Origin of the sequence: Chryseobacterium sp. GP-SGM7, from assembly GCF_049166575.1 — a bacterium.
Lineage (GTDB): Bacteria > Bacteroidota > Bacteroidia > Flavobacteriales > Weeksellaceae > Chryseobacterium.
In genome coordinates this window covers 1,211,100-1,441,785 of the sequence record NZ_JBMHFF010000001.1, presented here as the reverse complement: position 1 = coordinate 1,441,785, position 230,686 = coordinate 1,211,100, and the positions used below count along the sequence as shown (strand labels likewise).

The 230,686-nt window shown below is 34.7% G+C and carries 202 protein-coding genes and 1 tRNA gene (2 of these 203 only partly in view); 77 read left to right on the top strand and 126 right to left on the bottom strand.

Features of this window, described 5'->3' with window-relative positions; translation table 11 throughout:
- The 5 genes from ACOOWA_RS06345 to ACOOWA_RS06325 form a co-directional block, all read left to right on the top strand.
- A protein-coding gene (locus ACOOWA_RS06345) for a DNA translocase FtsK (protein ID WP_421373989.1) crosses the window boundary here: on the top strand, window positions 1–1,316 show its 3' portion. 1,219 nt of this gene lie to the left of the window's left edge; 1,316 of the gene's 2,535 nt are visible here — the last part of the coding sequence; its start codon lies off the left edge, out of view; its stop codon occupies window positions 1,314–1,316.
- Between the two features lie 251 nt (window positions 1,317–1,567).
- Window positions 1,568–2,215 carry a LolA family protein gene (locus ACOOWA_RS06340; RefSeq protein ID WP_421373987.1) on the top strand — a complete coding sequence of 216 codons (648 nt, stop codon included), beginning with the start codon at window positions 1,568–1,570 and terminating at the stop codon, window positions 2,213–2,215.
- Between the two features lie 67 nt (window positions 2,216–2,282).
- Window positions 2,283–3,737: an LptF/LptG family permease gene (locus ACOOWA_RS06335; protein WP_421373985.1), complete on the top strand. Its 1,455-nt coding sequence runs from the start codon at window positions 2,283–2,285 to the stop codon at window positions 3,735–3,737.
- Between the two features lie 180 nt (window positions 3,738–3,917).
- The gene (locus ACOOWA_RS06330; protein ID WP_421373984.1) at window positions 3,918–4,775 is read left to right on the top strand and encodes a hypothetical protein; all 858 of its coding nucleotides are present in this window, start codon (window positions 3,918–3,920) and stop codon (window positions 4,773–4,775) included.
- A gap of 104 nt (window positions 4,776–4,879) precedes the next feature.
- Window positions 4,880–5,524, top strand: coding sequence for a hypothetical protein (locus tag ACOOWA_RS06325; RefSeq protein WP_421373983.1), 645 nt, complete (start codon window positions 4,880–4,882; stop codon window positions 5,522–5,524).
- 54 nt (window positions 5,525–5,578) lie between these two features.
- On the opposite strand, the gene frr is transcribed toward ACOOWA_RS06325, so the two are convergent.
- Together frr and pyrH are read right to left on the bottom strand one after the other, a co-directional pair.
- Window positions 5,579–6,133 carry a ribosome recycling factor gene (gene frr / locus ACOOWA_RS06320; RefSeq protein WP_421373982.1) on the bottom strand — a complete coding sequence of 185 codons (555 nt, stop codon included), beginning with the start codon at window positions 6,131–6,133 and terminating at the stop codon, window positions 5,579–5,581.
- Window positions 6,134–6,248: 115 nt separating this feature from the next.
- The gene (pyrH, locus tag ACOOWA_RS06315) at window positions 6,249–6,956 is read right to left on the bottom strand and encodes a UMP kinase (RefSeq protein ID WP_421373981.1); all 708 of its coding nucleotides are present in this window, start codon (window positions 6,954–6,956) and stop codon (window positions 6,249–6,251) included.
- A gap of 165 nt (window positions 6,957–7,121) precedes the next feature.
- On the opposite strand from pyrH, the gene porQ reads away from it, so the two are divergent.
- The 5 genes from porQ (at window position 7,122) to ACOOWA_RS06290 (ending at window position 10,198) form a co-directional block, all read left to right on the top strand.
- On the top strand, window positions 7,122–8,114 hold the full coding sequence (gene porQ, locus ACOOWA_RS06310) for a type IX secretion system protein PorQ (protein WP_421373980.1): 993 nt from the start codon (window positions 7,122–7,124) through the stop codon (window positions 8,112–8,114).
- A gap of 81 nt (window positions 8,115–8,195) precedes the next feature.
- The gene (gene cmk / locus ACOOWA_RS06305) at window positions 8,196–8,882 is read left to right on the top strand and encodes a (d)CMP kinase (RefSeq protein ID WP_421373978.1); all 687 of its coding nucleotides are present in this window, start codon (window positions 8,196–8,198) and stop codon (window positions 8,880–8,882) included.
- Between the two features lie 78 nt (window positions 8,883–8,960).
- Window positions 8,961–9,308 carry a YtxH domain-containing protein gene (locus tag ACOOWA_RS06300; RefSeq protein ID WP_421373977.1) on the top strand — a complete coding sequence of 116 codons (348 nt, stop codon included), beginning with the start codon at window positions 8,961–8,963 and terminating at the stop codon, window positions 9,306–9,308.
- Window positions 9,309–9,388: 80 nt separating this feature from the next.
- The gene (locus ACOOWA_RS06295; RefSeq protein WP_421373976.1) at window positions 9,389–9,697 is read left to right on the top strand and encodes a phage holin family protein; all 309 of its coding nucleotides are present in this window, start codon (window positions 9,389–9,391) and stop codon (window positions 9,695–9,697) included.
- 3 nt (window positions 9,698–9,700) lie between these two features.
- On the top strand, window positions 9,701–10,198 hold the full coding sequence (locus ACOOWA_RS06290; protein WP_421373974.1) for a phosphoribosyl-ATP pyrophosphatase: 498 nt from the start codon (window positions 9,701–9,703) through the stop codon (window positions 10,196–10,198).
- A 75-nt stretch (window positions 10,199–10,273) separates the two neighbouring features.
- Here ACOOWA_RS06290 and ACOOWA_RS06285 read toward each other — a convergent pair whose 3' ends face one another.
- On the bottom strand, window positions 10,274–10,999 hold the full coding sequence (locus ACOOWA_RS06285) for a TrmH family RNA methyltransferase (RefSeq protein ID WP_421373973.1): 726 nt from the start codon (window positions 10,997–10,999) through the stop codon (window positions 10,274–10,276).
- On the opposite strand from ACOOWA_RS06285, the gene ACOOWA_RS06280 reads away from it, so the two are divergent.
- A complete protein-coding gene (locus tag ACOOWA_RS06280; protein WP_421373972.1) occupies window positions 10,985–13,582 on the top strand; it encodes a BamA/TamA family outer membrane protein in 2,598 nt (865 codons plus the stop codon). The genes ACOOWA_RS06285 and ACOOWA_RS06280 overlap by 15 nt on opposite strands.
- On the opposite strand, the gene ACOOWA_RS06275 is transcribed toward ACOOWA_RS06280, so the two are convergent.
- Complete coding sequence (locus ACOOWA_RS06275) at window positions 13,579–14,196, bottom strand: SanA/YdcF family protein (RefSeq protein ID WP_421373971.1); 618 nt, start codon at window positions 14,194–14,196, stop codon at window positions 13,579–13,581. The two genes, ACOOWA_RS06280 and ACOOWA_RS06275, sit on opposite strands and share 4 nt — an antisense overlap.
- Window positions 14,193–15,317, bottom strand: a complete 1,125-nt coding sequence (locus ACOOWA_RS06270) for a 2Fe-2S iron-sulfur cluster-binding protein (protein WP_421373970.1) — start codon at window positions 15,315–15,317, stop codon at window positions 14,193–14,195. The genes ACOOWA_RS06275 and ACOOWA_RS06270 overlap by 4 nt, the downstream gene beginning before the upstream one ends.
- Before the next feature lie 119 nt (window positions 15,318–15,436).
- On the opposite strand from ACOOWA_RS06270, the gene ACOOWA_RS06265 reads away from it, so the two are divergent.
- The 11 genes from ACOOWA_RS06265 to ACOOWA_RS06215 all read left to right on the top strand — a co-directional run bounded on the left by ACOOWA_RS06265 (window position 15,437) and on the right by ACOOWA_RS06215 (window position 25,879).
- Window positions 15,437–15,994, top strand: coding sequence for a TlpA family protein disulfide reductase (locus ACOOWA_RS06265; RefSeq protein WP_421373969.1), 558 nt, complete (start codon window positions 15,437–15,439; stop codon window positions 15,992–15,994).
- Between the two features lie 24 nt (window positions 15,995–16,018).
- Window positions 16,019–16,990, top strand: coding sequence for an iron chelate uptake ABC transporter family permease subunit (locus ACOOWA_RS06260; protein ID WP_421373968.1), 972 nt, complete (start codon window positions 16,019–16,021; stop codon window positions 16,988–16,990).
- Window positions 16,991–17,172: 182 nt separating this feature from the next.
- Window positions 17,173–17,460 carry a hypothetical protein gene (locus tag ACOOWA_RS06255; RefSeq protein WP_421373967.1) on the top strand — a complete coding sequence of 96 codons (288 nt, stop codon included), beginning with the start codon at window positions 17,173–17,175 and terminating at the stop codon, window positions 17,458–17,460.
- A 4-nt stretch (window positions 17,461–17,464) separates the two neighbouring features.
- Window positions 17,465–18,388 carry an ABC transporter ATP-binding protein gene (locus ACOOWA_RS06250; RefSeq protein WP_421373966.1) on the top strand — a complete coding sequence of 308 codons (924 nt, stop codon included), beginning with the start codon at window positions 17,465–17,467 and terminating at the stop codon, window positions 18,386–18,388.
- A gap of 166 nt (window positions 18,389–18,554) precedes the next feature.
- Window positions 18,555–19,004, top strand: a complete 450-nt coding sequence (locus ACOOWA_RS06245; RefSeq protein WP_421374658.1) for a MarR family winged helix-turn-helix transcriptional regulator — start codon at window positions 18,555–18,557, stop codon at window positions 19,002–19,004.
- A 20-nt stretch (window positions 19,005–19,024) separates the two neighbouring features.
- Window positions 19,025–21,418, top strand: coding sequence for a 3-hydroxyacyl-CoA dehydrogenase/enoyl-CoA hydratase family protein (locus ACOOWA_RS06240; RefSeq protein ID WP_421373965.1), 2,394 nt, complete (start codon window positions 19,025–19,027; stop codon window positions 21,416–21,418).
- Between the two features lie 103 nt (window positions 21,419–21,521).
- A complete protein-coding gene (locus ACOOWA_RS06235; RefSeq protein ID WP_421373964.1) occupies window positions 21,522–22,703 on the top strand; it encodes an acetyl-CoA C-acyltransferase in 1,182 nt (393 codons plus the stop codon).
- A gap of 5 nt (window positions 22,704–22,708) precedes the next feature.
- Entirely contained in the window at window positions 22,709–23,083 is a 375-nt protein-coding gene (locus tag ACOOWA_RS06230; protein ID WP_421373962.1) for a hypothetical protein, read from the top strand.
- Between the two features lie 35 nt (window positions 23,084–23,118).
- Entirely contained in the window at window positions 23,119–24,894 is a 1,776-nt protein-coding gene (locus tag ACOOWA_RS06225) for an acyl-CoA dehydrogenase family protein (RefSeq protein ID WP_421373961.1), read from the top strand.
- 194 nt (window positions 24,895–25,088) lie between these two features.
- Window positions 25,089–25,337: a hypothetical protein gene (locus ACOOWA_RS06220; RefSeq protein ID WP_421373959.1), complete on the top strand. Its 249-nt coding sequence runs from the start codon at window positions 25,089–25,091 to the stop codon at window positions 25,335–25,337.
- Window positions 25,338–25,432: 95 nt separating this feature from the next.
- Window positions 25,433–25,879 (top strand): phosphohydrolase, encoded by a 447-nt coding sequence (locus ACOOWA_RS06215; RefSeq protein ID WP_421373958.1) that lies wholly within the window; start codon window positions 25,433–25,435, stop codon window positions 25,877–25,879.
- A 1-nt stretch (window position 25,880) separates the two neighbouring features.
- Here the strand turns inward: ACOOWA_RS06215 and ACOOWA_RS06210 are convergent, their stop codons facing one another.
- Both ACOOWA_RS06210 and ACOOWA_RS06205 read right to left on the bottom strand, forming a co-directional pair.
- Entirely contained in the window at window positions 25,881–26,603 is a 723-nt protein-coding gene (locus ACOOWA_RS06210) for a DUF2490 domain-containing protein (protein ID WP_421373957.1), read from the bottom strand.
- 53 nt (window positions 26,604–26,656) lie between these two features.
- Window positions 26,657–28,468 (bottom strand): TonB-dependent receptor plug domain-containing protein, encoded by a 1,812-nt coding sequence (locus ACOOWA_RS06205; RefSeq protein ID WP_421373956.1) that lies wholly within the window; start codon window positions 28,466–28,468, stop codon window positions 26,657–26,659.
- A gap of 408 nt (window positions 28,469–28,876) precedes the next feature.
- Here ACOOWA_RS06205 and uvrA point away from each other — a divergent pair, with 408 nt between their 5' ends.
- Both uvrA and ACOOWA_RS06195 read left to right on the top strand, forming a co-directional pair.
- Complete coding sequence (gene uvrA, locus ACOOWA_RS06200) at window positions 28,877–31,663, top strand: excinuclease ABC subunit UvrA (protein ID WP_421373955.1); 2,787 nt, start codon at window positions 28,877–28,879, stop codon at window positions 31,661–31,663.
- A 6-nt stretch (window positions 31,664–31,669) separates the two neighbouring features.
- Window positions 31,670–32,266 carry a hypothetical protein gene (locus ACOOWA_RS06195; protein ID WP_421373954.1) on the top strand — a complete coding sequence of 199 codons (597 nt, stop codon included), beginning with the start codon at window positions 31,670–31,672 and terminating at the stop codon, window positions 32,264–32,266.
- A gap of 237 nt (window positions 32,267–32,503) precedes the next feature.
- Here the strand turns inward: ACOOWA_RS06195 and ACOOWA_RS06190 are convergent, their stop codons facing one another.
- The 5 genes from ACOOWA_RS06190 to ACOOWA_RS06170 form a co-directional block, all read right to left on the bottom strand.
- On the bottom strand, window positions 32,504–32,947 hold the full coding sequence (locus ACOOWA_RS06190; protein WP_421373953.1) for a hypothetical protein: 444 nt from the start codon (window positions 32,945–32,947) through the stop codon (window positions 32,504–32,506).
- A 212-nt stretch (window positions 32,948–33,159) separates the two neighbouring features.
- Entirely contained in the window at window positions 33,160–33,684 is a 525-nt protein-coding gene (locus tag ACOOWA_RS06185) for an endonuclease V (protein ID WP_421373952.1), read from the bottom strand.
- 3 nt (window positions 33,685–33,687) lie between these two features.
- On the bottom strand, window positions 33,688–34,056 hold the full coding sequence (locus tag ACOOWA_RS06180) for a VOC family protein (protein ID WP_421373950.1): 369 nt from the start codon (window positions 34,054–34,056) through the stop codon (window positions 33,688–33,690).
- 46 nt (window positions 34,057–34,102) lie between these two features.
- A complete protein-coding gene (locus tag ACOOWA_RS06175; protein ID WP_421373948.1) occupies window positions 34,103–34,498 on the bottom strand; it encodes a GNAT family N-acetyltransferase in 396 nt (131 codons plus the stop codon).
- 10 nt (window positions 34,499–34,508) lie between these two features.
- Window positions 34,509–35,552 (bottom strand): M28 family metallopeptidase, encoded by a 1,044-nt coding sequence (locus ACOOWA_RS06170; RefSeq protein ID WP_421373947.1) that lies wholly within the window; start codon window positions 35,550–35,552, stop codon window positions 34,509–34,511.
- Window positions 35,553–35,635: 83 nt separating this feature from the next.
- On the opposite strand from ACOOWA_RS06170, the gene ACOOWA_RS06165 reads away from it, so the two are divergent.
- The gene (locus ACOOWA_RS06165; protein WP_421373946.1) at window positions 35,636–36,775 is read left to right on the top strand and encodes an aminotransferase class I/II-fold pyridoxal phosphate-dependent enzyme; all 1,140 of its coding nucleotides are present in this window, start codon (window positions 35,636–35,638) and stop codon (window positions 36,773–36,775) included.
- 118 nt (window positions 36,776–36,893) lie between these two features.
- Here ACOOWA_RS06165 and ACOOWA_RS06160 read toward each other — a convergent pair whose 3' ends face one another.
- The 11 genes from ACOOWA_RS06160 to pepE all read right to left on the bottom strand — a co-directional run bounded on the left by ACOOWA_RS06160 (window position 36,894) and on the right by pepE (window position 48,296).
- A complete protein-coding gene (locus ACOOWA_RS06160) occupies window positions 36,894–39,629 on the bottom strand; it encodes a sodium-translocating pyrophosphatase (protein ID WP_421373945.1) in 2,736 nt (911 codons plus the stop codon).
- 169 nt (window positions 39,630–39,798) lie between these two features.
- Window positions 39,799–40,410 carry an inorganic pyrophosphatase gene (locus tag ACOOWA_RS06155; protein ID WP_421373944.1) on the bottom strand — a complete coding sequence of 204 codons (612 nt, stop codon included), beginning with the start codon at window positions 40,408–40,410 and terminating at the stop codon, window positions 39,799–39,801.
- Between the two features lie 20 nt (window positions 40,411–40,430).
- Window positions 40,431–40,943 carry a hypothetical protein gene (locus tag ACOOWA_RS06150; protein ID WP_421373943.1) on the bottom strand — a complete coding sequence of 171 codons (513 nt, stop codon included), beginning with the start codon at window positions 40,941–40,943 and terminating at the stop codon, window positions 40,431–40,433.
- A 35-nt stretch (window positions 40,944–40,978) separates the two neighbouring features.
- Window positions 40,979–41,875 carry a phytanoyl-CoA dioxygenase family protein gene (locus ACOOWA_RS06145; protein ID WP_421373942.1) on the bottom strand — a complete coding sequence of 299 codons (897 nt, stop codon included), beginning with the start codon at window positions 41,873–41,875 and terminating at the stop codon, window positions 40,979–40,981.
- 108 nt (window positions 41,876–41,983) lie between these two features.
- The gene (locus ACOOWA_RS06140; protein WP_421373941.1) at window positions 41,984–42,892 is read right to left on the bottom strand and encodes a hypothetical protein; all 909 of its coding nucleotides are present in this window, start codon (window positions 42,890–42,892) and stop codon (window positions 41,984–41,986) included.
- The gene (gene radC / locus ACOOWA_RS06135; RefSeq protein WP_421373940.1) at window positions 42,889–43,566 is read right to left on the bottom strand and encodes a RadC family protein; all 678 of its coding nucleotides are present in this window, start codon (window positions 43,564–43,566) and stop codon (window positions 42,889–42,891) included. The genes ACOOWA_RS06140 and radC overlap by 4 nt, the downstream gene beginning before the upstream one ends.
- A 25-nt stretch (window positions 43,567–43,591) precedes the next feature.
- Window positions 43,592–44,164, bottom strand: coding sequence for a murein L,D-transpeptidase catalytic domain-containing protein (locus tag ACOOWA_RS06130; RefSeq protein ID WP_421373939.1), 573 nt, complete (start codon window positions 44,162–44,164; stop codon window positions 43,592–43,594).
- 9 nt (window positions 44,165–44,173) lie between these two features.
- Window positions 44,174–44,842 (bottom strand): ABC transporter ATP-binding protein, encoded by a 669-nt coding sequence (locus tag ACOOWA_RS06125; protein ID WP_421373938.1) that lies wholly within the window; start codon window positions 44,840–44,842, stop codon window positions 44,174–44,176.
- 100 nt (window positions 44,843–44,942) lie between these two features.
- Entirely contained in the window at window positions 44,943–46,097 is a 1,155-nt protein-coding gene (locus ACOOWA_RS06120; protein WP_421373936.1) for a sensor histidine kinase, read from the bottom strand.
- Window positions 46,098–46,103: 6 nt separating this feature from the next.
- A complete protein-coding gene (gene dacB, locus ACOOWA_RS06115) occupies window positions 46,104–47,474 on the bottom strand; it encodes a D-alanyl-D-alanine carboxypeptidase/D-alanyl-D-alanine endopeptidase (protein ID WP_421373934.1) in 1,371 nt (456 codons plus the stop codon).
- 129 nt (window positions 47,475–47,603) lie between these two features.
- Window positions 47,604–48,296, bottom strand: a complete 693-nt coding sequence (gene pepE / locus ACOOWA_RS06110) for a dipeptidase PepE (protein ID WP_421373933.1) — start codon at window positions 48,294–48,296, stop codon at window positions 47,604–47,606.
- A gap of 183 nt (window positions 48,297–48,479) precedes the next feature.
- Between pepE and ACOOWA_RS06105 the strand changes: the two genes are divergently transcribed.
- The gene (locus tag ACOOWA_RS06105; protein WP_421373932.1) at window positions 48,480–49,016 is read left to right on the top strand and encodes a tetratricopeptide repeat protein; all 537 of its coding nucleotides are present in this window, start codon (window positions 48,480–48,482) and stop codon (window positions 49,014–49,016) included.
- A gap of 37 nt (window positions 49,017–49,053) precedes the next feature.
- Here the strand turns inward: ACOOWA_RS06105 and ACOOWA_RS06100 are convergent, their stop codons facing one another.
- Window positions 49,054–49,539, bottom strand: coding sequence for a YdeI/OmpD-associated family protein (locus ACOOWA_RS06100; protein WP_421373931.1), 486 nt, complete (start codon window positions 49,537–49,539; stop codon window positions 49,054–49,056).
- A gap of 147 nt (window positions 49,540–49,686) precedes the next feature.
- Between ACOOWA_RS06100 and fsa (ACOOWA_RS06095) the strand changes: the two genes are divergently transcribed.
- On the top strand, window positions 49,687–50,340 hold the full coding sequence (fsa, locus tag ACOOWA_RS06095) for a fructose-6-phosphate aldolase (RefSeq protein ID WP_421373930.1): 654 nt from the start codon (window positions 49,687–49,689) through the stop codon (window positions 50,338–50,340).
- Between the two features lie 125 nt (window positions 50,341–50,465).
- Here fsa (ACOOWA_RS06095) and ACOOWA_RS06090 read toward each other — a convergent pair whose 3' ends face one another.
- Both ACOOWA_RS06090 and era read right to left on the bottom strand, forming a co-directional pair.
- A complete protein-coding gene (locus tag ACOOWA_RS06090) occupies window positions 50,466–50,894 on the bottom strand; it encodes a DoxX family protein (protein WP_421373929.1) in 429 nt (142 codons plus the stop codon).
- 67 nt (window positions 50,895–50,961) lie between these two features.
- On the bottom strand, window positions 50,962–51,837 hold the full coding sequence (gene era, locus ACOOWA_RS06085) for a GTPase Era (RefSeq protein ID WP_267266059.1): 876 nt from the start codon (window positions 51,835–51,837) through the stop codon (window positions 50,962–50,964).
- Window positions 51,838–51,965: 128 nt separating this feature from the next.
- On the opposite strand from era, the gene ACOOWA_RS06080 reads away from it, so the two are divergent.
- From ACOOWA_RS06080 to ACOOWA_RS06070, 3 genes are all read left to right on the top strand, one after another.
- Entirely contained in the window at window positions 51,966–52,529 is a 564-nt protein-coding gene (locus ACOOWA_RS06080) for a Crp/Fnr family transcriptional regulator (protein WP_421373928.1), read from the top strand.
- A gap of 166 nt (window positions 52,530–52,695) precedes the next feature.
- On the top strand, window positions 52,696–53,022 hold the full coding sequence (locus tag ACOOWA_RS06075; protein ID WP_421373927.1) for a DMT family transporter: 327 nt from the start codon (window positions 52,696–52,698) through the stop codon (window positions 53,020–53,022).
- An 86-nt stretch (window positions 53,023–53,108) separates the two neighbouring features.
- Window positions 53,109–53,834 carry a T9SS type A sorting domain-containing protein gene (locus ACOOWA_RS06070; RefSeq protein WP_421373925.1) on the top strand — a complete coding sequence of 242 codons (726 nt, stop codon included), beginning with the start codon at window positions 53,109–53,111 and terminating at the stop codon, window positions 53,832–53,834.
- A gap of 49 nt (window positions 53,835–53,883) precedes the next feature.
- Here the strand turns inward: ACOOWA_RS06070 and ACOOWA_RS06065 are convergent, their stop codons facing one another.
- From ACOOWA_RS06065 to gpmI, 5 genes are all read right to left on the bottom strand, one after another.
- Window positions 53,884–54,651, bottom strand: coding sequence for a class I SAM-dependent methyltransferase (locus tag ACOOWA_RS06065; protein WP_421373924.1), 768 nt, complete (start codon window positions 54,649–54,651; stop codon window positions 53,884–53,886).
- A complete protein-coding gene (map, locus tag ACOOWA_RS06060) occupies window positions 54,651–55,460 on the bottom strand; it encodes a type I methionyl aminopeptidase (RefSeq protein WP_421373922.1) in 810 nt (269 codons plus the stop codon). The genes ACOOWA_RS06065 and map overlap by 1 nt, the downstream gene beginning before the upstream one ends.
- A gap of 93 nt (window positions 55,461–55,553) precedes the next feature.
- Window positions 55,554–55,985 (bottom strand): BT0820 family HAD-type phosphatase, encoded by a 432-nt coding sequence (locus tag ACOOWA_RS06055; RefSeq protein ID WP_421373921.1) that lies wholly within the window; start codon window positions 55,983–55,985, stop codon window positions 55,554–55,556.
- 96 nt (window positions 55,986–56,081) lie between these two features.
- On the bottom strand, window positions 56,082–57,062 hold the full coding sequence (locus ACOOWA_RS06050) for an acyl-ACP desaturase (RefSeq protein ID WP_421373920.1): 981 nt from the start codon (window positions 57,060–57,062) through the stop codon (window positions 56,082–56,084).
- Window positions 57,063–57,211: 149 nt separating this feature from the next.
- Complete coding sequence (gpmI, locus tag ACOOWA_RS06045) at window positions 57,212–58,753, bottom strand: 2,3-bisphosphoglycerate-independent phosphoglycerate mutase (protein WP_421373919.1); 1,542 nt, start codon at window positions 58,751–58,753, stop codon at window positions 57,212–57,214.
- 317 nt (window positions 58,754–59,070) lie between these two features.
- Between gpmI and ACOOWA_RS06040 the strand changes: the two genes are divergently transcribed.
- Window positions 59,071–59,394 (top strand): translation initiation factor, encoded by a 324-nt coding sequence (locus ACOOWA_RS06040; protein ID WP_421373918.1) that lies wholly within the window; start codon window positions 59,071–59,073, stop codon window positions 59,392–59,394.
- A 111-nt stretch (window positions 59,395–59,505) separates the two neighbouring features.
- Here ACOOWA_RS06040 and ACOOWA_RS06035 read toward each other — a convergent pair whose 3' ends face one another.
- From ACOOWA_RS06035 to ACOOWA_RS06025, 3 genes are all read right to left on the bottom strand, one after another.
- Window positions 59,506–60,405, bottom strand: a complete 900-nt coding sequence (locus ACOOWA_RS06035) for a leucine-rich repeat domain-containing protein (protein ID WP_421373917.1) — start codon at window positions 60,403–60,405, stop codon at window positions 59,506–59,508.
- A 56-nt stretch (window positions 60,406–60,461) separates the two neighbouring features.
- Entirely contained in the window at window positions 60,462–62,612 is a 2,151-nt protein-coding gene (locus ACOOWA_RS06030) for an alkaline phosphatase PhoX (RefSeq protein WP_421373916.1), read from the bottom strand.
- 167 nt (window positions 62,613–62,779) lie between these two features.
- Window positions 62,780–64,615, bottom strand: coding sequence for a cytochrome-c peroxidase (locus tag ACOOWA_RS06025; protein WP_421373915.1), 1,836 nt, complete (start codon window positions 64,613–64,615; stop codon window positions 62,780–62,782).
- Between the two features lie 155 nt (window positions 64,616–64,770).
- On the opposite strand from ACOOWA_RS06025, the gene ACOOWA_RS06020 reads away from it, so the two are divergent.
- Entirely contained in the window at window positions 64,771–65,622 is an 852-nt protein-coding gene (locus ACOOWA_RS06020; protein WP_421373914.1) for a nucleoside phosphorylase, read from the top strand.
- A 41-nt stretch (window positions 65,623–65,663) separates the two neighbouring features.
- Here ACOOWA_RS06020 and ACOOWA_RS06015 read toward each other — a convergent pair whose 3' ends face one another.
- Complete coding sequence (locus ACOOWA_RS06015) at window positions 65,664–66,485, bottom strand: hypothetical protein (RefSeq protein WP_421373913.1); 822 nt, start codon at window positions 66,483–66,485, stop codon at window positions 65,664–65,666.
- Window positions 66,486–66,662: 177 nt separating this feature from the next.
- Here ACOOWA_RS06015 and ACOOWA_RS06010 point away from each other — a divergent pair, with 177 nt between their 5' ends.
- Both ACOOWA_RS06010 and ACOOWA_RS06005 read left to right on the top strand, forming a co-directional pair.
- Window positions 66,663–66,962: a hypothetical protein gene (locus ACOOWA_RS06010; RefSeq protein WP_421373912.1), complete on the top strand. Its 300-nt coding sequence runs from the start codon at window positions 66,663–66,665 to the stop codon at window positions 66,960–66,962.
- A gap of 123 nt (window positions 66,963–67,085) precedes the next feature.
- The gene (locus ACOOWA_RS06005; RefSeq protein ID WP_421373911.1) at window positions 67,086–67,895 is read left to right on the top strand and encodes an enoyl-ACP reductase FabI; all 810 of its coding nucleotides are present in this window, start codon (window positions 67,086–67,088) and stop codon (window positions 67,893–67,895) included.
- Window positions 67,896–68,112: 217 nt separating this feature from the next.
- On the opposite strand, the gene ACOOWA_RS06000 is transcribed toward ACOOWA_RS06005, so the two are convergent.
- The 6 genes from ACOOWA_RS06000 to ACOOWA_RS05975 form a co-directional block, all read right to left on the bottom strand.
- Window positions 68,113–69,555 carry a glycoside hydrolase family 30 protein gene (locus tag ACOOWA_RS06000; protein ID WP_421373910.1) on the bottom strand — a complete coding sequence of 481 codons (1,443 nt, stop codon included), beginning with the start codon at window positions 69,553–69,555 and terminating at the stop codon, window positions 68,113–68,115.
- 97 nt (window positions 69,556–69,652) lie between these two features.
- Window positions 69,653–70,462, bottom strand: a complete 810-nt coding sequence (locus tag ACOOWA_RS05995; protein WP_421373909.1) for a glycoside hydrolase family 16 protein — start codon at window positions 70,460–70,462, stop codon at window positions 69,653–69,655.
- Between the two features lie 205 nt (window positions 70,463–70,667).
- Window positions 70,668–72,890, bottom strand: a complete 2,223-nt coding sequence (gene bglX, locus ACOOWA_RS05990) for a beta-glucosidase BglX (protein WP_421373908.1) — start codon at window positions 72,888–72,890, stop codon at window positions 70,668–70,670.
- Between the two features lie 142 nt (window positions 72,891–73,032).
- Complete coding sequence (locus ACOOWA_RS05985) at window positions 73,033–74,463, bottom strand: glycoside hydrolase family 30 protein (RefSeq protein WP_421373907.1); 1,431 nt, start codon at window positions 74,461–74,463, stop codon at window positions 73,033–73,035.
- Between the two features lie 2 nt (window positions 74,464–74,465).
- The gene (locus ACOOWA_RS05980; protein WP_421373906.1) at window positions 74,466–75,929 is read right to left on the bottom strand and encodes a RagB/SusD family nutrient uptake outer membrane protein; all 1,464 of its coding nucleotides are present in this window, start codon (window positions 75,927–75,929) and stop codon (window positions 74,466–74,468) included.
- A 9-nt stretch (window positions 75,930–75,938) separates the two neighbouring features.
- Entirely contained in the window at window positions 75,939–78,716 is a 2,778-nt protein-coding gene (locus tag ACOOWA_RS05975; protein ID WP_421373905.1) for a SusC/RagA family TonB-linked outer membrane protein, read from the bottom strand.
- A 176-nt stretch (window positions 78,717–78,892) separates the two neighbouring features.
- Between ACOOWA_RS05975 and ACOOWA_RS05970 the strand changes: the two genes are divergently transcribed.
- From ACOOWA_RS05970 to ACOOWA_RS05960, 3 genes are all read left to right on the top strand, one after another.
- Window positions 78,893–80,077, top strand: a complete 1,185-nt coding sequence (locus tag ACOOWA_RS05970; RefSeq protein ID WP_421373904.1) for an MFS transporter — start codon at window positions 78,893–78,895, stop codon at window positions 80,075–80,077.
- Window positions 80,078–80,099: 22 nt separating this feature from the next.
- Entirely contained in the window at window positions 80,100–80,840 is a 741-nt protein-coding gene (locus ACOOWA_RS05965) for an NUDIX hydrolase (protein WP_421373903.1), read from the top strand.
- A 72-nt stretch (window positions 80,841–80,912) separates the two neighbouring features.
- Window positions 80,913–82,091, top strand: a complete 1,179-nt coding sequence (locus ACOOWA_RS05960; protein ID WP_421373902.1) for an acyl-CoA dehydrogenase family protein — start codon at window positions 80,913–80,915, stop codon at window positions 82,089–82,091.
- Window positions 82,092–82,136: 45 nt separating this feature from the next.
- On the opposite strand, the gene ACOOWA_RS05955 is transcribed toward ACOOWA_RS05960, so the two are convergent.
- From ACOOWA_RS05955 to rsmG, 4 genes are read right to left on the bottom strand one after another with little or no spacing between them, the layout of a single operon-like run.
- Window positions 82,137–84,836, bottom strand: coding sequence for a PD-(D/E)XK nuclease family protein (locus ACOOWA_RS05955; RefSeq protein WP_421373901.1), 2,700 nt, complete (start codon window positions 84,834–84,836; stop codon window positions 82,137–82,139).
- Entirely contained in the window at window positions 84,833–85,369 is a 537-nt protein-coding gene (locus tag ACOOWA_RS05950; RefSeq protein WP_421373900.1) for a DUF922 domain-containing protein, read from the bottom strand. Before ACOOWA_RS05950 ends, ACOOWA_RS05955 begins: the two co-directional genes overlap by 4 nt.
- The gene (locus ACOOWA_RS05945) at window positions 85,370–85,777 is read right to left on the bottom strand and encodes a hypothetical protein (RefSeq protein WP_421373899.1); all 408 of its coding nucleotides are present in this window, start codon (window positions 85,775–85,777) and stop codon (window positions 85,370–85,372) included. It lies immediately after the preceding gene.
- A gap of 55 nt (window positions 85,778–85,832) precedes the next feature.
- On the bottom strand, window positions 85,833–86,468 hold the full coding sequence (rsmG, locus tag ACOOWA_RS05940) for a 16S rRNA (guanine(527)-N(7))-methyltransferase RsmG (protein WP_421373898.1): 636 nt from the start codon (window positions 86,466–86,468) through the stop codon (window positions 85,833–85,835).
- 92 nt (window positions 86,469–86,560) lie between these two features.
- Between rsmG and ACOOWA_RS05935 the strand changes: the two genes are divergently transcribed.
- Window positions 86,561–87,754, top strand: coding sequence for a pyridoxal phosphate-dependent aminotransferase (locus ACOOWA_RS05935; RefSeq protein ID WP_421373897.1), 1,194 nt, complete (start codon window positions 86,561–86,563; stop codon window positions 87,752–87,754).
- A gap of 40 nt (window positions 87,755–87,794) precedes the next feature.
- On the opposite strand, the gene ACOOWA_RS05930 is transcribed toward ACOOWA_RS05935, so the two are convergent.
- Window positions 87,795–88,616, bottom strand: coding sequence for a GLPGLI family protein (locus tag ACOOWA_RS05930; RefSeq protein ID WP_421373896.1), 822 nt, complete (start codon window positions 88,614–88,616; stop codon window positions 87,795–87,797).
- A 62-nt stretch (window positions 88,617–88,678) separates the two neighbouring features.
- Window positions 88,679–88,915 (bottom strand): bacteriocin-like protein, encoded by a 237-nt coding sequence (locus tag ACOOWA_RS05925; RefSeq protein WP_421373895.1) that lies wholly within the window; start codon window positions 88,913–88,915, stop codon window positions 88,679–88,681.
- A gap of 142 nt (window positions 88,916–89,057) precedes the next feature.
- Between ACOOWA_RS05925 and ACOOWA_RS05920 the strand changes: the two genes are divergently transcribed.
- The 4 genes from ACOOWA_RS05920 (at window position 89,058) to ACOOWA_RS05905 (ending at window position 90,936) form a co-directional block, all read left to right on the top strand.
- On the top strand, window positions 89,058–89,429 hold the full coding sequence (locus ACOOWA_RS05920; protein WP_421373894.1) for a helix-turn-helix domain-containing protein: 372 nt from the start codon (window positions 89,058–89,060) through the stop codon (window positions 89,427–89,429).
- Between the two features lie 164 nt (window positions 89,430–89,593).
- Window positions 89,594–90,226: a peroxiredoxin gene (locus tag ACOOWA_RS05915; RefSeq protein WP_421373893.1), complete on the top strand. Its 633-nt coding sequence runs from the start codon at window positions 89,594–89,596 to the stop codon at window positions 90,224–90,226.
- 153 nt (window positions 90,227–90,379) lie between these two features.
- A complete protein-coding gene (locus ACOOWA_RS05910) occupies window positions 90,380–90,685 on the top strand; it encodes a thioredoxin family protein (protein ID WP_421373892.1) in 306 nt (101 codons plus the stop codon).
- A gap of 2 nt (window positions 90,686–90,687) precedes the next feature.
- Entirely contained in the window at window positions 90,688–90,936 is a 249-nt protein-coding gene (locus tag ACOOWA_RS05905; protein ID WP_421373891.1) for a DUF6952 family protein, read from the top strand.
- 208 nt (window positions 90,937–91,144) lie between these two features.
- Here the strand turns inward: ACOOWA_RS05905 and ACOOWA_RS05900 are convergent, their stop codons facing one another.
- Genes ACOOWA_RS05900 through ACOOWA_RS05890 form a run of 3 tightly spaced genes read right to left on the bottom strand, consistent with a single transcriptional unit; the run spans window position 91,145 to window position 93,389 of the window.
- Window positions 91,145–91,831, bottom strand: coding sequence for a Bax inhibitor-1 family protein (locus ACOOWA_RS05900; protein ID WP_421373890.1), 687 nt, complete (start codon window positions 91,829–91,831; stop codon window positions 91,145–91,147).
- A gap of 31 nt (window positions 91,832–91,862) precedes the next feature.
- A complete protein-coding gene (locus tag ACOOWA_RS05895; protein WP_421373889.1) occupies window positions 91,863–92,309 on the bottom strand; it encodes a peptidylprolyl isomerase in 447 nt (148 codons plus the stop codon).
- A 45-nt stretch (window positions 92,310–92,354) separates the two neighbouring features.
- Window positions 92,355–93,389: an acyl-CoA reductase gene (locus tag ACOOWA_RS05890; protein WP_421373888.1), complete on the bottom strand. Its 1,035-nt coding sequence runs from the start codon at window positions 93,387–93,389 to the stop codon at window positions 92,355–92,357.
- Window positions 93,390–93,448: 59 nt separating this feature from the next.
- Here ACOOWA_RS05890 and ACOOWA_RS05885 point away from each other — a divergent pair, with 59 nt between their 5' ends.
- The 8 genes from ACOOWA_RS05885 (at window position 93,449) to ACOOWA_RS05850 (ending at window position 101,090) form a co-directional block, all read left to right on the top strand.
- A complete protein-coding gene (locus tag ACOOWA_RS05885; protein ID WP_047443901.1) occupies window positions 93,449–93,799 on the top strand; it encodes a 4Fe-4S binding protein in 351 nt (116 codons plus the stop codon).
- 130 nt (window positions 93,800–93,929) lie between these two features.
- Window positions 93,930–94,994, top strand: coding sequence for a 3-phosphoserine/phosphohydroxythreonine transaminase (gene serC / locus ACOOWA_RS05880; protein WP_421373887.1), 1,065 nt, complete (start codon window positions 93,930–93,932; stop codon window positions 94,992–94,994).
- A gap of 123 nt (window positions 94,995–95,117) precedes the next feature.
- Complete coding sequence (locus ACOOWA_RS05875; protein WP_421373886.1) at window positions 95,118–96,077, top strand: D-2-hydroxyacid dehydrogenase; 960 nt, start codon at window positions 95,118–95,120, stop codon at window positions 96,075–96,077.
- 7 nt (window positions 96,078–96,084) lie between these two features.
- On the top strand, window positions 96,085–97,329 hold the full coding sequence (locus ACOOWA_RS05870; RefSeq protein WP_421373885.1) for a DUF1015 domain-containing protein: 1,245 nt from the start codon (window positions 96,085–96,087) through the stop codon (window positions 97,327–97,329).
- A gap of 53 nt (window positions 97,330–97,382) precedes the next feature.
- Entirely contained in the window at window positions 97,383–98,783 is a 1,401-nt protein-coding gene (locus ACOOWA_RS05865) for a M28 family peptidase (RefSeq protein ID WP_421373884.1), read from the top strand.
- Window positions 98,784–98,793: 10 nt separating this feature from the next.
- Window positions 98,794–99,210 (top strand): hypothetical protein, encoded by a 417-nt coding sequence (locus ACOOWA_RS05860; protein ID WP_421373883.1) that lies wholly within the window; start codon window positions 98,794–98,796, stop codon window positions 99,208–99,210.
- Between the two features lie 36 nt (window positions 99,211–99,246).
- Window positions 99,247–99,711, top strand: a complete 465-nt coding sequence (locus ACOOWA_RS05855; protein ID WP_421373882.1) for a hypothetical protein — start codon at window positions 99,247–99,249, stop codon at window positions 99,709–99,711.
- A 20-nt stretch (window positions 99,712–99,731) separates the two neighbouring features.
- Window positions 99,732–101,090 (top strand): M28 family peptidase, encoded by a 1,359-nt coding sequence (locus ACOOWA_RS05850; RefSeq protein ID WP_421373881.1) that lies wholly within the window; start codon window positions 99,732–99,734, stop codon window positions 101,088–101,090.
- Window positions 101,091–101,201: 111 nt separating this feature from the next.
- Here ACOOWA_RS05850 and ACOOWA_RS05845 read toward each other — a convergent pair whose 3' ends face one another.
- Complete coding sequence (locus tag ACOOWA_RS05845) at window positions 101,202–102,365, bottom strand: retropepsin-like aspartic protease (RefSeq protein ID WP_421373880.1); 1,164 nt, start codon at window positions 102,363–102,365, stop codon at window positions 101,202–101,204.
- Between the two features lie 160 nt (window positions 102,366–102,525).
- Between ACOOWA_RS05845 and ACOOWA_RS05840 the strand changes: the two genes are divergently transcribed.
- Window positions 102,526–104,229 carry a DUF4041 domain-containing protein gene (locus ACOOWA_RS05840; RefSeq protein ID WP_421373879.1) on the top strand — a complete coding sequence of 568 codons (1,704 nt, stop codon included), beginning with the start codon at window positions 102,526–102,528 and terminating at the stop codon, window positions 104,227–104,229.
- 120 nt (window positions 104,230–104,349) lie between these two features.
- A tRNA-Ser gene (locus tag ACOOWA_RS05835) sits at window positions 104,350–104,434 on the top strand.
- A 128-nt stretch (window positions 104,435–104,562) separates the two neighbouring features.
- On the opposite strand, the gene ACOOWA_RS05830 is transcribed toward ACOOWA_RS05835, so the two are convergent.
- Together ACOOWA_RS05830 and ACOOWA_RS05825 are read right to left on the bottom strand one after the other, a co-directional pair.
- Window positions 104,563–105,507, bottom strand: a complete 945-nt coding sequence (locus ACOOWA_RS05830; RefSeq protein ID WP_421374626.1) for an ISAon1 family transposase — start codon at window positions 105,505–105,507, stop codon at window positions 104,563–104,565.
- A 28-nt stretch (window positions 105,508–105,535) separates the two neighbouring features.
- Window positions 105,536–105,889: an ISAon1 family transposase N-terminal region protein gene (locus tag ACOOWA_RS05825; RefSeq protein ID WP_421372726.1), complete on the bottom strand. Its 354-nt coding sequence runs from the start codon at window positions 105,887–105,889 to the stop codon at window positions 105,536–105,538.
- A 420-nt stretch (window positions 105,890–106,309) separates the two neighbouring features.
- Here ACOOWA_RS05825 and ACOOWA_RS05820 point away from each other — a divergent pair, with 420 nt between their 5' ends.
- From ACOOWA_RS05820 to ACOOWA_RS05810, 3 genes are read left to right on the top strand one after another with little or no spacing between them, the layout of a single operon-like run.
- Window positions 106,310–106,831 (top strand): hypothetical protein, encoded by a 522-nt coding sequence (locus tag ACOOWA_RS05820; RefSeq protein WP_421373877.1) that lies wholly within the window; start codon window positions 106,310–106,312, stop codon window positions 106,829–106,831.
- A 7-nt stretch (window positions 106,832–106,838) separates the two neighbouring features.
- A complete protein-coding gene (locus ACOOWA_RS05815; protein ID WP_421373875.1) occupies window positions 106,839–107,471 on the top strand; it encodes a hypothetical protein in 633 nt (210 codons plus the stop codon).
- A 5-nt stretch (window positions 107,472–107,476) separates the two neighbouring features.
- Window positions 107,477–108,121: a hypothetical protein gene (locus ACOOWA_RS05810; protein WP_421373874.1), complete on the top strand. Its 645-nt coding sequence runs from the start codon at window positions 107,477–107,479 to the stop codon at window positions 108,119–108,121.
- Between the two features lie 241 nt (window positions 108,122–108,362).
- On the opposite strand, the gene ACOOWA_RS05805 is transcribed toward ACOOWA_RS05810, so the two are convergent.
- From ACOOWA_RS05805 to ACOOWA_RS05795, 3 genes are all read right to left on the bottom strand, one after another.
- Window positions 108,363–108,881: a DUF2911 domain-containing protein gene (locus tag ACOOWA_RS05805; protein ID WP_421373872.1), complete on the bottom strand. Its 519-nt coding sequence runs from the start codon at window positions 108,879–108,881 to the stop codon at window positions 108,363–108,365.
- A gap of 33 nt (window positions 108,882–108,914) precedes the next feature.
- Window positions 108,915–110,606, bottom strand: a complete 1,692-nt coding sequence (locus ACOOWA_RS05800; RefSeq protein ID WP_421373871.1) for a sodium:solute symporter — start codon at window positions 110,604–110,606, stop codon at window positions 108,915–108,917.
- 100 nt (window positions 110,607–110,706) lie between these two features.
- The gene (locus ACOOWA_RS05795) at window positions 110,707–113,208 is read right to left on the bottom strand and encodes a PIG-L family deacetylase (protein WP_421373869.1); all 2,502 of its coding nucleotides are present in this window, start codon (window positions 113,206–113,208) and stop codon (window positions 110,707–110,709) included.
- Window positions 113,209–113,655: 447 nt separating this feature from the next.
- Here ACOOWA_RS05795 and ACOOWA_RS05790 point away from each other — a divergent pair, with 447 nt between their 5' ends.
- The 9 genes from ACOOWA_RS05790 (at window position 113,656) to ACOOWA_RS05750 (ending at window position 118,134) form a co-directional block, all read left to right on the top strand.
- On the top strand, window positions 113,656–113,871 hold the full coding sequence (locus tag ACOOWA_RS05790) for a RebB family R body protein (RefSeq protein ID WP_421373867.1): 216 nt from the start codon (window positions 113,656–113,658) through the stop codon (window positions 113,869–113,871).
- Between the two features lie 16 nt (window positions 113,872–113,887).
- Window positions 113,888–114,394 (top strand): hypothetical protein, encoded by a 507-nt coding sequence (locus ACOOWA_RS05785; RefSeq protein WP_421373866.1) that lies wholly within the window; start codon window positions 113,888–113,890, stop codon window positions 114,392–114,394.
- A 220-nt stretch (window positions 114,395–114,614) separates the two neighbouring features.
- Window positions 114,615–115,427 (top strand): hypothetical protein, encoded by an 813-nt coding sequence (locus ACOOWA_RS05780; protein ID WP_421373865.1) that lies wholly within the window; start codon window positions 114,615–114,617, stop codon window positions 115,425–115,427.
- 54 nt (window positions 115,428–115,481) lie between these two features.
- Window positions 115,482–115,892 (top strand): hypothetical protein, encoded by a 411-nt coding sequence (locus ACOOWA_RS05775; RefSeq protein WP_421373864.1) that lies wholly within the window; start codon window positions 115,482–115,484, stop codon window positions 115,890–115,892.
- A 25-nt stretch (window positions 115,893–115,917) separates the two neighbouring features.
- On the top strand, window positions 115,918–116,160 hold the full coding sequence (locus ACOOWA_RS05770; protein ID WP_421373863.1) for a RebB family R body protein: 243 nt from the start codon (window positions 115,918–115,920) through the stop codon (window positions 116,158–116,160).
- A gap of 148 nt (window positions 116,161–116,308) precedes the next feature.
- The gene (locus ACOOWA_RS05765; RefSeq protein WP_421373862.1) at window positions 116,309–116,572 is read left to right on the top strand and encodes a RebB family R body protein; all 264 of its coding nucleotides are present in this window, start codon (window positions 116,309–116,311) and stop codon (window positions 116,570–116,572) included.
- A gap of 125 nt (window positions 116,573–116,697) precedes the next feature.
- A complete protein-coding gene (locus ACOOWA_RS05760) occupies window positions 116,698–116,964 on the top strand; it encodes a RebB family R body protein (protein ID WP_421373861.1) in 267 nt (88 codons plus the stop codon).
- A gap of 120 nt (window positions 116,965–117,084) precedes the next feature.
- Complete coding sequence (locus tag ACOOWA_RS05755; RefSeq protein ID WP_421373859.1) at window positions 117,085–117,348, top strand: RebB family R body protein; 264 nt, start codon at window positions 117,085–117,087, stop codon at window positions 117,346–117,348.
- A gap of 84 nt (window positions 117,349–117,432) precedes the next feature.
- Window positions 117,433–118,134: a hypothetical protein gene (locus tag ACOOWA_RS05750; protein WP_421373857.1), complete on the top strand. Its 702-nt coding sequence runs from the start codon at window positions 117,433–117,435 to the stop codon at window positions 118,132–118,134.
- 1 nt (window position 118,135) lies between these two features.
- Here ACOOWA_RS05750 and ACOOWA_RS05745 read toward each other — a convergent pair whose 3' ends face one another.
- From ACOOWA_RS05745 to ACOOWA_RS05720, 6 genes are all read right to left on the bottom strand, one after another.
- A complete protein-coding gene (locus ACOOWA_RS05745) occupies window positions 118,136–118,816 on the bottom strand; it encodes a response regulator transcription factor (RefSeq protein WP_421373856.1) in 681 nt (226 codons plus the stop codon).
- Between the two features lie 7 nt (window positions 118,817–118,823).
- Entirely contained in the window at window positions 118,824–119,576 is a 753-nt protein-coding gene (locus ACOOWA_RS05740; protein WP_421373855.1) for a sensor histidine kinase, read from the bottom strand.
- A gap of 600 nt (window positions 119,577–120,176) precedes the next feature.
- Window positions 120,177–120,875: a hypothetical protein gene (locus ACOOWA_RS05735; RefSeq protein WP_421373853.1), complete on the bottom strand. Its 699-nt coding sequence runs from the start codon at window positions 120,873–120,875 to the stop codon at window positions 120,177–120,179.
- A 428-nt stretch (window positions 120,876–121,303) separates the two neighbouring features.
- Window positions 121,304–121,792 (bottom strand): hypothetical protein, encoded by a 489-nt coding sequence (locus ACOOWA_RS05730; RefSeq protein ID WP_421373852.1) that lies wholly within the window; start codon window positions 121,790–121,792, stop codon window positions 121,304–121,306.
- Window positions 121,793–121,810: 18 nt separating this feature from the next.
- On the bottom strand, window positions 121,811–122,230 hold the full coding sequence (locus tag ACOOWA_RS05725) for a Dabb family protein (RefSeq protein ID WP_421373850.1): 420 nt from the start codon (window positions 122,228–122,230) through the stop codon (window positions 121,811–121,813).
- 11 nt (window positions 122,231–122,241) lie between these two features.
- A complete protein-coding gene (locus ACOOWA_RS05720; RefSeq protein ID WP_421373849.1) occupies window positions 122,242–123,570 on the bottom strand; it encodes a hypothetical protein in 1,329 nt (442 codons plus the stop codon).
- 222 nt (window positions 123,571–123,792) lie between these two features.
- Between ACOOWA_RS05720 and ACOOWA_RS05715 the strand changes: the two genes are divergently transcribed.
- The gene (locus ACOOWA_RS05715) at window positions 123,793–124,482 is read left to right on the top strand and encodes a response regulator transcription factor (RefSeq protein ID WP_421373848.1); all 690 of its coding nucleotides are present in this window, start codon (window positions 123,793–123,795) and stop codon (window positions 124,480–124,482) included.
- A gap of 7 nt (window positions 124,483–124,489) precedes the next feature.
- A complete protein-coding gene (locus ACOOWA_RS05710) occupies window positions 124,490–125,851 on the top strand; it encodes a HAMP domain-containing sensor histidine kinase (RefSeq protein WP_421373846.1) in 1,362 nt (453 codons plus the stop codon).
- Between the two features lie 82 nt (window positions 125,852–125,933).
- Here the strand turns inward: ACOOWA_RS05710 and ACOOWA_RS05705 are convergent, their stop codons facing one another.
- The 5 genes from ACOOWA_RS05705 to ACOOWA_RS05685 form a co-directional block, all read right to left on the bottom strand.
- Window positions 125,934–126,815 carry a glycerophosphodiester phosphodiesterase family protein gene (locus ACOOWA_RS05705; RefSeq protein ID WP_421373845.1) on the bottom strand — a complete coding sequence of 294 codons (882 nt, stop codon included), beginning with the start codon at window positions 126,813–126,815 and terminating at the stop codon, window positions 125,934–125,936.
- Between the two features lie 107 nt (window positions 126,816–126,922).
- The gene (locus tag ACOOWA_RS05700) at window positions 126,923–128,326 is read right to left on the bottom strand and encodes a RagB/SusD family nutrient uptake outer membrane protein (protein ID WP_421373843.1); all 1,404 of its coding nucleotides are present in this window, start codon (window positions 128,324–128,326) and stop codon (window positions 126,923–126,925) included.
- A gap of 4 nt (window positions 128,327–128,330) precedes the next feature.
- Window positions 128,331–131,552: a SusC/RagA family TonB-linked outer membrane protein gene (locus ACOOWA_RS05695; RefSeq protein WP_421373842.1), complete on the bottom strand. Its 3,222-nt coding sequence runs from the start codon at window positions 131,550–131,552 to the stop codon at window positions 128,331–128,333.
- 72 nt (window positions 131,553–131,624) lie between these two features.
- Window positions 131,625–132,434, bottom strand: coding sequence for a FecR family protein (locus tag ACOOWA_RS05690; RefSeq protein ID WP_421373840.1), 810 nt, complete (start codon window positions 132,432–132,434; stop codon window positions 131,625–131,627).
- Between the two features lie 412 nt (window positions 132,435–132,846).
- The gene (locus tag ACOOWA_RS05685) at window positions 132,847–133,338 is read right to left on the bottom strand and encodes an RNA polymerase sigma factor (RefSeq protein WP_421373839.1); all 492 of its coding nucleotides are present in this window, start codon (window positions 133,336–133,338) and stop codon (window positions 132,847–132,849) included.
- Between the two features lie 474 nt (window positions 133,339–133,812).
- Between ACOOWA_RS05685 and ACOOWA_RS05680 the strand changes: the two genes are divergently transcribed.
- The 4 genes from ACOOWA_RS05680 (at window position 133,813) to ACOOWA_RS05665 (ending at window position 137,197) form a co-directional block, all read left to right on the top strand.
- Window positions 133,813–134,472, top strand: a complete 660-nt coding sequence (locus ACOOWA_RS05680; protein WP_421373837.1) for a hypothetical protein — start codon at window positions 133,813–133,815, stop codon at window positions 134,470–134,472.
- Between the two features lie 69 nt (window positions 134,473–134,541).
- Window positions 134,542–135,204 carry a hypothetical protein gene (locus ACOOWA_RS05675; protein WP_421373836.1) on the top strand — a complete coding sequence of 221 codons (663 nt, stop codon included), beginning with the start codon at window positions 134,542–134,544 and terminating at the stop codon, window positions 135,202–135,204.
- A 2-nt stretch (window positions 135,205–135,206) separates the two neighbouring features.
- Window positions 135,207–135,881 (top strand): response regulator transcription factor, encoded by a 675-nt coding sequence (locus ACOOWA_RS05670; protein WP_421373835.1) that lies wholly within the window; start codon window positions 135,207–135,209, stop codon window positions 135,879–135,881.
- A 5-nt stretch (window positions 135,882–135,886) separates the two neighbouring features.
- A complete protein-coding gene (locus tag ACOOWA_RS05665) occupies window positions 135,887–137,197 on the top strand; it encodes a sensor histidine kinase (RefSeq protein WP_421373834.1) in 1,311 nt (436 codons plus the stop codon).
- A 281-nt stretch (window positions 137,198–137,478) separates the two neighbouring features.
- Here ACOOWA_RS05665 and ACOOWA_RS05660 read toward each other — a convergent pair whose 3' ends face one another.
- Window positions 137,479–138,279: a Cof-type HAD-IIB family hydrolase gene (locus ACOOWA_RS05660; RefSeq protein WP_421373833.1), complete on the bottom strand. Its 801-nt coding sequence runs from the start codon at window positions 138,277–138,279 to the stop codon at window positions 137,479–137,481.
- A gap of 280 nt (window positions 138,280–138,559) precedes the next feature.
- On the opposite strand from ACOOWA_RS05660, the gene ACOOWA_RS05655 reads away from it, so the two are divergent.
- Window positions 138,560–140,554 carry a PAS domain-containing sensor histidine kinase gene (locus ACOOWA_RS05655; RefSeq protein ID WP_421373831.1) on the top strand — a complete coding sequence of 665 codons (1,995 nt, stop codon included), beginning with the start codon at window positions 138,560–138,562 and terminating at the stop codon, window positions 140,552–140,554.
- Between the two features lie 130 nt (window positions 140,555–140,684).
- Here ACOOWA_RS05655 and ACOOWA_RS05650 read toward each other — a convergent pair whose 3' ends face one another.
- The 17 genes from ACOOWA_RS05650 to ACOOWA_RS05570 all read right to left on the bottom strand — a co-directional run bounded on the left by ACOOWA_RS05650 (window position 140,685) and on the right by ACOOWA_RS05570 (window position 163,448).
- Complete coding sequence (locus ACOOWA_RS05650; protein ID WP_421373830.1) at window positions 140,685–141,371, bottom strand: LytR/AlgR family response regulator transcription factor; 687 nt, start codon at window positions 141,369–141,371, stop codon at window positions 140,685–140,687.
- Complete coding sequence (locus tag ACOOWA_RS05645; RefSeq protein WP_421373829.1) at window positions 141,364–142,386, bottom strand: sensor histidine kinase; 1,023 nt, start codon at window positions 142,384–142,386, stop codon at window positions 141,364–141,366. Before ACOOWA_RS05645 ends, ACOOWA_RS05650 begins: the two co-directional genes overlap by 8 nt.
- Entirely contained in the window at window positions 142,383–142,697 is a 315-nt protein-coding gene (locus tag ACOOWA_RS05640; protein ID WP_421373827.1) for a hypothetical protein, read from the bottom strand. Before ACOOWA_RS05640 ends, ACOOWA_RS05645 begins: the two co-directional genes overlap by 4 nt.
- A 424-nt stretch (window positions 142,698–143,121) precedes the next feature.
- On the bottom strand, window positions 143,122–144,861 hold the full coding sequence (locus ACOOWA_RS05635; RefSeq protein WP_421373826.1) for a thiamine pyrophosphate-dependent enzyme: 1,740 nt from the start codon (window positions 144,859–144,861) through the stop codon (window positions 143,122–143,124).
- A gap of 302 nt (window positions 144,862–145,163) precedes the next feature.
- The gene (locus tag ACOOWA_RS05630) at window positions 145,164–145,982 is read right to left on the bottom strand and encodes a Cof-type HAD-IIB family hydrolase (protein ID WP_421373825.1); all 819 of its coding nucleotides are present in this window, start codon (window positions 145,980–145,982) and stop codon (window positions 145,164–145,166) included.
- Between the two features lie 73 nt (window positions 145,983–146,055).
- Entirely contained in the window at window positions 146,056–147,120 is a 1,065-nt protein-coding gene (locus ACOOWA_RS05625) for a UDP-glucose--hexose-1-phosphate uridylyltransferase (protein ID WP_421373823.1), read from the bottom strand.
- Complete coding sequence (galK, locus tag ACOOWA_RS05620; protein WP_421373821.1) at window positions 147,089–148,276, bottom strand: galactokinase; 1,188 nt, start codon at window positions 148,274–148,276, stop codon at window positions 147,089–147,091. Before galK ends, ACOOWA_RS05625 begins: the two co-directional genes overlap by 32 nt.
- Before the next feature lie 43 nt (window positions 148,277–148,319).
- Window positions 148,320–149,330, bottom strand: a complete 1,011-nt coding sequence (locus tag ACOOWA_RS05615) for a Gfo/Idh/MocA family protein (protein WP_421373819.1) — start codon at window positions 149,328–149,330, stop codon at window positions 148,320–148,322.
- A gap of 214 nt (window positions 149,331–149,544) precedes the next feature.
- Window positions 149,545–150,498, bottom strand: coding sequence for a transketolase family protein (locus ACOOWA_RS05610; protein WP_421373817.1), 954 nt, complete (start codon window positions 150,496–150,498; stop codon window positions 149,545–149,547).
- Between the two features lie 349 nt (window positions 150,499–150,847).
- Window positions 150,848–151,693: a transketolase gene (locus ACOOWA_RS05605; protein WP_421374656.1), complete on the bottom strand. Its 846-nt coding sequence runs from the start codon at window positions 151,691–151,693 to the stop codon at window positions 150,848–150,850.
- 2 nt (window positions 151,694–151,695) lie between these two features.
- Window positions 151,696–152,349, bottom strand: coding sequence for a fructose-6-phosphate aldolase (gene fsa / locus ACOOWA_RS05600; protein ID WP_421373815.1), 654 nt, complete (start codon window positions 152,347–152,349; stop codon window positions 151,696–151,698).
- A 299-nt stretch (window positions 152,350–152,648) separates the two neighbouring features.
- Window positions 152,649–154,679, bottom strand: coding sequence for an alpha-glucuronidase (locus ACOOWA_RS05595; RefSeq protein ID WP_421373813.1), 2,031 nt, complete (start codon window positions 154,677–154,679; stop codon window positions 152,649–152,651).
- 79 nt (window positions 154,680–154,758) lie between these two features.
- Entirely contained in the window at window positions 154,759–155,733 is a 975-nt protein-coding gene (locus tag ACOOWA_RS05590) for a glycoside hydrolase family 43 protein (RefSeq protein WP_421373812.1), read from the bottom strand.
- Between the two features lie 87 nt (window positions 155,734–155,820).
- Window positions 155,821–156,942, bottom strand: coding sequence for an endo-1,4-beta-xylanase (locus ACOOWA_RS05585; RefSeq protein WP_421373811.1), 1,122 nt, complete (start codon window positions 156,940–156,942; stop codon window positions 155,821–155,823).
- 465 nt (window positions 156,943–157,407) lie between these two features.
- A complete protein-coding gene (locus ACOOWA_RS05580) occupies window positions 157,408–158,862 on the bottom strand; it encodes an MFS transporter (RefSeq protein ID WP_421373809.1) in 1,455 nt (484 codons plus the stop codon).
- A 66-nt stretch (window positions 158,863–158,928) separates the two neighbouring features.
- Entirely contained in the window at window positions 158,929–160,842 is a 1,914-nt protein-coding gene (locus tag ACOOWA_RS05575) for a sialate O-acetylesterase (RefSeq protein ID WP_421373807.1), read from the bottom strand.
- Between the two features lie 221 nt (window positions 160,843–161,063).
- Complete coding sequence (locus ACOOWA_RS05570; protein WP_421373805.1) at window positions 161,064–163,448, bottom strand: beta-L-arabinofuranosidase domain-containing protein; 2,385 nt, start codon at window positions 163,446–163,448, stop codon at window positions 161,064–161,066.
- A 539-nt stretch (window positions 163,449–163,987) separates the two neighbouring features.
- Between ACOOWA_RS05570 and ACOOWA_RS05565 the strand changes: the two genes are divergently transcribed.
- Window positions 163,988–164,674, top strand: coding sequence for an NrtR DNA-binding winged helix domain-containing protein (locus ACOOWA_RS05565; RefSeq protein ID WP_421373803.1), 687 nt, complete (start codon window positions 163,988–163,990; stop codon window positions 164,672–164,674).
- Between the two features lie 6 nt (window positions 164,675–164,680).
- Here ACOOWA_RS05565 and ACOOWA_RS05560 read toward each other — a convergent pair whose 3' ends face one another.
- Both ACOOWA_RS05560 and ACOOWA_RS05555 read right to left on the bottom strand, forming a co-directional pair.
- The gene (locus ACOOWA_RS05560) at window positions 164,681–165,034 is read right to left on the bottom strand and encodes a DUF4260 domain-containing protein (RefSeq protein ID WP_421373802.1); all 354 of its coding nucleotides are present in this window, start codon (window positions 165,032–165,034) and stop codon (window positions 164,681–164,683) included.
- A 59-nt stretch (window positions 165,035–165,093) separates the two neighbouring features.
- Window positions 165,094–165,675 (bottom strand): Crp/Fnr family transcriptional regulator, encoded by a 582-nt coding sequence (locus ACOOWA_RS05555; protein ID WP_421373801.1) that lies wholly within the window; start codon window positions 165,673–165,675, stop codon window positions 165,094–165,096.
- A 98-nt stretch (window positions 165,676–165,773) separates the two neighbouring features.
- Between ACOOWA_RS05555 and ACOOWA_RS05550 the strand changes: the two genes are divergently transcribed.
- Window positions 165,774–166,718, top strand: a complete 945-nt coding sequence (locus tag ACOOWA_RS05550; RefSeq protein WP_421373799.1) for a DpnII family type II restriction endonuclease — start codon at window positions 165,774–165,776, stop codon at window positions 166,716–166,718.
- Here the strand turns inward: ACOOWA_RS05550 and dcm are convergent.
- The 37 genes from dcm to ACOOWA_RS05365 form a co-directional block, all read right to left on the bottom strand.
- Complete coding sequence (dcm, locus tag ACOOWA_RS05545) at window positions 166,672–168,036, bottom strand: DNA (cytosine-5-)-methyltransferase (protein ID WP_421373797.1); 1,365 nt, start codon at window positions 168,034–168,036, stop codon at window positions 166,672–166,674. The two genes, ACOOWA_RS05550 and dcm, sit on opposite strands and share 47 nt — an antisense overlap.
- The gene (locus ACOOWA_RS05540) at window positions 168,033–168,311 is read right to left on the bottom strand and encodes a DUF6471 domain-containing protein (protein WP_421373795.1); all 279 of its coding nucleotides are present in this window, start codon (window positions 168,309–168,311) and stop codon (window positions 168,033–168,035) included. Before ACOOWA_RS05540 ends, dcm begins: the two co-directional genes overlap by 4 nt.
- 133 nt (window positions 168,312–168,444) lie before the next feature.
- Window positions 168,445–170,172 (bottom strand): sodium:solute symporter family transporter, encoded by a 1,728-nt coding sequence (locus ACOOWA_RS05535; RefSeq protein ID WP_421373793.1) that lies wholly within the window; start codon window positions 170,170–170,172, stop codon window positions 168,445–168,447.
- A gap of 2 nt (window positions 170,173–170,174) precedes the next feature.
- Window positions 170,175–171,332, bottom strand: a complete 1,158-nt coding sequence (locus ACOOWA_RS05530) for an aldose epimerase family protein (RefSeq protein ID WP_421373791.1) — start codon at window positions 171,330–171,332, stop codon at window positions 170,175–170,177.
- 21 nt (window positions 171,333–171,353) lie between these two features.
- A complete protein-coding gene (araA, locus tag ACOOWA_RS05525; protein ID WP_421373789.1) occupies window positions 171,354–172,850 on the bottom strand; it encodes an L-arabinose isomerase in 1,497 nt (498 codons plus the stop codon).
- Between the two features lie 218 nt (window positions 172,851–173,068).
- The gene (locus tag ACOOWA_RS05520; RefSeq protein ID WP_421373787.1) at window positions 173,069–173,767 is read right to left on the bottom strand and encodes an L-ribulose-5-phosphate 4-epimerase; all 699 of its coding nucleotides are present in this window, start codon (window positions 173,765–173,767) and stop codon (window positions 173,069–173,071) included.
- A 165-nt stretch (window positions 173,768–173,932) separates the two neighbouring features.
- Entirely contained in the window at window positions 173,933–174,064 is a 132-nt protein-coding gene (locus ACOOWA_RS05515) for a hypothetical protein (RefSeq protein WP_421373786.1), read from the bottom strand.
- 175 nt (window positions 174,065–174,239) lie between these two features.
- Window positions 174,240–175,937 carry a ribulokinase gene (locus ACOOWA_RS05510; RefSeq protein ID WP_421373785.1) on the bottom strand — a complete coding sequence of 566 codons (1,698 nt, stop codon included), beginning with the start codon at window positions 175,935–175,937 and terminating at the stop codon, window positions 174,240–174,242.
- Window positions 175,938–176,120: 183 nt separating this feature from the next.
- The gene (locus ACOOWA_RS05505) at window positions 176,121–178,103 is read right to left on the bottom strand and encodes an alpha-L-arabinofuranosidase C-terminal domain-containing protein (protein WP_421373784.1); all 1,983 of its coding nucleotides are present in this window, start codon (window positions 178,101–178,103) and stop codon (window positions 176,121–176,123) included.
- A gap of 215 nt (window positions 178,104–178,318) precedes the next feature.
- Window positions 178,319–180,946 carry a beta-glucosidase H gene (locus ACOOWA_RS05500; protein WP_421373783.1) on the bottom strand — a complete coding sequence of 876 codons (2,628 nt, stop codon included), beginning with the start codon at window positions 180,944–180,946 and terminating at the stop codon, window positions 178,319–178,321.
- A gap of 207 nt (window positions 180,947–181,153) precedes the next feature.
- Window positions 181,154–183,904: a T9SS type A sorting domain-containing protein gene (locus ACOOWA_RS05495; protein ID WP_421373782.1), complete on the bottom strand. Its 2,751-nt coding sequence runs from the start codon at window positions 183,902–183,904 to the stop codon at window positions 181,154–181,156.
- 72 nt (window positions 183,905–183,976) lie between these two features.
- On the bottom strand, window positions 183,977–186,502 hold the full coding sequence (locus tag ACOOWA_RS05490) for a glycosyl hydrolase 115 family protein (protein ID WP_421373781.1): 2,526 nt from the start codon (window positions 186,500–186,502) through the stop codon (window positions 183,977–183,979).
- A 64-nt stretch (window positions 186,503–186,566) separates the two neighbouring features.
- The gene (locus tag ACOOWA_RS05485; protein ID WP_421373780.1) at window positions 186,567–188,510 is read right to left on the bottom strand and encodes a glycoside hydrolase family 97 catalytic domain-containing protein; all 1,944 of its coding nucleotides are present in this window, start codon (window positions 188,508–188,510) and stop codon (window positions 186,567–186,569) included.
- Between the two features lie 2 nt (window positions 188,511–188,512).
- Window positions 188,513–189,889: a glycoside hydrolase family 43 protein gene (locus ACOOWA_RS05480; RefSeq protein WP_421373779.1), complete on the bottom strand. Its 1,377-nt coding sequence runs from the start codon at window positions 189,887–189,889 to the stop codon at window positions 188,513–188,515.
- Window positions 189,890–190,110: 221 nt separating this feature from the next.
- Window positions 190,111–190,953 (bottom strand): alpha/beta hydrolase, encoded by an 843-nt coding sequence (locus tag ACOOWA_RS05475; RefSeq protein WP_421373778.1) that lies wholly within the window; start codon window positions 190,951–190,953, stop codon window positions 190,111–190,113.
- A 719-nt stretch (window positions 190,954–191,672) separates the two neighbouring features.
- On the bottom strand, window positions 191,673–193,286 hold the full coding sequence (locus ACOOWA_RS05470) for a glycoside hydrolase 43 family protein (protein WP_421373777.1): 1,614 nt from the start codon (window positions 193,284–193,286) through the stop codon (window positions 191,673–191,675).
- Window positions 193,287–193,348: 62 nt separating this feature from the next.
- Window positions 193,349–195,067 (bottom strand): glycoside hydrolase family 43 protein, encoded by a 1,719-nt coding sequence (locus ACOOWA_RS05465; protein WP_421373776.1) that lies wholly within the window; start codon window positions 195,065–195,067, stop codon window positions 193,349–193,351.
- 400 nt (window positions 195,068–195,467) lie between these two features.
- Window positions 195,468–196,283, bottom strand: coding sequence for an SDR family oxidoreductase (locus ACOOWA_RS05460; RefSeq protein WP_421373775.1), 816 nt, complete (start codon window positions 196,281–196,283; stop codon window positions 195,468–195,470).
- A gap of 84 nt (window positions 196,284–196,367) precedes the next feature.
- On the bottom strand, window positions 196,368–197,537 hold the full coding sequence (gene uxuA, locus ACOOWA_RS05455; RefSeq protein ID WP_421373774.1) for a mannonate dehydratase: 1,170 nt from the start codon (window positions 197,535–197,537) through the stop codon (window positions 196,368–196,370).
- Window positions 197,538–197,625: 88 nt separating this feature from the next.
- Window positions 197,626–199,569 (bottom strand): RagB/SusD family nutrient uptake outer membrane protein, encoded by a 1,944-nt coding sequence (locus ACOOWA_RS05450; protein ID WP_421373773.1) that lies wholly within the window; start codon window positions 199,567–199,569, stop codon window positions 197,626–197,628.
- Window positions 199,570–199,583: 14 nt separating this feature from the next.
- Window positions 199,584–202,460 (bottom strand): SusC/RagA family TonB-linked outer membrane protein, encoded by a 2,877-nt coding sequence (locus ACOOWA_RS05445; protein WP_421373771.1) that lies wholly within the window; start codon window positions 202,458–202,460, stop codon window positions 199,584–199,586.
- A 62-nt stretch (window positions 202,461–202,522) separates the two neighbouring features.
- Window positions 202,523–203,851, bottom strand: coding sequence for a xylose isomerase (xylA, locus tag ACOOWA_RS05440; RefSeq protein WP_421373770.1), 1,329 nt, complete (start codon window positions 203,849–203,851; stop codon window positions 202,523–202,525).
- Window positions 203,852–203,960: 109 nt separating this feature from the next.
- Window positions 203,961–205,445, bottom strand: coding sequence for a xylulokinase (locus ACOOWA_RS05435; protein ID WP_421373769.1), 1,485 nt, complete (start codon window positions 205,443–205,445; stop codon window positions 203,961–203,963).
- Between the two features lie 18 nt (window positions 205,446–205,463).
- Window positions 205,464–206,189 (bottom strand): NUDIX hydrolase, encoded by a 726-nt coding sequence (locus tag ACOOWA_RS05430; RefSeq protein ID WP_421373768.1) that lies wholly within the window; start codon window positions 206,187–206,189, stop codon window positions 205,464–205,466.
- Between the two features lie 524 nt (window positions 206,190–206,713).
- Window positions 206,714–208,435 carry an ATP-binding protein gene (locus tag ACOOWA_RS05425; protein ID WP_421373767.1) on the bottom strand — a complete coding sequence of 574 codons (1,722 nt, stop codon included), beginning with the start codon at window positions 208,433–208,435 and terminating at the stop codon, window positions 206,714–206,716.
- On the bottom strand, window positions 208,435–209,559 hold the full coding sequence (locus tag ACOOWA_RS05420; protein ID WP_421373766.1) for a sensor protein KdpD: 1,125 nt from the start codon (window positions 209,557–209,559) through the stop codon (window positions 208,435–208,437). Before ACOOWA_RS05420 ends, ACOOWA_RS05425 begins: the two co-directional genes overlap by 1 nt.
- A 68-nt stretch (window positions 209,560–209,627) precedes the next feature.
- On the bottom strand, window positions 209,628–210,710 hold the full coding sequence (locus tag ACOOWA_RS05415) for a porin (protein ID WP_421373765.1): 1,083 nt from the start codon (window positions 210,708–210,710) through the stop codon (window positions 209,628–209,630).
- Window positions 210,711–210,782: 72 nt separating this feature from the next.
- On the bottom strand, window positions 210,783–211,349 hold the full coding sequence (locus ACOOWA_RS05410; protein WP_421373763.1) for a K(+)-transporting ATPase subunit C: 567 nt from the start codon (window positions 211,347–211,349) through the stop codon (window positions 210,783–210,785).
- 94 nt (window positions 211,350–211,443) lie between these two features.
- On the bottom strand, window positions 211,444–213,450 hold the full coding sequence (gene kdpB / locus ACOOWA_RS05405) for a potassium-transporting ATPase subunit KdpB (protein ID WP_421373762.1): 2,007 nt from the start codon (window positions 213,448–213,450) through the stop codon (window positions 211,444–211,446).
- 19 nt (window positions 213,451–213,469) lie between these two features.
- On the bottom strand, window positions 213,470–215,158 hold the full coding sequence (gene kdpA, locus ACOOWA_RS05400; RefSeq protein ID WP_421373761.1) for a potassium-transporting ATPase subunit KdpA: 1,689 nt from the start codon (window positions 215,156–215,158) through the stop codon (window positions 213,470–213,472).
- Between the two features lie 138 nt (window positions 215,159–215,296).
- Window positions 215,297–215,374 carry a potassium-transporting ATPase subunit F gene (locus ACOOWA_RS05395; protein WP_421374654.1) on the bottom strand — a complete coding sequence of 26 codons (78 nt, stop codon included), beginning with the start codon at window positions 215,372–215,374 and terminating at the stop codon, window positions 215,297–215,299.
- A gap of 103 nt (window positions 215,375–215,477) precedes the next feature.
- Window positions 215,478–215,612 carry a hypothetical protein gene (locus tag ACOOWA_RS05390; protein ID WP_421373760.1) on the bottom strand — a complete coding sequence of 45 codons (135 nt, stop codon included), beginning with the start codon at window positions 215,610–215,612 and terminating at the stop codon, window positions 215,478–215,480.
- A gap of 11 nt (window positions 215,613–215,623) precedes the next feature.
- Complete coding sequence (locus tag ACOOWA_RS05385) at window positions 215,624–215,983, bottom strand: DUF7674 family protein (RefSeq protein WP_421373759.1); 360 nt, start codon at window positions 215,981–215,983, stop codon at window positions 215,624–215,626.
- A gap of 159 nt (window positions 215,984–216,142) precedes the next feature.
- Window positions 216,143–217,495, bottom strand: coding sequence for a sigma-54-dependent transcriptional regulator (locus ACOOWA_RS05380; RefSeq protein WP_421373758.1), 1,353 nt, complete (start codon window positions 217,493–217,495; stop codon window positions 216,143–216,145).
- A 172-nt stretch (window positions 217,496–217,667) separates the two neighbouring features.
- Window positions 217,668–219,098, bottom strand: a complete 1,431-nt coding sequence (locus ACOOWA_RS05375) for an SDR family oxidoreductase (RefSeq protein WP_421373757.1) — start codon at window positions 219,096–219,098, stop codon at window positions 217,668–217,670.
- Between the two features lie 557 nt (window positions 219,099–219,655).
- The gene (locus tag ACOOWA_RS05370) at window positions 219,656–221,119 is read right to left on the bottom strand and encodes an OmpA family protein (protein ID WP_421373756.1); all 1,464 of its coding nucleotides are present in this window, start codon (window positions 221,117–221,119) and stop codon (window positions 219,656–219,658) included.
- 666 nt (window positions 221,120–221,785) lie between these two features.
- Complete coding sequence (locus ACOOWA_RS05365; RefSeq protein WP_421373755.1) at window positions 221,786–221,971, bottom strand: hypothetical protein; 186 nt, start codon at window positions 221,969–221,971, stop codon at window positions 221,786–221,788.
- 227 nt (window positions 221,972–222,198) lie between these two features.
- Here ACOOWA_RS05365 and ACOOWA_RS05360 point away from each other — a divergent pair, with 227 nt between their 5' ends.
- The 4 genes from ACOOWA_RS05360 to ACOOWA_RS05345 all read left to right on the top strand — a co-directional run bounded on the left by ACOOWA_RS05360 (window position 222,199) and on the right by ACOOWA_RS05345 (window position 229,086).
- Window positions 222,199–224,355 (top strand): ATP-binding protein, encoded by a 2,157-nt coding sequence (locus ACOOWA_RS05360; protein ID WP_421373754.1) that lies wholly within the window; start codon window positions 222,199–222,201, stop codon window positions 224,353–224,355.
- Between the two features lie 210 nt (window positions 224,356–224,565).
- On the top strand, window positions 224,566–226,071 hold the full coding sequence (locus tag ACOOWA_RS05355) for a PAS domain S-box protein (protein WP_421373752.1): 1,506 nt from the start codon (window positions 224,566–224,568) through the stop codon (window positions 226,069–226,071).
- Window positions 226,064–226,429, top strand: a complete 366-nt coding sequence (locus ACOOWA_RS05350; RefSeq protein ID WP_421373751.1) for a response regulator — start codon at window positions 226,064–226,066, stop codon at window positions 226,427–226,429. The genes ACOOWA_RS05355 and ACOOWA_RS05350 overlap by 8 nt, the downstream gene beginning before the upstream one ends.
- Window positions 226,430–226,602: 173 nt before the next feature.
- The gene (locus ACOOWA_RS05345) at window positions 226,603–229,086 is read left to right on the top strand and encodes a hypothetical protein (RefSeq protein WP_421373750.1); all 2,484 of its coding nucleotides are present in this window, start codon (window positions 226,603–226,605) and stop codon (window positions 229,084–229,086) included.
- Window positions 229,087–229,264: 178 nt separating this feature from the next.
- Here the strand turns inward: ACOOWA_RS05345 and ACOOWA_RS05340 are convergent, their stop codons facing one another.
- Both ACOOWA_RS05340 and ACOOWA_RS05335 read right to left on the bottom strand, forming a co-directional pair.
- On the bottom strand, window positions 229,265–230,101 hold the full coding sequence (locus tag ACOOWA_RS05340) for a sugar phosphate isomerase/epimerase family protein (RefSeq protein WP_421373748.1): 837 nt from the start codon (window positions 230,099–230,101) through the stop codon (window positions 229,265–229,267).
- Between the two features lie 37 nt (window positions 230,102–230,138).
- Window positions 230,139–230,686, bottom strand: partial view of a carbohydrate porin gene (locus ACOOWA_RS05335; protein ID WP_421373746.1) — the final stretch only. The gene runs 862 nt beyond the window's last position; only the last 548 of its 1,410 coding nucleotides appear in the window; its start codon lies off the right edge, out of view; its stop codon occupies window positions 230,139–230,141.

Sequence of the window (230,686 nt, the reverse complement as noted above, 5' to 3'; positions counted from 1 at the left end):
TGTACGAAATTGTTCCCGAAGCAGGAATCAGAGTAGCATCTATTAAAAAACTGCAGGATGATATTGCTTTAAATCTTTCCGCTTTAGGAATCAGAATTATTGCACCAATGCCCGGAAAAGGAACAATTGGTATTGAAGTACCCAGAAAAAATCCTACAATGGTTTCTATGAGATCGGTAATTGCTTCTCAGAAATTCCAAAATACAGATATGGATTTGCCTGTGGTTTTTGGAAAAACGATTTCCAACGAAGTTTTCATGGCAGATTTGTCTAAAATGCCTCACCTTTTGATGGCGGGAGCAACCGGACAGGGAAAATCTGTCGGAATTAATGCGATTCTGACCTCTCTACTTTATAAAAAACATCCAAGTGAACTGAAATTTGTAATGGTAGATCCTAAAAAAGTTGAACTTTCATTATATTCAAAAATCGAAAGACATTATTTAGCAAAACTTCCCGATTCTGATGATGCCATTATTACCGACACCAATAAAGTAATCAATACATTAAATTCTCTTTGTGTGGAGATGGATCAGCGTTATGATTTGCTTAAAAATGCTTTCTGTAAAAACCTAAAGGAATACAATAAAAAATTCGCTGAAAGAAAATTAAATCCTGAAAACGGACACCGTTATTTACCATATATCGTTTTGGTTGTCGATGAGTTTGCCGATTTGATTATGACTGCCGGAAAAGAAGTTGAACTTCCGATTGCGAGATTGGCGCAGTTAGCAAGAGCCGTAGGAATTCATTTAATTGTTGCAACTCAACGACCTTCTGTGAATGTAATTACCGGTATGATTAAAGCCAACTTCCCTGCAAGAGCCGCATTTAGAGTAATTTCAAGTGTAGATTCAAGAACGATTTTAGATTCTACAGGTGCAGATCAGCTTATTGGAAAAGGTGATATGCTTTATTTTAACGGAAATGAAATTTTAAGACTTCAATGCGCATTCGTTGATACTCCGGAAGTTGAAAGACTGGCTGAGTTTATTGGTGAACAAAAAGGGTACGCTTCAGCATTCATGCTTCCTGAGTTTGTTTCTGAAGAAGCAACAAGTACAGTCGGTGCATTTGATCCTAACGAAAAAGATGCTTTGTTTGAAGAAGCTGCAAGAATTATTGTTTCGACACAACAGGGTTCTACTTCTATGTTACAAAGACAGTTAAAATTAGGATACAACAGAGCAGGAAGAATTATGGATCAATTGGAAGCAAGCGGTATTGTTGGCGGATTTAATGGGGCGAAAGCGAGAGAAGTTCTCATTAGTGATCTGTATTCTTTGGAACAGTTTTTGGAAGATCTGCGAAATTAAATCAAAAAAGATTTATCAGGGAACACAAAGTGCACTGAGATTTTTTAAATATTGAAAATTGTTTCACAGAGCCGCTTCGCTTATAAGAGCGCAAAGTACTGTGAGAAGAGAAAAGATGATTTAACCTTGTATAAGCGAAGCGTCTTTGTGGAACTTAAAAAAGAAAAACTCTGTGAACTTCGTGTTCAAGACAGTTTTAACTTTCAGCTTCAATGAAAGTCTAAAGGATAGAAAAAATCAGAATAATAAAAATGAAAAAATTAGTTTCAAAAATAGTTTTAGGTACATTTGTCGTGGGAAGTATGAGTTTAATTCAGGCTCAGAAAATTGATGCTAAAGCAAAGAAAATATTAGACGATATTACCGCAAATTACAATTCTAAGAAAAACTCATATTTTAAATTTGCCTTCGGAAGCGGAATGAATGGAGCTGTTTCTAAGACAGAACCTGGAATTTATTATTCGGCAGGTGATAAGTATAAGTTGAAGATCATGGAAACCGAACAGATTTTCGACGGAAATAAAATCTACAATATCAACACCGAAGATATGGAAGTTACGGTGGCAAAACCAAACGGAAGCAGCACCATGTTCTCCCCTATCAATTATTTAACGTCTTACAGAAAAGATTACAACGTTGCTTACAGCGGTAAAAAAACCGTTGATGGAGTAAATGCAGATTTAATTAAACTGACTCCGGTAAAAGCAAACGGTTTAAAATACATTTATTTGTATGTAGACTCAGCTAAAAAACAGATGCTGAAGCTTGAACAACATGGGAATAACAAAGATATTTCTGTAATTTCTATTAAAGAATACAAAGAAAATCAGCAATTAGATCCGAATATGTTTGTTTTTGATAAAGCAAAATTCAAAAATTATCTGGTTACAGAATTATAATTCTAAATAAATATTAAAATTTCAAGTCACAAAGAAAACTTTGTGGCTTTTTCATTAATTTTGGCGAATGTTTAAAATATTAGACCGATATATCATCAAGACCTTTTTTGGTCCGTTTTTATTTATATTCAGTGTTCTGTTTTTTATTTTTATTGTAAACATTATCTGGATTCAGCTTGGTCAGTTTATGGGTAAAGGTTTAACGACTTTACAGATCATGAAACTCCTTTTTTATCTCGGAGTGAGTGTTGTAAGTATGGTTTTGCCTTTAACGGTTCTTTTGGCAAGTATCATGTCTTTCGGTGAATTGGGAGAACGGTACGAACTTGCCGCCATGAAAGCCGCCGGAATTTCTTTAACGCGGGTGATGATGCCGCTTCTGGGTGTAACTGCAGTTTTGGCAGTCATGCTTTTTTTCTTTTCAAATAATATCATTCCCGATTTTCAGAGAAAAGCAAAGAATATGCTTTTTAATATTGCTCAAACCAAGCCAGCCTTAAACTTTACACCGGGACAGTTTATTGATCAGATTCCTGGTTATATGGTGAAGTTTGATAAAATTCAGGGAGAAGAAGGTCGAGATTTAGATGGAATTTTCATTCATAAAAAAGCAAGTAATTTTGAAAATCAACAAACGATTGTTGCAAAAAAAGGAAAATTTGCGAATGCAAAAAACAGAAATTTTATGCAGCTTCAATTATTTGACGGATACATTATTGAAGATTCCCACGCCGGAAAATCTGATAATGTAAGAGCCAAACAGCCCGATCAAGCCATAAAGTTTGATACTCTGGTAACTCACTTCGACATCAGTGAACTGATTAATAAAGCTATCGAAAAAGAACAAATTACAGACGATTATCGTTTTCAGACGTATACAGAACTTTTAGCTACAATAGATAAAACTAAAAAAGAGAATACCAAGATTGCAGATAATATGAGTAATGACATCATCAGTCAGACCAATGCTGTTGTTACTTATATGGACAAAAACAAGACGAAAGCTCCTGTAAAATCTCAGTATAAATTAGACTCGATCAAAGGTGAGAAAAAGCTGCAAATTCTTACCAATGCTTACTCAAGATTAGATAATCTAAAAACCAGTTTAGATACAAAAAGCAAAGAGCTCGATCCGAGCGTAAAATATTTCAGTAAGGTGGTTATTTATCAGCAGAGAATTCTCACCTACTCTTTTACGTGTATTATTTTCTTTATGATTGGTGCGAGTTTAGGATCGATTATCCGAAAAGGAGGAATGGGAGTTCCGGTAATTATCGCCATTGTGATATTCATTATTTTCTACGTCATTAATGTTGGTTTTGAAAATGTTGCCTGGTCAGGAAAGATGAGTCCGTATCTTGCAGCCTGGCTTCCGAATATCATATTATTTCCTTTTGGAATTTTAATGACTTATAAGGCTTTGACAGATTCGCAATTATTCGATTCTGAAAAGTATAAAACTTTCTTTAAACCACTTACGAAAGTCTTCGTAAAACAAAAAGAACATAAACGTTATCAATAGAATTAAATTACAGACACTCAATTTTTTTTGAGTGTTTTTTTATCTGAGTGGAAATTATTTAAGAATGATAATTGTCATTTTTTATAAAGTCATTTTAAGCTCCTTGCATTATTACCTGTTATTAGATATATTTGCAAAGAATTTTTATTCAATAATTAGTGACTTTAATAATAAAATGACATGATAAAAAATATTCTTAAAATATCGTTAATCGGATTTCTAATTGTTTCATGTTCTGATGCGGATGATCAGGTTGTAAATTTAACTTCTACTGAAACACCAATTGTAAATGATCCGGAACTAGTTAAAATGGGGCTGAAAATTACTGCAAACCAGAATGAGGGTAATATTTTTGAAAGTTTTATTTTTAAACTCGAGCAGAAAAACCAGTCTTTCTACTATGGCGAACTTGCAAACCATCTGGATTCTCTGGTCTTTAAAATTTCTGATTATAAAAGAACAAGAAAGCTTTTTATTAACTATGCAAATGGTAACTCCGGAACCACACAATTTAATCATAATTTTTACTATCCTGGTAATTACAATGCAAGTATATTAGGCTATAAAAACGGAAAGATCATTTATAAAGATGCGATCGATTTAAAAGTTACTGATAATAAAGATTTTTTTGTAATTGACTGGAATAATTTTACTGCAAATCTCCCTCAATCATACTTTAATGCTCTTTCAAACAATAGCTTGGTATTTTATAACAGGTATGAAAACAATAATCCCTATGTGTGTGTGATGGGCTCGTGGGATAATTACATTACTTACACTTCTGACCAGATACAGGAGATGGATAAAGAAGTTCTCTATAATTTTATTGTAAAATATTATCAGCAACCGATATATACAGAAAACTCCCCTATTATCAAGGATGTGTATAACCAAAATTTTAAAAAAACCATCCAGAATAATATTCCAGTGTGCATATGGATGACAGCCAAAAATAAGATTGCTTTAATAAAAGAATATTCTTTAACCTATCCAAATCAACCATTTACATATAAAATCATCGCAGAACCGAGGAACTAAATGCCAAAATTAGTCTACTATTGCAGCTTTAAACGAAGCTGCATTTTTTTTCACGATTTTGAAATGTGCATCTTTTTTGCTTTAAAAAAAATAAAATAAGCAACATGAAAAAACTTTTTCTTCTGTCGGCTATTACTCTTTTGTCTTCATGTGAAAACAAAAAGCATAATTCAAATGATACAAAATCATCAGATAGTTTAAAAACAATTGTTAAGAAAGATTTTTTGATCAATACCAGTTCTCCGCAAACAGTTGGTGAAATTAAGGCAGAATATTCATCATTAAATAATCAACTTCTCGCTAAGAAACTAGATTCCACAAGTTTTGATTATGAATGTAATGAAATTTCGGGAAATGTGGTTTATTATAGCTCGAATGGAGAATTAAAAAGCATCAGACATTTTTATGCAGACAGTCATTTTTCTTCTGTTGAAAATTATTATCTGAAAAACGGAAAACCTTATTTCATGTTTACAGATAATACCGTTTGGAATTTTGACGGCGGAACTTCCGAAAAACCAGAAACGAAAGACGAAATTGAGCAACAGCGAATTTACATTGTGAATGATAAACCAATTGAATGTTTAGAAAAAAAATTTACGATTAAATCCAGTTCGAAAAACAATCCGAAGCCTGAAAATGTTCAGAATGTTCAAAGTAAAAACTGTTCGTATTCAGAATTACAGAAAACTTTTGAAATTTTGCTAAACAACATAGGCAAAAAAGGAAAAACAACCTGCATTCAGTAAAACAAAAAGAGGCCTCATCATTGAAACCTCTTTTCTATATTTAAAAACTGAAAGTTATACTTTCATAATTTCAGCTTCCTTAGTCTTTAAATGATCGTCACAAGCTTTCACATATTTATCGGTAAGCTCCTGAATAGTTGCTTCCACATTTTTTACTAAATCTTCAGAAACACCATCCAATTTTTTAAGTTCTTTCAAACCATTTTGTCTTGCATTTCTTACAACAATTTTAGTATCTTCAGTTTCTCCTTTTGCCTGTTTTGCCAGATCTTTTCTTCTTTCCTCTGTTAAAGGTGGTACATTCAGAATGATATTTTCACCATTATTAGAAGGTGCAAATCCTAAATTAGAATTAATGATTGCTTTTTCGATAGGGCCAATTGCTGTTCTGTCCCAAGGTTGAATAGAAATGGTCATCGCATCTGGTACAGAAACGTTTGCAACCTGATTAAGAGGAGTCGGAGCACCATAATATTCTACCATCACATCCTGAACCATGCTCGTAGATGCACGTCCCGCTCTTATTCTTTGAAATGCATGATCTAGGTGCTTTATAGCTCCTTCCATATCATGTTGTACAGATTCTACGATAAGATCTAATTCTTCCATTATATAATAAAAATTTGATAAGTTACACATTGATTAAAGATGAGTAATAAGTAATGGGTAATAAGTAATCATAATGCTAAAAACCTAATCCCAAAATCTATTACCTTCTACCTTACTATAAATTAACTAAAGTTCCTACATTTTCTCCGTCAACAATTTTCAGCAAATTACCACCTTTGTTCATATCAAATACGATGATTGGTAATTTATTTTCGTGGCTTAAAGTAAAGGCTGTCATATCCATCACTTTAAGATCTTTTTCAAAAACTTCTTCGAAAGTTAAAGAATTATATTTTACTGCATTTTCGTTTTTCTCAGGATCGCTGTCATAGATTCCGTCTACTCTTGTTCCTTTCAGAATAACATCAGCTCCGATTTCGATGGCTCGTAATGTTGCTGCAGTATCTGTCGTGAAATATGGGTTTCCTGTTCCTGCTCCGAAGATCACTACTCTGCCTTTTTCAAGATGTCTTACCGCTCTTCTTTTGATGAAAGGTTCTGCAACTTTATCCATTTCGATAGCAGATTGAAGTCTCGTTTTGATTCCTGCATCTTCCAAAGCGCCCTGCAATGCCATTCCGTTGATTACGGTTGCAAGCATTCCCATGTAGTCACCTTGTACTCTGTCCATCCCTTTTGCAGCTCCCGCTACACCACGGAAAATATTTCCTCCTCCGATTACGATTGCTATCTCACAACCTCTGTCAACCACTTTTTTGATTTCCTGAGCATATTCCATCAGTCTGTCGGTATCGATACCGTATTGTCTGTTTCCCATTAATGCCTCACCGCTCAGTTTCAGAAGGATTCTTTTATATTTCATCTTTAATTTTAATAATAGTTTTTGAGAATTAATTTCCTCGAAAATTAACTTTGCAAATATAATCATTATAAATATTGAAAAAAGAAAAATATTATACATAAATAATAGCAGAAATATTTTGATAAGTAGCAAAAAGGATTATTTTTGCATTAATTAAATATCGATTTGAAGAAAGTTCTAATTTTTTCACTATTTCTTTCGGGAATTGTTTCATATGCACAATCTGGAACAAACGTTTACTCTTTCTTGAATATTCCCGTTTCTGCGAGACAGGCTGCTTTAGGTGGCGATGCAATTACCATGAGAGATTACGATGTATCTTTTGCCATTGCCAATCCGGCTTTGCTGAATAAAGATTCAGATAAACAGCTTTCTGTAAATGCTTCGACTTATTTGGCAGATTCTAAATTTGGGACGATTGCTTTTGCTAAAGATCTTGACAACGGTCATATGGTCACTTTAAACGCAAGATATTTAAGTTATGGAAATATCCCAAGAACCGACGAAAGTGGTTTTGAAATGGGAGAATTTTCAGCTTCAGACGTTGCTGTGGGAGCAGGTTACGCTTATCAGTTTGAAGAAGACTGGACGATTGGTGGTGGATTAAATTTTGTCACTTCAAAAATCGATACGTATACTTCTTCTGCCATTGCAGGAACTGCAGGTATTACTTACCATAATAAGCTGAATAAAGAAGTCGCTTCAGTGGTTTTCAGGAATTTCGGTTATCAGTTTAAATCATTTAACGGAGAAAGAGAAAATCTTCCCTTCAGAATAGATTTAGGTTATACAAGAATTTTAAAGGCAATTCCTTTAGCGATTACCATTACAGCGCACGATTTGCAGAAATTTGACATTTCTACTGATTATAATATCAACGGACAGGAAGTTGGTTTCGGAAGAAAATTAGCCGATCACTTTTCTTTAGGTGCCGAACTTTTCCCTGAAAAAGGTTTCAACATCAGATTAGGATATAATGTAAGAAGAGGAAATGAACTGGCTGTAGCAGATCAAAGAAACTTTACAGGGATTTCCGGAGGTTTTGGTTTGAAAATTTCTAAATTCCGTTTAGATTATGCTCATGTAAGGTATCACAATTCTTCCAATGTTAACCAAATTGGTATTTCTGTTGATCTGAGCGGTCATAGAGGACAATAGATTTCAATTAATTTTAAAATTATTCTGGTGCATACTTGAAACCTGCTTGATTTTTTCAGAAAATTTCTTGAAATTTGTCATATGAAAAAACCAGTAATTGCTATTGACGGCTATTCTTCTACAGGAAAAAGCTCAATCTCAAAAATTATTGCCGAAAAATTGGGAATCGTTCACTTAGATACAGGTGCACTTTATCGCGGTATCACTTGGTTTGCCTTACAAAACTGTGCTGATGATGATGGCAGTATCAATTTGCAGGAACTCTTCAAATCATTTCAAATCATCAAGCTTGAATTTAAAAAAGTGGAAGACGAATTGGTTTTATACCTAAATCATAAGAATATTTCCAAAGAAATTCGCAGTGCTGAAGTATCTGAAAATGTAAGCCTGATAGCCAAGCAAAAAGAAGTAAGAGATTTTTTGCTGGAAACCCAAAGATCAATTGCAAGAAACGGAGGAGTTATAATGGATGGAAGAGACATCGGAACAGTGGTTTTACCCGATGCCGATTTTAAATTTTTCTTAACTGCAAGTATCGATGAACGTACAAAACGCAGGTATAATGAGCTTCTTGCTATGGGACTGGAATCTAACGAGGCTCAAGTGAAAGAAAATCTTATTGCACGAGACAAAATTGACAGTGAAAGAGAAATTGCCCCTTTAAAACAAGCTGAAGATGCAATTTTGATCGATAATACAAAGATGACAAAAAGTCAAACAATTGATGCTATTCTGTTGCAGATAACAAAAATTAATACTTTTTACTAGATAAATCTTTTTTGGTATATTAATTGTAACCTTTTAAAACGTAAAACTAGTATTTATTAACTATTAAAAAAACAAAAAATGTCTAGAAAAGAAAACAATACAGCGGGTATTTTGGCAGGTCTTTTAGCAGGTGCTGCAGCAGGTGTAATTTTGGGAATGCTTTACGCTCCGGAAGAAGGTAAAGAAACAAGAAAAAAAATTAAAACTAAAGCAAACGATCTTAAAGATCAGGCAAAAGATAAGTATGGTGAAGTTTCTGAAAGAGTAAAAGACCAATATGGTAATATCTCATCTACTTTCAAAGAAACTGCAAATAATGTTGCTCACACAGTGAAAGACGGATACGACAAGTATAAAGATCAAATTGTTTCAAAAACAACTGATATGGTAAAAGATGTAGAATCTAGCTTAAATGATCTTAAATAATAATATTTAATTTTAATTAAATAAAAAGGAACTTTAGTCTAAAGAGTTCCTTTTTTTGTAACTTTTAAAAAAATAAAAGGATGATAGAAACTATAAAAGAATACGCATCAAAAAGAATAGATTTGCTAAAAATTGAAGCTACAGAAAAATCTTCAATTTCTGCAGGTGTTATCGCTTATCTTGTGATATTACTGGTAGCTTTTGCCTTTTTTATTATACTTTTTAACTTTGGTTTGGCATTTCTTTTAGGCAAAGCTCTTAACAATACTTCTTACGGTTTTTTAATTGTTGCGGCATTTTATTTTGTAATTATGATTTTAGTTGCTACCTTTAAGAAAAGAATTGTTCATATGATTGCAAATAAAGTAATCGAATTTTTAAATCACTAAAATATGGGAAGAAATTACGAAAGTCTGGAAGAATTAAAAAGGAAAAAAAGACTTTTAAAGACTGAAATAAGTGATTTGGAAGCTCTTTTAACTTTTAAAAATACAAAGGAAAGCCTGAGTGCTTTTACAAATGGTCTTACCGATCAATATCTGAAAGAAAAGATTGACGAAGATGGTGAAGAAAAAACCGTTATCAGAAAAGATGTCATTGCAAAACAGATCACATCTGAAGTAAAAGATCTTTTTCTAAGCAGAAATACGGCAATGGGAATTGCTGGCGGAGCTTTTAAAGGTGACGCAATGGATACTGTTATAAAACTTGCTGTAACTGCTTTTGTAGCAAATTATGCAAAGAAAAATATGAAAAGTTCAAACTGGAAAAAGAAAATTTTGGGAGCTGCGCTAATTTATGTTGCGCCAATGGCTTTAAAATTTGTCCGTACCAGGTTGGAAGCTTATCAAAAAACAAAAAGTGTTTCCAGTATGGAGCAACTTATATGATTTTAAAAGTTAGAATCCGGAGGTTAATATTTAGTTTAAAATATATTTACTAACTTCTAGATTCTAATTTCTTTTTTATTTAGAAAACATTTGTCCCAGAATAATTCCTGCAGCCATTGAAACATTAAGGCTTTCTGTAGCCTGCGATTTCCCAAATCTTGGGATGCTTATTTTCTTGTTAAGAAGTTTTTCTGTTTCGTTACGCATCCCGTTTCCTTCGTTTCCTAAAATTAAATTGATTTTTTTTGGCTTCTCAAAATTATAAATATTTTCACCATCCATATCGGTTCCTACGTTGATATTTTCTGTATTTGAAAGATATTCAACTAAATTACAATAAACTATATTTACCCTTGTAAAAGAACCCATAGTCGCCTGAATTACTTTTGGATTGTAAAAATCTACTGTATCTTCACTGCAAATGATCTGCTCTATTCCAAACCAGTCTGCCAAACGAATGATCGTTCCCAAATTTCCGGGATCCTGAATTCCATCTAAAACCAATTGGAAATCTTTATCATCAAAATCAGATTTTTCTAACAACTCACAGACAGCTACAGAATCTTTAGGATTTTGCAGAAAACTGATCTTTTTGAGTTCATTCTCAGAGATGTGTGTAAATTGTACTTTTTTGGACAGAAAATTGTTAGGTTCTGTAGAAAATATTTCTTTAATTTTAAAGTTAGAATTAGGAAGTTCAAGAATAGTTTTATTCCCTTCAACCAAAAACAAATTGTATTTTTGCCTGAACTTCTTTTTATCTAAAGACTGTAAAATTTTAATTGTATGAGCTGTAAGCATTTTAAGAATTCTCCTCAAAAATATTATAAAATAATATCATTTGCAACATTTGTAGGTTTACTTTATGCGTGTAGTACCACAAAAAAAGTTCCGGATGGAGAATATCTGCTTACCCAAAATAATTTTGAGTTTGAAGATAAAAAACAGTTTTTCGATGAAGAGCTGAAAGATTATGTACAACAAAAGCCTAATAAGAAGCAGCTGCTTTTCATGCCTCTGAGCCTTCTTTTATACAACGCTGCAAACCCAAAATACGATACTATTCTTAATGAATACATGACGTATCCGAGTGAAATGAGAAATCAGAAACTTCGAGATTCTCTTTTTATTAAATACAATATGCAAAGCAGTGTCGGAAAAAGTCTTTTTATGGATAGATTATACCATAATTGGGGAACTCCGCCAGTAATTCTAGATCAGACAAGAACTGAAAAAAGCGCTCAGTCTATCGAAAAAAGAATGACTTACAGAGGTTTTTGGGATTCTGAAGTTAAATTTGCTCATAAATTAGATTCAGCCAATAAAAAAGCATCTGTACAATATTCAATTAAACACAACAGTCCTACCAATATTAAAGAATATTATTACAACATTCCGGATCCCGGTATCAGAGGGCTCTTTCAGCAAAGAATCAATGAAAGTTTGGTAAGAAGCGGGCAATTACTCGATCAGACGGTTTTAGAAAAAGAAATTACAAGAATTAATGATTGGATGCGTGAGAACGGATATTACCGTTTTAATGCGGGAAATGATGAAGTAGGTTTTATTGCAGATTCTTTGAGAAGCAGAAAAGAAGTTCCTTTGGTTTTGGAAATTCATAAAGATTCTATAGATCGTCCTTATAAGAGAGCCACTTTCGGAAATATCGACGTTGCCATTGTCGATCGGAACAGAGATTTTCCTAGACGAACAGTTAAAGACAGTTTAAGAAGAGTAAGATTTCATAAAGTAAATGATAACTATAAATCTGCAGCTTTGTGGAGAGCTGTAATTGTTGATAATAAAGCGGTTTATGATCAGAAAAAATTAGATCTCACTAAAAGAAACTTTTTGGCAATGAATAATTTCAGTATTCTGAAAGCCAGAGATTCTTTGAGACAAGGTGGGATGACAGCTCCAAATGACAGCATTGTAGATGTTTTGTATATATTAAAACCACTTGATAAATATGATCTGAAAGTTGGTACAGATTTAAATTATTCTCAGTTTTTAAATTGGGGGATCTCTCCTTCTGTAGATTTAACGACAAGAAATGTTTTCAGAGGAGCAGAAAACTTAACGACAAGTCTTGCGGGAACTTTCGGATCTATCAGAAATCCGAAAAATTTGGATAAAAGAATTTTGGCGTATGAATATTCTGCGCAGGCTTCATTAAGCTTTCCAAGATTGCTATTGCCATTTAATTATTATAAGTTAATCCCTAAAAGATATACTCCTACATCATCCATTGTTTTGGGAGCTTCAGTACAGAATAATATTGGTTTGGGAAGAACCAACTTCAATACAGGGTTAAACTATTTTGCCAACGTTAACGATCAGGTTTCCCATAGATTAACGCTCTTCAATACACTTTTCAGTTTAACTAAAAATAAAGACAGTTATTACGATTTTTTCGTGAGTGATAATGCAATCAGGGAGACGGTTTTTAATGATTACTTTAATTATAATCCGCAGGCTCAACAGCAGCTTCAAGCAGGAATATTAACGAGAGATCAGGTTTCTGAACAGATTATTAGAGATCTTGGTTATGTTGCCACGCTTGATGCTAAAAAAGCCGATGATTTATTATCATTCCTGGGAACTCTTACCAATAAAGACAGACAAACACAGGACGTTTTGATTTCATCAATGGTTTATAATTTTGTTTATAATGAAATTGGTAAAAAAGATTATCCAAATGCGTTTTATTTTAACGGAAAAGTTGAGTTAGCCGGAAATATTCCAAGTCTTTTTAATCAGAAAAGAAATGATGGCGGCGGAATTTTAAGAAGTCCTGAAAGAACAATTTTTGGAATTCCTTATGCTCAGTTTGTAAAATTTGATTTTGATATAAGAAAATATTTTAAGTTTAATGGGGATCAAACTTTGGTTCTTCGTCAGTTTATAGGTTTGGGAATTCCTTACGGAAATTCTTCCACAATGCCTTTTGTAAGATCTTATTTTAATGGTGGAGCCAATGATATTCGAGCTTGGGTGGCATTTGGAGGTTTAGGTCCGGGTGGATCTCAGATTGACGAAAGAGTGCGTACTTATTTGATGGGAAATATAAAATTGACCACAAATATTGAATATAGAATTCCATTTACAAATATGTATCAAGGTGCAATTTTTACCGATATTGGTAATGTCTGGAATACAGAAAATAATGGTTTTGACGACCAGTTTAAATTTAATAAATTTATCAGAGAAATGGGAGTTGGCAGCGGATTCGGACTAAGAGTAAATGTAGCATACATTACGCTAAGAGTTGACTTAGCTTATAAAATCTATGATCCAAACAGACCCGAAGCAGAAAGATGGAGATTCAGCAAAATTCAACCTCTAAAACCTACTTTGAATATTGCCTTCGGCTACCCTTTCTAATCAGGAGAAATACCCAAAATAAAATAAACTACAGCAGCCAATCTTGCGAGAATTTCGCGGGATTGGTTTCTGTAATAACTTTCAGCTTTTGTGACATCTTGAGCATCAAAACCTAAAGCATTCATATTATTATTTCTAGCGAAAAATAATGCCCTTAAATTGTGAAAGCCCTGAGAAACTATTATCACATTTTTTTTCTTGTAAACGTCTTTGCAACGTAATATGCTTTTATACGTGTTAAAGCCTTCAGGATCTTCAATGATAATATCCTCCGGAACACCTTCCTGGTAAATCAGATAATTTTTCATGGCAGCAGGCTCATTGTAACCTTTGCTTTTTTCACCACTTACAATAATTTTTTTTATTTTTCCGTGATGATAGAGCAATGCCGTTGCATCCATTCTTTTTGTAAAATACGGATTGGAGAGTCCGGAACGCATTCTTGGTGATGTTCCCAAAACTAAAGCAATTTCCCGAGGCGGAATTTTTGAAATTTTATTATACGTTCTGCCGTTTGTTAAGCCGATTACCCATGCATTAGAAAGACATACCAGAAGAAAAACAATTTCTACTGAAACAAAAAATAATTTGAATATGTACCGGATGAATCTCAATTAAAATCAAAGTTAAGTTTTATTTTCTTTGTTTTAGCAATCGACATACAAGCTAAAATTTTCCCTTGGCCTTCTTCTTTTTCAGTTAAATATTCATTTTCGAGCAATTCAACTTCACCTTCTTCCAAAGTGCATTCACAACTGCCACAAATTCCTGATTTACAAGAATAGGGTACAGGGAATCCTTGCGTTAATAACTGTTGCAAAATCTTCTCACGATTATCTCGAAAGTGAGCTTGATACATTTTTCCAAGCATCTTAAAATCTACCTGAACATCAGTAATCAAAGGAAACTCTTTTTCTATCGGATAAATATCATCATTAAACTCTTCGAACAATTCAAAATGAATGTTTTTCTTCGGAATCCCGTGATGATAACAAGCATTTGCTAATGTTTTAATCATCTCACCTTTTCCACAAATCAAAACTTCATCTACGGCATCCCAAATCGTAGACTCTTCATCGGTATCATCTAAGTGAAGAATTTGATTGATAATTAAATTTAATTTCTTTGCATCCAATCTTCCATAAAAAAGCTGATCTGCTGTTTTTTCTTGTGAATAAAAATAAAAAATCTGAAGTCTGTCATTATATCTTTTAGCTAAATCATCCAGTAAATCTCTATAAAGTAAATCTTCGGTATTCTTATTTCCATAAAAAAGAAAAAGTCTCGTTCGTGATTCGTTATGAAGAATATTTTTAAAATGACTTAAAATAGGCGTAATTCCTATTCCGGCAGCAAATCCTACAATCGTTCTGAATTCATGAGGTTTTGAGACCAAAGTAAATCTTCCGTTAGGCTCACTTACCAAAATTTCATCACCAGTTTCGTAGTTATAAAACAATTGAGAAGTAGCACTTTCTTCAGAATTTATTTTTATGGCTAAATTTATTTTTTGCTCATAAGGAGCAGATGTCATCGAATAATCATTGATAATACTTTCCCCGTGTGATTGAAATTTCACACTGATGTACTGACCTGCTTCAAATTGAAAATTTTCTTTCAGATTCTCAGGAATTTCGAGCTCCAGAGAAAAAGTATTTTTGGTCAGTTTTTCTTTTTTAGCTATTTTTAACCAATGAAACGGTGTAAGTTTCCCTTTATAGATTTGTTGTTCCATACTGCATTTCAAAAATAAATAAAAAATAATTATGAAATCATCATTATATCAATTTTTCTTAAACAGAATTAATAAGAGTGGTAATAATTCCAACCTGAAAACCAATAAATAATTTCCGTATGAAAAAGATAATTTTATCAACTCTATTGATCACAGCTTTGGTAAGCTGTAAAAAAGAAGCTGAAAAAACGGAAGAAAATACACTTAGTATAGATTCAACACAGATTGAAGCTCCAAAAACTGAAACTTCGAAAATTTCTCTAAAGGAAGTCAGCCAAAAAGAATTGGTAGAAATTTTAGATCAAAAAAACGACACATTATACGTTACCAATTTCTTTGCAACGTGGTGTGGACCATGCATGATGGAAATACCTCATTTCAAGAAAAAAATAGAAGAATTAAAGGGTAAGCCTGTGAAATTTACTTTTGTAGATATTCTGGATAAAATGGCATGGAAAGATAAAGTTCCGGCTTTTGCCCGAGAAAACGGATTGGAAAATCATATTGTCTTGGTAGACGAATCTAAATTTGATAATACATTTTTTTCTAATTTTGAAAGATGGAAAGGTAACGGAATTCCTTTTACTCACTTTAGAAAAGGCAGTAAAACAGATGAAATTGAAGGGTCAATGTCTGAAGAGATGCTGAATGAAAAAATAAACTCCTTTTTAAAATAATATTTACGAATCATTTCCAGAGAAATGTCCAAGAAATTTAAAATCCTTTGTTTATTATTAATATTTGCGATCGTATTAACTGCGATTATTAATCTAAACACAGGATTTTTAAGTTTAAATTTTCAGGATTTTTTTACAGAATCATCCAACAGCCAGATTGCTGAAATTCGTATAAACAGAGTTTTGGTAATGCTTTTGGCAGGAATTTCCATTCCGACTTCCGGTTTTCTGATGCAGGAATATTTTCAGAATCCTTTAGCCGGTCCTGATATTTTAGGGATTACATCAGTATCAAGTTTATCAGTCGCTTTTTTTATATTTTTTTCAAGCAGTATTATTCTTCCGGAATTTCTTCAAAACAGTTTTCTCAGTTTGTCTGCAATTGGAGGAAGTTTTTTATTGATGTTGGTTTTGTTATCTATGTCGAATAAATTTCAGGATAAATCTTACTTAATTATTTTCGGTTTTTTGGTTTCAGCTTTTGCCGGAGCAATTGTTTCTCTGCTTCAGTTTTACGCTGAAAATCAAAGTTTAAAAAACTATATTTTATGGTCTTTCGGAGCAAATAATATGGTTTCCAGAAATCAGATTTATGTATTATCAATTTTAGTTTCAGTTGGATTATTTATTTGTTTTAAAACCATAAAGCCTTTAATTGGAAATTCATTAGGAATATCTTATGCCCAAAGTTTAGGAGTCAATTTAAATCAATTGAAAATCTTGATTATTATTGCATCTTCTCTCCTTTCGGCAGCAGTCACAGCATTTTTAGGTCCTATTTTATTTATCGGAATTATTGTTCCGCATTTTTGCAGACTGATTTATAATCCCGCAAAACTTTGGCAACAATGGATTTTAAATATGTTTTTAGGAATATTGATGATGCTGTTTTTCTCAATTATTGCAGAAAAAACACAGATTCCTCTGAATGTAATCAGTTCAATATTCGGAATTCCTGTAATTTTAATGATGCTTTTGAAACAGAATAAAGTGTAAAATATGAATGATGAATTTGTCAATTATGAATTTAGAAAACTTCTCGCAGATTTGGGAAATAATGCAGATGTTTGAGAATATTTTTTAATTTAATTCTATAATAATACGTCCAATTTGTCATTCCGCAGGAATCTAAACTAATATTGTAAAGATGCTTCCAGCATGACAAATCCATAAAATATATGAATATCAGAATAACACAAGAACAATTAGTTATTGCAAATATTATTTTGTTTGTAATAAGTGTTGCTATTCTAGAATATTCAAAACTTTTTAGAATGAGCCAAGAAAAATATTGGATTTACTCATGGGGACATAATTGGTGGTTTATGGTTGGAATTCCTTTGGCATTTTGGGGATCATTAATCCTAGGAATTTATAGTTTATGGAAAGTCAAACAAAATAAGATTTTATATTTTATTTTTAGTCTTATTCCTCTTATTTTGTTTATTATTTTTATTTCAGTTTAAAACTATGCACCTACAAATCAACCAGACAAATATCGGCTACAACAAAACCTTAATCTCAAATGCAACTGCAAATTTGAATTTAGGTGAAGTTTGCTTGTTGATTGGTAATAATGGTGTCGGAAAAACAACTTTAATCAAATCTATTTTACATCAAATCCCGATTTTGGGTGGAGAAATTTTTATCAATAATAAAAATGTTAAAAACCTTTCCGTTAAAGAAATTGCAGAACATATTGCAGTTGTCTTTTCAAAATCAATTATTCCTCAAAATTACACCGTTGAAGATCTGATTTCGTTGGGAAAATATATCTATTATCCTTTTTATTTTGAGCTTAAAAAAGAAGATCGAGAAGAAGTTTCACATATTATAGAAGAACTGGATTTGGTTCAATATAAAAATACGTTACTTAAAAATCTTTCAGATGGAAATCTTCAAAAAGCCTTTATTGGAAGAGCTTTAACGCAAAACTCTCCTATCATTATTCTTGATGAACCAACAACTCATTTAGATGAAAAAAATAAAATTATCATTCTAAAAACTCTTCGAAAATTAGCTCAGGAACAAAATAAATTAATTCTATTTTCTTCCCACGACTGGCGTTTAGCAAAGGAATTTGCAGACAAGATTTGGTATGTAAAAGACAATCATTTGTATTCCGGAATTGTGGAGGATATTTTGCTTCAACATGATGAGCTGATAAATGCATCTTTATTTCAAATTAATGATCAATTTGTAGCTCCGAAAATTATTGCACCGGATTTTTACAAAGAAATGTTGTATTCTTTACTTCAAAAAAACTTCCAAAAAGACCTTTCTTCTTTGAATTTTGAATTTCAAAACAACTTTTGGTTAATTTCTAATGATTCTTCAAAACAACGATGCGAATCTTTTGAAGAAATCGTTAATTTCGTAAAAATCATTTATTAATACATAGTTTTCTTTATTTAATTCACATACTATGCATGCATAGTATTATGCTAATCATATAATTTAATCCATTAATTATCAGTTTATTAACAAATTTTAACGTTAATAAATGCTATGCATGCATAATATTTACTAAATTTGAATTAAACCTTTAGCAAAATATATGATGGATAACAATAAAGATAAAATAGAAAATGTAGATTTAATTTTGAAGCAGACCTGGCTGGCTGTTTCTAAAATGTACACAGATCTTGCTCAGGAACACGATTCTACGGCTGTTCAGGCTCTTACACTTCTTAAAATCGATCCTAAAGAAGGAACAAGAAGTACAAATCTAGGTCCCAAAATGGCTATCGAGCCAACTTCTCTTACAAGAATCATAAAACTTCTAGAAGACAACGGATATATCTATAAGGAGAAAACAACCACCGATAAACGTGAAGTGATTATTAAGCTTACAGATAAAGGGTTGAATTCCAGAAATATGTCTAAAGAAGTTGTCGTGAATTTCAACAAAAGAGTGATGGAAAAAATCTCTCCAGAAAAATTAGATACCTTCAAGGAAGTGATGTGCGAAATCATGAAAATCGCTACGGATCTGAATAATAAAAAATAATATACAAATCAATAAATCAAATGAAAAGAAGAATCAAACACGTTACAGTTCTTGGTTCAGGAATTATGGGAAGCGGTATTGCAGCGCACTTTGCCAATATTGGCGTAGAAGTTTCGTTGTTGGATATCGTTCCTTTTGAACTCTCTGAAGCAGAACAGAAAAAAGGTTTGACCAAAGATGACAAAGCGGTAAGAAACAGGATCGCTTCTGAAAACTTTGAAAAACTGAAAAAAGCAAGTCCTGCTCTACTTTATTCTCCGAAATTCGCAGATAGAATCAAGGTTGGAAATTTTGATGATGATTTACCAAAAATAAAAAATACAGACTGGATTATTGAAGTTGTAGTTGAAAGACTTGACATTAAGAAATCAGTTTATGAGAAAATCGAACAATTCAGAAAGCCCGGAACTTTGGTTTCTTCAAATACTTCAGGAATTCCGATCAATATGTTGGTGGAAGGAAGAAGCGACGATTTCAAACATTATTTTGCAGGAACTCATTTTTTTAATCCGGTAAGATATCTTCCGCTTTTGGAGATTATTCCTACAAACGATACCAATCCGGAAATCATTGATTTCTATATGAATTATGGTGCAAAATTCTTAGGAAAAACAACTGTTTTAGCGAAAGATACGCCTGCATTTATTGCGAACAGAATCGGAGTTTTCTCAATGATGGATTTGCTTCACAATGTTCAGAAGTTAGGCTTAACTGTTTCTGAAGTTGATAAATTGACAGGTCCGGTTATCGGTCGTCCAAAATCTGCGACGTTCAGAACGGCTGATGTTGTTGGTTTGGATACTTTGGTAATGGTTGCAAATGGTGTTCGTAACAGCGGTGTTGAAGCGAACGATTTCAACAATGTTTTTGCGCTTCCTGATTACATCCAAAAAATGGTTGATAATAAATGGTTAGGTTCAAAAACGGAACAAGGTTTCTACAAAAAAGTGAAAAATGCAGAAGAAAAATCTGAAATTCACGGATTAAATCTTGACACTTTAGAATACGAACTTCAAGGAAAATCTTCTTTCCCAACGTTAGAATTAACTAAAAATATTGATAAGCCGATTGACAGATTTAAAGTTTTAATTGGTGGAAAAGATAAAGCTGGAGAGCTTTACAGAAAATCTTTAGGAGCATTATTCGCTTATGTTTCACACAAAGTTCCTGAAATTTCTGACGAAGTTTACAAAATCGATGATGCCATGAGAGCAGGTTTCGGTTGGGAAAACGGGCCGTTTGAAATCTGGGATGCAGTTGGCGTTCAAAAAGGTATTGAACTGGCTAAAGATGCCGGTTATGAAGTTTCCGACTGGGTGAAAAACATTGAGACTTTTTATAAAGTAAATGATGAAGGTCAAAGCATTTATGTTGACAAAAATTCAGGGGAATACAATAAAATTCCTGGGCAGGAATCATTTATTATTTTAGATAATATCAGAAAAAATAAAACGCTTTGGAGTAATTCGGGAGCTGCAATTGAAGATTTAGGCGACGGAATTATCAACTTCGAGATTCGTTCTAAAATGAATTCTTTGGGAGGCGAAGTTTTAGATGGATTAAACAGAGCGATCGATTTAGCTGAAAAAGAATATGACGGTTTAGTTATTGGAAATCAAGGCACTAATTTCTCCGTTGGAGCGAATTTGGCAATGATTTTAATGATGGCTATCGAACAGGATTGGGATGATTTGAATATGGCGATTGCGTATTTCCAGAAATCAATGATGAGAGTTCGTTATTCTTCTATTCCTGTAGTCGTTGCTCCTCACGGAATGACGCTTGGTGGTGGTTGCGAAATGACCATGCACGCCGATAGAGTTGTTGCAGCAGCAGAAACTTACATTGGATTAGTAGAAACCGGAGTTGGTGTAATTCCCGGCGGTGGCGGAACAAAAGAGTTGACTTTAAGGACGTCAAGAGAATTCCACAGTGATGATGTTAAAAACAACAGACTTCGTGAAGCTTTCATGAATATAGCGATGGGTAAAGTGGCAACTTCCGCTTATGAAGCTTATGATATGGGAATTCTTGAAAAAGGAAAAGATATTATTGCAGTTGATAAAAGAACACAGATTAAAACAGCAAAAATGTTGGCTTTAAGTTTAGCAGAACATGGTTATACTCAACCTATCGAGCAGAAAGTAAAAGTTTTAGGTAAAGATGCTTTGGGAATGTTCTATGTTGGAACCGACCAGATGTTAACTGGAAATTTCATCTCTGCACACGACAAAAAAATTGCCGATAAATTAGCCAACGTCATGGTCGGAGGAAATCTTTCTGAACCAACTGTGGTAACTGAACAATATCTATTGAATCTTGAAAGAGAAACATTCTTACAGCTTTGTGGGGAGAGAAAGACATTGGAGAGAATTCAGTATATGTTACAAAACGGAAAACCGCTTAGAAATTAAGATTAAAAATTTTCACACAATTTGTCATTCCGTAGGAATCCAAACCTAGTAAAGATGCTTCCTGCATGACAAAGTGTATGTTTAAATCAAATAATTAAAACAAATGTCAAAACAAGCATATATAGTAAAAGGGTTCAGAACTGCCGTTGGAAAAGCTCCAAAAGGAAGTTTAAGATTCACAAGACCCGATGTAATGGCGGCAACCGTAATTGAAAAATTAATGGCTGAACTTCCGCAATTAGATAAAAACAGAATCGATGACCTTATCGTAGGAAACGCAATGCCGGAAGCTGAACAAGGCTTGAACGTTGCCCGTTTAATATCTTTAATGGGTTTAAATACCGACAAAGTTCCGGGAGTTACCGTAAACAGATATTGTGCATCCGGAAGTGAGGCGATTGCGATTGCTTCCGCAAAAATTCAGGCTGGAATGGCTGATTGTATTATTGCCGGAGGTACAGAGTCAATGTCTTATATTCCGATGGGTGGTTATAAACCGGTTCCTGAAACAGATATCGCCAAAACAAACCCTGATTATTATTGGGGAATGGGTTACACTGCAGAAGAAGTTGCAAAACAATACAACATCACTAGAGAAGAACAGGATCAGTTTGCTTTTGAATCTCATATGAAAGCTTTAAAAGCAAATTCAGAAGGTAAATTTGCAAACCAGATTGTTCCGATTCCTGTTGAATATAATTTCCTGGATGAAAACCAGAAAATGCAGACTAAAAAGTTTGATTTCTCAGTGGATGAAGGTCCGAGAGCAGATACATCTTTAGCTGGTTTGTCTAAATTAAGACCAGTTTTCGCCAACGGAGGAAGCGTAACTGCCGGAAATTCATCACAAATGAGTGACGGAGCTGCTTTCGTCATGGTAATGAGCGAAGAAATGGTAAAAGAATTAGGATTGGAACCGGAAGCAAGATTGGTAGCCTATGCAGCTGCAGGACTTGAACCAAGAATCATGGGAATGGGACCGATTTATGCCATTCCGAAAGCTTTGAAACAAGCAGGTTTAGAATTAAAAAATATTGAATTAATTGAATTAAACGAAGCCTTCGCCTCTCAATCTGTTGCCATTAAAAAAGAATTAGGTTTAAATCCGGATATTTTAAATGTAAACGGTGGAGCAATCGCTCTGGGCCATCCACTTGGATGTACCGGAACAAAATTAACTGTCCAGCTTCTTGATGAAATGAGAAAGCGTGGAAACAAATATGGAATGGTTTCTATGTGTGTGGGAACAGGGCAAGGTGCTGCAAGTATTTTTGAATTGCTTTAAAAGCAATGAAAACAATAATCCTTATATGCGGTATTTACAGTTTAGCTTTTGCTATTTTTCATATAAGTTTTTGGAAATTATTCAAATGGAACAGTGATTTGACAAAAATCAGTTTTGCTAACAAAGGAATAATGCAGATTCTGAATGTTCAGATTGTTTATTATTTTCTTTTCACGGCTTTCATATGTTTCGTTTTTCCCTATGAACTTATCTCAACAAAATTAGGAAATATGTTTTTGCTCGGTTGTTCTTTATTTTGGTTGATAAGAACGATACAACAATTTATTTTCCTAAGAGCAAATCATTATGCGATTCATATTCTGACCGTTATATTTATTATTGGAGCAATTATTTTCGGTTTAGCTGTTTTCATAAAATAAAAATAATTTGAAAAATTAAAAAAATAAAATAATATATGACTACATTAAAAGGTGGTGAATTCCTAATTAAAGAAATTCCTGCAAACGAAATTTTCAGTTTGGAAGAGCTGAGTGAAGAACAAAAAATGCTTCGTGATTCTGCGAAAGAATTTATCGATAGAGAAGTTGTTCCGCATCACGATCGTTTTGAGAAAAAAGATTATGCTTTGACGGAAGAAACAATGCGTAAACTAGGCGAAATGGGACTTTTAGGAATCACAGTTCCTGAAGAATACGGCGGTCTTGGAATGGGATTCGTGAGTACAATGTTGGCTTGCGATTATGTTTCAGGAGGAAACGGTTCATTAGCAACAGCTTACGGAGCTCATACTGGAATCGGAACGCTTCCTACTCTACTTTATGGAAGCGAAGAATTAAAAAAGAAGTACCTTCCGGATTTAGCGGCAGGAACAAAATTCGGAGCATATTGCTTGACTGAACCGGATGCAGGTTCTGATGCAAATTCAGGAAAGACAAGAGCAAAATTATCTGAAGATGGAAAACATTATATCATCAACGGACAGAAAATGTGGATTTCCAATGCAGGATTCGCAGATACTTTCACTTTGTTTGCCAAAATTGATGACGATAAGAATATCACAGGTTTTGTAATCAACCGTTCTGAATTGGAAGATCCAAACAGCTTGACTTTCGGTGAGGAAGAGCATAAACTGGGTATTCGTTCGTCTTCAACACGTCAGGTTTTCTTTAATGATATGAAAGTTCCTGTAGAGAATATGTTGGGTGAAAGAAACAATGGTTTCAAAATCGCTTTAAATGCATTAAATGTTGGTAGAATTAAATTAGCGGCTGCCAATCTTGACGGACAAAGGAGAATTTTAAACCATTCTATTCAATATTCAAACGAGAGAAAGCAGTTTGGCGTTTCAATTTCAACTTTCGGAGCAATCAGAAAGAAAATTGCTGAAATGTCAACCGGAGTTTTCGTAAGTGAATCCGGTTCTTACCGTTTGGCAAAAAATGTTGAAGATAAAATTTCAGAATTGGTTGCAGGAGGGATGGATCATCAGCAAGCTGAATTAAAAGGTGTTGAAGAATTCGCAGTAGAAGCTTCTATCCTTAAAGTTTTTGTATCAGATCTTACTCAGGTTACTGCCGATGAAGGAATTCAAATTTACGGTGGAATGGGCTTCTCAGAAGATACTCCGATGGAATCTGCATGGAGAGATGCAAGAATCGGAAGAATTTACGAAGGAACCAACGAAATCAACAGGCTTCTTGCAGTCGGAATGTTGATTAAGAGAGCAATGAAAGGAGAATTAGATTTACTTTCTCCGGCAATGGCAATCAGCAAAGAATTGATGGGAATTCCATCATTTGAAGTTCCGGATTATTCTGAATTTATGAGTGAAGAAAAAGCAATCATTGCAAATCTTAAGAAAGTTTTCTTAATGGTTTCCGGAGCTGCCCTTCAAAAATACATGATGGATATTGAGAAACAGCAACATTTATTGTTAAATGCTTCTGAGATTCTTAACCAGATCTACATGGCAGAATCTACAGTTTTACGAGCTGAAAAACACTTCTCTGCTGATTCTGTAGAAGCAGCAATGGCTCAGTTAAACCTTTATAAAGCGATTGACAAAATTATTTCTGCTGCAAAAGAAGGAATTGTTTCTTTCGCGGAAGGCGATGAACAAAGAATGATGCTTTCAGGTTTAAGAAGATTTACAAAATATACCAATAGCCCGAATGTAGTAGCACTGACTGAAAAAGTGGCCGCTCATTACATCGAAAAAGGAGCTTATTAAGCTGTCTTACATAAATTTGATTTTAAAACGTTCCAATTTTTGGGACGTTTTTTTTATAGATTAAAATCAAAATTGATAATCAGGATTAAAAAAAACCTGAAAATGTAATAATAAGAAGTTATCATTTGTCTTATAATAACACTTTGAGTTTAAGCAAATAAAATTTAATATTTAACGTAATAAAATTTAAAACAATGAAACTATTATTAATTACAACATTATCTTCAATAACAATCTCAGCACAAATTTCTGCGATAAAACCGCTTAAAACTGATTCTACAAAATTTGACAATTCTATTACCAAATTATACAGGATGCCCGTAGTTAAGCCGAAAAATCCCGCACTTTATTCCAGCTTAAAAGCTCCGAAAAAAGATTCAGAATTATATAAAATACCCAATCTTATGGATTTGAAAACACCTCCGAAACTTGCCGTAAAATAGCAGTTACTGAAGTAAAATTGTGGATAAATTTTCTTCAAAATCGTTGAGTTTATCTAAGACGTTTTATATTTTTGTATTCTATTTTTCTAATAAGAATGACAAAGGAAGAACTTTTAAATAAGGCAATAAGAATTGCTGATAAAGCACATAAAGGTCAAAAAGATAAATATCATGCTCCATATATTGCTCATGTAATGCGTGTCATGGAGTACGGCAAAACGATGGACGAGAAAATCGTTGGTGTTTTACATGATGTGGTAGAAGACCACGCCGAAGAATTCAGTTTTGAATTTTTAAGATCTGAAGGTTTTCCTGAATATATTCTTTTTGCGATCAGTTGTCTTACCAAATTTGATCCTGAAGAAGTTTACGACGATTTTGTGAAAAGAACGGAAAGATCTCCTCTTGCTGTTGCCGTAAAGCTCAATGATCTTCGTGACAATATGGATTTGAGAAGAGTTAACCGTGAATTAACTTCAAAAGATATTCATCGTTTTAACAAATATCTGAAAGCGTACCGATATTTAACAGAGAAATATTAAATTAATCGGCTCCCGGAAAATGATAGGTCTTATTTTTCTTATCATTATTGGTATCGTCGATGTTGATATTTAAAGCAAGATATACGAAATGCACATTTTTATTTCCTTTAGCCTCAAATTCTCTTTGCCAAAGATACCCGCCTAAAACTCCAAAGTGTTCATCAATCTGGTAACCGAAACCTCCGTAAACTCTGTTTCTTGCAAAAGCAGGTTTCATAGGTGTTACAACAAAAACTTCGTCATAAACATTGGCGAAAACAGTTCCGGGTGCAATTTTTTTTGCGTTTAAAGGCACTGAAATATTTAATCGGTAACGGTAACGCATTCTTTCTGAGCTTTTATCAGATTGAGGCTCATAAAACCATGATTTTTCAGCTCTGAATCTGTTTTCAAACTTTACACGTCCCTGTTTAAAATCAATAACATCCTGCAACCAAACTCGAAATTCTTCTTTATTAATTGCATGATCTTTATAGGTTGCGTATCGACCTAAACCGACAAATGGTTTATGATTTTTGGTAAGATTATATCCTAATCCACCTTTTATTTCGTAGTAATCAGGGTAAGTATACTCCTCAATTCCTCTGGATTGTCCTTCAGCATAAAGGAAAAATTTTGGATGAAACTTATAAGTGATGGTGAGTGCATTAAACGAGGAAATATGTTCCTGCGCTTTGTAAATACTTAAACTTAAAAGTAAACTCAGACTTAAAATAAGTTTCATCCAAAAAAAATTTTTGCAAATGTAATTGATTTAACTTTTCTGTAATATTAAGTTTACTTAATATTAATATTGTATGAAAAACCAATGTGAAACCATCTTTGCGGCATTGGTACTCCGAAAGTTTCTGTATAATCAGAATCTGTCACATTGTTAATTAAAGCATATACTGAAAAGTCTTTTCTGTTGAAACTCAATTTTTCATCAAGCAAATGATAGCTTCCCAAATTCACTCTGTCATTATATCTGTAAACCAATTCGTTGGTAAAATATTTCAGAAACCTTGTCTGAAGTTTTGCTACAAACTGATGCTTCAGATTATCAAGCGCATAACGGGAGTTCAGATCATTTAAGTCTTTCAGTTTATTGTCAATATAGGTATAACCCAAAGTATATTTCATCCAATCGAAAACCTGATGCCCGATTTCAGCTTCCATCCCTTTAATTTCGGTATCTCCAATATTTCTTGAATACCAAACCAGATCTTCCAGAGATTTTTTTGTCCAGTCGATCGAATTATTAGAATTTCTGTAAAAACCGCTCAGTTTTGCTAAAATATTTTTGTTTTGATATTGATATCCAAGTTCTGCATAAACTGCGTTTTCAGGCAAAAGATTGGGATTTCCCTGTTCTGTTTTGCTGGTGTAATACAAATCTGTGAAAGTAGGAACTCTGTGAACTCTTGAGATATTTCCATACACTTTATTATTCTGGTAAAACGTGTAACCAATATCTAAACCAGGATAAAAGAAGTTTCCGTTGGTGGAATAATTTGCCCATGAAGCTCCCGGACTGATGTTTAATTTTTTATCGAAAAATGAAAAGTGATGCTCGAAGAAAACCTGTGTCACAAAACGTTCTCTGTTCCCAAGATTATTACTTGCCAGAAATTCTTTCCTCAATTCAACGCCCAACCCAGTAGTTCCTAAACTTGAAGTATAGCTTGAATTTACTTCTCCGCCAACATTATTCCCGATGTGCATATTTCTGTAGATCTCAGGTTTTTCTCTGTTAAACAGATACATATCCTGCCCTCTTCTCCAGTAAACATTAGAATTAAGCTTTAATTTTCCGAAAATTTGTTGATGCGCGAGACTCACAATAGATGCCTGTAATTCTTCATATTGCTCAGTTGCTTTTGGTGAAGAATAAAATCCGTTGGCTCCGAATTTCTTCTCAGAAAAACCGGCTTGCAATCTGATGTCACCATTTTTTATTTTTAACTGATTCTGATAAAAAACATTTCTGATTTCAAAATCGGTATTATATCGGTAACCTTGCGATGAATTTGAATTGGCCTGTAAAGTATTTGAAAATTTTTCGTTTCCGAGATTGGCATTTAATCCGAAACCGTATGTCTCATAATCTCCTGCATTAGCAGAGACTTTTACATTTTTCCCAATATGAGTTTTAGTAATAATATTAATTGCCCCTGCATAAGCATTCTGTCCAAATCGTCTCGCAGCAGGGCCTTTGATGATTTCAATCCTTTCAACATTATCCAAATCAACAGGAATATTCAGAGAATTGTGACCGGTTTGCGAGTCATTCATTCTGATTCCGTTGATTAAAATTAAAACCTGCTCAAAAGAACTTCCTCTGAAACCGACATCACTCTGGACTCCGTTTGCACCTCTCCTTCTGATGTCCATTCCCGGAATTTGCTGTAGAATTTCATCAATACTTGCAGCCGGAGAATGTATAATATCATCTCTAGTAATCACAGAGATATTCTGATTGGCATTTTTGTAAGGGGTTGCGATAAATTTTCCCTGAATCTCAACAGAATCTATATCCGAAGTTTTTACCTGTGCATTTACCGAGCAAAGCGCAGCAAGAAAAATCACAGTTCCGAGTTTCTTATTCATATTACTTTAGTTTATTTTTGAAGCTTCCAAAATTAGGAGACTTTCTCAAAACCAAAAAATGATACATATCATAAAAAAGATGCATAAAATATGCATCTCCAAAGTGTTTGTAAACTCTTTTTTACCTTTTTCTCATTAAATGTGTAATAAAATGGTAGAAAAATTTTCTCATGTTTATTACTAATTTAGCATTGCAATTTTACAAGAAAAATATTTACAAAGCAAGAGCAGAAGATTCAGGTTCAAATAATTTTTCATGAAGAAGCATTAATATGTTTTTTATAAATTGATTGACAATAATTTATAAGAATTTAAAATTTGTTTAAGCTAAGAATTCAATTTATGGGATTTAATTCTTTTAAATAAAATCCATCAAAAATTCGTATTTTTGCTAGTCTTAATTTTACTATGGCTTCAATTACAGAAATAGATATAAAGAAACAGGTGTTCGTTAAAAATGCACACCTGAACAACCTGAAACACATAGATGTTTTAATTCCGAAAAATAAGTTAATTGTCATTACAGGAGTTTCCGGAAGCGGAAAATCTTCTTTGGCTTTTGATACTATTTATGCGGAAGGACAGAGAAGATATGTGGAAAGTTTAAGTTCTTATGCACGTCAGTTTTTGGGTAAATTAGAAAAACCAAAAGTTGATGATATAAAAGGTTTAGCACCTTCCATTGCAATTCAGCAGAAAGTAATTTCATCCAATCCACGTTCTACAGTCGGAACTTCTACGGAAATCTACGATTATATGAAGCTTTTGTATGCAAGAATCGGGAAAACATTTTCTCCGGTTTCTGGGAATGAAGTAAAAAAAGATTCGGTAACGGATGTCGTAGATTTTATTAGAAATTCTGAAAATAATGTTCCGTTTTTATTAACGGCTCCTTTGAATTTTGATATTGAGAATTTTACAGATACTTTAAATGTTTTAAAACTTGCAGGTTTTACAAGATTAGAAGTCAACGGAAATTTGGCCGGAATCGAAGATTTAGAAAGCTTTGGTTTTACGCCTGAAAAAGGCATGGAAATCAATTTGGTGATCGACCGTTTTTCGTATGAAGAAGATGAAAGTTTCCTTCAGCGTTTGGCAGATTCCATTCAGATGGCTTTTTACGAAGGTCGTGGATATTGCTCACTGAAAAATACTGAAACCGGAAATGTAAAAGAATTTTCAAATAAGTTTGAGCTCGACGGAATAGAATTTCTGGAACCGAATGTTCATTTTTTTAGTTTTAATAATCCTTTTGGTGCTTGTCCGACTTGTGAAGGCTACGGAAAAGTGATCGGAATTGATGAAGATTTGGTTATTCCAAACAAAGCTTTGTCGGTTTTTGAAGATGCAGTCGCTTCCTGGAAAGGTGAAACCATGAGTGAATGGAAAAAAGATTTCATTAAAAAAGCAAAAGACTTCCCTATTCATAAACCTTATCATCAATTGACCAAAGAACAGAAAAATTATCTTTGGAAAGGCGACGGAAAAGCAAGTTTCCCATCTTTGAATAATTTCTTCAAAATGTTGGAAGAAAATTTATATAAAATTCAATATCGTGTGATGCTTTCCCGTTACAGAGGTAAAACGCTTTGTCCGACTTGTGAAGGTTTGCGTTTGCGTGAAGAAACAAGCTGGGTAAAAATCGACGGAAACAATATTCAGTCGATGATTGAGCTTCCTTTGGATGAGCTTTTACCATTAATACAAAACCTACAACTTTCAGAACACGATAAAGAAATTGCGAAAAGATTACTTTACGAAATTACAACGAGAGTTGAATTTTTGCTAAAAGTTGGCTTGGGATATTTAACAATTAATCGAACTTCCAATACACTTTCGGGAGGCGAAAGCCAGAGAATTAATTTGGCAACAAGTTTGGGAAGTTCTTTGGTAGGTTCTATTTATATTTTAGATGAACCTTCGATTGGATTGCACTCAAGAGATACCGAAAATCTAATTGGAGTTTTAAAAAATCTTCGTGATTTAGGAAATACTGTAATCGTTGTAGAACATGATGAAGATGTGATGAAAGCTGCAGATTATATCATTGATATTGGTCCTGAAGCCGGATATTTAGGCGGAGAATTGGTTTTTGCAGGTGATTATAAAGAGTTGAAAGATGCCAATACGCTTACTTCAAAATATCTTACAGGAAGATTAGAAATAAAAGTTCCTGAAAAGCGCAGAAAAGCAAAAGAATTTATTCATATTAAAGGTGCAAGATCAAACAATTTAAAAAATATTGATGTTGACGTTCCGTTAGAAAGTTTAGTTGTCATTTCAGGAGTTTCAGGAAGTGGAAAATCTACTTTGATGAAAGAAATTTTGACGAATGATATTCAGATTCAGCTTGGAATGGGCGGAAAAAAGGGAGATTATGATTCTGTGGAATTCCCGAAAAAATTAATCAAGCATATTGAATTGATTGACCAGAATCCTATCGGAAAATCTTCCCGTTCAAATCCTGTAACGTATTTAAAAGCGTATGATGACATTCGTGATTTGTTTTCTAAGCAGAAAAGTGCAAAAATGATGGGCTACAAACCAAAACATTTCTCTTTCAACGTTGATGGCGGAAGATGTGATGAATGTAAAGGTGAAGGCGTAATCAATGTTTCGATGCAGTTTATGGCAGACATCGAGCTCGAATGTGAAACCTGTAAAGGAACCCGTTTTAAAAATGAAGTTCTTGAGGTAAGATTTGACGAAAAAAACATTTCAGATATTCTTCACATGACGGTTGATGAAGCTTTGGCGTTTTTTAAAGAAAATAAAGAAGACAAAATCGTGACAAAACTGACACCGCTTCAGGATGTTGGTCTGGGATATTTACAGCTTGGACAGAGCTCTTCTACTCTTTCCGGAGGTGAAGCACAACGTGTAAAGCTTGCTTCTTTCTTAGTAAAAGGTGTTACCACAGACAAAACTTTGTTTGTTTTTGATGAACCTTCGACAGGATTGCATTTCCATGATATTCAAAAATTACTAAAATCTTTACAGGCTTTAATTGATCTTGGGCATTCTGTTATTGTTATCGAGCATCAACCGGATATTATGAAATCTGCCGATCATATTATTGACATCGGTCCCGAAGCAGGAAAATATGGGGGAGAAATTGTTTTTGCGGGAACTCCCGAAGATTTAGCAAAGAATAAAAAATCACATACGGCAAAGTATATTGCGGAGAAGTTGTAACATATTATGAGATTTCTCTTTTCAATATTAATAATTTTCGTCGTATTTTCTTGTCAAAAGAAAGAAGGAAAAAGTATTGAAAAGAGAGATTTTATTGTCTCTAAATTTAATGATGACGCTGAAAAACGTTTTCAGGAAGCAAAACTGAAAGACCCGGAATTAGTTCAAATTAAGGATACTAAGTTGTATGACTATCCGAAAGGAGCAGTTAATTTTGTTTTTTTGAAAGATAATTCTATTTATTATTACAATGAAGAACTGACTTGGAATTGGTGCGGAACTGGATTAGAAAATCTGAAACCACAAGAAAGAACTTTATCTTCAAATAGCTTAAATTCAATAAAATACAGCGAAATCTATAATTTACTAAAAACAAAATCTACAAAAGAAGAAATGAGAAATCATCGCAATGAGTTGCAACATTTATCTTTCTCTTTTGAAAATGATACCATCAAAGACTTCAACATTTATAAACTTCTACATGACATTGATAGTTTTGGTTATCATTCATATACAGTAAGAAGAATTGCTCATTTTGAAGCAAATGCTTTAAGCAACAAAAATAACTTTCGAAGTTATCCACAAAAAAATGTGGATAAGTAGTGAATTTTAACATTAAATTTACATTTCGTATTAAAAATATTCCTACATTTACTATGTAATAAAAATGAAATGAATCTTTTTCTTGCCTTTTTCGAGTTCGAAATCGCAATTAAATTTGAAATAAAAATTTAAGCACAGCATCGTCGGCTGTGCTTTTTTGTTGTTGTCTAATTAAAAAAATGAGATGTATTTATCTACTGAATCCGCTTCTAAAGAGCGGGTTCTTTTATTTAGGTTTTAAGGTTTTTCTTTAGAAATCCAAATTCCACTGATGACGCTCTGATCTCTGTAAATCCAGACGCATACAAATTTCATGTCTTTAGACTTTTCAAAATCAGCATCAAAAACAATATATTCTATAGGATCTTGATCTTTTGTGTAATCTTGAAGGTAAGCCGAGTTAAACTTTTTAACCGTTATTTTTCCATTATTCTGTGAGGATTCTTCACAATTTTTTTCATACGTTTCATTCAATTTTCTCTCAAATCTTTTGTCTAAAATGAAATTATTAAATTTTGAAAAGTCTTTATTTTCACATTTATTAAAATATTCTTTAATAAATTGCTCACTAATCTGAACTCTTTCATTATTAATTTTTGAGTTACAGATTTTCGTATAAGATTTTTGTGAAAATAAAATAGTAGAAATGCTTACTGCAAAAAGATAAAAAAAATTTTTCATTGTTTTTGTGTTTACTTATTTTCAAAAGTAAGAATTTATTTGACTGAATTTTCACGTTTCAAAAAATAAAAACCGACAAGCAAAACTTATCGGTTCTTGAAAAATGAAAAATTAATATGGATGAACTATTTGATGTTTTTAGAATCGTTTTAATTCTAAAACAAATTTATATTTATTTAGAATAAATATAAATAATATTTGCCTGACTTTTATCAGTTTCTCACATTTAGTTCATCTTTCTCTCTTGTAAGTTGATCCAGCTTTTTCAATAAGGCTGGAATTCTATAATTTCCGTGCATATTTATGATATTGGAATGAGTTTCATCAACATCAATTCCAATCGCAGTAAGGAATAACGGAGTTTTGCTTTCGCCACGAAAGACAGTTCTTCTTTGACAATCTTCACTGTTAAAACTATTTTTTGCAATACCTATAATTGGATATTTTTTATCTAAAGATTGATAAAGATAACCTCCCAAACCAATTTTTCCGTTATTATCTAAAGTCACATAACCGTCTACAATAATTAAATCTCCGTTTTGTAAATCAATTTTCTTTAACAAACTCAGAATACAAGGCAGTTCTCTCTTATAAAAAGCGCCACTTTCATAATCGGAAGTGACCTTAGTATTCTCAGAATAGATAAAACTTTCAGTTTCAGAATTCCAGTTTTCGAAAGCAATGCAGACTGTTTTGGCGGAGCTTTCGTAATAATACGTGTCGAATGCGTAAATCATATTCTAAGAAGTAAAAAACTCTCCAAAATGCCACAAAACTCCAGCCGGATCAAGCAGGAAACATTCTTTTCCCCAATCCATCGTTTTTATTGGAACCAGTTTTATTGAATTGTATTTTTCTTTTAAATTTAAAGCTGAAAGTTCTTCCCAATAGAGCTCTACATTCTCTATTTCAAGAAAAATCATTGTGTTTTCAATCCATTCTTTAGAATAATAATCCTGAAGATAAAATGCAAATTCACCTTTTTTAAAAACTGAAAATTTAGGATCAATTTCAACCTCTTCAAAACCTAAATCCCGATAAAATGCTCTGCTTTCAGCAAAATCTTTTGATCCGATAAATGGTCTTATTGATTTTATTTTTTGATTCATATTACTTTTTATTTGTCCAGTTATCAAAAGTCATCTCAAACTTAATTTAGTTTTTTCCGTGTATCCCAACTTCAATCCAGCCAGATTTTCTGTAAAACATTTCTGCTCTCGTATTGGGTGAAGTTCCAAGCCACACATTTTCTTTGGTTTGATTAAAATACCAGTCCAACATCATGTCATGTAGCTTTTTGCCAATTCCTTTCTTTTCAAAATCAGGATCTACAAACAACGCCCAAATATTATTTTCTTTTAAATCTACAATAGAAAAACCTGTAATTTTCTTATCAATTTCGCAAACCCAACCCTTTCCTCTTTCGGTCACAAATTCTTCACAATCTCGATCAGTAACAAGATCAGGATTTGATAATGTGTTTTCTTTAACTGAATTTCTCACGACCTGAATTTGCGGAATATCTTCTACTCTCGCTTCACGAATAATCATATTTGAAAATTTATTTCTTGTCAACTACAATCCTTGCTTCTCGATTTGCAAGTTCCCAAGCTGTAGTAAAAACCAATTGCGTTCTTTTTTGCAGTAAATTAAAATCGATTTTCTCAACGTCATCGGTCGGCTGGTGATAATCTTCATGAATACCGTCAAAGAAAAATGCTACGGGAATTCCATGTTTCGCAAAATTATAATGATCGGAACGGTAATATAACCTGTCGGGATCTTTGGGATCGTCGTATCTATAGTTTAATTCAAGATTGTTTGTCTTTTTATTTGCAGCTTCATTGATCGTTTTTAACTCTGAACTCAACATTTCAGAACCAATTACATACACATAATTCTTTCCACGATTGGCAAAATCATCTCTTCCAATCATGTCAATATTCAAGTCAGCAACTGTATTTACCAAAGGAAAAACCGGATTGTCGGAGTAATACTCAGAACCGAAAAGTCCGTGTTCTTCTCCCGTCACATGTAGAAATAGAATCGATCTTTTGGGTCCGTTTCCTTTCTTTTTCGCCTTCTGAAAAGCTTTTGCAATCTGCATTACAGCGACAGTTCCGCTTCCGTCATCATCGGCACCGTTGTAAACTACTCCATTTTTAGTTCCGACATGGTCATAATGTGCAGAAACAACGATAATTTCTTCTGGTTTTTCACTGCCTTCAATAAAAGCTAAAATATTTTCAGAATCTGGTAAATTTCCACCCCCTCTTTTTTTCATGTAAGAAGATGGAACTTTCTGATAATAAGAACCTAATTTTTCAGGAAACGAAATCCCCAAATCTTTATAAAATTTCACAATGTATTCTCCAGCTTTTTTCTGACCTGGACTTCCTGTGTCTCTTCCTTCCATTTCATCAGAAGCAATTATATATAGATTTTTCTTTAAATCATTAAACTTAATTTGCTGATATGCTTTACTAAAGGATTTCTCACTTTTAGAATTGCTTAAACTTGAATTTTGCTCATTATTTGAACGTATAGAATTTCCACAACTCGTAAGAACAATTACTGAAAGAATTGGAATGAGTATTTTTTTCATGTAAAAAATTGTTTGTTTAAAAATAACAAAAAAAATCCAACTGTAAATTGGATGCTATTTTTTTATATATTTGATAAAAGCCTATGGAAAAAAACTACGGATTTAATGATTACAAATTTTTCACAGAAATGTCGGAGCTTGCTTCGAGACATCAGAGTTATGATTTGTCATTAGGTCTCCCCGATTTTGAAATCGATCCGCGTTTAAGATATTATCTGAAAGAATCTGCGGATATGATTAGCCATAGTTATGAATCGCTTTCGGGAAATCCTTTGTTGATTGAAAGTATTATTCGGTTTAATTTAAATCGAAAAAACAGTGTAAAGCTTAAAAAAGAGGAAATTAATATTGTTCCTTGTTCTACTTTTGGTTTGTACACGTCTTTAAAATCTATTTTAAATATTGGTGATGAAGTGATTGTTATTCAGCCTTCTTACTACACTTATGCACCTTCGATTGTTATAAATGGCGGAGTTCCTGTTTATTACGATTTGGAAGTTGATTTTAAAATTGATTGGGAGAAACTTCAAAATTGTATTAGTTCAAAAACTAAAGCAATCATCGTTAATTCACCTCAAAATCCCACTGGAAAAACTTGGACTAAAGAAGATTGGAATCAGCTTTATGAGTTGATAAAACATCAGGAAATTTACCTTATTTCGGAGGAAATTTATGATATTTATTATTACGACAATGCTGAACATTACAGTTCGTTTTTGCATCCTGAATTGAAAAAAAGAACATTTTGCATCTTTTCTTTCGGGAAAATGTTTCATTCTACAGGCTGGAAAGTAAGTTATCTTTTAGCTCCTGAAAATTTATTAAATTATTTCAGGATTCATCAGCAATATATTTCTTACAGCTCAAATTCGCCTTGTCAGTACGCTATTGCAAAGTATCTCGAAGTTTTTGATCCTGCTGAAAATCAAAAAATCATGCAGCAGAAACGTGATATTTTTAATCATTTAATAGAATTTACGCCTCTTAATGTTGAACAAAAATCGCAAGGAGGTTTTTTTCAGATTGTAAATTTCAGAGATGTAAATTCCACGATGACCGATGTGGAATTTTCAAAATGGCTGACTGTTGAGAAAAAAGTTTCCTGTTTGCCGCTTTCGGCTTTTTATCAATCTAAACAAAATTCAGATTATATAAGATTTAGTTTTGCTAAAAAAGATGAAGTCATTATAAACGCGATGGAATATTTGAAAAGAAATTTGTAGCCATATTTTTATTCCCACAGATTTCACGGATTTTCACAGATGTTTTTTTATAGCTTAGCTCTAAATAAAACAAAAAGCACCGCGAAATGCAGTGCTTAAGTTTATTTTTAATTTGAATCTAAAGAGCCAAAACTCTTATATCTAATCTTCGGTTTTTTGCCTGACATTCTTCAGTATTATTTGCCGGGCAAACCGGATGCTGAGAACCGTATCCTTCTGTTTCTATACGATCTCCGGCAATTCCCAGTTCAAGTAATTTCAATTTTGCGGTTTGAGCTCTTAAATTGGAAAGGGAAAGATTACTTTCTTCACCTCCAACATTATCGGTGTAACCTCCTAATTTTATTTTCAAAGTAGGATATGCATTCATAATTTCAGCAAGATTAGAAAGTTCATTTTCCGAACCGGCTTTTAAATCGCTCGATCCGGTTTCGAAGTACAAATTTTCAATGGTATACCATTTATTTGGATCTAAAACAGACTGATTTTTCTTATTAACATCGTCCTGCAAAAAGTACAATTGACTTTGATTTCCCAAAGAAATTGTTTTGCCACTTTTCAGTTTAACTTCCTGAATATTTCCTGTATTGTAAACAAAATCACCATCTTCATTCAGCTGACCATTAATTCCTGATGGTGCAATTGCTACATTATTTCCTGAAATCGCTTGATTTTCTATATGCGTTGCGGATTTACCAAGAAGACTTTCAATTTTTGCTTTTCTGTTGGCATCAATTTTATCTTTATGTAAAACAGCCAAAGTTGGTGCAATTACCAAAGAAACAATCGACATTAATTTAATTAAAATATTCATCGACGGTCCGGAAGTATCTTTAAAAGGATCTCCTACTGTATCTCCTGTGATGGAAGCTTTGTGTGGTTCTGAACCTTTATAATAAGTCTGTCCGTTAATATTTACTCCTTTTTCGAAAGATTTTTTAGCATTATCCCAAGCTCCGCCTGCATTATTCTGGAAAATACCCATTAAAACTCCGCAAACTGTTGCGCCGGCTAAAAATCCACCCAAAACTTCCGGACCAAAAATAAATCCGATTAACAAAGGTGAAACGATTGCAATAGCACCTGGAAGCATCATTTTTCTGATAGATGCATCAGTGGAAATCGCCACACACTTTTGATATTCCGGTTCGGCTTTTCCCTCCAGAATTCCGGGGATTTCTCTGAACTGTCTTCTCACTTCTTCTACCATTGCCATTGCCGCCTGTCCAACTGCCGTAATCGCTAAAGACGAAAATATAAACGGAATCATTCCACCCACAAATAATCCTGCTAAAACATCAGCTCTGTAAATGTCAATTCCGTCAATTCCTGCAATTCCTACAAAAGCAGCAAATAAGGCCAAAGCTGTTAAAGCTGCAGAAGCGATTGCAAAACCCTTTCCTGATGCTGCAGTTGTATTTCCAACCGCATCTAAAATATCTGTATTTTCACGAACTTCTTTTGGCAGTTCACTCATTTCGGCAATTCCTCCTGCATTGTCAGCGATCGGTCCGAAAGCATCAATTGCCAACTGCATTGCGGTTGTAGCCATCATTCCGGCTGCTGCAATGGCGACACCATATAATCCGGCACATAAATATGAGCCATAAATTCCTCCCGCTAAAACCAGAATTGGTAAAAGTGTGGATTCCATTCCAACGGAAAGTCCGCCAATAATATTCGTAGCGTGACCTGTGGAAGACTGTCTTACAATACTAGATACAGGTCTTTTACCCATTGCTGTGTAAAATTCAGTAATGATACTCATTAAAGTTCCTACGACCAACCCTACGATTATCGCTCCGAAAACTCCCATTTTAGTAAATTCAATACCTCTTAAAACCATTTTTTCCGGTAGAAGATAAGTAACCAAAAAGTAAGAAGCAATTGCGGTAATAACGATACTTCCCCAGTTTCCTAAGTTTAATGCATTCTGAACGTTAGAAGTTGATGCACCCTCATTGTCATTAATTTTAACGAATAAAGTTCCGATCATTGAAAAGATGATTCCAGTTCCGGCAATTAACATCGGTAAAAGAATCGGAGCAAATCCTCCAAAAGAATCTATAGAAACTGTTTCCCGGCCTAAAACCATTGTCGCTAAAACGGTCGCCACGTAAGACCCAAATAAATCAGCTCCCATTCCTGCAACGTCTCCTACGTTATCTCCTACATTATCAGCAATTGTGGCTGGATTTCGAGGGTCATCTTCGGGAATTCCTGCTTCTACTTTTCCTACTAAATCAGCTCCAACATCGGCCGCTTTAGTGTAAATTCCACCACCAACTCTTGCAAATAAAGCGATAGATTCTGCGCCTAAAGAAAATCCTGTAAGAATTTCTATTGTTCTTTCCATCTCATGGGAATCTACAGTAGAACCGGGAGCAAAAATCTGTTTAATAATTAAATAAACCGAACCCAATCCTAAAACGGCTAAACCCGCAACTCCCATTCCCATTACCGAACCTCCTGTGAATGATACTTTCAAAGCTTTGGATAAAGATGTTTTTGCAGCTTCAGCAGTTCTAACATTGGCTTTGGTTGCGATTTTCATTCCGATAAAACCCGCCAAAGCAGATAGTATGGCTCCAATCACGAAAGCAATACCGATACTCCAGTGAGAATTGGAGTTGGTCATTCCCATTACACCTAATAAAATTGCTACGATGATGACGAAATACATCAGAATTTTGTACTCGGCCTTGAGAAAAGCCATCGCACCGTCAGCGATATGTCCGCTGATAACTTTCATTTTTTCATTGCCTGCGTTTTGTTTGCTTACCCAATTACTTTGCAGAAAAGTATAGATCAGGGCAATAACGCCAAAAATTGGCACTAATACAAATAAGTCCATAGTTTAATATTTTTTTGGTAATAGATTATTAAATATACTCAATAATTTCTTTTGTTCCATTTAAAATATTATACCAATTTTGTATTTGACAAAGTAAATTGTTGAAAAAAACGAAAAAAGCAGATGAATATTCACCTGCTTTTTATATCAATATCTAATTTTTTAAAAATTATCCTCCGTATTTATCCGAGTAATCTTTTTGAGAAGCCACAATCACCTGTTTTGCATGCTCAGCTCCGTAAACTTCCTGGATTCTGCATTTTGCAGGCTCATCCGGTAAGTTTTTATACGTAAGGAAATAGTGCATTAATCTTTTTACTTCGGCTTCAGGTAATTCTGAAATATCTCTGAAATGTCCGAAAGCATGATCGCTTACCATTACCGCCACAATTTTATCATCTGCTTCACCACCATCAATCATTTTGAAACCTCCGATAGGAATAGCTTCCATTAAAAGTCCTCCTGAGTGAATGTTGTGCGAACTTAAAACACAAATATCCAAAGGATCATGATCTCCCATTGTAACGTCGCTTGCACCACTTTCTATAGCCAATTTCATTACTTCTGCGTCACAGTAAGTTCTTGGAACAAAACCGTATAATGCAGGAATAATATTTGAAAACTTCTGAGGTCTGTCTACTTTAAGGTAACCCGTTTCTTTATCTATTTCATATTTAATGGTGTCTGAAGGAACTATTTCCACGAATACGTTAACAACGTTTGGCGCATCTTCTCCTGCAGAAATCCCATGCCACGGATGTGCTTTAAAATTTGGAATCATTATTTATATTTATTATTTAATTAAGCTATTATTAAAATTTCTCTCCTCAAATCTTCAATGGTTGCACTAATGTAGTCGTTATCATTCATGTAATTCATAATGAAAACGGTTTTATACTCGTTAAGATTAGGGTTGTTATTTAAACTTTCGTAAGTTTTGTGAAGCAAATCTATGATTGCATTTTTAGAATCAAGGATATTCTGCCATGAATTTTTTGTTAAATAAAGCTGTTGAGAAGCATTATATTCAAACTCTTCATTGATGGTTTTTTCTGTAAGAAATAAAAACTCGTGAGCGGCAAGATCTTTATCAAATTTCTGAATAAGGTTTGAAGGCTTTATTCTTTCTAAAAAAAGCGTCATTCTTTCATAGGAATGCGTTTTATTTTCAGAATTAGACTTTACAGAAAGTAACCTGATCTCTTGATTTTTTAAGTTGATGTAAGTATATACAAATTGTCTCAGCAAAACCAAAAACGGAATTGCAATAACTAATGCGACTGCATAAGGTAAATAGTCTAAAAAATCTGTCATAATTTGAGGAAGCAAAATTAATGATATTTTCTGAATTACAGCTCAAATAATGCAGGTCTTTGTGTTACCTCATGATAACACACACTTTTCTCATCAAAATAGTGATACACAAGACTTTTTCGGGTTTTGGTTTTGTCTAAATGTGGTTCACCGCCGTGAAGAATATTAGCATGCCAAATTAAAAGATCACCCTTTTTAGCTTGAAAGACTTCTTTTTTTAAGCCTAATTCTTTCACTTTATTTTCAAGGAATTCTTCGTAAGCCAAATAACTTTTTTTACCGATTTTAAAAGTTGTACCTTCATTATCATAATCAGAATTAAGGAAATATGGAAGTTTGTGACTTCCAGGAATATAATGTAATGCACCATTTGTTTCATCTACGTCTTCCAAAGCAATCCAGACTCCGAGAAGTCCGCCTAAAGGATACGTTGTCATGTGAATACTGTCGGAATGCGTTTTTTGCTGACTACCGTTGATAAAATTGATGCTTTGAAATAATTTAGCATCGCCATCAATTAAAACGGATAAAAATTCAAGTAAATTCTTATCGTTACCAATTTTTTTAATGATTTCTGAATGATGAATAACAAACATTAACTTTCCGCCATAACGGAATTTTATCGTTCCGTCTTTCATTAATTTTTCAATTTCAGCATTGATTTGATCGGCAGTTTCGGACTTTAAATAATTTCTTAAAACTAAAAACCCATTGTCGTCAAACCCTTCTGCACTGATTTTATTTTCTTCTGAAAGATTTTTATAAAATTGGGTGTTAAGAAGTTTCTCTCGATCAAATTTTCTTTCATTTTTTGGCAAATGAGCAAAATCTTTGCTTGAAATAGATGAAAAATAGCTTTTATCGAGTCCGTATTTTTTATAGAGCGGAATGTTATGCTGTAATTTTTTTTTGTTGAAAAAATTATAAATCATGTAAGGCAATTTATAATTTCGAATTTTCTTAAACATTGTTATTAGATTGAAAAATACTTTATAAATTTATGAAATATATTTAGAACTAATCTAAAGAGCGTGATTAAATTATTGATTAAAGATAATTTTCAAACTAAGTAATTTTTTAATTATCTCTTTCTTGGAATAATCGATAATGTGATAAGGCCGAAGTTCTGGTCTGAAACCTCTGAAAAATTCTTCAACGTTGGGCAATTCGCTGCCTTCAAAATCAAAAATTTTGGAGTGAATATTTTCTTTTATACAATTGTTTATCAATACAGAAGCTCCAGAAATCTTAACCGATTCTTTATCATTGAAAGTTCCTAAAAGTGCCACCGTAAAATCATCAAAATACGTCACAATAATGTTGATAATTCTTTTATTGAGATAAAAAGCAGAAAAGCTTAGACAGTCTGCCTCAAACATATTTTTAAAAATTAAAATAAACAGTTCTATGTCTTCTTCTTTATCTGCTCCGAGAAAATTATCTCTGATAAAGCTTTCAGCCTGATCAAAACTGATTTCTTTGATTTCAGAAGTTTTTAAAACATCTTCATCAAGCCTCAATTTTCTTTTTCTTTTCGGGGAATATTTTGAATAAACTGTTTCGTAATTTTCAGGAAGAATCAGAAAATTCTTTTTAGGTTTTAAAGATGTTTTGAACTTGTTAAATTCATTAAAGGCATACACCCTGATAAGATATTTGTTCTGTAAAAAGCTAAGAAAAGCCTCATTAATTTCTATATTGTCTTCCCGGGAAAAAATTCCTAATTGCTGGCAAAGCATAGGATTATGAACAATTTTTATCCCCGATTTAAAAACGTAAGGAACCGGCATTACTGCTTCATAATCTTTATAAACAAGCAATTCCCATTTTTTATCTGAAGTAAGATCTAAAAATTGTTTTGTAGCAGAATATTTTCGTTGTGCTGAATTTTCAAGACAATGAGAATATTTTTCAAAATCAATTTCATGGTATTTTAATCTTCTAATCATAATATTCCTTCGTCTGCAAAACTCAGATATGAATTTTGAGTAATAATTATATGATCCAAAAGCTGAATATTCATGAGGTTTCCCGCTTCTTTCACTTTTTTGGTTATGCTAATATCTTCTGCGCTTGGTTTTGAATTTCCTGACGGATGATTGTGTGAAATGATGATTCCCGTCGAAAAATGGTCTAAAGCCGTTTTAAAAATAACTCTGATGTCTACAATCGACTGATTAATTCCACCCTGAGTAAGCTGGGCAACATGAATCACTTTATTACTCTGATTGAGAAAAAGTGCCCAAAATTCTTCAGTTCTTAGATCTGACAAATGCAGTTTTAAAAGATGATAAGCATCTTTACTGCTCGAAATTTGTGGTTTTTCAGGGATTTCCTGAGCGGCTCTCCTTCTTCCGATTTCTAGAGCTGTTGCTATGGAGATTGCTTTTACTTCACCAACGCCTTTAAATTTAGTTAAATCTTTAATCGTCAATAAACTCAACTGATGCCAATTGTTATCAACGGAAGCTAAAATTTTTCTTGCCAATTCTACAGCTGTTTCATCTCTGCTTCCGCTGCCCATAATGATTGCCAAAAGTTCAGAATCAGAAAGTGAGTTTTTACCTTTCAGTAAAAACTTTTCTCTCGGTCTGTCGTCTTCTGCCAAAAATTTTATAGACATATAGATTAATGATAATAGATTTTAGTTAATAAAAAGCATATAAAATAATGCTCTTTTTTGATGGGTCTAAAAACTTTGCCGTTTCATTAAATGCTTTTGTGGAAAGCATAGGACAACCCAGACTTAAACACGTTAAATTTTGAGATTCCTGATCAGAAATACAGCCAAATGAGTGTAAAACAATTGCTCGCTCCATTGCATTACTGTTTGTTGAGTCTAAACCTTTTAAACGATAAGCTTTTCCAAACTTTCCGTTGTAGCTTTCTCTAATCTCGTATTTTCCTAAAGAAGATTGATAAGAACCTTCAACATTGGAAAACTTAAGCTGATTTGATTTTGGTATTACAGATCCTGAACCATGAGAAACAATTGCTTTTTGAACGATTTTGTTATTTTTTAAATCATAAACAAAATAACGGTATTTCCCTGAATGAACTTTAAAATTGATGAAGACTGCAAAATCCTGATTGTAGTCTTTGTTTCTAATATAATCTTTTAATTCTGAAATTTTCTCTTTTGGCAAAACATCAATATTTTCCTGAGCTTTTGACTGACTGCAGGAAATTAATAATAAAATTGTAAAGAGTAAAGATTTCATTTAAAATAATTATTCGATGATTAACCCGTCTTTCATCACCAATTTACGATCGGTAATTTCTGCCAATTGCGGATTATGCGTTACAATCACAAAAGTCTGATTGTATTTATCTCTCAGATCAAAAAATAAGCGGTGAAGATCATCTGCGTTTTTTGAATCTAAATTCCCGGTCGGTTCATCAGCGTAAATAATCTTGGGAGAATTGATAAGAGCTCTTGCAACCGCAACTCTTTGCGCTTCACCGCCCGATAATTGATTCGGTTTGTGATGAATTCTTTCTGCAATCTTTAAATCTTCAAATAACTGATACGCTTTTTCTATTGCTTCTTTTTCATTGGCTTCTGCAATTTTTGTAGGCAATAAAACATTTTCTAAAGCAGTAAATTCCGGTAACAACTGATGAAACTGAAATACAAAACCTATGTTCTGATTTCTGAATTTCGAAATCTGCTTATCGGTCATGTAAATAAATGGCTTATCGTTCAGATAAATTTCAGTATCATATTTTTGAGGATTTGAAGGCGTATCAAGAGTTCCCAAAATCTGTAGCAAAGTAGATTTTCCGGCTCCGGATTCTCCGACAATAGAAACTACTTCACCCGTTTTGATGTGAATATCAACTCCTTTCAATACTTCCAGATCTCCATAAGATTTACGGATATTACTTGCTCTAATCATGTTTCAAAAATAGTGATTTTTTCTTTTGTTTTTAGGTTTAAAAAGAGGTTTTAGAATGATTAATTTTAGCTTCAATTATTAATTTTACAATGATAAATACTTATGCTTTTCTAATCAGAATTCTGAAAGTTGTGCCTTTTCCAACTTCGGTTTGAGAAATTTTAATATCTCCGTTATGATATTCCTGTACAACTCTTTTCGCAAGACTTAAACCCAGTCCCCATCCTCTTTTTTTCGTTGAATATCCTGGTTTAAAAGCATTTTGAGCCTGATATTTTGTCATTCCGGTTCCGTTGTCTTTTACTTCAACTAAAATATTTTTATTCCGTTCAAAAACAGACATTTTTAAGGTTCCTTCGCCTTTCATGGCATCAACTGCATTTTTTACAAGATTTTCAATCACCCAACTCATCAGAATTTTATTGTGTGGAACTAAAATATTGTATGTTGGTAATAAAAGTGTAAAATCTATTTTTCTGGAAATTCTTGTTTTCAGATAATCATAATTTTCTTTAATGGTTTCATTAAAATTCGTATCGTTTAATTCAGGAACTGAACCAATTTTTGAGAATCTTTCTGAGATTGTTCTGAGTCTTTCAATATCTTTTTCGATTTCAATTACACCATCAGAATCAGGGTTTTCCAGCTTCATAATTTCCATCCATCCCATCATAGATGATAATGGAGTTCCGATTTGATGCGCCGTTTCTTTTGCCAAACCGGCCCAAAGATAACCTTCATCTGTTTTTTTAACAGTTCTTAAAAACCAAAAGGAAAATAAAAAATAACACAACACAAAAAAGCCGAGAAGAAAAGGAAAATACTGGAGATTATTCAGCATTTCTGAGTTGTCATAATACACAAACTGGTCATTTCCGCCCTGAACTTTTATTTCAATTGCCGGGTATTTTTTCTCCATTCTTTTTGCTTCGGCAATTATATTTTGAGAGTCATCTCCAACTTCTTTTGACAGATGTTTATACTCTATAATCTGATCATTTTTATCTAAAATAATCATCGGAATTGTTGTATTTGAGCTGTAAATGGCGAGAAGCAATTCCTGTACTTCCAAACTTGGTGTAACATCCTGCTGAAACTTTAAAGCTTTAACCAAAATATCAACACGTTTTACTTCATCTTTCTTTAAATAATTGACAACCAAAGTAGAGGTAATAACGATGGATACAACAACCAGTGTCATCAAAGAAAAAATAAACCAGTTATTGAATCTGGCAAAAATGGATCTTTTTTTCAATATAAATTATTTTAAAACATTTAAAATTTTCTGTAGTTCTGCACTTTCGCTTCCCTGATAATTGTTAATGATAATGGCATAAATATATTTCTTTCCGTCTTTAGAAGTATGATAACCTGCATAAGATTTTGTATCGCGCATTGTTCCGCTTTTCATCTTCATACCGTTATCCTGAGTTGGAAAACCATCGTAATAAGAATCAAACCAAGGTTGTTTTTTAGCATAAATTAAAGCCTGGACTTCAGCTTTTGCCGAGACATAATTTTGCGGTGAAAGTCCGCTTCCGTCAGCAAAATTAATCATATTAGGATTGATTCCTTTTGATTTCCAAAATTCAGCTAAATATGCAACTCCACTTTTAAAACTGGGATTTCCTTTCTTTTCTTTACCGAGAGTCTTGATTAAATTTTCTCCGTACAAATTCACTGATTTTCTTAAGAACCAGTAAACAATTTTATCTAAAGTTGGCGATTCATACGTTAGAATAATATTATTTTTAGGAGTTTCCAAAGCTTTTTTGCCATCGATTTCTAATTGAGAATTCGTCAAAACTTTCCCGGAAATCTCAATTCCTGATTCTTTCAGCCATTTTTGAACTTCAACGCCCAATTGCAAAGGTGGATTTGGTACAGAACCGGAAACCGTAACTGCTTTCGAAGGTAAACTTCCGTTAATTAAAGCAACATCAGAATGTGGTGCCGTAAAAATCAAACTCTGGTCTGAACTTCCTGCAATTTTTACATCATTTAACCATTTTACGCCTTCTAAAGGATATGAAAAACTTTTGATGTCATTTCCGCTCATGTTCATATCGAACTGATTTTCTCTCCAGTTGACTCCCCAAACTCCGGCTCCGTAATAATTTCCTAAATCATCCCATGGCCAACCTCCGGGAATGGTCTGATGGTCGAAATAAGAATCATCAATAATCAAATCTCCTAAAATTTTTGTGATTCCTGATTTTTTCACAGCTTCGATTAGTTTTTGTTTAAAATTTTCAGGTTTGTAACCTTCATAACGCCAACTTCCCAAAGTCGGGTCGCCATTTGAAGTGATGAATAGATTTCCATTTAAATTTCCTCCAGAAATAGTTCCTGAATAGGATGAAGTTGTTTTGTAAGTATAACTTTTGCCTAAAGTTTCCAAAGCAGCCGCCGCAGTGAAAATCTTTTGTGTTGAAGCTGTTGAAAGTCCTTTATTCCCTTGAAATTCATAAATCAGATTTCCGCTTTCGTCTGAAACATAGAAAGATAAATTTGAAGAAACTGCCAATGAAGAATTTATCAGATTTTTTGTAGCATCATCTAATTTTTGAGTGACGTTTTGTGCAAAAATCAGATGTGTAGACAGAACATAAAGTACAATATATTTTTTCATAAATAAATTTCAGGAAATAAAAATTTAAAAATTAATGAGATTATTCTTTGTTACATTAATGCAAAATCTAATGTCAAATAAACTGTAAAAATTAAGTTATCATAAATTGCAGACATCCATAAAAATTAATTACAAATCTGTTCCTGATTCTATTTCATAAGGCTCTTTTCCTTTTTCGAAAATTCTTGTCAGTTCGTTTCCTTCAACGGTAATTTTATCACCAATTCTTCGAATCCAGTTTCCTTCACGAAGTCCGACAACTTTAATATCGTTCTGCGTTAAAAACTCTTTAATTCTGGTTTCTCTGGTTTCTCCGTTATGTTTTAAATCCGGATTTGGATCTAAATAATGCGGATTAATATTAAACGGAACCAATCCCATACAATCGAAACTTGGTGGATACACAATCGGCATATCATTCGTTGTTTTCATATTTTGTCCGCCGATGTTACTTCCTGCACTGCAACCTAAATAGGCTTTCCCGTTTTCTACGTTTTGTTTTAAAACAGACATCAGATTTTCTTCATGCAACGTTTTAACCAATAAAAAAGTGTTTCCACCACCAGTAAAGTATCCTTTAGCTGAATTAAGAGCTTCTGTTTTGTTATTAAATTCATGCAAACCTTTTACTTTTATATTGATGGTTTCAAAAAATAATTTTGCTTTTGCCGTATAATCATCATGTGAAATTCCACCCGGTCTTGCAAAAGGAATGAATATAATTTCATCGATTCCTTTATATAATTCAATTAATTCGTCTTTTAAATATTCAAGATATTTTCCGCCAAAAAGTGTGGAAGTTGATGCTAATATAATGTTCATAAAATGAAAGTCTGTAATTATTAAAACAAAGATAAACTCAAAGCCTGTATAAATCAAAAAATACGCTAAAAATCACATTAAAACCGTTAAAAAACTCCAAAAAAGCTTAAAGGCTCTAAAAGAATCACAGAAAAATAAATTTGTAACTCCTACATTAGCAATAGTAATTTTAAAATAAAGAATATGAAAACGGTTAAAATTAATATCAAACAACTATTTGTAGGTTTAATAATGTTAGGAAGTACGAGCGCTGTTTTTGCACAAACTGCAGAAACTACTCCGACGATTCAAGCACAAACAAATCCTACGATTGAAGGACTTAAAAAACAAGTTGAAACCAATCCTAAAGATGTAGAATCGCTTGCTAAATTGGCAACAGCTTATCAAGATGCTGCAGATTGGCAAAACGCAATTGCTACCTGGAAAAAATTATCTGTGCAGTTGCCAGATTGGGCTCCTTCCTATTACAGTCAGGCTTACTCTTATCAATCTGCGAAAGATGATGTAAATGCAAAATTGTCTTATGAAAAATATATTTCAACAGTAAAACCTGAAGAAATTGAAGCAAGTAAAAAGAATTTAGCATATGCTTATTTCTTTATTGCTTTTAACGAACAAAAAGAAAGTCCGGATAAAGCAAAAGAGCATATCGCAAAATCTTTACAGTACGATCCAACTAATCAGGATGCAGTAAAGCTGAGCCAGGCTCTGAATTCTTAAACATAAATAAAACCGAAGAAATAATCTCTTCGGTTTTTTATTTAATTACTTTTCCGAAAAAATCTGTTTCTCCATTCAGATGTCGGATAATCTTTTTGATATTTCTTTCAATGCCTGTTTCAGTTTTCAAATTGTTGATGTAGCGAATTAACTCTAACTTTCTTGATGGAATTAAATTTTCAAAATTTTTAAATGCTACAGGGTTTTCTCTAATTGCCTTATCTAAATCCGGGTGAATTATAATTGTTCGGTCTGAATCATCAAACTCAATAGAAATTTCCAAGAGCTCGCCAATTCTTTTTGGAGAGTCTTTCAGCATTGTTAAATTAATATACAGCCGCCATTCTCCAAGATATTTCATTAAGTTTTGCTTAAATTCTTCTCCGTTTACAGTTCCTTTCACAGAAATCGGACTTTTATTCTTTCCTGAAGCTTCAAATATTTCTTCTAAAATTTCTTGAGGAATAAAAACATAAGGATTAATTCCTACGATGTTGAGTTTTGCCTTGAATTGGTTTTTCATACTTTCAAAGTTAAAAATTTGATTTGAAAAGTGATGTTAATATGAATAATACAAATACTTTGAAATTCAAATCTTGTAAGTCAACAAATTAATTTCGCACTCAAAATGGAATGTTTATCTTTGTTAAAATAAATCAATTTAAACAAAATGAAATTTTTTATTGACACTGCTAATTTAGAGCAAATTAAAGAAGCTAAAGACCTTGGAATTTTGGATGGTGTAACAACCAATCCATCATTAATGGCAAAAGAAGGAATTCAGGGTTCTGAGGCGATTAAAAACCACTACAAAGCAATCTGTGAAATCGTTGACGGAGATATTTCTGCGGAAGTACTTTCTACAACGTACGAAGAAATGATCAAAGAAGGTGATGAACTGGCTGCAATTCATCCGAACATTGTGGTAAAAATCCCAATGATTAAAGACGGTATTAAAGCGTTGAAATATTTTTCGGATAAAGGAATTAAAACAAACTGTACGTTGATTTTCTCTCCCGGACAAGCGCTTTTAGCTGCAAAAGCGGGTGCAACTTATGTTTCTCCGTTCTTGGGAAGATTGGATGATATTACAACAGATGGTTTAAACTTAATTCAGGAAATCAGATTGATTTTTGATAATTATATGTATGATACTGAAATCTTAGCGGCATCGATCCGTCATTCAATGCATATCATCGATTGTGCTAAAATTGGTGCAGATGTAATTACTTCACCACTTCCTCCGATCTTGAGTTTGTTGAAACACCCTTTAACAGATAGCGGATTAGCGCAGTTTGTAGCGGATTCTCAGAAATTAGCGTAAGAATTTGAAATTTGATGTTTGAGATTTGAAATTCTCCAAAAAAAATATTCAAAAATTTCAACACATTTAAACATAAAAAATCCCGAAACGAATTTGTTTCGGGATTTTATTTATACCAAGGTGTTTTACCAATCTGAAGCTCTTCTTCTTTTTTCGATCATGTGATCCACAGAAATTTTTCCTGCACCAACGGAAATAATTATTAAATAAATTGAGAGATATAATAAACTCAGTTCTCTTTTTTCAAACGCATCTGCTCCGTGAACTACAAATCCGGCAATTGCCATTGTGAAGAGCAAAAATCCTGCTGCAACTCTTGTAAATAATCCTAAAATAATAAAAATAGAACATACAAATTCAGCGAAAACCGTTAATACCAGCGAAACTGTAGCACCAAGTCCAAGAAAATCATAAAACTGTATTTCACCACCATTGATCAAAGTCTGAAGCTTTGGAAACCCGTGAGAAATCATCGCAAATCCTACAAACAATCTTACAAGAAATATAACGACATCTAAAATGATGGGATTGGTTTTTGTGTTTAAGTAACTCATTGTATGAAAATTTAAACTAAAGATAATAAAAATCTTTTATTACAACGATGGATATTGACTTTTTAGTCTATCTGTACCCAAAATTCTTCAAATCTCTGTCGTTTTTTCTCCAGTCTTTTTTCACCTTTACAAAAAGATTCAAATGGATTTTTTTTGCAAAAAATTTCTCTAAATCAATTCTTGCTTCAGTTCCTACTTTCTTAATGGCTTCACCTTTATGACCGATGATAATCCCTTTTTGAGTATCTCTCTCTACATAAATAATAGAATCAATAAAGATAATTCCTTCTTTTTCTTTGAACATTTCTGTTACAACTTCTACAGAATAAGGAATCTCTTTTTCATAATTTAAAAGAATTTTCTCTCTGATTGCCTCGTTCACAAAGAAACGTTCCGGCTTATCGGTATACATATCTTTATCATAATACGCCGGACTTTCAGGAAGCATTGATTTTAATTTCGGTAAAATAATATCAAGATTGAAAGCATTTAACGCAGAAATAGGAAGAATTTCAGCTTTAGGAATTCTTTCGTGCCATTCTGTTGCAATTTTCTCAAGACCTTCCTGATTGGTTTGGTCAATTTTATTTAATAATAATAAAACCGGAACCGGAATTTTGTTCAATTTATCGATTAAAAATTCTGAAGGTTCAGCTTTATCGGTGACATCTACAATGAAAAGAAATACGTCTGCATCCTGTAAAGAATCTTTTACAAAATCCATCATTTTTTCCTGTAAACCGTATTTTGGATCTAAAACTCCGGGAGTGTCAGAAAATACGATCTGTAAATCTTCTTCATTATAAATTCCAAAAATTCTATGTCTGGTTGTCTGAGCTTTCTGCGTTACGATAGCCAACTTCTCTCCCATCAATTGATTTAAGAGTGTTGATTTTCCGGCATTAGGCTTTCCAACGATATTTACAAATCCTGCTTTATGCATATAAAAAAATTAAATCGTTTTTATTACGATTTGCAAAGTTAGTAAAACAAAATTTGGATTTTGGACTATATCTGAAATAGATGCTCAAAAAAGTATACTTTTGAAAAATAATTAATCCTGACCTTCTTATGGAAATCGATCAGATCATCAATACCATCTTCCCACTTCCGGAATTATCAAAATTAAATTTAATTCAACATATTTCTGAAATCAGTCATCCAAAAGGGTTTTGTCTGATGGAAGCCAATAAGGTGGTTTCCTATATTTATTTTCTGAAAAAAGGAATTGTTCGTGCATATGCGTCAACCGAAAACAATGATATTACGTTTTGGTTCGGAACTGAAGGCGAACCGGTAGTTTCGATGAAAAGTTATGTGGATGACAAACCGGGTTATGAAAGTATCGAACTTCTGGAAGATTGTGATTTCTATGTTCTCGAAACTTCAAAGCTGAAAAAATTATTTAATGAAGATATTTATATTGCCAATTGGGGACGAAAATTTGCAGAGCGTGAATTGGTAAAAACGGAAGAATTAATTATTTCAAGACAATACAAAACAGCTTTGGAGCGGTATAAAGATTTGCTCAGAGAAAAACCGTATCTTTTGCAAAGAGTTCAGCTTGGTCATATTGCTTCTTATTTGGGAATTACTCAGGTGAGTTTGAGTAGAATTCGGGCAGAAATTAAATAATTGGCATAAAAATATTTCCTCGCAGATTTAGAGGATGGCGCTGATTTAAAATCTGCTTATCAGCTATATTTCTTTAAAATATAAAAGAATTGAATCTTGTTTTTTAACATTTGTAAAATTTTAATTCAGTTCAAAGCCTCAATTTTGCAGTATAAATTTATTTAAAATGAACTGGATTATTTTAATCATCGCAGGATTATTTGAGGTTGCCTTCGCATCATGCCTCGGAAAAGTAAAAGAAACAACTGGAAACGAAATGTATTGGTGGTTTGGCGGATTTTTAACTTGTCTCACAATTTCTATGCTTTTACTCATCAAAGCCACAGAAACTTTACCTATCGGAACAGCTTACGCAGTCTGGACGGGAATTGGAGCTGTAGGAACCGCTTTGGTAGGAATTTTTATCTTTAAAGATCCGGCAAGTTTCTGGAGAATATTTTTCATCTGTACTTTAATTGGTTCTGTGATTGGGTTAAAAGCAGTTTCGCATTAATTCTTTTATTTGATTTTTATTTTTAAACAAATATTAAATTTTATCACCGTTAGTGGAATAGTTTTTTGTATCTTTAACAAAAAATCATGAAAAAAACTCTATTCTTTTTAACATTTGTAAATAATTTCATTTTTGCACAGAATGCAGATCTTTTCAACAACAACTGGTATATTTCGCAAATCATCTTAAATGGACAGACAACAGCTTCTCCTGTAATGTCTCAAGGTTTACCCAACTCTACATTTATTCAGAGTACTTCAGGATATGTTTTTAATTCTCAGTATTTTAATATTGCAGGAGTAAATATTAATTTTTCACAAGCTCAAAATTCTTTTACAAAAACCGGTGGCGGATGTACTTTTGCTGATTATAATGGACCCAATATGCAGGCAGCACAGGAATATGACCAAAAAAACTGCGATTTCTATGTAGGAAGCATACCGCCTTCAGGAACTGTTCCAAACGGGACTGTTTTTAATTATCAAATTATTAATAACGGAACTTCCAAGACATTGATTATTACAAATGTCACGACAGGCAATAAAGTATACTACAACAATTCATTTCTTGGTACAAAAGAAAATGCACTGAAGAAGACATTTAAAGTTTACCCAAATCCTTCAATTGACTTTTTGATTGTTGAAGATTTGGAGAAAAATTTAAAAGTAAAAATTTACGATTTGTCTGGAAAATTATTATTTGAAACATTATCTTCCGGTAAAATAGTAAAAATTGATGTAAGCGTTTTTCAAAAAGGTCAATATCTTTTAAGTATTGAAAATTTCAGATCTGAATTTTTTATGAAGAATTAAAATAACACTTAAAGAAATAGAAAACGGCTTCAAATTTCGAAGCCGTTTTCTATTTCTTTAAAACGATTGGTAAAATTTCGTTTTGTCTTAATCCATATTTTCTTATTTCTTCATCAGAAAATTCCTGGGAATAAAAGTTGGCTTCAACCTCAAAACCAGCGGTTTTTAAACGGTCAAAATAATCCATTCCGTACCAACGAACGTGATCGTACTGTCCGAAATGTTTTTGTCTTTCTTTTGGATCTGTTATGGTGAAATCTTCATAGGTTTTCTCCATAGAGTTTTTCATCGGAACCTGCAAAATTCCCCAACCTCCCGGTTTCATCACCCGATAGAGTTCACTCATCGCTTTTGCATCATCCTGAATATGCTCTAAAACATGATTACAGAAAATGATATCAAAACTTTCATTTTCAAAAGGCAGATCTAAGATATCAGCTTTTACATCTACAATCGGTGAATATAAATCTGCCGAAATATAGTTGAGATTGCTCATTCTTTTAAATTTTCTCAAAAATTCCTGTTCGGGAGCAATATGCAGAACTTTATAATTTTTAATGAAAAAATCGGTTTCATTCTGAAGATAAAGATACATTTGACGGTGTCTCTCAAGACTTAAAGTTCCGGGTGACAAAGCATTTTCTCTTTGTTTTCCATATCCGTATGGAAGAAATTTGCGGTAAGATCTGCCATCGATGGGATCGAAAAACTGATCGCCTTTGAAAAATTGGTAAATCAACGGTCGCGCCCAAATGCTCATTTTAATAAGCATCGGACGTGGAATTTTATTTAATAAAAACTTAGTCAGCTTTTTCATTAAAAATCCAGTTGAAATGGCTTTTCTTCATCACTTACAATTCCTAAAGCCTCGTAGATATAATCAAAAGTAGAAAGTAAAACCGGCTTACCGTTAATCACACAAACATCATGCTCGAAATGTGCAGAAGGTTGATTGTCAAGTGTTGTCACTGTCCAACCGTCGTTATGGAATTTCACTTTTTCAGTTCCTAAATTAATCATCGGTTCGATAGCGATTGCCAAACCGTCTTTGATTACTTTTCCGCTTCCCTGTTTTCCGTAATTCGGAACTTGAGGATCTTCGTGCATTTTCTTTCCTAAACCGTGACCAACAAGTTCTTTCACAACTCCGTAACCTTCTTTTTCACAATGTTTTTGAATGGCATGAGAAATATCTCCGATTCTTTTTCCTCTAATACATTGCTCAATCCCTTTGTAAAGAGATTCTTTGGCAACTTTTAGTAATTTTTTGGTTTCATGTTTCACCTCACCAATTTCGAAAGTATACGCATGATCTCCTACGTAACCATTCAGAATCGCACCACAATCTACAGAAAGTATATCCCCTTCTTTAATATCTTCTTTATTTGGAAAACCATGAACAACCTGCTCGTTCGGTGAGATACAAAGAGAATTCGGGAAACCTCCGTATCCTAAAAATGCCGGTTCAGCACCGTGATCTTTAATAAAGTCATGTGCTAATTTATCTAAATATAAAGTAGTAATTCCCGGTTTGATTTCTTTTGCCAACATTCCTAATGTTCTGGAAACCAATCGGGCACTTTCTTTCATCAGACGAAGCTCGTCTATTGTTTTTAATTGAATCATTTATCAAATTTGAGATTTGAGATTTGAGGTTCAAAATTTTGTATTAAAGACATAAAATGTCAAATTTCAAACATTAAATTTCAAATTATATTATTACCAAAACAAACCTTTTTTCTTTTCTTTTTTCAGTTTTGAATAAGCTAAAACTTCTTTACCTTCTACCCGGAATTCTATTCTTTCGTTGATGATATTAAAGATCTCCCCCCATCCCGGAAAGCCACCTAAATTTCTGTCATCAATAAACCAATCTGCATCTAATTTTCTTGACTGTGTTTCAGAATCAAAAACTTCCCCTTCAAAGCTCGAGTTAATTGCGTAAAACTCAATACCATTCTGTCTGCAGAATTCTACAGCTTCATCTAAAGTTTTCCCGTGTCTGTACGTCCAAAGTATAAGTCTAAAACCTTGAGACTGAAGTTTTTTAAGAGTTTCGAAAGCGAAAATTTTTGCTTTTCCAATCGACGGATATGCATCATCTACGATAGTTCCGTCAAAATCAACAGCAATTTTCTTATTATTTAACATTTTGTTGCGTTTTTAGCTGGGCAAAGATACTAAATAAATAAAAGAGTGCCGAAAAACATTCGACACTCTAATTTATAATTTATTGTTAAAGTCTTATTATTTTTTTACCCAGGAAAATTCAAACTGTAAATCCGGGGTAGCAATTCTGTCTGTAATTTTCTGTAATCTTGAAGGAAGTTTCATTAAATATTCCTGAGCTTTTTCCGCTTTTTCGGTAAGACCTGTGATATGCTCAATCTTCCATTCGTCTAAAAGATCTTTCATAATATTGATATAATCCTGACCTGTGTAAACCAGACATCTTTGTGCAGCATCTGAGAAATGTCCCCAAAGCTCACCAGCTTTTTGACCAGACTGTCTCATCATATGAGCCGGCATAACGATTTTTTTACGCATCATATCTTCAAATGCCAAAATCATTTCTGAAGGATCCAATTCTAATATTTTTGCTACGAAATGTTTGTAAGCTTTTGCGTGTCTTGCTTCATCTGCGGCAATTACACCACACATTTTTGCTAGTTTTCCGTTTCCTGTTTGTTTGGCTAAAGTACCAACTCGTCTGTGAGAAACATTGGTTGCAGTTTCCTGAAAACTGGTGTAAACAAAATTTCTGTAAGGATCCATACTTGTTCCAATATCAAAACCATCACTGATTAGATATTGAGTTGTAATTTCCATCTGTCTCATGTTTACTCTCCCGCATAAATACAGATATTTCCCCAGTAAATCACCGTGTCTGTTTTCTTCTGCCGTCCAAGATCTTATCCAGCTTGCCCAGCTTGGCCCGCTTTTTTCCTGATCAATTCCGTCAACGCTCATCAGCCAGGATTCGTAAGAAGGTAATGCTTCCTCAGTAATACAGTCGCCAATTAATGTTACAAAAAGATCATAAGGCATTTCCTGAGCGAAAGTTTGAATTTCTTCTAAGTCATATTTAAAATCAGAACTAGAAGGATCTGGTAAATAATCTGAAGGTTGCCAAATTTTCTCAATTGGAGTTAAAAACTTATCGAGAAAAGAACCGACTTCCTTTTCCAAAATACCCATTACTTCTTTTCTTACGAGAGCATTATACATCAAAAAATAAATTTATAATTTACAAAGATAAGATTTATTTGTTATTTGTGACATAAGATAATATGTAAGTCATACTATTTCTGACATAAATCATAAAAAATACCGCTATCTCTTTGATAACGGCATTTTCACAATATTATTACTCAATTTTAGCTTACTAAAATATCTCCTGTCATAATTGCCGGAATTTCAATTCCCATTACTGATAAAATTGTAGGTGCCATATCTCCTAGTTTCCCAGGTTTTAAATCCCAGTTTTTATCTTTATCCATCACAATTAACGGAACAAGATTCGTTGAATGCTGCGTGTTTGGTGATCCATCTGCATTAATCATTACATCCGAATTTCCATGATCTGCCAAAATGAAAACAGCGTAACCGTGTTCATAAGCCATTGTTGCCACTCTTTCTATGCATTTATCTACGGTTTCAGCAGCTTTTACGGCAGCTTCAAAAACTCCGGTGTGACCAACCATATCAGTATTTGCGAAATTTAAACAGATAAAATCTGCAGTTTTGTTTTCCAGTTCTGGTAAAATTGAATTTGTGATTTCGTAAGCTGACATTTCAGGCTTCAAATCATAAGTCGGAACATCTTTCGGACTCGGACAAAGCAATCTTTTTTCGCCGTGAAACTCCTCTTCACGACCTCCGGAAAAGAAAAATGTAACGTGTGGATATTTCTCCGTTTCAGCAATTCGGATCTGTGTTTTACCGTTTCTTTCTAAAACTTCACCCATTGTATCTTTCAAAACCTCTTCATCAAAAACTACATTTACATTCTGATAGGTTTTATCATAATTCGTCAACGTTACATAATGAAGGTTCAGCTTTCGCATAAAATATTCAGGCATATCGTGCTGACAAAGAACTTCTGTAATCTCACGACCTCTGTCTGTACGGAAATTGAAACAAATCACAACATCATTATCAACGATCTTTGCAACCGGAACTACATTTCCAATCTGACTTTCTTTTACTAAAACAATAGGTTTGATAAATTCATCAGTTACATTTTCATCATAAGAAGCTTTAATTGCAGCTAATGCATTTGTCGTCTGCAAACCAACTCCTTCTACCATGGCATCGTAAGCTAATTTTACACGCTCCCATCTTCTGTCACGATCCATTGCGTAATATCTTCCAATGACAGAAGCTAATTTTCCGGTTGTTGCGCTCATGTGATTCTGAAGTTCTTCAATAAATCCTAAACCAGAATGCGGATCGCAATCTCTACCGTCTGTAAAAGCATGAACATAAACGTTTTCGTTTAAACCAAAATCTTTTGCAGCAGACAATAATCCTTTCAAATGATTGATATGTGAGTGTACTCCGCCGTTGGAAACCAAACCGATAAAGTGAACATTTTTATTTTCGAGTTTCGCATAAGCAAAAGCTTCCTGAATTACTTTTTCCTGTCCTAAAGTTCCGTTTTCGACAGCCATATTAAGCTTTACCAGATTTTGATACACTACTCTACCTGCTCCCAGATTCATGTGCCCAACCTCAGAGTTTCCCATTTGTCCTGCAGGAAGACCAACAGCCAAACCGCTTGCTTCTAAAGTCGTATGAGGAAATTTCTGATAACAGCTATCTATAAATGGTGTATTTGCCTGGTCGAGTGCAGAAACGTTAGGATTTGTTCCCAAACCCCATCCGTCAAGTATTGCCAATATTGCTTTTTTAGACATTTTATTTTGATTTTTTAAACAAACAAAGTTACCTATTTTTGAATGATATAAAGAATTTTCAATGTTTAAATTTTACTTAAAGGTTGACATGAAACTGAAATAGAAAGTATGAATTTTTAGAAATGTATTTTTATTAAATGTTAAATTAATTAACGCAGAGGAAAACAAAGTTTCTGCTGTAAATTCCTTTTTAATTAGTAAAACGAGGGCATTTCATTTAAGAAAGTAAAGCAATGTATTTTTATAATTTTTCTACTTTTTAGCACGTTAACTCATTAATCCTCTTGAATTATAAATATTATTTTTAATTTTGTTTTATGGATTTACGAGATCAACTAAAAAACCTTTTTCCTACCCACGAAGAGCAGGATTTTCAGATGCCTGAAGAAGAATTTAAACAGAAAGAGCCTTTGATCTGCAAGTTTGAAAAAAAAGGCCGAAACGGAAAACCTGTAACGATTGTTGAAGGTTGGGAAGGCAGTGAGGAAGATTTAAAAAAGATTTCAAAAAAGATAAAAACCACTTTGGGAATCGGTGGCTCTGAAAAAGATAATACCATTATCATTCAGGGAGATAACCGTGATAAAATTATGGCGATTCTGAAAGATATGGGTTACAAAACGAAAAGAGTTGGCGGATAATTTTTAACCGCAAAAGTAACAAAAGATATATGCTTCAAGATAAGTTTAAATAAAGCTGTTGAAAGAACATATAAGTTTTTTAAATCTTCGACTTTTTAATTTTTTTTACGCTTAAAAATAAATCTGTGTTTGTGGCATTAAAGCTTTAAGCTTTTCTATTGTTGATTTATCCATCGGATTTCCTGCTAAAATAAGCGTTTTAAGATTTTTTAACTGAGCAAATTCTTTAGGAAGATCTTTCAGTTGGTTATGTGCAAGATTGATACTTACTGTATTTTTTAAGCCTTTTACTTTTGGTGAAATTTCCTTCAAACTGTTTTGACTTATATTTAAAAACTCCAGATTTTTAGATTTAAACATTGTTTCAGGCAGTTTTATGATTGAATTTTGCTGTAACTCAAGATATTTTAGATTTTCCGGGAATTTTACATCGGTTAAATCATTAATTTGGTTGGCTGCGAGATTGAGATATTTTAAATTTTTAATCTTATCTAAATCTTTTGCGACAAAACTAATCTGGTTACTGGAAAGATTGATTTCTTCTAAAGTTCCAATTTTAATTAAAGCTTCGGGAAAAACATTCAGATTATTGGCATCAAAATGAGCAACCTTAAGGTTTTGAAGTTTTGAGAAATTCTGATTTACTTTCGTTAAACTGTTCAGATTCATAGAGAAACTGGTCAAATTGATTAATTCTCCAATTTCATCAGGAATAAATTTTATGCTGTTTGCGTTTAAATTTAATATTTCCAATTTTTTAAGCTTGAAAATTTCATCATCTATCTTCTCTAATTTATTTTCCATTAAATTCAGAAAAAAAAGAGAATCCATTTTCGAAAGTTCAGGAGAAACATTGAATATTCCTTTATTTCTAAAACTCATGCTGTAAATGGTTTTTCCGCTTTTTAAAGCATCATCTACATCTGTATATGTAGGATATTTTAAAGGATCAATCTGTGCATAAACATTCGAAAGAGAAAATATTGTGATGAAATAAAGTAGCTTTTTCATAATAAAAAAAGCCACCGACAAAGAAAATGTCGGCAGCTGAGAAAGAAAATTAGTAATTATTTTTTAAGAATTTTTACAGTTTTCTGGAAACCGTCTGCTTCGATGTTCAACATCAAAACTCTTGAAACCTGAAGCTGAGAAGTAAAATCTAATTCCAAAGAAGAATCTGATCCTGTAAACTTCTTGCTGTAAACTATTTTACCATCCATGCTGTAAGCGGTTACAGAAAGGTTTTTAAGCGCTTTTGGAGAATTTATTTTCACTAAACCTGAAGTAGGGTTCGGAGAAACCGTAACTTCTGTCTGAGAAACAGATTCTGTAGTCCCTAAAGTTCCGTTTGTTCCTAAAAATTGCTGAAGCGCAATAACCATTGTTGCAGATTTACCTTTATAATCGATTGTATTTCCAGTTGCGTCAACATCTGTTGAAATCGTTGAATCAGGATGCTGAACAGAGAAAAACCCGAATTTGTGATCTGGAGTAAACGTCAATCCTGTTGGCTCTGAACCTGCAGGCATCGAAGCGAAAAGTCTTACATTAGGATTTGCCTGAGTGTGAGTCGGCGCAACTACCCAAATATAATTTTTTCCGCCATCCTGAAGAACCCAAAGATTTCCCAGTTCATCAAATGTTAGGTTGTCATTACCGTCACCCCAAGTTTCAGTTTTAACTCCTTGAGCGGTGTTGAATGAATATTGTGTATTTAATCCACCAACGAAAACTTCAACTTGTGAAACAGTAGTTCCGTTGTCCTGCATACGGTAAACTTTATTTAAACCTTTTGCTGTGAAGTAAACTTTTCCGTCAAGCGGGCTTATTTCAACATCTTCAATACCGTTAAATGATGTTCCGCCTAAAGATTGTGCTAAAGCTGTGGTATTGTTTTGGTCTGCCTGCGTCTTATTGGGAATCTGAACCCATGATGCAGTCGTTGAAACCGGATCTCCGTTTGATAATCCCTGATCTAATTTCAGTACATATAAATTTCCTGATGCAAGATTGTTTGGCGTATCCATTACATATTTGTAAACCATATTTGTTCCGCCGTCTTCACCGTAATAAGCAGTTGTTCCTGCATTATTAATCACTACATTTTCGTGATTCATAATTCCCATCTGCCAAAGCTTATCTTTAGTTCCACTGGTATTATGAGACATAACCTGAGCTGTTGCCGGATTAATTTCTACCAACCAGCCGTAATCTTTATATCCGTCTGCGTTGGTATCGTTTCCTGTAACAGATTCTTCAGCGGTAACAATTGTTCCCCACGGTGTAACTCCGCCAGAACAGTTTCTGATAGTTTGTACTAAACTTGTAGCTGAAAAGCTTACTCCTCTCGATTTTGTTAACTGCCAAAGTTTTGTTGTAGCATTATAATTGATTTCTGCCATTGTCACTCCACCAGGATTGGTTTCATGATTTACCGATAAATAACCATTTACACTGCTTGTATTTATGGGAACATACCCTGTGAAATCATTTTGTCCGCCCACTAATCCTCCACCTTCAGTATAAGCATCACCTTCTTTAAGAATCAATTGGAATCTGTGTTCCGCAGGAATAATTAATTTTGAAGTTTGACCTGTCGGAACAATCGATGTGAAACAGCTAATGTGTGTTCCTGTACAAGTATTTGCCGGAGGTGTAGGTGTTGTAACAACCGTTTTAAGATAAGCATCAATCGTTAAATCTGAACTGGATGCACTTCTGTTATGCAGTTCAATTGAAATTCTGTTAATTCCCTGTACAAATTTATTTTTAGCAATAGAAAAAACATTAATTGCTGTTTCTGCTGCTCCATCAATGGTTGTGCTTGAAAAAGTACTGTGAGAAACTGTTCCCGAAGGCATATTGTCTCTGATTACTTCTTCACCATTCAGATAAACAATAATACCGTCATCTCTTCTTACTCCAAATTCCATGGTATTGGTTAAATCTGCCAAATTTACTGTGAAATCTTTTGTGAGATAAGCTGTGTCAACACCCGATACAAAAGCCGTAGTTACAGGATCTCCGTATCCTAAAGGTCCGTTTCCGACAGACCATGTAGAAACATCATAATTGGTATTTTTCCATGTTGCAGGAAGTGCAATATCTGCATCATTAAAACGCCATGAACTTTGCAGTCCAAAAATTGTAGTCTGGGCTTGTAGTGCAGAGCTTGTCATAAAAGCCAGCATTGCAACTGTAAGTAGTTTTTTCTTCATTTTAATACTTTTTATTTCTGTTGCAAAACTATTTTATTATTACGAAGCCTTTATTAATAAGGTTTTAAATAAATAATACTGAAAATTAACAAATCAAAAACCTAATGTTACGTGGATTAATTTTATGTTAAATTGTCTTTACAAATTAGAGATATTCATTCTGCGGTTTATTTGGATTTTGTCTTGCTGATGTCTGTTAAAGAATGTAGAAAAGCGATAATCTGTTTTATCTCTAAAGGAGAAAGGTTCAATTTATCTGCCGGTAAAGTCTGATTTTTTATTTCTAAGCCAAGACCTTCTGCTCCACCTTCATTGTAAAACTCTAAGACTTCTTCCAAACTACTGAAAGCTCCATTATGGAAATAGGGTTTCGTAAGCGCAATATTTCTCACTGTAACTGTTTTAAAAGAATTCTCATAAATCCAGGAATCTTCTTTTTTTACATTACTCTTTATTCTTCCCCTATCTGAATCTATTTCCAAAGGCAGATTTTGAATTGGCTTTTTGGTAATTCCTAAAACTTCAGATTCATTTTCATTAAAAAATGGAGGAACTAGCCCAGAAAACAAAGGCGCAAAATGACAGGTTGCGCAATTGGCTTTCCCCATAAAAAGATTGAAACCTTTTTTAGCATCATCAGAAATTACTTTTTCATTCCGCATAAATCGGTCAAAATCGCTGTCGAAAGAATTTAATGATGCAACATATGAGCTTAAGGCTTTAGAAAATGTCTGATTATCAATATTCCCGTTTTTATAAGCTTTTTTAAATCCTTTTTTGTATTCAGAATTTGCTTTTAATTTCTTAATGATGCTTTCATAGCTTGTATTAAATTCATCAGAATTATAAATAACGTGTTCTGCTTGCTGCTCTAAATAAAAAGCTCGCATATCATAGAAAAATCTTTTGGCAAAAACTGCATTATATAAGGAAGGCGAATTTCTTAAAACCGTTTTTCCTTCCACATTGCTCAACGATTTTGATTTCAAATCGGTAAATGCATTTTCAGGAAGATGGCAGGTTGCACAACTCATTTTTCCGTTGTCGCTTAAAGTTTCATCATAAAATATTTTCTTTCCGAGCCTTCTCAAGTCTTCATTATCTTCAGAATCTTTTAATAAGGTAAAAAAATAAGGGTTTAGAAAATCACTGCTGAAAAAGTTCTTGCTTGAAGGATTCCAACCTGAAAATTCCTGCAAATCATCTTTATTACCGTCCCATTTTCCGAGCTCTTCGTAGATTGGCTGCAAGTGTTTTTTGTAAAATTCTATTCTGTCGAAAGTTTCAAAATCTTTGTTTTTTGAAAGATAAATAATCGCATCAGAAAACATTTTATCGGCATTTCCTGTATTATAATTGTTAAAATAAGGATCGTTTTGGATGTAATTTTTCATTCCCTGAAAAGCATGATTTGCTTCTTCTGAAATATTTAAAGATCCCGGAGTATCAAACCCGGTAAGTCCTAAAGTATAAATTCTGATCAACTCTATTCTTAACGGTAGCGTTTTATTTTTTCCCTGACTTTTTCCGTTTTTAATTGAATTTAGATAAAAGTTGTTATAATTATTATAGAGGAAATTGGTAATGTCAATTATTCTATCTTTTTGCTTATTTGCTTCATCAGAAAAAATGAGCTCATCTAAAACCTGCAAACCTTCCGGAGGCAAAGTATAAGCCGTTGTTCCGGCTGCTTCAATTCTAAATAAAGGAGCAGCATTAAGATGTGTTTTCGAAAATTCCGGATAATGGTAAGCAATGTAAAATTCTATTTCTTTGTAAGAATTTCTCGTCTCACTCAATGATTTTTGAAGTTGTTCCAGATTTATTTTATCTTCTTTAAAAAGATCAGCATCAGATTGTAGGTTTTCGAGTTTTAATTTAAAATCATATAATCCTTCTTTTACAAAATTGTTTTCGTTCGTATAACCTTTGTCGACAGTTTTGAATGACATCACAAAAACTACGATTAACAAAGCTGAAATAAGCGGTAGATAAGATTTCATGAAAAAAATTTAACCGCAAAACTATCATCTTTACATTACCACAATTTTAACAAGGAATTAAATAATGTTTATATTTCAATTCATTTAAAAATCATTACTTTTAAATCCCCAAAAATCAAAATAAACATTCATTCAAAATAATTTAAAAATAATATATGCTTAATAAACTTGCAGCTTCAGAATTGGTTCTGAATGATGACGGAAGTGTTTATCACCTAAATCTTTTACCCGAAGATATTGCTGACAAAATTATCTTGGTTGGTGACCCCGACAGAGTTCCGAAAGTTTCTAAATATTTCGATAAAGTAGAAATTAAAAAGAATAAAAGAGAATTTTATACGCATACCGGGATTTTGCGTGGCGAAAGAATTTCTGTCATGTCAACAGGAATCGGAACTGAAAACATCGATATCGTAATGAACGAACTTGATGCTTTAGTCAACATCGATTTGAAGCAAAAGGAATTTAAAAACGAACACAAATCTCTTGAATTATTCAGAATGGGAACTTGCGGAAGCGTAAATCCCGAGGTTCAGGTAGATAATATGCTGGTTACTCAGAACGTGGTCGGACTCGACGGTTTAATGCATTTTTATCAGGATTATCATTTTGAAAATGAGTTTTCGAAAAATTTCTATGAGAAATTTCCATACGAAAAAATTAAGCCGATGCTTTATTTTTCTGAATGGTCTGCAGAATTGGGTGAATTGTATAAAGATGCAAAATACCACGGAAATACTGCTACTTTCCCAGGATTTTATGCTCCACAGGGAAGACAGCTTCGCTTAAAAGCTTTGGATGAAAAGTTTCTTGAAAATTTAAACGATTTGGGAATTACCAATTTTGAAATGGAAACATCTGCGATTTATGCTTTCTCAAAATTATTGGGCCATAAAGCAATTACCGTAAATAATGTAATTGCCAACAGAAGACGTGGCGAGTTTTCATCAGATCATCATGCTTCTGAAAAGAATTTGATAGAGTGGGTTCTCGAGAGAATCATCTAATAATAAAAAACTGCTGAAAATTTTCAGCAGTTTTTTTGTTTTTAGTGAGAACAGTTTTTTTCGTATTCTTTTACAATACCACCATAAAAATTTAAATAATATCGCAGCATATTTTCACCTAAAATATTCTGAAAATTTCCTTTTTTACCCGTACTTTTAGCTTCTTCAAAAGAATCTGTGCGAACTTTTTTATATTCTTCTTTGAATTTTTTTCTAAATTCTTTGTCTTCTAATTTTTTCTCCAAAAGAGAAAGATATTGATTGAAATTTTCACAATTTTTGCCTACAATCCGAAAAGCTCCTATCATTTTTTCTTCAGCAGAGCCAAAATTGAAAAGATTGATACGATCATAATCAACAGGCATTATTGCAAAATCATCTTTGCTATTTCTTATATAAAACATTGAATAAACATATGTACAAGCTGACTTTAGATTTCCTTGACACATAAACATATTAGAGCCGAAGATCTGTATTTTTCCATCATATAATAAAGGCTGAAAAGAACGTTTTCTTTTATCTACCAATTCTCCCTTGCTATTAATAGCTTTCATATCAAGACGTTCAATACCATTAACGAAATCGCCATTCTCATCATAAATCTTCATGGCTTTAACATCTTTCGCACCTATCTTTTCGGTTTTGGATTCAGGAGAAGTTTTATATTCAAAACTATAAATGTCATCTTTATCAAAAAAACTTGGATAAGAACCATTGGGATAGGTATAAGCCACAAAAAGTGCAGACATTTTGCTTCCATCCTCTAATGTAAATTCAGCTTTGGGATAGCTATTTTCTTTTTTCTGTGAAAAAGTAATGATTGATGCTATTACAGAAATAGCAAGAAGTAATTTTTTGGCCATCTATTTATTCTAGTTTAGTTTAGTTTTCACTCTATTTCTTAATAACAAGAGTGAAAATTTAAAGATAATATCTTTTTTCAGATATCAAATTAAATATTATGAAAATTTTAACAATAGTAAATATTTTTAGGAATAGTTCTTGCCTATTATAAAGTATAACACTTAAATATTAGCATAATGGAAAATCAAGATTACAACAAAGCTGAAAAAGCAGTTGACAACACAGAAAACACACTAAGAAATGCAGCAACTGATGCAAAATGGAAAGTGAGCGACTTGGCGGATAAAGCAAGAGACTATATCAACGAAAAAAGAAATAATGATGAAGAGGCAAGCCAGGAAGGTTGGCTAGACAGGGTAAAAGCTAATGCATCAGAAACCTGGGAAGACATCAAAGAGGGTGCAAACGATGCCTGGGAAAAAACAAAAGATGCAGCAGAAGACGTAAAAGCAGAATGGAATAAAAAAACAAACTAAGTTTATTAGTCTTTTATATATTATCAAAGAAAAACGGAGTCTTTTTAGGAAGGTTCCGTTTTTTTATTATGCTCTAAACACAAATTATTGCTACATTTGTAGCTTAATAAACATTAGAAAATTATGTCATACGGTTTACTTAAAGGCAAGAAGGGAATTATTTTTGGAGCCCTTAATGAGCAATCTATTGCATGGAAAGTTGCAGAAAGATGTCACGAAGAAGGTGCTGAGTTTATCCTTTCAAACGCTCCTATTGCTTTGAGAATGGGAGAACTAAACGGTTTAGCAGAAAAAACAGGTTCTGAAGTTATTGGTGCAGATGCTACTTCTATCGAAGATCTTGAAAAGCTTTTTGATGCCGCTGTTGCAAAATTTGGTAAAATCGATTTCATTCTTCATTCGATCGGTATGTCTATCAACGTAAGAAAAGGAAAACATTATACAGAAATGAATTACGACTGGTTGGAAAAAGGTTGGGATATCTCGGCAGTTTCTTTCCATAAAGTAATGAGAGTGGCTTACGAAAAAAACTGTATGAACGAATGGGGAAGCATTTTAGCACTTACTTACATTGCAGCTCAGAGAACATTCCCGGATTATAATGATATGTCTGATAACAAAGCGTATCTTGAAAGCATTGCAAGAACTTTCGGAAATTATTGGGGTGAAAGAAAAGTACGTGTAAATACTGTTTCTCAGTCTCCTACTCCAACTACTGCAGGAAGCGGTGTGAAAGGTTTTGGAGGTTTCTTAGGCTATGCCGAAGATATGTCTCCACTAGGAAATGCTACAGCTTTGGAATGTGCAGATTACTGTGTAACATTATTCTCAGATCTTACGAAAAAAGTAACGATGCAAAATCTTTTCCATGATGGTGGATTCAGCAGTTCTGGAGTTACTCAGAAAGTGATTAGTAAATATGATGCTGAGTAATCATTAATACTTTATTATACCTAAATCCGAGACGTTTTGTTTCGGATTTTTTTGTTAAAAATTTAAAATATTTTATATCAATAGGAACGGGCTTCAGCCCGTTTACGAAAATAAGATTCAGCTTGGCTTTAGCCAAAACTTATATAAAGTTTGGTTAAAATAAAATCGGCGACACCAAAAGTACCGCCGATTCTTAATAAAAACATTAATATGAAGTCTATAAAATTACAGTCTGTATAGAATGTGCAGGTGCAGATAATTTTGCTGACATGCCTTCAATCCAAAGATTGGTATCCATATCGTTGTCTGTATCATTCATGATTACGGTTACTAATTGCCCGCTTTCATTCATAAAAGTAGTTGAGGTTAAAGCGATTCTGTTAGAAGAACTTCCGATTCTCTGTGCATTTGGCTTAATGAATTTTGAAACGTGACCAACATAATAATATTCATAAGTATAATGAACTTCTCCTGTTTTGGTATCTGCAATAATGGGTGCAAAACAGAAATTTCCAACATGATTTGGTCCACCGGTTTCATCCAAAAGAACGTTCCAATCTGTCCATAAAGCTGTTCCTTTGTTGAAATCATTGATCATATTTTTCCCATACAATTCGCCTAAGCTTACATCATAAATTTTTGACAGATCAAATTGCTCCTTACAACCTTCTGTAAAAGCTAAAAACTTATCAGGAAAAGCCCTTTGAGTTTCAGATAAATTATCGAAAAGCTGGGTTTTATTGTTCCATGTTTCATACCAATGATAGCCAATTCCCGATGCATATTTTGAAGTTTCGGGATCGCTTAAAGTAGTTGTTGCTCTTTGGTAAATCAAATCACGGTTATGATCCCAGATCATTACTTTTTTATCTTTGAATCCATTTTTCCAAAGCGTTGGTCCTAAATTATTTTTCAAAAATTCTCCTTCTTCTTCGGCAGAATAAATACAGGATTCCCAAGTCTGTGTTGCCATCGGTTCGTTCTGAACCGTCAATCCCCAAACATTGATTCCTCTTTTTTCGTACTCTTTAATGAATTTCACATAATAATCTGCCCAGGTCTGATAAAAAGCTTTTTCCAGTCTTCCTCCTTTCAACATACTTTTATTAGATTTCATCCAGGAAGGCGGACTCCAAGGTGAGAAATAAAAGGTGAAATTATTTCCGATTGTCTTCTGAGCCTCTTTGATCATCGGAATTTTATACTTTTCATCATGCGCAACGCTGAATGATTTTAATGATTGATCATTTTCCTGAACATATGTATAAGAATCGCTTGAAAAATCACATGAGTTCATATTGGTACGAACAACAGTGTAACCCAAACCGCTTTTTCCGTAATAAGCCTCAAGAATTTCTTTCTGCTTAGCTTTCGGCATTTTGTAAAAAGTTTCAGCAGAAGCATCTGTAATAGCACCACCGATTCCTATCAGTTTCTGATATTTAAAATCAGGATCTACAAAAATACAGGCATCCGTTTCTTTCGGCTGACCAAATTTTTCGAATTTTACCGTTCCTTTGTCCACCATTTTTTCGTTGGTCTTAGAATTGGTAAGAAAAACTTTTGCTGTTGTTTTCCCTGAATTCTTTTTCCAGTAATTTTGTGCATTTGCATTGAAAACCATTCCAATGACAAAGCAACTTACGACTAATCTCTTCATTATTATCTTTTCTTATTTTTTATATTAAACCACCCCTCCTAAATTTTCTTTGAAAATTATCCATCCCTCCAAAGGAGGGAATTTGGAGTCCTATATTTTATTTATTCTGATAAACTCTTACGTAATCGATCTCATATTTCTGTGGGAAAATCGTGTCATCAATACCTTCTTTTCCACCCCAAAAACCTCCGACAGCTAGATTCAGAATAATGAAATAAGGCTGATCAAAAGGCCATGAATCATACGTTTTTTCTTTATTTTCGTAGCTGAAGAATTTCTGATTATCAATATAAACATCAATTTTCTCTGGCGTCCAGTCCGCTTTATATATATGGAATTTTTCACTTGCATCCTTCACAAAAAGAGTATCCGTTTTTTGAGTATTAATGATGTGATTGTACTTTTTCGTGTGAACCGAAGCATGAACAAACCCATGATTAAAACCAACGTGTTCCATAATATCCAGTTCTCCATCATCGGGCCATTCTTTCATATTTTCACTCATCATCCAGATTGCAGGCCAAGTTCCGCGACCTTTCGGAAGTTTTGCTCTCACTTCAACTGTTCCATATTGAAAAGAAAATTTCCCTTTTGTTAAAAGTCTGGCAGAAGTATATTTATTCTTTTCCCAGTTTTCTTTTCTGGCTTCAATCACAAGATTTCCATTTTCCACTCTTGCGTTTTCCAAACGGTTTTTGGTATAGAACTGAGCTTCATTATTTCCGTAACCGTCACCACCGACATCATAATTCCATTTTGTGGAATCTGGTAATCCTTTGTAATTAAATTCATCACTCCAGATTAATTTTCTGTTTGGATCGGGCTGGTTTGAAGCACAATTTAATGATGAAAAAACCAAAGTTCCTCCAATGATCAAATTAAAAATAGGTTGAAATTGTATTTTCAAAGTTTTTAAAGTTAATAATGATTATTTTCAACGTTTGTCATGCTGGAAGCATCTCTACAAAGATTATTCAGATTCTTTGACTACGTCGAACCTAAAGGTTTCAGTATAACAAACTCAATACTTATAAAGTTTTTACAAAAAAACGTTTAGTCTTTTACCACCAAAAGCGGGTTTTATCCCGCTCTCAGTTTTTGTAAACTAATATTTATTTTGACCAATTAATTCTTTTAGACTGAACATTTTGAGAATCGGTTCCGATCATAATGTCGAATTCTCCTGTTTCCCAGTCGTAATTCAATTCATCATCATAAAATTTTAAATTTTCCGGAGTCAAAGTGAAATTAACGGTCTTACTTTCTCCTTTTTTAATGAAAACTTTTTGAAAGCCCTTCAATTCTTTTACAGGTCTCACCACTTTTCCAACCAAATCTCTAATGTACAGCTGCACCACTTCTTCCCCATCGTAATTTCCGGTATTGACAACATTTACACTGATATTTAACGTCTGATTTCCTTTAAGATTTGTCGAACTTAAATTCATATCAGAATATGTAAACTGAGTATAGCTTAAACCGTAACCAAAAGGAAATTTCGGATCATTATCCAAATCGATATAAGCTGAAACATAATTTCTGTCGGTATTATTTTTTGCGGGTCTTCCTGTATTATAATGATTGTAATAAACCGGGATCTGCCCTTCAGTTCTTGGGAAAGTCATGGGAAGTTTTCCTCCCGGATTTACCGTTCCGAAAAGAACGTCCGCGATCGAATTTCCTGCTTCAGTTCCCAGCCACCAAGTATATAAAATCGTCGGAATATTGTCTGCTGCCCAGTCAAAAACCAGCGGTCTTCCTGCATTGATAATTAAAACGATCGGTTTTCCTGTTTTTGCGATTTCTTTTAATAAATCTTCCTGAACTCCTGTGAAATGTAAATTGCTTCTGCTTTTCGCCTCACCACTCATCGCTGAACCTTCGCCTAAAGTCATGATCACGACATCTGCTTTTTTTGCGGTTTCCACAGCTTCAGCAAACATAGATCTGTCTTGGTCATCAACGTTAGCTCCTTTTGCATACAATAATGTTGAGTTTTTATCTAATTGATTTTTAATTCCGTCAAATTGGGTGACAATTCTTTGATTATCATCTTTAAAAGAAACTGACCAAAATCCATGATTGGCAGAAGTCTCCTTTCCAAAAGGTCCGATTAAAGCAATTGTTTTCGTTGATCTTGAAAGAGGTAAAATATTTTTCTGATTTTTAAGTAAAACAATACTTTTCGAGCCAAATTCTCTTCCGAATTTTCTGTTTTCTATATTGTTTAACTGTTCTTTCTGTCTTTTTTCATTGCTGAATCTGTAAGCATCATCGAATAATCCCATTTCAAATTTCTTAACTAAAATTCTTCTTGCTGCATCGTCAATCAATTTCGGGTCAAGTTTTCCTTCCTGAACCAATTTTGGAAGTTCAGCCATATAAGCACGGCTTTCCATATCCATATCACTTCCTGCATTGATGGCTTTTTCGGCAGCTTCTTTATTATCTTTTACAAAACCGTGAGAAACCATTTCGCCGATACTTCCCCAATCTGAAACCACAAAACCCTGGTAATTCCATTTTCCTTTTAATAAATCTCTCAGGATATATTTGTTTGCTGTTGCAGGAATTCCATTAATATCATTAAAAGAATTCATAAAAGTGGCAACTCCTGCTTCTGCGGCGGCTTTGAAAGGAGGTAAATATGTTTCGTTCAATTGTCTTAGACTCATGTCAACAGAATTATAATCTCTTCCGCCCACTGCCGCTCCGTACGCTGCAAAATGTTTTGCACACGCCATGATTGCATCCAGATTTCCAAGACCTTTTCCCTGAAAACCTTTGATTCTTGCCAAACCAATTTGCGTTCCCAGGTAAGTATCTTCACCAGAACCTTCCATCACTCTTCCCCATCTCGGATCTCTTGCAATATCGACCATCGGCGCAAAAGTCCAGTGAATTCCATAAGCTGAAGCTTCTGTTGCGGCAATTCTTTCAGATTTTTCAATTAATTTTAAATCCCAACTTGCGGCTTGTCCTAAATTTACGGGAAATGTTGTTCTGTAACCATGAATCACATCCTGACCAAACAATAATGGAATTCTCAATCTTGATTTTAATGCTAATTCCTGAAATTTTCTGGTTTCTGCAGCTCCCGAAACATTGAGCATAGAACCAACTTTCCCTTGTTTTATTTCATTTAAAACATTGGCAGAATTAGAATTTTGTGGACCGGTTGCATATTCAAAACCGCTGTATTGAACGAGCTGCCCTACTTTTTCTTCCAAGGTCATTTTAGATAAAAGTTCCGTGACTTTTTGGTCAATCGTTTTTTGCCCGAATCCATTGAATCCGAATGCCGTAAATATTAATATGAAATAAAGTTTTTTCATTTTTGGTCTAATTTTATATTTTGAAAATAATCTTTCACGCAAAGTTCGCAAAGATTATTTAAGCTTGATGTTTATTTTTAAGTTACACAAAGCCGTTTCATTTATAAAAGCTCGCAAATATTTGAAATATTTAAGTTTAAATCTAAAAAATAAAAGTTGCTACAGAACTTGATGGAATGTTTACCGGAGCAGTTTTATTTTTATATTTAATATTAAAATTTTCTGTTTTTTGACTATAATTTTGAACAATCAACACAGTTTTTCCCTCAGGAGTTTTGAAAGCAACTGTAGAAAGTTGTTTGGTTTGTGTAGAAGATATTCTTTGGGAATTGGCAGGAACAAATTTCGATGCATGAGCAATGATGTAATATGCTATATTTCTGGTGAAATTCTCACTGTCTGAAACTGTAATTGCGCCTTTGCATTCGGTACAACCTCCCGGAGTGTGCGGTGCAAATTTTGGATCATTGGCAAGATTCCATTCTAAGGCAATTTTGCTCCAGTTTCTCATAGAACCGATCACAACGTTTTTGGTATGCCAGTTTAGATCTTCATTGAATGTTCCTTTTGCTCCAGTCCATTGCTCTGTAAAATAAAGATTTTTATTTGGATGAGCATCGTGAACAGTAGACAGAGCGGAAATATCTCCCTCGTATAAATGAAAAGCTGAGCCGTCGATGTATTGATTGGCTTCAGGATCATTTAAAATATTGATGGCATATTCAGGTTTGTTGCAATTGTGATCATAAACAACGATTTTAGTTTTAATCTTATTTGATTTAAAAATCGGACCTAAACTTTGTTTGATAAAATCTCGCTGCTGATCTGAAACCATTAATAAGCTTGGGTTATTTCCCGGATGTAAAGGCTCGTTTTGAGGAGTTATCGCATCAATTGTAATTCCTTCTTTCTGCATTCCCTGAATATATTTCACGAAATATTTGGCATATGTGTCGTAAAATTCAGTTTTTAAACTTCCTCCGATTGATTTACCATTATCTTTCATCCAAACCGGAGGCGACCAAGGCGCAGCAATGATTTTGATTTTTGGATTGATGGTTAAAATTTCCTTTAGCATTGCAATCAAATCTTTATCTCCTGCCAAACTGAATTTTGATAAAGTAGGATCGGTCTGTCCTTGAGGTAAATCATCATAAGAGAAAACCTCGCCATCTAAATCTGAGGCTCCGATGCTTAATCTCAGGTAACTTATTGAAATTGAATTTTTGTCTTTCCCGAAAAGTTCCTGCAATAAAGCTTTTCTTTTTGAAAGTGAAAGACGGTTGATTACTTCAACACTCCCACCGGTTAATGTATATCCAAAACCATCAATATATTGAAACTTCTGAGAATCGTCAATTTCAATATTCTGAAAATTATTGGTTGTATTGACAAAAATTAACGGTAATTGCTGCTGTAATTTCACACTTTCATCTCCTTTTGTCAACCAAGATTGTACCTGATTTTGTTCGGTAGTAATTGATCTGCATGAATTTAAAGGCAAAAATACCACACCGCTAAATAGCAGTGCAGTACTTTTTAAAAAGAAACTATATGATTTTTTATTTAACATATTTAATAACTAGCATTTTGGGTTAGATTGGGATTATTATCCATTTGGGTTTGCGGAATTGGCCAGTATAATCTATTTTGATTTAAGTTACCCACATAAGGTAACAAATTACCCGCTGCATTTCTCTGTTGAGAAAGTATTTCAATCGCCTTACCTGTTCTTTTTAAATCAAACCAACGATGACCTTCAAATGCCAATTCTAATTTTCTTTCTTTAAGGATTTTATTAATTCCATCATCAATGCTTGTAATGCTAACTGGCGTTAAACTTGAACTTGCTCTCCCCCTCACTTGATTAACCAAAAGTGCTGCATCTGCAAAATTCCCTTGACGAACCAATGCTTCTGCTCTGATTAATAATAAATCAGCATATCTCATTACATAAAAATTTTGATGTCCTGTTGTAATTCTCATTTTATACATGAAAGGAAAATTATTGCTTGCCCAAAAATTATCAGACCAGCTTACCGTTGTTGGCGAAAACCAAATACTCGAGTTTTTTCTTACATTATCTCCTTCTGTGTTGAAAGTATTTACGATATCATACGAAGGAGTATTAAACTTCTTCCAATCTGTTCCGTAAAACATTGAAGATCCCCATGCCCAAAGATTTCCTGCGTTTCCATTAGACTCGAAAATAGATTCTGCATTGGCTTCGTGGTTTCCATCAAAAAGTTGGTCATAAACAGGAAGTAATGAATATCCCTGTCCCATTAATTGAGTTGTATAATCAATTACTTTTGCATAATCAGGATTTGGCTTGGTCGCATAGACTTTTGCCAATAATGCTAAAGCTAAACCTCTTGTTGCTCTGTATTTATTTGAACTTGCAGGTGCATTTGCTAAAGCTCCTTCCAAATCTGCAATAATTTGAGTATATACTGCATTTACTGGCTTCCTTGTTGGATAAACCTGATCATAAACTTCATCAAAGTTTTCATCATTTACTCCAATCACAGCTTTTGTAACCAAAGGAAAATCTCCCCAAAGTTGTACCCCATGGAAATTATACATTGCTCTCATAATTGCAGCTTCAGCTTTCATTTCAGATTTTCTAGCGCTTGTAAGAGCAGGGTCTGGAATGTTATCTACATAGTTTAAAACTTTGTTACAATTATTAATCAAAGAGAATATGTAGTTCCAATCTCTGTTTACATTTGAATTAGTAGCAATAATTCGATATTCATCCATTTGGAAATTCTGAATATTATCACTTCCAGCGTGAGCAATTTCTGTTTGTGCATCACCATTGAAGAAATAATCAAGTTGCCAATACTCATTACCTAAGTCATTATAAATTGTAGCCATTAATCCTTCTGCTTCTGCTGCAGTAGTGTAAGGAGTATCAGTAAGTGGAACAGCTCTATCTGTAAGAGGTTCTGTATCAAGATAATCACTACATGAAGTTGTTCCAATAGCTAAACTAGTTCCCAACAGAAAATAATATATTGTTTTATTGAATTTCATAATAATTAATTAAAAATTAGCTTTAAGACCGAAAATAAATGTTCTAACCTGAGGATAAGTTCCGTAATCCACACCTGAAACTCCATTTGTATTGCTGAAAGCATTTACCTCTGGGTCAAATCCTGTATAATCAGTCCATGTTAAAAGGTTCTGTCCTGTAACATAAAGATTAATTTTACTAACACCTTTGAAAGGAGTTGTGAAATTATATCCTAAAGTGGCACTCTTTATTCTAATAAAAGATCCATCCTCGACAAATCTGTCTGAAACATATTGTGCGGTTGCGGAGTTTGCTTTCGGAGTGTTGGTAATTTCTCCCGGAGTCGTCCAGCGGTTTAAAACAGCGGTTGACTGGTTTTTGAAATCATTCATCATTTCAAGATCAAATCTTGAAGCATTGTATATCTCTCCACCATATGATCCCGTTACTAAAACATCCAGATACCAGTTTTTGTAAGAAAAGTTATTCGTTAATCCAAAAGTGAAATCAGGATTTGGATTTCCAATAAATGTTCTGTCATTAGGATCAAAAATACCATTTCCATTAAGATCTTTATAAACAAGATCTCCTGTTTGAGAATCAACGTGACTTACCTGATACCCGTAGAAAGAACTGATTGGCTGGCCTGGAGTGAATCTCACTAAGTTTGCTCCTACAGTTTCAATATAAGCCTTGTCTATATTTGGCTGATATTTCAGACTTGTTACTTGATTTTTTGTAAATGAAATATTAAAATTAGTATTCCAGCTAAATTTTTCACCTTTAAAATTCTGAGTATTTAAACCAAGTTCTAGACCTTGATTTTCCATATCTCCTACATTCTTGAGTATATTCCCTAAACTTCCCATTGCGATCGGAACAATAAGATTTTTAGTTTTCCTTTTGTAAGCGTCTGCGGTTAATTTAATTCTATTATTTAGAAAACCAAAATCTATCCCAATATTCGCATCTGAGGTGACTTCCCAACCTAAATCACTGCTGTCCCACTGATTTGTGTACCAAATTCCGTCAGGTCCAACTCTGGTAAGTCTTTCTAAGTTAAAATGTGAATATGGTGGAATTCCTGAAGCATTACCACTCTGTCCCCATCCTCCTCGTATTTTTAATTCTGACAGAATCTTGTTATCAGCTAAGAAATCTTCATTAGAAACTGTCCATGCACCAGAAACACCTGGGAAGAATCCCCATTTATTTCCAGGTGCTAAAGCTGAACTACCATTATATCTGAAAACTCCCATAATAGTATATTTATTATCATAGGTATAAAGAGCTCTTCCGAAAAATGAAAGTTCACGCAAATTCTCTTTTACTAAAGTTTCACGCTTGTTATCAATTACTGTATTATAGTCAAAGAAAGTTGTTTCTTCAGGAAAGTTATTTCCTTCAAAATTATTCCATGAATTTCTTTTTTCATGAATCTGATTTCCTCCTAACAAAGCTAAATCATGAACTCCAGATTTTATTGTATATGTTAAAGTATTTTCAACATTCAAATCCTGATAAGTTGATAAATATTTACCACCAATACCTTTTTGTTGTCTTCCGTAACTTGTCTGATAACCATCTGTAAACTGATCATTTGTAACATCAATTAGATCAAATGAAACGGTTGGCTTCCAAACTAAGTTTTTTAGCAAATTAACTTCCAATCCTAAGTTACTCATAAAACGCTGCGTTTGCGTTTCGTTCTTTCTCGATTGATATGCAACTGGATTTTCCCAAGAAGATTGAAATGGGTTTAAAGCAAACTGACCATCTTTGTATCCGTCTAAGAAATTTCCATCTGCATCCTTATCTCTTACTGCAAGCTGACTGCCGTATACTGGTAAAAATGAAGGTGTATTTAATGCACTCAAGATAACTCCACCTCTGGAAGTTCCTAAATTATCGCTTGTGTTTTTAAGAGTTGTATTTATATAATTAAAATTACCAGTAAGTTTCAGCCAATTGGTAATTTTCGCATCCAAATTCATCTTTGCAGAAACTCTGTCAAATCTTGCAGGATCTATAATACCGTCAATTCCTTGGTAACCTAAAGCAGTATAAGCCCGTACTTTTTCGTTTCCAAAAGAATAATTTACATTATAGTTTTGATCAAAACCTGTCCTGAAAACTTCATCTCTCCAATTCGTGTTAATACCTTCATATCTTGGATTGTTAATCGTAGTTAAGTACGACGGATTAATTTCAGCCATCAAAGTTTTATACTGATCAAGATTTAAAACATCGATATTGTTAACAGTTTTAGACATTCCCCAATATGCATTGAATGCTAATTGTGGTTTGTTAGCTTTCCCTCTTTTTGTGGTTACAATTATAACTCCCGAAGAACCATTTATACCATAAATCGCAGCAGAAGTAGCATCTTTTAGAATTGTCATGTCAGTAATATCATCGGGATTTATTCCACTGATATCAAAAGTTTGAATCCCATCAACAACATATAACGGATTTACGCTTGAAGAAATAGAGTTATTTCCTCTAATCTTTACGTCAATTGCTGCACCTGGTTTTCCTGAAGATTGAATCACATTTACACCTGCTGCATTTCCTTGCAATGCCTGCGCAACATTATAGATTGGACGATCATCGAATGTTTCCGATTTTACGGTAGAAACAGCACTCGTTAAGTTTGACTTTTTCACAGAACCATACCCAATTACCACCACTTCCTCAATTTTCTGTTCCTTCTGAACAGTATCTTTCAGGGTGTTTTGAGCATGGAAGTTTGCCGTGAAATAAAGCACTGCAACCATTCCAAGTCCTTTTGTTATTTTTACATTCATATACAGTTAGTTTTTTAATTCTCAAATTGAGACAATAAAAATATATATTTTTTTCATTAATTAACATTTATTTAATAATTATTTTAATATTTCCAGTATTTTTGGGGGATCAAAGACTTAAATTTTGGACAGAAAGTATTAAAATTTTCTAAAACCATCTTAAAATTATTCCCCAAATGACGCCTAAGCAAACTAATATTACGCTTCCATTGAAACTTACATTCCTAGTTTTTTCAATGGTTTTGAATTGTATGGGTATTGTGATAATACAGCTTTCTGCGCAGAAAATCGGGTATGATAAACTTGGTTTTTTAGAATCTTTTAAAGATTTACCTATCGCAGTATTCTCACTTTTTGCGGTTAATTTTATTAGCCGTTTAGGAACAAAAAAATCACTTATTTTTGCACTTCTTTTGGTTGGAATTTGTTCTTTGTTTTTACCTTTTGTGGAGGTTTTTTGGTTTTTTAAACTTTGGTTTGCAATTATAGGAACTTGTTTTGCCATTGGTAAAATTTGTGTTTACGGAATTATCAGAAACAATATGACCGAAGAACGCTCTCTAGCAAAAACGATGAACAGCGTCGAAGCTTCTTTTATGATTGGGATTTTTGTAGTCAATACAGGTTTTGGATGGCTTATCTCGAGTCAGTTTGGAGAGTATTGGAAATTTGGATTTTTATCTATTTCTCTCATTTCTTTTTTTACGGTTTATTTATTTCTTACATCAAAAATTATAGAACCAGAGGTGAAAAGTAAAAATATAATTCCTGATTTATCCGGATTTGGAAAATTACCGTTCATTTTATTTTTTGCAGTAAGTTTCTTTATTATTTTTATTGAACAAAGCTTTAATTCCTGGCTTCCTGCATTTTACAAAGATCATCTTAAAGTAGATTCTTTTTTTGCACTTCAGGCATCTTCTTTTTTAGCTGTATTTTCTTATTCTGGAAGAGCAATTACTTCACGAATAATTCAGCGATTTGCTTTGTCAAAATATTTTATGTTTTGTCTATTGATGATTATTTTGGTTTTAGTTATTATTTCGGCAATTCAGTTCTTATTTACTGAAAATGCCCGAATATTATTATTCTTATTTCCTATTATCGGATTGTTTTTATCACCGCTCTATCCGGTTATCAACTCAAAAATGATTGCCAAAATTGATAAAAATAAAATCAATACTTTCACATCATTAATCGTTATTGTCTCTTCAGTAAGCAGTTCGCTAAACTCTATTTCAATCTCAGTATTATTTAAAAATCAGGCACTTGATTATTATTCCCTGTATATTTTAGGAGCTGTAATTATGGTTACTGTAATTTCTTACTCATATTTTAAATTAAGCATAAATAAAATTTAAAAAATAATTTTATTTTTACCGCATGAAAACGGATCACAATAAAAACATTGAATCTTTAAAGGAACTCATAGACAGCAAAAACCTTATCCCGAATGTATCGGTTGATTGCACGATTTTTGGCTTTCATGATGACATCTTAAAAGTGCTTCTGTTGAAGTACCACGATCTCGATTTGTATTCACTTCCCGGTGGTTTTGTTTTTATTGATGAAGACTTAAGAGAAGCCGCAGATCGTGTTTTGTATGAAAGAACACACCTGAAAGGTTTATTTCTGGAGCAGTTTCACACTTTTGGACGATTAAACCGAACTGAAAATAACGTTCACAAAACATTGATTAACAATAAGGGGCTTGACGTTCCCAAAGATCACTGGATTTTACAGAGATTTATTACGGTTGGATATTGTAGTTTGATTGATTTTTCGATGGCAAATACTTTTCCTGATGCTTTTAACGAATCTTGTGCATGGTTTGAAGTCAATAAGCTTCCGCAAATGGCGTTTGATCATGACAGAGTAATTGCAGAAGGGTTGGAATATTTACGTAAAAATATTGATACTCAAGTTGCTGCGAGCAATCTTTTACCGGAAAAATTTACCATGAAAGATCTTCAGTCTTTATATGAAACTATTTTGGGCGAGAAATTCAGAAGAAATAATTTTCAACGTAAAATATTGAGTACTAATTCTTTAGAAAGAATGGAAAAACTATATGATGGTTCAGCAAATAAAGCTCCATATCTTTATAAATTTATAAAAAAATGATTTTTTCTTCCTTCTTAAAAGTTTTTTTTTGAGCGTTCATAAAAAATCTTATTTTTAGGAAAATTAATTTAAATGTCATATTATCCTCTTACAAGCATTCCCGATTACTACGGAATTGACGCTTTACTTACCGAAGAACACAAGCTTATCCGCCAATCTGTAAGAGATTGGGTAGAAAGTTTTGTAATGCCGAATATTGATGAGGCAGCACAAAATCATACCGATCTTCCAAATCTGATGAAAGAATTAGGGAAAATCGGTGCTTTGGGACCATACATTCCTGAAGAATACGGTGGTTCCGGGCTTGATCAGATTTCTTACGGTTTGATTATGCAGGAATTGGAAAGAGGAGATTCAGCCGTGCGTTCTGCGGCTTCTGTACAGAGTTCTTTGGTGATGTTCCCGATTAATGAATTCGGTTCTGAAGAGCAAAAAAGAAAATATTTACCAAAGTTAGCTTCAGGTGAAATGATCGGATCTTTCGGTCTTACTGAGCCAAACCATGGTTCTGATCCTGGTTCTATGGAAACTTATTTTAAAGATATGGGAGATCATTATCTTTTAAATGGTGCAAAAATGTGGATTACCAACTCTCCTTTATGCGACATTGCAGTGATTTGGGCTAAAAATGAGGAAGGAAAAGTACAGGGATTAATCGTTGAAAGAGGAATGGAGGGTTTTACAACTCCTGAAACTCATAATAAATGGAGCTTAAGAGCTTCTAAAACCGGTGAATTGGTGTTTAATGATGTGAAAGTTCCTAAAGAAAACTTACTACCCAATGTTACGGGATTAAAAGGACCTCTATCTTGCTTAAATTCTGCACGATACGGAATTTCCTGGGGTGTAATTGGTGCCGCAATCGACTGTTATTGCACTGCTGTTCAATATTCTAAAGAAAGAAAACAGTTCGGAAAACCAATTGGTGGATTTCAATTGCAGCAGAAAAAATTAGCAGAATTCTTAACTGAAATTACTAAAGCTCAGTTGCTTTGCTTACAATTAGGAAACCTGAAAAACGACCACAAAGCAAGTCCGGCTCAGATTTCTATGGCAAAGAGAAATAATGTGAAAATGGCAATTGATATTGCAAGAGAATCACGGCAGATTCTTGGCGGAATGGGGATCATGGGAGAATTTCCCATGATGCGCCACGCTGCAAACTTAGAATCTGTGATTACTTACGAAGGAACACACGATGTTCATTTGCTGATTACAGGTCTTGACATTACAGGTATTAATGCTTTTTAAAAGATAAATTAAACCTTCAGGGTTTTCAAAACCTTGAAGGTTTCTTTAAAAGTTATAGTTCTTTATATTTTCTAAAAAGCTTATTTCAGGATTTAAAATCTCAAGAATTAAATTTTGAATAGAAATCATTGCATCATCAAGATTTCCCTGTGCAAATTCCAGAGAAACCACCCCTTTTTTAGCATCCGCAAAACTCCAGATGCCGGTTTCTACAGGATAACCCCAAAATTCAGGTAAACTTTGAATGACATATTGATACAGACAAAGCTGCATTGCTTGTTTTCTGTCGCTGTTTTGAAAATAATCTGTCCTATTAAGTTCGTCAATCTTGACGGTTAAGTTTTTCGTTTTAGCCGTTTTATAATCAATAATTCTGATAGTTCCGTTTAATTTATCAACTCGGTCGATAAAACCAAAGAAAGAAACTTTATCCGATTTTTCTTCATTCAGATAAAAATCGACACCTTCAAAACGTCTCTCGATATCAATAATTTCTAAAGAATTACCATCTTTTATCAACTGTAAATCATAATTAAGAATATTTTCAATCACTTTTTTGGCAATCGCTTTGTGAATGAAATTCATTCCTTTATTGTAAAATTCAGGCTGATGTTTTAGCTTTTCAATGGCAATTTCAATGAACTGATCTATTTGTTTAATTGAATCCTGTAAATCATTTAATTTTAAAACTTTACCTTTTAATACTTCATAAACTTCTTGAAGGGTATAATGAACTAAATTTCCATAATTTCTGATGGATAATTCTTCTTCAATTTCATCAGCTTCAGAAGTATTCAGAATTTTAGAAAGGTAAAAATCAATTGGATTGTAGAGATAGCTCGTCAAGTGTGAAGCGGAAACTTTTTCTTTCCATTTTAAAAGCTGTTGCTGAACAATTTCAGTCTTAAATATTTCGATGGGCTGACTTACAATCGGTTCGGAAGAATTTTCAACAATAATATGCTCAATTTTGTGAGAACTTTCCATTTCAATCTGAGTAATAAACCTACTCTTTTCTCCCGTATTTACACCCGAACTCAAAGCATTAAAAAGCAAGTGAACATTCTGCGCATCCTGAATTAACCGGTAAAAATGATAGGCATAAATACTGTCATTTTCAAGGAAAGTGTGTAAATCAAAATGTCTTCGGATATCAAAAGGAATATAAGTATTCTGTGAATTTCCGAGAGGCAATTTTCCTTCATTGACTGAAAGAAGAATCACATTTTCAAAATTCAAAAGACGGGTTTCCAAAAGTCCCATCACTTGTAGTCCTTTCAAAGGTTCTCCCTGAAAATCTATACTTTCTGAATTGATGTGCTGATTGATCAGAATTTCAAGTGTTTCCATCTTGATTTCAAAACCGTAAGGTGTGATCTGGTTTTTAATAATTCGGAAAGCATTTTCAAAATGAGAAACGTTTTCATACTGAATATCATCAAGTTTGAGCCATTTTATTTTACGGCAAAACTCAATCAAATCATCTAAAAACCGATATCCAGACTCTGCTTTTTGAAGCAAATTGAAATAAGAAAGATTTTCTAAAAGTTCTTTGATTAGTTTTTGTGAAATGTAAACAATGTTCCTGGCTTCTATCTCAGATTTAAAATTGGTAATGATTTTCTCGTCTTCATCAGATTTTGGCAATTCTTCAAGAATCGGAAAAACATCACGGTAATAATATGAACTTTTGCTCTTTTCAAGCTGTTTCTGAAGATAAAAAAGTTGTTTTACCGCATTCGAAAATGAAAGATTTTTCAGCGGAAAACCCATCGTGATATTGAGATTTTCAACATCATGCATTACATCAAGACTTGCCGGAAGAAGATTTTCATCAAGCAAAACGACGGCAGTGTTTGTAAAGGTTTTATTATCAATATTCTTAAATAACTCGGGAAGAATTTTTGTTTGGGTAACATTTCCAGAAACTTCATAGACTTTAATATTTTTAGGCTGATTAAAATCGTCTTCAATCCAATTAAAAGCTCTGCTATCATTAAATTCTTTCCATGTTTTATGGTTTCTCAGGAATTTTCCGGCTTCCTGTCTTTCATCATCAAAATAATATTGATCTGCCTGAAAAAAGCACTGTGCTTTATCCCATTGCAAAAGATTTCTAACCAGTTTTTCTTCAACCGGGGTAAAGGCATTAAACCCACAAAAAACGAAATTTTCAGTATTGTTTTTGGCAAAATTTTCGATTTTAGCTTTCGCAGATTCATGAATCATTCCCGGAGTTGCCCAGTTTTTTTCTTTCAGCTTCTTTTTTAAAACAGGAAGAAAAATATTCATGTTCCGCCAAAAATTCAAGAATTTTTTTCTTGGAACTTCATCATCATCACCTAAATCCTGTGCCCATTCTTTAATACGTTCTTCATCAAACATATATTGCAGAACAACTTCATCAGAATCTGAAAATTTCAGAATATCATCCCAGTCTTTCTGGAGTGTAGGAAACCATTTTAAAAATTCGGAAAAATCGTCATTTGGAATTAGATTTAAACTTTTATATACATCAAATGCAAAAAGCCACAATGCAATTCCTTGAATTGTCTGTTGATTGACAATACTGACAATCAATTCTTCAATTGTATAAAAATTAGGAAGAAATCCGGAATAATTATTTTCCTCTAAAATCTGACGTATAAAAACGATGGGTCTTTTACCCGGAAGAACAATATTAAATTGTGATAAATCAGAATTTTGAATGAGTAATTCATCGATAATTTTAGTTAAAAATTTCAAAGTTTCTGATAGTTTTTTAGTTTTTCAAGCTCTTCGCTGATCATAATATTGTATTCCGTCTGCTTTTCTTTATTCATTCCGTGTTCCGTCATCCGGTCATATTTCGCCTGAAAGTTTTTATATTCTGAAGAAATTTTAGCGTAAATTGTTTTAAAGAATTTGTTATAATATGAAGTGTTTTTTATTTTTTCTGAAACCTCTTTTCTCAATTTTCTGGCGTGAATTTCAGCAATATCGAAGTGTTTTTGTTCGTGAACAAGTACATAATCATTAATCCTTTTATCGTCTTTCCAGGATTTATCTTCATTAAAAATCGTTTGAATCTCAATTTTAACGGGAACTTTAGGATCAGTTGACGTAATGGCAGAAAATTCCCAACCGCAATGGGTATATGCTACAACCGTAGAACCTCCTAAATTGTTGGTTTTGCTTTTAAAATTATCCCAAACCAATTTCTGATCTTCGCTCCAGTTGATTTTTTGAGCTGATAAAATATTGAAAACCAATAAAAAAACGATTAAAAAAAACTTCATTTATTCTACTACAATTGTTTTTGTGATCCAATCATTATTTCCTTTCCAAAATCTAAAGGTATATTTTCCTTTTTTTTGCGGACTGAAATTGATTTGATTGGCAGATTTATGACTTGCCTGTGAACAAGGTCCATTAGTATTAAATTGATAAGCGGTAATATCTCTTTCTAAATCTGAGAGGTGTACATAATCGTAACCATAAAATCCCTGACAACCTGAAGCGTAATTTGAATATGTTCTGATACTCTGAACCGAAAAAACATCCATAGTATCATTTACGATTTTCACACTGTCAATTTTCACTTTATCTACAGATTCTATTGTCTGATAATCATCATCATCTTTACAGGAAGTAAAAAAAGAACCTAAAACTAAAATTACAAAACTTGTTTTTAAGAAGGATTTCATGATAACTGATTTGATTGAATAAAATTAACAAAAATTATTCCTTATTAACGTTAAATTATGAATTAAAATTGCCTTTTGAAAGATAAACCACTTTTTTGGTGTCAAAAAACTCTTCTTCAAAATATTTTTTAAGGCTAAACAATTCACATCTTAATCCAGCTAATTCTTCAGCGAGATCTCCACCTTTTAAATATAAAACTCCATTATGCTTTGGATTAAATTGTTCTTTTTCAAATTTCCCTTTCAGCCATCTTAAAAATTCCGGCATTTGAGTAACGGCACGACTCACCACAAAATGAAACTTCTCTTTCACTTTTTCTGCTCTCCCGTGAATTGCAGTTACATTCGTTAAACCAACTCCTTCCGCAACTGCATTTACCACGGTAATTTTTTTACCAATAGAATCAATTAAAGTAAAATTTGTTTCAGGGAATAAAATCGCCAAAGGAATTCCCGGGAAACCACCGCCTGTTCCGACGTCTAAAACTTTCGTTCCGGGAGCAAATTCCATAATTTTTGCAATACCCAAAGAATGAAGAATGTGCTTCTCATAAAGAGACTCCATATCTTTTCGGGAAATGACATTTATTTTTTCGTTCCATTCTCCATACAGTTCTTCAAGCTTTGTAAACTGCTCAATTTGTTTTTCTGTAAGATCCGGAAAATATTTTTGGATGGTTGATATCGACATAAAAGTAATTGTAAAAGGCAAAAATAAGTTTTATTCACATTTTATTCAAATTAAGTTTTTATATATATTTGTTAAAAAGACAAAAACAGTATATGGATAAACTTTCAGACAGAGTAAAAAGACTAGGTTACTCGCAAACATTCGTGATGTCTAACAAAGCAAGAGAGATGAAAGCCAGCGGAATAGACGTTATCAGTTTAACACTTGGTGAACCGGATTTTGATGTTCCCGACAATATAAAACAGGCTGCTTTTGATGCAATCAATGAAAATTACAGCCACTACTCTCCTGTTCCGGGGTTTTTAGAGCTTAGACAGGCAATTTCTGAAAAATTAAAAAGAGACAATCAATTAGATTATAAACCGACACAAATTTGTGTTTCAAATGGTGCAAAGCAGGCAATCATCAATGTCTTAGCTGCTATTGTAAATGATGGAGACGAAGTTATCCTCCCTACTCCATACTGGGTAAGCTATGATGAAATGGTAAAAATGATGGGCGGAAATTCTATAATGCTTCCAACATCGTATGTTACCGATTTTAAAATCACTGCAGAACAGCTTGAAGAAGCCATTAATGATAAAACGAAAGCAATTCTTTTCAGCTCACCCTGTAATCCTTCTGGAGGATATTACACCTATGATGAATTGAAATCTTTGGCGAAAGTTATTGCAAAATATCCTCATGTAACGGTAATTTCTGATGAAATCTACGAATACATTAATTATGAAACCAAAACTACATCCATTGCACAGTTTTCCGAAATTTATGAGCAGACTGCCGTAATTAACGGGATGTCTAAAGCTTTCGCAATGACAGGCTGGAGAATCGGTTATTCTGCCTGTCCGGAATGGTTGGCAAAAGCTTGTGAAAAAGTTCAGGGACAAATGACAAGCGGCGCCAATACAGTTGCTCAGAGAGCTTCAATTGTTGCCTTAAAAACTGATCCTTCAGAATATAAATACATGATAGATGCTTTTGAATCCAGAAGAAATCTGGTATTTGATTTAATGAAAGAAATCCCGGGATTTAAAGTGCTTTTACCAAAAGCGGCTTTCTATTTCTTTCCGGATATTTCTTATTACATCGGGAAAACTTTGAATGGAACTGAAATAAAAGATGCCGATGATTTCGCCATGTTTCTTTTAGAAAATGCTCATGTAGGCTGTGTTGGTGGAGTTTCATTCGGCAGTCCGGAATGTATCAGATTTTCTTATGCAGCATCAGAAGAAGATCTGAAGGAAGCTATGAGACGAATAAAGGAAATTTTATTGAAATTTAGTTGAGAAACTGGGATGGAAATTAAGTAAATTGAAAAAAATGAGACTAGGGATAATTTATTACTTCAGACAATTCAATTGGATTATTATAACGTTTTAATTCTAGTCTCTTTTTTTTGGTTATTTCATTGAAATTCGGATCAGAAACTCCACCAAAAGAATTTTCAATTTTCACTTTTGTATCATTAAGTTTCAATTCTTTAAAAGGATCATTATAATAGTCGAGATATAATTTTTTTAATTGTACTCGACTAATTAAAACCGCATTTTCTTCATAGAAGATTAAGGGTGTTTTTTGCTTTTCAATACTATTTAATTCAAATATGAAATTGCTTTTGTTATCAGCAATTAGAATAATTAATCCAGGTAATCCTTCAAAAAGATAAGGCCCTTTGGGAATAGGAATTTCAGAGGTAAACCATGCTTCCCATTTTCTACCTTTATAAACTGTTACAGCTTTTTGACAATTAAAATTTCCAATTTTTTTTGTGATTCCTAAAATTTCCCATTTAAATTCTGGAAGTTCTTCTCTAATTTTAAATATATTTCCAAAGGATAATCTGTAATATTTATATAATTCTTTTTTTTTGATATTTTTTTTCACAGCAAAATCATAATCTAGAAATCTACCAAAGTTTTCTTTTCTATTTTTAATATTTTCCTCATATAAAGAATCACTTTGATACATTTTGTAAGAATAGAAAGTTTCAATATTTTCATCTAAATCCAAGATCATACTTTTTTTATATAATTTATCAGAGATAGAATCAATTTTATATGATACCTCATAAAAAACTCTATAATTCTGAGCATTCATAATACACATAAAAAATAATAGTAAAATAGAATTAAAAAATTTCAACTTCATAATTAAATATTTAAAAAGAAGAAAAGACATTAGCCTTTTCTTCTCATTGATTTTAAAATTCCTTATTCATAACAAGAACCACCCATTGCAACGTATGAATAACATTTTGTTCCTTTAGGTGAATTTGCATGCCCGCAACCTCCAGATCCAAGATGAGTTACTGTTTGTGATCCGTTTGAGCTTTCAGTGTAATGATAATGGCAAGTTACAGGATCTAAATTTGTTTCAGGGTCAAATGGTCCACCACCGCCTCTAAGATTTTTCAATTCATTTCTAGAAAGTTTTTTTAAATTTTTCATAATTTGAAAGTTTTAAAGTTAAAATTATTTTTTCAATGAGCAATTTTTTCGTCTTAATTGCTTTTACGAATATCAAAATTTCTTTATACCTTTACCAACCAGAAAATTAATTATTTCAATCAGAAAACTAATTAAATTGAACATGAATATTGGAACAAAAATTAAAAATCTAAGAGATGATAGAAATTTATCTCAAACCGAATTGGCATTTGAATTAGGCATTTCTCAAGCGACTTTACATAATATAGAAAGTGGAAATTCTAAAAAGGTAGATTTTTTATTAATGGATAAAGTTTGTCAATTTTTTGATAAAGATTTTGATTATTTTTTAGAAGAAAAAATTATTAATAATGTAAAGAAAAATACAGGTTTAGTAGGTTTAAATAATGTTGATACAATAAATAACAATTTGCCTGACAATTTCATATCAGAATTTAAGAAATTAATTGAAGAAAATATAATTAAGGAAAATATAATCACTGAATTAAAACATAAATTTGATTCAGAAGATTAAGAATATCTTAATTCAAAATATATTAAAGTCCTGAATTCAGGGCTTTTTTTTTGCATTTCAAAACAAAAATAATTATAGATTTTATTTATCGATATTAAGTTTTCCAATAGATAGAAATGTTATATATTTGCACCACTAAATTATAAATCAAAAATTAAAAAATTATGTCTTTAGTAGGAAAAAAATTCCCAAATGTAGCAATTGATGCAATGTCGGAAATGGGTGATGATTTAAGAATCAACATCTTTGAAGAAGCTACAAACAACCAACAAAAAGTTATTTTATTCTGGTACCCGAAAGATTTCACTTTCGTTTGTCCAACTGAACTTCACGCTTTTCAGGAAGCTTTGCCTGAATTTGAAAAAAGAAATACTAAAGTAATCGGTGCTTCTTGCGATACTAACGAAGTGCATTTTGCTTGGTTAAACGTTGCAAAAGATAATGGAGGTATTGAAGGGGTAACTTACCCACTTTTAGCTGATACACACAGACAACTGGCAAATGCTTTAGGAATTGTAGATCAGGATTTCGAATACAATGAAGAAGGTGAAGAAGTTTTCACTGGTTCAAATGTAACGTACAGAGCAACTTATTTAATTGACGAAACTGGAAAAATTTTCCACGAGTCTGTAAATGATATGCCTCTTGGAAGAAACGTAAAAGAATATTTAAGATTAATCGATGCTTATACTCACGTTCAAAAGCATGGTGAAGTTTGCCCTGCAAACTGGGAAGAAGGAAAAGATGCAATGAAAGCTGACAGAACTTCTACTGCTGAATATTTAGCGAAAAATTAATCAAATTAATTTAATCTAACAATGTAGCAACATATAATGTAATAATATAACAATGTAGCAGTTTACAAGTATTTTTGAGCTGTTAAATTTAATTGTTACATTGATAAATTATTAGATTGCTACATTGTTAAATTTTAGAATAAAATTTAACTTATGTATACAGAACTAACAGAAGATACGCTTCAAACTATTGTAAATGACAACGAAAAAGTGGTCGTACAATATGGAGCAACATGGTGTGGAAACTGCAGAATTATGAAGCCAAAGTTCAAAAAATTAGCTTCTGACAATGATTCAATTCCTTTTTTTTATGTAGATGCAGAAAAACTCCCTGAAAGCAGAAAATTAGCGAAGGTTGATAATTTACCAACATTTGCGATTTTCAAAAATGGGGAATTGGTGAATCAGGTTCAGTCTAATCAGGCAGAAAGTTTAATTAATTTATTTAACGAATTGTAATTATGAAACTTCCAGTTATCAGACAGTTTTACCAAAACCAGACTCCTGAAAACTTAGAAAAAACTTTAGAAGTTTTAGAAAGTTTCACCGAGTTCAGAGGAACTTCAGAAGAAGATATGAATGTTGCCGGAGAATTAATTACCAACATTTGCGGAGCTTTGGAAGTTCACGCCAACGTACAAAACGGAATGAGTGAAAAAGATGCTTTAAATTCTTTTGCTCAGAAGGTTTTAGGTTCGATTGACAAATAATTTTTTAAACACTAATATCACGAATATTTCACAAATAAAACACAAATTCTTCAATTTTAAATTGTGTCATTAGTGAAAAAGTTAGTGCCATTTGTGTTTAGATCAAAAATAAAATCCCGATGAATTAAACATCAGGATTTTTTTTAGTTTATAAAAGTGAATTATAAAACTTCACTTAATGCCATAATCTATAACTCATCACTAAAAGTTAGCTTCTTCTGCTCATTAAAATTCTTAAAATATACCAGAATAGCAACATTATTGAAGAGAACAACTGTAAAGAAGCTCCAACGTACTGGTTTGTGGCATAAGAATCTTTCAGCTTACTTGTTTGGTATAAAATAGTTGCAGAAGCCAAAATGACCATCCCTACAGAAAACCATAATCCAAGGTTGAACCCGAAAATCATTCCCGCAACGATTAATCCAAGAGCAATGAAACCTCCAATGGTAATAATATTCCGCAAGAATGAAAAATCTCTTTTGGAAGTAAAAGCTACTGCAGAAATCCCTGCAAACATTGCAATGGTAAGTGTTGCTGCCTGAAAAATAACATTATAATCAGAATTGGCTACTGCAATGTATAGTAAAGGAAGAAAAATTACAGCATACAACAACACAGACAATCCCAATCCTACATATTGAGTAGATTTACTTTGAGATAAAGACCATTTTGTCGCCATAAAAGAGCCTAACCAAAACACTCCCAAAACCAAAAGCCAGCTATACTTCTGACCAACCATCATAAAAATTAATTCTGCAGGAACAGTTTTTAATAAAACAGTTTCCACTCCTACAAAAGCTAAAATTGCAAAAGCAACGTGTAAATATGTTTTTTTGTAAAAACCAGCCTTTTCCACATCAGAAGAATGTGCGACTAAAACATCTGTCATCATAAGTTTTTTATTTATTTTAAAATTTAATTTTCTATTTACTGTAATCCGGTTTTACACCAAGAATTTTTCCGTCATTTTCAAAAATAACCGTTATTAAATCTCTTGGCGGATTATTCTTATCATCTGCATATTTGTACTGAATCGCAGGATAAGTCTGATTATCCAAAAGTTTCTGATAGCCCGACTGAAAAACATCAGTCTTTCTGTCAAAACTAATTCCTCCCGAAAGTTTCTGAATCATATTTTCATCAACCATACTCTTTACTTTTTCTGAAATGAGTTGAGAAACAGCAGATTTATCTGAGCTTTTCAAAGCTGAAACAAACTTTGAAAAAGACTTATTGTACAATTCAATTTTATCCTGAGGAATTGAAGCTGAAATATCCATCGCCGGATTTTGAACTTCTACTTTGCTCACATTTTGCGCCGATGCAAATGAAATTGCAAATAGACTAAAAACTGCAATAATTTTTTTCATAATAAGATGATTTTAATTTGGCAGACCTAATTTAAGATAAATAAATTAAATAATCTCCAAAAACTTCATGGTATCAACATTATCCGCATATGTATTTAATCCCGGATTCTGTGCTTCCCCGAAATAAATTGACTCTATTTCTAACTCATCTTTTGCCACAATGCACTGAATGTTTTCTTCATTTTCGGTGATAAATTCTTTCACTTCGTCCAAACCTGAGTATCTGCTGAAATTAATAACAGAAAGCGGACTGAATAATTTCTCATCTTCTTTCAGCATGACGAAGTTATTATCCCAGAATTTATCCTGATTTAAAAGATAAACTGCCCTGTTGTAATCATAATTATTAGCATATTTATTATGATTGATAATTTCTTTAAAATCTAAAAAACTTTCAAACAATCTGTCAATTACAAAATCATGCGGAATAAAAACCCGCGTAACGTTTCTGCATCCCAAACCAAAATACTGGAAAATATCTTTTGCTAATAATTTGAGCTCTTCCTCTGTTTCATCACCTTTCAGAACAGCAATTGAAGTTCTGTTTTTGCGGATAATGCTTAAATGATTTTTGAAATAATACTCTAAATATCTTGCGGTATTATTACTTCCTGTTGCAATCACAGCATCGAAATTTTCTAATCTTTCAACGAATTCAAATTCAATTTCTCCGTCTGCAAATTCCTGCCATTTTTTTAATAGGAAAGGAAGCATTAATCTGTCTTTTGATGATAATTTAATCAAAGGAATATGATTGCTCAAAATCACAGAAATCACATCATGCAATCCTACCAAAGGTATATTTCCGGCAAGAATCAGCCCTACTTTTTTCTGCGTTTTTGATGGCGAATAGTTTCCTATCCATTTTTTTATATTGTTTTCAGTCAATAATTCAGACCATTGTTGTAAAGCATATTTCTGATTATCAAAAGTAAACCAAGGGTTTTCAATTTCTGATTTCTTTATGATTTGTTGAAATTCAACATCATTTTCATTATAATCTTCAATATTTTTTGTTAAAAACTCTTTTATATAAAGACTTAATTTATTTAGTCCTAAAACTCTTTTTTCTGTATTCATAATTACTTTAGAATTGGGGAATATTTCGTAATTTTGTGCAAATTTAAAAAAAATTAGCGATGGCTATTAAAATAACTGATGAATGCATTAATTGCGGGGCTTGCGAACCAGAATGTCCGAACAATGCAATTTATGAAGGAGCAGTAGACTGGAAAGCATCTGAAGGTACTGAACTTTCGGGGACAGTAACTTTACCATCCGGTCTTACGGTTGACGCAGATTCTCCACAAGAGCCGGTGAGTGATGATGTTTATTTTATTGTAACAGACAAATGTACAGAGTGTAAAGGTTTCCATGAAGAACCGCAGTGTGCAGCAGTTTGCCCGGTAGACTGTTGCGTTCCGGATGAAGATCATGTAGAATCTGAAGAAGCTTTACTAAACAAAAAAGCTTTCTTACACGGAGAATGAAAACTACCGTCTCATACATTATGAGACGTTTTTTATTTTATAATTTCAATTAAATCTCTCAGAATAGTAATAATGAAACCGCAGATTTTCTCTATCTTGAGTAAAATTTGCAAAAACAAAAAGTAAAATTATGAGCAAAAAGCACAATTTCAGCGCAGGACCATGTATCTTACCTCAGGAAGTATTTGAAAAATCAGCAGAAGCAATTTTAGATTTCAACGGAATCGGGTTATCACTTCTTGAAATTTCGCACAGAAGTAAAGATTTTGTTGCGGTGATGGATGAAGCTCGTGCCATTGTAAAAAGACTGATGAATCTGGGTGATGAGTATGAAGTTTTATATTTGGGAGGTGGTGCAAGTCTGCAATTTGCGATGGTTCCTTACAATTTGATGAAAGTAGGCGGAAAAGCAGCCTATCTTGATACCGGAACCTGGGCTGCAGGAGCGATTAAAGAAGCTAAAAAAGTAGGAAATGTAGATATTGTAGGTTCTTCAAAAGAAGAAAACTATTCTTTCATTCCTAAAGATTATAAAATTGGTGCAGAATACGATTATTTCCACTGTACATCAAACAATACAATTTACGGAACCCAGATGAAAACTTTCCCTGAAATTGATACTTTAATGGTTTGTGATATGAGTTCTGATATTTTCTCAAGACAACTGGATTTCTCAAAATTTGATTTGATTTATGCCGGAGCTCAGAAAAATATGGGACCTGCAGGAGTAACTTTGGTCGTTGTAAAAAAAGAAATTTTAGGGAAGACAGAAAGAGAAAATATGTTCTCTATTTTAGATTATAATCAGCATATTTCTAAAGAATCGATGTACAATACTCCGCCAGTTTTTCCGGTTTACGCATCTCTTTTAACATTACAGCATTTAGAAAATAATGGCGGAATTGCAGCAGCAGAAACAAGAAATGAAGCGAAAGCTAAATTATTATATAACGAGATTGATTCAAATCCATTATTTGAAACGTTTTGCGTGGAAGAAGACCGTTCATTGATGAATGTTTCTTTCAAATTGATTGATGAAACTAAAAAAGAAGAATTCGATGCTGCATGGAAAGCTGCAGGAATCAGCGGATTAAACGGGCACAGAAGTTTAGGCGGTTACAGAGCAAGTATGTACAATGCTTTGCCGATTGAAAGCGTACAGGTTTTGGTAGATGTAATGAAATCACTAAAATAGCGTAAACGTCTATAATCAAAATAGTTGAATATTATTTTCCATTATCTTAAATTTTCTTAATTTGCGCAACTATTTATTATTTTAAAAAATTTAACCTTTAAAATCTTAAATTAAATAAAAACAATGAGAGTTTTAGCTAACGACGGAATCTCCAAAGCTGGAGAAATCGCTTTAAAAGAAGCCGGAATTGAGTTACTCGATAACAGAGTCGCTCAGGATCACGTTATTAATTTTATCAATGAAAACAACGTGGATGTTCTTTTGGTGCGAAGTGCAACCAAAGTTAGACAAGATTTGATTGACGCTTGTCCGAATCTTAAAATTATCGGAAGAGGTGGAATCGGTATGGATAATATCGATGTAGAATATGCAATCGATAAAGGAATTTATGTAATCAACACTCCAAATGCGTCATCAAAATCGGTGGCTGAATTGGTTTTTGCCCATTTCTTTTCTTTAGCAAGATTTTTGCATGAATCCAACAGATTAATGCCATTGGAAGGAGATACTCATTTCAATGCAATGAAAAAATCGTTCAGCAAAGCTTATGAACTTTCAGGAAAAACTTTGGGAGTAATTGGTTTTGGAAGCATCGGTCAGGAAGTCGTAAAAATGGGCATATCTTTAGGAATGAAAGTAAAAGTTCTTACAAGAAAACCAAGAACAGAAGTTTTAACCTTAGATTTTTTCGACGGACAGTCTTTAAATTTTGAAATCACCTCTACTAACAATACCGGAGAGTTTTTAAAAGACACAGAATTCATCAGTATTAATACCCCGCAAACAGAAGAATATATTATTGATACTCCGCAGTTTGAAAAAATGAAAGATGGTGTTTTCATTGTTAATACAGCAAGAGGAGGCGTTATCAATGAAGTAACTTTGCTTGATTTTATAGAATCCGGAAAAGTAGCGGGAGCCGCCCTTGATGTTTTTGAAAAAGAGCCGTCTCCGGAATTGATTTTACTCATGAATCCTAACCTGTCTCTTTCACCGCATTTAGGGGGAAATACCGTTGATGCACAGGAAAAAATTGGTGTAGAGCTTGCCAAACAGATTATTGAAATTAAAAAGAAATTGTAAACTATATATGCCAGTTTTTAAACCTTTCCGCGGAATTAGACCTCATAAAGATCATGAGGCGACATTTCCCACTCATCCTTTAGATAATTTTACGCAGGCTGAAATTGCTGAAAAAGCGCAAAAAGAGAAAACTTACATCAATATGATTAAACCTTATGTTGTAAGCAAATCTAAAGATGTTGACCGGAACTTAAGGAAAATCCGTACTACTTTTGAAGAATTACTTGAAGATAAAATTTTGGTTCAGGACAGCTCTGCTTACTATCTTTATGAGCAGATTTATCCTAACAAACAAGTTTTCCGTGGACTTTTGGGGCTTACATCTATTGAAGATTTCTGGGCGGGAAAAATCAAAAGACATGAAAGTACCATTCCTCAGAGAAAAGAAAAACTGGCGCATTATCTTGACAAAGTAAATCTTCAGGCAGAACCTGTTTTGCTGACCTATCAATCAAATTCTAAGATTGAATTATTAATGAATCATGAAGAGAAAAATGTGCCTATTTTCAATCACGTTGATACGATTGGAATAAGACATAAAATCTGGAGAATTGATAATCGTCTGAAATTACAGCAGTTTAAAGAAGTAATCGATCAGATAGACTCTTTTTATATCGCAGATGGCCATCACAGAATTGGCTCTACAGCACTTCATGCAAAACGTTTAAAAGATAAAAACAAACGTCACAACGGAACTGAGGCATACAATTTTGTGTATAGTTTCATCGTTTCCAACCAATCAATAAAAATTCATGATTACAACAGAATTTTAAAGAATATTGGAGATTTATCCAGCGAAGAATTTCTTAAAAAATTAGAGACCTACTTCCTTATTCATGAGAAAGATGAAACACCGTACTACCCTTCCCAAAAATTCCATATCTCAATGTATCTGGATGGGAAATTTTATTCTCTACATGTAAGACACGATCTCCGTTCTCAGGAAATGTCTCTTGATAATCTGGATCATCATCTTTTAGATAAGTATATTATTAAAGATATTCTTAATATCGAAGATTCAGACAGTTCCGATCAGATCACCTATGTAAAAGGAAGCTCAAATATTGAAGGAATTAAAATTTTAAAGGAAAAAATAGACAGAGGTGAAGGAAAAGTAGGCTTTGGAATTTATCCTGTAAGCTTCAATGATATGATTAAAATATCAGATTTAAAGCTGAGTATGCCCCCAAAATGTACATTTATTGAGCCTAAATTGGTTACAGCATTATTAATGTATGATATGAAGCCTTAAAATATCTATTTTTTCTTTATTTTTATGCTCCGAAAAGAAAACGGTCAGTAAAAATGAAAAAAATCTTACTTATCATATTTCCACTCTTTTTGAGTGGATTTTTATTTTCTCAGAAAAAAACTCCGGTAAAAAAACCGAGAGTGATCCCTAAGTTTAATTATCACGAAGAATTTAAGAAAATATCTGACGAAATTTTTCTTCACGGAACTGCCTATGATAATTTAGGCGAATTAACAAAAGGAATAGGATCAAGATTTAGTGCAACAGCAGGTTACACGAAAGCAACGGAATGGGCAGAGAAAGAGTTGAAACAAGCCGGTGCAGAAAATATCTGGAAACAGGAAGTGAAAGTTCCGATCTGGATCAGAGGGAAAGAATCTTTGCAGATTAAAACATCAAGCGGCGATTGGAAATCCATCAAAATGTTGTCTTTCGGAAATTCTGAAGGTACAAAAGGTAAAGATTTAGTTGGAGATATTCTTTTAATAAAAGACGTTCAGGAACTGGTAAATCTGAGACTCTCAGATGCAAAAGACAAAATAATTTTCGTTAATTACCCGATAGATCCTACTGTAATCAGCACGGTAGATTCTTATATGATTGCTGCAAAATCAAAACTTATTTCAGCATCTGTAATCGGACAAAAAGGTGCAAAAGCTTTAATTATAAGATCTTTAACAACCGCTACAGACGATATTCCGCATGCAAAACAGGTATATTATGAGCCGGAAGACAAAGCAAGAATTCCTGCAATGACAATCGGTGTTCGTTCTGCGGATGAACTGGAAAGTTTGCTTAAAAAAACATCGGTTAAAGCTAAAATAAATATGTCTGCCGAATCAAAAGGCGAAACAGTTAATCACAATATTATCGGAGAAATTCCGGGTAAAAAAGATTCAAAAATTATCGTTCTCGGTGCACAGTTAGATTCATGGGATTTTGCTGAAGGAGCGCATGACGACGGAACGGGCGTTGTACAATGTCTTGAAGTTTTGAGAACATTTAAAGCTTTAGGTTACGATAATAATCACACGATAAGAGTTGTTCTCTACGCCAACAGTGAAAATGGAGGAATGGGACGGGAAACTTATGCAATGAGCGTAAAAAAGAAAGAAGAAAAACATATTTTGGCTTTGGGAACAGATTCCGGAGGATATTCTCCACGCGGATTTTCACTAGATATGTCTCCACAGAGAAGAAAACAGATTTTTGAATGGAAAAATTATTTCTTACCATACGGAATTTATGATTTCGACCAGACTTATGCGATTCAGGATATTGCACCTTTGAAAAAACTGGATATTCCTTTGGCGGAAATGGTTGTCGATACGCAAAGATATTTCGATTATCATCATTCTGAAAAAGATACTTTCGATAAAGTAAACAAAAGAGAATTGTTGCTTGGTGCGGTTGCAATGACACAGTTTGTTTTTATGATTGATAAAAATTGGTAGGAAATAAAATATGGCTGTAAACAAGAAACTTTTAGCAGAAAAGTCTAATGAAGAATTAGAAGATAAAAAAAATACCGAATCAGCAAACACTCATCCCAATTATAAAAAAGCAGCCGAACTTATCTACATTTCAGCATTTTTAGGGATCGGTAATCTGATCTGGAAATATGATACCTTAGATAGCGGATTGAAGATTTTCATTGCAATTATTGTAGTAGCTTTTAGTTTTGCAATAGCATACATTACAAGCAAAGGTTTAGATTGGTTTAAATATATATTGCTTGTTCTTTTCGGAATTGGTCTTATTGGTATTCCATTTATAATCGGTGACATCGTAAATAATCCTGTTATAGGAATAATCAATATTGTACAAACAATACTACAAGTTTGGGTTCTCGTTTTATTGTTTAAAATTTCAAAACCGTAAACTCAAATAATCGTAGTTTACAAAATAAAAAAACAGATGGAAATCAATCAGTTAAATTTAAAATTTGATCAGGTTAACAATCCGAAATTGAGTGATCTTTATTTTCAATTGCAGGATATTCTGAAAAAATTAAATCAAAAAAAATTACCTTCTGAAACGGTAGATTACATTAATATACAGGTTGAAAAAATTAATTCATCAAATTTAAATGATAAGCCTTTGCTTAATTTACTGAAAGAAAGACAACATTACATCGTAAAATATGTAGAAAATAATCATAAGATTTTCCCGAAAAACTATCACCGTAATATGTGGGTTGGTCTTGGAGCATTAGTTTTTGGTTTGCCTATTGGCCTTTTATTAGCTTATATATTTAATAATGCCAGATTTTTCGCATTGGGACTCATCACAGGAGCAGGAATAGGTACTTTGGCTGGTATTTCGATGGACAAAAAAGTTTTGAGAGAAGGAAGACAGCTTACTATAGAACTGAAATTTTAGTTAAAAAAAGAATATTGAACATGAAATATATTTTATCAGCTGCTATTTTATTTTTGAGTTTAAATGCTTTCGGACAAACCAAAGAAGATTCTATTCAATTCAGCAGAATTTCAACAGAAATTTTAAATAAAGGAAAATCATACAACGAATTAAGAGATTTAACGAAAAATATCGGTCATCGATTAAGCGGTTCAGCAGCTTACGAAAAATCTGTAAAATGGGCAGAGCAAAAACTGAAAGAAGCCGGAGCCGATAAGGTGTGGCTTCAGGAAGTGATGATTCCTGTTTGGGAAAGAGGAAAAGAATCTCTAAAAATAAAATCTCAAAACGGAAATTGGAAATCTTTGAAAATGCTTTCTTTAGGCAATTCTGAAGGAACAAAGGGAAAAGATATTTCAGGAGAAATCATCATGGTAAAATCTTTGGGCGAATACGAAAAACTTAATCCGGAAGAGGTAAAAGATAAAATCGTTTTCTTTAATTATCCGTTAAGTCAGTCTTACGTTCAGACTTTCAAAGCGTACAGTGATGCGGCAGTTTACCGTTCCACTGCAGCTTCATTAACAGCAAAAAAAGGAGGAAAGTTTGCCATTGTGAGGTCACTTTCTTCGGCTTTTGATGATGTTCCTCACACCGGAGCGATGCGTTATAAAGAAAATTCAGAGAAAATTCCTGCCGTTGCGATTGGAAATACAACTGCGGATGAACTTGAAGCTCTTTTAAAATCACAAAAAATTACTGCAAAACTCAATTCAAACTGCGGGATGAGAGGTGAGAAACTCTCCCACTCTGTTATCGGAGAAATTACAGGTCATAAAGATAAAAGTGTTATCATTGTTGGCGGACATTTAGATTCCTGGGATGTTGGCGAAGGTGCGCATGATGATGGTAGCGGAATTGTACAAAGTATCGAAGTTTTAAGAACGTTTAAAAATTTAGCTATAAAAAATAATCACACCATCAGAGTTGTTTGTTTTGCAAATGAAGAAAATGGTGTAAAAGGTGGTCAGCAATACGGGAAAATGGTAAAAGAAACCGGCGAAAAGCATCTTTTTGCCTTAGAATCTGATGCAGGCGGATTTACTCCGAGAGGAATTGCTCTGGAAATGGATGAAGCTAAAATCAATCAGATTAAAAGTTGGTCACCATTATTTTTACCTTACGGAGCTTATGATTTTGAAGGAAGATATTCCGGAACAGACATTTACCCGTTGAAAGAGATGGGAATTCCAACAGCAGAATTGGCACCCGATTCTCAAAGATATTTTGATATTCATCATACCGAAGAAGATACTTTTGAGAAAGTTAACCGCAGAGAATTGCTTTTGGGAGCAACGATTATGACGCAGATGATTTATATGATTGATAAGAATTGGTAAAAGATAAAGTCCTCGATTTTAATACTTATTTATTGAAAATTAACAAAATTATTTTTAATATTTTTTTCTAAAACTTCGCAATCCAATTTAAGAATAATGCATAAATAATTATTACAGATACTCTTTTTTCTCAATCGTAAAATTTAAAATCTGATTACCTCTTTTCACCTTAATTTTTATTGATTTTAAACCTTTTTCTACTCTGTTTAATAAATACTCACAAGAAGAAACATCGTTTAAGTTTTCAAAGCTTGTATCGTTGATGCCTAAAATTTCATCATCGATTTGAATAGGAAAATCTTTTTGCCGAAAAACTAAAACCACCTTTGCTTTAAGATTAATAAAACGATATGCAAAACCAAAAGACTGCATTTTTGAGGAAGTATCTATAATGCGGTGCAGATAAATTTTATTATTTTCCCAATCAATAATAAATCTAAATTTCTTTAAAAATTCATTTCCCAGAAGGCTGGAATTTCCTGTCATTACTATTTCGTTTTCAAATTTATTTTGAGCTATTTCTATTTGTTTTGGCCTGAAATGATACGAAGAAACCGCTTTTCCGGCACCAAAAGCTCCTACAGAATTTACTCCAAAAGTTTCTACAGACTTTACAGTTGTATTTTTAGGATTATACTCTCCATCCGAAATTTTTATACTGCCTGTAAATCCCGTATCAAAAGTAAGATTGATTTTTTTGTCTAAGATTCTGGATTCTATAATAGGTGTTTTCTGAGACAGGGAGAAAAATTTAAAAACCGTTTCATAATTTTCTAACTGAAAATTTTTCAAATCTGCCGTTGCTTCCAGGGTATTTTCAGAATAATTAATTTTCCAAAACAATTTTGCCATTTGATTGGCACCAATAATACCATCAATTTTAAGACATCCAAATTCATGGCCCTGCAAATCCATCACCATCACTCCGATATTTTTGAAAATTATTTGATCAATTTTCATTTCGGGCAGTTCAGTAAAAATCTGTTCCTGTTTGTTTTTCTGCGAATCCTTTACTTTACTTTTACGTTTTTCTTCAAGATTCATTTCATTATATACAGAATGAGAAATCACCGTTGGAGCACCTGTATCAAACAAAAATTGATAGGATTTTCCATTGATGACAACCTTTACCAGTGGAATTTCATTTTCAAAAGTAAGATTAATTTTCTCTACCGGATTTTTCAATACAGCTTCTCCCTTTTCAAAAAATTTTCTTCCCTGAGCAGAAACAGTAATTGTGAGAAATATGAGAACAAATAATAGAACTTTCTTCATCGATTATTTTTGTTAAAAATAGTGTTTTTTAATTAAATTTTTAAAATTATAAGATGCAAAATAGCCATTTATGAAAGAAATTTAAACATGAAATACGGTTTCCCGTAAAAAGGTAAAAAGCTATTTTCATATCATTGCACATCCAACAAAACGAATAACCATGGAAATTATTTTAATTGTGATTCTTGGTATTTTAGCGGTTTATTTTTATACCAAGCTAATAAAACTCCGGAATGAAATCAAAACCAAAAATCTGAAAATCAACGAACTATTGAAAGATATTACTCAGTTGAAGTCTTTAATTTCAAAGTATCAATTTGAAAACAATTCACTCAAAAATAAATTCCAATCGGCGCGAACTGAGTTTTCAAATCTTCAAATCAACAATCGTGAGCTGAAAGATAAAATTGAGGAACTAAGCAAATATCAAAATATTATCGATGTGAAAATTGAATGTGAATATTTACTAAAAAAGGCTCAAAAAGATTATCAGAGATTACGAGAAAAAGGAAATCTAGAATTATCTGAAGCACAGGAGAGTGCGAAAGAGTCACGTAAAAATAGCAAAGAATTTACCGAAAAGAAACAGCGTGAAATTGAACTTTTGTATGAAAATGCAGTAAGAGAATCAAAAAGAATCATCGAAAATGCTGAAAACAGAGCTGAAACAATTGGTGGCGATGCTTATCGAAGCCTGAGAGAAGCCAGCGAAATTGCAGACAGAATTCAGGCAATGAAAAATGTAATCAAAGGGTACGGAAATGAATATTTAGTCCCAAATTATACACTTTTAGATCAACTTGCTGAAGATTTCAGTCATAAAGAAGCTGGAGAAAATCTGAAAAAACTTCGCCAGAACAATAAGATGATGATTGTCAACAGACAAGCCGGAATCTGTGAATATATGGATGAAGAACGACAAAAAACTGCTGTAGATTTTGTAATTGATGCATATAACGGGAAAGTCGATTCGATTTTGGCGACTGTAAAAAAAGATAACTACGGAATTTTAAAACAAAAAGTTGAAGATGCTTTCCAGTTGGTAAATTTTAATGGAAAAGCTTTCAGAAATGCAAGAATCTCTGAAATTTATCATCACGCAAGATTAGAAGAGCTAAAATGGGCAGTTGTAGCGCAGGAATTAAGGGCAATGGAACTTGAAGAGCAAAGAGAAATCCGTGAACAGATTCGTGAAGAAGAAAAAGCCCGCAAGGAATTTGAAAAAGCAATAAATGATGCTGAAAAAGAAGAACAGACTTTAAAAAGGCTGATTGAAAAAGCTGAAGCACAGGTTTCGAGAGCGAATGAAGAGCAGAAAGTACTTTTCCAGCAAAAACTGGAAGAGCTTCAGGAAAAACTTGAGGCAGCAGAAGAGAAAAACCAAAGAGCAATTTCGATGGCACAACAAACTAAAACAGGAAATGTTTACATCATTTCAAATATTGGCTCATTTGGTGAAGATGTTTATAAAATCGGGATGACGAGGCGTTTAGAACCTTTAGACCGGGTTCGTGAACTGGGCGATGCAAGTGTCCCGTTTGAATTTGATGTTCATGCCATGATCTATTCGGAAGATGCACCCGCCTTGGAACGACAGCTTCATAAGAAATTTCTTAAAAATCAGCTTAATAAAATCAATCCCAGAAAAGAATTTTTCAGAGTTGAATTGAGTGATTTGAAAAATCATATTGAGAGAATCGGTATCAATTGCAAATGGACACTCCTTGCCGAAGCAAAACAATATCGTGAGACATTGAAACTGGAAGAAGAAATGAAAACCAATACATCCGCTGAAGCTGAGTGGAAACGTTTTCAGGAGGTTACAGATCCTGTAAGCTATGAGGAAGTTATTGAAGAAATTTAATAATATTTTCTTTACTTTAATCGGGATATTTTTTTAATATTTTTCGGAGAAATTATTTGTCAGAATTAAAAAACATTATATATTTGCACCACTGAAAACAACGATACAATCGAAGTTTTTGGAGAGATGGCAGAGTGGTCGATTGCGATAGTCTTGAAAACTATTGACTGTAACAGGTCCGGGGGTTCGAATCCCTCTCTCTCCGCTGGTTGAGAAACTAAAATAAGCTAAAACGCTGTAAACATCAATGTTTACAGCGTTTTTTGTTTTACGCTAGAGTCAAAAAAACAAAATAGTTCAGGCTCAATCTGGATCAGTAACAAAATCTGGGGACTAAGCAAAAAGTTTTGACAATCTGAATAAGAAAAATGATTTGTCCCTTACTCCTCGAAGTTGCATTCTGAAGTTTTTGATTTTAGCGTTAAAGCTTTCTGCAGAGGCATTGGTACTTCTTTGTTCAAAATAGTTAAGGATATCATTATAATGATTCATAATAGTATTTTTGAGTATAGAAAATGATTTAAAACCGGATTCTTCTACGTCTTTAAACCAACGAGCCAATTTGAGCATGGCTACAGACTTTGTCATGTTTTGGTTGTAAATTTTCCTGAGATTATCCGATAAGTTGTAAGCTTTTTCCAAGTCCGGATATTGAGAAAATAAAATTTTGGCTCTGGCAGATTGGTTTTCAGTCCATTTTTCTCTGCTTTTGTAGAGCAAATATCGGCTTCTGGCTAAAAGTTGTTTTTGGGTATCGCCATTTTCAAAGATTTCGATTTTCGCTCTTGCTTTGGTTTCTTTTGCGGTTTTTAATGCTTCATTTTCCTTGTCTATGGCTGCCCAACGATGTTTGATTCTTAATTCCTGAACAGCTTCGATGGCTAGTTTTTGTACATGGAAACGGTCGACAACCTGCACGGCATTGGGAAAACACCGCTTGGCAATAAGCTTCATAGAGCCCGCCATATCCAAGGTAACCTCCTTTACCTTTTGCCTTAATTTTCTGCTTATTTTTAAGAGTTTATCAATAACATCTTCGCTTCTTGTTCCTTTAATGACGGCAACAATACTGCCTTTCCTGCCCTTGGCATGCTTGGATGTAAGCACGGTGTAAAGTTCGCCCTGAGACAAGGCTACTTCGTCTAAAGAGAGTTGTGAGAGGCAGTTTGCGGGGTATAAAATGTAATCTTCGGCATGGGATTTCTGGTTCCAGTCTTTAAATTCACTGAGGGATTTTTTGTACTGTCTGCGAAATTTCTTTCCGTTGACACCATACATCTCGCCAATGATTTCCAAAGGAAGCGCTTTAGTATCGGCTGATTTTTTTTAAGAACTCTGCAAAATCCTGTGTCATGCGAGTGCCTTTAGCGATGAGATTCCAATCTCGTTGAACAATATTTCCAGACTTCATATCCGTCCATCTTCTACGCTTAATGTTGAGTTTTACGGCTTTGCCACGAAGCGGAAAATCATCAACGGCAATTTCTTCGTGAAATCCTTTCGATTGAAGATTTAATGAGGAAAACTCTTTAGGAACACTGTTTTTTTCTTCAAAGTAAAGATGAAGAAGTCCTTCTTTTTCTTCAGATTTTACGAAATCGAAATACGCCACTAAATATTCGGGAAGTAACAGTTTTAATAATTCTTGATCTTGAGACATGAAGCAAAGTTAAAAACTTTCAACAATTCTCCCCAGGTTTTGTGATTGATCCATAGTTCACGATTTATATGACCTATTTTGTTGAGATTCAAAAATGGGGTCACGGAAAATTCAAAATAAACCAACAGGGATTCTAACAATTGTACATTTTCAGGGAATATTAACAAAAAGTAAATAATTAACGTTAAAATTTACCACACTGTAAACGAAATATTAAATTTTTTAGTCAATCATGATATTAATCATTAAAGCAATATTTTTATTAAAACTAGAAATTATATTTGTTTAATTTTACAAACCCTAGAGCCATTATAAATATGGCAAAAACTGAAAAGAATGAAAAAGTTAATTATAACTGTCCTCGGCATTTTGACCGGGAGTTCCTGCTTTGCGCAACAGGGCAACGTCGGGATAAATACTGTGAACCCCCGTGTCAAACTCGATGTAAATGGTTCTTATAAATCTTCACAGCTCATAACAGGAACCATACCCCAAATATCAGCAACAGAAAAAGATCGTTATCAGATGCTTAACCAAAGTACTGTTGACAACGCTGTAAGAAAAATTGATCCTACACAAGCCAACTCTCCAGGTCTTGCGAGTATTATCACTTATAAACTCACCAATGCCAATTTGGACTGGGTTGAAAGTTTTAATACTAAAATAAATTCTGATGACTATTCTGTAATGGTACTATCGGCATTTTTTGATAGAGATGTTAAAGGAACTACGACCGCAATACCATCATATGGAGTTAAGAGTGTAAACAGCGAGTGGATCTTATACGCTGATTATTCTGAAGTTGCAGCAGACACAAATGGCACATGGACATTAGTTTGCGCAATTTATCCAAAAACTTATGTGAAGATTTTTCCAGAGAGAGGTCCTTTCAATATCAACGGTACTTCATCAGGAAGTGAAAACAATCTTATTCTACAGTAGATTATCCATGAAAAAATTATTATTAATCAGTGTTTTATCTTTGTTTTTAAAGATGAATGCGCAAATCGGGATTGGTACTACCAATCCAACAGAGAAATTAGAAATTGTAGGATCTGCAGCAATAGGAACTACCATCACATTAGATCCAACGGATTATGTGAATAATTCATCAGGGTTTACCATTGTAGGTATAGATCCCCAATCCACAATTGTAAACGGTAAGATTATAGCACTCGAAACGCTTTATACACCTATTACTGTACAACCCTATACTATTTCAAATATTTACAGGGATGACCTCAATGATCTTAATCTCAATATCCCTACAGACAAATATTTTATAACAATAGCTAACTTTGAAGCGATACCTAATGCAGGCAACAATGGGATATTTACGGATATTTCTGCATCTACTATCAATAAAGGGCACTTCGTCCTTAGAGTTTTTGAATCAGGAACTTCATGGCATGTTAATATTGGATATCCAACCTTAAATACAGAAAATACAACAGATCGTTATACATACAGGTTTGATATCATTTTGTATTCTAAGAGATTTTTTAAGAGTTTAGGAGAAGTGTCTTATGATTTAAACGGTAGTAATTCCGGCACTGCGGTAACTGCTCCAACAGGTATATAATAATTATGAAAAAGATTATATTTTTATCAATGCTTTCATTAGGGAGCACAGCTACATTTAAGGCACAAGGAGTGGGAATTGGAAATACAAACCCTACGCGAACATTAGACGTCACCGGAAATACTAAATTGAGCGGAAATTTGTATTTTGAAAATCCAGGAACATTTTCGGGACCATCTACACAGTCTTATCTACTCGTAAGAGACAACAGTGACAAGGTACTGAAAAGATACATACCTGCAACTTCGGAATACAGCGCTATTAACAGTACAGTCTATTACATTACGAACATTACTCCCGGAGGATTAACAGATTTTGATACTAAAATCCCATCAAGCAAGTATTACTTAATTATTGGCGGATTTATTGTGAGAGGCGTCAACGATAATTCTAATATAAGAATTAATCAAGATGCGAGCAATGCGCAGTATATACCTCAATATTCGGCACGTTCTTTTGAATTGAACGGAACATGGCATGTTAAGTTTACACCAAACAATAACCGTGTTTTTAATCAAAATCCAGAGATTAGACTCAGCGTAAGTGTTTACCGTAAAGATATGCTTACAACTGTAAATAACATGATTAATTTTGATATGCAAGCTGCACAAACAGGAATTGGTAGTGTTCCTGCACCTAGTCTTCCGTAAACATTAAAATTCGATTGTTAATTATTAAAGTATTTTAGGATAAAAATTGTAAAGGATTAGTATTTATTGCAAAATAAACTACTCCGACGGAAGTCTAGAGGTAATTCTCTCTGAATAAAAAAACTAAAATTCAGCAGTATAATTGTAAGAAGTAGTTTTTTCTCTGATTATGATTAGGCACTGTACTTTTCAAGAAAAATCCCGCTAATACAAGCGGGATTTTATTATTTTAAATCTAAATTTATTTTATTTCTACGGGAACTGAGATTTTATCCCAATCCATTGTAAATCCATTTTTGTTTATTTTATAAACTAAAGTTTCCTGTGTTGTTGGTAAAGCCTTTGTTTTTACATCAACACGTAAAGCATCTTGTGCTTCCTGGTATTTATAAGCGCCCCACTGTTTTGACTCTTTGTTAAAAATTGCAGTCCATGTTCCGGATTCTTTAGGAATCAAGAAGAAGCTGTATTTACCTGCAGGAAGTTTTTTACCTTGCACGGTAATATCTTTATCTGTTTCGAAAGTAGTTGCTTCGTTTGCACCTGCACGCCAAACTTTATTGTAAGCTTCCAAACCACCCCAGATTGTACGCCCTTTAACAGATGGACTGCTGTAAGCAATCGTAATATTTGCATCTTTAATTTTTCCTGTGGCAGTCATTGGAGGACTCGCGGGTTTTTTAGTTTCCTGTGCAAAAGAGTTTATTGAAATCGTCATTGCAGCAATTACCATTGTAGCAGATTTAATCATTGTTTTCATAATATTTTGTATAAATTTTTGTTTGTTTTTCTTTTACGAATGTACTGCTTTTCGCTTATAAAACAATAACCCGATAGCCGAAAATATAATGACTGCCGCTGCACCAATTACATTAAGCCAAAGAAAGGAAACAATATCAAATTGATAGACGGCAATTACTGTAATTTCTGACAAAATCGCAGAGATAAATACATTGGTTCCTGTAATTTTTTTATAGTAAAATGCGACAAGAAAAATCCCCAAAATCGGGCCGTAAAATAGCGAACCCAATACATTCACCGCTTCGATCAATGAACCCATTTGCGTAGCAAACATCGCTACACCAATCGAGAAAATTCCCCACGCTAAAGTATGGAGGCGACTGTACTTTAGTTCAGTTTCATCATCAGGAATTTCTTTTTTAAATATTAAATGAACATCCTTTAATGAACAGGCGGCAAGTGAATTCAGTGCGGCAGAAATTGAACCCCAGCTTGCAAGAAAAATGACGGCAAACAGCAAACCAATCATCCCGACAGGCAAAGTGTTTTTTACGAAATAGAGGAAAATGTAATTCGTATCTGTTTTCTCGGCATTATAGCTTGATTGATTGATAGCCTCTTCTACCCTGCTGTGAAGTGCTTTTACCCCAGTTTGTGTATTTTTAAAATCCTGAACTTTTTTGTTCAGTTGAGGAGATTTTGTTTCCTTTAATTTTAAAATTTCTTTCGACTCTGCATTAAATTTTATTTGTAAATCCTGATGTTCTTTTTCAAAAACCGCAGCCTGTTCAGGTTTTGTTTCCTTTAAATGTTGATAAGATCGTTCATTAAAATAAATCGGAGCCGGTTTCAGAGAAAAGAAGGCAAAAAGCAAAGCACCAATCAGCAAAATAGCAAACTGCATCGGAATTTTAACCAAACCATTCAGCAGCAAGCCCATTTTTGCATTGGTATTATCTTTCGCCGTAATGTATCTTCCAACCTGACTTTGGTCTGTTCCGAAATAAGAAAGTGCGAGAAAAAATCCACCAATTAAACCGCTCCAGATGTTATACTTATCTTTCCAGTCGAAGTCTGTAGTGATGACATTTAGTTTTCCTGACTTTCCTGCCAAATAAAGCGCATCTTTAAAACCAATTCCATTCGGCATATTTTCAATAAGAAGATAACCTGCAAAAGCCATCGTTCCCAGAATAATGAGAAACTGTAATTTTTGAGTGTGGGCAATTGCTTTAGCACCACCAACGTAGGTATAAATCAGTAAAATCCCACCCGTTAAAACATTCGTCAGATAAATATTCCAGTTTAAAACGCTTGATAAAATGATAGCCGGAGCGTAAATGCTGATTCCGGTTGATAATCCTCTGGAAAAAAGGAAAAGCAGTGAAGTCAGCACCCTTGTTTTTTTATCAAAACGGTTTTCCAAATATTCGTAGGCTGTGTAAACATTTAACCGCTGAAAAATCGGGATAAAAGTAATACAGATCACAATCATTGCCCACGGCAGACCAAAATAATACTGAACGAAACGCATCCCGTCTGTATACGCCTGTCCGGGTGCCGAAAGAAACGTAATCGCACTTGCCTGAGTCGCCATAATGCCAACCAGCACGATGTACCAAGGCATTTTGTTGTCTGCTTTCAGGTAAGATTCATTGCTTTTTTGTCCACGACCGATGAATACGCCATAAATCACCACTGCAACCAATGTAAAAATAAGAACTGTCCAATCTATCGTACTCATGCCCAGAATTTAGTAAACAAATAATAAAATACGATTTGAACAACTAATGCAAATGCCAATAGTATATACCAAGTATTCCAGTTTTTAAGTTGATTATTCATTAGTTTTTCTGTGCAGATAAAAAGTTTAAAAATAAACGGGCCGCACCCACATTTCCTGCAGGCAACTGTCTGAAAAACGCCAACGGTGTATAAATAAAATTACCTTTTCCGTATTTTGCATATAAAGTTGATCCCTGAAGAGTTTCTTCACCCATATCGTGCATTTCGAATAGTGGTTCGTAAGCTGCATCCCATTTGTCAGGGAAATAGGCGCCACGTTCCTGCACCCATCCGTTAAAATCATTTGCAGTAATTTTGTTCGGATAGTTCAGCAATTTATGATTGGGATTTAAAAATTTAACCTCAGCATTTTCTTCGGTCACTCTTTTATTGGTAATGTTGAATTTGTAAATTCCCAACTGATCAACCGTAGTATCCTGACTGGTGTTATACTGCATTACCAAGTTACCTCCGTTTTTTACATAAGACCATAAAAAAGGCATCCATCGACCGAGCTTTTTCTCTGTATTATTGGCACGAATTCCAAGAACGATGGCGTCGTATTGTGATAATTTGTTTTGACTTCCGTTTCCGGATTCATCATTATTGCCATAAAAATCTTCGTCTTTCAAGACATCAACCTGAATACCTGCAATTCTTAGAAACTCAGGAATAAAATCTCCAGCGCCTTGTACATAACCAACCTTTTTAACTTTAGACTGAATATCACCTTTCATCACAACCACGCTTGCAGGCGCAAAATACTGTAAAGATGGTAAATGCGGATACTGAATTAATACCTGTTTTTTATTATAAGCTATTCCATCAGCAACAAAATCAGCTTCCAATTGTAATTGATTTGATTTTACTGAGGCTAATTTAGCTTTTGGAATGACATACCCGACCGTAAAATCTTTTCCACTGATCGATTTTAAATCACCGCCACCTAATCGTTCTCCATTATACATCAGGTTTACTTTTCCACTGCTGAACTGTTTGTTGGAATTCGCCTTAAAATTTAGGTTTACATTCAAATCTTCATTTTCTTTAACTAAATAAAGCGGTTGTGTAAATTTCAGTTCCAAAGCAGGAACAATTCTTAAGGCTTCAACCACATCACCACGAACAGGATCTAATTTTTTAAAAGATAAAGGAAGCTTCACCTGAAATTTTTCTGAATCGATTTTTAAATCAAGCAAAATACTTAATGGTGATTCAGTTTCAGGCAAACCGACTAAAGTATCATTTGGGACAGAAAAAGTAGCCGCATCTTTGGCTGATTTTGCTAACCAATACGGTTCTGTAAGTGCTGCATCTGCAGGAATCTGAATTTGATGCTGAATCGTAATTAAAGAATCTTTTGATAGTTTTCTGTTGAAGTTTTCTGACTGATTCAACCATTTTACATTTTCTAAAACGACAGGATTTTCTGCTCTTGAAATTACATTTAATCTAAAATTATGACTTTCTCCTGCAACAGCTTCTGGTTGATTGGTAACCACTTCGCCCATAAATCCTGCACAGCTTAAAATAATTTGATCGAGAGATTTAATTTTATCCTTTTTTATATCTGAATCTTTTAACGTTATAACCTTTTTTCGTAAAGCAAGCAAAGCAGGTAAACTAAGATCAGGACGATTAAAATTAAAATTAGAGATGATTTTATCTAATGACTGATCAATGTCAGGATTTCCTTCTTTTGTCCACGTTTTATTGATTCCGTCAAAAAGGATAGATTTTGCAGGTTCACCATCAACATTGGAAAAATATTCAGTTTTAATTCCGGCAACAGATTGTGTTCCTGCTCCCTGACTTTTATGTAAACTTCTGCTTAATCCTGCCAGTTCACCATAACCTAATCCGAGTTGTGCATCATATTGTCCTACAGTCACTTTCAACTGATTTTCAGCGGTTGTGTTTACTCCACCGAATCGGAAAGTATTCCACAAAATGCGTTTTGGTTGCCAAATATTGACAAATTTCAATTGATTCGGAAAAGCTTTTTTATCACCTGCCAATTTAAAAGCCTTTTCCGCAACGACAGCCGAAGCCGCATGTTGTCCGTGTCCTGCCGCAGCAGTTGGTGGAAAACGACAGATAATTACATCAGGACGGAACTTTCGGATCACCCAGACTACATCTGCTGTAATACTGTTTTCATCCCATTGTTTAAAAGTGTCGGTCGTATTTTTAGAAAACCCGAAATCTATTGCCCGGGTGAAAAACTGTTGCGCGCCGTCTAACTTTCTCGCCTCTAAAAGCTCATGCGTTCTGATTAAACCCAAAGCAGCACCTTGCTCCGTACCCAATAAATTCTGACCACCATCACCTCTTGTTAAAGACAGATAGCCCGTTTCTACATTTTGGTCGTTGATTAACCAGGAAAGCAATCCTGTATTTTCATCATCGGGATGAGCCGCAAGATATAAAACTTTAGGTAAATGTTTCAGGGTTTTGAGATCGCGGTAAATTTCGGATGATTTTGAAGGACGAACCTGTTGAGCCGAAGTTAAAACCGTTGAAAGGCTAAGAATAACTGCAATAGATACTTTTTTGAACATTTGAATTTGCTTTGCAGGGCAAATATAAGTAAAACGTTTTTCTTTCAACCTTAAAAGAAAAGCAACGAGTAACTCCAAACATTCTATCATGTTCTTCCTAAAATCGTTTTGTAAATATTGCAAACAAAGGATCAACAATGCCAACTCCGATTGTTTTTAATGCTTAAAATAATATTTCAATGCCTTATTATAACCTCAGAATATCATTTTCATATATAGATGTGTCCCACTTATTTGAAAATATTTTAAGTTACGAGATTTCCCCGATTTTCTAAAAATCAGTTTTTTCCCTGAAATCAAGCTTGTTTAAATAATTGAAATTTGTATCAGACAAAAGGGGTAAGACTTTGAATTAAAAGTAAGTGAAACTATAAAGTATCAGCTTGTTAACTTTTTAGCCTGCTCCGTTAAAGTTAAAACAAAATAATAACCTATCATAGAAAAAATATGGCAGATACAGTAAATAATCAGACGACAGATGCAGTTACACAGACGAATGTTACTGTGCTTGGAGAATCTCCGGCTCAGGCAATGAGTATGCTTTATCAGATGGCAACCCACGCAAGCGGAATTTCAATACAAAATTCAGCGACAAACCAGCACAATTTAAATCAGCTCAATCCCGCAATTGTTGCAGATGCCATAAAGATTTTAAAAGGATAAATAATATTACAAAGCAATGGACGAGATCAATAGTGAAACAGCTCTGTCTCAGCAAGCCGAAGCACAAACTGCTACAGAAAAATCTGTACAGTTTATAAACGCTGAGGTATTAGCACCACCGGAAGCCTCTCCGATGGGAGGTATTACAAAAGTGATGATCGAACAGTCTACGGGAATGATGGTTCAAGATTTACAATCATTTTTAAAAGGTTTTGAGCAGCTTGGCCTGATTGCTATTAGCCGGCTAGCAAATAATTTACTCACCTATGGAACATGGAGCGAAAATAAACCTCCGCCCGGTATTTCAACATCTTCCGAGATTCATGATAATGGTCAGGGAAATGAAATGATAAGGGATTTATTTAAAATGGTTAGCGAGTATGCTGAAGCAAAGACAAAAATCTCCAATGCTATGTTCCAACCTAATTTTATCAATCCTATGAATGGATCAGGCGCAGATAATCCTGAAATTCCTTCAAAACCTGTCTTTAGCTCCGGGGAAAGTGAAAAAAAAAACCTGTAAAAGAACCTGAAACCGATTCTTTTTCTGAGAATAATAACATTACAACTAAAAAAACTGTTGTAAGCCCTGAAAACAGTGATAAAAATAAGATCGATGTATCAGATCTGCCATCGCAACCGAATAATGTAAACAGAACAAAGCTTTTAGAAATTCACACAAGTGAAGCTTCAAAACCGTCCATATTTTCAAAACTCATAGAAAAACTTAAAAATAATAAAAAATGAATTATTCAACCGAAACAAAACCAGCAAAAATTTTAAATTTCCGATCGTTAAAGGAAATAAATGAAAGTCTCCTAATAACCAGAAGCAGTGATGCTGAATATTTCAGTATTAAAAAACCGGAAAATAATAATGACCGTGTCTCTTTCTCGCTGACTACTTCAGACATTAATATTCAGCCCGTTATAAGACAAGTAGTATGCACCAATAAAGGGAAAAGATATAACAATTATAAGTCATTCGTTATTGAACCTAAAAGTAAATCAACTGGCATTGTAGTAATCATGATCAAGTTAGAAGAACAAGAGACTTTTTTTTGTAACCTTCGAATTCTTCCTCTTAATAAACTGAGTGATATTGCCGATACGGAGGTTGATTCTAAACTTCTTACACTTAATCTTGAAAAGTCAAAATATATCCTTAAAACAGATATTACTGTCACATCATCAAATACAGGAGAGCCTCTGTACTCCGTTCATGACGTTGATGTTAATGCCACTTCAGATCTGGTAACCCAAAATGAAATCATCGAGTTAAAAAGAGAATTAGAATTTCAGGGCGCTAAATTAATAGCTCACTATTTCCAGGAAATAGTAGATATTATTCTAAAAGAAAATTCGAACACTACGGGAAAGACTCCACTAATTCCAGACGAGTATTATTTAAGTCTTCCTAACAATCAGCTTAAGGAAATAATTTCTGCCAATGCAATTGCAGGTTGCATCGCACTGGAAATTGTTGGAGCAAATGTAATTAAGGATCTCAACAGAGATTGGACTTCCGCAGCAGCATATATTGAATATTTATTTTAAATATTATCATTTACTGGCAACTTACTTATAAATCTAATCATAAAATAAAGGTTGATGAGCAGAATCATATATCAAAGAATAAAACCTTATGGAAGTGGGAAAAAAAACTTTCCTATAACGATTGATGTAGAGCCGGTAGAGCAACAGCAGGTTCTACTAGACAAAGAAGCCGTAATGTCTTTTGTGATCAATCATGAAGATGAAATTATTACATATATTAAGGATCGGGCAGTAAAAGAAACCCTTACGCACTTATCTCCTCTTCTTCAAAAGCTGGAAGAAGCTGTACAGCAGCAGCAAGCACACAAACAAGAGTTACAGGAAGCTACAAATAAAGGAGGCCTTGCTCCTATTGACCACGCTGAGCGATTAAAAAATCTGCAGGAATCTTTCAAAAATAAAGAAATAAAAGTTGCGAAAAGATTAAGCCAGATACAGGCAAGATTTGGCGCTTTACATCAATAATATCAACACCAAAATAACAGGAATTATGTCACATAAAGAAACAGGAATAAATACTGAAGTCTTAGGAATGTCTTCTGCAGTACCTGCTGCTATATTAATGCAGGTTAATGCCCATTCGACAGGATTAATGTATGAGCAATCTGTTATGAATCAGCAAAAAGATTCGCTTATCGGATTAAGCAGTTCTGTAATAGGAATTAAAAAGATGAGCTCATTAAAATTAAAAAAGAATCTAAAAGTTTTTAGAAAAAGCCGCTTTGACTTTTAATTTGTTTGCCTTTAATATTAAGGCTACATCTTCAAATGATGTGATAAAGGCTAACATTTTCGTATCCTATATCAGATTTAAAAAATTATAAAACTAGTTTAAAATCAAATAATTATTAACCGAGATTTATCTCAAAAAATTTACAATTATGGCAGTGAATACACAAATCACAGACGCAGTAACACAATCAAATGTAAAAGTTGTAGGTGAAGCGCCTGCAATGGCACTAGGTAATGTTTACCAGACAGCAGCACACTCAACAGGTCTTATGTTTGAAAATGCAGTAAACAATCAAAACCAGCAGAATATCTTGGGGCAAGCAGCCACCAATCAGGGAGTTATGCAAATCTATAGTGTGGATACAGTAGCAGACGCTATTTCCATCGCTAGAATGTTGAATCCAAATCCTTAGTAAGGATCTTAAAAACAGGAAACTTTCAGCAACCATGAGCAATTTTTTTTGCTCCTGAACAAATCAACTTTTAATGAATATGTCCGGAGAATCCGGTTCTTTCTAAATTTAAAAAAATTTTAATTATGTCATTCGTAAACCAACAAATCACAGATGCGGTAACGCAAACCAATGTAAAAGTAGTAGGTGAAGCACCTGCAGTAGCACTAGGTAATGTTTACCAAACGGCTGCTCATTCAACGGGACTTATGTTCGAAAATTCTGTAAATAACCAGAATCAACAGAATATTTTAGGACAGGCAGCAACCACACAAGGCGTAATGCAGATCTACAGTGTCGATACAGTAGCAGACGCTATTTCTATTGCCAGAATGCTTAATCCTAACCCGTAAATCAATAGCATAAAGCAAATATTTAGCAGCCGGACCTCGTCCGGTTGTTTTAAAAAACAAACAACCCTTTTAATCTAAATCACCGGAAAATCCGGAAGTTAAACTTTTAAAATATAAAATATGGCATTCGTAAATGAACAAATCACAGACGCTGTAACGCAAACTAATGTAAAAGTAGTTGCAGAATCACCCGCTATGGCTTTAGCAAACGTATATCAGACAGCTGCACATTCTACAGGACTTATGTTTGAAAATGCAGTGAACAGTCAGAACCAACAAAATATATTGGGACAGGCAGCAACTACTCAGGGAGTCATGCAGATTTACAGTATGGATACTGTGGCAGATGCAGTATCAATTGCAAGAATGATGAATCCTTCTTAAGATGTTACAATTATATCAGGGAGAGTTTATCTGTTCTCCCTGATTTAATAATTAAAAAAATTAAGATAACTAAAAAAATTAGAAATGAGAAAAATAATATCTTTTCTTTCACAACCAAGAGCATTACCCTTACAAAGAATTTGGGATCGTTCACAGCCTTTTTACAGCCAAATTTTACAATCTGAAGAATATGCTCCCATGGCTCGGAGGATCAACCGGGCAATTTATCCTGAAGGATGGCGGGGATTTCCTCTTTTAAGCCCTTTACGAAGTATGGGAAGATGGCTGGGATGGAAAATTAATTATGGCGAACATAAATTTGCATTTAGAGTTATGGGAGGAGAAGTTTCCCCTGAATTCAATGCCCGTACCCTATATACATACTCAAAAGCTTCTATAACAAGGTCTGTTCCCTTTGCTCTTATCGGAGAGGATCATACTGTTTTTGGTGCAAGATCTCAAGGAGGTTTAGCAACGGCCGGTATGGGAGGTCCTGTACGTACAACCCACGATGACGAGGCTTTAACGATGAAAAATGTAGCCGAGGCGGGGCATTTATTTAGCGGAGGATATTTAGAATTTAGATTTGTAGAAATAGATGGGTTTGTGTACACAGAAATACGAGGCGGAGGATACAATAATTTCAGATGGATTAATCAGAAAGTAGGAACCAGACTATTTCCTTCTATGGCGAAAGCTGGCGTTGCAGGTTTAAGGAGATCTAGAAACCTTCCGAGAATAGATCATTCTGTTGAAGATATTACCGATTTTAACCGTAAATGGTAAATCATTTATCCAGTAAAACAATATCATGAGCATTTATAATATTGTTTTGAACAGCATAAATAACCAGACCTGCACTATTTTTAACACCAGTTTTAACCATCAAGTTAGATTTATGTGTCTCTACTGTTTTAGGAGAAATGAATAAAGTATCTGCTATTTCTTTCGTATTTAATTGTTGACAAACGAGCTTAAGAACATCAATTTCCCGCTCTGTCAGATCATCTTTCGAAAACGAATTGAATTCAGGAAGTCTATTCGACAGCTGGCTTCTCATCAGCTCAACCTGCTCTTTAGAGAAATAATGACCATGATGATGAACAGTGTGCATTACCTTAATCAGATCTTCCAAATCAATTTCTTTAGATAAAAATGCATGTGCTCCCATTTTCAGCATTTGTCCCATGAATGATCTTCTGTAAAAACTTGAAAGGACAATGATTTTAATTTCGGTTTTCCGGATGGTCATTTCAGACAGTACTGCGAGACCGTCACCATCAGACATTCTAAGATCTAACAGAAGAATTTGTGGTATCGCAATATCCGTGTCATTTAGAAATTGATTACCGCTTACATAGGTTTGAACCACGAAATAATCTTTGGTAGTATTAATATATTGTTTTAGTAATTGTACAAATAATTTGTCATCATCCACGATGCCAACTTTTATTTTTGATTGTTCCATATTAGATCTATGTTATATTGATGACGATAATAAAACCCGTGCCTTTTTGGGGCATGGATTTATATTTAAAATGAGCATCCATATTTTTGGTTCGTAACTTAATATTTTGTAGTCCGATTCCTGATGTTTTTTCTTTATAGTTAAAGCCTTTACCATTATCTTTCACCTGTAAAATAATATTTTTTTGTGAAATTCTAAGCGAAACTGTTATGACTGAGGCATCAGCATGCTTTAAAATATTGCTGATCAATTCCTGAAATATCCTGAACGTGTTTAGTTTTATTGTATTATTGATGCTATTTTCATGTAAAATCAATTGATGATAATCAACAAAAATACTTCTTCTTACCTCTTCAAGATAATCTGAAATTAGATCAGTCAGATCCACTTCATTAAGATCGGGAGGGGTTAATTGATGGGTAAAATTTCTGATAAGCTGCATTGATTTTTTCAAATCTAAATGGAGTTCATTCAAATCTTTGTAATAAAGACTATGACGCAGGAGGTTTAATCTAGATATAATATTGTCATGCAGTTCTGCAGCTAGCCTCTCCCGATCTTTTTCCTGAAAATAAAGAGTATTATCGTCATATTCTGTCTGTAATTTATCAATTAGACTGAAGGTTTGTCGTTTGTTATTTTCAGTGTTTTTTATATAACGAAGTATAACGGCAGTGATAAAAATCGTTGTTAAAGATAACAAACCAATCCCAATCCATATCCATGCGACGATCAGGCCGCCATCCTGTCTGATTTCCATCCCAAGTTGATAAAAGTTATATATAAAAACCACAGGAGTACCCCTCTGAAAAGCCAGATAGGAGCTACCCACTTCAAGTGATGACTTATTAGAAAATTAAAAGTCGTTGATATAATACTCTCGATTGAGAAAAATAAAAAAACAATCACATTTGTTCCTAACAAAATCTTATCACTTTCAGGATTCTTAAAAATATACATAAAGTACATAGCCGCAAACGTGCAGATAATAATATCTGTAACGATATTGAAATAAAAATGATGCAAACCTGTTCCTAGCTTTATAAAACTGTTAAGTAAAAATAACAGTGCTGAGAAAAGATAGACAACAATTTTCACAGTATCAGGAATTTTTAAAAAATACTTATGGTAAATCTCCGTTATTATCAAAAGAGTAAAACTTTGACTGATCGGATAAATAAATATATTCGCTGTGTTAACTTTTGTTATACGAAAAATTAAATCAGGCAATTCTGTTGCAATCTCACCTAAAAGAAAAATAAATAATAATTTCTTTGATTTTCTCCCACGATGAAGAAGTATGATTAATCCAAAAAGCAACGTGAAATTAATGATCAACTGCAGATAAACCGACAATTGATTATAGATATTCATCACTTTTCAGTAATAATTGATAATTCGTATTTGGGTCTGTTGCTGTAAAAGGTGGTCGTGGAGTGGAATAATTCTCCGCTGTTTTACTTATGCTGTCAATTTTCAAATCTTTTATGGTAATTAACTCTATATGAAAATCTTTTATATCATTAGATTCTTTTCCCTCATTCGTAATCCCGAAAAAACAAATGCATGACTGACCGGTTTCAAGCTCCATTCTTTTGTAATCATCAAAAGGAACCGTGATGATGCGAAAAAAATCATTTTTTTGTGTAGCCATCCATGCACTACAAAACATATTGAAAATAAAATTGCGGTAAATTGCCGATTCTGATGAGATAGGAGGACCGGAGCACAACTGCATTTCAGGAAGATTCAGTGGAGGTTTTCGGTTGAATTCCCTCTTTACGATATAACTAAAATCTCCTTTTGCATCACTATCAGAATCTATTAAATACAACTTAAATAGATTATTTTCAATGCCTGCATAAACATGAATAAATTGATTTTCAACTCCTGCAAGGCGTATACTCCATTCTTTTATTACAGAGGCATCAATTGAAAAATGTGATCCTTGATTTAAAAATTCCAGAAGCTCTTTTGCGCTGTCTATATTTCCCTGCTGATAAGAATAAATGAGTGCTTTCCAATTTTTAATAGCTTTGTAAACAAGTTCTAATTCCATGTTAATTTGATTTGGTGGTTAAATTTTTTTTAAATTTACAAAAAAAGCCTTTACACCAATCATATAAGTACTTTTTGGTGAATTATTTTGTAATCTTACCTTGTAAATCAATACTATAAAATACTTTTAATTAAATCAGATATTTAATTATTGTTTGATGAAACTGAATTTTTAATATTCTATCTCAACTAAAATATCAGAGCTTCTTCCTCAAACGGAATCATACAATCAAAACTCAGTTTTTGGTAATATTGATAAAGAACAAACAGTATCTGGTATTTCATTTCAGTATAGCTAAGATTAAATATAAAAGCAGTCTTTTTGAGACTGCTTTTATATTTAACGAAACCCATTATGCATTTTGTATCCTTGTGTTTATTTAAACACCATGAAAACAAAGTTTCGCAGTAAAATACTTTTATCGTTGACTATAAATCTTTATCCGCAACAAATAAATCATCTGCATTTTCTGAAATCGGAATATACAATCTTTCCCACGATTTACTTTTTACCATATCCCAACTGTGACCTTTTCCTTTAAGATCTTCTGCCAATAGCACGGTTCCCGGTTTAATAATGAATGTAGAACCGTCTGTAACTTTAAATCTGATATTTCCTTTTAAAGTAATCACATATTGCCTTCTTGGAGCAGGATGAGCGTTTTTCTCCCAGTCTTCTGTTTTGTTGCTGATCCAGAATGTTGTAGTATTCAGATGTTTCAGCGTAGGAATTCTTCCTTTTTCAAAAGTACACGATCCATCAGGATTATTCACCATTCTTACCGCCGGTATATAATCTTTAGATTCTTCTTTGTTGACCTTAATACTAAGATTTTTGTTTTCTTTATTCTGTGCATTCATCACTCCAACAGTACTTAATGCTAAAACTAGGCTTAAGCCTCTCATGAAATTTTTCATTATAAATTTAATTAATTATTAATTGTAAACCGTATCATAAACCAACATTTTAATAAAAAATGGTTTGTATTTTTGAACTAACGCTAAATGCTCAGGAAGTTTTCCGTAGGCTTCCAATTCTTCCAGACTCTCAAATTCCATTGAGGCATTGTAAGTATATGTGCTGTCTAAAACACTTCTCGGGCTTGAGCCTGCAGGTTTTCCGTAGTGAAGATTTTTTTGATAAGGTAATTTTTTCAAACCTTCAAAGAATTTTTTAAAATCTTCTACTTCTGTCTTCGAAAGATCATTTCTAAGCCAGAAAAACAAATTATGAGCGTACACTTTTTTCTTTTTTTGAGGATTAAACATAGGTAAAGCTGAGGCAAATATATTTCCCGAAATCAGCAACAGAGCGGAAGCCTGAACCGATCGGAATAAAAATTTTCTTCTTTCCATTGTAATTATTTTTAATTAAAATCTATTCTGTACTTTAAAACAAACTGCCATTGTCGGTCAGAAACCACTGCATTATTACTGGGGTCTCCGGTAAAAACGGATCTGTTTTGCGCATCAAAAGTCAATCTTGAAGACATCCCATTCATTAATAATGAAATCCCTGCATCGTAAATTACAGCATTGTCATGAAGACCTTTTAAATCAGATAACTGTATTCCGACAGCGGGTTGTAACTGAAGATTCTTCTTTTCTTTGTTTAAATAAGGAAGTGTTCCGCCTAACTGAACATAATAAGTATTTCCGGTTCCGATTACGGGCATTGCGTTTCCTGCTCCATTTAAGCTTGCTAAAGATGCATCTACAGAAGTTGCAGGATTATTCGTCCCAACATATCGTACATAATTGGGTCCGTAATCATTGTGCATTGCCATTCCGTAAGCACTTACAGAAGTTCCTTTTTCTTTATTCAAAGGAGCATTATAAAATAAATCTACCGCAAAATTTTTCATATCGTCGTTGATGGTATTTTTATTAATATCCTGATGCCACATTGCATCATGAATATAATCGAAACCGGCTCCCACGCTTAAAACATTTTTTTTCCCTACGTACGTTCCGGAATTAAATGGAGTAGAAATATTTTCTGTATCTAAAAAAGCATATCTGAAATATCCTGAAAAATCTTTATTGGGCGAATTTTTGCTGAATGTTGCTACATTGTATTTAGGATCAGCAGTCGACATGGTATAAGGATCTGCAACAACCAAACGATAATCGAATTTGCCAATCTGGCCTTTAATATAAGCACTTAATTCTCTTACCGTATAATCTACAGCTCCCGCATTGGAAGTTGCATAAGCAGGCAAATCATACAATAAAGTGTTTAAAGGTCCTGTGGTAAATCTTGATAAACCTCTCCATGTTGAACGACCTGCACCAAAAGCAATTTTATCGTTGAATGAATATTCTCCATATGCATCCAGCAAATCAAAATAATTGCTGCCTTTTGCGTTAACATTTACATTTGTTGTACCACCCTGTAATACAAACATCATTTTTTCAGTGGGCTTGTAAGTCATTTTTACTCTTATCCTACGAAGAGATAAATCTGAAACGTCAGATTTTGCTTCATTGTTAATTAAGCTTCCTGGATTAAGTTGTGTATATCTTGCCCATAGCTCAGCATAACCACTTAAAGAGATAAATCTCGTATGTTTATCATTAAGGTAATGGGTTAGAGAAGGATTATTAAAATCATTTTTTTTCTGTGCCTCAACTTTTGAGCTTAAACCTATCATTGAAACTATAATAAGCCCAACTTTAAAAGATTTTCTATTCATAACATTTTCTTTTTCTGAATCTTTGTTGATGATTTCAACGGGACAAAATTAGGCTCGAAAATCAAGGAAGTTCATTAGAAAACTATTAGAAAATCTTTAGAAATTCATTAAAACCGTGTGAGCAAAGCTTTAAAATAAAAATATAGAATACCTTTGTACAAGAATTTTAAGGACTTTTGATAATCTATAAATTATCAATAACTGTCCAGAAAATTATTTTACATGAAAGTTTTAATTATAGAAGATAATGCACGGGTTTCCGCTTTGCTAAAAAGAGGTTTGGAAAGTCAGGGCTATCAGATTTATATTTCGGAAGATGCAGAAGATGCATTAATAATGATCGAGAATATCGTTTTTGGTTTGGTGATTACCGATATTATGCTTCCGAAAATGAATGGCATCGAATTGAGTAAACTCATTAAACAGAAAAATTCTGAACTCCCTATTATTATGTTAACCGCTTTAGAAACCATCGATGAAAAAATTGAAGGTTTCGATGCCGGTGCAGATGATTATATGGTAAAACCTTTCGAAATAAGAGAATTGTATGCAAGAATAAAAGCGGTTCTCCTGAGAAAATCATCTTTGCCCGAGCAAAATGAAAATTCCAGTAAAATTGAATATAAAAATTTGATGGTCAACACCAAAACAAACCGTGTTTACAGAAACCAAAAAGAAATAAATCTTACACCGAAAGAGTTTAAATTGCTGGTTTTCTTGATGAGGAATGCAGAACGAATTTTGAGTCGTGACGAAATTGCTGAAAATGTCTGGGGAAATCATTTTGACACCGGCACAAATTATATTGACGTTTACATTGCTTATCTACGCAAGAAAATTGATAAAGACTTTGGCGAAAAACTGATTCACACAAAACCCGGGATGGGATTTATTTTCACCAGTCAATTATAATTTCATTATGAAAATTGCGACCCGAACCGCACTCACCTACTCCATTTTAACGGCAGGAATTCTTTTTATTTTTGCGTATGTACTTTATTTTGTATCAGAAAAAAACCGGGAAGATGAATTTAATGACCGTCTCGCCTACAAAATTACCTGGCGTTCAGAATTTATTTTTGATGCGAATATCAGTGCTTCCAAAATTCGTGAAATTCACGAGCGCAACAAAAAGCTACTGAATGAAGCCGACATCAGTGTATATAACGCAAAGAAGGAATTGATATTTACAGACCTTCCGCCTTCATCAAAAAATCAATATTACTTAAATCAACTTATCAAAACCCATAAAGATAAAATTACATGGCTAAGAAGAGAACGTCAGTACATGGCATTCCGATATGAATTTGACCATGAAAATTTTTACATTATCGGAAGTGCAGTAGATATTACAGGAAAAGCACACATTGAAGAATTTAAGAATGATATTATTGTTATTTATATCATTTCCATACTTATTATATTTATTATCGGTTTTCTGTTTTCTTATTATACATTGAAGCCTTTAAAGGATATTATTCTACAGATACGGGATATTTCTGAGCATAATCTCAACAAAAGATTGGTTATACCGAAAGCGAAAGATGAAATTTATGAGTTGACTGAAACCTTCAATTCTACCTTTAACCGTTTAGAAAAATCTTTTAGTAATCACAGGCAATTTGTTACGACAATTTCACACGAATTCAGAACTCCACTTTCAACTTTGATTGCTGAGTTAGAACTTGCAAAGGAGCTGAATGTTACTCTGGATGATTACAAAATTTCCATCGATAATGCATTGCAGGATGCAAACCACGCTTCGCAGCTTTCATCTGCTTTGCTGGATTTTGCAAGAGCGAGTTATGATGTATCACAAATTAGTTTTACAGATATTCGTTTAGACGAAATTTTAGCGGATGCAAAAGTCGCATTGGTTCAGAAAAATCCTGATTACAAAATAGGGATTCATTATATGGATAATTTGGGAGATGAAGATGAAAGTAATTATGATTTCCACGGAAATCCTTATCTGCTACAAATTGCTTTTTTAAATTTAATGGAAAATGCCTGTAAATATTCGGCAGGTAAAAGCTGTACTATTGAAATTGAGGTTCAGAACAAAACCTTGGAAATCCGTTTTATCGATCAAGGAACAGGTATTTCAGAAGAAGATCAATTAAAAATATTTGACCTTTTTTATCGTGGTAATAACAAGAACTTTGAATCTGGAAACGGCATCGGATTATCAATTGTAAAAAGAATTATTGAAATGCATCAGGGAAAGATAAAACTTCATTCCCAATCCGGAATAGGCACTCAAATTACGGTAACGTTTTAAGAAAGCTATTTCTGAATTAGCAGAAATATTATATTAATCCGAAATTCAGAAATAACTTTTCTAAAATATTAAGTTTAAAATATTAATAATACAATTTTCTATTTTTCAAATAAATAATCAACTCTCTAGGTCGGTCTGTCTGAATAATATTTATACCTTTTTCAATGTACCAATCATAGACATTGGGATTTACCAAAACCATATCGTCGTTATTCCCTGCATTATGATGAGGCCATAGCGAATTCACCCATATTTTAACGTTTTTCTTTCTAAGTGTCTTAAAATCAATCAGGTATTTTTCTGTGTTTCCGACTGTAAATTCAAAACCATACACCTTATAATTCTGAATGTAATTTTCAATTTTTTCAAGATCTTCTTTCTTGTTTAATCCGATGATAGGCATGTAATGAATTTCATTTTTAATATCGCCGTATTTTTGATTAAACTCTGAGTAAGATTCATGACCTTTAAATAAAATCTGATCAAGCATCTTTCTTTTTTTAACTAAAGGATAAACTTGTTTGATATAATCAAAACCTTTATCTAAGTTGAGTAAAATTTTCCCGTCGCTAATCTCAAGAATCTCTTCCAAAGTGGGAACTTTCATCTGGGTTTCTACTCCTAAGCCGTCTCTGAGACTAAGTTTTTTAATTTCAGCCAATGTAAAATCTGATGGCTTACCTTTTCCCGTCGTTGTTCTGTCAATCGTATTATCGTGCATCAGAACCAAAATGCTGTCTTTGGTCATTGCAAGATCAATTTCTGCCATATCCACGCCTTTTTCGATGGCTTTCTTAATTGCCCAGACTGAGTTTTCAGGAGCTTCTCTCCAATCGCCACGGTGAGCGACCACCATTACTTTGTCATCAGGAAATTTTGATAATGAAATTTCCTTTTTTTGTGCTGAAAAAAACGATACAACGGCTAAGAAAAGCAGTGTATTTATTTTGCTATTAAATATCATAGTTTTTAAGATTATTAAAATTTGAAGTCTCATCCCAATGAAGAAAGTGTAAAAAAAAATAATTCTAAAAGGTTTCGGGATGAGATGATTTCAAATATTTTGTTAGATTAATATCCTGGATTTTGTTTCAACGCAGGGTCTGTGTTAATCTGACCTTGCGGAACTGGCATTAACAAATTATATTGCTTAATTTGCGCCGTACTGTAACCCTGATTATTGTTAAAATGAGCAGTCATTACCGAAATTGCTTTTCCGGTTCTTAAAAGATCAAACCAACGGTGACCTTCTCCCACAAATTCCAATCTTCTTTCACGGTCGATTTCATTCAAAAGTAAATCTTTTGATGTAAAATTTGTTGTAGGGATTGCTGCTCTCGTTTTAATTTTATTTAAATATAAGTTGGCATTGGTAAAGTCATTTTGTTCAGCAAAACATTCTGCTTTCATCAGAAAAATATCTGCCAATCGTAATACCACAAAATTACTTCCGCCATCCGCAATGGTATTTGAGGTCTTTACGAGTTTTTTACTGAAAGGAATTCCGCTTGAAGTAAGACCAATATAAGCTGAACGTCTTGAATCTCCCGCAGAATAAAGATTATAAACTTCTTTTGTAGGAAGATTGTGACCTTTAGCTCCGGAAACTGAACCTGACGGACTGAACATTTGATATGCTGTGCTACCTTCTGAATTTCCGTTTAATCCTGATGCAAACTGTACATCAAAAATAATTTCAGCATTGTTTTTATTGGCAATATCGAATATTTTTGTTACATCCGTTAAAAGTTGATACCCTAAAGGTTCTACCTGATTTAAATAGGTTAAAGATTCCGTAAACTTCTTCTGAGTCAGGAGTACTTTTCCTAAAATCCCTAAAGCTGCACCTTTTGTCACCCGTCCTTTCTGCGTTGTAGTTGCTGGTAAAAGATTAATGGATTCTTTTAAATCTTTTTCTATCGCCAAATATACTTCTGCAACAGGTGTTCGTGGCTGACCAAAATATTCATTGACATTCGTAGTTTCTTTTAAAACCAAGGGAACATCGCCGAAGGTTCTTACCAGATTAAAATACATTAAGGCTCTTAAAAACTTCATTTCCCCAATTCTTGTATTCTTTACTGCATCTGTCATATCTGGAATATTTCCGATTCTGTTCAGGATAATATTAGCCTGCTGAATTCCGATATAATTATCTTTCCAGGTACTTGCGATCAGCGTATTATTGGGTTGAATGGTAAAAAAATCCAATTCTCCATATGTGAAAGCATCGTTTGCAGGAACTTCATCATAGGTATTATCTGAAGGTAATTCCCCTAAAGCAGGCATTCCCAGTTGATACTGACCTGTATATTGAAGCGCTCCATACACAGAAATAATACCCTGCTCAATTTCAGCAGAATTATTGTAGAATTGAGAAGAAACTTTTTGGGCTTCAGGATTCAGTTCCAACAAATCAGAAGAACACGAGTAAATGATGGATAAACTGAATATTGTAATGATTATTTTTTTCATGATTTTAAAATTTAAGATTAAAGCCCATTGAATAAATTTTAGCTACCGGATAATATGCCTGGTCAAAACCTTGAGTCAAAACATTATCTGAAGTAGCATCGATATTTAAGCCTTTATACTTTGAAAAAGTGAAAATATTGTTTCCTACGAGATAGACCTGTACGTTTTCCAAACCTAAATTTCCGAGCATAGAATGTGGTAAATTGTACGCTAAACGCAGAGATCTCAACCTTACATAATCTGCATTTTTGAAATAGAGATTAGAAGTTCTGGCTTCTTTTCTGTTATTGGAGAAATTCATATTCGGCATTCCGAAAAAACCGTTGGGATTAGTTTGTGGATTATAACGGTTATCAAAATAATACTGGGAAGCCATCCCGAAACCTTCCCCGGATTCTAGTGTGGTAACAGCATCGGCGTTGTATATCTTTTTGCCTATCTCGCTGTATAATGAGAAACTCAGTTCAAAATTCTTATACCTGAAATTGTTGTTAAATCCTAAAATATATTTAGGAACTCCGCTTCCAAAACTTCTTTTATCATTAACATCAATTTTACCGTCACCATTCAGATCCTCCATGATGTAATCTCCGATCATCGTACCGGTAATGTGAGCAGAATTATTGATTTCCTGCTGAGTTTTATAGATTCCGATAATATTGTAACCATACATTTCACCAATCGAACCACCTACTTTGGTAATTGAGAAGTTATTCTCTCCGGTGATGATCTGATTCTGACCATTCGCTAAGGCTAAAACTTGATTTTTATTGGTTGAGAAATTGAAGCTTCCAGAATAGGTAAAATCTTTGGCAATGTTAAAAGTTTTGGAAGCGATCTGAAGTTCAAACCCTGAGTTTTTAATTTTCCCGATATTCTGAAGAGAGGTGCTGAAGCCTGACTGTTGTGGTACAGGAACATCCAGTAATAAACCGTCTCTGTTTAAAATATAATAATCAGCAGATACATTCAGCGTATTTCTAAACAGAGAAAAATCGATTCCGAAGTTATTGGATCTTGATTTTTCCCATGATATATTGGGATTGGGAGCGGTTGCTGTAGCATATCCCGGAGCTAAAATTCCGCCAAATGTATAATTCTCCTGATTCATTAGAGAAAGAGCCCCAAAATTTGGAATCTGGTTGTTTCCGTTGCTTCCTAAACTGTATCTTAATTTTAAATCGGTTAGAATATGGTTTTCAGGAAAGAAATTTTCATTACTGACTGTCCAGCTTCCCGAAAATGCATAGAAATCTCCCCATTTAGAATTTATTCCAAAACGTGAAGATCCGTCTCTACGGTAGGAAGCCATCAGATTATACTTGTTATTATATGTATAATTTATTCTCGTGAAATAAGAGATTAACCTCCATTTATATTGAGTCAATGTATTTTTAAAAGCTGTTCCGCCTGCAATATTTCTGATGCTGTTATCAGGAAATGCTGTTGCTTCGGTAAAAAGTTGTGTATTATCTTCCTGCTGAAAAGACTGTCCGCCAATCGCATCCATTTTATGAGAACCCCATTTTCTGTCAAATGAGAGTACATTTTCAATTAAATAATTTTTACGGATGTATTCTGTTCTGTTAGCAAAAGTTACATCCGGAGCAGCAGCGCGGTATGCTCCGACAGTAGAAGGATCGAAGAAATTATATTCATAGTTGGAGTAATCTCCACCTGCAGAAAATCTGTATTTCAAACCTTTCAATACTTCAAGTTCGGTGAAAATATTTCCGAAAGTTTTAAACAAATTATATTTTCGGTTCGTCATTACCTGAACGGCAACCGGATTTTCAACCAATGCTCCGTCGGTTGCAGTATTTCCCAAAATTTGTTGTGAAATAGCCAAACTGCCGTCATCATTATAAACCTTGAAAAAAGGATACATCGTCGTAGCCATCTGCACGGGATTATAACTTCTTGAATTTCCTGCATTAATAGTTCCTGTAGCATACGATGGAGTCATTGCAACACCAACTTTCCATTTATCGGTTAGATCTGTTGAAAGGTTGATGCTCGTAGAAAATTTCTCATAATCAGTACCAATTACCAAACCTTTTTGATTAAAATAACTTGTAGTAAAAGCATACTTACTCTTATCACTTCCTCCGGTAATATTTAATGAGGTCTGACTGATAGGTGCAGGTTTCATCACCGTATTCAGCCAGTCTGTATCAGTTAAACCCGGTTGTTTTTCCAGATAAGGCTTGAGATAATCAGGAATTAGCTCTCTTAAAGAAGCTCCTTTACTCACTCTTGTAGCGGTATCATCAAAAATACTTCTGTTAGTTCCTTTAGAAAGATAATTATTGTCACGGGCTTCTTTCAAAAAAGTTGCCATATCGTAAGCGTTAACTAACTTTACATTATCGCTTCGCATCTGCATTCCGTAATAAGAATCGAATGACACACTCATTCTTCCCTTTTTACCCTGCTTGGTTTCTATAATCACTACACCGTTTGCTCCTCTCGAACCGTAAATGGCTGCAGAAGCGGCATCTTTTAGAATATCAATTTTTGCAATAGAATTGGGATCGATTGCGTTTAAGTTTGAACCTTCCGTCAAGGGAAGTCCATCCACAACAATCAAAGGATTGGAACCTGCCGTTAAAGTACCTATTCCTCTTATTCGAATGGATGTAGCTCCTCCGGGATTCGCATTTGCCTGGGTAATCTGCACTCCGGTTACTTTTCCAGCGATAATATCTCCAAAATTACTTGAGGCAACACCTTTCATCTGTTTTTCGTCAATGGAAGAAATTGAGCCCGAATTGTTTTTCTTATTTTGTTTTCCGTAGCCTACCAAAACTACTTCATCAATAGCCTTTTCTCTTGATTTTGCAGTGTCTCTTACAAAATTTGAATAACCTAAGGACTGAACGGCATTCATTTTCTGTATTTTAGCAATTGCTTTCGGATTAAGACGAACGGTGACTGTTTTCTGATCTACATTGAAATCAAGACCTGCATTTTTCTTCAGATATTCCAAAGATGATGACAGTGACTGATAATTAATTGCAGAATCATCTACCTGAATGTCTTTCAGGTCTGAAACTGAATAAAAGAATTTGACATTGTGGGTTTTTGAAAGTTTTTCAAAAATCTTGATTAACGATGTTTTCCGTTGATTGACGGACTGTTGAAAACATTTGTTAGCCTCTGCGAAGGAAAATTGTGACGCACACAAAAAACCTAACAACATCATGCTAATTGTTGTTTTTTTCATAGCTTTGCTTAAAATTAGTTGTTATTTGACTGATTGATATTCAATGCATCGGTAGGCCTAATTACTGATGCATTATTTTTTTAGTATAATCTTATTTTCTGTATTTTTTACCGTTTTCAAATTAAATGGGAAACTTATAGTCTGAAGAACCTTGTCTAGATTTCCCCTGATATCACCATCAATGATATTATTTTTAAATTCTTCAGGATAATCTATGGTAATGTTGTAAGTCGCTTCCAATTTAGATATCGCTTCATTGAATTTCATATCATTAAAATCAAAATTTCTTTCTACATCCTGATCGTAGAAATGTTTTTCAATTCCATATTGATTGGCGAGCCATGTTTCTTTTGGCAGGAGGTAAGTTGTATGGCCTTTGTAATCCACCTTCACTTTTCCTTCTTTCAGATAAACTTTGTTGTTTTTTCTTTGATCTAATGTAAACTGCGTTCCCAAAACCTGAACTTTAAAACCTTTTGCATCGACTATAAACGGAAGATCTTTATTTTTAGCAACACTGAAAAAAGCTTTTCCGGTAAATGAAACATTTCTGGTTTTTGATCCAAAATCTTTTGCTAATTTCAATTTGCTCTGAGGTTCTAAGATGATGGTTGTTCCATCCGATAAAACAATTTTTTTCTTTTCAGTAGTGGTTTGGAAGGCAAGTTCTTTTTGTACTGAAAAAGAATTTGCACTTCCTGAAAAATATAAACCTGTGATGATAAATAATGGTAAAAGAACGGCTGCAGCAGCTAAGTATTTTCTGCTTTTTTTTCTGAACTGTATTTTTCGTTCAAGACCGTTCCAGATTCTTTCGTCTGATGCGTGTTTAATTTTACGGTTTTCTTCTGTTACCGATTTCCACTGATTTTCGAAATCCATAGTATTCTTTGGTCTTTATTAGAGAATACGGTGTAGTATTGAAATCGTCAACCCATATTTTTTAGAATTAATGATTTGTTCACAGACCTTAATATTAAATTAAAATTAGCAAAAACCTGATTTGTATTTACAAATTTGTTTTACTTCAGTAAATAAAATGCCTTTGCAATCTTTAAAAAGCTTTTTTGATTTAAATTTTTAGTTTTCCTATGCGATAAAATAAACGCAAGGTTAAAAAAGAAACTCTAAAACTATGCTGAAATAAAGTAAAATAAGAGCGCTTCGCTTATCAAAGAAATAGAAGTGATTGATTTTCAGTTTATTTAATATTTTTCCATAAACAACTGGTTAGCAAAATAAAGAAGTAACAACCATTAAGATGGAATTTTTAGAAAGACTTTAGATAATTACTTTAGAAAAAATTCAGATTTGTCTTCAAAAACTTTAAAACCTTATTGACGTGCTTTTCAACGGCAGTTTTAGAAATATCATTTTCCTGTGCAATGGTAAATAAGCTCAGGTTCTGGATTTTGTTTTTAATGAAGAATTCACGGCTTCTTTCCGGAACCTGCTCCAGAAGAACTTCTATTTTTTTAAGCTGATCTTCCTGCAGAAGTTTCTTTTCAATGTCGGAATTTTCTTCAGCATCAATTTCCTGAGAATCTTCTAAGGGAACAAAAATCATTTTTCTTTTGCGATAGAAATGTGAGATTTCCTGTTTGGCTGCTTTAAAGATTAGTGCCTCATTTTGAGAACCAGAATTATTTTGAGAAGCATATTTCCATACATGCATAAAAATATCCTGAACAATCTCTTCGATATCTTCTTCGTCCGGAACATATTTAGCCACAAAAAAATACACTCGGTGTTTGTATGCAGAATATATTTCTTTAAAGCTATCCATTTTATATTGCATGTGAGATGTAAGCTCAGTTGCGCAAAAATATTAAATTGAAATCTTAAAAGGATTAAGCATATATTAATATTTATTTACATCAAAATTATAAAACCAATCAGAATTTGTACTTTATCCAAACCCGGTAAGTCATTCGATTAAGATTTGATTTTAAAGCGTTTTTGAATATCATATTCTAATCCTATTCAAAGTTGGTTGAGAAACTAAAATAAGCTAAACTGTAAAAATCAATTTTTACAGCGCTTTTTTATGTTTGTATCAAAATCTATCGAATCAATATCAAAACTTGGGAATTAGGCAAAAAATTATACAATATTTCATATTAAAAAAAATTAATCTCACGCTCATTTCATCTTAATAAGGTCATTATACATTTGTTACAGAAAAATAATCAAAATGTATAATTTAAATTTTAAAAAGATGAACAACAACGTTTTAAACCAAGGAAAAAAATTAGTGACAATGGTATTTTTAATAACTGCTGCGGTGGCGAATGCTCAAACTCAGCCCCCCGTTCCGCCTGCTAATCCTCATCCCGGAATGGAGAGACCAAGACCTGATGCACTGCGAGAGATTACAACAATAACAGGAACAATATCTAAAATGACGGTAAACGATGATTTTATTTATGACGGATTTGATATTGCCTCCAACGGAGAATCTGTATCAGTGAAGTTTCCTCCTCATTTGGGCAGCCAGATCTCCGCATTAGCGAAACAAGGCAGCCAGATCAGCGTGAAAGGTTTTGCCGATGTTACACCCACTGGTGAAAAAGCGTTTCGAATGAGCAGTGTAACAGCCAACGGAAAAACAATTGAAGATACACCTCCGGCCGTTCTTCAGACACCGCCACAAGAAGTTTCTGTAACCAAAAGCGGAACCATTACAGATCTTCAGAAAAATAAGCAGGGCGACACCGTAGTTGGTCTTTTTGTTGATAATACTATTGTAAAAATGCCGCCACACATCTATCAGCAACTGGGACAAACGCTTACCAAAGGTACGAAGATCTCTTTTACAGGGTTTCAGAAACCGGCAAATTCAGGTGAAGTAGCAGAGAAAAAGTTCAACATTATACACGCCAGAACAATCAGCGTAAACGGTAAAGAGTATTCATTGTAAAATATAATTAATCCAGCATCAAAACATGAGCAGATTTTAGTAATTTGCTCATGTTTTGAATTTACAAAAATGATTTTTAAACAGACAACCTATCATCTGCTGAAAATAAATTTTATTTTTTTCGCTGTTTTCTGCTTTATTTCATGTGGAAAGAAACCTGTATTATCACCTCCCGCTCCACCACAAATTGAAAAACCTGTACAGCTGGAAGGAAAGGTTATCGGCTATGAAAACAATCCGAAAGGCGATATAGACAAGCTTATCCTTGCACAAGGAAATCAAAGATTCGAAATTCATTTTCCTCCGCATCTTGCAAGGCATATAATTGATATTGCAAAGGTCAATGCCTGGATTTATATTAAAGCATCACCGAAAAAGCGGGATTATGAACTGGTCACCATTTCTTCAATAGATGGCAAATATTTTTTTGACACAAAGAAAATCTTACCACCAATACCCAGTCCTGGAAAAGAAATCAGGATTAGAGGTGTTGTTTCAGATTTTGTCCGAAACCATGAAAGTGAAATTATTGGATTTGTGCTTGATAAAAAAACTGTAATGCTTAATCCTGATGAAAGTCGGACGTTAGTACCATTACTAAAAAAAGCTAAATATCTGGAAGTAAATGCTTTGGAAAGAGATGTAAAGGACGGAATCGTAAATACATTTCAGTTTCCGCCGGTGGTAATGACGGAAATAAAAATCGACAGTATTGTTTATAAAATACGCTGATCATGAGAATATTAATTGTCGAAGATGAAAAAAAATTAGCCGGTTTTATAAAGCAGGGACTTTCTCAGGCAGGCTATCTTCCGGAAGTATGCAGCGATGGCTCGGAAGCATTGGAAATTGCGATAAAGAATGATTTTGATCTGATTCTTCTGGATCTGATGCTGCCGGGAATCAATGGTTTTGATTTTCTTAAAAATCTACGGACTTTCGGGTCAGAAATACCAGTTATCATTATCAGTGCCATTGCCGATTCGAAGCAGGTGGTTCAGGGTCTTGATCTCGGCGCAGTAGATTATATCAGAAAACCTTTTGAATGGGACGAGCTACTTGCCAGAATTCGGACAGTCAGTCGTTTTTCCAATTCAAATGCTCAGCAGAAGATCAAAATTGACGATCTGGAAATTGACATTCCTTCCCGAAAAGTTAAAAGGGGAACTACTGAAATCGAGCTGACCTCTAAAGAATTTGTATTACTGGAATATCTGGTTAGAAACGCCAATATCGTCCTGACAAAAAATCAGCTTTTGGAAAATGCGTGGCAAATGAACTTCGATCCGGAAAGTAATATCGTAGAGGTCTACATGCATCAGTTAAGAAAAAAAATCGACAAAGGATTTGACAAGCAGCTGATAAAGACTGTTATTGGAGCCGGTTATATGCTGAAAGGCGAAAAATAATAAAAATGAAAAGCAAACCGACTTCTTTTTTTTACCAAAGTCTCCGTTTTCGTTTTGGATTGCTGTTCAATTCATTGCTTTTCCTTTGCGTAAGCATCATCGTTTATTCTCTTTACAAAAACGCAAAAACAGAGCTTGACAGGAGTTTTTCGCTACAATTATCATCTGCAGCAAATAACATACTTCAGAAAACAGATATCGATCCTATCTCTGTTCCACTGCCTAAAAATGGAGAATTTTTCAGGATCATTTATGACAATAAGGTTCACAAAACCCAGCTTATCGATAATCTCCCAAATGATGTCAGCGAAAAAGAAAAATGGCGAATGATTACTGTTAAAAAATATCCTGAAAACGGCGGAAGTATCTCTGTTGATTTTGCACTCTCTGCTGAAAATTACCATTCCGGTATTCAAAAACTTAGACGCCTTCTTTATATCTATCTTCCATTGGCTTTTTTGATCTCTTTTTTAGGAGGTTATCTTATTTCCGGTTTTTTAATGAAACCACTAAGAAGAATTATTACCAATGCCAATACAGTAGACCTTGAACACATTATCCTGCTTTCTAAACCGGCAACGAAAGACGAATTTTACCATCTTACTGATGCACTTAACCGAATGCTGATGCGAATTGATGAGCAAGTGAAACAGCAGACTTCATTTTTTACAATGGCATCTCACGAACTTCGTACGCCAATCAGCAATATGCTCACAGAACTTCAAACGTTTAATCAGGATTTACCTAGTTCTGACAATAAAACTTTGCTGGATAATCAGGAGCAGGAAGTTAGACGGATGAAAGGATTGGTAGATAATTTCCTGTGGATGAGCAAGATAGAATCGGGAAATACGCAGATCAGCAAATTTGAATTTAGTATTGCTGATTTGTTGCTGGAACTTTCAGAGAGTTTCATTAAGCAGATAACTAATAATCATCAGAAACTAAAAATTGATCTTTCACCATTAGATGGTGATTTTACTATATACGCAGATAAAAATCAAATAGAGGTTATTTTTAATAATTTGCTTTCTAATGCTATTAAATATGGAAAAACAGATTCTACGATTAACATTAGCATCTTTCAAAATGAAAAAAAAGGAATCAGCATTTCCAATTCTACCGATCAGGTTATAAAAAATTCTGAAAAACTGAAAGGTCAGTTCCTCAGAGATTCATTTCATAAAGAAGGTTTTGGACTTGGGCTGTGGATTTGTGATGTTTTGAGCAAAAAGAATAACGCAAAACTTTCGCTCGATTATCTTAATGAAAAATTTTCTGCAAAGATTGAATTTAGTGAACATTCTGATAATTAAAATTGCTATTTCAAAAAATCCTTAAAAGTTTAAATGAATATCCGTTTTTAATTATAATACTAAAAATCGACAGTCTTTTTGTCTTTCCGAAGGAATCTAAATCATTTTATTTCAACGTGTTGAGATTCTTTCAAAATGACAAAAATGGAGCTAAAATTAAATTACAAATTACGGGCATGTATAAAAGTTTATATCCTTATTATTAGAATTTATTTTTCAGATAAAAAAAAATCATGCCCTAATAACTTACAAATATATTATCATTAAGTAGTAAATTACATCTAATCCAACATACCAAAATGAATTAAAGCCGACTCTACTCCATTATCATCCACACCGTCTGTTACAAAATCTGCTGCTTCTTTCACGTTATCTCCTGCGTTTCCCATCGCAACTCCAATTTTCACAAACTTCAGCATTGAAATATCGTTCCCTCCGTCTCCGAAAGCCATCGTTTCAGAAATATCAATATCAAAATAATTACAAAACTGCTGTACTCCATTTTGCTTACTGATTCCTCCCGGATTTACATCCGCAAATAAGGGTGTCCATCTCGATGATAAAGAGTTCGGCATCACTTCCTGCATAAAAGAATCTTCAGATTCTGGACCGATGAAAACATTGACCTGCAAAACATTTTCGAAATCAGGAATTTCTTTATTATACAACGGAGGCACAGGAAGATTTACATGCTCATATAGCTCAAGTACTTGTGGTGATCTGTGACTTATTCTTACTTTATCCTCATACATCAGTGAAAAACCAATAGCAGATTTTTCCGAATAAATAATCAAATTTTTAATATCTTCTGAATGAATTGCCTGACGAAACAGAACTTTACCGTCAACTGTCATGCAGTAACCACCATTAAAGGTAAGAAAGCCATCAAATTCTAAATGATTGATATGATGAAGATCATTAATGGAACGACCTGTTGCAATAATAACTTTTATTCCTTTTTTGCGTAGAATTTTTAAAGCATTTTGAGTCGACTCAGGAACGGATTTGGTTTTTAAACTAAAAAGAGTACCGTCAATATCGAAAAAGACAGCTTTGATATTTGGATTTTTTGCAGAGTTCATAGTGATAATTACAGCAGCATTTATTTCATAAAAATACGAACAAATAACTTCTAACCCTCACAAAATCTAAGTTTTTTCAGCTTTAATTTTACAAACAAAAGACATCAAAAATAATATACTGAAAAAACTATTTTACTATTATTTGAGTTAAACTACTTTTTAACTCATATCATAAGCTGCTTATAATAAGAAATGAAAATATTTTATATAATTTTTCTGATATTTCATGTACCATTGATTGAATACATTCAGAAGACTTTTGCATATCTTTGTTAAATTTATGATCACTAAAGATACTTTGTTTGAAGAAAGCTTCAGTCTGGATTTAATTATTCAGGCATTAGCATCGTCTCCGGCACCAACATCTATTTATTCAGGTGAAGATATGATCATTCGTTTTGCAAATGCAGGTATGTTGGCTTTATGGGGCAAAGATTCATCTGTAATTGGCAAACCTTTGATGGAAGCAATTCCGGAACTTGAAGGGCAGCCTTTTTTAGAACTATTGCAAGAGGTTTGGCGTTCAGGTAAAACTTATTCTGTATCTGAAGCTCCTGCAAAACTTGTAAAAAATGGAATAGAAGTGCTGGATTATTTTGATTATGAATATAAAGCACTTACAGATCACAATAATCAAACATGGTGTATTCTGAATACAGCGCTTGAAGTGACCTCCCGCCGTGAATTTTTACAACAAATACAACAGAAAGAAGAAAGAGAACATGCACTGAATGAGGAAATGGCTGCAACACTTGAAGAGCTTACCTCTACCAACGAAGAACTCAGCATTTCTATAAAGCAGCTTGCCGAAAGTAAAGAGTATATAAAAACTATTATTGAGCAGGCTCCTGTAGGAATTGCCATGCTTAAAGGGTTTGATCATGTTATTGAAATCGCCAATCCGGCTATTCTTAAAATATGGGGGCGCAACGAATCAGAGTTAATTGGTTATCCGCATGAGATTGCCCGTCCGGAATTGCGTGGTCAGTCTGTTAATGAATGGCTCAGAGAAGTTTACCAAAGCGGAAAGCCCAAAATAAATACTGAATTTACAGTAAGATTATACCAAAAAGACGGCTTGAGAGAAGCCATAGTAAACTCTGTCTATCAACCTATTTTTTCCGGTAATGGAGAGATTTCAGGGGTACTTGTCATTCTTGAAGAAATTACACAGCAGGTTTTGGCACGCCGACAAAATGAAAATAACCAGCAAATGTTGGCTCTTGCCATCGATGCAGGAGAGCTTGCGACATTTTATTACCAACCTGCAACCAATTTGTTTTCCGGGAATAACTTGTTGAAGTCCTGGTTTGGCCTGTCTTCCGAAGAAAATTTAGATCTGTCTCTTGCAATCGATGTAATCTTGCCGGAGGATCGGGATCGTGTTATTACAGCTATTACCCAATCGCTTGATAAAGATTCTGACGGTAATTATTTTATAGAATATAGAATTCAAAATAAAATAGATCAGAAAATAAGACTTTTACAGGCAAATGGCAGGGTTTTTTATGACCAAGACGGTAATCCTCTAAGCCTTAACGGTACTCTTAGAGATATTACAGAACAGAGAAAAGAGGAAGAACGAAAAGATGACTTTATGGGAATGGTAAGTCATGAACTTAAAACACCCCTTACATCATTAAAGGCCTATCTTCAGATTTTGCAGCGCATGGAAGTGATTCCGGAAAATCCTATGCAGAAAAATATGTTTGAAAAATCTTTGAAGCAGGTAGATTATATGAACAATATGATCAATGGTTTTCTTAATGTATCAAGACTTGATTCGGGGCAAATGCATATTGAAAAAAGATCTTTTGATTTCCAGCTTTTATTCTCAGAAATTGAAGACGAAATACTTTCTACCAATCACAACCGTAATTTTCTTTTTAAAAATTCTGGACCAATAGTTATATCGGCAGATCGGGAAAAGATATCACAGGTACTTCATAATCTTATTGGAAATGCAATTAAATATTCTCCTGTAAAATCTTTGATCACCGTAGAATATCTCAATGTAGGTAATAATGGTTTAAAAATAAATGTTCACGATCATGGAATAGGAATACCTGAAGAAGATCAGCATCGCATATTTGAGCGCTATTACCGTGTGAAAGATAATCATAGTAAATCTATCGCAGGGTTTGGTATCGGGCTTTTTCTTTGTAAGGAAATTATTGAGCTCCACAGCGGAACTATACAGGTACAAAGCTCTACAAACGGAGGTACTACATTCTCATTTGTCTTACCTGTTGATGGGCAAATGTTAATCAACTGACAGCAAAATTGATATTGTGAATGCAATACAAAAAATCTGACAATACAAAAAATCCTTTAAAAACTATTATTTAAAGGATTTTTATTTCTCAAATTACTCTGTTATGATTTTTATTATTTAGAGAAAAGCATTATTTTTTTATTTTCTTAAAAAGGTCAGATTTATAGGTTTCCCCGATTGGGATTTCTCTTCCAGAGCTTAAACAGACATTCTTTACATCGATTTTTTCAATTTTTTCGAGGTTTAAAATAAAAGATTTATGAACTCTGGCAAAATTTTCCGGCAATTGATTTTCCAAAGATTTCAAGGTATCCAAAACGATATATTCCTGATTTTTGGTTTGGATATTTACATAATCTTTGATGCTTTCTATGAAAAAAATTTCTTCAAAATTGATTTTATGCTGCTGTCCGGAAGATTTGACGAAGAAATAAGTATTTTCTTTGGTTTCGTTGACTGTAAATCTTTCCAGTACTTTTTGCGTGCTTTTTTCAAATCGGCTGAAAGATATTGGTTTCAAAAGATAATCAATAACATTGTGTTCATACCCTTCCAGCGCATATTCTGAGTAAGCTGTTGTAAGGATATATCTGAGTTTGTTGTCGACAATTTTCATAAAATTAATTCCTGAAAGTTCGGGCATCTGGATATCAAGGAAAATCAAATCGGCTTCATTATTTTGAATAAATTCCATCGCTTCAATAGGATTTTCGGTTGAAAAAACCAATTCCAGAAACGGAATTTTCTCCACATAACTTCCCAGTAAAGAAACTGCGAGCGGTTCATCATCTACAACGATACATTTAATTTTATTCATTTCTTAAATTAATTTTCAAATCTACGGTAAAATCGGTCTCGGTTTCAGTAATATTCAGTTCGTGTTGGTTTGGATAAAGGATTTCCAGGCGCTTTTTCACATTTCCGATTCCTATTCCTGAAACAGAATCTTTAGATTTTGATTTTTTAAAATTATGAATATGGAAACTAAGTCTTTGGTTCTCATCAGAAATTGTCAGAGCAAACCCTTTTTTGCTAAAATCACCGTGTTTAAAAGCATTTTCCACAAACGGCACCAGGAGCATCGGAGAAATATTCAGATTGGGGAAGCTGATTTTTTTATTGATAATTAATAATTCCGGATTTTTGATTCTCAGTTTTTCCAGCTCTATCAAACTTTCCAGATAACCGATTTCCTTTTCCAGCGGAATAAAATCTTTTTCTAAATCTTTCGTGCTGTATCTTAATAATTGACTTAGTTCTTCAATGGCAGGCAAAGCTTTTTCAGAATTTTGATAGACTAAAGAATAGATATTATTCAAAGTATTGAAAATAAAATGTGGATTAATCTGAGTCTTTAAAGCCTGAATTTTGGCATGGTTTCTTTCCTGTTCCAGTTTTTGTCTTTCGGTTTCTATTACTCCAAACTTTTTCAGTAACCACAGTATTCCAGAAATGAAAACAGTAATGCTTCCATTGTAAATATTGTCAAAAAAGTAATAAATGTATCCTGTTTTCTCATCATAATTTCTGAAACCAAGCGTATTTGGTAAAATAACTTCCTCTAAGACATAACGCAAAGTGGCAAAAAACACAACCGATAAAAAGAATACCAAAACTGTTGTAAATAATTTTTTGGGATTGAAAATTTTCGGAATAATAATGAGGTAACAAATGTAAAATGTAATAATCCCTGCAATAAAGTAGGTGAAATTCAGAACTCTTATTTCAAACCCATTTTTTTCCGGAAAGAATATAAGCGGCGTTAAAACTGTTCCGAAAAAATTAAAACTCCAATAAATGATTTGAAGCCAGATTATTTGCTCTTTTTTCATCGTAATTCTTTGTTATTAATCAAAATGGGCTTAGAAGAAACATAATGCAAATGTATGGAAACTGCTTCTGCATTTGGGTTTACGACAATCAAATTGCTCTTTTTTGGCAATCTATAATTAAATTCAGACTGTGTTTCTATATTTTTCTGCATTTTCAGTTCAGAAACAAGCTCAACTTTTTCATCCGACAGATTTTTGATTGATAAACTTGCTGGTGATTTTACTGTACTTATAGTAAGACTATCTCCGGAAGCAATTGTGAGTTTTTTCCAGACATCTACTCTGTGATTGTTGTCTGTGAAGGATTGCATGAATCCTAATATTATAATGAGAGCTGTATTTTTCATAGCCCAAAAGTAGCAACATCAGAAGTATCAATTCTGCCAAATTCTACAAACACCAGTTTTTCATCGACGAAAATATTTGGTCGGGGTTAAAATGGGGTCAAATCTAAACGCCGTTTCACAAAATTTAGTTTAAAAATACATTTGTACTAAGAAATTAAATGATGCATCATCGTTCACAAAGATTGGATGCTGAAATCTTGGAGCATTTTCTATTACCAGAAAAAGCTCCGTAATGTTATGGTTAATGGAGGGATACGGAATCTATATTGAACTCGACTTCTAAATTATCTGAAATCGATAAAGGTTTTAAAATATGATGTATTAAAAAGGAACAGTTTTATTGTAAAGTTATTTTCAAAACGCACATGATTAATCAATAAAATAGATGTTAAAATATTTCACCAATTTGGTCAATCCCGGCTTTAACGGAATTTTTAACTTCATCAAATTTTCCCATTCCTATTTTTTTAGCTAATGAAGTGGCAAAACCTTTCATCTGCTCCATGGTAATATGAGGTGGCATTGCCAAAGTATCAGGATTGGTGTAGATGTTGACTAAAACCGGACCATCATGTTCTAAGGCTCTGCGAATTACATCTTCAGCTTGTTCAGGATCTTTAAGTTCAATCCCTTTAATATTCATCAATTCTGCAATCTTATCAAATGGAGGGTTAATCATATCTGTTTGCCAGTCTACATATCCGGCAACTTCCATTTCAAGCTTTACCATTCCTAAAGAATGGTTATTAAAAACAAATATTTTTACAGGATATTGATACTGCATAACAACCGCAAGATCACCAAGAAGCATAGACAAACCTCCATCACCGCACATAGCAATAATTTGTCTTCCTGATGTGGAAGCAGCTGCTCCTATTGCCATTGGTAGCGCATTTGCCATTGAACCATGATTAAATGAACCCGTTAAATATCTAGTTCCTTTAGCACGGATAAATCGTGCTGCCCAAACAGCAGTCATACCGGTATCAACAGTATAAACAGCATTTTCTGAAGAGTAATGATTGAGTAATGTGGCGATGTATTCAGGGTTAATTTTTGCTTCAGATCCTTTTTTATCACTGTAATCAGAAAATCTCTTTTCATCCTCGTGATAAACTTTTTTCATTGATTTGAGGAAAGAATCTTCTTTTTTTATTTGAATGTAAGGTAATAAAGCACTTACTGTATCTTTTATATCACCTGCAAAACCATAATCAACATGAGCTCTTCTGCCAATTCTTTCAGGTTTTTCATCGATTTGAATAATAATATTTTTTTGTGGCAAAAATTCTGAATAAGGAAAATCTGTTCCCAACAATACCAGAATTTCGGCTTCCTTACAGGTTTCATAACCAGATTTATTACCCAAAAGACCATTCATACCTACAGCAAATGGACTGTCTATTCTATCAAAAAATATTTTCCCCCTAAATGAATATACAATAGGAGCATTTAATTTTCCGGCTAGTTCTTCAACTTCTTCAACAGCATCTTTACAGCCGTGTCCGCAGAAAAAAGCGATTTTCTTGTCAGAGTTTAGCAGTTCAGTCAATTGTGATATTTCTGTCTCAGAAGGTCTGAAAACAGGCTTCACATCAAAGTTTTTATATCCTGTCGTTACTTCCTCATATTCAGCTGAAGCGACATCTCCCGGTAAGCCCAAAACAGCAACTCCCTTCTCGTTAAACGCCGTTTGTATGGTACGCTGAATCATTGTAGAAAACTGCTGTGGAGTATTTGCCATAAAAACCTTTTTGCTGCAATCTTTAAACAACAATTCAGGATTGGTTTCCTGGAAATATTCGGTTCCGAATTTATCTGTTGCGCAGGTACTTGCGATCGCAATCACAGGATTTCCTGATCTGTTTGCATCATACAAACCATTTACCAGATGTACATGTCCCGGTCCGGAACTTCCCATACAACAGCCAATCCCATTAAGTTCAGCATCCATCGATGCAGCATATGCTGCGGTTTCTTCGTGCCTTACATGAATCCATTCAATGCTTCCATCTCTTCGGATGGCATCATTTACCGGGTTTAAACTATCTCCTGTAATGGCATAAACTCTTTTTATACCAGCATTTTTTAACATTTCGACCAAGTGATCGGATACATTTTTAGCCATTGCCTGATTTTTGGTAAATATTGGATTGAAATTTAATTATAATAATTTACCATACCATTCAAAACAAATACCAAATATTTATGAAATAATAGAGCACAAATTATTTCATAATAGAATATCGCAAAAATCTAAGTGTTATATATGAATGTTTGTTTTTAATCATAAGGCTGAATCAGGAGTGATTCTGTCATTACGGAGAAACCTAAACTGCTTTATTTTAAGATATTTACATTCTTCCTAAATGATAAGCAAGCCTTTAAAAACTAAATCATTACCAATTACCCACATTCATAAAGTTTTTCTTATAATAATGTGCTGTTAGTTGTTAGTGTCAGATATTTCTCAATAACCTCCAAAACACCAAAGCTATCATTATTTCCAGCTTCAAAATTGGCTACTTCTTTCACCGATGAATGTGCATTTTCCATCGCATAAGAATATTTTGAATTTTTCAGCATCTGGATATCATTCATATAATCGCCAAAAGCCATTGTTTGTGACGGAAGAATGTTTAATTTTTTCTGGATTATTTCCAAAGCTTTTCCTTTATTGATATTTCGGTTCATAATATCAACCCAATATTTTCCTGAGACAACGACTTCCAGATTTTCGTCTTCAAAATGTTTTAAAAAAGGATAAATATTTTTCTCAGAACCTCCAGGATGATAAATGGCAATCTTAAAAGCATCATCATCAACTTCCAATGTCAAATCATCGACTTTTTGATTTTCTGTATAATATCTGGTGAAATAATTGACAAACGTATCGTCATCACTTTCATAATACGCTTTCTTTTTGGCAGAAAGTACCGCTCCTGCACCCGGAATTTCACGGATTTTTTTAATGATTTCTACAACAAATGAATGCTCCAACTTGTCCGCAAACAATTCTTCATTCTTATAAATTACATAACCGCCGTTTTCTGCAATAAAGCCCATTTCATCTTCAATTTCTTTAAAATATTGTGTAATTCCGGGCATTTGTCTACCGCTTGCAGGCACAAAAAGGATATTTCTCTTTTTCAATTCCTGGTAAATCTGAGGAAAATCCGGACTTACTTCGTATTGAGAATTAAGAAAAGTACCGTCCATATCGGTGACAATCAGTTTAATGTCGTTCATAAATTTAATTTTACAGAAAAATCGGCTGATTTTCTATGATTAATAAAAGCTCTGCAAAGATAAAACTATCTTTTTACTTGCTTTTATAATGAATGGTGGAAAGATTTTTCAATATTTCAGCACTCTGTTCCGGCGTAATATCCCGCTGCGGTTCTGCCAACATCTCGTAACCGACCATAAATTTTTTCACTTCTGCATTTCTCAATAAAGGCGGATAAAAATGCATATGAAAATGCCATTCCGGATGAGAATTCCCATCTGTTGGTGATTGATGAATTCCTGCTGAATATGGAAATGAGATTTCAAAAAGATTGTCGTATTTCGTCGTTAAATCTTTTAGAATTGAGGCTAAAGAAAGTTTTTCCTCATCAGAAAAATCAAGCAAATTTTCAATTTTTCTTTTGCTGACAATCATTGTTTCATAAGGCCAGACTGCCCAGAACGGAACCAATGCAACGAAATCTTCATTCTCTAATAGGATTCTTTCGTCTGCTTCAAGCTCTTTTTTGACGTAATCTTCTAAAAGTGAAGTTCCGTTTTTCTCATAATATTTTTTAAGATTTTCCTGAGTTTTCAAAACTATTGATGGAATTGATGACTGCGCCCAGATTTGTCCGTGCGGATGCGGATTGCTGCAACCCATCATCTGACCTTTGTTTTCAAAAATCTGAACGTGATTGATGTAATCGAGATTTCCCAATTCTTCGTACTGATTTTGCCAAACGTCAACCACTTTTTTGATGTCGTCAACTTCCATTTCAGGCAATGTCAGACTGTGATTTTCAGAAAAACAAATGACCCTGTTGATACCTCTTTCGGGTTGTAACGAAAAAAATTCCGAAGTTTTCTCAGCAAATTCCACTTCATCTTTCATCAGCGAACCGAAATCGTTTTCAAAAACAAAAACACCTTTGTAATCAGGATTTTTATCACCGTTAACACGCATATTTCCTGAACACAGATAGCAGTTTTCATCGTGAGCAGGAAGTTCTTCCTTAATTCTTTTCTCGGTTTGCCCTTGCCAAGGTCGGTTGGCACGTTGCGGAGATACCAAAATCCACTCGTCCAAAAGCGGATTATATCTTCTGTGCGGATGTTTTTTTTGATTAAATGACGAATTCATTTTCTTTGTATTCATTAATTCCATCCGATATTTTTACTCGGTAGATTTTCATTTCGATATTGAAAGCCGTTTTATATTTTGTAGTGATATTTTCGATGACAGCATCTACATTTTCATCTTTTATCAGATTGATACTGCATCCGCCAAAGCCTCCTCCCATAATTCTTGCCCCTAGAACGCCGTTTTCCTTTAAAGTTTCTTCGACCATAAAATCAAGTTCATCACAGCTTACTTCAAATTCAGTTGAAAGTCCTGAATGCGTTTCATTCAAAAGTTTACCTAAATATTCCGAATCGCCTTCTGACAAAGCTTTTGCCGCTTTTTCCACTCTGTTGATTTCTTTGAGAAGATAAAAGCATCTTTTATAAGAAACTTCTCCCATTTCCCTTCTTACTTCATCCAACATTTCAAAAGTGAAATCTCGATATTTTTCTATTTCAGGAAATTTTTTCCATAATATTTCTTTACCGTTGTCTACATCATTTCGTCGGTCGTTGTAACCGGAAGTAAGGTGCGTATGTTTCACACAGCTATCGAACAAAACCAAACTATACCCTTCAATATTGGCTTCAAAATATTGATGCTCCAGAGAATTGCAATCCAGCATAATCACCTGATGTTCTTTCCCGAAGACAGAAGAAAACTGGTCCATAATTCCGCACTTGACGCCGACAAACGTATGCTCTGATTTTTGTCCAATCAAAGCCAGTTCTTTTTTGGTTAAATTTAAATCGAAAAGTTCATTGAGGATATAAGCAAAGCCACACTCTAAAGCAGCCGATGATGACAAACCTGAACCCATTGGAATCGTACTGCTGAAAGCAATTTCTAAGCCTCCAATTTCTTTCCCGGCTTCCTGAATCGCATTGAAAACGCCAAGCAAATAGTTCACCCAAGTCTGCGAAACCGGCGTTTGTTTTTCGGTCACATTAAAACTGAAAAAATCATTGAAATCTTTAGCGAAAAAAGTACAGATTTCAGAATCATTCAACTTTTTTACCGCAAAACAAATATGTTTATCGATAGCGGCAGGAAGCACGAAACCATCGCTGTAATCGACGTGTTCACCAATGATATTGATTCTTCCCGGTGCCAGAAAAATTCTCTCGGATTCTGATTGAAAAAATGACCGAAACACCCCTTTAGTGTAATTGATTAAATTCTCCTGCATAAATATTGGGATGGAAATTTTAAGTTTTAAATAATGATTAAAGTTACGGTTTTCTGTTCAGTTGACTGTCCTGCTCAATCGGAAAAACAATTCCTGTAAGACTTCTGATTTGATCTAAAGTCTGCATCAGCAAAATACTGTCTGAGTGCGGAACAATCGAGCTTTCTGTCATTCCATTCAGAAGAAAGTTCGTGGCGTGGCGGACTTCATAATGATAACCCAGACCATCCTCTTTTTCTGTTTCGATAATCGTTTTTTCTCCATCAACATAATGTTCTAAAACCGAAGTCGAATCGTAAAAAGGCGTGGTCAATTTTAATCTTCCAAGCGTTCCGCAAATTTCGAATTCAGTACCTAAATTGGCTGAAATTGAAGAAAATAGACTTGCCATTGCACCGTTATTATATTTAAAAATAACCGCACATTGCTCATCAATACATTCTTCTGTAGAATTAACACTGACATTGATTTCATCTGGTTTTCCCAAAATATCCAAGGTTGTAAATATGTTATAAATCCCAATATCCATCAGTGAACCGCCACCTAATTCAGGATTTAACAAACGTGAATCCGGTTCTGCATTCGCACGAAAACCAAAATTTGCCAAAACCACTTTGATATCGCCCAAAATTCCAGTTTTCACGATTTCCATCATTTTCTGATAATGCGGAAGAAATTTCGTCCACAATGCATCCATCAAAAATAAATTTTTGCCACGGGCCAGATTTATCATTTCTAAAGCCTGCTTTTCGTTTAGTGCAAATGGTTTTTCGCAGAGAACGGCTTTTCCATGATTCAGACAAAGTAAAGTGTTTGGATGATGAAGATTGTTGGGTGTGGCGATATAAACAATATCAATCTTGTCAGAATTTACAAGTTCCTCATAGCTTCCAAAACTTAAGGGAATATTAAATTTATCGGCAAAAGCTTTGGCATTTTCAAAAGAACGCGAACCGACTGCGACCAGTTCAGCATTTTCCACAAACTTTAAGTCGGATGCAAACTTATGCGCAATTGTTCCCGTTCCCAGAATTCCCCAGCGTATTTTTTTCATATTTTTTCTGATGAAAATTTGATTTTTAAATCTATTGAATTTAATAAAAATTAATTTTCTGATAATATTTAACAGTCTGTTTGTCATTCTGAAAGAATCTTAACACATTAAAATAAAGCAGTTTATATTCCTACGGAATGACAAAAACACTGATTATTTTATGTTAAAATGCCTTTTTAACAAATTTTGTAGCATTTATTTAAAATAATGATTTCTACTTTCTGCTCATCACTTTTTTTACCGCTACAACGATGTCATTCGCAGTCAAACCATATTTTTCCATCAATTGGTCCGGCGTTCCGCTTTCTCCGAAACTGTCATTTACCGCAACATATTCCTGAGGTGCCAAATGTTCTGTAATCAAAAGCTGGGCAACGCTATCGCCTAAACCACCGAGTCTGTTGTGTTCTTCTGCGGTAACGACGCAACCTGTTTTCTTTACAGATTTTAAAATTGCTTCAGAATCCAATGGTTTGATGGTGTGAATGTTGATAATTTCCGCATCAATTCCCTGTTCTTCAAGAATTTCTCCGGCTTTGATGGCTTCCCAAACCAAATGTCCGGTCGCCACAATTGTCACATCTTTCCCTTCATTCACCATCCATGCTTTTCCAATTTCGAAAGTTTGATTTTCATCGGTAAAAACCGGAATTACCGGACGTCCGAAACGCAAATAAACCGGACCTTCATAATCTGCAATGGCGATGGTTGCCGCTTTGGTTTGATTGTAATCGCAAGTGTTGATAACCGTCATTCCCGGAAGCATTTTCATCAATCCGATGTCTTCCAAAATCTGGTGTGTTGCGCCGTCTTCACCTAAAGTTAAACCTGCGTGAGACGCACAGATTTTCACATTTTTCCCTGAATACGCCACCGACTGACGAATCTGGTCGTACACTCTTCCCGTGGAAAAGTTCGCAAATGTTCCTGTAAACGGAATTTTCCCTTCCGTTGCCAAACCGGCAGCAATTCCAATCATATTGGCTTCAGCAATTCCGATTTGGAAGAATCTTTCCGGTGCTTTTTCGATGAATTTTTCGAATTTCAGGGAACCGATAAGGTCAGCACAAAGTGCGACAACGTCTGAATTTTTATCGGCTAATTCTGCCATTCCGGCTCCGAAACCGCTTCGGGTGTCTTTTTTTTCTGTGTAGGTATATTTTTTCATTTGATTTAATTTGTTGATGATTTTAAACGCGAAGAGCGCAAAGATTTTTTAATCTTTTTGAGAATATTTTTCGTTCGCAAAGGCGCTTCGCTCAGCTAAGAAATGCAATCTTCTTATTTTATTATACTTGAGAAGTTTGGAACGGCGAATCTATCTCCACTTTATTATTTTTATTTTGAATCGATGAATCTCGTTCCTCGATTTCTCGCAGCCCGGCTTGAACGGAGCTCTTTTTGTGAGGAGGAACGACGAACAAAAAAGCGGGAGTGGAAGACATAGATGAGAGAAAAGCGAAGGCTTTTATCGAAATCTACGAACGAAGTTCTAAGCTGCCCAAATTATTCTCAAATTAATAATCGCCCAAAGTTTCTTCGAGTTGGTTTAATGCGGTTTGCAGTTGCTCGTCATTTGGTGCTTTGCCGTGCCACGCGTGGCTTCCCATCATATAATCTACGCCGTAACCCATCCCGGTTTTCAGGAGAATACAAATCGGCTGACCTTGTCCGGTCAATGATTTTGCTTCGTCCAGAACGTTCAGAATTTCCTGCATATCGTTTCCGTTTTCCACTTCCAGAACTTTCCAGTCAAAGGCTTCGAATTTCGTTTTCAGGTTGCCTAAAGAAAGGACTTTTGAAGTCGGTCCGTCAATCTGCTGACCGTTGTAATCGATCGTTGCGATGAGATTATCGACCTTGTTGTGAGAGGCGTACATGATGGCTTCCCAGTTTTGACCTTCCTGCAACTCGCCGTCGCCGTGAAGGGTGAAAACCAGATTTTCGTCTTTGTCTAATTTTTTTCCGACGGCGTGACCAATGGCAACAGACATTCCCTGACCTAAAGAACCCGACGCAATGCGGATTCCCGGCAAACCTTCGTGCGTGGTTGGGTGACCCTGAAGTCTGGAATTCAGTTTTCTGAAAGTGGACAATTCGCTTTTATCGAAGTAGCCTGCGTGCGCCAAAACGCTGTAAAAAACCGGCGAAATATGACCGTTGGAAAGATAGAAAACATCTTCGCCTTTTCCTTTCATATCGAAGCCATCATTTCTCTTCATCTCGTCAAAATACAGAGCGACAAGAAAGTCTGTGCAACCCAGCGAACCGCCCGGATGACCTGACTGACAGGCGTGAACCATTCTTACAATATCGCGGCGAACCTGAGACGCAATGTCATTTAATTTTTTAATATCGTGCATCATTATTGCATTTTTTGTGAATCTTTGATGAACTGCTCTAAACCTGAATCTGTCAACGGATGTTTCAGTAGTGAAAGTATTGGCTGAATCGGGCAAGTCACGACATCAGCACCGATTTTTGCGCAGTTGATGATGTGCATTGAATGACGAACTGATGCTGCTAAAATTTCAGTTTCGTAGCCATAATTATCGAAAATAGTTCTGATTTCCTGGATTAAATTTAAGCTGTCTGTAGAAATATCATCGAGTCTTCCTAAAAACGGCGAAACGTAAGTTGCTCCGGCTTTTGCGGCTAGAAGTGCCTGTCCTGCAGAGAAAATTAAGGTACAGTTGGTTTTGATTCCTCTGTCTGAAAAATATTTTAAAGCTTTAATCCCATCTTTTATCATTGGGATTTTAACTACAATGTTTGGATGAATTTTTGCCAAAATATCGCCTTCTGCAATCATTTCTTCGTAGGTTGTAGAAAGTACTTCTGCCGAAATATCGCCGTCAACAATGTCAAAGATGTCTTTATAATGTTTTAGAATCGCTTCTTTTCCGCTGATTCCTTCTTTTGCCATTAGTGACGGATTGGTGGTTACGCCATCCAAAATTCCCAAATCGTTGGCTTCTCTAATCTGCTCTAAATTGGCAGTGTCGATAAAAAATTTCATATGTTGATTTTATTTGTTATTAATTATTTTAATTGTTAATAGTTTAATAATTAGCTTTTTTAATATTTCAATACTGTAGCGCTCTGTTTGTCATTCCGTAGGAATCTAAACTGTTTTATTCTAACACTGTTGAGATTCCTACGGAATGAAAACAAACGGTTAAAAACTAGATTGTCATTTGTAAAGAACAATAATCAAGTTTTAAATATTTTATTTAAGTGTTAAATTTACACTTAATTTATCAAGCAAACAACTTCCCGTCTTAAAAAAGATTCAGAAAGTTGTTGCTTAAGTTTTATTTAATTGTGATGACCCATTGGAAGTTTGATTTTCTTCAAATCTTCCAGCTCGTTAACAGGTCTTTCGATGTCATCAGGAATCGGTCTTTTGGAAAATGTCTGGAAATATAAGAGACAGGCGTCTTTCCACCAAACTGCGTCTTTAGACTGAATTTTTAGTTTAGACTGAACATCTGTGAATCTTTCATTATCAACATAAGGTTGCATTTTTCCCCAAACTTTCTGATAATCTCTCACTTCGTGAACGCCCAAATCGTATTTGTAACACAATGCTTCCCACATCGTTTTTCCATCCTTCATTTTGTAATCCCACGGCACATGATGAAACCATAAAATCAGGTTTTCCGGAGTTGTTTTGATGTTTCCATACATTTCATTCAATGGCGGAAAATATTCTGAAACGGCGTCGCTACCGGTTTTTGTTCTGTCGAATCCAAGCCCTTCCGCGTCTGCCCTGTGATAATAAACCGGCGACCAGTCTGCTCGTGTTCCTTTGTAATCACCCCAAGGTTCAGGCCCGTAATGGTGCATTCCTGCAAAAATATGGTGCAAACCAAGAGGCATCATATAATCTACAGCGGTTTCACGGGAAGTGAGCATCATATCTTTGACAGGATTAACAAATTTTTTATCATCTGTAAAAGTCATTTTAATCCACTCATCGGCAATCTGTTCGGAGGATAAATTGTGATTCCAGGCCAATCTTCCGAAGGCGTACCAGTTGGATTGTGCAAAATGATGTCCGGTCCAGTTCGTATCTTCGCCAATGTTGGCAACCGCGGAAATGGCTGTAAATTTTGCCGGTCTTAATGTTCCATCTGTAATTTTAGCAATTGTAGAACCTTTTCCATCCGAATAGGTATCACTATCAAGATTTTCTTTAAAAAGCGGTGCTAAATAAACCAAATGATTAGAATGTCCCAAATATTCCTGAGTAAGCTGAAATTCTACCATCTGCGATGTATTTTTCATGGCCCCAAAAAGTGGATGAAATGGTTCGCGTGGCTGGAAATCCACAGGACCATTTTTAATCTGAATGATTATGTTATCTCTGAATTTCCCATCCAGAGGCGTAAACTCAAGATAGGCCTGCTTTGCACGGTCATCTGAACTCGGACTGTATACGAATGCTCTCCACATCACGATTCCACCGTACGGTTTCAAGACATCTGCCATCATATTCGCACCGTCGGCGTGCGTTCTTCCGTAATCCTGCGGTCCCGGTTCTCCTTCCGAATTGGCTTTCACCAAAAATCCTCCAAAATCAGGAATTAATTTATAAATTTCTGACGCTTTGTCTTTCCACCATTTCTGAACGTCTTTGTTGAAAGGGTCAGAGTCTTTTAAATTACCTAAAACTTTCGGAGACGAAAAGTTAACCGATAGATAAACTTTGATTCCGTAAGGTCGGAAAACATCAGCCAAGATTTTGACTTTTTTCAAGTAATCTCCACGAAGCATATTGGGAGAAGCATTCACATTGTTGAGAACCGTAGCGTTGATTCCAATTGAGGCGTTTGCTCTTGCATATTCTTCATATTTTGGCGAAATGATATTTGGCAAATCTTCCCATTTCCAAAGTGAATGTCCTGCGTAACCACGTTCAATACTTCCATCCAGATTGTCCCAGTGATTCAGAATTCTTACATCAAAAGATGGTTTTTCTACTAAATTAAAATTAGTAAGGTTTGCTTTCTGCTGTTGCAAATTCAACAAATTATAGCTTCCGTAAAGAAGTCCTAAATCTGTTTTTGCCAAAACTGTAATCTTTTTCGGGGTAGAAATTATTTTGTAACCATCTTTGAAACTATCCGGAAACTTATCAATTTTCAAATCGATCGGTTGGCCACTCCAATGTTTGTTCAGTTCTTTTTTTGCAATTTCCAGCGTTGGACTTTTGCTGTTTGAATTTACAATGCTTCTCAATTTTTGGTTTACAGGATATCGCAGCCACAATTGGCTTCCATCTTCTGCGAAAGTAAATAATGGAATAATTATAAATAAGAAAATGTAATGTCTGAAATTTTGCATTCTTAAATTTTTAAATTACTTAAGTTTTGGTTAGAGCCAAATTGTATGTCATCTTTTAAAAACGGGCTGAAGCTCGTTCCTATTGATTTTCTTCTAAACCTTCAATGGTTTTAATTTTTCCATTTTCATCGTATTCAATCTCCACCACTTTCATACTTCTAAGCCAGGTTTTTCCTTCGCTTGGAACAGAATCATGGAAGAACAGATACCATTTATTTTTAAACTCAACAATGCTGTGATGCGTTGTCCATCCCACAACTGGCGTTAAAATTTCACCCTGAAACGTGAACGGTCCGTAAGGATTATCTCCAGTTGCGTAACAGATTAAATGAGTGTCTCCCGTCGAATATGAAAAATAATATTTCCCGTTATATTTATGCATCCAGGAAGCTTCGAAAAAACGGTGTTTGTCGCCGTGAAGAAGAGGATTTCCGTTTTCGTCAAGGATTAAAAGATCTTTCGGTTCTTCGCCAAATTCAAGCATATCATCGCTTAACATAGCCACTTTTGAAGGAATTGCCGGCTCATGATCATTGGGAAGAATAGCCGATTCCAAAGCTTTGTTGTTTCTGTAACGTTGCAATTGTCCGCCCCAGATTCCGCCAAAATACATATAATGTTTTCCGCCGTCCTCAAAAAGACAAGGGTCGATACTGTAACTTCCCAACATCGGATGTTTTTCCGGAACAAATGGCCCGTAAGGTTTATCACTTACTGCAACGCCGATTCTGAAAATATCATTTTTATCTTTCAGAGGGAAATACATATAATATTTGCCATTTTTAAAGGCCACATCGCAATCCCAAAGCTGTCTTCCCGACCAGGGAATATCTTTTACAGAAAGTACGACGCCGTGGTCTGTCACTTCGCCATTTTCCACATCGTCCAAAGAAAATACGTGGTAATCGTTCATATCAAAATGGTCGCCGTTGTCGTTTTCTTCGATTCCGCTTTCACGGTCGTGTGAAGGATAAATATATAATTTGCCTTCGAAAACATGTACTGAAGGGTCTGCCATATAATCGCTTGGGAAGAGGTATTTTGCTTTGTTCATTTTATAGTTTAGATATTTAAATATAGATTTTTTTTAATATTCTAAACCTTCAAGGTTTCAAAAACCTTGAAGGTTTATTTGCGAAGATTATTTTTCTTTGTTTAATTGAATGATTTTCTCAACGATAGGTTTTGTCTTATAATTTCTGTCGAAAAGGAGCGGATAATCGGTTCTGCCTTTTACAGGGAAATCGTTTTTCCACGATTGATTGTCGGTAACGCCCCAAAGTGTTACTCTTCGGATTTTATCCTGATGTTTTAAATATAATCTGAAGAAATCCAGATAACGGTTTTCCCATTCTTTTTCAACATCTGTGGGAAGTCCTTTGGTGTATGGATTCATTTTGGCATCGTATTCCACTTTGTCTGCGACGTTTGCGGAAGTTCCCCAAGCTGAAGGAAGTGCGCTGATTTCCATCTCGGTGATATTCACTTTTACACCAGCGGAAGCGTAATCGGTGATGGCTTTTTCGTATTCATCAAGTTTTGGAGTGTCCAATCCAACGTGGGTTTGCATTCCAACGCCATCTATACGGATTCCTCTGGATTTCATATTTTTAACGATTTTGATGACCGTTTTCACTTTTTCCGGATACCATTCGTTGTAATCGTTGTAATAGAGTTCTACATTTGGGTCGGCTTCCTGTGCGTATTGGAATGCCAACGGAATAAATTCTTCGCCCAGAATTTCGTAAAATTTGCTTTTTCTGTACGTTCCGTCTTCCATTATCGCCTCGTTTACCACATCATATCCTTTGATTCTGCCTTTGTATCGGCTTACCACGGCTGTGATGTGGCTTTTCATTCGTTGTTTCAGAACTTCCGGCGAAACATCTTTTCCGTCTTTGTCTACGAAAAACCATTTTGGCAACTGAGAATGCCAAATCAAAGTATGACCGATGATGAACATTTTATTCTTCTCTCCAAATGCTACAAATTTATCGGCATCTTCCCAGAAAAATTTTCCTTCCTGAGGCTGGATGAACATTGATTTCATACAGTTTTCCGCAACGATGGAATTGAACTGTTTTCTGATGATGTCATCAGATTTCACATCTGTGCCGTCAATCTGCGGAAGGCTCATTGCCGTTCCGATGTAGAATTTATTTTTGAATGCGTTTTTCAGGGAATTGTCTGACGATGCTGAACCTACGGTTTTGCACGAGACAGTTAAGGCTAAAATTCCAACTATTGCGGCTATTTTTTTCATAACAATTATTTTAATTTCTGTTAGTTTAAGAGGTCGCCTCTACGAGGCTTTTTTTTGTGGCCATTATTTGCTATTAACAGTTCGCTCCTACGGAGCTTTTGATATCTGATAATCAATATTTTTTTTCAATTGCGTCGGGCTTTAGCCCGATGAAAGGTTTCATATCCAATTGGCTTTAGCCGAAACTTATACTATATTTTGGCTAAAGCCTTTTACCTATCATTCTATCAAACGGGCTAAAGCCCGTTCCTATTGATTTTTACAGCTTTTCAAAAATTCTAATTCTATAGAAGAAAAAATATTATTTTTACTGCGAAAATTTGTTTTATGCCGAATCCCGCAGCCCGACCTGAGTGGAGCTCTTTTTCTGGCATTGCGATGTCAAATCTTAATTGATGACTAAAAGTCCTCCGCAATGCCAGAAAAAAGCGGGAACGGAGGGCGGAAATAGCTGCCCAAATCATTCTAATCCTGTCCTTTTCTTCTGTCTTTCAAATCCTGCTCGATTTGATTTTCCATTTTTTTGTTAATTTCATAGAACATCAACAGTCCACAAGCGATGAAAAACGGAATGGCGGGATAAATACTGACCAGCATTTTGGCGCCTGCTGCAACGGTTTCCGGCTGGATTACACTTGTTGCGCCTTCCGAAGAAATATAGCCGTAATGCCCGATAATAGAAGAAACCAATGAACTTCCAATGCTCAAACCCACTTTCAAACCGACCATCATAGCGGAGAAAATAATCGCTGTTGCGCGTCTGTTGTTTTTCCACTCGGAATAATCGGCAACATCGGCAATCATTGCCCAAAGCAGCGGTGTGCTGATTCCGTAGAAAAAGCCGTGAAGAATTTGCGAAAGAAACATTAATCCTACCGATTTTGGCGGATAGAAAATGAATGCAACGATGAACAATGTAGAAATAAACAGCGATGCGATGAATGCGTCTCTTTTTCCATATTTATCTGCAAATCTTTTTGAAAAGGTAATCCCGACAATCATCATAATGATTCCGCCTGCATTGAAAAGTCCGAAACCTGCTGAACGAGGGTCTTCACCGAAGAAATTCATTCCGATAGAATTGAAAAAACTGGTGATTGGAGCGATGAAATTCTGAAGTGATGTTTCATCCACATAATTGTTGAAATAGTAGACATACGAACCACCTTTCATTGCCAACGTAATGAAAATCAATGCCGTAACCACCAACATAATAATCCACGGTTTGTTCTTCTTTAAATCTTTCAAATCAGCTCCCAAAGTGGATTCCTGCTCCGGTTTTGGAATGACTCTTTCTTTGGTCGTGAAAAATGTGATGAGCAACATTATGGTTCCGATAATCGCCAACCACGTCATTACGATTTCGATTCCGACTGCTTTATCGCCGTTTCCAGCGGACAAAATAATCGGCAACATAAATACCTGAACGAAAAACTGTGCAAACATCACCGCCACAAAACGGTAAGATGAAATGCTGTTTCTCTCTTTCATATCACCTGTAATCACCCCACTTAAAGCCGCATAAGGCAAATTATTGGCAGCATACAACAAAAGCAAAATACTATACGTTACGGCTGCATAAATTATTTTCCCTTGGTAAGAAAAATTAGGTGTGCTGAATGCGAAAAGTGCCGCAGCGCCCAACGGAACGGCAGAAAATAAAATCCACGGACGGAATTTTCCCCACTTCGTTCTGGTTCTGTCTGCCAAAGCACCGACCATCGGATTGAATCCAAAACCGGCAATCAGTCCGACCACTAAGGTGATGACCGAAGCATTTTCAGGTTTTAATCCGTAGATATCGGTGTAAAAGTAAGCCAGATAGGTCACCAAAGTCTGAAAAACAAGATTGGCTGCTAAATCTCCCAAACTGTAGCCGATTTTTTCAACGACAGATATTTTTTGAGATGAATTGTTCATATTTATTATTTATAATTTTTATTCTTAAACCTTCAAGGTTTTTGAAACCTTGAAGGTTTGGACTCATTATTCCGTTGTGAAAGGCGATGCGGGAAGTCCGGTTTTGTTTTTCAGATTTCCATCAGGATTGTCTGCCCAATCGTAGCGAACTGCCACCGGATTTTTTACCGAATCATTCCAGACCACTACTTTTTTGCCTTCGATTTTTGTGGTTGCCCACACCCATTTTCCATCGGAATTTTTGATGGCGAAACCTTTTAAATCTGAAACTAGCGTGAAATCATCTGTTCCGTTTGTGAAAGAAAGAGTAATTTTATTGCCGGCGATTTTCATTGATTGATAAACCGGTCCGTCTGCAACAATGTTTTTTCCATAAGCGATTTTCATTGCCTGCAAAGCCAATCGGTCGCCGACTGTTTTTTTATTTAAAGGATGAATGTCATTCCACTCTCCGATATCGATGATTACAGCTAAACCTGCATTTGGAACTTTCAGTGAAACCTGACGTTGTTGGTCTCTTAATTCTGCCCAATTGCTTTCAATCGGTTGAGATTTTGCTTCCATAAAGTTAGCTAATTGCACAATGAAAAACGGCATCTCTTTTTGGTTCCATTTGCTTCTCCAGTCTGCAATCATCGTGGTCAGCAAATCGCCATATTCTTTAGGTTTTCCGGTGTTGCTTTCTCCCTGATACCAAAGTGCGCCTTTGATGTTGTAATTAATTAACGGATTAATCATCGCATTGTACAAACCAGTCGGTTTCCAACGGATGAAGGTTTGTCCGGGAGCCATTCTGTCGACTTTTGCCCCGATTTTATATCTCCACTCAGATTTTAAATCAATTTTTTGTCCGTCGATTTCAAGGTAGTAAGGTTTGTCTGCGATGAACTGCCCTTTCCCATTTCCATTGGAAATTCTCACAGCAATCATATTTTTGCCTTCTTTCAAAACTCCGGCAGGAACATCATACCATCTTGGCGGATATTCGTAAGTCACGTTTCCTACTTTCGTTCCGTTAATGTAAGTTACATCGGCATCTTTGATTCTTCCAAGATTTAGAAATGCGGGTTTTCCAGCCTGATTTTTAGTTAAAATAATTTCTTTTCTGAACCAAACCGAACCATCAAATGAACCTTCTTTGTCTTCCCAAGAACCGGGAATTTGCATCGTTTTCCAGTCGGAATCATTTAAATCAAATTTTTCCCAGTGTTGATTGAGTCCAATATCGCTTTGGTCCAATTCTGCGTACCAGGCTTTGCTGAGCGCCTGTTCGTTGGATTCTGTTGATTTGATTAACTCATCATTTTGCCATTTCTTTGCTTCATCCAAATATTCAGGATATTTTTTCAGCGAATTTTCATCCATCCAAGACTGAATCGGAGAACCTCCTAGACTTGAGTGAATAATTCCAACCGCCACTTTTTCTTTTTCACTGACATCTTTAGCGAAAAAATAAGCTACACCAGAGAAATTAAGAATCGTTTGAGGATTTGTAGCTTCCCATTTTCCGCCATCCAGTTCGGTTTGAGGCGATTTGAAATTATATTTTTGAGGAACTGTGAAAAAGCGAATATTCTGGTTGTTCGCATTTTTGATTTCGTTAGCGTACAGCGGAGTCAGTCTTCGCATTGGCAATTCCATATTCGATTGTCCGGAAGCCAGCCAAACTTCGCCAATCATAATGTCTTTCAGCGTGATTTCGTTGATGGTCATTGCGTACGGACCGCCCGCTTTTTGTTCCGGAAGAACGATTTTCCAATTTCCATTTTGGTCTGCCGTGGTTTTATAATTTTTGTTGAAAAATTTCACTTCCACTTTTTCGTTGGCGTCGGCTTTTCCCCAGATATTCAGTTTTTGATTTCTCTGCAAAACCATTCCGTCTGAAACCAATGTTGGAAGCGTAACCTTTGCCTGAAAAAGTATATTGCACAATATGCAGAGAAGGAAGGTGAGAGTTCTAATAATATTTTTATGGTTCATTTTTTATATATTTTATTTGCTAAGTTCTTTTTGAGATTGAACTCCTAAGGAGTTTTCTGATAACTTCAATTTTCTCTTTCTACACAGATATCGCTCCAATGGAGCGGACTTTTTACCCTCTGAATCGCTCGCAGCCCGACCTGAGTGGAGCTCTTTTTGTGAGGAGGAACTACGAACGAAAAAGCGGGAACAGAAGGCGGATTAAGCTGCCCAAAAAATTGTCATTCCTTTTCATTTTTTAAAGGTTTATCATTTAATAATCTCACTTCGATGATTTTTGGCGTTAATGATTTTCCACCTGAATTAAACTTGATGTTCAGAATTTCTTTACGGGTTTCAGATTCAGGAATCGGAATGAGTAAAGTTTGTGGAGAACCGCCCATTTTTCCTTCGAAATTCTTAGAATATGTTTTGATTCCGTTGATTTCTGCATTCAGAGTACGGTTATTATTGGCATCAAAGTATGTGATGTAAAGATATTTTGCATTTTTATCCTTATTTTTCATCTGATAACTAAACCAACTTTTGGCCTCACGGAAATGGCGGTCTTCCATATATCCTGTGTTTGAATCTTTACTATCAAAAAAGTGGTCGGATTCCGGCTGTTGCTCACCGAGTTGGATTTTATCAGTCGTAATAATATCCAGTTTTCGGATTTCCTCTTCTTCTTTGGCTTTCTTTTTCTGAATCATTTCGATTTTATCCTGAGTCGCCTGCGGAAAATAAATGATGTAACGTTGCTCGTGAATTTTGTAGAACGGGATCAGTTTCAGTCCTTCAGCAAATTTATTTTGAGGATATAAATCTTTTAATTTAAATGTCAAATCTTCGCCATTCACAGCTTCCAAATGATTAATCACCGCATCTGAACTTCCCAGAATCGTCGGAATATCATTCAGTGGAATCTGCGGTCCGTGCGCAATATGTCCGCCACGGCTGTCATCGGCAAAAAGTCCGTCCTGATTTTCTGTTCCGTAAGTTGCAGCCAAAACAATCGGACCATATTTGAAAGCGTAATAATTTGATTTGTCCGGAAGTTGCTCGGCGGAAAGGTGCATCGGCATTATCATTTCGACTACATCGCCTTTTTTCCATTTTCTTTTGATATTGATATAACCTTCAGAATCGACAGGAATATTGATATTTTTTGAATTAACTGAAACTGTTATTTGATTAGTATTTGTCCATTCCGGGGCTCTCAATTTTAGATTGATTTCAGCATTTGGAACGAGGTCAAAAACTAATTTTGTGGAAGGTGTTTGTGGAAAATTATTTTCCTGTCTCAACACCAATTTCTTTTCAGACCATTTTAGAATAGAAGGAATAAAGAGATTGACATACAAAACGTTATCCGACTTTGCATAAATCATTTCACCATATTTGGCGTGATTTTCCATTCCGGAACCTACGCAACACCAAAAACTGGTTTCAGGCTGAGAATACACTCTGTAATGGCCGGGACGCATCGGCGTAAAATATACGAAACCGCCTTTATCAGGATTTTGGGTGGACAAAATATGGTTGTACAAAGCTCTTTCGTAATAATCCAGGTAAGATGATTTTGGATTGGTCGCGAAAAGTTGTTTGGTCAACTTCAGCATATTGTACGTATTGCAGGTTTCAGGACCTTCGATACTTTTAGTCATTCCGCTGAAATCATTAATGGAATTAAAATGTTCACTCACACTGTTTCCGCCAATAATTGCAGAACGTTTTTGGGTAACATTGCTCCAGAAAAAATCCGCGGCACTGCTCCACTCTTGATTTCGTTCCAAATCTGCAATTCTTTTAAAGCCAATCACTTTCGGAATCTGTGTATTGGCGTGAATTCCCGTCAGTTTATCTTCGTGGATCAGCAAAGGATTTAGAATCGCCTGATGCGAAAAACGGTGCGCTAATTTCAGATATTTTTCATTTTTGGTAATGTCATAAACATCGGCAAAAACTTCGTTCAGTCCTCCGTGTTCGCTTTTCAACATTTCTTGAATCTGCTCATCAGAAAGTTGGGAAACTTCCTGTGACATCCAATCGGTCAGTTTGATAAGCATTTTTTTTGCTTTTTCACTTCCTGCGTACCAATAAGCATCTCGTAAACCTGAATATGTTTTGTGAATATTGTATAAAGGAACCCAACGGTCATTCAACCCAAATGTCGTCGCGCGGATATTTCCATCGGCAATTTCTTTCCAGATTTTTTTACCGTTTGGAACGCCTGAAATGTAGCCGTTTCCGGAAAGATCTTGGCAACGTTCCAGCTCGTCAATCATATAATCAAGTCGCTGTTTTACTTTTTTATCGCCTGTGGAAGCATACATCAGCGCTAAAGCAGAAATATAATGACCGCCAATGTGACCGTCCAATCCTGTGTTTTCCCAGTTTGGATAATTTTCTTTTTTAGGATTGAGACCGGCTTCTTTCAAATACGGAGCAAGCAAACGGTCTGCATCCATCGACATGATGTAATTCTCGTCGGTCTGCATCGCTTTGCTGAAAACACTTTCGGACAAATGAACTTCGTTGAGTGGAAAATAGCTGATATTTTTTTTCACCTGCCCGAAAGCAAATGTTCCAAAACTTAAAAATAATATCAGCGGATTTTTAGTCATTAATAAATGTTATTTCTACATTTCTAAAATAGATTAAAGAATCTGAATGGCAAAGATTTTTACTAAATATGATAAAGAATACGAAAATATTCCTAATTTAAGTCCTCAGAAAAATACTAATAAATACATCACCTTATCATAAAAATTAAGATTATTAAAAATCACGATAATCAGACTGATACGATGAAAGTACTTGTATGAAAAATGGATATAGAACTTTTTAGGAATAGTCTTGAAAATTACCTTAAGAGCTTATCGTATTTTTTAGACTAAGTCCAGATGAGTGTTTTTATATTGTCTAAAATGATAACAAATTTAATTTTAACATATTTTTAACATTAAATTCATCTCTTTTTAATATGATTTATGAATAAAATATAAGAATCAACAGATTTTATTGCTCCCAAAATACTGTGTAAAAGTAGAAATTTGAATAAATTCAGAAATAAAGTAAAAATAAAGTGTATAAAACACATTTAAACTATTTCAACCACAAAATTAAAGGATAAAAGCTTTAACTTTACAAAAAATTATAATTGATGACTCAAGATTATTCTCATTTTCCACGACATTTAGTTGCTGCCGACTGCATCATTTTTGGTTTTGACGGCGAAAATCTTAAAATTCTTCTAGTAAAGAGAGATTTTGAGCCAAGAATGGGAGAATGGTCATTGATGGGCGGTTCTATCGGTAGCGATGAAAATGCTGACGAAGCCGCACAACGTGTTCTGAACAACCTTACCGGACTGAAAAATATCTATCTAGAACAACTCAATTTCTACACCCAAATTGACCGTGAACCGACCGCCAGAATTATGTCGATTTCTTATTACGCATTGATTAATGTTGAAAAAAACATTCAGATCAATGAAAAATACAGTGCGAAATGGTTTGATTTACAGGATTTTCCGACCTTAATTTTTGATCATAACGAAATGGTGAAAGATGCTGTTCTGAGACTGAGAAGAAGAGCTTCCACAAGACCTATCGGGTTTGAACTTCTGCCGGAAAAATTCACAATGAAAGATTTGCAGAGTTTGTATGAAGCGATTTTTAATGAACAATATGACAAACGAAATTTTATCAGCAAAATCAATGCGCTGGATATTCTTGTAAAAACCGAGGAAAAAGATATGACTTCGTCTAAAAAAGGGTCTTTTCTGTACCGTTTTGATGAAGCAAAATATCAGAAAAAACTGGCGGAAGGTTTTATGTTTAAAATTTAAAAAAGCTTACTTATTTCCCATCGAGCCTAGATGTGTCTGTTTGAAATTATCCTCAAATTTCAATCCGTATCCGAAAATTCTGTCCATTGAAGAATGTGCCCATAAAATAATTCCGGCAAATTCTACAATCGGAATTTTCAACCAGAAGCCGAGAATCAAAACAAGAATTGCGAGGAATTTGTGATGGAAAAAATTGTACATCCAGGCTCCGATTTTTGGATTAACTAAATAACCAACCATCGAAACATCCGGAAGCAAAAGACAAAGTGGGAAAAGCCACCATTGGAATTCTAATTGAGAAAAAAAGAAAATCGCAAAACCAAACTGTCCGACTTCTTCGAGCTTTAAAAGATTTTTCATTGTCTAAGATTTTATGTAACAAATGTCTGACAATTGAAAATATGTTCTCTTGACAAAAATCAAGAATTTTCTGCCTGTCTTTTTCTAATTCTGCTGAAAGTTTCGGGCGACATTCCCAAAACTGATGCAATATACTGCAACGGAACCTGGTGAAATAATTCTCTGTTCTGCTCAAAATATTGATTGTAGCGTTCTTCCGCCGTCATCGAAAGATGCGAAAAAACTCGGTTTTCCATCATCACAAAGCATTTGATGATGAATTGTTTTTCAATTTCAATCCATTTCGGAAATTCCTGACAGAGCTTCTGATAATCGGCTTTGGAAATGGACAATAATTCGACTTCAATGAAAGCCTGAATCGTCCATCGGTTGGGTTGATTGAAGAAAAATCCCATCAACTCAGTTACGAAAAAATCTTTTGTAGAAAGCCATTGCGTAATTTCTTTTCCATCTTCAGTTAATGCAAAAACACGGAGAATTCCTGATTTCACAACACTTAATCTGTCACAAATCTCACCGGAATTTGTGAATATTTCATTCTTATTTAATCTCTCATCTTTAAAATAAGACTGAATAACCGACAGTTCTTCAGCAGTCAGAGAGCCAAAATATTGTTGAACCAGTTCATCGAAATTTTTCATTTAATAATTTTAATACGAACTTAATCATTTTTTGATTGTATTTGATTTGGAAATCATTTAGAAATAAATTGAAAAAGCTAAATTTGTAAAAAAACAAAATGCCGAAAATTTCATTTGAAGATTGGAAAAACAGTATGTCGTTTATGATTGATGATGATTTTGATAATAATTTTTTATTGTCAATAGAACCATTAACCAATTATATCAATACAAATTGCCATCGTTTCTCAAATCCAGAAGAATTATCAATCTTTTTGACGGAAGTAGATAATTTTACCGCAGTAGAAAAACTGAAAGCTTTTGTTTCCTTAATTGGACTTTCCGAAGAAAGGCTCAAAAGAGTAGTTTCTCTTTTACGATATCGTTTTAATGGAGAAGAATTTAGAACAGAATGGGATGTCAAAAGAATTAGCAGAACTATTCAAATTGACGTAGAATTTCGAATTCTTCTGGTAGACTTTTTTATAAACGGCAGAAATTCTAGAATCGGTGCTGAAATACCTCTTTATTATATGCGAAATTTCAAGCTCAACGAAACTGACTTCATCGATGATTTAAGAGACTATAAATATGTTGAAAGAATCCTAAATGATAATGAGATTCAAGATAAGTATTCAAATAAAGTTGGAGCACACGTTGAAAAGATTATACAATCAAGACTTGATAGTTACAAAATAAATACAAATGATTCCTTAACATATGAACTTCAAAAAGAGTTTCCACTTTTAAACAAAAACATAGATTTTTTAATACCAAGTGTTGAAACTCCAATTATTTTAATAGAATCATCGTATAATATAACAACAGGAAGTGGTCAATCAAAAAGAGCAGACCAACTTGTAGAATTTTATGGTGCTTTAATGAGACATAATGCCAATCATAGAGCAAATAAAATTATTATGTTAAATTATTGTGATGGTTTTGGCTGGGTTGGAAGGCAAAATGACTTACACAGAATATATGATGCAAGTGATTTTGTATTTAACCAAAGAAATCTCAATGTACTTGATGAAGTTTTGAATGAATATTATCCAAACTCATAAAATCAAAATCCATAGTCTCTATAATCTTCGAAACAACAAACTCCACAACAGGAACAGCAACAGTATTTCCCAACAAATCGAAAGCATCGTATTCTTTGGTAGGAATTTCATACCATTCAGGATAACCAAATAATCGTAAACCTTCACGAATCGTCAATCTTCGTAAACCATTTCCATCCGGAACTGCTAAACGAGAAACATCTGTTGCTACCAAAGTTGGAGCTATATCTTTTGGGTCAAGAATTTTGTTTATTTCGAAGCTTAACTTTCCAGTTACAATATTATAACCTTTGGATTTTGTTTCGTCTTGCACACGAGAAGTTGAAATACCATTTTCTGACTGAAATTTCACTAGTTTTTTAGGATGTTCAAATTTCAAATAACCTTTTTGGGTTAAATCTTCTAGTAAATTTTTCAATTCGTTCGATGGCAAATCAACGAAGGTATTTATTTGTTCCAAAGTCAATGCCATTCCGTCCATCCAATCAATTCCAATTTCTTCTGCCCAGTGTTTTTTTCGTCTTTGTTTGAACAATTTATTCAGAATTTCGGCTTGCTCTTTAGAGACACTTCCTTTGATTTCAATATCCCAACTATGTATATTATTATCACCTCCGCGTTTATCTTTTACAGATTTTCCGTATAAATCTTCTAAAGAAAAATTTTTCATCAATTTAGCTATAAAATCAGATTTTAAAGTTGGCAAACCTTTTTCTAAAACACTTTCCAAAGATTTAAATCTTGGTTGATTCCCATTTAAATCAATATTTTTATTTTTTGTACCAACAATGAAAATACGTTTTCTAGATTGAGGCAATCCAAACTCTAAACTATCAAAAACTTTCCAGCTTGTTTTGTAACCAAGCTCATTTTCGAGTTTATATAAAATGGTTTTCAGTGTTCTCCCTATTTTATCATTTTTATTTTCCAAATCGTGCTTTACTAAGCCTTCTACATTTTCGAGAATAAAACCATAGGGTTTTTTTTCTCGCAAAATACGTTCGATTTCAAAAAATAAAGTTCCTCTTGTATCTAAAAATCCTTGACGTTTACCTCCAGCACTAAATGGTTGACAAGGAAAACCTCCTAACAAAAAATCGAAATCGGGAATAAATTCATTTCTGATTTCAAAAATATCTCCAGCCAAAAATTCGTGACTAAAATTCTGTTTTAGTGTTTTGACTGCATAAGGTTTTATTTCCGAAGTCATCACACATTCGGTTTCCATTCCAGCGTCTTTGAAAGCTTTTTCAAAACCCAACCTTATGCCACCAAGACCTGCAAAAAGGTCAATGAATTTTACACTATTGCTTTTCATCTTTTGGAAGTTTTATATGGTTCGGTTGGTTCAGCAACCATAAATAATTGACTTTCATAATCTTCAATTTCTAATTTATGGCAACCTACAACGGTAAGACATTGTAATAAAAAAGTAGCACTAAAACTACCGCGACTAATTTTGCTGTCAATACTTGCTTTCGTTTCCTCAACACCAATTTCACTCAGCAGTGTAACCAAATCAGCGTTAGTAATACCACGCTTTACCAATTCAGACTTTAAAAGCCGTTTTGCTTTATCATCCCAATTTGACATAAGTTGAAATTAATTTGCAATAATAAATAATAATTATCATATATGCAATTAAAACATCAATAATAAAAACGAAGAAACAAAAAACAGGACACCAAATTGGCATCCTGCATTTCATTTTATTATAGTTTAAATTTTACCAGAACCTCACGTAAATGGCGGTCAGTAAAAGCAAAGTCACAACAATCAGAACCATTGTTCTGTTATCTACTTTGAACATTGTTGAATCAATAGCAAACGCCTTCGGATTCACTTTCGGACCTGCAAGGCTTATCCCAACCATCGTCAGAACGGTGAAGAAGAATGACCAGCCCATGTTAATTAAAAATGGAATCTCGGTAATCGTGTGGACTACTCCATTTTCTAATTTTTCATAGGTAAATGCAGTATATAACCAAGTTTCTTTCCCGAAAATATCGACTGCAAAACTGTTGAAGAAAATTGCTAAAACGAAACCTAAAATCACGCCAACCAAAGCCGCAACTCCAGTCGTTCTTTTCCAGAACATTCCTAAAATGAACATTGCAAAAACGCCCGGACTGATAAATCCTGTATATTTTTGGATAAACGTAAATCCGCCTTCTCCGCCAATTCCTAATACGTCTGTCCACGTAAATGCTAATGCAACAGCCATCGCAATGATAATTGCCCAACGTCCGGTTCTCACCATCTGGATTTCAGTGGCATCTGCTTTCAAATATTTTTTATAAATATCTAAAGTGAAAATCGTGGAAATACTGTTCACTTTTCCGGCTAATGATGCAACAATCGCCGCCGTTAAAGCTGCTACTGCAAGACCTTTCAGACCAGTTGGTAAAAATCCTAAAATAGCGGAATATGCGCCGTCTTTCACTCCATTGAATCCGGGCAAATGTCCTTTTGTATATAAAACATACGCCGCAATTCCCGGAAGCATCACGATGATTGGCATAAATAATTTTAAGAAACCTGCGAACAAAATTCCGGTTCTTGCCGTCTTCAAATCAGCTCCCAAAGCACGTTGCGTGATGTATTGGTTACAGCCCCAATAATTCAGGTTTACAATCCATTGTCCGGCAAAATACATCGCCAAACCTGGAAGAACCACATATTTCTGAACGTCAAGATTTTCAGGCATTGCTAAAGTTGTGGTTGTTTTCACTGGCTTATCCAACATCAGCTTGAAATGTTGCGGAGCTTCGTTCATCAAGGTTTGGAAACCTGCAAAAGCATTTCCAACAGCCGCTCCGTTGATTCTCTGGTCAACAATTTGAAGCGCCATATAAACAGTGGCAAATCCTCCGATAATCAAAACGGCTACCTGAATAACATCGGTGTAACCGATTACTTTCATTCCGCCAAGACCGATTAACAAAGCCATCAGCAGCAATCCAATCATAATGATGTGAAGATTGTCTCCTCCTAATAAAGTGTCGATTGCCAAAGCTCCTAAATAAAGAATTGAAGTTAAATTAACAATCACATATAAAAACAGCCAGAACACCGCCATAATCAATGAAACCGACTTGTTGTAACGGGTTTCCAGGAATTGTGGCATCGTATAAATCTTGTTTTTAAGATAAATCGGGATAAACCAAACTGCGATGATAATCAATGCAATTGCGGCAAGCCATTCGTAAGCTGCAACTGCAACTCCCACAAAAAATCCTTCACCGGACATTCCGATGAACTGTTCCGCTGAAATGTTGGAAGCAATCAAACTTGCTCCAATCGCCCACCAAGTTAGTGAACCTTCCGCCAAGAAATAATCTTTACTGCCTGTAGATTCAGACTTTTTTCTGTTGTAAATCCACAATCCATAACCGGCAACCACCACAAAATAAATTAAAAATATGATGATATCAATAGTTGCTAAATTTCCCATACCTATTTTTTAACTGAGAATTTATAAATTGTTTTTGACTGATATTTTTGTCCTGGCTTCAGTTCTGTTGAAGGAAATGAAGGTTGATTTGGAGAATCCGGGAAGTGTTGAGTTTCTAAACAGAAACCTGTTCTAAATTCATTTTTCCCACCTGTTTTAGTATCAAATTTTCCATCCAAAAAGTTTCCGGAGTAGAACTGAACACCAGGTTCATCGGTTAAAACTTCCATCATTCTTCCAGATTCAGGATGATACACTTTTGCGATGCTTCTCATTCCGCTTCCGTTCAGAATCCAGTTGTGGTCGTAGCCTTTTCCTTTTTTCAGTTGGTCGTCGTCGGCATTGATATCTTTTCCAATTGCTTTTGAAGTTGTGAAATCGAATGCGCTTCCTTTTACCGCTTTCTGTTCTCCAGTCGGAATCAAAGTTTCATTCACTGGTGTAAATTTGTCTCCATTAATCTGCAATTCGTGGTCAAGAATTGTTTTAGAGAAATTCCCTGAAAGGTTGAAGTATGAATGCTGAGTCAAATTCACCACAGTCGGTTTATCGGTTTCCGCTTCGTAAGAAATTTCAAGCGCGTTGTCGTCCGTCAAAGTATACAAAACCGTTGTCGTTAATTTTCCAGGATAGCCTTCTTCACCTTCTGCGCTTGTGTAAGTCAGTTTCAAAGTTGGGAATTTTGCATCTTTCACCTGTTCGATATTCCAGAATTTGGTATGAAAACCTTCTTTTCCACCGTGAAGACTGTTTGGCCCGTCATTTTTGTCGATGTCATAGGTTTTACCTTCCAAAGTGAATTTGGCGTTGGCAATCCTGTTTCCGTAACGGCCAATCAATGCTCCGAAATAATATGGATTTCCGTTAAAATAATCTTCAGGCTTCGTAAATCCTAAAACGACATCTTCGTATTTTCCGTTTTTATCAGGAGCGGTAAGTGAAGTGATAATTCCGCCAAAATTAATGACTTCTAACTTCATCCCGTTCTTGTTGGTAAGCGTAAATTTCCTGATAGAATCGCTCTTTGCCGTCACGCCGTAGTCTGAAATCTGTATATTTTCCATTTGTTCTTTTTGAGTCTGATTACTGTTTTCTTTTTTATTGCATCCGAAAATACTCAAAAACGCAACAATAATCAGGTTATAACTTAATTTTTTCATAGTCTGAATGATTTTGCAAGTTTAATGATAATAAATCTCATTCCAACGAAGCGTATTCTTAAAATCACGGATTTTTGTGTCTTCATCAATAACAAGCGATTCGATACCTGCAATTTCTGCAAAATCTTCAAGCTGTTCTGCGCTAATGTTTTCACTGTAACACGTGTGATGCGCTCCACCTGCCAAAATCCAGGCTTCAGCTGCCGTGTAAAGGTCAGGAAGCGGTTTCCAAAGTACTCTCGCTACAGGAAGTTTTGGAAGTTCTTCAGTTATTTCCAAGGCTTTTGTTTTGTTGATTAACAGTCTGAAATGATTTCCGAAATCCATCAAAGCGGCATTTAAAGAATCGATATTTCCTCTTGAATTGAAAACCAGACGAACCGGGTCAGCTTTTCCGCCAATTCCTAACGGATGAATTTCACAAGAAGGTTTGTCAACCGCCAAAACTGGGTCAACTTCCAACATATGCGAACCTAAAACGGACGGATTTGACGGATTTAAATGGTAGGTATAATCTTCCATGAAAGCGTTTCCGCCTTCCAAACCTTGTCCCATCGTTTTCATTGCACGAACTAAAGCAGCCGTTTTCCAGTCGCCTTCTCCGGCAAATCCATACCCTTTTTCCATTAATCTCTGAACAGCAATTCCGGGAAGCTGTTCCAAACCGTGAAGGTCCTCGAAAGTATCAGAAAAGCCTTTGAAATTTCCGTCTTTCAGGAATTTTTCCAAGCCTAATTCAATTCTTGCGGCCGCTTCAAGCGATTTTCTGTTCGCACCGCCGGAAAGAAGAGATTCTGCCATTTTGTACGACGACTCATATTCTTCTATTAACGTTTTGATTTCACCATTGCCAATTGAATTGACAACGCCTACCAAATCTCCGATTCCCCAAGTGTTTACCGAAAAACCAAATTTAGTTTCCGCTTCTACTTTATCTCCGTCGGTAACGGCTACAAATCTCATATTGTCACCAAAACGGGCAAATTTTGCACCTTGCCAATCGTCCCAACCTGCAGCAACTCTACTCCATTCTCCGATTTGTTTCTGAACTCTTTTTTCAGCCCAATGACCTACGACCACTTTTCTGTTTTTTCGGAGACGGCTCACCATAAAACCAAATTCACGATCACCGTGAGCAGCCTGATTGAGGTTCATAAAATCCATATCCATCGTAGACCACGGAATATCCTGATTGAACTGTGTATGCAGATGTAATATTGGTTTTTGCAAAGCGGTCAGTCCACGAATCCACATTTTTGCGGGTGAAAACGTGTGCATCCAGGTTACAATTCCGATGCAGTCTTTGGCGAAATTGGCAGCAGTTAAGGTTTCGAAAATTTCTTCCGTTGTTTTTACCGTTGGTTTTAAAACTACTTTTACAGGAATTTGTGAAGAAGCGTTTAAAGCTTCTACGATTTTCGCTGAATGTTCTGCAACCTGAGCCAATGTTTCAGGACCATATAAATGTTGACTTCCAGTGATGAACCAGATTTCTTTGGTATTGAGAGGTGTTAACATATTTTTAGTTGATTGTTGTTGGTTGATAGTTGATGGTTTATTATAATTATTTTTTTTACCTACAGCTATTTACATTGAATCCTTCGGATTCTGTAGGATTTTGTACTTTTTTGCTATAGGTTTCACCTACGGCTACTGATATTGAACCCTTCGGGTTCGTTTTTCTCTGTTTAAAGATGACAATTGCCAAAGGCTAGAAGCTATTCGCCAGAAGCCAACTACTGTCCATAATAAGCGTTTTTGCCGTGTTTACGTTCGTAATGTTTTTTGATTAATGAATCTTTTAACCTTGCAGCATCTGGATTGATTTGTCTTGTTCGATACGCCATTTCTGCGATGGTTTCCAAAACCTTGCTGTTGTAAACGGCTTTGTCTGCGTTTTCTCCCCAGGTGAACGGACCGTGATTGCCGATCAGAACCATTTCCACTTCTTCGTAGGATAGATTTTTATCTTCGAAACATTCCAAAATCTGGATACCGGTGTTGTACTCGTAGTTTCCTTCGATTAAATCATCCCTCATTGGCGGTGCACAAGGAATATCAGATGTTAAATGGTCGGCGTGTGTTGTTCCGAAAATCGGGATATCCATCTGTGCCTGTGCCCAGGCAACGGAATAAATAGCGTGTGTATGTGAGATTCCGCCGATGTTTTCCCAGTTTTTGTAAAGATAAGCGTGGGTTTTGGTGTCGGAGGACGGTCTTAGATTTCCTTCAACAACGTTGGCGTTGTAATCTAAAATTACAATGTCTTCCGGTTTCAATAATTCGTAAGGAACGCCGCTTGGTTTGATGGCAAAAATACCTTTGTCACGGTCAACTGCGCTTACGTTTCCGAAAGTGTAAACGACCAGCTTCAATGCATCGAGTTGCATATTGGCTTCGAAACATTCTCTTTTCAGTTCTTTATAGATGCTCATTTTTGTTGTTTTTTAACGCTATTGCGTATTGGTCTTTTTAAGATTGAACTCCAACGGAGTTCATCAATAACTTGATATTACTCTTCTACAGATATTGCTCCTACGGAGCAGATTTTTATTTTACTTTTAATTTGTAATCAATCTTTGAGCTTCAATTGCATCGGGCTAAAGCCCGATGTTATAATTCTGTTTTTTATTCGGCTTTAGCCAAAATTTATAATACGTTTTGGCTAAAGCCAATTTGTTTCCACTTGCTGTAGACGGGCTAAAGCCCGCCTCTATTGAATAATCTTTCAAATTTTAAACGTCGAATTGCACGCAGCCCGGCTTGAGCGGAAATCCTTTTTTTTGCGTTGGGAAAAGCCTTGGCAAAAAAGATTGGGAGCGGAAGACGGATTAAGCTGCCATAATTATTTTAGTTGATCGTTTTTGGTTGATGGTTGCTGGTTTTTGTATTTGAAATTTCTATCAACTATAAACTGTCAACTATCAACTGCTTTTTAGATTTGATATTATTTTCGGTGAAATCTGCGAGAGTCTGATATTGGTTCATCAGTTCTGCATATTTTTCTACGTGTTCGGTTTGTGGGAAATATTCTGCCTCGAAATCGGAACCCATTTTCTGGCTCGCTTCCTGAACAGTCGGATAAATTCCTGCGGCAACGGCGGCATAAATGGCTGCACCCAAAGCCGGAGCCTGGTCTGATTCTGCCACGATAATCGGCATATTGAGAACGTTGGCCAAAGTCTGCATTATGAACGGCGATTTTCTGGCAACACCACCAATTCCGATTACTTTTTCGATTTTTACGCCTTCTTCTTCGAAACGTTCAACGATTTTTTTGGAACCGAAACAAATCGCATTCACCAAAGCTTTGAAAATATGCGGCGCTTTTGTGCCTAAAGAAAGATTGTTGATGGCCATTTTCAGTTCCTGATTGGCATCTGGTGTTCTTCTTCCATTAATCCAGTCTAATGCAATTGGAACTGATTCCGAAAGTGGAATTTTTTCTGCTTCCAGCGTAAGATTTCTAATTAAATTGTTCTCTAATTCTTCTTTTAACAGCTGTTTTTGATTGTTATCAATAATGTGAGAATTCATCAGAATATTCTGAGTTGGCCACATTAAAATGTCTTTGAACCAAGCCAAAACATCACCGAAAGCAGATTGTCCGGCTTCCAATCCCATCAATCCCGGAATCACGGAGCCATCGACCTGCCCGCAAATTCCTTTAACGGTTTTATCACCGATAATTTCGTTGGGAGCTACCATAATATCGCAGGTTGACGTTCCCATAATTCTAATCAGCGTATTTTCTTCCACTTTTGCGCCCACCGCTCCGGAATGTGCGTCGAAAGTTCCGACTGCAATTACTGTGTTGGTTGTCAAGCCTAATTTTTCAGCCCATTCTTCATTCAGATTTCCTGCAACTTCGTCGGAAGTATAGGTTTTATTGTACAGTCTGTCTCGCAGTTCTGCCAGAGACAAATCTAACTGAGAAAGAAAATCTTTGGAAGGCAGTCCGTCCCACGACTCGTGCCACATCGCTTTGTGACCAGCGGCGCAACGGCTTCTTTTAAAAGTTGCCAAATCCTGATGGTCGGAAAGTAAGAATGTAATATAATCGCAATGTTCCATCCAGCTGTGGGCTTCATTTTTTACTTTTTCGTCTTCTCTGTTGATGTGAAGAATTTTTGCCCAAAACCATTCGGAAGAATAGATTCCGCCTTCGAATTTGGTATAATCTTCACCACCCCAGTTTCTCGCCAAATGATTAATTTCTTCAGCTTCGTTGATAGAAGTATGGTCTTTCCACAAAACCATCATTGCATTCGGATTTTCTGAAAATTCTGGCAAAAGTGACAAGGCAATTCCGTCTTTATTGACAGGAAGTGGCGATGAACCGGTGGTGTCGATGCAAATGCTGACGATATGTTCCGGTGCTACTCCACTTTCTTTTACGACGGTTGAAATGGTTTTTTCCAAACCTTCAATATGGTCCAACGAATGCTGGCGAAACTGATTGATTTCGGGTTTACAGAATTTTCCGTCTTTCCATCTTTGGTAGTAACTCACGGAAGTGGCGAGTTCTGCGCCGTTTTCTGTATCAATCAAAACGGCACGAACGGAATCTGTTCCGTAGTCTAAGCCGATAGCATATTTTTTCATTAACGAAAGAGATTTATTCAATTATTGTGGCAGTCGGCAAAGATTCGGCGGTAAGTTTTCATTTACCTTAAAGAAATCTTCGCATTTCTGATTTTGAGATAAAACAAATATAAGATTCTATTTTAAATAAATGTAATATTTACACTTAATTTTAATTTTCTCTTTATTGATGGTGCTTCAGCGTTATTTAATCTTTAAAACAACTAAAGAATTGGCCGGAATATCCACCAAAATTTTTCCTTTTTTCAATACCTGCGTTTCTTCAACAGGCTTGATATTTTCGATCTGGAAATTATTTTCATCGGAAAGACCTAAAGAGGTCAGGATAATTTTGGTCATTTTACTGCCCGATTTTAAATTTTTTGGATTGATTTCAACCGAAGTTTGCTCTGCGTTTGAATTGACCAATTTGATGATAGTTTCACCGTTTTTACTGTCCTTAACTGCTGATGCATAGAGATTATTCTGACCTGTTAAAACCTTTCCGTTTTCGGAGATTTTTATTAAATCTGTTCCTTTGTTGTTTGAAAATAATTTCTGAACATAATAATTCGGAGTGGTGTAAGATTTCAGATTATTAAACCAAATCAAATCCGGAGTCCATTGCCAACCGTCTGCGTGCGCCAAAAGCGGAGCGTAGGAAGTCATCGTTACGATATCTGCATTGCGTTCCAGCCCGGTCATAAAAGCGGCTTCAGAAAGTGCGGTCTGCCAGTTATTTTTATTATCCGGTTTTACAACACCTACTGATTGTGCGGCGTATTCTCCGGCAAAAACTTTGGGCCCTCTTCGGTCGTATTTATCGTATCGGTCGGCATTTTTCAAAAACCAATCCGGCGAATTGTAGTAATGTTCATCAACGATTTGTGCATTCAGTTTTTTAAGTTCTTTCCAGCCGTAATCGAAGAATTCTCCATCCGGCGACGGTCCGCTTCCTGATATGATTTGGATGCTCGGATATTTATCGTGAATCGCTTTTTCGAAAACCTTATATCGTTCAATATAATCTTCACCCCACTGCTCATTTCCAACGCCGATATATTTCATATTAAACGGTTTCGGATGTCCCATTTCAGTCCGGATTTTACCCCATTTTGAGTTGGAATCTCCATTTGCAAATTCAATCAGATCCAAAGCATCCTGAACGTAGGGATTTAAATCTTCCATTTTCACAAGCTCCGCGGTATTGAACTGACACGCCATTCCGCAACTTAAAATAGGAAGTGGTTCTGCTCCCAAATCTTCCGAAAGCTGGAAATATTCGTAAAAACCAAGTCCGAAAGATTGCCAATAATCTGGAGTTAGACGGTGCGCAAATCCGTTGTTCCATTTGTTGATGAGATTTTCTCTATCTTCTACTTTTCCGATTGTTTTTTTCCATTGATAACGTTCTGCCAAAGTTCTTCCTTCAACAATACATCCGCCGGGAAAACGTAAAAATCCGGGTTGCAAATCGTATAATTTCTGAACCAAATCCTTTCGCATTCCGCCCTTTCTGCCTTTCCAGGTGTCTTGTGGGAATAGAGAAATCATATCCATATTTACCACCCCTTTTCCGGTGAAAGTGAGCTGTAATTTTGCTTTTTCAACCGTCGATTTTGGAGCGAAAACCAAACTGTATTTTTGCCAGCCACCACCTTTTATGATTGTTGAAACCTCCGAAATTACTTTTCCATTTTCATCCACAAGACTTGCGTTAACCGCCGAAATATTGCCTGAAATATTTTCTAAATTAAAACTGAAATCATATTTTTCACCCTGATGAAGCCCGATTCCTCTGAAACCTTCATTTTCCAGCGAATAGTTTTTATCATTCCAAACCGTGATTCTGGCGTAGTTTTTATTGGTTTTATACTTGTCGGTTATAATTGTCAGAAAACCAGAATCTAAGTTGGGAGAAAGCGTTTTTGTGTTGGGCTGTTTCCAGCCAGTCAAAGGTTCATCGAACTCGAAGCTGCGGTTTTTAATCAATTCAGCATACAATCCTCCATCTGCAGCAAAATTGATGTCTTCGAAGAAAATTCCGTACATCGTTGGCTGGATTTTGACATTGGTGGAAGTTCCGTCTAAATCGAGGAAATGCTTTTTTACATTTCCATTTTGTGCTGAAAAAAAGGCTACGCTTAGAGAAAATGCGGTGGCGAATATTTTGGATTTTGTTTTCATTGATTGATTTTTGAACTGTTTTTTAACCACAAAAGGCTCAAAAGATTTAATACTTTGTATTTTTAAGTTTAATAACTGACTTTAGGAAATAACATATAAGCTTTAAAAAATAAGATTTTTTCTTCTTGCAGATTATTATTTTTGTGATTTTGAGTCAATTCCATTAATTGATATGTGATAAATTAAACCAGTTTGAATATCTAAATTTTTAAAATTTATTTCACTTTCATCTGAAGACTTTTCAAACCTGATTCGTCAGATGTTCCGCCGTAGAAAATAGTGTAGTTGCCTGCTTTTGGAGCCAAATCATCCACTTTTTCATCATAAAATTTGAAAGAATCATTAGAAACTGTAAGCTGAACATTTTTGGTTTCACCTGCTTTGATGAAAACTCTTTCGAACGCTCTCAAAGTCTTTACTGGTGCAGAAGCATCGTTATTTCTTTCCACATAAACTTCTACCACTTCTTCGCCGTCACGTTTTGAAGTATTTTTAACGGGAATGGTAACCGTCAGATTTTCAGCTGTATTGATGGTATTTTTACTCAATTTAGCATCACCGTAATTAAATTGAGAATAACTCAACCCGTGTCCGAAAGCATACAGTGGTTTCTCAGTCATATAACGGTACGTTCTTCCGACCATATCGTAGTTTTCGAAACCTTGGTGTTTACTGGTTTTTGAAAGATTATTGTCCAATTGTGCCAGATTTTTATAAAATGTAATTGGCAATTTTCCTGACGGATTGTAATCACCTGCCAAAACATCTGCCACAGCCGTTCCACTGGATTGTCCGCCGTACCAAGCATTCAGCAAAGCATCATAATTTTTTTCGTCCTGCTCCAAACCTAACGAACTTCCTGTGCAAAGAACGAAAACGACAGGCTTTCCTGTTTTTCTTAATTCTGCCAACAATTCACGCTGAACTTTTGGAAGATCAATTGAAGTTTTATCGCCACCTTTGAAGCCTTCTGCGCTCACCAACATTTCTTCGCCTTCCAGACTTGGAGAAAGTCCTCCAGCAAAAATAATAACGTCTGCATTTTTCACTTTTTCCTTTACTGAAGCGAAATTCACAGGGTCTTTTCTGTACACATCGAAAGTGATGCTCACATATTTTCCTTTTTGGGTGTGGCGCAATTCGATGTCATATTCCTTCCCTTTTTCCATTTTTACAGGAAATTCTGAAGGGTGTCTTGCATCGGGACCTTTTCTGGTGGCGATTTCTTTTCCATCAACAAAAAGCGTATAAACATCTGACGTTGAAGGCGAAAGAATTACATCGCCGGTGTAAGAACTTTTGAAAACGCCCGAAATAATCGCCGAGGTATTTTCTCTTCCCACATTCGGGGCAAGCTGAGTTCCGCTAAAACTATTGTAGTTGATTCCTGTTTTGTTCACAGAAATATTGGCAGATTTTCCTTTGAATTCATTATTGTTGAAAAACTCCACTTTCATACCTTTCTCACCATTTTTCTGGCTTAAAAAGTTTTGATAAAGTGAAGTTCTGGAAGATGGATCGGCAATTTCAGTCCCTTTTTCATAAATAATTTCGGCATTTGGAAATTTAGCTTTAATTCCACCCAAAATCGTTACGATTGAAGAAGGCGTTCCGTTGTAATTTCCCAACTGCATCAATCCGTCATCAGCGTTTGGACCGACTACGGCGATTTTTTTAATATTTTTATTTAAAGGCAAAACATTATTTTCGTTTTTCATCAGCACGATTGATTTTTGTGCCATTTTTAGAGCCTGTTTTTTATGCTCTTCAGAATCCACAACAGTATATGGAATTGAGTTCCAGTGAACGGAAGATTTCGGGTCTAGCATTCCCAGTTCAAACCAACCTTTCAGGATTCTTCTCATTGAAATGTCGAGGTCTTTTTCTGTGATTAAACCGCTTGCTAAAGATTTGTTTAAATTATTGTAGGTGTCTCCACATTCCAAATCTGTGGAATGTTTCAAAGCATCTGCAGCCGTACTTTTTTCGTCGGGATGTGTTCCGTGATATTGTTTTTGGTAGAAATCTGCCAAAGCCCAGCAATCCGAAACGACCATTCCATCGTAGTTCCATTTTCCACGAAGAATTTCGGTTAATAAAGTATTGTTCGCACAGCAAGGTTGACCGTCGAATGCATTGTAAGCGCACATCACTTCCCTTACATTTCCTTCCAGAACCAATGCTTTGAAAGCCGGAAGATAGGTTTCATACAAATCTCGTTTAGAAACTTCGGCATTGTAAGAATGACGATTCCATTCCGGGCCGCTGTGAACGGCGAAATGTTTGGCGCAGGCGTGCGTTTTAAAATATTTCGGGTCATTTCCCTGCAAACCTTTAACCGCAGCAACGCCTAAAACTGAAGTCAAATAAGGATCTTCACCATACGTTTCCTGACCTCTTCCCCATCTTGGATCACGGAAAATGTTGATGTTCGGTGTCCAGAATGTAAGACCTTCGTAACGTCCGGTTTTATTGGATTCATCGAAAGATTTATTGTATTTTGCTCTGGCTTCATCGGAAATCATTTCGAAAGTTTTCAAATGTTCCGGAACATCCCAGGTTGCCGCCATACCGATGGCTTGGGGAAAAACCGTAGCTGTTCCTGCTCTTGCCACGCCGTGAAGTGCTTCATTCCACCAACCGTAAGCAGGAATTTCCAAACGGGGAACTGCTTTGGAATTATCCATCATCATTCCTATTTTTTCTTCAACAGATAATAAACTGAGAAGGTTTTCGATTCTTTGTTCAACCGGAAGTTTTGGGTTTTGGAATGGATATCTGAAAGTTTGTGCCGATGAGAAGGCGCAGACAAATATTGATATATTAATGATTAGCTTTTTCATATGATTAGTGAAGTTTTTGATGGTAATTTTTAAAGAACAGCAAATTTTACCTGCTTAGTTTGATATATAAACAAAGATAAGATTCTTTTTATATAAATGTAAAAACAACACTTATTATTTTAAAATAATTTTTTTAATAATTAGGCAAAAAAATTAAATCCATCAAAATAAATTTTGATGGATTTGGAAAATTAATTGAATTAAATATTAGTGTTTAATAAATTTCTGTGAAATTATTTTTGTCCCGTTGGAAGAAACTTCAATAAAATAAACACCTGCAGCAAGTTCGCTGATGTCAATACGGTTTTTTCCAGCTGTCATTTTCAATCCTGATTTTATTAATCCACCTCTTGAATCTAAAATATTTGCTGTTGCATCTTTTGTTTTTAATTCAACAAAAATTTCCGATTTGGCAGGACTTGGATAAACTTTAACCTCATCTTTTCGCAGAATATTATTTTCTGCAACTAACACAGCGAAATTTAATGGAAGCATAGCCGCCGTATAGGTATTTTCTTCTGTAAGATAAGCACGGAATGGATTAATCATCGGTTCACTTCCTGCTGAAACCTTATAAAAACCTGTTACTCCATTTTCTGTCTTTAAAACATAGCTGTTTGCCGGAACTTTGATGGTATGATAAACGCCATTCATCTGATTCACAGTAATCGCTTTGGGTGTAGAGACATTTCCTGTTCCGGTAAAGGTAATATTTCCTGTTGCATTCACGATAACCGGAGTATTGGCAGGAATTATTCCGGTAGAAATTCCTGAACATGATATTCCTGCAGAACCTGGTGTCATCAGATAAACGTTTACGCCTGAAGGAATGTTTGCTTCAAAAGGTAATAACAGGACTTCGTAGCCATTGATGACTCTGCTGTAAGTGGCTGCAGTTGCCGAAAAATTAAACGAAACCTGAAAATCTTTTCCTGAATCAGATAATGTAAGGGTATTACAGATATTTCCGGACACAACATTTGTATTTGTGTTAGCTACAGAATTATTAATGTAGAACAAACTGTTTAGATTTTGAGAAGAATTTATCCAGTTTGATGTTGAAGTAATTCCGGTAACATTTCTAAAGTCTAATGATGTGTAATATTCATTTTCAAGCGCATCCATAAGATTGCTGTCGGTAGAAGTATAGGCCGCATCAAATTTTGCTGCTCTTTCGTTTCCTACATTAAAATAAACATCACCAAGGTTAAAAGTTAAAATTGAACTGAAATTTCCGCTTCTTAAACCTAAAATCCCTTTACATCCAAAAGGAAGTGTGGAGCGGGAAAGGTCAAAAACAAGATTGAAGCTTCCTGATCCCGGTGCAGGAAGTGTAATGCTTCCGTAATTGTAAGATCTCACCACATTACTGTTATCAACATAATAAAGCGTTGTATTTGAAGAAGACTGGCCCAGTGTTGTTGTATAACTCAGAACATTAATAATCAGTTTATTATAACGGTCATTTAATGCTAGATATCCATTAGAATCTGATGTATTGGAACTGATTAATGGTGTCGAATTATAAAATGTAACTGTTTTCCCGGATAATTGATATCCGATCCCAAAAGCAGGATTTGTAGTGCTGAGTGTTTCAATTTTGTTGTAATGTACCTCAGTTCCCGTCATTGTTGAAACGGGTCTGTCTCCACTTTTATTAAAAACAAAAGTCATCACACTTGAAGGATTTACCGTAATTTGTGGTCGAAACGTATCGGCAGGAAACGTAAACGGAGCCGAAACCATATCAGATGTTTGCGAAGTCGTTGTACTTGCTCCTGAATTTGTAAAGAACGGCAGATCCGCTTTAAGATTATAAGTGTTTGCAGATGAATTAATGACTACCAATGTAATCTGATTCCCATCCTGAGAAATATAAGATGATCCTTCCAGTAAACCATTGGCTACTTCCCACTTGGCATCAATTCTCTTTTTACCGGTTGTGGTTTTTGCAAACTGTGACAAAATATAACCTCTTTTTGTCATCTCACCGGCAACAGTTCCGTTGCTACCGTCACCCATCATACCGTAGTATCTTTTTGAAGCATAATGAACCCATGCATTCACATTTCCGAGCATCGCATTGTTGACCGCTCTTGCAAAAGAAAAACCGTCAATAGACCAGCTGAAATCTCTTGCCGGAACACTTGTATTTGAATTCCAGTTAATCAGATATTCCGTTTGCCAGATCTGTTTGTTATTGTTTTGAAACTGCTTGTAAACAGACTGCATGTTTCCATATTGGTGTCCTCCATAGACTTCGAAATTAGCCATGGTTGCTGTATTTAAAAATGCATTGGCAAAATTATCGGTGAAACCCACACTTTCAGGAGCGATCACATTGCAGTTAATCAATTGACCGTAATCTCTCACAAAATTTGCAATCTGCGTCGGTGTCCAGATGCAGCCTGCATATTGTGCCATCTCATCCGGCTCGTTTTGAATCGAAATATAATCGAGCGTTACTCCATTGGTGGCAAGATATGTCACGAAACTGTTCAGGTGTAAAGCGTAATCCTGATAATGTTCAGGTTTCAGATACCCGATTTGTTGTACGCCATTGGCATCAGTAAAAACCGCATTTGAATGGTTATTGGTTTTCCACGTCGCAGGCATTGTCCATGGGCTTGCAAAAACAATCAGTCCCATTGCTTTTGCCTGCTGTGCCGTGGCCAAAACCTGTGGCCAGTTGGCAGGATCTTCCGGAATATACAACCTCAAGATGTTATACCCCGCATTAGTAGTACCTGTTCCCCAGAGTTTCTGAATTTCTGTGGGTGTCATGTGATTATAAGCAAACTGCGGACTACAGACAAAACCTCCAAATCCTGTAATATTCTGATAAGCAATAGTTTTATCAATTTTTACTTTTGCAGGCAGCACTGTTTGTGCATTTACAAATTGATTGCAGATGATGCCTACCGCCAATGCGAGCATCCGGTTTAAAATTTTTCTCATAATAATTTGAATTAAGTGATTTGAATAATATCTTTAGGTTTTAAAGATTCATGGTTAAGAGTTTTTTTAGGTTTATTTGACGTTAAAACCACTTTCCGGCGCTCCCAGATAACTAGGCTTTAATCCTCCAGTGTTGATGAGTATTTTCTCCAAAACAATTCCCGGTTCCAGAACTCTGAAACGTAATGTGTGTTTTCCGGGTTGTGAAATCTGATGCTTGGTCATTGATTTAATGATATGTTCAGACTGCCATCTTCCAAGTTCGCCTTTGTAATGTCCGTTGAAATTGACGATTTGTGGAGACTGTCCGTCGAAAGAAATTTCGTAGCGTAAACCTTTGTTATGATTATAATTTAAAGTTGGAGCTAATAATAACTGCACTTCAAACTCACCTTTCGATTCAAAATTAATATCGTATTCCAAATAAACGTTTTCATCAGTTTTGGGATATGCATTTTGTGGAAAAGTCGTTACACCCGATTTTGTTTTCCCGAAATCAGGGATCACTTCCCAATGAATTCGGTCTGAATCATTTTTTCTGATAAAATTCTCAGCTTCAATGGAAACATAACCTTTTTTCTCCTGAAATACTTTATCTTTTGAAGCGTTATCATCATAAACGTAAGTCACCTGAGGCATAATATTTTCTTTGGAATCATTCCAATTTTTATAACCGATTCTCATCTGATCCATCATATGCTGCCACTTTCCTCCGGCAATTACATTGTTATACTGATTGTCTAAATAGGCATTTCTGTCAAAATATTCTTTTACTTTATCGGCATAATAATTGGCTTTTAAGTCATATTTGGCAGCCAATTCTCTATTTTTCGCAACGGCGTAATACATTTCGTACAAATTACTGCACGCATCAATCGGATATAAAACCAGCTGATAATATGCATCCTGATATTCTGCCGGAATCTGTTCTTTCAGTCGTAAAGCTTCTAAAGTCAACGCCCGATAATCATTCAAAACCGTTTCGAATTCATCATAATTTTCAAGGCTGAATGTTTTGCTGTCCAGCGTTTCCGGTGTTACACGGCGGTTGTATTTGGCATAAAGATTAATCATTCTGGCAATTTCCTTGGCGTGTTTTCCACCAAACTGCTGAGCCGACCATTTTTCGGTGTATTGTAAAAGGTTTTTGGAGTTAAACTGTTTCGGATTCCAGGCCATTTCTAAGAAAAAGCTGATTGGGAATTCCATTGGTTTCAAATCACCCACATTCACGACCCAAACTTTATCCACTTTATGCTCATAAGAAAGATTCATCTGCTCCCAAACTCGCTGAATCGGGTTGATGTTAATCCACTTAGAATTTCTCGGTCCCCCTACATAATCAAAATGGTAATACATTCCGTAACCGCCTTTGTGCAAAGGTTTCGAAAGGTCCGGAAGTTTTCTCACATTACCCCAATTATCATCACAAAACAGCAAAATCACATCATCGGGAACGCGCATTCCTTTGTCGTAATAATCCTGAACTTCTTTGTACAAAGCCCAAACCTGCGGTGTTTTATCGGCTCTTTTCCCGGTCACATCAGCAATGATTTTCCGCTGGTCAGTCACCACTTTTTCAAGAAGTGAAATGTTGGTTCCCTCTCCCATCGCTTCGTCGCCGTCGCCACGCATACCAACAGTCACCAGTTTTTCCCAGTTTTTACTTCTTTCCAGTCCTGATCTCCAGAATTCTTTTAAAACTTTTTCATTTTTCGAATAATCCCAGACGTTCGGGAGATTATTTTTCTTGATGTAACGATGCCAATCGGTCTGTGCCAAAGCCATCGGTTCGTGGTGCGAAGTTCCCATCACAATTCCCATTTCGTTGGCCAAAGGTCCGCTCAAAGCATCGTCGTCATAAAACGCTTTTCCCCACATCGCAGGCCAGATGTAGTTGCCTTTCATCCTTAAAATCAGTTCAAAAACTTTCTCATAGAATTTAGAATTGATTCCACCAAAAGTCGCTCTTGCCCAACTTCCCAATGAAGGTTCTTCGTCATTCAGGAAAATCCCGCGATATTCCACAGCCGGTTCTCCATCGGTATAAATTCCTTTTTTGAAGTATAAATTTTCCTTCGCCGAAACCGGAACATCTGCCCAATAATACCACGGCGAAACACCAATCTGCTGAGACATTTCGTAAATGCCGTAAATTGTTCCACGCTTGTCGCTTCCCGCAATGACAATAGCTTCGGAAATTCCGGGAAATGGATTGCTGACATTTTGAATGATGTATTTTTCGTTTTTCCCGGTTAAAGATTTTCCGTCGATTTTCTTTTGTCTGATTAAATCATCAACCATCGATTTTGTTCCGACCGTTCCGATGATAATCAGAGGCGAATTCATTCCTGAAATTTGATTCAAAATCGTGGGCTGAGTTCCCGTGACTTTCTGAAAATCAGTTTGCAGATTTTTCACGGCTCTTAAAATTCCATTGCCAATTCCAGCATTGGTAAAAATGGAGAGACTGACAGATTTTTCTTTTAAAACAATGTTTTCTGATTTTTTTTCTGTGCTGATGAACGGTTCTGTTGCATTGATCTGCAGACAATATCCGAATAAGATGACGAGAAAAAATATTTTTATTCTATTCATAATCTTTTATTTTTACGTTATCCAAACCTTCAAGGTTTTAAAAATCTTGAAGGTTTAATTGTTATTAATTTCTCAAAACAAAACCACCATTCGGCTGAATTTCTACATTGAAATCTCCTTTAGCATTAACTTTCACTTGTTTTTCGGCTGAATTTCCCTGAGCATCATCATTAATAAATTTCACCGTTTTGCCAGCAAACATCGGAAGATTAATTTTCAGTTTCTTAACCGTTTTTTCTGCATTGATTCCAGCCACATACCATTGATTCTGATGTCTTCTGGCAATCACTGAATATTTCCCGGGATAACCGTCAATGAACACTGTTTCGTCCCAAAGCGTCGGGATTTCTTTCATAAAATCAAGCTGGAATTTCGGTACGTCGCTCAGGTTATTCGGCATCACAGCAAACATCTGTACCGGATTTTGAAACAGAACCGTCGTTGCCAACTGGAAACTGTCTGTGGTGTATCTTTTATTTTTATCCTTATTGGATTTAGTTAAATATTTGTTGAGGAAAGTCCCGCCAAATTCCATACTTCCGACCGTGTTTCTGATGAACGGATGCAAGGTCGCAAAAAATGCTTCCTGTTTGCGAACATCTTCCGAAAAATAGAGCATTTCTGAGGCTAAAACCGCTTCACTTCCGGCATAATTCGGGTACATTACTTCCCAACCTCTCGGCAACGTCGCCCCGTGGAAAATGATGGTCAAACTAAAATCGTTGGCATCCGACAGAATATCTTCATACAGACGCATCGTTTCCTGCTTGTCGCCACCGAAGAAATCTACTTTCAGACCTTTTACACCGATTTCTTTCAGCCATTTCATTTCTTTTTTACGCTCAACCGCTGAACTCATTTTGTTTCTTGGTCCCATTGGCGCATCATTTGAAGAACCATTGGAATTGTACCATAAAAGAACATTAACATTCTTAGATTTTGCGTATTGAATAAGGTCTTTCATTCTTTCTTTTCCAATGTTTTTGTCCCAAAGTGCATCCATTAAAATGTAATCATAACCAAGTTTTGATGCTAAATCGATAAAGAGACTCTGGTCTTCGTAGTTCATACTGTTGTCCTGCCACAGAATCCAGCTCCACGTCGATTTTCCGTAAGTGTATTTTTGTGAAGGCTCGTACATTGGCTCAACCACATCAAAAGGAATCGTAGTTTCAACAATTGGTTTCAGAGAATCGCCAATCGTGATGGTTCTCCAGGGTGTTTTTCCAGGAAGCGAAATGGATGCTCCCGTACTTCCGAAACCATTATTTTCCGCCATATTCGGATAAGCGACTTTGTAAAGATTCTTTTCTGAAGTCGTATTCAAATGAGAAGCGCAGTACAAACTGTTCACGCCTGTTTCAGACAATAAAATCCAGCCATCATTTCCTATGTGAAATAAACCTGGGAAAACATAACCATAATCAGCTTTTGCTCCCAATTCTGCATCGGCTTTATATCCACTTTCGTAGCTTGGTGCAGTTCGTGCAAAACCGGTCATCGGTTTCATCATCGGCGATAGAAAAGTTGTGGTTTGAGATGGAAATCTGTAACCTGTAATTTCTGATTGTATAACTGCGCTCAGACGCTCTTTCATCGGTGCAATATCGTATCTGAAAGCCACATTATTGTTGCTGATTTGAAACTCAATTCCGATAGTAAACTGGTCTGAATTGATAAAATTTACCATTAAAGAATTGGCATTATAATCAACCCCCGATTTTTTGATTTTTTCGTTTGAATATTTTTTAAAAACCTTGTCTTTTTTGCTGTCTATGTATTTCAGATTTTTAGAAAAATCAGACTCATTGGTGATTAAACCTAACGGAGATTTGTCCAGCATTGGCTTTCCCTGAAAAGTTACAGCGTATAACGCATTTCCATTTTCAGAAAAAACATTCAGTTTCAGTTTTCCATCTGGACTTGAAACTTCTGCAACCTGCGCCGAAAAAGTATTGAGCAAAAGAATGCTCAGTATGAATGATAGCTTTAAAATAAATTTAGTCATAATTAATTATTTTCAAGAAATGTCCAAAAATCGAAAAACATAATGTCTTTTTCTACTTTTCCGTTAAAGACAAAATAGAGGTCGTGAACGCCTGTAATTTTTTCTTTCAATTCGGTTTTTACATTTTCCCATCGGTCGTCTCCTCCGGTCAGCGGAACTTTGACCGTTGCAATTGTTTTTCCGTTAAAACTGTCCAAACGTACATCCATTGTCACTTCGCTGTTATGCGTTGTACCCACTCTTGCCGAAAAATTAACCGGACCTTTTTTACCGAAATCAACACTTTTGACACTCGTGTAAGCACCATTTTTCTTTGCTTTGATGAAAACGCCGGCTTCTTTATTCTGATAAGATTTTACATTTTCCGACCACGCAATCATTTCCGCCTGATTGAAGGAGTAAGGATTGACCGTAGCGATGGCTTTTGTAATATTATTGGTCATTTTGAAAGGCGAAACAGAACCGTCTTTGTTGAATTCCATTTCCTGAACGCTGACTGAACGGGTAAATCCGCTTCCTCCCGGTAACGCTCCGTTGTGATAGAAAAAATACGTTTTGCCTTTAAAATCAATCACACCGGGATGATTGGTAAATGATTTGCCTTCGGTTGGCATCACGATTCCGCCGTATTTCCACGGACCTTGCGGATTTTTGCTGGTGGAATATCCGATGAATTCAGGAAGCGGACCGCCCGGCCAAAAGAGGTAATAAAGATTTTTTCTTTTGTACAGCCAAGGTCCTTCTTCATATTTTGTCGGTCTTTCTGGGTTTTCTTTTCCATCTCTTTTTCCGAAAGATTCTGAAGTCATCGGAACTTCAACAATATTGCCGGAATAGGAAATCATATCCTGGTTCAGCTTAACCATTTTAAGTTTGGGATTTCCCCAATACATATAGGCTTGACCGTCGTCATCAATAAAAACCGTCGGATCAATATCGCCCCATTCGCTCTGTACCAAAGGTTTCCCAAGCGGATCGTGAAAAGGACCAAACGGACTGTCGCCCACTGCAACGCCAATCGCTCCTTTGTTATTGGTTTTTGACCACATCGGAACGTATATAAAAAATTTGCCATTTCTTTCGATACATTGCGCCGCCCACGCATCACGTTTTGCCCACTCAAAATCTTTGTAGGAAAGAATCGTTCCGTGATCCGTCCAGTTTACCATATCGTTGGTGGAATATACTTTCCAGTCGTTCATCGTAAACCAGGTAGAATCGTCTTCGTCGTGCGTGGTGTAAACGTAAAGCCTTTCGTTGTAAACCATCGGAGCGGGATCAGCGGTGTAATTGGTCTGAATAATCGGATTCTGAGATAATAATATTCCTGAACAACCTACAATACAGATGTTTATGATTGATTTTATTGTCTTTTTCATATTTAATTCTTTGATTTTGGTTTTAATGATTGAACACTAATCCTACAAAGTTTTTTAATTATAGATACTTTAAGTTTCACAAAAATGCTGAAGCTTACAGAAATCTTAAATTCTCAATTAGAACTCAATGCAAAATGTTTATTTTATCAGGATTTGCGGAAATTGAGTATTTTTGATATTGGATTCGGCAGACATTTCAAGAACTATAAACTATGAAAATTTTATTGGTTGACAGGTTTAAAAATCAACTGGGAAAAGATGTATAAATCGTTTTTCCAGACTTTGAAATCGTGTCCTCCCGGTTCGATGTAAAAGATATGAGGAATTTTATTAGCCGTCAGATAATCACTGGTTCTCTTGCTGAACGGCATCAAACTGTCCTGGTCACCACAAGAAATAAAAAGCAGTTTTAATTCTTTTGCTTGTTGCGGATTTGGAAGTAATTGTTGCGGTTCTTTCGTATTCGGAGCTGATGAAAAAGCACCAACCCAAGCGAACTTATTAATATTTCCCAGACCGAAATTCAGGGTTTGTCCGCCTCCCATTGAGAGTCCGGCAATGGCGCGGTTTTCTCTGCCTTTTTTAACCGGATATTTTTTTTCTATTGCTGGAATCAAGTCTTTCAGCAAATCTTTTTCGAAGGTTGCGAAAGCTTCCACTTTATCTTTTGCCATAATATTTCCGGTGGCGCGGTCGTCTTTCATCGCTCTTCCGTTGGGTAAAACGACAATCATTGGCGTGAGTTTTCCCTGTGCGTATAGATTGTCTAAAATGATTTGAGGCGTTCCGTTTTTGTACCATTCTTTTTCGTCTCCACCAATGCCGTGAAGCAGATATACAACCGGGTATTTATTTCCCTTTTTATATCCCGGTGGTGTGTAAATCAAGGCTTTTCTTGTAGTTCCGACCGTCTTTGAAGCATATTGAATGGAATCGATTTTTCCGTGTGGAATATCTTTTTGCTCGACGTCAAAACCTTGCGGTGCCTGTCTGTCAGTATTTTGAGCGGAAACAAACAGTCCCGACAACAAAAAAGCTAAAGTCAATATCTGTGATTTTTTCATATGTAGTTATTTATGGTTTTTATTGCCATATGTAATCGCTTTCTCTCCATTGGCTTTTGCAGTTTCAAATGATGGCGATTTCATATATTTTTATTTGTAATTTTTACACTTATTAATTTAGGCAAAAAAATAATTCCGGCAATGGTTTATCTTTTTTCAATTTTATTGTTAATTATTGATGTCATCATTAACAGGTCGCCTCCACGAGGCTTTGCTTTGATGACATCTTTTTTCTATTAACAGTTTTCTCCAACGGAGCTATTTTTGATTGTTTTATTCTATTTTTTCTTCTATGACTTGCCACATATACCACCTTTGTTTTTAAATGAAGTTTTTTAAGTATTATAACACTGTTTTACATCTACTATCTTAAATTAATTTTCCATCAGGGAAACTCCGGCGGAGTTTTATCTGTGTAGATATAAATATTTATAGCTGGGTGCATTCCGTAGGAACGCTATCTCTAGTACTAAATCTGAATATAGCGATCCTACGGATTGCACCTTGCCTGATTCTACATTTCTTCTACACAGATTCTGCTCCTAAAGGAGCATCTTATCATTTTTTTGATTAAAATATTCTTTTACTTTAAACAACTTTTATTTTATAAATCTGATACTTTCCAAAGGTTTGGCTTTTTATAATTTTACCTACGAATAATCATTGAAAACCTTTCGTTTTGGCTAACACAGAATCTCAAGCTATAAAAAAAATTTCCCTTACTCCGAGCTTTTACTCACTCTGAAAAAATCAACATCTACAAAACCACCCAGATTTTTCGTTGCATAGTTAAAAATCGCAAACTTAGAACCCATAAAAAATCTTCGGTAATCGAAAATCATTTTGTAGTCTTTCGCCATTTCCGTCCAGTTTTTTTGGTCGGTGCTGTATGAAAAATTAGCCAAATCTTTTCCGAGGTTAAAATCGGAGTCAATTTTAAAATACACCTTGTCTGAGTTTAACGGAAATCTCTTCTTTTCATCTTTTTTAACGCCCGTAATCGCCTTCGTTTTATTGTCTAAACTGACTTCATCCGTTTCAAAAATGACAAACTTTTTATTCCCTTCCATCACCACCGACAAAATCCCGGAATCACCGTTGAATGCGCTGAAACCTGTGGCATCACCATCTTTCATCCCTTTCACATCAAGAGCAACAATAGCGGTTGATTTTGGACCTTCCATTCTTTGAGTCAAGGTATTTGGAGCAAGGTAAAGATTATCGACTACCCTACTGGTTTTCAGCCTTAAATAGCCTTTTCTGTCTGCCAAAGACCAAGCTTCGTTGACTGGATTATGATTCCATTGCCACTGGATTTTCATCTTTTTTCCGGAAAACTCGTCACTTTCTACCAAATGATTTTTTGGTTGGAAGGTCGGAAGCGAAATTTCTCCTGTCAAAGGTACTTTTCCGTTGTCGCCTAAAACCGGCCAGCCGTTTTCCCATTTTACGGGAATCAAAATCGGGACACGCCCAACTCCATTTCTGTCCTGGAAAATCAGTGAATACCAGTTTCCGATTTTGTCGTCAATCAAAGCACCTTGTCCGGCGTAGGAAAATCCAAGGAAGTTGTCTTCAAGAATGATTTTTTTCTCGAAAGGTCCGGTTACTTTATCGGCTCTGTACATTTCCTGACGGCGTTTTCCACCTTTCGGCCAGGAAATCATCATCATATAATATTTTCCGTCTTTCTTAATAATTTGATTGCCTTCCAACAATCCCGTTTCCGAAGCATCTTTCTGAAAAACTTCTGTTCCATCCTGATTTCCGATAATGGTTTTAAAATCTGGACTCAGCTCAAACACTTTGTTAGACGTGTACACATAAACTCTGTCGTCATCGTCAAAAAGCAAAGATGCATCGTGAAAATGTCTGGTTCTGGTCAGCAGTTTCCAGTTGCCTTTTTCAGGATTATCGGAAACATAAAAATAGGATTTGAAAGGTTCGTCATTCGGTGAAAATAAAACATAATATTTTCCTTTGTGAAAACGGATGGACGATGCCCATTGTCCGCGTCCGTAAACGCTTCCGTTGAGCAAATCGTATTTAGAATTGTCTGTTAATCTGTCAAAAACGTAGCTCGACATTTCCCAGTTGACCAAATCTTTGGAGTGCATTACCGGAGCGCCAGGCATCAGGTGCATTGTGGTACTAATCAGATAAAAATCGTCGCCATTTCTTGTGATTGACAAATCCGGTGCATCTGCCCAAATAATTGGGTTTCTGAATTTTGTCGTTTGCGATTTCTCAACAGGATTTACCTGAGCTGAAAGGAGATTCAGCCCGATAAATCCGAAAAGAGAAAATATATAAAATGGTTTATTAATTTTCACGGTTTTGAATTTGATGTTATTAAACAAACCTTCAAGGTTTTTGAAACCTTGAAGGTTTAAAATTAATTAGGCACAATATCGTTTGACGAAGTGCTGTACAGACCGATTAAACTTCCTGTAAAACCGCCTGCAACATCCGTTGAAAGAATATCGCCGGAAACCGGTCCGCCCAGATTTTTGAAGTTTTTACCGTCTAAAGAATAATTAAAACTGATGTTATCTTTTTCTCCAACAGCCTGGAATTTAATCGTCTTCGACAACGAAATTTTCTCGCTGGAAATCAGTTTTGAACTTCCTTTTTCGGTTCTTTCCAAAACGATATAGAACTCTTTGTCTTTCTTCGTAACACCGAAAACATAATTAAATGTTTCACTTTGATAGAGCGTGATTCCAGATAATTCTTTGTCAGATTTTGGTTTGTAATCTAAAGTTACTGACGTTTCAAAATCTTCGTGCTGTAATCTGTGGAACAAAGACGAAATCGGAGCCAAAGCTTTGATATTGGTTTCCATAGGATTTACTTTTACACCCGTTTTTGTAGCTGTGACGAAATTTTCACGTGGCCCACGCATCGCAATCCAGCGGAAATCGAGATTTTTATCGGTTAATTTATCGTTATAAGTGAAGTTTCCATTCGGGAAAAATCCGGTTTGTCCGGTTTGATTTTTCACCCCTTCCGGCATTTTTAATTTTGGTTTCATCGGAACCAAACCGTTTTGGAAAACAGGATATGTTCCGCTCCAGTCAACCGGAAGAATAAAAGTTTCTCTACCGTGATTTACACGTCCTTTTTCGTTGGGACGAATAGCTAAAAACACACCGTACCACTGTCCGTTTGGACCTTCCACCAAATCGGCGTGACCTGCCCAATCTACTTTTTCCTTTCTATCTTTAGGAAAATATCTTTGTGTCAGAATCGGGTTATTTTTAGCGGGAATAAATGGTCCTTTTGGAGAATCTGACATAAAAATAACTTCGCTATGGTTACCTCCGGTTCCACCTTCGGCGCACATCAAATAATATTTTCCTTTGAATTTGTATAAATGAGGACCTTCTATCCAGATTGGTTTTTGAGAAAGGTCAACCCCTCCATTGACGATAATTTTGTCTGAACCCGTCACAACCTGGTCTTTTTCCAAATCGTAATCCCACATTTTGATAACGCGGTGACCCTGATACTGCTCGGTTCCTTTTGGTGGAGCATCGTTGTGAACAATGTAGGCTTTCCCGTCATCATCGAAGAAAATCGCCGGGTCGATTCCGTCGAAATTTAATTTTTGAACTTCGCTCCAGCCTTTTGCCGGATCTTTGGTTTTCACGACCATATTTCCGACTTCACCCGCAATCTGCGTGGTAATCATATAAAATGTATCGTTGAATTTGTTGTATTTGATGTCCGGTGCGTAAATTCCCTGAGAAACTCCGCCTTTTTCTACTTTAAGTTGAGAAGGTCTGTCGAGAACATGGCCTACCTGCTTCCAATTGACCAAATCTTTAGACGTGAAAATCGGAACGCCGGGAAACATTGAAAATGATGAGTTGACCAAATAATAATCTTCACCTTTTTTGGTGATACTTGGGTCGGGATAACAGCCCTGAAGAATCGGAGAATAGAATTCGTCTGATTTTAAAGGATTGTCACTGTATATTTTGTCGTTTCCTTTGTATTGAAAATCGGTGAAAATCTGCGCTGATAAACCGGTTACAGAAAATAAAGCTAAAGTGGCAAAAATGCTGGTTTTGTTTTTCAGAAAATTGGGATTCATCGTTATCTTTTTCATATCTCGGTATTTATTTTTTTAACAGTCATATGTTATCGCCAAATCTTTATTGGTACTTATTTTTAAAGTTTTTAATGGCGATTTCATATATAATTTAGATATTGATTTTATTGTTGAACCCTTGCAGGATTCGTGGTTTGTTTTTTCTTTTTTCCTCAGGTTTTACCTGTGGCTATTGTTGTTGAATCCTCGGCTTCTTATTTTTTTTATCAAGTCGCCTCTACGAGCCTTTAATTGCAATGAGACTATATTTAATTCAACACTTGGAAAGACTTGATAATAATTTTGTATTATGAAATTGATTTTTGAAACCAAAAAAATAATTTTTTAAAAAGCAAGACCTTAAAATTTAAATTTAAAAAGGCCTTGCTTACTATATGAAGAAAATAATTTTTAAATTTTAAACACCACTGAATGCGCTAAAACCACCATCAACAGGCAACAATGCACCAGTAATAAAACTCGCAGCATCTGAACAAAGAAATTGTACAGCGCCGTTCAGTTCTTCAACTTCACCAAATCTCTGCATTGGTGTTTTGGTAATGACTTTTTTGCTTCTGTCTGTCAGAGAGCCATCTGGATTCAGCAAAATAGCACGGTTTTGATCACCGATGAAAAATCCGGGAGCCACCGCGTTTACACGAATTTTGTCACCAAATTTCAGTGCTAAATCTGAAGCTAACCATTGGGTAAAATTGGTAATCGCCGATTTTGCCGCTGAATATCCTGCCACTCTTGTAATCGCCGAATAGGCCGCCATCGATGAAATATTGACAATACTTCCACTTCCCTGTTCTGCCATAACTTTTCCGAAAACATAGCTTGGATAAACGGTTCCATTGATATTCAGGTTTGTCACCTCATCCCAACCGCTCATATTCATATCGAAAAATGATTGTTCGGGAGACAAAGTTGCGGTTGGGATATTTCCCCCGGCAATGTTAAGTAAAATGTCTATTTTCCCATATTTTTCAATGATTTTTTTTGACGCATTTTCAAGACTTTCGATATCCATTACGTTGGCTTCTACTGCGAAAGCGTCGCTTCCTAAATCGGTCAGTTCTTTCAAGCGGGCGTCCAGAGTTTCCTGATTTCTGCCAACTGCAATAATTTTTGCTCCTGCTTTAATGAAACTTTTTGCCAGACTTCCGCCCAGAACCCCAGACGCGCCAGTGATGACCGCTACTTTATCTTTTATGCTGAATATTTCGTTCATTTTTTATTAGTGATAAATGATAATTGATGAATATTTTTCCATAGGTTTCACCTATGGCTGTTCATATTGAATTCTTCGGATTCTTTAATTTGATTCAGAACTGACAGCTGCCATCACACCGTCTATCTGACCTAAAGCCAACATTCTTCCCAAGAAAGAGTAACCGGGATTGTAACCTTTGTCAATATCTTCTGACAACAGTCTTCCGTGGTCGATTCTCATGGGCAAATCCGGATTTTCTTTTTCGAAAACTCGGATAACGTCAATCAGTTTTCCTCTTCCGCCTAAATGATGTGCCTCGATAAAGTCTCCGTTTTCAAAAACGTTGGTGCTTCTTAAATGAACAAATTTTGTTCTGTGGGCATATTTTTGAGCTAATTTCGGAACGTCATTCTGCAAATTGGCACTCAAAGAACCTGCACAAAATGTCAATCCGTTGTGAGGATTATCTACTGCGTTTAGGAACCAATCGATGTCGTCTTCATTGGTTACGATTCTTGGCAAACCAAGCAATGCAAATGGCGGATCGTCTGGATGAACACACATTTGAATGTTCCATTCTTCGCAAACCGGCATAATTTTTTCGAGGAAATATTTTAAATTTTCACGAAGTTGATTTTTATCAATTCCGTCATACAAAGCCAATAAATTATTGAATTTTTCTACCGGATTTGAATCGCCTTCTTTGATATTTCCGTTGACGAAACCCTGCGTTTTAACGATAACAGAATCAATCAAATCGTTGTTATCAACTTCTGTCAGTGTATTTTTTAATTCCTCAACTTTTTTAAGAATTTCAGGCGTATAATCTTTTTCTGCTCCATCTCTTTTCAGAATATGAATTTCGAAATAGGCAAATTTAGCCTTATCAAAATATAAAGATGATGAACCGTCTTTCCATTCGTGGAAAAGATCTGTTCTGGCCCAATCGAGAACCGGCATAAAATTATAGCAAACCGTAGTAACGCCTGCTTTACCAAGATTTTCGAGACTTTTGATATAATTTTCTATGAGTTGGTCTCTGTTTTCGCCTCCGTATTTGATAGACTCGCTCACGGCAAGACTTTCAACTACAGACCAACGAAGCCCATGACTTTCTATATAATTTTTATAATCATTTACAGCCTCCAAACTCCAGATTTCTCCATTTGGAATATCGTGCAGTGCAGAAACAATTCCTTCAACACCAATTTGTCGAAGTGTTTGTAACTTAATTTTATCGTTTTTCCCAAACCAACGCCAGGTTTTTTCCATAATACTTTAGAAATTTTAATTAAAACAAAGCAGGTGTAATGAATACACCTACTTTGCTGCTATTAATATGAATGTATTTTTGTTCTTTTTAATAACCAGGATTCTGGTATTTTGCTTTTTCATCAGCAGATGCTCCACTCATCGCATCGATTTGCCCTTGCGGAATTGGTCTCAGGTAATGGAATGACTGGATGTTACGTGTTACTGTCTGTGGTGTATGGTTTCCATAAGCAGTACCTCCGATTTTATAAGTAGCGGCATATTCTCCCCATTTTTGTGTACGTACTAAATCATACCATCTGTAAAACTCACCATAGTACTCACGCGATCTTTCTCCTAGGATATAATCAATGGTTACTGTTGAAGGAGTCGCTGCAATCATGGCCCCACTGTTATCAGCAATATATGTAGCATTTTGAGCATTATTAAACTTCCATTTTCCTGCTCTTGCACGGATAACGTTGATCAAATCTCTTGCACTCATTGTTCCTGATGCTCCTTTTACTGCAGCCTCTGCCGCGATAAAATAGAACTCAGAGAATTTTGCCACATTGAAAGGTCTTGTCAAACCTGCATTCGGATATCCTAGTCCATTCGGATCATCTGTACGGTAAGTTCCGATTTTCCACAGTCCAGGATAAACAATTCTGCTGATTCCATTTGGCGCAATTACCCAATCAGGTCTTCCAGGCAAGGTTCCTGCACCGACACCGTTTTGCCCTCCATCTGAAGGATAAGTTGGAGTCTGAGAGTCATCACTAAGGAAACTAAGAACAGCTCCTCCCGGCTGCACGGGTAAACTATTGGCGTTGTACAGAACAGGATTAGTAACTCCTGCTTTGTCCCAGTTTCCTCTGTATGTTGTTACAAAAGTACCGTCAAATCTCGAATCTGTTGTTTTATTAGCAAATGTATTCTGAATAACACCTATTGGAGGACACATACGTACCCACGGACGTCCCAACGATTGTGTTGCAGCACGTTGTACAGAGCTAACTGCAGCAAAGCTTGTTGCAGAACTGCTACTTTTCAGGTTTGTATAGTTCCATGTCTGCATCCATGCAGCAAAATTATCAGGAGCCCATCCGGAACCGAAACCTACAGGATCTGATTCGTTATAAAATACGCTGGACTGAGTATGATCTGCATATAACATACACTCGCTATTTCTATCATTCGACCCTACATTTACATCATAGAATGTAGGCTGTAAAGAATATGGGCCAGGAGTGCTTATTCCCTGCATAGCTGTATCATAAGCCTGTTGAAAATACCATTGTGCATTATGACCATCCGGATCAGTTCTCTGAGTTTCCGGATATGTTGGTATGCTATTGGGATTCTGCAACCACCATCCATAAGTAAGATATGCTTTTGCCAAGAACAATCTCGCTACATTTTTAGTTACTCCTCCGGTTACTCTTGGTGAAGCAGGTAAATTATCTACTGCTTTTTTCAGGTCAGGAAAAATTGCTCTTGTATAAACTTCCGGAACGGTATTTCTTTTGGAAGTAGTTACAGCATTGACATTCAGGGCAAGCTCTCCTGCTCCCAAATCCAATGGTACTCCTCCATAGGTCTGAACGAGCATGAAGTAATCGAATGCTCTAAAGAACCTTGCTTCTGAAATCAATGATTCCGATACCCCAAATTTTGGACCTCTTTCTACAATTCCATTTGCGGTGTTAATATAAGGAAAAACTGATCCCCAAATCATGCTGGGTGGAAAAGAAGCTGGTGTAACGTTACCATTTCCTGAAAAGTCGAGTTCCTTGAAGTTTCCATCTGCACTTTGTGCCCATGTAGATTCATCGGTACCATTCTGACAATTACTCATAAAATAACCGTTGCCATACAATAAGCGTAAACTTCTATATAAAGATGTAACACCTGCTGTAACTCCATCCGGAGTATTGAAATAATCAACAGTATAATTTGATCTTGGCTGCTCGTCCAGAATCTCATTACAGCTGGATAAGCAAAGTGATAAGAAGAATGCTCCTATAACTATTTTTTTATTAAACTTGATCATGATTTTGTAATTTTTTAAAAAGATAAATTAATTCCCAATAGGTAATTACGTGTAGATGGATTATTAGCTCCTATAATCAGCTGACGGCTGTTATAAGGAAGGCTACTATTCACCGCCTGGTTCTGGTTACCATAAGAATTCGGTTCCGGATCCATACCAGATTCTTTGTGATAAGGTGAGAATAACACCACAGGATTAGTCACAGTGACATAAATTCTAAAACTACTCAACTTCAAATCGTCCAGAAACTCTTTCTTTACATTATACCCCAAAGTTATTGTTCTCAGTTTAAGATATGATCCGTCGAAATAAGCAAGTGTAGAACCATATCTTGGATTATCTCCATTCATCACACCTCCTGGCTTAGGATATCTTACATTAGGATTATCCACTGTCCAATAATCTACATCTACGTTATTTCCTCTTCCTGTTAATCTGTTAAGATAACCCGACGAACCGTAAATAGAACTAATTAAAACTCCACCATGTTGAAATGCGCCTACTGTACTCAGCTCAAAGTTTTTATACGCAAATCTCATATTAAAACCGCCCTGCCAATCCGGAGCTGTATCAATAATTTGTCTATCAGAAGGATTAATTGCTCTTACAGGAGAACCATCTGCATTGTAGCCTCCTGTGTAAAGGACTTTAATCATCCCCACATTACCACCTGGTTCTAATATATTGAGATATGGATCACCTTGCTGCCACAAACCAATATTTTGATAATCATATATAGCATTAATATTATGTCCTACAAACCAATTGTTAATTTCATCACGTGTAGTTCCTGAAGATAAGGCTAAGATCTGATTTCTGTTGGCATACCAGTTTATCCCTGCATCCCAGCTAAAGCCATCCGGGTTATTGATGATACTTCCGTTAAGTGAAACTTCCCAACCCTTATTTTCTATCTGTCCTATATTATTAGTTATACTTCCAATACCGCCTGACGGAGGTAAAATTGTTCCGGCTAAAACTTTTTCAGTTTTGGTTTTATAATATTCTACTGTTCCCGTAATTCTATTATTAAATAAGCCAAAATCAACTCCAAAGTTATTTGTTTTAGAATATTCCCAGCCTAAACCAGCATTTGGTGCAGATGATATATAAACTCCTGTTGTATTTGAAGATCCAAAATTATAAGGAGTTACCTGCAATGATCCGAGTGTAGTATAAGGATTAACCGCCTGATTGGATGTTTGTCCCCATCCATATCTTAGTTTAAACTGGTTGATAGCTTTAATGTTCTGCATAAAAGATTCATTAGCCAGATTCCAACCTAAAGATATTGCAGGATATGTATGCCATTTGTTACCTGGTGCCAAAACAGACGCACCATCTGCACGGAGTGTAGCCGTAATCATATATTTATTATCATAAGTATACATGGCACGCCCCATATAAGACAAAAGTCCTCTTTGTTGATAAATTTGGTCTTCAGGTTTTACGGATATATCAGCTTGTGGTGCCTGTCCCAAATTATAATATTGGAAAAAATCTGCAGGTACATTCTTAGCACTTATATAGCTACTGATATATCGATTTCCTTCTGCCGAATACAAAGCTACTGCATTAATTTTATGCTTTCCAAAGGTTCTGTCATAGGTCAATAAATTCTCTAAAGTCCAGTGATAAGTCTGGTTGTTCCCTTTTCCAGCACTTGAAGGTGCTGCTGCATTTACATTAAATACACCTACCCCAGCATAGTTTCCGCTATTTGAAGTGAGGTAATCTAATCCGACATTCAATCTGTATTTTAAACCTGTAATAGGCAGATTTACTTCTCCGTATATATTATTGTACGAAGAAAAACCTTTGCTTTCATCAACATATTTATCACCCAGATTTTCAAGTGTCTTCCTTATATAAATCCAAGATTGATCAACATTAGATGCAGTACTCATTGTTCTTTTAAGACTGCCATTCGGATTATAAGGATTGGCTAAAGGAGAGTAACCCAATGTTGGTGCTCCTGATACTCCATTTCCTTCAGATACGGTATAGTTTGTATTGGTTGTAAATCCGAATTTAAAACTTTTGCCAACCTGTTGATCCAAACCAATTCTTAAAGAAAACCTTTCATAATTTTGAATTGGGATTAGAGCATCTTGCTTAAAATAGGATAAACCTACATTATAATTACCTCCCTCTGATCCACCTGAAACCCCCACATCATGGCTTGTAATCATAGCTGGTTTATAATACAATTTTTGCCAGTCTGTATTGGTATCCAGTGTTTCATCTGTTCCTAATCCATAAATATTTCCAGCATCAATTCTAAGTTTAGCCAATTTAGGGCCGTCCATCATCGGATATTTTGAAAACAGCGTTTGAACTCCTGTAAATGAATTATAGTTGAATCTAGGTTTTTGTCCTTTTGAACCTCTGTTTGTTGTCACTAATATAACACCATTTGCTCCCCTTGATCCGTAAATTGCCGTTGCCGAAGCGTCTTTTAAGATATCTATACTTTTGATGTCATTAGAGCTAATGTCACCTAAAGATCCCACAAACGGAATACCATCTAAAACAATTAGAGGATCATTAGTTCCTGTTAAAGATCTCGCTCCTCGGATTCGGATCTGCATAGTCGCTCCTGGTTTTGATGAAGTCTGAGAAATATCAACTCCAGCAGTTCTTCCTTGAAGAGCCTGAGTAACGTTTGCAGAAGGCACTTCGCGAAGTACGTCTCCTTTTACTGTAGCAACAGATCCTGTAACGGCCTCTTTTCTCTGAGTACCATATCCGATCATCACAACTTCCTCAATTTTCTTTTCTTTCGCTGCTGTATCTTTTTTAACCTGAGAATAAGCCATGCCGCAAGGAAGTAGAGCCATTGCAAAAAACATTGCTGCTTTATTGCTTTTATTTAAATAAAAATGGTTCATAATTATTATATTGTTTTTAATATTAGGATAACAAAAATTAAATAATCATTTAAATTTTGTTTTTAGATATACATATTCACAATAGCTTCGAAAAGTTCCTGTTTACCGCTTTTTGGCATAGGCTCTCCTGATTCGTGGGCAATTTTCTGAAGATCCTGCAAAGTCAGTCTGCCTTCTTCAAAAGCTTTTCCATTTCCATTATCGAATGATGAATATCTTTCTGTTCTCAATTTGCTGTAATCCGAATTCTCAAGAATATCTGCTGCTACCAAAAGTCCTTTTGCAAAAGCATCCATACCCGCAACGTGAGCGATGAAAAGATCACCTGCATCTACAGAATTACGACGGATTTTCGCATCAAAATTCACACCTCCTGAACCTAAACCTCCATTTGGAAGAATCACCAACCAAGCCTGAGCCAGTTCAAAATAATCGATTGGGAACTGGTCTGTATCCCATCCGTTTTGGTAATCTCCTCTGTTTGCATCAATGCTTCCTAACATTCCTGCATCTACAGCTGCCTGAAGCTCGTGCTCGAAAGTATGTCCTGCCAAAGTTGCGTGGTTTACTTCAAGGTTTAATTTGAAATCTTTGTCTAAACCGTGGCTTTTTAAGAATCCTATTACGGTTTCTGCATCATAATCGTATTGATGTTTTGTAGGCTCCATCGGTTTTGGTTCGATAAGGAAAGTTCCCTGGAAACCCTGGCTTCTTGCATAATCACGAGACATTGTAAGGAAGCGGGCAAGGTGTTCTTTCTCACGTTTCATATCCGTGTTCAAAAGACTCATATAACCTTCTCTTCCGCCCCAGAAAACGTAGTTTTCTCCACCAAGAGCAATTGTTGCATCGATAGAATTCTTAACCTGAGTTCCTGCGCAAGCTACCACATCAAAGTTTGGATTGGTAGAAGCTCCGTTCATGTATCTTTCATGTGTGAAAACATTAGCTGTTCCCCAAAGTAATTTAATTCCTGTTTCTGATTGTTTTTCTTTAGCATAATCCACCACAGCCTGAAGATTTTTTTCATAATCTCTCCAGTTGTCTGCAGGGTCTACCAAATCGATGTCATGAAAACAGTAATAGCCAAATCCCATTTTTTGCATAAACTCAAATCCGGCGTCCATTTTATATTTGGCTTTAGAAACTGCATCAGTTCCCTTGCTCCAAGGATGGTGAATGGTAGGTACTCCAAATGGATCGCTCCCGTCTGCGCATAGTGTATGCCACCAAGCCATTGCAAAACGCATCCATTCTTTCATTGGTTTTCCCATCACAACCTGATCTGCATCATAATAGCGAAATGCCAAAGGATTTCTACTCTCTCTGCCTTCAAATCTGATTTGATCTACCCCTGGAAAAAATGCTTTTGCTTCTTTTGAAATGTTCATATTATTTAATTTATTTTTAATTATTAATTTTAATTTTAAGTTGTAGAATTCCTTCCCTACTGATTTTTTGAGTCAGCAAGTGAATGAAAATTCGGTATGTTTTTTTTGATTAAATTATTTCTTTGAGATGATCCTGCCACCTCTCATAGGATTCGAGATATTGTTCTCTTTTCTCGTGTTCTGGTTCTATAACAGCTAATTTTTCTAATGAAGAAAAAGCTTCTTTGGAATCTGTATAAAAACCGATTCCCATTCCTGCAGCTCTTGCGGCACCAACTGCTCCATCTGTATCAAACAGTTCAATCGTTGCATTGCTTACACTCGCCAATGATTGGCGGAAGATGGAACTTAAAAACATATTGGCATTCCCGGCACGGATGACATTAATTTCCATTCCCATATCTCTCATAATATTCATCCCATATTCATAAGAAAAAACGATGGCTTCCTGTGCAGCGCGAAGAACATCACCTTTTGAATGAATATTAAAATTAATTCCGTGGATAGAACATCTTGTATCTTTATTTTCTAAAACCCTTTCGGCACCGTTTCCAAATGGAATAATACTTAAACCTTTAGAACCAATCGGAGAAAGTGAAGCCAACTCATTCATATCACCATAAGATGATAATGAGGTTGCAAAATTGTGTTTCAACCAGGAGTTAAGAATTCCGGTTCCGTTGATGCAAAGCAAAACACCCAATCTCATTTGCTCCTCAGTATGATTTACATGGGCAAAAGTGTTTACTCTTGATCGTTTATCATAATCCAGCTGATCCAAAACGCCGTAAACAACGCCCGAAGTTCCTGCTGTAGAAGCAATTTCTCCCGGATTGAAAACATTAAGTGATAATGCATTATTCGGTTGGTCTCCTGCTCTGTACGAAATTGGAGTTCCTTCTTTCAATCCTAATTCTTCTGCTGCAGAAGCGGAAACTGTAGACTGAATACCAAATGTTGGTACGATCTCTGGAAAAAAACTTTTCGGAATTCCGTAATAATTAATAACATCTTCTGAGATGCAATGGTTTTTAAAATCCCAGAAAATTCCTTCAGAAAGTCCTTCTACAGTAATCCCAATCTCACCGGAAAGTTTCATTGCGATATAATCTCCAGGCAGCATTATTTTATCAATTTTATCAAAAAGCTCTGGCTCGTTTTCTTTTACCCAAGCTAATTTTGAAGCGGTAAAATTCCCGGGAGAGTTTAAAAGATGAGATAAACATTTTTCTTCACCAATTTCTTTAAAGGCTTTTTCGCCGTAAGGAACAGCACGGCTATCACACCAGATGATCGACGGACGGAGAACATTCTGGTCTTTATCAACCAAAATCAATCCGTGCATCTGCCATGTAATCCCGATTCCCTTGATATCTTCCGGCTCAATATTTGCATGAGACATCACAGACTGATGTGCCAATTTAAGATTAGTCCACCAATCGGAAGGATTTTGTTCTGCCCATCCCGGCTGTTCCGCAAAGATCTTCATCTCTTTTTTCGGAGAAAAATCAGATGCTATCACTTTGCCGCTGGATGCCTCAATAAGACAAACTTTTACAGATGAACTGCCGATATCGAATCCTAATAAATACATTTTATTCTGAGGCTTATTTTATTTGATTAATTTATTTTGAGTTTTCTTGTAGATTTTCGGATCGAACTTATAATATCTTGCTGCACGATGCGATACATTGGTTTCTATCTCGTCTAACGGAATGATATAACTGAATGATGAGATTTTTTTATGAAAATTCTTAATGTCGATTTTCTTTTCACTCAAAGCGTTATATAGCTGATATAATTGTCTTATGGTGAATTTTTTTGGTAAGAGCACAAAAATGATAGAAAAATCAGAATCAATCCACTTTCGTATTTCTATTAAAGATTCGTCAATAATTTTGTTGTGGTCAAATGGTAATTGCGGAACTTTGTCTATCGGATGCCAATCTACAGTATCATATTTTGTACTGTTGATTTTATGATCAATACGGCATAATGATAAATAAGCTACAGTAATAATTCTGTCTATATTATGCTTGTACTCTTCACCCATCCATCTGATGTCATTCTGATTGCTTGCGCGCTTTGGATCTGCAAAACATTTAAACTGTTTCAGAACCATTTTTTTTATTCCTGTCAGTTCCAAAAGAACGCGGTTTGCTGCATCATCTACATCCTCATCACTGAAGATAAGACTGCCTGGTAATTTCTTCTGCTGCTCCACAGGAATATCTTCTACGTGGCGTTGCACCAGGAGAATGTTAAGCTTATTCTCAAGATCAAAACCAAAGACTACACAGTCTACAGATAAATAAGTATGAATAAAATTTGGATTCATTTGCCCGTTAACATTTACGTAACATCACAAATATAAAAATACAATTGATATAAAAAAATAAATTTTCAACTACTTGCTATATATCAACACTTTACATATCTATTTTTAATGATAAGATTTATATCAATTATATGATAAGCTTATCATAATTATAATGATATAATTTTTAAAACTACTAGTAAACAAAGAATTAGAATCGCATAAGATCGTAAACGAACATTATGGAATTTAAGATAAATTATGATAAGAAATATTCAAAATAAATCTCATTTTTTTTTAAATAACTGAAAAAATGAGATAAAAAACATCAAAAAATGTAATTTTAACACTTAATATTTTACCAAATAGTGATGCCTATGTTCACTTTTTCACTTCAATGATAAAAAATCATCAATTTTCAAAAAATTCTGAATGTTTTTATATTTTGATTTTCAAATTATCAAATTCGATAAACAACTGTATCAAGAGTAGAGTATAAACTGGCAGAATTTTAATGATTTTAATCGCGATAGAAATTTATCAATTCAAATAATAAAACTAAAGGTACTTCCCTCATCTGTCTTGCTGTCTACAGATATACTTCCTCCTTGCGCTTCAATAAACTCTTTACTGATGCTTAAGCCTAATCCTGTACCTTCAGCCTGAGTTCCGGGAATGCGAAAATATCTTGTAAATATTTGGGACAAATACTTTTCTTCAATTCCACAACCTTGATCTTTTACCGAAAATTTCACAGAATTATTTTCTGTCTTTTCTACTTCAATATCTACGTTTGAGTGATCAGAAGAATATCGAATGGCATTGGAAACAAGATTATTAAGAATCCACACTATTTTTTCTTCATCAGCATTTAGAATTAAAATTTCAGGATTAATTCGGGTATTGATGGATATCTGCTTTTTATCAGCGGCAGATTTATTGGTATTTATTACTTCCTGAATCATTGAATTTACCTTAAACGGATGAATATTGAGCTGGGTAACTCCAGTTTCCAATTGTGCCAAATTCAGAAGTTCACCGGTAATTTTCAGCAATCTTAAAGCATCATCACTGATTCCTTTTATAAGTTTCTGCTGTTCTTCATTCAGACTGCCAATTTTTTTATTTTCTAAAAGCTGTAATCCCATTTGTATGGATGAAATTGGTGTTTTAAATTCATGCGATACAGTACCGATAAAATGAGTTTTAGCAATATCAAGCTCTTTAAATGGTGTAATATTTCTCAGCATAATTACCTGACCTATAAAACGGCTTTCCTCTTCTCCTGTGGGAACTACATTTATGTCAACAATATCTTTCTCGAAATAATTTTCTTTTCCTTCCACAAATATTTTCAGAGATTCAGAACTATTGCTTTTCAAATCAGGATTGATAATTTCTTTAATTAAATTTCTTACAAGATCATTGGTTACAGCAATATCCTGAATTTGCTGACCAACAAAGCTGCTTCTTTTCAGACCGGAAATTTTTAAAGCTTCATCATTTACAAACAGTACTTTCCGGTTTTCATCAATACCAATCACGGCATCATGAAGATTGTCGATTAATGTTTCTATACGTTTTTTACCTTTCAGAATTTTATCTATTCTGCTTTCGGAATATTCCTGAAGCTTTTCAGCCATTGTGTTGAAAGATCGGGCCAATTCACCAAATTCACTATTTTCTTCAAATCTTACTCGATGCCTGTAATTTTGATTGGCAATCTGATGAATACTTGAAGTAAGCTCCCGTATCGGATTGGCAATATTTGCCGGTAAATTGACCATCAAAATAAATGCTACCAAAAAACATAAAATTCCGACTACCGAGATTACAGCAATAGCATCTTCAGAAGTCGAATTGGCAATACTGCTTTTGAGCTGAATGGCAGTCATATTAAGCTGCATTAATCCTGTAATGTCTTTGCGAATTAATGACTGGAGATACAGATTGCTTTTTCCTTTTCTTAATTCTGAAAAATGTTCCTGAATGCTTCGTGTAGTTTCTTTCTCACCTGCTTCCGTAATATTTTTCGATTGCAGATCGAGGTTTTTCTGAAATTCATGTACAGAATTAGGATCTGAATCGATATCTTCCAGAGCCAAAAGCATATTTCGTGAATATTGCAAAGTATTGTAATTGGCAACAAGGATATTCTGGGTATCTTTTTTGAGCTGATAAATAAACCATCCGCTTAAAACAGACAGAATAATAATCATCAGAAACAGCAGCCCGACTCCCGCGTTAAGTTTGGTTTTTATTTTCATCACGACAAAATTACTAAATCTACGTTTTGCTTTGAAAGTCTTTTTAATAATGAATTGAAAGTATCTGTTGCCCAGATAATTCTCCAGAGATCCAGATGCGGTTTGCCGATGCAGACCGTTGTTATATTTCTTTCTTCACACTGCTCCATTATCGAGAGCGCAATATTTTTATTTTCAACTTTAATAATTTCTGCGCCGAGCTCAGTAGCCAGTTTAAAATTATTGATTAAATGCCTCTGTTTACTCAGAATAATTCTGTCTGAAGATTCCCGAGGAACCTGAACATACAAAAGAAACCACTGACTGTTGTAATAATTTGCCAGTCTCGCAGTTTTCCGGATCACATTTTTAGCTGTTTTTTCATTGGAACTTATGCAGGCCAGAAATCTTTCTTTTTTTAGACTTTTCCCAATGGTGATTTCGGCTTCCACTTTTCGGGTAACCTGTGATGCCACTTCTTTTAAAGCCAATTCACGAAGCTGAAGAATATTATCATTTTTAAAAAAATTACTTAAAGCAGACTGAATCTTACTGCTGTCATAAATTTTTCCCTGCTTTAGTCTGCTGATGAGTTCATCTGCGGTAAGGTCAATATTTACAACCTCATCTGCGACGGAAAGTATGGTATCTGGAATTCTTTCGGTAACCTCTATCCCGGTAACAGATTTTACTTCCTCATTCAGACTTTCGATATGCTGAATATTGACTGCACTGATTACATTGATACCGGCTTCCAGAATATCCATCACATCCTGCCATCTTTTTTTGTTTTTGCTACCTTCTATATTGGTGTGGGCAAGTTCATCAATAATAACGATTTCCGGGCGTAAAACAAGAATCGCAGGAACATCCAGCTCTTCCAGTTCCTTTCCTTTATAAAACAATTTTCTTCTCGGAATAATCGGTAATCCATCCAGCAAGCTATGGGTTTCTTTTCTGTTATGAGTTTCAATATAACCAATTTTCACATCAATTCCGTTTTGAAGGAGAATATGTGCTTCCTGAAGCATTCTGTAGGTTTTGCCGACACCGGCGCTCATTCCGATGTAGATTTTCAGCTTTCCACGTTTGGATGTGTTGATGAGATGTAAAAAATCTTCTGCTGATTTTCTGGATTCCTCCATTGGTTTGTTTTTTTAAAGTTAAAATTTCCCTGCAATACCAATACAGGGAAATTAAGTTTTATATGAATTTAAAATGAAACAGCTAAAGCCGTTACTGCAGTCAGGCTGTTGGTATTAAATACATTATTTCTGTTAATAAAAATGGCATCTTTACTGTTGAGATTACGAATTTCTGTACGCCAGACAAGATTGGGTAAAATATAATAATCTGCATTAAAAGAATACCCAAAAGTTCTGAAATCATTTTCTGTACCTGTATAAATAATAACGCCTTTCTCATCCTGATAGTACTCTCCTCTCGCTGTAAGACTAAATTTATCGGTAAGATTGTATTTCAGCAATAAAACCGGAGTATACCAAATATTGTAATCTTTACTTCCTTTCATTTTTTGTTCAGCACCTGCATCAAAACCTGCCGTAATCCCTATTTTTTTATTGATCTGGTAAATTCCGTACAAATTATGGAAGTACCGCATCTGTCTGATAGAATCCAGTTTATCATTTCCAATAAAAGATCCACTGTTCAGAGTCAGTTTTTCATTGGGTTTAAATGTGATCTGATGACCAAAAGCAGGAGTAAAATTACCGTTAACTCGTTGAATTCTTTGCCAACCGTTCAAAACCAACGCACTTAAAAACCATTTTCCGGTTTCGGAAGTATAAGATATTTTAGCACCGGTTTCAAAATAGGGCGAATTGTCTGCGAAGAGACTTCTGCTCAATGTCCAGTTATCTTTTCCGACAGCACTTTCAAAACCAAGATGTGAAGGAAAAATACCGGCATCAATCCACAGATTATGATTTTTGGATAATTTTAAACCTACATTGGCTTCATAAATATTTTTCATAACGCCTTGCTCGGCTGCATAATTGGCATTCATATAGGTTCCTGCTGCCAAAGCCAGATTAGCACGAAGATTTTCGGTATTGTATCCGGCTTTAATGAATGCTAAATTGACATTCACTTCATTATTTCTGTTGTGACTGTAGACAAATCCCGGTCTGTTGTTGCTTTTTGGATTATTAAAATCTGCCTGATAATAGACTTCGGCATATCCGCTAATCGAAAGAGGTTTCTTAATGGAGTCGTTTTGAGCATACATATTTGTAACCCCGCATAAGGCAAGCAAAACAAAAGCTATTCTATTCATAAAGTATGATTTAAATTTTGAATATCCTTTTAGAAGGAATTTTTTAAATTGTTTTCAAAAATTGATGAGAAATTATTTTCCTGATAGATCGTCCAAAGCAATATTAAGCTTAAGAACATTTATTTTTTCAGGTCCGAAAAGTCCTAGAAATGGTTGTTCAGTATTCGCAACAATCAGCTGATTGATTTTATCCACTGAGATCTTACGGTTCTGAGCTATTCTTTTAGCCTGAACTTTTGCTGCCTGTACAGAAAAATCAGGATCAAGACCACTCCCACTTGCTGTTATAAGATCTACGGGAATTTCAGACTTTGCAACACCCGGATTTTTCATTAGAAACGTATCAATCCGTGCTTGAACCTGCTGAAGATATTCTTTATTGGAAGCCCCTTTATTGCTACCTCCCGAACCTGCTGCATTGTAATCAACCGCAGAAGGACGCGACCAAAAGTATTGATCTTGTTTGAAAGACTGCCCGATGTTGGAATAATAGATATGGTTATTGTGTTTGATGATTTCTCCTTTTCCGTTATTGGGTGAAACCTGGGCGATTGCCCAAATAATAGCCGGATAAACTACTGTAAGAAGAACAATTGATAAAATGGTAAGTTTAATGGCAGGTAAAATATGTTTTTTCATGATGAAATTTATTTAATGAAACTGCAAAAAGAATGTAAAAAATAAGTGTAACTGTAATTTGGATATAAAATCTTTTTGCCGTGCCTTTTGAATTTTAAAAAAATAAGGAAACGATAAGATCAATGATTTTAATTCCGATAAAAGGAATCACTACTCCCCCTAATCCGAAGATCAGTAAATTGCGTCGCAGTAAAGCTGAAGCACCAATCGGCTTGTATGCAACTCCTTTTAAAGCCAAAGGAATCAACATCGGGATGATAATCGCATTGAAGATGACCGCTGATAAAATGGCACTTTCCGGACTGTGAAGTTTCATAATGTTTAAACCCTGCAAAGCTGGAATTGCCGTTATAAATAAAGCAGGAATAATCGCAAAATATTTTGCCACATCATTCGCAATACTGAATGTTGTAAGCGTTCCTCTCGTCATTAATAATTGCTTTCCGATTTCTACTACTTCGATCAGTTTGGTAGGATCATTATCCAGGTCAACCATATTTCCGGCTTCTTTTGCTGCCTGAGTTCCGCTGTTCATTGCAACGCCTACATCAGCCTGAGCCAATGCCGGAGCATCGTTGGTACCGTCTCCCATCATAGCAACCAATCTTCCATCCTGCTGCTCTTTTTTGATGTAGTTCATCTTATCTTCCGGTTTAGCTTCCGCAATAAAATCATCTACCCCTGCTTTTTCTGCAATAAATTTGGCAGTCAGAGGATTATCACCTGTTACCATCACCGTCTTAATACCCATTTTTCTGAGTCTCTCAAAACGTTCGCTGATTCCGGGTTTAATAATATCCTGAAGTTCAATAACGCCTAAAACTTTCTCATTTTCTGATACCACCAAAGGAGTTCCTCCGTTTTGAGAGATTTCTTTTACTTTTTCTGCAGTTTCTTCAGGAAAACGGTTTCCGGCATCGATTACAATTTTTTTAATGGCATCGGTTGCGCCTTTTCGTATACGAATTCCTTCATAATCGATCCCTGAACTTCTGGTTTCGGCGGTAAATTTTATATAAACTGGATCTGTAATCTGAAAACCTAAAGGATTGATTCCCGCCAATTCAACAATTGATTTTCCTTCCGGAGTTTCGTCGGACATTGAACTTAAAACAGCCGCTTTTATCAATTGATTTTCATCTACATTATTTGCAGAATAAAAATGAGTAGCTTTACGGTTTCCTATGGTAATAGTTCCTGTTTTATCTAAAAGTAAAACGTCGATATCTCCCGCAGTTTCTACCGCTCTTCCACTTTTTGTAATAACATTTGCTCTTAGAGCTCTGTCCATTCCCGCAATACCGATTGCCGATAAAAGTCCGCCGATTGTAGTAGGAATAAGACAAACGAAAAGAGAAATAAATGATGCAATGGTGATGGTTACATTAGAATATTCTGCAAATGGTTTTAATGTAACACAAACAATGATAAATACTAAGGTAAAACCTGCAAGCAAAATCGTTAATGCAATTTCGTTGGGTGTTTTCTGGCGTGAAGCACCTTCTACCAAAGCAATCATTTTATCTAGAAAACTTTCACCAGGCTGTGTAGTAACCTGAACTATTATTTTATCTGACAAAACTTTCGTTCCTCCTGTAACGGAACTTTTATCTCCACCGGATTCTCTGATTACCGGAGCAGATTCTCCTGTAATGGCACTTTCGTCAATTGTTGCCAAACCTTCGATAATTTCGCCGTCTGAAGGAATAATATCTCCTGCTTCACAAACAAAAATATCTCCTTTATTAAGTTTTGCGGATGAAATAACTTGTCCGTCACGAAGTTTTGCAGGAGTTTCTTCTCTGGTTTTTCGAAGACTGTCTGCCTGCGCTTTTCCTCTGGCTTCTGCAATGGCTTCTGCAAAATTTCCGAATAAAACGGTCAATAGCAAGATAATGAAAACCACAAAGTTATAAGAAAAGCTTCCTTGTGATTTTTCACCGTTCAAAGTCCAGATACTCACAAAAAGCATCACTAAAGTTCCCAGCCAGACCAAAAACATCACCGGGTTTTTTATCATCAATTTAGGATCCAGCTTAAAAAAAGATTGTTTCAAAGCTTCTAAAACCAATTCTTTTTGAAATAATGATTTATTATTCATTTTAATTTCTTTATCTAATTTATTTCATTGAAAAATATTCGGCGATCGGGCCTAAAGCAAGAGCCGGGAAAAATGAAAGGGCAGCGATGATAGCAATAACAGCAAAAGTCATCAGTCCGAAAGTAGAAGTATCTGTTTTTAAAGTACCTTCACCTTCCGGAATGTATTTTTTCTGAGCCAATAAACCTGCAATCGCAACAGGGCCGATAATAGGAATGAATCTTCCTAAAATGAGTACAATTCCTGTGGAAATATTCCAGAACATATTGTTATCGCCCAAACCTTCAAATCCGCTTCCATTGTTGGCCGCTGAAGAAGTATATTCATACAGAACTTCACTGAAACCATGGAAACCCGGATTATTTAAAGTAGAAGTTCCCACTTCCGGAAAGGCAGTAGCAATTGCAGTTCCCACAAGAATAAGAAACGGATGAAATAATGCTACAATCATGGCAATTTTCATTTCCCGGGCTTCAATTTTTTTACCTAAAAACTCAGGAGTTCTTCCCACCATTAATCCGCTTATAAATACAGCCAGAATGATGTAGATGAAAATATTAAGAATTCCTGCACCGTCGCCTCCGTAAAATGCATTAACCATCATGGCCAACATTTGCGTCATTCCGGAAAGTGGCATCGCACTGTCATGCATCGAATTGACGGATCCCGTAGAAATTACTGTTGTTACAATACTCCAAAAACCTGAAGCTGCAGCACCGAATCGTATTTCTTTACCTTCCATTGCACCGAGAGAATTATTAATTCCCATTTGACTAATGGCAGGATTTCCATTGATTTCCATAATAATCGTCGGAACGGCAAGCAACAAAAATCCTACAGTCATTACTCCGAAAATCATGTACCCGAATTTTTTTCTTCTTATAAAATATCCGAAAGCAAAAACCATTGCCATAGGAATAATAAACTGGGCAAACATTTCTACCATATTCGTAAAATAATTCGGATTTTCTAATGGATGGGTACTATTAGCTCCAAAAAAACCTCCACCGTTGGTCCCAACATGTTTAATGGGTACAAAAGCAGCAACAGGACCTGTAGAAACTTCTACATTTTTTCCTTCCAGGGTTACCATTTTATCTTTTCCGCTGAAAGTCATTGGCATTCCCTGGAAAACCATTACCACACCCATAATTATTGAAATAGGTAATAAAATTCTTGTCATGGATTTTAATAAATACTCATAGAAATTTCCTAATTTTTCGGTCGATTTTTCTCGGAAAGCCTTAAAAATGACGATTGATGCGGCCATTCCGGTTGCCGCAGAGACAAACTGCAAAAACATCAGCCAGATCTGACCTAAATAACTCATTCCGGTTTCCCCTGAATAATGTTGAAGATTACAGTTGACTAAAAATGAAATCGAGGTATTGAAAGCCAGATCCGGCGACATATCAGGATTTCCGTCTGGATTGAGCGGAAGCCAGCTCATATTCATTAAAACCAGCATACTCATGAAAAACCAAAGAAAGTTAATGGTTAAAAGTGCCATTAAATGTTGTTTCCAGTTCATTTCATGAGCAGAATCAATGCCGGATAATTTATAAAAAAATCGTTCTAAGGGATTGAAAACAGGATCCAGAAAAGTCTTTTCATTCGAATAAACTTTTGCGATGTATTTCCCTAAAGGTATGGCCAAAAGCAACGTTACTAAAAACATTGCGATAACGCCTAAAATTTCAGTGTTCATAGTTTTTTAATGAATTAATTCAAATTCTTTTACAGTAATAATCAAATACATAAAAGCAATAATGACAGAGATCCAGAAGAACAAAGTCCCCCAATCTTTTAAACTATTAATCGTCTTATTTTTCATTTTTATTTTTGATTAAAATTTTTCCGGTTTTACAAGTACATAGCACATATAAAGAAATACGGCGATTGCTGTGATAAATAATAAAGTCATATCTAATGTTTTAAATTTTGTCAAAATATTCTACCAACGCAAAGAATAGAAGGAAGAAAATTATACCTGTAGCTAATAAGATAATAGTCGTTATCATTTTCAATTATTGTATGATTGCTGCTGCGACAAATACACCGAGAATCACAGCGATATTAATGGTTACGATTTCAAGATTGTGCTTTTCACGAATGGCACTCCATTCTTTCCAGCTTCCGATTTTTCTGATTTTTGATTTCATATTTTTAAAATTTAAATACCTGATTTATAAATCTGATGCAAATAATTATTCTGAAGACTTAATGACATTTTATTAAAAATCATTTTCTTATAAGCCGGCTCACAGCAAAACGTAAAACTGTCTAATGAATAAATGAAGATATTTTCGATAGCGCTTTTCAAAGCCTGATCGCCTTTGCTATACAGTGTATTCATCTTCTGAATAGACTTTAAAAGAATTTTCTGATCGTTGTCTTTAATGAGTTTTTTAATTTGTTTGCTGAAGACACTAATCACCATAAATGATGAATTGGTCTTGTAAGATTCCTTAAATTCTTCTTCTGTTTCCGGAATGATCTTGATGATCTCTGTAACGGCTTCTGTATGATTCATTTGAAATTATTTTTAATACGTATGCCAAGATGTATTCCGCATGAAAAACATAATTTTCAATAACTTGATTATCAATTACTTAATTTGAAAATATCAATTTCATTGCAACAAAAAACCCTATCAAAATGATAGGGTCATTATCAGAATGATAATTATTTTCTAAGAAATTTTATATTCTTCTATTTTTCGGTATAAGGTTGCAATGCCAATTTCAAGCAGACGTGCGGTTTCTGCTTTATTTCCTTTCGTATGATTTAAAACTTTCTGAATCTGCATTCTTTCGGCACTTGCCATTGAAAACGCGGACATTAAATTGTTTTCTTTTTGATTTTTTTCAGAAATATTTTCGGAAATGTCGGTGGGAAGAGATTCAATATCCAAAATTGGAGAGTCTGTTAAAATCACACTTCGTTCAATAACATTTCTCAGTTCACGAATGTTACCTTTCCATTTGTGATTTTTTAATGCTTTTAAATAATCTGTAGAAACTTCTGAAATATTCTTACCAATTTTTCGGGAAAATGTTTTGAGAAAAAAATCAACAAGCAACGCAATATCTGGAGATCTTTCTCTTAACGATGGAAGATTGATTTTAAAAATATTAATTCTGTAATAAAGATCTTCTCTGAAGTTTCCTTTTTCTATTTCCAGTTCCAGATCTCTGTTGGTTGCAGCAATAATTCTTACATCTGTTTTTACAGATTTGCTGTCTCCAACCTTTAAAAACTCTCCGGATTCAAGAACCCTTAGTAATTTTGCCTGCAGATCCAAAGGCATTTCGCCAATTTCATCCAGAAAAACAGTTCCCAGATTGGCTTCTTCAAAAATACCCTTACTATCTTTTACAGCACCTGTGAAAGCACCTGCTTTATGGCCAAAAAGTTCATTTTCCAGCAAATCTTTTCCGAATGCCGAACAATTTACCGCTATAAAATTTTTATTACTTCTTTTGCTGGCTTGATGAATTGCCTGCGCAAAAACTTCTTTCCCTGTACCTGTTTCTCCGGTTAATAGAACAGTTGCATCGGTAACGGCCACTTTTTTGGCGGAATCAATAGAAGAAATCAAAACCTCGGATTTACCAATAATACTGTTAAAAGAATGTTTGTTTTCTAGCTGTTTTTCAAGCTGAAGAACACGTTTATTGAGTGCGGCTTTTTCCGCTGCTTTGTAAACTAAAGGAAGAATTTTTGTATTGTCGTCACCTTTTGTAATATAATCAAAAGCTCCGTTTTTAATCGCCATTACTCCATCAGGAATATTTCCGAAGGCAGTTAAAAGGATCGTTTCCACAACGGGGAATTTATCTTTAATGATTTTAGAAAACTCTACTCCATTACCATCCGGAAGCTTCACATCACAAATCACAATATCAATCTCAGAAACTTCTAATCTTTTGAGCCCTGTTTTCAGATTACTGGCTTCAAAAACTTCAAATCCTTCCAAACTGATAATGCGTGACAAAAGAGACCTAATTTTCTCTTCATCATCGATGATTAAAATAGTATTCAATGCTTTTAAATTATAACAGCAAAATTATAACTTTAAATTTATTAATAGGTATTAATAAGGTATACTCGATTATATTTCAAAATCATTTGCAAAATTATCTGAAGATTTTACATCTAAAGTGATTCTAAAAAAATTATACGCTTTTTCTAAAATTTTCAGAAAAAAACTTCTATTATTTTCCTGCCAATTTTCTCACCATTCCTTTAAAAATAAGCCCATGAAAAGGCAAAACAGAATACCAATACAGTCTTCCCGTTAAACCGTGCGGACGAAACACTGCTTTTTGCCATAGTTTTCCTTTGTAAACTTTAAACATCAGCCAGGCTTCACCGGGAAGTTTCATTTCTGCAAAAAGAATGAGTTTGCCTTCATCTTTATTGGCATATAAAACACGCCAAAAATCGAGAGCGTCACCTTCGTGAAGTTTTGTGGGACTTGTTCTACCACGCCGTAAGCCTGGTCCACCAACCATTAAATCAATAAAACCCCGTACTTTCCAGAGACTTTGCCCGTACCAACCTTTGTTGCCGCCTAAAGAAAAAACTCTGTCTAAACATTCATCTCTATCGTCAAATTCTTCAGTTCTCAAGTCAGTAAAACAGCCATATTTCGGAACATCAAGATAATCTTTCAAAGAAGAATCATTCCTGCTGCTAATGAAACTGTCTTTCCAGCTTGAAGCAATTTCATTATCCTGAATTTTTGCAAGTGTTTTCCGTAGAGCCGTTTCATAAGAAAAAGGCTGTACTCCTGTAATTCGTTTAATTTCTGATAGGCTTTCAGGTCTGCAGACCACTTCTATTTTCATACTTCCTACCAAAGCTGAAGCGAGATTATAAGAGGTAGAAGTGATAAAATAAAGCCAATAGGAAGACAATTTTGGCGTCATAACAGGAACGGTAAAAATTTTACGTTTCAATCCTCTAATTTGGGCAAATTGTAACAGCATTTCCTTGTAGGTCAAAATATTATCACAACCTATATCAAAATTTCTGTTATACGTTTTTTCTTTGAATAAGGTAAAAATCAGAAAATCCAGAACGTTGGCAATACCTATCGGCTGACATTTAGTATAAAGCCATTTTGGCGCTACCATTACTGGTAATTTTTCCACCAAATCTCTGATGATTTCAAAAGATGCGCTTCCCGAACCGATGATAATCCCTGCTCGCAATACGGTTGCTGGAATTTTACAGTTCATCAGAATTTTTTCGACTGCAAATCTTGAACTCAGATGTTCTGATAGTTCTTTTCCATTCGCCAGACCAGAAAGATAGATGATATGCTTACACTCTGAAGTTTCAATAAAATTAGAAAAATTGATGGCACATTTTTTTTCAACGTCTGCATAATCGTTACTGTTGCTCATCGAATGCATCAGATAATAAGCGCCTGAAATATCTTTTGGAATATTTTCAAGTGTTTCGGGTTTCAGAAAATCAACTTCTACCACGTCAATTTGAGCATCATCGATATCCACGTTTTTCGAAAAACGATTTTTATCCCGACAACAGCAAACCAATCGATAGCCTTGAGCTGCGATAACGTTAATCATTCTTTTCCCGATATATCCGGTTGCGCCGGTGAGCAGAATTTTTTTCATAATAAATGATGTTGGTGATTTTATCTTCGGTTAATGAGAAAATTATACCTTTTTTTAAAAGATGCCGGAAATAATCTCTGTTTTTCATTATTAAATCTCACTTTATGTTTAATATTTTCGTTTTTGGTTAAATGACATTAATTACAAAGAAGAATGCCCAACAAACTTTTAAAATTCAGATGATTGAAAGAAATATCTATTAAAACAGACCGAAGCACAAATTATTAATCTTCTCTTGGACTATCAAATAATTGGGGAAAAACGAGAAATTAGATATAAGAAATAAATGTTTTAATATCACTAAAAAAAAGTATCTCATTTTTATCATGATGTAGAAAAAGGAAATATAACCTCTAAATTCTTGCCGGAGAATTTGATAATAATGAAAAAGCATAACTTCTAAAATTGCTCTGCAAACTAAATGATTTCCATTCATATATTTATTTGAGTGTAAGAATTCTGATCTTAGTGAGATGAGTAAGCTGATTAAATAATTGTTTTTAAATATAAAAAAAAGCTGTCATGATATGACAGCCTTTAACAAAGAATTTATTATTTTATTTTGCTTTAAAATACACTCTTCTATTTGCTTTGTTTTTCCATTCCGGACACTTTGATGCAGGATCACATTCAGGATATTTCAAATCATTTTTTCCATTTCCCTGTGCTTCAAGCTTTGCAGATTCTACACCGTTTTTGATTAAATAATCTTTCACGTTGTTGGCTCTGTTCTCAGATAATTTTTGGTTGTAAGCTTCACTACCTCTTGTATCTGTAGCTCCTACAACAGTGTAAGAACCATTTGATGAATTGATGTATCCAACTGCATTGTTTAGAATTGGGGTGTTGCTAGAAACAATTTTATCTGAATTCAGTTCAAATTCAATCCCATCAAGTTTTGTTTCTGCTTCTGTTACTGCACCTGAGTTTGAAGCAGTGGTAGTAAGAGGGCAACCATTATTTTCCACAGGACCCGGAACTGTTACACATTTATCATATAAATCAATAACTCCGTCTAAGTCAACATCCAAAGCTACTCCAGATCCGTCAACTCTTGCTCCTGCAGGAGTATCTAATTGTCTGTCCCAATCGTCACAAACTCCGTCATTATCGGCGTCACCTGCTTTACAAACTTCAATATCGTTTATTTTTGATTCTAAAACTTCTGTTCTGTAATAGATTTCCTGCATAGGATCATGCCACATCAAGTGAGATTCGTGTTTTCCTAAATTAACAGTAAGACCTAAAGTTGCATTGAAGAAATTATCCGAAGTCTGGTCAGAGATTTTATTAATATCGCTGTATTGAGCTCCGCCTCCATCAAATTCGTCGTCAGTCGTTACAACATACATCAATCTACCTTCAAGATCTAATCTGTTTGATAATTTATATTTTAAACCTGCTCCGGCTTGTCCGAAGAAAGACTGTCCTTTAAAAGGCTTTACCTCCGTCATCAATCTTTGTCCAAATTCATCTTTTTGATAAGCTCTGTAAGCTAGTGTTCCTATACCTGCATAACCATGTAATGCCCATCTGTAAGGAGATTTGTTATCAACTCTTCTCATTAAATTTGAAAAATTAATATCTCCTAAAAGTGAGATCGCATCATACTGTGTTCTCGCTCCTACCTGCATATTAGCTGCTGCATTAGCAGGTGCTGCATCTTTTGTATTGAACCAACCTTGTCTGGTTTCGCCGCGATCATACTGTAATTTTAAACCAAAAGCGTGTGTTATCGCTTTATCAACACTGAAATAACCAGAATAACCGATAAGATTTTTGCCTCCTCCATTTTTAATAGAAGTTAAATCTGCAGATTGCAATAACGGAACTCCACCCCCGAAAGAGATCGACCAGTCGTTGAATCTCTTTGAAGATTGTCTGAAAGGCTGCACATTTGCCGAACCTGAAGAGAAAGTGTTAGGATATTCTCCGTTGCTGTTTACCATAATTGAATCCTGTGCAAATGCACATGACGGTACCGCTATCGCAAGCGATAAAATTGCTAGTTTTGTATTCATATAAAAAGTTTAATTATTTAAAATTTGAAGATAAGCACCAGAATATTTTATCCTGTGATTATACTTATCCAATTTCCCAAATGCACTTACAGTGCGGGTTTCAGCTGTGCCATCTTACATTCAATTACCATACCAAATAAACAATTTTTATAAAAGTAATTCATTTTTTTAATCATAAAATACTGATTAACAGAATAATTTAAATCAATATTAAATTTTAAATCAAAAGTATTATTATCACCCAATCAGATATAAAAACTATTATAATTCTAAAAAGTCTGTGCTTCTGTGATCTTTGTTCCTGATAAAATATAATGTCCTAGATAGAACAGTAAATGAATCGAATCATTAGGAATAAAAACCTGCAGGTTGTTGGAATTTAGCATCTCAAACTCCCACTGATTTTGAGTGCAGTGAAGGATCATTTCCTGGAGATCTCTATCTAAAAGCGCAAGTACAACCGCTATAACATCATTACTTTTCATTTCTGCATTAACAGTTTGGTTTATTTTATATTTTGACTGGAATATTCTCTTAGCAATCGGTATGCCATCAGAAAATATATATCCCTTAAAAAAAGGAATTGAACAAAATTCAATTCCTTTTTATTAAATAAGATATTCTTCCCTATTTAAGTTTTAAATCTTATCGATCATAGTAATTTTCTCAACTCTCGTCTTTGGTATTCTTTACAAGACTTATTCCTGATGAAAAAAAGATCAGTCCTAAAATTCCTATCACGGCCAACGAAGTGTATGCAGCACTTTTATTGATCACTTCATAACCTGCGTAAATGAGACCTATAACTCCTAATAGCGTAAGGATGGTTCCAAAAATTCTTTTAACGTTCATGATAATATTATTTAGAAATTCCTAATCAATATATGTGCCTTACATCCCAAAAAAATTTAAATTACAAATTAATATCCTCGAAAATAAGAATAGAACCGTAGGCAATTAGCTAAAGTTATTTCCGTTAAGTCTAAAAAAAGACAATTGATTTTTTACTTTATCGAAATTAATTTCCTGTCTGTGATTTCTAAGCCTTAATATATTATCTTTACGTTTCCTAAAGGCGTATGTTTACATTATCAGTTAGGATTATTATCATGATAGAAAATACTTTTGGAATTAATATCATTCCTGAAAATGAAATTCAGAGACTTGAAGCTCTACAGCGATATAAAATTACAGATACTCCATCTGAAGAAAGTTTTGACGGCATAGCAAAGCTTGCTGCTCAGATATTTAATGTTCCTATATCTCTTTTATCTCTTGTAGATGCTGAATCTGTATTTTTTAAAGCTAATATAGGAATGGGTAATGCCAAGAAAGCCAATCGTGGTAAAAGCCTTTGTGCACTTGCAATATTAGACAAAAGCGTGACTGTTTTTGAAGATGCTCTCAAAGAATCATGTCTTCGTGCAAACCCTAATGTTATTGGTGATTTTGGATTACGATTTTATGCAGGAGCTCCTTTGATTACTCATGATGGCTTTCTCATCGGGACATTATGTATTATAGATCAGAAGCCCAGAGAATTTGGTGATTCTGAAAGAGCTATTCTTGAAGGTTTGGCGAGAACGGCGATGGATCAGATTGAACTTCGAAGATCATCTTTAGAAACTATCGATCAATTACAATACATAAATAAACAACTGGTCAATACTCAGGAAGATCTAAAAAAAGCAGTACAGGAACTTGCAGAATTTAATGTGGAAATGGAAGCAACCAACGAAACCCTGAATTCTACAAATACTGAATTAAGCAAATCCTATGATCTCACTATTTCATTAAATAATGATTTAAAAAACAGCCAGCAACGCTTAGAATCTTTTATCAGTAAAGCACCGGTCGCATTCGGAATTCTTAGTGGTCGTAATTTGGTGATAGAAGTTGCCAATGAGATGATTTTAACAGTCTGGGGAAAAACATCATCCATTTTGGGACTGCCTCTGGAAGAAGCTTTACCCGAGCTGAAAGATCAACCTTATCTTTCGATATTAGACAATGTTTTTACATCCGGAAAAACATATGTTGGCGATACGGCTCCTGTAAAATTAGAAATTGACGGAATCCTAAGTGACTGCTACTTTGATTTTATTTATGAACCTTTAAAAAATACCGATGGTGAGACCATTGCCATCATTGTTATAGCCAATGACGTAACCGAACGTATCAATAAAAAAACTGAGCTGGAAAACCTAAATCAACAGCTTGAAATTGCACTAAATGCAGGACATTTAGGATCTTATAATTTAGATATTAAAACCGGAAAAATGACCTGTTCAGAAATCTGTAAGTCAAATTATGGTCTGAAAAAAGATGACCGGTTTGATTTGGCTGATCTCATGAATTGCATATTACCGGAATACCAGGAAGTTGTTTCCGAAAAAATAAAAAATTCGATAAAAACCGGTCTTCCTTATAATGCAGAATATCTTATAAAATGGCCCGATGAATCTCTTCATTGGATGAATGTATCCGGATTACCAAGCTATGATTCTGAAGGCAACCCTGCTCACATGACCGGTGTGACTGTAGATATCACCAAAAGAAAAAACTATGAAACGCAAAAAGATGATTTTCTGGGAATTGCAAGCCATGAATTAAAAACTCCTATCACAAGCTTAAAAGCAACGATTCAGCTTTTAACAAGATTAAAAGAAAATCCTAATCATCCGATGATACCAAGGCTCATTAATCAGTCTTCCCAAAGTCTCGAAAAGCTTAATGCTCTGGTTGATGACCTTCTCAATATGCACAGAATCAGCCAGGATCAGCTACAGCTGAAAAAACAGACTTTTAATATTTCGAAAATGATGGAAGGATGCTGTAATGATATTAGATTAGACGGACGATTTCAATTAATTATTGAAGGCGATCGGTCAGCAACCGTTACTGCAGATGAGCATAGCATTGAGCAAGTGATTGTAAATTTTGTAAACAACGCAGTAAAATATGCAGCAGATTCAAAAAAAATATACCTTATGATTGAATCTGCAGAAAAAAATATAAAAGTAACCGTAAGAGATTTCGGACAGGGAATAGATCCTACTGTTCAGCCCTACCTTTTCGACCGGTATTACAGAGCTAGTCATGAAGGCAGAAAATATTCAGGATTGGGATTGGGATTATACATATCATCAGAAATCATAAAAAAACACGGCGGAGAAATCGGTGTAGAAAGTAAGTTGGGTGAAGGAAGCAGTTTTTGGTTTACATTACCGTTATAGTATATTGAATGTATTTCCAGCAGGTTACCCTACCACAGTACAAAATAATCTTAAATTAATATCAATATTTAGCAAGATTGAAATAAGCAAGGCATAATAGTTGTATAGCAGTTATCACAACTAAGTTTATCAAATATTGTCTTTCTTAGTCTGCCAGTCAGGGTCTATTAAAGCATTTTTTTTTGAAAACCTCAAAAATAGCTTATCATAATGAATAATATTGATATTTATCTTCAGGCTTTAAATTCTGCTAATTCAGGTATTATCATTACTGATAATACACAGCCCGACAATCCTATTATTTATTGTAACCGCGCTTTTGAAACAATTACGGGATATTCCCACAACGAGATTATTGGTCACAATTGCCGTTTCCTACAGCAACAAGACCGCAATCAAAAAGAGAGGAAAATTATCAGAGAATCTATTGTAGAGCAAAAGGAGTGTAAGGTAGAAATGAGAAACTACAGAAAAAACGGTACTCTTTTTTGGAATGAGCTGTATATCTCTCCTGTAAAAAACCGCAATCAGGAAGTCACGCATTTTATAGGTGTTCAAAACGATATTACCGAAAGAAAACGAACAGAAAACGAACTCAGAGAAGAAAAATTGTCGGTCGAAAAAAAGATTGAAGAGAGAACTAAAGAATTGGTAGATAACGAAGCATTTCTCTCCAGTATTATTCAAACGGTACGAGAAAGTTTACTGGTTTTAGACAATGATTATAAAGTTCTGAGCGCAAACACACACTTTTTAAATTCCTTTAAAGTTACCAATGAAGATACAGTAGGAAAACTTCTTTTCGAACTGGGAAATCATCAGTGGGATATCCCATCTTTAAAAGATTTATTAACTAAAATATTACCAACCAATAATCCCGTAATAGATTATGAGGTAGAGCATGTCTTTCCTTTTATCGGAAAAAAAACAATGTTGCTTAATGCCTACAGAATTGAGTTTGAAGGGCAATATAAAGACCGAATTCTGATTGCCATTGAAGATATTACAGAAAAAAAGGAGCTTGACAGACGTAAAGATGATTTCCTCTCAATTGCAAGCCATGAACTGAAAACTCCTTTAACTACGATAAAAGGTCTGGTACAGCTTTTACAGAGAATGATCCCTGAAAACTCTAATGAACGCTATACTTCTATGCTGGAAAAAGTTTCTGTTCATGTAGACCGTCTTAATCATCTTATCACAGGATTACTAGACACTTCAAAGATACAATCCGGAAATATTGAAATTCATAAAGAACCTTTCAAAATAGATGAAATTTTGAATGATACTATCGAGACAATTTCAATTTCACAGCCAGACCACCATATCACCTTTAAAGGGATTACTGAATCAATTATTTTAGGTGATGATCTGCAAATATCTCAGGTCATTAATAATCTTATTTCTAATGCAATTAAATACTCTCCAAATTCAAAAAATATTGAGGTTTTTGCAAGCAAAGTTGGAAATTTTGTAAAAATATCTGTAAAAGATTATGGTGTAGGGATAAGCAGTCAGGATAAATCAAAAATATTTAACAGGTTCTACAGAGCCGGCAACATACAGAAAAAATTTCCGGGATTGGGGATCGGCTTATATATTTCTCACGAAATCATTGCCAATCACAACGGCACACTTTGGGTAGAAAGTGAACCAGGCGAAGGCTCAACCTTCAGTTTTACCCTTCCAATAATGAAAACTAATGATAATGAATAATAAGAAAATAATGGTCTGTGATGATGACCAAGGTATACTAGACGTCATACAAATGCTGCTGGAAACGGAAGATTTTACCGTTTTTACAGAAATAAACAGTCCTGATCTGATTGATAATATTAAAGAAAACACCCCTGATCTTCTTCTTTTAGATTTATGGATGCCGCTTTTATCCGGTGATCAGGTGCTCAAAACAATTCGTCAGATGGATGATATTAAAAATATTCCGGTAATCGTTTTATCGGCAAGCGTTGATGGCAGTGATATTGCCGCAGATGCCGGTGCAGATGCGTTTGTAGCCAAACCTTTTGATATGGATGATCTTGTTTCTAAAATTAAAGGTCTCTTGATGAATTAACCTATATTTTCCAAATTAAATCTTATCATTTCTCTATTACAGATCCCATATTTACATAAGGGTTATCTTACTGTGTTCCTTTTTCTATTCTACTTATTCTTATCATATTCAGACATGATTCTATTTTGGAATACGTTTTGTTAATGTCCTCAATAACAGCTAATAATCAAACGATGAATAAAACTGCTATAAAACCAAAAAAAAATATCAAGAAAATAATACTTTGGACAGGAGGAATTTTTATTGCCGTTGCATGCATATTTCCTTTTGCTTTAGATTATTATCTGCAAAGAAAACTTCCTGATCTCATCAATGAAAAAACTCCGTATAAAGTTGAAATTAAGGATTTTAATCTGAGCCTGATTAATGGTAATCTCACAGCTTCTGATCTGAAAATCAACACTAAAAATCCTAACGACACGTCTGTTACACAAATCAATGGAAGTATTAAGAGTATCAATATTGTAGATGTAGGTATTCTGAAAGCAGTTTTTAATAAAAAATATTATGCAGAAAGCTTTTTATTAAAAGATTCTGACATAAAAGTAAAACTAGCGAAATCTAAAAAAAATAAAGATTCAAAAAATTCAAATTTAGACCTTCATATCAACAATGTAGCATTGAGCAATGTGACTGCAGATATAGAAAATAGCATAGGTAAACCCATTTTCAAAGGTAAAAATATACATGTACAACTGAAAGATATTAAACAGAGTGAGAAAAAATCAAAAATTCCTCTGGCATTTTCAGAGTTTAAAATTAATGCCGATGAGGTAAAAATTGGTGTGAATGATAACTACGAAATTATCGCTGACAAAATAAATGCAGCAAACAAAAAGCTGGAACTGTCACAATTTCATCTTAAACCATTAAAGTCTGCCCGTCAATACAATTCAAAAAATGTTTTTGATTTTTCCACCCAACGTTTAACCGCAGAAAACTTTAATGTAAGCCAGGATTCATTGATAGTTTCTGACATCATTTTTGAACAACCTGATTTAAAAGTATATTCCACAGGAAAAAACAGTGTTGATAAAACCGAAAATCCTAAAGAAATCGACTTAAAGATAGGTCTGAAAAATATTTTCTTTAAAAAGGGAAAAATTAATGTTTATCAAAGCAATAATGAAAAAACAGCGTCAGTTGATAATTTTAATTTTAATCTGAGTGATATTGTTTTTGATAAAAATACAGTGAAAGAAAAAATTCCTTTCCGATTTACAAAACACGATATTGAGGCGGAAAATATTTACTTTAAAGCAGATCCTCTTCAGGCTATTAAAATCAAAAATATTTCTTCAAAAAATTCGGATATTACAATTGACGGATTTGAGATGATTGCTTTAGGTAAGAGTACAACCAGAGATCTTTTTACCGTCAATACAAAACAGATCAAAATCCTGAAGAACCAGAGTAAATATTCCGGTCAGAAGCTGAATGTTAAATTTCAGGGTATAGAAGTGAATAATCCAGATGTAAAAATTATTTCTGCGGTTAATAAGAAGAAAACGGCACAAAAACCCACTACTCCGCCAGAATTCAACGCTGAAATCGGATTCTTGCATATCAACAACGGAAAAATTTCTCAGAAATACCAAAATACAGCTAAAATGTCGGTTGGGAAATTGGATATCAAATTAGACCAGATCATTTCAGACAATAAAATATTAAAAAGCTACCTTCCTTTTACAACTAAGAAAAGCAGTATTATTGCTGAAAATATCTATCTGGATGCGGGTAAATACTACAAATTAAAATTAGGTCAGATTAAAAATAACGGAAAGATCACAGAAATCAACAGTTTCAATTATCTTCCAAAATACTCCAGGGCTGGTTTCAGTAAAGTCATTGCTAAAGAAGAAGATCTTTATACCATTACAGCGAAAAAAATAAATATATCAGATAATTTCTCAATATTTGACGAGCATAAAAGTATTGATTTGAATTCAATCGACATTGATGGTTTAGACTGCAACATTTACCATGATTTGGCACCGCCGGATGACGTTGCGGTACGTTACCTTTTCAGCAAAAAACTTCGTGAAGTAAAAATTCCTCTGTTCATTAAAAAAATTAATCTTAAAAATTCAAATCTTGAATATGAAGAAAATGCTGAAAACAGCAATATACCGGGAAAACTAAGTTTTAACCGTTTTCAGGCGGTTATTTCAAATGTGAATAATGCAAAAATCAAAGGCAGACCAACAATTATTAATACCGATGCATCATTCAATTTCTATGGAACTGCTCCTACAAAAGTAAACTGGAAATTTGATGTGACCGACAAAGCCGATAAATTTACCATCAAAGGAAGTATAGAAAAGCTTTCTGCTGAAAATGTAAACCTTTTTGTGCGACCTTATCTGAATATTACATTAGATGGAAATATTGATTATCTCAAATTTGACTATTATGGAAGTAATGCAGGTATAGCCGGAAAATTCTACTTTAAGTATAATGATATGTACGTCAATTTCCTTAATAAAAAGGGAAATGAGAGAAAGCTTCTGAGTAAAGTTGCCAATTGGTTTGTAAAAGATGAATCAACAGGAGAACCCAACCACGTTCTCATTGAAAAGAAAAGAGAGCCGGAAAGAAGTTTTTTCAGTATGCTATGGCAAGGACTGATGGAAGGGCTCAAAAAATATCTTATTTAATCATGCAAAATCAACATTTTGTTTGTCATTTCATAGGAATATAAACGTTTATTTTCAGAACTTTTAGATTTGTATGAAATGACAAACAATTGTTATAACAAAGTTCGTTATTTTTTTACGCACATTTACTATACGTTTTAACTGTCAATTGACAACAAATTAACAATTTTTTACGTATTTAAAAGAATTTACGCATAAACTCCAGACTTTTTACAGCCAGTTCATCAGCGTCATAAGGCGACTTCTGCCAAAGTGAAACCATCTGCTGCATTCCCGGAATGGATGACGAGAAATTTTCTAAAACCAAATTTCCTTCAAAATTAATGGTTTTTAAGGCTTTGAAAAGTTCGTTCCAATCAACAGTTCCTTCGCCCAGCATTCCCCGGTGAGATTCTGTAATGTGAACGTGTTTCAGTTTTTTATCGGCGAGAATTATCGGGTCATAAAAATTATTTTCCTCAATATTCATATGGAATGTATCAAGATGGAGAAATAGATTTTCTTTTCCAGTTTTTTTGATTAAATCCAAAACATTTTTTGCCGTATTACAAACGTAAGATTCATAACGATTGATGGGTTCAATTCCGATATTTATACCTTTTTTTTTGGCATAATCTGCAATATTACTCCAAACTTCCGTGATGATTCCAGCTTCATTTTCTGTCAAAGGATTTCCTGAAAAAACACCGATTCCGCCGTGAAGTACGCCACCTAAAAAATCGGTTTCCAACTCTGAGGTTTTATCTACAGCTTGCTTGATTAATTTTTCTGCAGCTTTTGGATAAAACGCAATGTGCGCTTCTTTTGGTAAATTTAAAGAACAAACGACATCCAGATTATGGTCTTTCAATTGTTGTTTTACCTCTTTTGAATTAAATTCCATCGAAGTTGGCAAGAGGATTTCTATTAAATCAAAACCTGCTTTTCCTGTTTTATCGATGGCATATTTCCCTGCTTCCGGCGTCCAAACTGGTGTTATCCAAGAAAGAAGTGAAGCACCGAATTTTACATTCATATTGTTTATTTTTGATTTATATTTAAAATTTAATTCATTAGAAAACCCACCATTCTGTTCTTACGCCAAGATAAGTTCCGAATCTTTTCGCCCCGGATTGTTGCAAAAAAGGTGAATAGAGACTGTTCATTGCCTGATTGTTATATCGGGAAACTTCGGCAATAAGACGGATGTGCGGTCTTGCCCAAACGCTTCTTTCAGCAGTAGGAACAATCGTTGGAGCCAGAACTAGTTTTACCATGGAAGCCGGGTTTTGATTTCCGTCTGTTCTTGATGCGTAATGCAGTTCCGACAAAATATGAAACCAATTATTCACATAATAAGTCGCTCGTAAACCTGTATTAAATTCAGATTTTTTATTGAAAATTTCTCTGTTGTAATGGTCCAAAGCTTTATTATCACTATTAGAGCCGCCTTTGCTCATCGTGAAAACGGCATAGGCATTTGCAGACCAGCGGTTGGAAAGATTCAGTAAAATATGTTCTACTGCGGTTAAAGAATACGCACCCTTATAAGTTTTGGTAATTTCATTCGGAGCACCGTAAGTTCGCCAGGTTTGAGTATTGCCGCTGTCTCCGCCATTGG

Bases quoted from the DNA above. Each gene is read 5' to 3' on its own strand.
- ACOOWA_RS06340 (WP_421373987.1), top strand. From the start codon at position 1,568: ATGAAAAAATTAGTTTCAAAAATAGTTTTAGGTACATTTGTCGTGGGA.
- ACOOWA_RS06335 (WP_421373985.1), top strand. From the start codon at position 2,283: ATGTTTAAAATATTAGACCGATATATCATCAAGACCTTTTTTGGTCCG.
- ACOOWA_RS06330 (WP_421373984.1), top strand. From the start codon at position 3,918: ATGATAAAAAATATTCTTAAAATATCGTTAATCGGATTTCTAATTGTT.
- ACOOWA_RS06325 (WP_421373983.1), top strand. From the start codon at position 4,880: ATGAAAAAACTTTTTCTTCTGTCGGCTATTACTCTTTTGTCTTCATGT.
- frr (WP_421373982.1), bottom strand. From the start codon at position 6,133: ATGGAAGAATTAGATCTTATCGTAGAATCTGTACAACATGATATGGAA.
- pyrH (WP_421373981.1), bottom strand. From the start codon at position 6,956: ATGAAATATAAAAGAATCCTTCTGAAACTGAGCGGTGAGGCATTAATG.
- cmk (WP_421373978.1), top strand. From the start codon at position 8,196: ATGAAAAAACCAGTAATTGCTATTGACGGCTATTCTTCTACAGGAAAA.
- ACOOWA_RS06300 (WP_421373977.1), top strand. From the start codon at position 8,961: ATGTCTAGAAAAGAAAACAATACAGCGGGTATTTTGGCAGGTCTTTTA.
- ACOOWA_RS06295 (WP_421373976.1), top strand. From the start codon at position 9,389: ATGATAGAAACTATAAAAGAATACGCATCAAAAAGAATAGATTTGCTA.
- ACOOWA_RS06290 (WP_421373974.1), top strand. From the start codon at position 9,701: ATGGGAAGAAATTACGAAAGTCTGGAAGAATTAAAAAGGAAAAAAAGA.
- ACOOWA_RS06280 (WP_421373972.1), top strand. From the start codon at position 10,985: ATGAGCTGTAAGCATTTTAAGAATTCTCCTCAAAAATATTATAAAATA.
- ACOOWA_RS06285 (WP_421373973.1), bottom strand. From the start codon at position 10,999: ATGCTTACAGCTCATACAATTAAAATTTTACAGTCTTTAGATAAAAAG.
- ACOOWA_RS06270 (WP_421373970.1), bottom strand. From the start codon at position 15,317: ATGGAACAACAAATCTATAAAGGGAAACTTACACCGTTTCATTGGTTA.
- ACOOWA_RS06265 (WP_421373969.1), top strand. From the start codon at position 15,437: ATGAAAAAGATAATTTTATCAACTCTATTGATCACAGCTTTGGTAAGC.
- ACOOWA_RS06260 (WP_421373968.1), top strand. From the start codon at position 16,019: ATGTCCAAGAAATTTAAAATCCTTTGTTTATTATTAATATTTGCGATC.
- ACOOWA_RS06255 (WP_421373967.1), top strand. From the start codon at position 17,173: ATGAATATCAGAATAACACAAGAACAATTAGTTATTGCAAATATTATT.
- ACOOWA_RS06250 (WP_421373966.1), top strand. From the start codon at position 17,465: ATGCACCTACAAATCAACCAGACAAATATCGGCTACAACAAAACCTTA.
- ACOOWA_RS06245 (WP_421374658.1), top strand. From the start codon at position 18,555: ATGGATAACAATAAAGATAAAATAGAAAATGTAGATTTAATTTTGAAG.
- ACOOWA_RS06240 (WP_421373965.1), top strand. From the start codon at position 19,025: ATGAAAAGAAGAATCAAACACGTTACAGTTCTTGGTTCAGGAATTATG.
- ACOOWA_RS06235 (WP_421373964.1), top strand. From the start codon at position 21,522: ATGTCAAAACAAGCATATATAGTAAAAGGGTTCAGAACTGCCGTTGGA.
- ACOOWA_RS06230 (WP_421373962.1), top strand. From the start codon at position 22,709: ATGAAAACAATAATCCTTATATGCGGTATTTACAGTTTAGCTTTTGCT.
- ACOOWA_RS06225 (WP_421373961.1), top strand. From the start codon at position 23,119: ATGACTACATTAAAAGGTGGTGAATTCCTAATTAAAGAAATTCCTGCA.
- ACOOWA_RS06220 (WP_421373959.1), top strand. From the start codon at position 25,089: ATGAAACTATTATTAATTACAACATTATCTTCAATAACAATCTCAGCA.
- ACOOWA_RS06215 (WP_421373958.1), top strand. From the start codon at position 25,433: ATGACAAAGGAAGAACTTTTAAATAAGGCAATAAGAATTGCTGATAAA.
- ACOOWA_RS06210 (WP_421373957.1), bottom strand. From the start codon at position 26,603: ATGAAACTTATTTTAAGTCTGAGTTTACTTTTAAGTTTAAGTATTTAC.
- ACOOWA_RS06205 (WP_421373956.1), bottom strand. From the start codon at position 28,468: ATGAATAAGAAACTCGGAACTGTGATTTTTCTTGCTGCGCTTTGCTCG.
- uvrA (WP_421373955.1), top strand. From the start codon at position 28,877: ATGGCTTCAATTACAGAAATAGATATAAAGAAACAGGTGTTCGTTAAA.
- ACOOWA_RS06195 (WP_421373954.1), top strand. From the start codon at position 31,670: ATGAGATTTCTCTTTTCAATATTAATAATTTTCGTCGTATTTTCTTGT.
- ACOOWA_RS06190 (WP_421373953.1), bottom strand. From the start codon at position 32,947: ATGAAAAATTTTTTTTATCTTTTTGCAGTAAGCATTTCTACTATTTTA.
- ACOOWA_RS06185 (WP_421373952.1), bottom strand. From the start codon at position 33,684: ATGATTTACGCATTCGACACGTATTATTACGAAAGCTCCGCCAAAACA.
- ACOOWA_RS06180 (WP_421373950.1), bottom strand. From the start codon at position 34,056: ATGAATCAAAAAATAAAATCAATAAGACCATTTATCGGATCAAAAGAT.
- ACOOWA_RS06175 (WP_421373948.1), bottom strand. From the start codon at position 34,498: ATGATTATTCGTGAAGCGAGAGTAGAAGATATTCCGCAAATTCAGGTC.
- ACOOWA_RS06170 (WP_421373947.1), bottom strand. From the start codon at position 35,552: ATGAAAAAAATACTCATTCCAATTCTTTCAGTAATTGTTCTTACGAGT.
- ACOOWA_RS06165 (WP_421373946.1), top strand. From the start codon at position 35,636: ATGGAAAAAAACTACGGATTTAATGATTACAAATTTTTCACAGAAATG.
- ACOOWA_RS06160 (WP_421373945.1), bottom strand. From the start codon at position 39,629: ATGGACTTATTTGTATTAGTGCCAATTTTTGGCGTTATTGCCCTGATC.
- ACOOWA_RS06155 (WP_421373944.1), bottom strand. From the start codon at position 40,410: ATGATTCCAAATTTTAAAGCACATCCGTGGCATGGGATTTCTGCAGGA.
- ACOOWA_RS06150 (WP_421373943.1), bottom strand. From the start codon at position 40,943: ATGACAGATTTTTTAGACTATTTACCTTATGCAGTCGCATTAGTTATT.
- ACOOWA_RS06145 (WP_421373942.1), bottom strand. From the start codon at position 41,875: ATGATTTATAATTTTTTCAACAAAAAAAAATTACAGCATAACATTCCG.
- ACOOWA_RS06140 (WP_421373941.1), bottom strand. From the start codon at position 42,892: ATGATTAGAAGATTAAAATACCATGAAATTGATTTTGAAAAATATTCT.
- radC (WP_421373940.1), bottom strand. From the start codon at position 43,566: ATGTCTATAAAATTTTTGGCAGAAGACGACAGACCGAGAGAAAAGTTT.
- ACOOWA_RS06130 (WP_421373939.1), bottom strand. From the start codon at position 44,164: ATGAAATCTTTACTCTTTACAATTTTATTATTAATTTCCTGCAGTCAG.
- ACOOWA_RS06125 (WP_421373938.1), bottom strand. From the start codon at position 44,842: ATGATTAGAGCAAGTAATATCCGTAAATCTTATGGAGATCTGGAAGTA.
- dacB (WP_421373934.1), bottom strand. From the start codon at position 47,474: ATGAAAAAATATATTGTACTTTATGTTCTGTCTACACATCTGATTTTT.
- pepE (WP_421373933.1), bottom strand. From the start codon at position 48,296: ATGAACATTATATTAGCATCAACTTCCACACTTTTTGGCGGAAAATAT.
- ACOOWA_RS06105 (WP_421373932.1), top strand. From the start codon at position 48,480: ATGAAAACGGTTAAAATTAATATCAAACAACTATTTGTAGGTTTAATA.
- ACOOWA_RS06100 (WP_421373931.1), bottom strand. From the start codon at position 49,539: ATGAAAAACCAATTCAAGGCAAAACTCAACATCGTAGGAATTAATCCT.
- fsa (WP_421373930.1), top strand. From the start codon at position 49,687: ATGAAATTTTTTATTGACACTGCTAATTTAGAGCAAATTAAAGAAGCT.
- ACOOWA_RS06090 (WP_421373929.1), bottom strand. From the start codon at position 50,894: ATGAGTTACTTAAACACAAAAACCAATCCCATCATTTTAGATGTCGTT.
- era (WP_267266059.1), bottom strand. From the start codon at position 51,837: ATGCATAAAGCAGGATTTGTAAATATCGTTGGAAAGCCTAATGCCGGA.
- ACOOWA_RS06080 (WP_421373928.1), top strand. From the start codon at position 51,966: ATGGAAATCGATCAGATCATCAATACCATCTTCCCACTTCCGGAATTA.
- ACOOWA_RS06075 (WP_421373927.1), top strand. From the start codon at position 52,696: ATGAACTGGATTATTTTAATCATCGCAGGATTATTTGAGGTTGCCTTC.
- ACOOWA_RS06070 (WP_421373925.1), top strand. From the start codon at position 53,109: ATGAAAAAAACTCTATTCTTTTTAACATTTGTAAATAATTTCATTTTT.
- ACOOWA_RS06065 (WP_421373924.1), bottom strand. From the start codon at position 54,651: ATGAAAAAGCTGACTAAGTTTTTATTAAATAAAATTCCACGTCCGATG.
- map (WP_421373922.1), bottom strand. From the start codon at position 55,460: ATGATTCAATTAAAAACAATAGACGAGCTTCGTCTGATGAAAGAAAGT.
- ACOOWA_RS06055 (WP_421373921.1), bottom strand. From the start codon at position 55,985: ATGTTAAATAATAAGAAAATTGCTGTTGATTTTGACGGAACTATCGTA.
- ACOOWA_RS06050 (WP_421373920.1), bottom strand. From the start codon at position 57,062: ATGTATAATGCTCTCGTAAGAAAAGAAGTAATGGGTATTTTGGAAAAG.
- gpmI (WP_421373919.1), bottom strand. From the start codon at position 58,753: ATGTCTAAAAAAGCAATATTGGCAATACTTGACGGATGGGGTTTGGGA.
- ACOOWA_RS06040 (WP_421373918.1), top strand. From the start codon at position 59,071: ATGGATTTACGAGATCAACTAAAAAACCTTTTTCCTACCCACGAAGAG.
- ACOOWA_RS06035 (WP_421373917.1), bottom strand. From the start codon at position 60,405: ATGAAAAAGCTACTTTATTTCATCACAATATTTTCTCTTTCGAATGTT.
- ACOOWA_RS06030 (WP_421373916.1), bottom strand. From the start codon at position 62,612: ATGAAGAAAAAACTACTTACAGTTGCAATGCTGGCTTTTATGACAAGC.
- ACOOWA_RS06025 (WP_421373915.1), bottom strand. From the start codon at position 64,615: ATGAAATCTTATCTACCGCTTATTTCAGCTTTGTTAATCGTAGTTTTT.
- ACOOWA_RS06020 (WP_421373914.1), top strand. From the start codon at position 64,771: ATGCTTAATAAACTTGCAGCTTCAGAATTGGTTCTGAATGATGACGGA.
- ACOOWA_RS06015 (WP_421373913.1), bottom strand. From the start codon at position 66,485: ATGGCCAAAAAATTACTTCTTGCTATTTCTGTAATAGCATCAATCATT.
- ACOOWA_RS06010 (WP_421373912.1), top strand. From the start codon at position 66,663: ATGGAAAATCAAGATTACAACAAAGCTGAAAAAGCAGTTGACAACACA.
- ACOOWA_RS06005 (WP_421373911.1), top strand. From the start codon at position 67,086: ATGTCATACGGTTTACTTAAAGGCAAGAAGGGAATTATTTTTGGAGCC.
- ACOOWA_RS06000 (WP_421373910.1), bottom strand. From the start codon at position 69,555: ATGAAGAGATTAGTCGTAAGTTGCTTTGTCATTGGAATGGTTTTCAAT.
- bglX (WP_421373908.1), bottom strand. From the start codon at position 72,890: ATGAAAAAACTTTATTTCATATTAATATTTACGGCATTCGGATTCAAT.
- ACOOWA_RS05985 (WP_421373907.1), bottom strand. From the start codon at position 74,463: ATGTTAAATAAAAAATCATATAGTTTCTTTTTAAAAAGTACTGCACTG.
- ACOOWA_RS05980 (WP_421373906.1), bottom strand. From the start codon at position 75,929: ATGAAATTCAATAAAACAATATATTATTTTCTGTTGGGAACTAGTTTA.
- ACOOWA_RS05975 (WP_421373905.1), bottom strand. From the start codon at position 78,716: ATGAATGTAAAAATAACAAAAGGACTTGGAATGGTTGCAGTGCTTTAT.
- ACOOWA_RS05970 (WP_421373904.1), top strand. From the start codon at position 78,893: ATGACGCCTAAGCAAACTAATATTACGCTTCCATTGAAACTTACATTC.
- ACOOWA_RS05965 (WP_421373903.1), top strand. From the start codon at position 80,100: ATGAAAACGGATCACAATAAAAACATTGAATCTTTAAAGGAACTCATA.
- ACOOWA_RS05960 (WP_421373902.1), top strand. From the start codon at position 80,913: ATGTCATATTATCCTCTTACAAGCATTCCCGATTACTACGGAATTGAC.
- ACOOWA_RS05950 (WP_421373900.1), bottom strand. From the start codon at position 85,369: ATGAAGTTTTTTTTAATCGTTTTTTTATTGGTTTTCAATATTTTATCA.
- ACOOWA_RS05945 (WP_421373899.1), bottom strand. From the start codon at position 85,777: ATGAAATCCTTCTTAAAAACAAGTTTTGTAATTTTAGTTTTAGGTTCT.
- rsmG (WP_421373898.1), bottom strand. From the start codon at position 86,468: ATGTCGATATCAACCATCCAAAAATATTTTCCGGATCTTACAGAAAAA.
- ACOOWA_RS05935 (WP_421373897.1), top strand. From the start codon at position 86,561: ATGGATAAACTTTCAGACAGAGTAAAAAGACTAGGTTACTCGCAAACA.
- ACOOWA_RS05930 (WP_421373896.1), bottom strand. From the start codon at position 88,616: ATGAAGTTGAAATTTTTTAATTCTATTTTACTATTATTTTTTATGTGT.
- ACOOWA_RS05925 (WP_421373895.1), bottom strand. From the start codon at position 88,915: ATGAAAAATTTAAAAAAACTTTCTAGAAATGAATTGAAAAATCTTAGA.
- ACOOWA_RS05920 (WP_421373894.1), top strand. From the start codon at position 89,058: ATGAATATTGGAACAAAAATTAAAAATCTAAGAGATGATAGAAATTTA.
- ACOOWA_RS05915 (WP_421373893.1), top strand. From the start codon at position 89,594: ATGTCTTTAGTAGGAAAAAAATTCCCAAATGTAGCAATTGATGCAATG.
- ACOOWA_RS05910 (WP_421373892.1), top strand. From the start codon at position 90,380: ATGTATACAGAACTAACAGAAGATACGCTTCAAACTATTGTAAATGAC.
- ACOOWA_RS05905 (WP_421373891.1), top strand. From the start codon at position 90,688: ATGAAACTTCCAGTTATCAGACAGTTTTACCAAAACCAGACTCCTGAA.
- ACOOWA_RS05900 (WP_421373890.1), bottom strand. From the start codon at position 91,831: ATGATGACAGATGTTTTAGTCGCACATTCTTCTGATGTGGAAAAGGCT.
- ACOOWA_RS05895 (WP_421373889.1), bottom strand. From the start codon at position 92,309: ATGAAAAAAATTATTGCAGTTTTTAGTCTATTTGCAATTTCATTTGCA.
- ACOOWA_RS05890 (WP_421373888.1), bottom strand. From the start codon at position 93,389: ATGAATACAGAAAAAAGAGTTTTAGGACTAAATAAATTAAGTCTTTAT.
- ACOOWA_RS05885 (WP_047443901.1), top strand. From the start codon at position 93,449: ATGGCTATTAAAATAACTGATGAATGCATTAATTGCGGGGCTTGCGAA.
- serC (WP_421373887.1), top strand. From the start codon at position 93,930: ATGAGCAAAAAGCACAATTTCAGCGCAGGACCATGTATCTTACCTCAG.
- ACOOWA_RS05875 (WP_421373886.1), top strand. From the start codon at position 95,118: ATGAGAGTTTTAGCTAACGACGGAATCTCCAAAGCTGGAGAAATCGCT.
- ACOOWA_RS05870 (WP_421373885.1), top strand. From the start codon at position 96,085: ATGCCAGTTTTTAAACCTTTCCGCGGAATTAGACCTCATAAAGATCAT.
- ACOOWA_RS05865 (WP_421373884.1), top strand. From the start codon at position 97,383: ATGAAAAAAATCTTACTTATCATATTTCCACTCTTTTTGAGTGGATTT.
- ACOOWA_RS05860 (WP_421373883.1), top strand. From the start codon at position 98,794: ATGGCTGTAAACAAGAAACTTTTAGCAGAAAAGTCTAATGAAGAATTA.
- ACOOWA_RS05855 (WP_421373882.1), top strand. From the start codon at position 99,247: ATGGAAATCAATCAGTTAAATTTAAAATTTGATCAGGTTAACAATCCG.
- ACOOWA_RS05850 (WP_421373881.1), top strand. From the start codon at position 99,732: ATGAAATATATTTTATCAGCTGCTATTTTATTTTTGAGTTTAAATGCT.
- ACOOWA_RS05845 (WP_421373880.1), bottom strand. From the start codon at position 102,365: ATGAAGAAAGTTCTATTATTTGTTCTCATATTTCTCACAATTACTGTT.
- ACOOWA_RS05840 (WP_421373879.1), top strand. From the start codon at position 102,526: ATGGAAATTATTTTAATTGTGATTCTTGGTATTTTAGCGGTTTATTTT.
- ACOOWA_RS05830 (WP_421374626.1), bottom strand. From the start codon at position 105,507: ATGTATGGTGTCAACGGAAAGAAATTTCGCAGACAGTACAAAAAATCC.
- ACOOWA_RS05825 (WP_421372726.1), bottom strand. From the start codon at position 105,889: ATGTCTCAAGATCAAGAATTATTAAAACTGTTACTTCCCGAATATTTA.
- ACOOWA_RS05815 (WP_421373875.1), top strand. From the start codon at position 106,839: ATGAAAAAATTATTATTAATCAGTGTTTTATCTTTGTTTTTAAAGATG.
- ACOOWA_RS05810 (WP_421373874.1), top strand. From the start codon at position 107,477: ATGAAAAAGATTATATTTTTATCAATGCTTTCATTAGGGAGCACAGCT.
- ACOOWA_RS05805 (WP_421373872.1), bottom strand. From the start codon at position 108,881: ATGAAAACAATGATTAAATCTGCTACAATGGTAATTGCTGCAATGACG.
- ACOOWA_RS05800 (WP_421373871.1), bottom strand. From the start codon at position 110,606: ATGAGTACGATAGATTGGACAGTTCTTATTTTTACATTGGTTGCAGTG.
- ACOOWA_RS05795 (WP_421373869.1), bottom strand. From the start codon at position 113,208: ATGTTCAAAAAAGTATCTATTGCAGTTATTCTTAGCCTTTCAACGGTT.
- ACOOWA_RS05790 (WP_421373867.1), top strand. From the start codon at position 113,656: ATGGCAGATACAGTAAATAATCAGACGACAGATGCAGTTACACAGACG.
- ACOOWA_RS05785 (WP_421373866.1), top strand. From the start codon at position 113,888: ATGGACGAGATCAATAGTGAAACAGCTCTGTCTCAGCAAGCCGAAGCA.
- ACOOWA_RS05780 (WP_421373865.1), top strand. From the start codon at position 114,615: ATGAATTATTCAACCGAAACAAAACCAGCAAAAATTTTAAATTTCCGA.
- ACOOWA_RS05775 (WP_421373864.1), top strand. From the start codon at position 115,482: ATGAGCAGAATCATATATCAAAGAATAAAACCTTATGGAAGTGGGAAA.
- ACOOWA_RS05770 (WP_421373863.1), top strand. From the start codon at position 115,918: ATGTCACATAAAGAAACAGGAATAAATACTGAAGTCTTAGGAATGTCT.
- ACOOWA_RS05765 (WP_421373862.1), top strand. From the start codon at position 116,309: ATGGCAGTGAATACACAAATCACAGACGCAGTAACACAATCAAATGTA.
- ACOOWA_RS05760 (WP_421373861.1), top strand. From the start codon at position 116,698: ATGTCATTCGTAAACCAACAAATCACAGATGCGGTAACGCAAACCAAT.
- ACOOWA_RS05755 (WP_421373859.1), top strand. From the start codon at position 117,085: ATGGCATTCGTAAATGAACAAATCACAGACGCTGTAACGCAAACTAAT.
- ACOOWA_RS05750 (WP_421373857.1), top strand. From the start codon at position 117,433: ATGAGAAAAATAATATCTTTTCTTTCACAACCAAGAGCATTACCCTTA.
- ACOOWA_RS05745 (WP_421373856.1), bottom strand. From the start codon at position 118,816: ATGGAACAATCAAAAATAAAAGTTGGCATCGTGGATGATGACAAATTA.
- ACOOWA_RS05740 (WP_421373855.1), bottom strand. From the start codon at position 119,576: ATGGAAATCAGACAGGATGGCGGCCTGATCGTCGCATGGATATGGATT.
- ACOOWA_RS05735 (WP_421373853.1), bottom strand. From the start codon at position 120,875: ATGGAATTAGAACTTGTTTACAAAGCTATTAAAAATTGGAAAGCACTC.
- ACOOWA_RS05730 (WP_421373852.1), bottom strand. From the start codon at position 121,792: ATGAAAAATTTCATGAGAGGCTTAAGCCTAGTTTTAGCATTAAGTACT.
- ACOOWA_RS05725 (WP_421373850.1), bottom strand. From the start codon at position 122,230: ATGGAAAGAAGAAAATTTTTATTCCGATCGGTTCAGGCTTCCGCTCTG.
- ACOOWA_RS05720 (WP_421373849.1), bottom strand. From the start codon at position 123,570: ATGAATAGAAAATCTTTTAAAGTTGGGCTTATTATAGTTTCAATGATA.
- ACOOWA_RS05715 (WP_421373848.1), top strand. From the start codon at position 123,793: ATGAAAGTTTTAATTATAGAAGATAATGCACGGGTTTCCGCTTTGCTA.
- ACOOWA_RS05710 (WP_421373846.1), top strand. From the start codon at position 124,490: ATGAAAATTGCGACCCGAACCGCACTCACCTACTCCATTTTAACGGCA.
- ACOOWA_RS05705 (WP_421373845.1), bottom strand. From the start codon at position 126,815: ATGATATTTAATAGCAAAATAAATACACTGCTTTTCTTAGCCGTTGTA.
- ACOOWA_RS05700 (WP_421373843.1), bottom strand. From the start codon at position 128,326: ATGAAAAAAATAATCATTACAATATTCAGTTTATCCATCATTTACTCG.
- ACOOWA_RS05695 (WP_421373842.1), bottom strand. From the start codon at position 131,552: ATGAAAAAAACAACAATTAGCATGATGTTGTTAGGTTTTTTGTGTGCG.
- ACOOWA_RS05690 (WP_421373840.1), bottom strand. From the start codon at position 132,434: ATGGATTTCGAAAATCAGTGGAAATCGGTAACAGAAGAAAACCGTAAA.
- ACOOWA_RS05685 (WP_421373839.1), bottom strand. From the start codon at position 133,338: ATGGATAGCTTTAAAGAAATATATTCTGCATACAAACACCGAGTGTAT.
- ACOOWA_RS05680 (WP_421373837.1), top strand. From the start codon at position 133,813: ATGGTATTTTTAATAACTGCTGCGGTGGCGAATGCTCAAACTCAGCCC.
- ACOOWA_RS05675 (WP_421373836.1), top strand. From the start codon at position 134,542: ATGATTTTTAAACAGACAACCTATCATCTGCTGAAAATAAATTTTATT.
- ACOOWA_RS05670 (WP_421373835.1), top strand. From the start codon at position 135,207: ATGAGAATATTAATTGTCGAAGATGAAAAAAAATTAGCCGGTTTTATA.
- ACOOWA_RS05665 (WP_421373834.1), top strand. From the start codon at position 135,887: ATGAAAAGCAAACCGACTTCTTTTTTTTACCAAAGTCTCCGTTTTCGT.
- ACOOWA_RS05660 (WP_421373833.1), bottom strand. From the start codon at position 138,279: ATGAACTCTGCAAAAAATCCAAATATCAAAGCTGTCTTTTTCGATATT.
- ACOOWA_RS05655 (WP_421373831.1), top strand. From the start codon at position 138,560: ATGATCACTAAAGATACTTTGTTTGAAGAAAGCTTCAGTCTGGATTTA.
- ACOOWA_RS05650 (WP_421373830.1), bottom strand. From the start codon at position 141,371: ATGAATAAAATTAAATGTATCGTTGTAGATGATGAACCGCTCGCAGTT.
- ACOOWA_RS05645 (WP_421373829.1), bottom strand. From the start codon at position 142,386: ATGAAAAAAGAGCAAATAATCTGGCTTCAAATCATTTATTGGAGTTTT.
- ACOOWA_RS05640 (WP_421373827.1), bottom strand. From the start codon at position 142,697: ATGCAATCCTTCACAGACAACAATCACAGAGTAGATGTCTGGAAAAAA.
- ACOOWA_RS05635 (WP_421373826.1), bottom strand. From the start codon at position 144,861: ATGGCTAAAAATGTATCCGATCACTTGGTCGAAATGTTAAAAAATGCT.
- ACOOWA_RS05630 (WP_421373825.1), bottom strand. From the start codon at position 145,982: ATGAACGACATTAAACTGATTGTCACCGATATGGACGGTACTTTTCTT.
- ACOOWA_RS05625 (WP_421373823.1), bottom strand. From the start codon at position 147,120: ATGAATACAAAGAAAATGAATTCGTCATTTAATCAAAAAAAACATCCG.
- galK (WP_421373821.1), bottom strand. From the start codon at position 148,276: ATGCAGGAGAATTTAATCAATTACACTAAAGGGGTGTTTCGGTCATTT.
- ACOOWA_RS05615 (WP_421373819.1), bottom strand. From the start codon at position 149,330: ATGAAAAAAATACGCTGGGGAATTCTGGGAACGGGAACAATTGCGCAT.
- ACOOWA_RS05610 (WP_421373817.1), bottom strand. From the start codon at position 150,498: ATGAAAAAATATACCTACACAGAAAAAAAAGACACCCGAAGCGGTTTC.
- ACOOWA_RS05605 (WP_421374656.1), bottom strand. From the start codon at position 151,693: ATGCACGATATTAAAAAATTAAATGACATTGCGTCTCAGGTTCGCCGC.
- fsa (WP_421373815.1), bottom strand. From the start codon at position 152,349: ATGAAATTTTTTATCGACACTGCCAATTTAGAGCAGATTAGAGAAGCC.
- ACOOWA_RS05595 (WP_421373813.1), bottom strand. From the start codon at position 154,679: ATGCAAAATTTCAGACATTACATTTTCTTATTTATAATTATTCCATTA.
- ACOOWA_RS05590 (WP_421373812.1), bottom strand. From the start codon at position 155,733: ATGAACAAAGCAAAATACCTCTTCCCAAGCGATTATATGGCAGACCCT.
- ACOOWA_RS05585 (WP_421373811.1), bottom strand. From the start codon at position 156,942: ATGAAAAAAATAGCCGCAATAGTTGGAATTTTAGCCTTAACTGTCTCG.
- ACOOWA_RS05580 (WP_421373809.1), bottom strand. From the start codon at position 158,862: ATGAACAATTCATCTCAAAAAATATCTGTCGTTGAAAAAATCGGCTAC.
- ACOOWA_RS05575 (WP_421373807.1), bottom strand. From the start codon at position 160,842: ATGAACCATAAAAATATTATTAGAACTCTCACCTTCCTTCTCTGCATA.
- ACOOWA_RS05570 (WP_421373805.1), bottom strand. From the start codon at position 163,448: ATGACTAAAAATCCGCTGATATTATTTTTAAGTTTTGGAACATTTGCT.
- ACOOWA_RS05565 (WP_421373803.1), top strand. From the start codon at position 163,988: ATGACTCAAGATTATTCTCATTTTCCACGACATTTAGTTGCTGCCGAC.
- ACOOWA_RS05560 (WP_421373802.1), bottom strand. From the start codon at position 165,034: ATGAAAAATCTTTTAAAGCTCGAAGAAGTCGGACAGTTTGGTTTTGCG.
- ACOOWA_RS05555 (WP_421373801.1), bottom strand. From the start codon at position 165,675: ATGAAAAATTTCGATGAACTGGTTCAACAATATTTTGGCTCTCTGACT.
- ACOOWA_RS05550 (WP_421373799.1), top strand. From the start codon at position 165,774: ATGCCGAAAATTTCATTTGAAGATTGGAAAAACAGTATGTCGTTTATG.
- dcm (WP_421373797.1), bottom strand. From the start codon at position 168,036: ATGAAAAGCAATAGTGTAAAATTCATTGACCTTTTTGCAGGTCTTGGT.
- ACOOWA_RS05540 (WP_421373795.1), bottom strand. From the start codon at position 168,311: ATGTCAAATTGGGATGATAAAGCAAAACGGCTTTTAAAGTCTGAATTG.
- ACOOWA_RS05535 (WP_421373793.1), bottom strand. From the start codon at position 170,172: ATGGGAAATTTAGCAACTATTGATATCATCATATTTTTAATTTATTTT.
- ACOOWA_RS05530 (WP_421373791.1), bottom strand. From the start codon at position 171,332: ATGAAAAAATTAAGTTATAACCTGATTATTGTTGCGTTTTTGAGTATT.
- araA (WP_421373789.1), bottom strand. From the start codon at position 172,850: ATGTTAACACCTCTCAATACCAAAGAAATCTGGTTCATCACTGGAAGT.
- ACOOWA_RS05520 (WP_421373787.1), bottom strand. From the start codon at position 173,767: ATGAGCATCTATAAAGAACTGAAAAGAGAATGTTTCGAAGCCAATATG.
- ACOOWA_RS05510 (WP_421373785.1), bottom strand. From the start codon at position 175,937: ATGAAAAAATATGCTATCGGCTTAGACTACGGAACAGATTCCGTTCGT.
- ACOOWA_RS05505 (WP_421373784.1), bottom strand. From the start codon at position 178,103: ATGAAAACAAAATCCAAAATATTCGCCACCGCATTTTCTCTAAGCGTA.
- ACOOWA_RS05500 (WP_421373783.1), bottom strand. From the start codon at position 180,946: ATGAAAAAGCTAATCATTAATATATCAATATTTGTCTGCGCCTTCTCA.
- ACOOWA_RS05495 (WP_421373782.1), bottom strand. From the start codon at position 183,904: ATGAGAAAAATTTTAAACCGGATGCTCGCATTGGCGGTAGGCATCATC.
- ACOOWA_RS05490 (WP_421373781.1), bottom strand. From the start codon at position 186,502: ATGAATAGAATAAAAATATTTTTTCTCGTCATCTTATTCGGATATTGT.
- ACOOWA_RS05485 (WP_421373780.1), bottom strand. From the start codon at position 188,510: ATGACTAAATTTATTTTAAAGCTATCATTCATACTGAGCATTCTTTTG.
- ACOOWA_RS05480 (WP_421373779.1), bottom strand. From the start codon at position 189,889: ATGAAAAAGACAATAAAATCAATCATAAACATCTGTATTGTAGGTTGT.
- ACOOWA_RS05475 (WP_421373778.1), bottom strand. From the start codon at position 190,953: ATGAAAAAATCACAGATATTGACTTTAGCTTTTTTGTTGTCGGGACTG.
- ACOOWA_RS05465 (WP_421373776.1), bottom strand. From the start codon at position 195,067: ATGAAAAAGATAACGATGAATCCCAATTTTCTGAAAAACAAAACCAGC.
- ACOOWA_RS05460 (WP_421373775.1), bottom strand. From the start codon at position 196,283: ATGAACGAAATATTCAGCATAAAAGATAAAGTAGCGGTCATCACTGGC.
- uxuA (WP_421373774.1), bottom strand. From the start codon at position 197,537: ATGGAAAAAACCTGGCGTTGGTTTGGGAAAAACGATAAAATTAAGTTA.
- ACOOWA_RS05450 (WP_421373773.1), bottom strand. From the start codon at position 199,569: ATGATCAAGTTTAATAAAAAAATAGTTATAGGAGCATTCTTCTTATCA.
- ACOOWA_RS05445 (WP_421373771.1), bottom strand. From the start codon at position 202,460: ATGAACCATTTTTATTTAAATAAAAGCAATAAAGCAGCAATGTTTTTT.
- xylA (WP_421373770.1), bottom strand. From the start codon at position 203,851: ATGAACATTTCAAAAGAAGCAAAAGCATTTTTTCCAGGGGTAGATCAA.
- ACOOWA_RS05435 (WP_421373769.1), bottom strand. From the start codon at position 205,445: ATGTATTTATTAGGATTCGATATCGGCAGTTCATCTGTAAAAGTTTGT.
- ACOOWA_RS05430 (WP_421373768.1), bottom strand. From the start codon at position 206,189: ATGAATCCAAATTTTATTCATACTTATTTATCTGTAGACTGTGTAGTC.
- ACOOWA_RS05425 (WP_421373767.1), bottom strand. From the start codon at position 208,435: ATGAAAATAAAAACCAAACTTAACGCGGGAGTCGGGCTGCTGTTTCTG.
- ACOOWA_RS05420 (WP_421373766.1), bottom strand. From the start codon at position 209,559: ATGGAGGAATCCAGAAAATCAGCAGAAGATTTTTTACATCTCATCAAC.
- ACOOWA_RS05415 (WP_421373765.1), bottom strand. From the start codon at position 210,710: ATGAATAGAATAGCTTTTGTTTTGCTTGCCTTATGCGGGGTTACAAAT.
- ACOOWA_RS05410 (WP_421373763.1), bottom strand. From the start codon at position 211,349: ATGAAAAAACATATTTTACCTGCCATTAAACTTACCATTTTATCAATT.
- kdpB (WP_421373762.1), bottom strand. From the start codon at position 213,450: ATGAATAATAAATCATTATTTCAAAAAGAATTGGTTTTAGAAGCTTTG.
- kdpA (WP_421373761.1), bottom strand. From the start codon at position 215,158: ATGAACACTGAAATTTTAGGCGTTATCGCAATGTTTTTAGTAACGTTG.
- ACOOWA_RS05395 (WP_421374654.1), bottom strand. From the start codon at position 215,374: ATGACTTTATTATTTATCACAGCAATCGCCGTATTTCTTTATATGTGC.
- ACOOWA_RS05390 (WP_421373760.1), bottom strand. From the start codon at position 215,612: ATGAAATCAAAAATCAGAAAAATCGGAAGCTGGAAAGAATGGAGTGCC.
- ACOOWA_RS05385 (WP_421373759.1), bottom strand. From the start codon at position 215,983: ATGAATCATACAGAAGCCGTTACAGAGATCATCAAGATCATTCCGGAA.
- ACOOWA_RS05375 (WP_421373757.1), bottom strand. From the start codon at position 219,098: ATGAAAAAAATTCTGCTCACCGGCGCAACCGGATATATCGGGAAAAGA.
- ACOOWA_RS05370 (WP_421373756.1), bottom strand. From the start codon at position 221,119: ATGAATACAAAACTAGCAATTTTATCGCTTGCGATAGCGGTACCGTCA.
- ACOOWA_RS05365 (WP_421373755.1), bottom strand. From the start codon at position 221,971: ATGAACGTTAAAAGAATTTTTGGAACCATCCTTACGCTATTAGGAGTT.
- ACOOWA_RS05360 (WP_421373754.1), top strand. From the start codon at position 222,199: ATGTTTACATTATCAGTTAGGATTATTATCATGATAGAAAATACTTTT.
- ACOOWA_RS05355 (WP_421373752.1), top strand. From the start codon at position 224,566: ATGAATAATATTGATATTTATCTTCAGGCTTTAAATTCTGCTAATTCA.
- ACOOWA_RS05350 (WP_421373751.1), top strand. From the start codon at position 226,064: ATGAATAATAAGAAAATAATGGTCTGTGATGATGACCAAGGTATACTA.
- ACOOWA_RS05345 (WP_421373750.1), top strand. From the start codon at position 226,603: ATGAATAAAACTGCTATAAAACCAAAAAAAAATATCAAGAAAATAATA.
- ACOOWA_RS05340 (WP_421373748.1), bottom strand. From the start codon at position 230,101: ATGAATGTAAAATTCGGTGCTTCACTTCTTTCTTGGATAACACCAGTT.